Genomic DNA, 230,686 nt, shown 5'->3' with positions numbered 1-230,686 from the left:
CGCTAGCGCCGTAATGGGGATTCTCATGAGTGCGTGGTATACAGCAACACAATGGCTTGCCTGATATCCTCACTCTTCGATCGTCTTGACATACAAAAACATAAAGCCAAAAAGCTAGCAGCGTGCCTAATTCTAGATTAATCCGGTCTGACCTGAAAGGGAAAAAAACTAAGGCAGAAGCAGAATCAGAGTTAGAGTCGAATGATTTAAGATTTGTATCATAGGACTGACGCATTGCCCGACAACGTAGGGGCTTTTTTGGGTTGTGCCTGTACTGGCTATCCTGTACTGGCTATATAGACAAAGGCGCAGGAAAGCAGGCGAGATAGTGGTTCTCACTCGATCGGAACCTCACCCCCAGCCCCTCAACCTTCACGGAGAGGGGAGAATATTGAACCAAATCCGCGAACAGAGAGGGGGAATATTCAACCCAAATCCGCGAACAGAGAGGGGCTGAGGTGGGGTTAAACCGGACTGCGTTTAATAGAAAATTGCGATGAAAATTGTTGTAAGCCCTTGAGTTTAGGAGTTTGGCTGCGTAAGTTCTGTATTATACGGATGCTCATTGAGCTGGTAGCCCAGAAAAAAACATGAATTTGCCTACCGAAACGAATGCTCGACAAATTCAGCCTGATGTACAAGCGTGGAGGTCAGAAATTGAGGCGCTACCGCCTTGGTTGCGACGCTCCATCGGGAAAGCAAGCGACATTTCGACGGTGCAGCGAATTATTAAGCAGCGGCAAATTCACACGATTTGCGAAGAGGGGCGCTGTCCGAACCGGGGAGAGTGTTATACCCAAAAGACAGCAACGTTTCTGCTGATGGGGCAAACTTGCACCCGTGCCTGTGCTTTTTGTCAAGTGGAGAAAGGGCACGCACCGATGCCTTTAGATCCGGAAGAACCGCAAAAGGTGGCTCAGGCGGTGCAGTTGCTTTCTTTGCGCTACGTGGTGCTGACTTCGGTGGCAAGAGATGATTTGCCGGATGGGGGGGCGAGTTGGTTTGCGGCGACGATGGCAGCGATAAGACAGATGAACCCGGAAACGCTGATTGAGGTGTTGACGCCAGATTTCTGGGGGGGTAAGGATGCGGTGGAGAAACAACGGCAACGAGTCGCAACGCTGGTTGCAGCGTCACCCGTTTGTTATAACCACAATATTGAGACGGTGGAGCGTCTGCAAGGACGGGTGCGACGGGGGGCACAGTATGAGCGATCGCTTGATGTTCTCCGGATTGTGAAAGAACTTGACTCCACAATTGCCACGAAATCCGGCTTGATGCTGGGACACGGAGAAACGGAAGCCGAAGTGATTGAGGCGATGACCGATTTGCGGGATGCTGGATGCGATCGCATTACCCTCGGTCAGTATATGCGCCCTTCACTAGAACATCTGCCAGTCCAAAAATACTGGACGCCAGAAGAATTTGAGCATCTGGGAGCGATCGCGCGGGAAATGGGCTTTGCTCACGTCCGTTCCGGCCCCCTCGTCCGCAGTTCCTACCACGCTGGAGAGAGTGCTTAAAGTCAAGAAGCCAGGGGAGGAAAAAAGAATTTTTCTATTTATCGTGCATCGGGAAAGCGCCTATCAAGGTCTACGCTGCTTTTAGGAAGACTGCGGTAAATGAAAATATTTCTATCGAGCCGTGCTAATTGTGACAGCTCTTTGGTATTTCTTGATAAAGTCCAAAATTAGGAGCAAATGCTTATGACTGCACAAGCCAAGAAACCAAAAGGTTCTCTTACCCAAACGAGTAAGCCTCCCTATCCTTTCCGTACTATCGTTTCGCTGATCCTCTTAGCTGGTAACTTCCTGGTTGCAGCGATTTATTTCCACATCATCAACCCGTAATCCATCTCTAAGAAAACTGAATCTACAGTTTTGAGGTTAGGGCGAATGACAACGATGAAGGCGGAAGGGAGAAGGATGGATAGCCTGTTGATTCATCCTTCATCCTTCATCCTTCATCCTTTTATAGGGTGCCCTTGAACAAGCCTTGGGGACGGACAAGCAGAATTAAGACCATGATCAAGAGGGCAACACCCTGCTTGTATTCAGACCCCAAGAAGGGGACGCTGAGTTCTTGGGCGATACCAATTACCAACGCACCTGCGATCGCGCCGTAGGGGTTGCCAATCCCGCCGAGAATCACCGACGCAAACATCGGCAAAATCAAAAACCAGCCCATGTTGGGGCGTATGCCCGTAATCAGTCCGTACATAGCTCCTCCCAGGGACGTAAAAACGCCGGTAATGAGCCAAGTCCAAATCACCACGCGCTCAACGTTAATGCCGGAGACGCGAGCCAGATCGATATCATCTGCAACTGCTCTCATTGCCTTCCCGATTTTGGTGTTCTGCAACAGGAAATGCAGCCCCAACATTGCGAGGACGGCTAAAACCATGACAACGATCCGGTAATAAGCTACGTTGACTCCGAAGATGTTGAGGGCGGAGGCAATTGGCAAATTGTAGCGCTGGTTGCCTCCTCCCCAAATGAAAATGATGCCATTGCGGAGAAACAAGGCAAGTCCAATCGAGATGATGATCAGGGTGGTAGGGGAGGCACGGCGTGCCCGCATTGGTTTCCAGAGCAGCTGTTCGCTCAGTAGCATCGCCGCCACTGTTCCCCCCGCGCCTAGAATCATTGACAGCCAAATATTTATCCCACTGATATTCGCTAGCCAGGTAAGATACGCGCCCAAGGTCATAAAATCGCCATGAGCAAAGTTGGAAAGGCGCAAAATTCCATAAGTCAGCGTTAGACCAATCGCCGCTAGCGCAATGATGCAACCCACGGCGATGCCATTCACAATTAATTGAGCAGTTTGTACATCCATTCACTTGACTCTCCAGTTGACTGGAGATTTCATAATAGCGATTGAAACAATAATCCTGAATTTACACTATGACACTACAACTGAAAGTTCCCAGCATGGCTTGTTCTGCCTGTGTAGACACGATTTCTAAGGCAGTTGCCACTCTTGACCCCACCGCGAAGGTAGAGGCTGATACCAAAACCAAGCTTGTAAGTGTGGAAACACAACAGCCAGCAGACAAAGTCAGGGAAGCGATCGCGAACGCTGGATATCCTGTCGCCTAGCGATAAGATTATCGCAAAGGTTAGGGGAAATTTGGATGCAGCAGTGGAGCAGAAAATTAACACTCGTCTTCGCCACTGGCGCTTTGGGAGGACTGGCAAATAGTCTTGCTGTTTGGCTGTTTGGAGTTCTGGGCATCACTGCTGCCTTGGGGGTGAAAATTGCGCCAGCTTTGACCCCAGATTGGCTGTATCCTCGCATCGTTTGGGGCGGTTTATGGGGATTTCTCTTTGTCTTGCCTTTTCTGCGTTACCCCTCTTGGTTGCGAGGGATTGTCTTGCGAGGAATTGTCTATAGTCTTGCGCCGACACTGGCGCAATTACTGATTGTATTTTCGGTGAAAGCGAATCAAGGGCTGCTAGGGTTGAAATTGGGAGTTTTAACTCCACTGTTTGTATTATTTTTTAATGCAATTTGGGGCATCGCTGCGGCTTTTTGGCTTCAGTTTACCGAAGAAAAGCGAATTTCAACAAATAGCTACGAATAAGGCGATTTTCTTTGATTAGTTAGCCAGCCCTTCAAATCCCAAACTTCGAGAGAGAAGTCGGGTATCTCGCCTTCACAAACCATTTAAGAGTGCGATATTCAGCCGTATACAAAATCCGCTTCGGCGCGACAACCCTTACAAATTCCGTAAGCAGTGTCATCAGTACCTTCTAGCCATTCAAACTCTGTGCCTTTGCAGAAGGGACAGTACGCAGTGCTAGGTAAATTGCCAATGATACACTTCCATTTTGGTTCCTTAAATGTTAATTCCTGCTCTAGTGAAGTTGCGGAATTAACAGGTAAACGCCATATTTTTTCTAGTAAATCATTTACCCTAGCCGCTACGTCATTGATGTCTTGGATATTTAAGTAGCCACATCGGACAGCGCGACTTATCAAGACATCGGTTTTCTCCTCAATATGAACTAAAGTGCTGTTAGGAGCGATCGCTCTACATTCCCAGCCAGCAGAGATAGGGACTTCTTTTTGGTATGCCAAAATTAAGCGATCGAAAACGTTGAGTTGATTTTCAGTAACAAAAGCAACCCAGCGATCGCCCCCAATTCGTTTGAAAGCTTTACCGAGATGAGCTTTTAACAAAGTATCGAATTCTAAAATATCTTTATCTACTTCTTCGTGACCTAAGTAAAGGTTGCGCCGCTTCGTATCAGCCAAATCAAAAATTGCTAGATAACCAGGTAACAATGGCTCTATGCAAAGCTTTAATTCTGCAATTAGCTGGTCGCGATACATAGGTGCTTTCTTCTAAACGGATGGGGGTGGTGGGGTGGCGAGAAGCGGAATTATCGCTGCATACGCGATCGCGCTTTTCAGAACCAATATGGCACACAAAATTTTTTCTCTACCCCCTTGACTCTCCAGTTAACTAGAGAGATTAACCTAAAATCATCGAGTTAGAGAAAGTTATGGAAACACATTCTCTGAAGTTACAAGGAATGAGTTGTGCGGCTTGCGCCGGTGCGATAGAAAAAGCGATTCGCAATGTTCCAGGCGTCAGCGAGTGTAACGTTAACTTCGGCATGGAACAGGCGACTGTTAAGTACGAACCTCAGCAAACGAGTTTAGAGGAAATTCAGCAGGCTGTTACCGACGCCGGATATACAGCCGCGCCAGTTCGAGAATTCGGAAGCAAAGAAGATGATACCGAAGCAGCCACCCGCCGTCAGGAACGGCAAGATTTGGCGCGGAAAGTGGTATTCGGCGCAGCGATTAGTATTGTGCTGGTGGTGGGGTCACTTCCGGCAATGACTGGATTGCACCTCCCCTTAATTCCGGCATGGTTGCATAATTCTTGGGTGCAGCTAGTGTTGACAACGCCAGTTTTATTTTGGTGCGGTCAATCTTTTTTCACAGGTGCGTGGAAAGCTTTGAAGCGTCACGCGGCTGATATGAATACGCTGATTGCGCTGGGTACAGGTGCGGCGTATTTCTACTCGCTGTTTGTGACTGTATTTCCAGGATTCTTGGGGGGAATTACAGATGTCTATTACGAAACAGCGGCGGTTGTAATTACTTTAATTCTGCTAGGACGGTTTTTAGAAACTCGCGCCAAGGGACAAACGTCGGAAGCGATTCGCAAATTGATGGGTTTGCAAGCGAAAACAGCACGTTTGATCCGCAATGGACAGGAAATCGATGTTCCTGTTGAAGCTGTCCAAGTCGGCGATGTGGTTTTAGTGCGTCCTGGCGAACAAATCCCCGTGGATGGGGAAGTGGTAGAAGGTACGTCTAGTGTCGATGAAGCGATGGTGACGGGTGAAAGCTTGCCCGTGAAGAAACAGGCGGGGGATGAAGTGATTGGGGCGACGATTAATAAAACTGGCAGTTTTCAGTTTCGGGCGACGAGAGTTGGACGAGATACGGTGTTGGCTCAAATTGTCCGACTGGTGCAACAAGCGCAAGGTGCCAAAGCCCCAATTCAGCGATTGGCGGATCGAGTAACGGGGTGGTTTGTGCCAGTGGTGATTGCGATCGCGATCGCTACTTTTATTATCTGGTTCGACGTGATGGGCAATCTCACAATGGCCCTGATGACAATGGTGGGAGTGTTAATTATTGCTTGTCCCTGTGCTTTGGGTTTAGCAACGCCGACTTCTGTGATGGTGGGAACCGGAAAAGGTGCAGAAAATGGCATCTTAATTAAAGGTGCTGACAGTCTGGAAGTGGCGCATAAAATTCAAACGATTGTGTTGGATAAAACGGGGACTCTGACTCAGGGAAAACCCACTGTTACCGACTACATCACGATGGTAGGAACTGTCCACAGCAATGAGATAAAGCTATTAAAGTTAGCGGCAGCAGTTGAACGCAATTCAGAACATCCTTTGGCTGAAGCGGTTGTAAGGTATGCCCAATCTCAGGAAGTGCAGTTTCCATTGCCGGAGGCGAAAAATTTTGAAGCGATCGCGGGTAGTGGCGTTCAAGGAATTGTATCCGACCGACTGGTGCAAATCGGTACTCAGCGTTGGATGGATGAATTAGGGATTGAAACGCTACCTTTGCAAGGACAAAAAGTTGCTTGGGAATCTGCGGGTAAAACTGCCGTTTGGATTGCGGTAGATGGCGAAATGCAGGGATTGATTGGCATTGCCGATGCCCTGAAACCCTCTTCCGCAGGCGTTGTGCGATCGCTACGCCGCATGGGTTTAGAAGTGGTGATGTTAACGGGGGATAATCGCAAAACAGCAGATGCGATCGCGCAAGAAGTTGGCATCACGCGAGTGTTTGCGGAAGTCCGTCCCGACCAAAAAGCCGCTAAAGTCCAGGAACTGCAAGCCGAAAGTAAAGTAGTGGCAATGGTGGGCGATGGCATCAACGACGCCCCAGCACTAGCACAAGCAGACGTGGGAATAGCGATTGGCACTGGAACCGATGTCGCGATCGCTGCTAGCGACATCACTCTCATTTCTGGCGACTTGCAAGGGATTGTCACTGCGATTCAATTAAGTCGCGCCACAATGCAGAATATTCGCCAAAATCTCTTCTTTGCCTTTATTTACAACGTCGCTGGAATTCCAATCGCTGCTGGTATTTTATTCCCAATTTTTGGTTGGTTACTGAACCCAATGATTGCGGGTGCAGCGATGGCATTCAGTTCGGCTTCTGTTGTCAGTAACGCTTTGCGCTTGCGGAATTTTCAGCCGCGAGTAAATTTCTAACTGCATAGAAAAGGAGGAAATATGGTAAATCAAAAAAAATTGTTGAGTAATCTTCTGGTTTTGTGGATTTTGCTCTCGGTTTTCTCAGGAACACCCGCAAAAGCCGCTTCAGCCGAGGCACCAATGCCCACAAACCAATTTCGTCAAATTAAGCAACCTTTTGAGCTGAAATTGGGTCTTACTTTAGGCGGGTTGGCTTTAATTGGGTTAGAACTTTGGTGGTTTCTGGTGAGTAAAACTCAAGCTCAACAAGCGACAGCAAATCAAGGAATTCAGGAACTGACTATCCAAGTAGATGGCGGTTACGATCCAAATCGAGTCGTCGTGAAAGCAGGGCAACCTGTGCGGCTCAATTTTTTCAGAAAAGACCCCAGTAGTTGTCTGGAAAAAATCATTTTACCGGATTTTCACATTGCTAAAGATTTGAATTTGAATCGGCTGACACCTGTGGAATTCACACCAAAAACCCCAGGTGAATATCCCTTTACCTGTGGAATGAATATGGCTAGAGGTGTCTTGGAAGTAAAAGCAGCCGGAACGGCAAATCAAGAGGAGTAAAATAATGAAAAATAAGTCAATGCTTTTGGGTTTGGTTGGTTTAGTGGCAGGAAGCGCGATCGCTACAGGCGCAGTCACTCATACGATGAAAATGAAGGATGGAACGATGCAAGCGACCTCTACAAACACTAGGAATGACTCCCATAAGGGGCATCACACGGCTGGAACCGACCCTCATGAGGGACATCACATGGGGCACGGATCGAAGCACGAATCGGCGCACGAATCGATGCCTGAAACTGAGGCAGCGCAGGCGAAGCTGACGATTCAAGGAACGATTACCCCAAACAAACCCGTTTCTTTAGCGATTGATATTCAAGACAAATCCGGGAAAGCGCTCGCTAAGTTTGACACTTTTCAAGAAAAACTGATGCACTTGATTGTTGTCAGTGACGATCTCCAGTTTTTCAGCCATCTTCATCCCACCTACAAGCAGAATGGGCGTTTTGAAGTCGAGGCAAGTTTTCCTCAACCGGGTAATTACACTCTTTTAAGTGACTACAAACCAGCCGGTCAAAAGGAACAAGTCTCGGCAGTAAAAACACAGATTCCTGGTAAAATTTCACCTGCACCAGCAATCGATCTAAATCAGTTTAAAACTTTCGGAAATACAAAAGCAAATCTTGTATTTTCTGAGCCAACCCTCAAAGCAGGTAAAGATGTTACCTTAACGTTTGATCTGCGAGACGCTTCTAACACTCAACCCGTCAAAGACTTGCAACCGTACTTAGGAGAAAAAGGTCATTTAGTCATTCTCCGACAGTCACCAAGCTTAACAGCCGCAGATTACATTCACGCCCATGCCATGAAAGATACTCCTGAAGGTCAGGTTCTTTTCCATACCAAATTTCCCGAACCAGGAAAATATAAACTCTGGGGTCAGTTTAACCGCAACGGTAAGATTGTTACCGCTGATTTTTGGGTAGAAGTTCTCTAACACAATGAATTCAACCCCTTGAGCATACCTATAGCAATCCTAATTTCACTCGCAACACCATTCTTTCTCTCTTCTTCTCTTCTCTCTGCGCCCTCTGCGTCCTCTGCGGTTCGTTAAAAACAACAAAGATAAATATCACATTGGATTGCTATAGCCTTGCTCAACAAACTTAGACAAACTTACCTCATCGGAAATGGCTAACTTGATGTAGATGATAAACACAATTCCTAAGCCTCTTCTCCCCAAGTTTTTAGCTGAAAATACACTAACACTAGCGTTACTGCTAACAGCACAGTTGCCGCCGCTGCGGCATAACCAAAATCAAATTGGGCAAACGCTTGGTCGTAGATGTAGTAAACCAGCAAATTAGTCGAGTTTAATGGCCCGCCGCCGGTAATGACGTAAACTTGCTCGAAACTCCGCAGGGTAAAAATAGCCGTCGTGACGGTGGCAAAGATGAGAGTCGGGCGCAATCCTGGCAGGGTAATGTACCAAAATTGTTGCCAGGAATTGGCACCATCTAGTTCTGCCGCTTCATAGCGACTGGAGGGAATCGCCTGCAACCCTGCCAAAAACACCACCATATTGAAACCCAATTGCTTCCAAATGCTTAACAAAATCAGCACTGGCATCGCCCAAAACGTGCTACCCAGCCAGGAAATCGGTTCAATTCCGATAGCATTTAGAAATGCGTTAACTGGTCCTTCGGTTTGAAACAACCAGCGAAACCCCAAACCAGCTGCGACAAGACTAACGATTGAGGGGATAAAATAGGCAGTTCGCAGGATTCCTCGCAGGGCAAAGGCACGATTTAATAGCACTGCTAAACCCAAAGGAATTACCAAACTGGGAATCACCGTGGCAATGGTGAAATAAGCGGTGTTACCGAGAACTTGCCAAAAGTCAGGACTCAGCATGAGACGCCAGTAGTTTCTCAATCCCACTAAGCGCACACCCGCAGAGGTAAAGCTACCCGTGGTAAAACTGAGGTAAAACAAATAAGCGATAGGCCATAGGAGAAAAAGCCCTAATAGAATTAAGGCAGGGGTCAGAAAAATCCAGGCAGCGATCGCATCATTATCTAACAGATGCCTCCGAGAAAAGTGCGTATTTTTCATTGAGCGATTGGCTTACCGTTGAATGTTAGCGTCGTAGCGTTATTCTACCTGGCGGCACTGGTAAGATCCTGTTAATCTCCTGTTAGCAACTGATAACGTGAACATAACCGTATTCAAGCAACGCAGCCAACACCCTGGTTTCCGAATGCTTAGCGGATTGCTTGGGTTACTCGCTATCTACGGATGTAATTCAACCAATACACCTTCAGATTCTTCTTCTCCCAGCGCTGCTAATGCCAATTTAGGGACAGATCGATGGGTAGGACAATGGCAAGTCAACAATCCATCATCCAGTCAGGCGGTAAAATTTGTATTGACGCCAGAGGGTAAATTATTCCTCCTCCCGCCGGAAACATCTTCTGAGCCTCCGGTTGCTTATGAAATCCCGGTTCAAAAGCTTTCTGACTCACCCACTTTACCTCCCAATACTAAAATAGTTGATATTCAGGAAGCCTTTAACAATCAAGCAACCAAGGCAAAACAATCTGAAGGGAAAATGTACATTGGGGCGATGAACCGTTCCCAACAAGCTTATTACTTGGAAAATAATAAATTTAGTACAACAATCGAGCAGCTAGGGATTGGGATTAAGCCAGAGACAGAGAGTTATAATTACCAAATTGTACCTCAAGGTAATGGCACTCAAAGGGTGATGCACACTGCCAAAGCCAAGCGCCCCGAACTTAATAGCTACACGGGTGCTGTATTTGTTGTCACAAATAATGGTGAAAATATTACAAGAACAGTAATTTGCGAAACAGATAAACCCTCATCCACGCCGCCTGCAATGCCAACGCCTCCTAAGGATATATCTGGGGAAATCCAGTGTCCGGCTGGTTCCCATTTACTACAACGTTAAAGACTGCATGATTAGCAATTCAGCACCACCTGACTCCACACCTAGCCTAATTTCACCAACGGTTCCTCCCAATCTTTTGAGCGATCGCCCTCCTTTAAAATTAGGTGTAATGGCATCGGGGACTGGCAGTAATTTTGAGGCAGTTGCAGAAGCGATCGCGCAACAGCATCTCAATGCCCAAATTCAAGTTTTGATTTACAATAATCCCGGTGCAAAGGCAGCAGCAAGAGCCGAAAAGTGCGGCGTTCCGGCTGTTTTGCTGAATCACCGAGACTTTAATAGCCGCGAAGAGTTGGATCAAAAAATTGTTGAAACTTTACAACAGTATCAGGTGGAATGGGTGATAATGGCGGGTTGGATGCGAGTCGTCACGCAAGTTTTAGTTGATGCTTTCCCCGACCGAATTATTAATATTCATCCCAGTTTGTTACCCAGTTTCAAGGGTATCAACGCAGTAGAGCAAGCCTTGAATACTGGGGTAAAAATTACTGGCTGTACGGTTCATCTAGTAAGTGTGGAAGTTGATAGCGGTAAGATTTTGCTACAAGCCGCTGTGCCAATTTTGCCGGACGACACACTAGAAAAGCTACACGCCCGGATTCAAGTTCAGGAACACAAGATATTACCGCAAGCGATCGCTTTGGCAGCCGCGATCGCATTAACAAGATAAAAGCTATCGAAGTTTTATTTGATTTCTGAAAAAACGAACCGCAGAGGACGCAGAGAAGAAGAAGAGAGAATTTTACAACTAATCGCAGTTTCCCTTGTCTTTCTCAACAATCAATATCCTAATTCTTAAAATTTATGCCTTTTTAGTATCCAGCTTCCAAAGGCAGCTGGATATTAAATTTGTCGTAATGTGAGCCACAATTGGCACTAGCAAATTACCCGTCTCCAAGGCGCTATAACCGAGTAGCAATCCTACAGTGGTTGCCCACGCTGCATAAGGCCATTGTTGAGGGCCACTCAGATGTAGGATGCCAAAGCAAAAACTCGATCCTACTAGCCCAACCCAGTTTAATCCCACTGCTGGCAGCATTACACCCCGAAATAGCAATTCTTCACTTAAACCGGGCAAGAGTCCTAACCAGATCAAATCAGGCCAAAATAAGGGTTTTAGGACTAATTCTAGATAGTAGTCGGCGCTGCGCTGATAACCAGGCCATAGGCGATAGATGACGCTACTGGCACCCGTAATTCCTAGCCCAATTCCGACGCCCAAAAGTAATGCTTCTAGGGTCGGGCGCACGGGCATGACGGAAAACGAGCCAAAATGGAGGGACAGTTTGGCGATGACGAGCAATACAACCGCTGTCACCCCCATCGCAATTAAAATTTGGGTGCGCGTCAGGGATTCGATTTCCGGATCGGTAGGAAGCTGTTTTGCCACTTCGGAAAGATGAAGGATGAAGGGTAAAAGTAGAGGATTGTCCGCCTTACTGAATTCTGACTAGCGAAGACAGGGTTGGACTAATGGCACCTGGACTAATCCCAGCTCGATGGGCCACCAAGACACCGAGTGCTTCTAAATATGAGTTTACCCGCAATGCTTTAATTCCCACTTGTTCTGGAGGGACTTGCATCTGAGTTTTATTTTCTTCGACGGCAATAATCTGCGATCGCGTTTGGCTTAAACTCAGGATTGCACTGCCGCCACAAGCAGTTGCGGGTACGACGACGGCATCGACTCGATCAGCCCACACATCGCCGGGTAAAGTCGCACCACTGTGGGTTTTTCCAATAAACTGGGGGGCGCGACTCAGACCAACCAGAACGCAGGGTAAAAAAGTATAACCCAATTCCTCGGCAGCTGAGCGGGGAGACAGGTGCGGATCGAGAGGCAGGGGTAATAAAGCTGGGGCGTGGGCACAGGGAATTTGAAAGGTTCGCACGATTAGGTGGCTAATTACAGCTTCAGCACCGGCGAGGGGGTCAACTCCCTGCCCGTGTCGGTAACTTTCCAGCGCCTCGGTTTCGATGTCATCGGGGAAACGGGCAACGACTGCGATCGCTTCTGCCCTTGCCTTAGTAATCAGTACCTCTGCTGCCCGTAATAAACTATCAGGATTTCCAATCGTCCCCCAACTGGCTCCCGATGCCGCTGTCCGCAGTTCCACCCCAAGCGGGGCATCTGTGACTACATAATCTGTGAGATTCAATCCCAGCGTGGCTCTCGTGGCATCCGCTGCCTGAATATGCCGCAGCCGCAGTTCGGGTTCAATTCCTTGGTCGAGGATTAAACCCACCCGGTTCTGATGCACGGGTCGCAGTCCCCAGCATCCAGCAGCAAATTTGTCAAGTCCGTAGCCTTCCACGTAGAAAGCGTTGGGCAAATTCCAGTACAATTGGGCACCGTTAAGGACATTGGGGTGGGTAATCAGGATGTCGGAGATTTGCGCGATCGCTCTTGCCACTGGCAGCGCATCCCCCGCATATCCCCCAACTGCTGCCCCAACCCCAGTCGGGACAATTAATACAACCGTGTAAGGACGCCGATTCACTGAGCTGAGTCAGATGCGACTGTGACAATCGCCTCAACGTGGGCTTTCTGCTGTTCGACATCTACAGAAGCGATCGCCCAGCGCAAGGGTTCTCCCCGTTTTTCCAATTCTGCCTCAATAGCAGAGTGTAACTGCACTGGCGATTCCTGAAGGTCAATTTCTGCGGTAATAAAGTGTGTCGTCATCTTAGTGGTTCTAGTACGGAATATTGAAATACCAGTTTGCCCTGTGCTGAATTAAGGCTAAATGACCGCAGGCTTTGTTTGAAAAGCCGCGAAATTACTTGTCGAGTCTGAGTAGCCCTACTTCTGGAACTGCCCGAATTGTAGCTCGTACAGTTCGTCTTCTTTCCCACTCTCAATTTTCAAATCGGATCGGGGATAAGCGACGCAGAGCAGTACATAGCCTTGTGCCTGAAGCTCTGGACTGACGCCCATGCCATCCCCCTGTTCTACCTTGCCTTCTAGAACCTTAGCCGCACAGGTAGTACAAACTCCCGCATTGCAAGAGCTGGGTAAGTCTAACCCAGCAGCATAGGCAACCTGAAGGATCGTTTTATCCTCTGGCACTTCAAGGGTCTGAGTATTGCCTTGATCGTAAATTTCAACTTTATGTGTCTTGGACATGAGCAGCAATGGCTAGAGGGAATGCTTCCCCACGGAAACTAAACTTTCTCTATTGTTTCATGAATCAATTAGCTACTCACCCCGTCAAACCATAATGCCTAGAAATGAGAAACCCCAGCTTTGGAGAAGCTGGGGCTAAGGAAATTTTCACGTTGTCTTTGTCTTAAAACGAGTAGAAAGTAAAGGCTCCAACAATCACTGTGAAGACAACAGCACTCAAGATGTTGTTGAAGAGTCGCCCTACTTCAGGATTATCTCCCAGCGCCGCATCGTTACGACCAGCGGTAAAGAACAACGACCAAGCTTGATTAGCAGTGATGGGCGCAAAGTTGTTGAAATCAGTGTTAAAGACAGTCGGCGCAAACTGATAGCGGGCATCAAAGTCAAAGTCAGTCTTCATAACCGAACTCCTAAGTATTGGAAATAAGTGTCTGAAACTTCTCTTTCTTCAGGTTTAGCTGACACTCAATGCAGTCAGAACCAGCAGGGTGACAAACAAAGTAGCGATCGCGCCTTGAAAAGCGTAGCGACGCTGCTGCTCTGGTGAAGGGGACTCGGCAAAGTACACCGCAGGCTCAGCTGCATAGTTGTTGAGGATGCCTCTTTCGTCGGTGGTGTATTTCATGGTTGTTTGTCCTGGTTGGTTGTATTGCTCTGTAAATCTTGAATAACTTAGCTGACACCCAATGCAGTCAGAACTAGCAGGGTGACAAACAAAGTAGCGATCGCGCCTTGAAAAGCGTAGCGACGCTGTTGCTCTGGTGAGGGGGATTCGGCAAAGTACACCGCAGGCTCGGCTGCATAGTTGTTGAGGATGCCTCTTTCGTCGGTGGTGTATCTCATGGTTGTTTGTCCTGGTTTGTTGTATTTATCCGTAAATCTTGAAATCTCGAATAACTTAGCTGACACCCAATGCAGTCAGAACCAGCAGGGTGACAAACAAAATAGCGATCGCGCCTTGGAAAGCGTAGCGACGCTGCTGCTCTGGTGAGGGGGGTTCTGCAAAGTACACCGCAGGCTCGGCTGCATAGTTGTTGAGGATGCCTCTTTCGTCGGTGGTGTATTTCATGGTTGTCTTTCCTTTGTTTCTTTATGTTAACTATTGTAACAGTATGTAAATAAATTGCAACAATCTAGAAACTTTTTGTTATACGCTTTGCTTTGGGCAGTGATAGGTGCTGCTTAAGTGGGTCTATCCGTTCGATGATGCGAGTGCATACAACAAAAAAGCGTCTGAGATTACTCAGACGCTCTGTGTAAATTAAATTGAAAAGCTAAATCTAGCCTTGTAACGCTTCGGCACCGCCGACAACTTCCAGAATTTCCTGGGTGATTGCCGCCTGACGCGCTTTGTTGTACTTCAGAGTAAGAGAACCAATCAGCTCCTTAGCGTTGTCGCTGGCGTTGTTCATCGCCGTCATCCGTGCTGCTAGTTCGCTCGCTGCCGATTCTTGCAAAGCCCGCAGTAACTGGTTATTCAGATACAGCGGCAGGAGGGCATCGAGAATCTGTACTGGATCTTGCTCGAAGATCATGTCCCGTGGGAACTCTCGAACTTGGGTAGAGACTTTCTCCCGTGTTACCTCAAAACCACCACCGCGAGTTGTGAGGCGGAAGATTTCATCATCTCTTGCTTCTAGTCCTTGGGTTGTCAGCGGCAGCAAGGTTTGCACCACTGGGCGAGAGCTGATCAAGGAGACAAACTTGGTGTAGACCAATTCAATCCGGTCTACATTCTCTGACAAGAACAAGGAAAGCAGTTCGTCAGCGATTCTGGATGCTTCTGCTGCTGTAGGAATTTGCTCTAAGCCAGTATAAGTAGCGTCAATCGGCTGGTCGCGACGCTGGAAGTATTGGATAGCTTTGCGCCCTACCAGCACAAATTTATAGTCCCGACCTTCGGCTTGTAGTTCCTTGGCGCGGTTTTCAGCGCGACGGATGACGTTGGTGTTGTAGGCACCGCAGAGACCGCGATCGCCTGTAATGACCAAAATTCCTACAGACCGAACTTCCCGGTTTCTCAACAGAGGCAGGTTAGCTTCTTCAAACCGCAGACGGTTTTGCAGACCGTAGAGAACCTGAGCGAGGCGGTCGGCAAAGGGGCGAGTGGCAGTTACCTGTTGTTGGGCGCGGCGCACTTTGGCAGCGGCAACAAGGCGCATTGCCTCGGTGATTTTTTTGGTGTTTTTGACCGACTGAATGCGATCGCGAATAAATTTTAGATTTGCCATAGTTTTGTCCGGTGTCAGTTGTCCTTTGCGAGTGGCTAATGACGAATAGCTAATTGCGAAACGCTACTTTTGACAATTAGCTATTCGCGCTTAGCTATTCGCTTTGGACAAGTTACGCCATCGCCATGAAGGTCTTCTTCGCTTCACCGATCGCTTCCTTGAGAATGCCTTCCGCTTCTTCTGTCAGCTGCTTCTCTTTGCGGAGGATTTCCATGTAGTTCGGCTTGCTGGTTTTCAGGTACTCCCGCAGCGATCGCGCAAAAGGAGCCACCTTTTCTACAGGAATATCATCCAAATAGCCATTCAAACCTGCATACACAACTGCCACTTGCTCAGCCACTGATAGCGGCGAGTATTGCGGCTGCTTCAGAAGTTCCCGCAAGCGCTGACCCCGCGCCAACTGGTCTTGGGTTGCCTTATCCAAATCCGAGGCAAACTGAGCAAAAGCTTGCAGGTCGTCAAACTGGGCTAACTCCAGCTTTAGCTTACCAGCCACTTTTTTCATCGCCTTGGTTTGAGCCGCCGAACCCACCCGCGACACGGAAATACCAGGGTTCACTGCGGGACGCAAGCCAGAGTTGAATAGGTCGGAGGTCAAGAAAATCTGACCATCGGTAATCGAAATCACGTTGGTGGGAATGTAAGCGGAAACGTCCCCAGCTTGGGTTTCGATAATTGGCAGCGCGGTCATGCTGCCTTCACCCAGTTCTGTACTCAGCTTTGCGGCACGCTCCAGCAAACGGGAGTGGAGATAGAACACATCCCCAGGATAAGCTTCCCGTCCGGGCGGACGACGCAGCAGCAGGGACATCTGGCGATAAGCTTGGGCTTGCTTGGAGAGGTCATCATAGATGATCAGCGTCGCCTTGCCCTTGTACATGAAGTATTCTGCCAAGCTAGCGCCCGTGTAGGGAGCCAGATATTGCAGGGTTGCTGGGTCGTTGGCGTTTGCTGCTACCACAATGGTGTAGTCCATTGCGCCTCGTTCCTGAAGCACGTTCACCACTTGGGCGACGGTAGAAGCTTTTTGACCGATAGCGACGTAGACGCAAATCACGTCTTCTTCTTTCTGGTTGAGGATGGTGTCAACCGCGATCGAAGTTTTTCCGGTTTGTCTGTCACCAATGATTAGCTCCCGCTGACCCCGACCAATCGGAATCATCGCGTCAATAGCGGTAATGCCGGTTTGCATCGGTTCGTAAACCGAGCGCCGAGCAATAATTCCCGGTGCGCCTGATTCAATGAGGCGGGTTTCTGTGGTGTTAAGGTCTCCCTTTCCATCAATCGGACGAGCGAGAGCATCCACAACACGACCAATCAAGGCTTCGCCCACTGGCACCTGAGCAATCTTGCCGGTGGCGCTCACAGAGCTACCTTCCTGGATGTTGCGACCATCGCTCATTAGCACCACGCCCACGTTGTCTTCTTCTAAGTTCAGGGCGATGCCAACGCTACCGTCTTCAAATTCCACCAGTTCCCCGGACATAACCTTGTCTAGGCCATAAATCCGGGCAATCCCGTCACCTACTTGCAATACGGTACCCACGTTAGAAACACTAACGTCTCGGTCGTATTGTTCAATTTGCTGCCGAATAATGCTGCTAATTTCGTCAGGTCTGATGCTGATCATGGTTACTTGTTAAAGGAGGAAAGGGTTTGTGTTAAAGGTTGAAGGTTTTAAGGAGAATCCCTTCTCGAAGGGTAGCTTAAAGGTTGAAGCTCTCTATTTTGGCGGTGGTAGGTTGAACATTAGAAGTTAAGATTTGCAAATTTCACTTGCTTAACTTGCAAACATCTGAAAAGTTTCCACCGACAAACTGCTTTCCTTTCCAACTCTCAACTTTCAACTTTAGGCGGCACTGTTCAGGCGTATGCCAATACGGCGCAGTTGTCCTCGCAAACTGGCATCCAATACCTGAGACCCCACTTTGATGATGACACCACCGATTAAATCTGGATCGAGTTTGGTATCGAGTTCTACTTGCTGGGCACCGCTAATCGCTTTTACTTTTTCACCGATGGCTTGCTGCTGAGCCTCCGACAGTTCTACCGCTGAGATAACTTCTGCTAGAACAGTCTGATTCAGCTTCCGCAGAAGTGCCTGGAACTGTTTGCAAATTCCCTCTAGAAAGAGGATACGTCGCCTCTCTACCAGCAACATCAAAAAGTTGAGGATGTAGGGGTGAAGTCCATCGCCAGCAATTTGCTGCAATACCGCTTTTTTATTTTCAGCGCTTACAACTGGATTGCCCAGAAAATGCTGTAGATCCTCAGAACTTTCTAGGACTCCCAACAAAGAGCGTACATCTTCGCCAAACCGCTCTGTCTGGTTCTGCGACTGAGCCAAGGACATTAATGCCTCTGCATACGGCTCTACGATTTCACCGCTAACCATACTACCTTTCATCAGCGACCTCCTACACTAGCGATGCTGCTGTCAATTAATTGTTGTTGAGCAGCATCATCCAATTGGCTTTTGAGTTGCGATTCAACGCGCTGCAACGCCATTGCAGAAACTTGCGCTCTGAGTTCAGCGATCGCTCGCTCCCTTTCAGTGTTCAAATCGGCAACAGCTGTTCTGTGCAAGCGCTCGACATCCATTGCTGCTTTCGCCAAAATGGCTTCTCTCGCTGCCTTCGCACTTTCTTCAGCATCTTTGCGGATTCGTTCTGCCTCCGCTTGAGCCTGAGTTAATTTCTGCTGGGCATCAGAGAGTGCAGCTGCTGCCTCTTTCTGGCGTTGCTCTGCTTCTCTAATCGCCGTTTCAATCCTTGCACGACGCTCGCTTAGGATATTTCCTAATAAGTTACGTCCAAAGTAAAACAGTACACCAATAAGAATTGCCAGGTTAATTAGATTGGCTTCAAAAATGTCCGGATTTAAACCGAAACCATGATGCCCCTCTGCCTCTGCTAATTCAGCGCCAGCTGAGTGAGCCACCTCGGCTAATAAGAAAAAAGTCCCCATGATACCCATCCCATTGAAGTATGAAGTTGGTCATTCGTCATCAGTCATTGGCTTTGGTCTAATGACTAATGACTAATGACTAATGACAGCTTTTCCTTCAAGCTCTCTATCTATTGACCAGCTGCTGTCCCAATATTTTTTCCAGAATTTGGCGACTCAGTTCGTCCACCTGGGTTTCTAGAGATTGCAAAGCTTCTTGCTTTTGCTGCCCAATCTCTATAGACGCCTGTTCTCGTTTTGCAACAGCTTCTTGCTGTGCCTCAGCTACTTGTTGAGCGCCTATTTTCTGGGCATCGGCTTGAGCATTTGCAATCAGCGCTTGAGACTGCCTGCGGGTATCCGCTAGCTGTTGCTCATATTGCTTTGCTAACTGCTCAGCTTTTGCCAAGCGTTCCCGCGCACCCATCTCATTCGATCTGATGTAATCGTCGCGCTCGTCTAGCACTTTAGTCAGTGGCTTATAGAAAACCACATTTAATACCGCTGCCAATAGCAGAAACTGCACTGCCATCAAGGGCAAGGTAGCGTCGAAATCAAACATTTCTTCCCTCTTTATGCTTGAACAGCAGTTTTAATGGCAAGCAAAATTATCTCACTTGTCATATTCTCTATACCCTCTAGGCAAGGGGTTCAACTTACATCAACAGGACTGGACACTAAAAACTTCGTTTGAGTAGAGACGTGGTTAACCACGTCTCTACTCAAACAAAAAATGTTAAGCGAAGGGGTTAGCAAACAACAGAACTAGGGCAATCACCAGACCATAAATGGTAAGGGATTCCATGAAAGCCAGGGTTAACAGCAAGGTGCCGCGAATTTTCCCTTCTGCTTCTGGCTGACGAGCAATACCTTCGACTGCTTGACCAGCAGCATTTCCTTGACCGATACCAGGGCCAATTGCAGCTAAACCAATTGCGAGAGCAGCAGCCAGAACTGAAGCAGCAGAAACCAATGGATCCATGATTATTTCCTTACCTTGAAGTACAGAACAAACAACAGAGAGTTTCGAGTAGAGACACGGCAATGCCGCGCCCTTACAAGTGTTGAGTTTTGAGCCAAGATTTTTAATCTTAAATCTCAAATCTCAAATTCTATCAACTGAGGGCATCCCGAATGCGATATGGAAAAGGAGGGATGATTTTATTCATCTTATATCCTTCTTCCTTACCTCTAAAAAAGGTCAATGCTCCTCATGCCCTTCATCACCATGCCCCTCCATCGCTTCATGAATGTATGCAGCTGCTAAGGTGGCAAACACTAAAGCTTGAATGGCACTGGTAAATAGCCCCAACGCCATAACTGGCAGAGGAATAAACAGGGGAACCAGTAGCACTAATACTGCTACTACCAGTTCATCCGCCAGAATGTTGCCAAATAAACGGAAGCTGAGGGAAAGGGGCTTTGTGAAATCTTCTAAAATGGCAATGGGTAATAGGATTGGTGTCGGCTCAATATACTTTTTAAAGTACCCTAAACCCCGCTTGCTAAAACCCGCGTAAAAATACGCTAAAGAAGTTAGCAATGCCAGTGCCACTGTGGTATTGATGTCATTAGTGGGAGCTGCTAGTTCTCCTTCTGGAAGGTGAATTAGCTTCCAAGGAACTAATGCACCAGACCAGTTTGAGACAAAGATAAACAGAAACAGCGTGCCAATAAATGGCACCCACGGACGGTATTCTTTCTCGCCAAGCTGGTTTCTAGCCAGATCTCGAATGAATTCTAGAGCATATTCCATGAAGTTTTGGATACCTTTAGGAATTCTCTGAATATTCCGAGTTGCAGCTAACGAGGCAAGCAGAAGAATACCAATAACAACCCAGGAAGTTAGAAAAACTTGCCCGTGAATCTTAAGATTTCCCACTTGCCAATAAAGGTGATGACCAACTTCTAGTTTGGCGAGAGGGAATGAATTAAAGGCGGAAAGAATACTTAGCATTTCCATTCAATGAGGGTTCTCCAGGGATTAAAGAGTGGAGAATTCTAACACTGTCCAACCTATCGAGCGTCCGGGGGAAACAAAGTCCGAAGCATATAGACGATGAGGGAGGCTTTATAAGTCAGAAATCCCAAAAAAACGGGCAGAATCTGTAGCTTATTCACTTGGGTTGCGATTATAATCAACCCAATAAACAGAGCAAACCGAGTCTTACTCAGACGCTGTTTCTCTGCGCCAAGTCGCTCAACGTCTTTAGCCAACATCCTCAAGTAAACCACACATGTGCACGCCCCTATCAAGTAATTCAGGGCAATGTTGAGAGAGTAAAAAATCCAGACGGAGATAAAAATAATCCCGCTCAAAGCAAGTGTAGTCAGCAACAACTCTTGTTGAAGTTGGTAGTACTCTTGCATGGAGCCATCTGGTTCTGATACAGGCGAACCAGTTTGTGGTAACTCCCCGGTGGTCGGCGTGGTTGTTTGAGATTCGTTTGACAAGTTCACAACTGATGTGTTTCAGCTTGTGCTATTTGGTCTGACTACTACAGGTCAGAACCAAACATTTTGAATATACCATGCAGAGGTAACATTACTTAAAAAAGAATTAAGTCGATGTCAGCAAATTAAAAGGTTCTCTCTGGTAGCGATCGCATTCATGCTCATGAGTTCTCATCCAAGAAGCATTTTTCGCATTCATGCTCATGGGTTCTTATTTAAAAAGCATTTTAGGCATCAGCGTGAGTATCGCCCCGCCCCTTGTTGTAGCAGCTTGCGGCGATTTTCCCTAGCTTTTTACTCAGCTTCCCCAATCAACGTGTATGCAGCCCAAGCGCTGGGTTGGTTGGGATATTGTTTCATCGTCGTCAGCATCGCGCTTCGCAAAGCTTGTGCTTTATCGGAGTTTTGTTGCAGATTTTGATAAAATTCGGTCATCAACAAGGCAGAAGGATTATCGGGTATCGCCCACAAAGTGACGATGACACTGGGGACACCCGCAGTAATTAAAGAGCGAGACAATCCAATCACGCCATCGCCGGTTAGTTTACCTCGCCCAGTGTCGCAAGCACTCAAGACAACTAACTCGGCATTGAGCTTGAGATTGAGGATTTCGCTGGCGGTGAGCAACCCGTCATCTTGACCAGAAGGAGCCAGGGCGATCGCTCCTGGTACTCCGCTACGCTGAAAATCATCCAGCAAGCCGTGAGTCGCCAGATGAATCATCTTGGCTATGGGTAGCTTCTGAACAACTGCGGCTTCAGTGGCTTGTTTACCAGTAAGGGCTGTCGTGTTCAGGAGACGAGCAATCTCAATCGCTTCCTTCTCGGCACCCGGTAGGGGCGAAAGCGGTTGAGGCTTTTCCCCAATTTTGGAGGCAAGGCTGGGCATCGTAGGATTGCCAACCACTAGGACATCCTTAACTGACACTGGAACCCGTTGTCGTTGCTGACGGGTTAATGCCAGTACCTGAATTGAAGGAGCCGTGAGGATAGTGTGTTGTTCGATTAGGTATTTGTTATTGGCATTTTGGAGCGCAGCAAAGGGAACGAGGAACAGGGAGCGTTGAGGGATGAAGATGACACGGGCAGTAGGGTCAGTCGGCAGAAGGTCGGCAATGGGTTTAATTAGTAGTTGATGGAGTTGCTGTAATCGATTAATTTGGGTAGTTTCATCTAATCTAGCGATGAGGCTCAAGCCGCGACCTCTAACACCCATCGATTCACGACTGTTGACAACTAATTGTGGAAGCGTCGTATTTTGCTGCTGCCATAGAGGTTTGAGGTCAACACGACGGAACGATACTTCGCCAGAGGCTGGGATTACCCAAATGTAGAGTTCTGATTCGCGAGCTTCTTGTTTACCCTGAATCTTGAACTCGTCATAAATAATCGAATATTCAACCAGGGTAGCGTTTTGCTGTTTGGCGATTTGTTGAATTTGCTGGATGTCGGGTGGATTGGGAGAGACACTCGGTTGAGTAGAGGAAGGGGATGAGAAGCGTGTTGCCAGTAGCTCCACAAATGCCCTGGCACGACCACTTTCAGCAACTTCCAGAGCAGCAACGGGTTGATTTTGGGCAATCAGGACTTGTTGTAAATGGCGGTAGGTGCGAGCTTGTTCCTCAAAAATTGACACTTTGTAGGCATCATTGTCGCCCAATCGTTCTCGTAGAGATTTGTATACCTCAATTCCAGCGCGGAGGGTTTTTTCAGCTTCCCCTAGATTGCCCGACCTCTGGAGAGCAACTCCTAGATTGTTCAGAGAATTTCCCTCACCTAATCGGTCTTTGATTTCCCGTGCAATGGCTAAACGCTGCTGGTGATACTCAATTGCTTTGGCATAATCTCCTAAAGAAAAGTAAGCACTCCCCAGATTGCCCAGAGCTGTTCCCTCACCTTGGCGGTCTTTAATTTCCCGCGCGATGGCTAAACTTTGCTGGTGATACTCAATCGCTTTGGCATAATTTCCTAGGGCATCGTAAGCACTTCCCAGATTGCCCAGAGCATTCCCCTCACCTAATCGGTCTTTGATTTCCCGTGCAATAGCTAAACGCTGCTGGTAGTAATCAATCGCTTTGGCATAATCTCCTAGGACGTTGTAAGCAATTCCCAGATTGCCCAGAGATGTTCCCTCACCTTGGCGGTTTTTAATTTCCTGCGCAATAGTTAAATGCTGCTGGTGGTACTCAATCGCTTTGGCATAATCTCCTAAGGAAAAGTAAGTATTTCCCAGATTGCCCAGAGCATTCCCCTCACCTAATCGGTCTTTGATTTCCCGTGTAATAGCTAAACACTGCTGGTAGTAATCAATCGCTTTAGCATAATCTCCTAAGGAAAAGTAAGCGATTCCCAGATTGCCTAAGGCATTCCCCTCACCTTGACGGTCTTTGATTTCCTGCGCAATAGTTAAATGCTGCTGGTAGTACTCAATCGCTTTGGCATAATCTCCTAAGGAAAAGTAAGCAATTCCCAGATTGCCCAGAGATGTTCCCTCACCTTGGCGGTCTTTGATTTCCTGCGCAATAGCTAAACGCTGCTGGTAGTACTCAATCGCTTTGGTGTAATCTCCTAGGACATTGTAAGCAATTCCCAGATTGTTCAGAGCCTTCCCCTCACCTTGGCGGTCTTTGATTTCCTGCGCAATAGTTAAATGCTGCTGGTAGTACTCAATCGCTTTGGCATAATTTCCTAGGACATCGTAAGCAAGTCCCAGATTCCCCAGAGCATTTCCCTCACCTTGGCGGTCTTTGATTTCCCGCGCAATGGCTAAACTCTGCTGCTGATACTCAATCGCTTTGGCGTAATCTCCTAGGTTATAGTAAGCAAGTCCAATATTGCCAAGAGCCTTCCCTTCACCTTGACGGTCTTGGATTTCCCGATAGAGACTTAGTGCCTGTTGCCAAAACTGTAATGCCGCCTCAAATTGACTGGTTAAATACTGCTCCTTGCCTTGGTCTAGCAGTCGGTCTGCTTCCGTTTTCCGGGCATCTGGTATTTGCGCTAACGCCTGTGTTGTGGGAAATAGCGCTGGAAAATTAGGCACGAACGGTGTTGCAGTAGTTGTCAAAAGAGCGATCGCGCTGAGGAGTCTGATTTGGAAACGCACAGTTATTAGGGGAGAAGGTGCAAGGATGCGATCGCTGTTTTAACCTACGACAATTAGGCGCGTCTAGTTATCGGTTGATGCGAGAGCATCATCGCCAGAATCAAGAATGCGATCGCAGCAGCAACAGACGCTATCTGATTGTTTTCGGGTTATTCAGCTTCCCCAATCAACGTGTATGCAGCCCAAGCGTTAGGTTGGTTGGGATATTGTTTCATCGTCGTCAGCATCGCACTTCGCAAAGCTTGCGCTTTATCGGAGTTTTGTTGCAGATTTTGATAAAATTCGGTCATCAACAAGGCAGAAGGATTATCGGGTATCGCCCACAAAGTGACGATGACACTGGGGACACCCGCAGTAATTAAAGAGCGAGACAATCCAATCACGCCATCGCCAGTCAGCTTACCTCGCCCAGTGTCGCAAGCACTCAAGACAACTAACTCGGCATTGAGCTTGAGATTGAGGATTTCGCTGGCGGTGAGCAACCCGTCATCTTGACTAGAAGGAGCCAGCGCGATCGCTCCCGGTACTCCGCTACGCTGAAAATCATCCAGCAACCCGTGAGTCGCAAGATGAATCATTTTTGCTTTAGACATTTGCTGGACAACCGCAGATTCATTGGCAGAGTTGCCAATGAGAGCTTTGGTATTAAGTAGAGTAGCGATCGCTAAAGCTTCCCGTTCCGCACCAGGGAGGGTTGACAATTTTTGAGGCGATTCTCCCCGCTTAAGAGAAACACTGGGCATATTGGGATTGCCAACCACTAGCACATTCGGGTTTTGTCGAGAGGCTAAACTTCGAGTCTCTACACGTTGTTTTTGCTGACGGGTTAAATCCAGTACCTGAATCGAGGGTGCAGTCAGGATGGTGTGATGTTCAATTAAGTATTTGCCAGAACGGTCTTGCAGAGCGGCAAAGGGAACCAAAAATAAAGATGTTTGAGGAATAAAAACAACACGGGCATTTGCCTCTTTTGGCAACAGATCGGTAATTGGTTGAATCAGTAGCTGATGAAGTTGTTGTAATTGTTTGGCTTGACTTGTTTCATCTACTTTGCTAACAACACTCAACCCGCGACCTCTGACACCAATTGATTCTCGACTATTGACAACAAGATTTGCCAGGTCTGTATTCTGTTGCTGCCACAGAGGTTTAAGGTTAGAGGAGCGAAAACTCACTTCACCTGTGGGCTTGACGACCCAAATATAGAGTTCTGATTCTTCGATTTGTTCTCGATTTTTTTCTTCTAAACTATCGACAATAATTGAATACTCAACCAGTGTGGCGTTTTGTTCTTTGGCGATTTGTTGAATTTTCTGAATGTTAGGGGGAGTAATGGTTGTTAGAGCATTGGGTGAAGCGACGCGCGTCATCAATAACTCCACAAATGCCCGCGCCCGACCCCGTTCGGCAATTTCCAACGCTTCATTTATTTTATTTTGGGCGATGAGGACTTGTTGCAGCAGACGGTAAGTTTTGGCTTGCTGTTCAAAAACTGACACCTTGTAAGTATCGTTATTCCCCAATTTTTGCCGAAGCGATTCCCAAATTTGAATTCCTGCGCTTAGGGTTTTTTCAGCTTCTGTAAGCTTGCCCGCTCGGCGAAGCGCCACTCCCAAATTGTTTAGCGCCGTTCCTTCGCCTTCAATGTCGCCAATTTGCCGCGCGATCGCGATCCGCTGCTGCTGATAATCAATTGCCTTGGCATAGTCGCCCAAGGAAGTGTAAGCATTGCCTAAATTTCCCAGTGCTGTTGCTTCCCCTAAGCGATCGCCAATTTGCCGCGCGATCGCGATTCGTTGTTGCAGATACTCAATTGCTTTGGGATAATCCTTCAAATCCATGTAAGCAACGCCTAGATTCCCCAGAACTTGCCCCTCTGCGTGACGCTCACCTAACTCTCGCGCCAGCGGTAAACGCTGTTGATAGTAATTAATAGCTCGTGGATAGTCGCCTAGAGAATCGTAGGCGATGCCCAAATTATTCAGAGAGGCACCTTCCCCAGAGCGATCGCCAAGTTCTCGCGCGATCGCTAAACTCTGTTGATGGAAATCAATCGCTTTGACATAATTTCCCAGGGAATAGAAGACAATCCCTATATTTCCCAGAGCGCCTTGTTCTCCGGAGCGATCGCGGATTTCTCGCGCAATCGTTAAACGTTGCTCAGAGTAATCAATTGCTTTGGCATAATCGCCCAAATGATGATGAACAATGCCCAAATTATTTAGAACGTATGACTCTCCCTTGCGATTGCCGAGGGAACGATCCACAGCTAAACTTTGTTGATAGAACTCAATCGCTCGTGTATAGTCACCCAACGATCGATAAGCTTCTCCCAAATTGTTAAGAACCGCCCCCTCTCCCTTGCGATCGGCGATTTCTTGGTAAATCTTCAATGCTTCTTGTCCAGACTGTAAGGAAGCTCTAAATTGACCCTTCTTTTGCTGCTCAATCCCTTGCTCTAGAAACCGATCGGCTTCGGCTTCTCGCTCAGCGGGGGTTTGAGCCAACGCCTGAGAATTTTGGATGGCGCTAGAAAATTTTGAATTTTGGATGAATTGCCAATTTACACTTGGAAATCCCAAATCGAAACTCAGAATAGTAGCCAGGAAGGTGATGAAGGCGCGGAGTCCGATTTGAGAGCGCATAGCGGTTTTTCGAGAAATGTGCAAGCGACATCTACTCTCTTAGCCCACACGGAAAAGGCGCGTCTATAGCACTTCTCTTGGACTCCTAAAAAACGAACCGCACAGAACACTCCAGAAACAGAAGTGTCAAGGAGCGATCGCCTCGCCATCGGTTTGTGACGCCAGAAGAATCATTAAATGGGTACAGTGGCGATCTGGGTAGAGTAGCGATCGCTTCGTTTGCTAGTTTTATCTGGCTGAGTTTTAATCTCAGGTGATACGTCGGCAGCTAGAGGTTACAAAAAGCAAACTTGCTTAACTTGAATACTAGGAGACGACACGTAGTTAAGGAAGTATTGGTCAAATGAAATTTAAAACCCAGTGGCTGATTGGCATCCTGGGATTAACTGCCCTCATCAGTTCCCCAGCCGTAGCTCAAAACACACCGTTACAAGACTTTTTCAATGGTCTCCCCCCATATACGGGGGACGACGTTATTGAACCCCGCAACCCGACTGGAAATCGGGAAACCTCTAACGATGATAGCGAGGTTCGGGAATCAACTCAGAATGCGACACCGGCAACCAATCGCAACTTAACAGAACCAGAAAACAACAATCCTAATCAGTCGGAAAGCCAGTTACAAAGAGATGCAAGACCCACGAACCAGCCCTACCAACCAGGTTCACTAAGGTAGTCATGCAAGTTCTAATAACGCCCTCATCTTTTATTTACTCTAGGTAAGGGTTGAGGGCTTATATTTTTATAATTGCATTTTTTACACAACTGATTCCCCTAACTTTCTCTTAATCAAGGAAGTTAGGGGAATTGTTTGTTGCACAGAGGTTTAGATTCACGACTTTTCTAAGCAGCCGCGAATTTCGTCTTTCCAAATTATTTACAACTTCTATATTTCCTATTGTTTTAGAGGTAATCATCTCTATTAGCAATGCCAGCAAAACTTGTTCTTGACGATATCAAAATATTCTTTGATGCTGAAAAAATACTTAAAGGAGTACAATCACGTCTTTCCCGTTGCCGGTTCTATCTGAACTAATTTTTTTGTTCAAGTTTTACAGAAGTCACTAAAGGATATAAACTGGAAACTTCGTTTAATTTTGGTGGTTATATAGACTACAGGTAGCTGTAGTTGAGGAGGTATTGGTTAAATGAAACCTCAAACTCAAGGGTTAATCTGCATCATTGGATTAAGTGCCTTTATCAGTTCACCAGCCGTGGCTCAAACCTATCGGCTTGAAAAATTCTTCAATGGCACTCCCCCCTACGATGGTGACAGCCTTAACAGTGCCCGAAATCCTATAGGAGATATGGAAGCCTTTATCTATCAGGAGGCTAAACCGATTATTACGATTGAGTTTGAAGCAGGAGATGAAGCGCCTTCTGAAACACCTGCTGAGACTCCAGAAGAACCACAAAATCAAATCCCTGCTGATGAGACTCCTGCGGAAGTCCCAGAACCAACGCCTGCTGAGATTCCAGAAGAACCACAAAATCAAATCCCTGCTGAGACTCCTGCGGAAGTCCCAGAACCAACGCCTGCTGAGACTCCGGAAGAACCCCAAAATCAAATCCCCGCTGAGACTCCTGCGGAAATCCCAGAACCAACGCCTGCTGAGAGTCCAGACGACAACAACGAAGAGCCAAAACGAGAGATCATTTGGGAAGCAGAACCAAGGAACCCCCAGCCAAACCAGGGTAACTAATGTAAGGCAAGCTGAATTGATATATGAAATATTGGCAATGGGAATAGGTAATAGGGAATGAATCGTCATGAATTTCCTATTACCCATTAACAATTACCGATTTGTTAACTCGGTGTCAGCATAATTAGCTGTCGTTCCAAGAGCGATCGCACAAGATCCAACTCCAACGAAACAGTCGCCAAAATTTCTTTTACGCTTCGACGTTTTTCTGAGTTAACATCACACGCTTGCAAAAATTCAAACTCTCCCTCTGACAAATTGACAATCTGATAATCGTAGTTAAACAGACAGCGGCTAGGCCATCCATCCATGCAGGGGTTTCGGGCTGGAATAGCTGCCAACAGCGCCTCATCCGATGACCAATCTGCTTTGGATAGGGGAGGACGTGCCAGGAAAAATTCGTAGTGAGTGACCGCTTCTGGGTCTAATAATTCGATTAAACGATAACGTTCGCGATCGCTTAATTTTTTTGCCCGTTCGAGCAAGTCTGGATTTTTCCCCAAGAGTCGCTCTAATTCCCAGTTTTTGGGATTAGAAAAACCAACAAAATCCAAACCTGAAGCATCAATGAGTTCAAAAAGAGTGTCGATGTTGTAGTCGATTTCCTGGGGATGAACGTACATATCTGCAAAACACTCATCCCGCTGATTTTCTAAAGACCAGCGCTCTTTTTCTCGCTTGACCAGTCGATTATTTTCTGGCAAAGCGGCAAATATTTGACGCCCCACCTGAACGCCATCGCGGTAGTCGCCTCGCCGTTCGCCTTGAAGCAGTGCGATCGCTTTTTGCATCAACTGGATTTCCCAGCGCCCCAGCTCAGCATAAACGAAAATATGCATCAAGCCTCCCGGCGCTAACTTCGCCGCCAAGGATTGAATTCCCCGAATCGGATCGGGCAAATGATGCAAAACCCCAACACAATTGATTAAATCAAACTCACCCGGTAGTTCCTGCGCGTCATACAAGCTCTTGTGATGAAACTCGACGCGATTTGCCCCGGAACGGCGACAACGCTCTCGTGCCACTTCCAAAGCGCCCGAACTCAAATCAATTCCCACCACTTGAGCAGCCGGATTGAGGTGAACCAGGTACTCTGTTCCTACACCCGTGCCACATCCGGCATCTAAAATGCGGACATCCTGCTTTTGGGGTGTTTGATTGGTGCAAAAGTGATAAGCAGCTAGCCAATTCCAGCGCCAGTTGTAGCCGGGAGGCGGACTATCCAGCAGAGGTTCTGGTGGAAAAGGGTAAGTATCGTAAAGTCGTTGGACGGCGGAACTGATATCCTGCCTGATTTCCATATCACGTTAAAGGGTAAAGTTAGAGATGTCCGGGCAGGTCATCTGTAGCTAGACGGCGTCTTAAGTAACAAAACTTATCGCTCTTCTCAGGGAATCTGCCGCCATTTAGTATTATGACCTTGTGAACACCTAGATAGGGTTCTACACACTTTTTAACAAACCAGTCTGAGAAGCCCGAAAAGTTTTAATCTAAAAACTGAGCTGATTAACCCCAGGCAGTTAAAGGATAAAGGCTCAAAGATGAACGCTGAGATGTTGAAGGCGCAAGAATGAAGTTGATAAGCCATAAGCCGTAGGGAAAAAGCCACTTTCTCCGGGTCAGTCGCTCCCGTGGCGGTTGGTTAACTTTAATCCCTCAACCTTCACAATTCATCATTCATCAGTGGCACTCTGGTCATGTTTAACGCAGTGACGATTTAGATAGGGAGCTTTTGAGATCCAATGAGTGTTAAGGCAAGTGGTGGAAGCTCAGTTGCGCGTCCGCAACTATATCAAACAGTACCAGTTGCAACTATTTCGCAAGCGGAACAACAAGACCGCTTCTTAGGGAGAGGTGAGCTGGATGAACTGAAGAGCTATTTCAGTTCCGGCAGCAAGCGTCTTGAGATTGCTCAAACGCTCACCCAAAATGCAGACCTGATTGTGTCCCGTGCTGCCAACCGCATTTTCGTCGGGGGTTCCCCGATGGCTTTCTTAGAGAAGCCTCGCGAACCCGAATTGGTGACGGCTAACGTTCCGGATGTCAAACAAGGGATGGCGCTGGGAAATGTCACCTATGTGGAAAGCAGCGGTGGCTTTTTGCAGGGGTTGCGATCGCTCTTCAGCGCAGGCGGTGGCGGTCCTACCCCAGCTGGTTTCCGACCGATCAACGTTGCCCGCTACGGTCCGGGCAATATGCAGAAGTCGTTGCGGGACTTATCCTGGTTCTTGCGCTACCTGACCTACGCAATTGTTGCCGGAGACCCCAATATCATCGCGGTTAACACGCGGGGTTTGCGGGAAATCATCGAAAATGCTTGCTCCGGCGAAGCGACAATTGTGGCGTTGCAAGAAATGCGGGCAGCCGCCTTGGGTTATTTCCGGCGCGACGAGGAAGGGACAACGATTGTCAACCAGTACTTTGAAGTGCTGATTAGCGAATTCCGCGCCCCCACCCCCTCCGACAAAGTGCGGCAGCGTCCTTCTGGCGATCAGCAAGGTCTGCAACTGCCCCAAATTTACTTCAATTCAGCCGAGCGGCGTCCCAAGTACGCCATGAAGCCCGGTTTGTCATCTTCGGAAAAGCAAGAAATCATCAAAGCCGCCTATCGGCAAGTCTTTGAGCGCGATATTACTCGCGCTTACAGCCTTGGCATCTCTGACTTAGAATCTAAGGTCAGAAATGGCGACATCTCGATGAAAGAATTTATCCGCCGCTTGGGTAAATCTACTCTTTACCGCAAAAACTTCTACGAGCCATATATCAACAGTCGCGCTCTGGAACTGGCATTCCGTCACTTCCTGGGTCGTGGCCCATCCAGCCGTGAAGAAGTCCAAGAATACTTCTCCATCGTTTCCAGCAAAGGTCTACCCGGTCTCGTTGATGCCCTGGTGGATTCTAAGGAATATTCCGACTACTTCGGCGAAGAAACCGTGCCCTACATCCGGGGTTTGGGTCAAGAAGCGCAGGAGTGTCGCAACTGGGGACCGCAGCAAGATTTGTTGAACTACAGCGCGCCTTTCCGCAAGGTACCGCAGTTCCTCACCACATTTGCTGCTTATGAGCGACCGCTGCCCGACCAACATCCGTATGGTTCCGGCAACGACCCCTTGGAAATTCAGTTTGGGGCAATCTTCCCTAAAGAAACCAAAAATCCCAACACCCGTCCTGCTCCGTTTGGTAAAGATACTCGTCGCATCCTGATCCGCCAAGGCCCAGGAATTGACAACCAACTGAGCAACCCAGCAGCTCGTCCCAAAGCTCCGGGTTCCTTGGGTCCGAAGGTGTTTAAACTGGATCAACTCCCCGGCCCAGGTGGGAACGGCGGCACATCCTTCAAACGGTATGTGAAGAATTCCAGCGTTAAATACTCCGAAAGTTCCACCCAAGCGGTGATTAAGGCAGCCTACCTGCAAGTATTCGGGCGGGATGTCTATGAAGGTCAGCGCCTCAAAGTGGCGGAAATCAAGCTGGAGAACGGCGAAACCACAGTGCGGGAGTTCATCCGCGCTCTGGCTAAGTCTGACTTGTTCCGCAAGTTGTACTGGACTTCGCTGTACGTTACCAAGTCGATTGAATACATCCACCGCCGTCTGTTGGGTCGTCCCACCTATGGACGTCAGGAAACTAACAAGTATTTTGATATTTGCGCCAAAAAAGGCTTCTACGCCCTGGTTGACGCGATTATCGATAGCCCCGAATACAGCGAGTCATTTGGGGAAGATACGATTCCTTACGAGCGCTATCTGACACCAGCTGGAGTCAGCTTGCGTAGCCTTCGGATTGGCAGCATTGCCGACACAGCTCTGAAAATTGAGAAGCAAGAAACCCCTCGTTTTGTGGAACTCGGTCAAGTCACGCAGCTGCGGACAGAACCCGACATTCAATTCCGCATCAACCAGGGTGTCAGCAAGAAGCGCGAGCAAACCAAGGTCTTTAAGCTGACAGAAACCAACGACAAAGCGTTGGTGCAAAACACAATCCGGGCAGCATACCGGCAAATTTTCGAGCGCGATATTGAACCCTATATCGTGAAGAACCAATTCAGCGACTTTGAAAGCAAGCTGCGGAATGGTGAAATCAACCTCAAGGAATTTATTGAGGCGTTGGGAGGTTCAGACCTCTACATCAAAGAGTTCTATACTCCCTACCCGAACACTAAGGTGATCGAGTTGGGTACGAAGCACTTCTTGGGACGGGCACCCCTAGACCAAGTAGAAATTCGCAAGTATAACCAGATCCTTGCATCTGAAGGGCTTCGGGGCTTTGTGGGCGCAATGGTAAATAGCCCAGAGTATGCCCAGGCGTTCGGAGAAGATACGGTGCCTTACAACCGCTTCCCGACCCTGCCAGCGGCAAACTTCCCGAATACCGAGAAGCTGTATAACCAACTGACCAAGCAGAATGATGACTTGGTGGTTCCCAGCTTCAAGCCGGTGCAGTCGCGCATGGATGTGGCGAAGATGCCGCTGATGGGTAAAGCGATCGCAGATATCGCTGCAAAAGCTCGTCAGCGCGACATGAGTAAGCCGCTGTTTATCGAGTTGGGTCGTTCCTTTACCAACGGTGACGGGCAATCCGTTGAAGTTGGAGTTGGGACATCGCGGCGTAAGCCTGCTCGAATTTACCGGATGAACCCAGGAATGAACCAGGGTGAATCTGCACAGGTGATTAATGCCATCTACTGTCAGGTGATGGATATCTTCAGCGGTCAAGTTCCTGGGGAACTGCGCCGTTCGGATCTCGATAGCAGACTCCGCAACGGTGAAATCTCGGTGCGCGAGTTGGTGAAGAGTCTGGCGAGTTCCGAGATCTATCGCCGTCGCTTCTATGCCCCCTATCCCAACACCAAGGTGATTGAGTTCCTGTTCCGGCACCTGCTGGGACGCGCACCCGCGACCCAAGGTGAAATCCGGCAGTACAACAAACTGCTGGCAGATAGCGGCTTGAAGGCGGCTGTAGAGGCAATGGTGGATAGTCCTGAGTATGCCCGTTACTTCGGCGAGGATGTGGTGCCTTACAACCGCTTCCCGTCACTGCCAGCGGGTAATTATCTGGGCAGTGTGAAAGCAGCAGCTGACTTGGTGAAACAATCCTGGTCAGATATGTCGCCTTCCTACATCGGTAATCGCTTGAGCCGATAAATCCGAGAGTCGGGAATGGGGAATGGGTGATTTTGATGACCCGTTCCCCATTCCTAATGAATCGGAAGTTTTGCTCTGTGCTCTGGATGACGCGGGGAGTTTATCGAAACGCAGAAGCGCTCCAGAAACCAAAGAAATAGAGATAGAAGAGGCGATCGCTATCTTGTCGATCATCCTCCAATGAGATAGATTCTTCGGGTCAAATTCCCCCAATAACCGCACTGCAAAACCTTGTCCAACTGCATTGTGGTAAAGTGGCTCATCTAGTGTCCACAACTTGAATCCCTTAAAGTTTCTGCTAAAGCTGAATCAGCAGAACAGATTAGGGCATGGAATGGGCGATCGCATTTTTATGGAGCTGCGAAGATGTGGAGGACAAGGGGGAAGAGAAGGTGATTGATGCTCAGGGGTGCAAAAATTCAAAAATCCTGACAGCGATCGCTACCCTCCCAAGCAAGCGATCGCTCTTTGATGACCAACTGACCCCACCGAGACCCGCTGCGATCGCCCTCAAAGCCCCAAAATGAGGAACAATATTAAAAAGTGTTAAGAAGAGACCTGGAATGTGAACAGAATGCCGCAAAATTATTTGCGGAAGGTAGCTGAGTCCCAGGCAGTGTGTACGGATGGTTACACTGAAAAATGCTAAAGATACCGAACAAGTATTCTTGTAGCAGTGACAGGCTTCCACATTCCTTGGCGAATGCCAGTTTCAAACCATCTGGTAAAACTTTTCTTTTGATTGGAGGAATCCACAAATGAGTATCGTCACGAAATCCATCGTGAATGCTGATGCCGAGGCTCGTTATCTTAGCCCAGGCGAACTAGACCGGATCAAGAACTTTGTGACCTCCGGTGAGCGTCGCCTCCGGATTGCCCAAACGTTGACCGACTCTCGCGAGCGCATCGTCAAGCAAGCTGGCGACCAGTTGTTCCAAAAGCGTCCTGATATTGTTTCTCCCGGTGGCAACGCTTACGGTGAAGAAATGACCGCTACCTGCCTGCGGGATATGGACTACTACCTACGCCTGATCACCTACGGAGTCGTTGCTGGTGATGTCACCCCGATTGAAGAAATCGGTTTGGTTGGCGTTCGTGAAATGTACAAGTCTCTGGGTACCCCGGTTGACGCAGTTGCTGAAGGCGTTCGCGCTATGAAGAATGCTGCTTCCTCCATGATGTCTGGCGAAGATGCTTCTGAAGCAGGCGCTTACTTCGACTACGTGATTGGTGCCATGCAGTAGGGTGTTTCCCTTCCCCTGCTAAGGATTAGAACCTGACTACGTAAGATAAGGAAACAAGAAAAATGCAAGACGCAATTACTGCTGTTATCAATTCCTCTGACGTTCAAGGTAAATACCTTGATACTGGTGCTTTGGAAAAGCTCAAGGGCTATTTCAACACTGGCGAACTACGCGTTCGTGCAGCAACCACCATTAGCGCTAATGCCGCCACCATCGTTAAGGAAGCGGTTGCTAAGTCCCTGTTGTACTCTGACATCACCCGTCCCGGTGGCAACATGTACACCACCCGTCGCTATGCTGCTTGCATCCGCGACTTGGACTACTACCTCCGCTATTCCACCTATGCCATGCTAGCTGGCGACCCATCCATCTTGGATGAGCGCGTGCTGAACGGTCTGAAAGAAACCTACAACTCCTTGGGTGTTCCCATCTCCGCTACTGTGCAATCTATCCAAGCCATGAAAGAAGTTACCGCCAGCTTGGTGGGTGCTGATGCTGGTAAGGAAATGGGCGTTTATTTAGACTACATCTGCTCTGGCTTGAGCTAAGCGTAAGCGCTCGTTCATCGCTTAAGTTTTAAGCGACTGCGTTTTGTCTGGTGAAGTCTGGGAAGTCTGGAGTGAATGCTAGCTCGTCAAAGGCTTGTCGAATTAAGTTGATAAGTTTTAGCGGTCTAGTATTGACTCTTGACTCCCAGCCTTCGGTGTCTTAATTAGATACGCCAATCCAAAGATTGATTGAGATCAAAAATTTCCTCACCACCTGACTAGGAGAAATTAACCATGCGGATGTTTAAAATTACTGCCTGTGTTCCCAGCCAGACCCGTATCCGGACTCAGCGGGAATTGCAAAACACTTATTTCACGAAACTCGTTCCCTACGAAAATTGGTTTCGCGAACAGCAGCGGATTATGAAAATGGGTGGAAAAATCGTTAAGGTTGAGCTGGCTACTGGTAAGCCAGGAGTAAATACTGGTCTACTTTAATTTGCGGAAATAGGCTTGTTTACGGAATTTTCAACATTTAGATAAGATTCAAATGCAAAGAGGTCTTAAGGACCTCTTTTTTTGTGGCTCAATAGCCGCTTTCGATAGCAATTCGTTTTATTAGGCTACACTTCGATTCCCGAAGCTCCCTTTTTCAGCAGACGCCTAGAGCGATTCTGTTGCTAGTAATTTGTGAATCATATAAGAACTAGATTAAAAAGAACGACTAAAGTTTGCTAGTTAAGCATTTATTGACTTCTTGTCAAGGATTTTTCCGGAATTTCTGTTAAGCCAAATTCTTTTAGAACTCAGCGCTGTGTTCGTAATCCAGGCATTCTTCCTCGCTCTCTTCTCTCCAAGTTCTACCGCTTGTCTCACATCGATGCTGCTCGCCTATCCAAGGTATCACCACTGGATGTGTAGATGAGTAGAGTGAAGATGAGCTGACGAGAGCTAATAGGATGGAGGCGATGCCGATAAATCCTGCCAACACCAGGACAGTCAGCACCGTTACATTGAGAGGATGAGTTTTGACCTGCATTTCTAAGTAATCTCGCTCAACTTTATAGGAAATAGGGAATCGTCTCTGTAGTCTTGGGGGCTAATTGAGCTTTTTCAGCTTGTTCAATCCAAACTCTAAGTGGTCTGCGTGATTATACGTAATAGGGGCGATAGATATTACGAAGTAATAAGGTCGCGTTTTTACTTAAACCACTGAAATTTAGAATTTTGATTCGGTAATCATACGGTTAAGTTCAATACAAAGATCGTCAGTGAAGCAATCTTCTTGAAAGCTTTAATTTAGAGGGTAGATTAATAAATTTTTGATTTAGAAAGCGATCGCCTGATGCCGTTAGATGTCAGAAAGATTTATAGAAAAGCAAAGAAAATCGGGAGCGGATGAACCGATATAGGGCAAAGCGCCTTATCATTTTGGTCGGTACCGCTGCTAATGTTGGGGAGCGAGCAGCACTCCGTGCATCCGCCAGAGCGATCGCTTTGTGATTCCCTGCCGCTGAATGTTACCTATACGCCAAGTCGCTGTGAATTTACGCCAGCTAATTCCTGTTTTTAATTCCTCTGCCCAGGATTGGGCAATAGATGCCAGATTGTTGCGGTGGCTCACCTTCCTCTGGCTGTTTATCGGGTTAGTCGTGCTATTTTCGGCGTCCTATCCCAGCGCAGATGCTGAGTTTGGAGATGGGATGTACTACTTCAAGCGCCAAATCATCTCAGTCATCCTGGGGCTAGTAGCATTTAACCTGGTGGTGAACTTCCCCCTACGTTCTGTTCTAGAAATCGCTGATTGGTTTGTCATACTCCTGTTGGGAGTGATTTTCATCACCCTGATTCCAGGAGTGGGAACCACCACCAATGGCGCAACCCGTTGGATAGCCTTGGGGCCATTTCCACTTCAACCCTCTGAGTTGATCAAGCCGTTCCTGGTGTTGCAAGGCGCTCGGATTTTTGGGCATTGGGACAGACTAACGTGGAAAGTCCGCTTGACCTGGCTGTTTATTTTTTGCTGCGTGCTTTTGGGAATTTTGCTACAGCCCAACTTAAGTACAACCGCACTTTGCGGGATGACTTTGTGGCTAATTGCACTTGCTGCTGGGTTGCCTTATTCCTACTTGGGAGGAACAGCGCTGGGCGGGGTGCTCTTGGCGACAATCAGTATCAGCGTGAAAGAATATCAGCGTCGTCGGATAATGTCTTTTTTGAATCCTTGGGCTGACCCCATGCAAGACGGATACCAGCTGATTCAAAGTTTGCTGGCAGTTGGTTCTGGCGGCACTTGGGGGTCTGGTTTTGGGCTATCGCAACAGAAGCTGTTTTATTTGCCGATTCAATACACCGATTTTATCTTTGCGGTGTACGCAGAAGAATTTGGCTTTGCAGGCAGTTTGCTGCTGCTGTTGCTGCTGATGGCTTATGCAGCGCTGGCGCTAATTGTGGCGATAAAGGCGCAAAATCCCATTCACCGGCTGGTGGCGATTGGAGCCATGATTTTGATGGTGGGGCAGTCACTACTAAATATTGGCGTTGCGACTGGTGTCCTACCTACTACGGGTTTGCCCTTGCCGCTGTTTAGTTATGGTGGCAATTCAATGATTGCGAGTTTGATTGCCGCTGGGCTGCTGATTCGCGTGGCGCGGGAAAGTAGCGAAGCAGAAATTGTGTCGCTGCAAGGACGTCGGTCTGCGGCTAGGCGGCGACGCCGAGAACAATAAGTTGTCTGTCATATATCTAAATTGCACAAATTGAAAGAGAGGTTTTAGGTGAGGATAATTTCCATTACCCACTACCAGAATTGACTGTGCCAGTTAAATGCTTTTCCCTGATGACGTTGACATTACATTGACTCGAACGAAGGCGTTTTCTGAAGATTCTGTCGAATCGGAATCGCTATGATGAATTCCGTACCCTCTCGGGGCGCTGAATTACACTGCATCTGTCCACCATGTTTGTCCACGACGATTTGATAGGTAAGGGACAACCCAACCTTCGTGCTTTTGCCATTCGTTTTCGGCGTAAAGAAGGGGTCAAACAGGTGAGGGCGGACTTCCTCCGCTATACCGGGGCCATTATCTATAATCTGAATCGTCACAAAGCCACGGTCAGTTACTTCGGTACAAATCCGAATGGTACTGCGGGAGAAGTGTATTTCTTCAGGCGATCGCTTATGGTCATACTCCTCCAAAGCATCAATCACACTCGACAGCACATTTATAAATGCCTGGTTCATTTGACCTGCATAACACTCTACAGGAGGCAGCTTGCCATACTCTTTAACGATCTGAATCCCCGGATAGTCAGCCTTGGATTTCAGCCGGTTGTTCAAAATTAGCAGAGTGCTGTCTAGCCCATCGTGAATGTTCACTGGCTTCATCTGAGCCTCATCCACGCGAGAGAAATTCCGCAATGACTGGACAATCTCGCGGATGCGCTCAGCCCCAATCTTCATCGAACCCAGTAGTTTTGGCAGGTCTTCAACCAGAAACTCCAGGTCAATTGCCTGAGCCTCCTCCAGGATAGTTGGCCCCGGATTGGTTAATTCCTTGGTATAAAGATTTAGCAGGTACAGCAGGTCTTGGGTATAGCGCTCTGCGTGAGTAATATTGCCGTAGATAAAGTTGACCGGGTTATTCATTTCATGAGCAACACCGGCGACTAACTGTCCTAAACTAGCCAGTTGTTCGCTTTGGATCAGTTGACCTTGAGTCTGTTGGAGTTGGCGAAAGGCGAGTTCTAGCTGATGCGCTTGTTCTCGATAGCGTGCCTCTGATTGTTGTAATATTGCTTCTGTAGAAATCCGCTCTTGAATCTCTTGTTTCAGCAGAGCATTAGAGTGGGAAAGTTCAAGGGTTCTTTCCTCTACCCGTTCTTCTAGTTCTTCTTTGAGCTGTAAGAGTGCTTTTTCTACCCTTGTACGTTCTTGAATTTCTTGTTCCAAAAGCACATTTTGTTCTTTCAGTTTCTTTGTTAAACTCTGCATACTCAGTTGGACAGTAATGCGAGCTAAAACTTCTTCATGCTGAAGTGGTTTAGTAATATAATCGACGGCTCCCAGGCTTAAACCTCTAACCTTATCTACCGTCTCGGAAAGCGCCGTCATAAAAATTACAGGGATATCTTTCGTTACTTGATTGGCTTTCAGTTGACGGCAAGTTTCAAACCCATCCATCCCCGGCATCAGTACATCTAATAAGATAAGATCCGGCAGGGCATATTCCCCCTTTTGAATCGCACTTTCGCCATCCCGGGCTACCAAAATCTTGAAGCCGGAATCCGCCAAAAAGTCGAACAAAACCCCTAAGTTTATGGGAGTATCATCAACGATTAAGATTATGCCTTTGTGGGGAATTTCTTCGCTCATTTATTTTCTCTATATTGTTTGATAAAATCCAAGATTTGTTTTTCTTCAAAGCCCTTAGCTAATTGACGTAAATGGTTGGTAAAGGGTATCCAGTCCTGATTCATCTGTTCCAGTTGAGCGGCTCGCTTGGCAATCCCTCTGAGGTCGCCCATCATTGCGAAATCGAAGAGTGCCGCGATTTCCTCTACAGGCGGAGGCACCATCGCTTTTGCGGAAGGCTCGCGGAATTCTTCATTTTTAATTTCTTCATAAATCCATGACAGCCCCAAATAACCGCGTAACTTTTCTAAAAGTTCCTGGTTTTGGATGGGTTTGGGCAGGAAATCGTTACAACCGGCTTGAAAGCTCTGTTGTTGATCGCAATCAAAAACGCTGGCTGAAGTCGCAATCACAACGACCTTTAAGTCGGGTGACTTTCTGATTCGACGAGTGGCTTCTAAGCCATTGAGGGCGGGCATCATTAAGTCCATCAAAATTACATGGGGTTGCCACTCCTGTGCTTTGGTTATACAGTCAAAACCATCAGTGGCTTCCATAATTTCAAACCCTAATGGCTCTAACATTTTTACTAGAATTGAGCGATTTTCCCATTGATCGTCGGCGATGAGGATTTTGCGCTTGTCGCCCAAGTAACCAATAATGGGGCGTTCATCTATTTGGGTGACATCTGCCCACTGGTCAACTAAGGGTAAATCTAAATCAAAGTAGAAAACGCTACCTTTACCTAAGATGCTGTTAACTTTGATTTCGCTGCCCATCATTTGCACTAATTGACGGCTGATTGCCAAGCCTAAGCCGGTGCCTTCGCTTTTGCGATCGCGCTCTCCGACTTGGTGGAAGGGTAAGAAGATTTCTTCTAATTGCTCTGGTGCCATACCGACGCCGGTATCTTCTACTTGAAACCGAAATGTTCCGTCTTGATAGCTGACTTGGAAGGTGACGCCGCCGGTGGTTGTAAATTTGATCGCGTTGCTAAGTAAGTTGATTAAGACTTGCCGCAAGCGTTTTTCATCGCCCTGGACTGCTAAAGGAAGTGGGGCGGTGGGTTGGTAAGTTAAGTAGATGTCTTTTTGTTGGGCACGAATGCGGCACAGTTCGACGATGCCTTCAAGGAATTGGGGAAAATGAAAGTGACTCAAGTGGAGTTCCATTTTCCGGGCTTCTATTTTGGAGAGGTCTAAGATGTCGTTGATCAGGGTTAATAGATGTTCGCCGCACTGGTGAATGACGCCTAAACCATCTTTTTGCGGCTCATTTAAGGTTTTGTCTCGTTTGAGGATTTGGGCATAGCCGAGGATGCCGTTGAGGGGGGTTCTCAGTTCATGGCTCATATTAGCGAGAAATTCGCTTTTGGCGCGGTTAGCGGACTGGGCTGTTTGTTCAGCTTTTCGGCGATCGCGTATTTCTTGTTGCAGCTTTAGCGTTCGCTTTTGAACTTTCGCTTCCAGCATCCGGTTGTAGTTTTCTAATTGCTCGTGGGAAAGTTTCAGTTGTATTTGCGATCGCTCTAGCGCTTCCTCAGCCCGCTGGCGCTCCAGTTCGGCGCTAACTCGTGCTGCAAAGAGGCTCATAATTGATTTTGCCCGTTGCTCCTGCACGAGGGGCTTATCATCGATAAAGCAAATATGACCAATTGGCTTACTGGATGTTGAATCTAAAAGGGCAACTCCCAGGAAACACTCTCCTCCCAAAGCCGCTAAAGCTTCGCCTTTGGGGAAGAATGACTGGACATTTTGGGGGTAACAACTGATCCCGTTATTTTCCGCCAGGGTTTCTTCTGTAAAAATGCTTTCGCAAGGAGTATGGACTAAGTCGTACTCAAAGTAGTCACCCAATTTGTCTGAATTCCAAAAGGAAAGCACTTTGGCTCGGACAGGTGTATCGTCCTCCCAGGCGGATGCTTCTGCCACGATAACGTAGCGAACTCCAAGCGCTGCGGCTAGATGCTGTGCAAACACCGGGTAGAAATCTTTGCCCGTAACTGAGGCGGTTCCGGCGATCAGATCCTGTAAGGCTTGTTCTGCTTGCCTGCGCTCGATAATCTGGCTATTTAAATAAGTGAGAGAGTTGGTTAATTTATCTCGCTGTTCTCCCCGGATATCTGCTGAATTGACTTCTATTAAGGCTGAGTCGGAGAGGTTGCCACCTAAAGCTACGTGACTGGACTCCACAACTTTGACAGCTTCGCCTTCAGCATTAAAAATAGGGACTTTAACGATGTCAAATAAATAGACTTGCCCATCGTAACGAGTTACAGGTTCTTGAGAGATGTGGAGCGTCTGCCCGGTATTCACGACATAGGCGTCATCCACGACAGACTGTTGGGTAGCATCCCGGTTATTTAGAGGAATATCTGTCGGATCGCGATCGCAAAGTTGTTCCAGTGTCATGCCGTAAAAGTCGCAAAATGCTTTGTTGGCATAAACTAGGCACGATTGGGAGTTTTGGCACTTTACTAAATTTGGGATGGCATCTAGGACTTGTGCATACATCTCCACCCGTTGACGCAGTTCTTTCTCGACCTCCTGGCAATCGGCTAGTGTCTGCTCTAGCTCGGCAATTTGCTGACGCAGTTTCAAGGATTCTTGATTCTGCAATTTGCCGGTACTGGTTTTACTGCGTCTATAACTTGTAACCATCTATTCCTCCTTCTATACCTTTTGGTTTTAGATATATCGAAATTAAGTTAAGCGGCTCAAATTCAACATTCAACACGGACATAGCACTCTCCTCGACCTTCTTGGAGTTTCCAATTAAATAGTCAATGAGGCTCGTAGTTCGTTGGCGAAGTCATCCCTCTGCTAAGGAAAGGAGGAATAATATAGGCTCGTAGTGTCCGTATTTAGGATTCCCTAAATTTGGAAAAAAACTCTAATGTTGAATGTTCTTTAATGTTAAGAAATACAAAAAAAATATTATTCCTTTATGAAAAAAGTAAAAATTTTCTTTTTTAGGCTTGACAATCAGTAGGCTGGATTAATAATTTGTAGGATGGGTTGTCGATAGCGTAACCCTCACAGGTGTTGGGTTTCCTGGGTCAATCCAACTAAAGAAATATTCAATTTAATGCATCCGCCGACTGAATTAAGAACATTTGAATAAAAGACTCGCTGCAAGCTTAATGGGGCAATTGATAGAAACGGCGTTAAAAATTTCTTGAGAAACCTGCGTTGATGAAAGACATTGATGAGTGTTATTGTCAAGCAAACAATACGGACGCTTTCCTTCGCGCCGGTTCTACCCTTCCAAGTAAGCTAAAATTCAAGCAGAATCAGCATTCCGCGAACTAGCCTCCTCATGATTGAAAGTCTGCAAACCCAGCTTTACGAACTCAGCGAATTTGCCAACAGTCTTGTTTTCATCCAGCTGCAACATCTCAGCGTTATCAGTATTGGCATTATCTTTGTAGCTGGGTTGCTCACCAGTCTGACCCCCTGTATGCTTTCCATGTTGCCCATCACCCTTGGCTACATCGGGGGCTATGAGACCAAAAGCCGCCTCCAAGCAGCCGCCCAGGCTACCTGGTTTTCCTTGGGATTGGCAACAACGCTGGCAGGTCTTGGTATCTTAGCGGCATTGCTGGGGAACGTCTACGGTCAAGTGGGATTTGGTTTGCCGATCCTTGTGAGCATTCTCGCGATCGCAATGGGGCTAAATTTACTAGAAGCTTTGCCCCTTCCGTTGCCTGCTTGGGGTGGGATGGAGTGGATTTCTAAAGAATTACCAGCGGGAGTGCGTTCCTATCTGATTGGTCTAACTTTTGGGGTGGTTGCTTCTCCATGCAGTACTCCCGTATTGGGAACGTTACTGGGTTGGGTTGCTACGACGCAAGACGTGGTGTTAGGTGCTGTCTTGCTGCTATCCTACACAGCAGGTTATGTGGCACCGTTGATTTTGGCAGGAACTTTTACAGCCTCTATTAAGAAGTTGCTGGAGTTGCGCCAATGGTCGAGTTGGATTACACCCGTTAGCGGTGTGCTTTTAGTTGGCTTTGGGGTATTTTCGCTGCTGTCTCGGATTCCGATTGGCTAATGGTAATCAAAAGAATTCGCTATTACCAATACCAATTATCAATTATCAAAAAATGACTGCAAAAAATTCTTTTTTCTCAAACTTGGGGTCAACTTCCTATCGGTTTTGGCGGCAAGAATTGTTGCCATTGCTGGCAGATTTGCGGTTAGCGATCGCGTTGCTATTAGCGATCGCGCTTTTCAGCATCTCTGGCACGGTCATTGAGCAGGGTCAGTCACCCGCTTTCTACCAAGCGAACTATCCAGAGCATCCTGCTTTGTTTGGTTTCCTGACTTGGAAGGTAATCCAGGTAGTCGGATTGGATCGTGTTTATCGCACCTGGTGGTTTTTATCACTCCTAATTTTGTTTGGCAGCAGCTTAACTGCCTGTACCTTCACCCGCCAGTTTCCAGCTTTAAAAGCAGCACAGCACTGGAAGTTTTACGACCAACCCCGCCAATTTCAGAAACTCGCCTTGAGTGCGGAACTCGAAACAGGTTCGCTAAACAAACTGACCGAGTTGTTGCAGCAGCGGCGCTATAAAGTTTTTCAAGAAGGAGATAAACTTTACGCCCGAAAAGGTCTGGTGGGGCGGATTGGCCCGATTGTTGTTCATGCCAGTATGTTAATTATTCTGGGGGGCGCAATTTGGGGGAGTATCACGGGTTTTGTCGCCCAGGAAATGGTTGCCAGCGGCGATACATTCCAGATAAAAAACATCATCGAAGCGGGTTCTTGGGCGCTGCCACAAGTTCCCAAAGATTGGTCGGTGCGGGTAAATCGCTTTTGGATCGACTATACACCTGAAGGCAGAATCGACCAGTTTTATTCCGATTTGTCGGTTTTGGATAAACAAGGACAAGAAGTTGATCGTCAAACGATTCACGTCAATCAGCCGCTGCGTTACCGAGGTGTGACGCTTTATCAAACAGACTGGGGAATTGCAGGTATCCAGGTGCGGCTGAATAATAGCCCAGTTTTACAGTTGCCGATGGCGTCTTTAAATACTGTCAGCAAGGGCCGAATCTGGGGAACTTGGATTCCCACTAAACCGGATTTGAGTGAGGGCGTTGCCTTAATTGCCAAGGATTTGCAGGGAACGCTGATGCTTTATAACCCAAAGGGTCAGCTAATCAATACCATTCGCGCCGGGATGTCGGTACCTGTGAATGGAGTCAGGCTGAGCATTGATGAAGTAATCGGTAGCACTGGCTTGCAAATAAAAGCCGATCCGGGTATCCCGTTTGTTTATGCTGGCTTTGGTTTGCTGATGCTGGGTGTGGTTATGAGTTATTTTTCTCATTCGCAAATTTGGGCGCTACAAGAAGGGGTTAGTGCAGCGTCTCAGAAGGAGATTCGCTTCTATGTCGGCGGCAGAACTAACCGCGCACAGGTTGCTTTTGAACGGGAACTGTTGGAAATTTTGGATCGAGTCAGTCATCCGTCTCAGGAGGAAGTGCCAGTTGTTGAGATAGAAGCGATCGCGACCCAGTCCTAAACCATTTTTGATGTGGGTTGGTAGAGGGGCGATTCATCACGCCTCTACCAACAAATAACGTCTTCCACTCACACCTTTTTTTCTAGTTTCCAAAGCCAAACTTGACCCGTTTGGTATGCAGGCTCTATTTTGTAGTTTTGCTTTTGTAGTGCCTTTCTTAATTCCTTGGAACTCCTGTATAAAAACACATCACTGAACCCATCTGGAATCTGAGGCACATTTGGTTTAACGACTAATTGAAGCCGCACTTTCGGTTCCAGTGCATAGGTTAAAGGAAGAAAAAAGTTTAGTTTCTCATTGCTGATCAAAAGCGGATGAGCTGTTTTGTTGATGATTTGGGCTACTTTTGGATTGTATTCAGTTTGAGAGAGAGCTTTATTCCACCAGATTTCTTGTTGAGAACTGATGGCACAGGATATAACACCACTCGAAACTACTGCAACAAGCACAAATTGCCATAGTTTTTGTACCTTTGCACTTCTCGAAGGCAAACTAATTTTAGTAGCCAGTAAGTAAGCAATTGCTAGCTGAATCCCCAAATAAACAGCAACTAGATGTCGAGTTGAACCTGACAATCCTCCTCCGGAGATTAGATCTCTGGAAATAAAGGGAAGGGCAGTTACCCCAAGCAAAGTTAAAACAAATAACCAAACTTGCTTGCCGGTGTTACGACACAAAAAATAAATTGCATATCCTGACAGGAATAAAATCATTCCTACCAGTGTCAGTCGGATAAATTCTGTCCATTGATTGTTAAATCCAAACTCAATCACTCCTCCTGCTGGATCTGTATCAAGAAATGTCCGAGTGATATTGCGAGTCCAAGCTTTCACCCAAGAAAACAGACTTTCTTTCTGGCGAGACCAATCTGTTGTCTTTTCAACGGTAGATGAATTAGCAATTAGAATTAAAAGCCAAGGCACAAATGTGAGCAAACCAGCCAAAGATGCCAGCAAATAGGCAAAGACTGTTTTAGTGAATCGGAATTTTTCGATTGTCAATAAATAAATGCCATGTCCAATCGCAACTAGCGCAAAAAATAACTGGGTATAAATTCCCAGTGCTAGCGTTGCTGCATACAGCCCCCAAGTGGAAATAAGGGTTTTGGTGTCTCTATTTCCCATCCGCATCGCTCGCAGTAGTGCCGCACTTGATAGTAAGATTGCCACAATCCACAGACTATAAGGTCGTGCTTCCTGGGCGTAGAGAACTTGAAACGGGGAGACGGCAATGAGTGCGATCGCTATCCATCCTGCTAAGGAAGATCCAAATAATTCTTGGCATAGCCAATAGATGCAAGGAAACGCTAGCAAGCTAATTAAGGCGGACAAGCTTCTGATTATCCCTGGTGAATAGCCAAATCGTTGTACCCAAAATCTTGCCATCAAAAAATAGAGGGGCGGATGCTGGGGAGTATCGACCACTATCGAGTTGATGGTTCCGCTTACACCTTTTTCCGAATTGGGTTGTTGAAACTTCTGTAATTCTTCGACCCCCATCACCTGTCCATCAAAGACTTCTTGGGCGAATTCTGCCTTGCTGTAACCGGCAATCCGTAATGAAGTGAAAGTCTCATCGCCCCAGTAAACTTTGCGATCCAGGTTGACGAATCGAAAAAATACTCCCAGTACCAGCACGACAATGATAAAAAATTGTAACCAAGTTGGAGGAAGTAGCTTTGTCTGAGTTAACCTATTCTTAACATAGTTAAGACTTTGTGCAACTGTCATGAAACCTCCATTTCGCAATCTAAAAAGCCGCTAAGCTCTGCGAAATGTTAAGTGAAGCAATGGAAGTTATCATTCACCCTTAGACTGATTTTGTGTCTGTATTTTGAATCGATAGATAGGCTTTTGATGGCACAAAGAAAAAAGCCCGTTAGAGGGGCTTTCTGAAAGAGATAATTTTTAGACTAGGTGGAATATCCAGCAGCCAGGGAATATTTGTGCTGCTACCTAGGCGTCAGCCGACTTCTGATGACGCACTTCAATTACGGTGTGGACGTTACCGCGCGGCGCGAAATCCCCCTTAATTGTGGCTTCTAAAGGATCGCAAGCTGCCACAAAGTCATCCAGAATTTGATTGATGGATTCTTCGTGGGAGATGTAGCGATCGCGGTAACTGTTGATATAAAGCTTGATCGCCTTCAGTTCCACCACCCTTTGATCGGGAACATAGGTAATATGGATGGTCGCAAAGTCAGGATAGCCAGAAAACGGACACTTACAGGTAAACTCGGGTAGAGTAATGTGAATGTCGTAGCGGCGTCCAACTCGCGGATTGGGGAAGGTAATTAATTGTCCTTCAGCAATATTCCGCTCACCGTATTTCATTTCCGAGAGCGGCGTTTCAGGTGATAATTGTTGTTGTGTTGGCGACTGACTCATCAGTAGTGGTTAGCAAACGTGGGTCATTAAACATTAGTTATTAGTCATTTATAACAAACAAAGGACTAATAACTTTTGAATATGAATGCAGGTCAAGCTTTTTCAGCCTTCTTCACCTGCTTTCTTCAGAAAATATCTCTAGAGTTAAACGGGTCTGTACTACCCTCCCAATCCGGACAATTTTTATCATCCCAGCCATAGGGATGCATGGCGCAGACTAACAGGTTTCCGCCATAAGCTTGTCCGTGGTAATGGTGACAACCCATACATGCAGGATTTTTTTGTGGGGTGGGTTCAACAGTATCCACCATATAGGAAAAAGGCTGCTCACCTTCGCCGACAATTTCTTCAAATTCTAAATAAATTTCAGCGATCGGTTCAAATAATTCCTGCAAACACTGATTGAGATCGGTTGCAATTGTAGTTTGCACGCTTTCGGCAACAGCGTCTACTACTTCTGTGATGCCAACGAAGAATTGCTCTACTTCATCAGCGACTGCTTCCATCATCTCGAAAAAATCTTTTTGCCACTCTTCCATTTTGGATACTCAGCACAAAAGGCTTAGTTTTTACCGGCGACGCGATGACGCCAATTAATCTGCAATTCTATTCTAAATAGTGCGAATCCATGATGCGATCGCAATGCTATAGATTAGCACCCGTTGCCTTGCGCGATCGCAAGGCGTGTGATGCTCCTCGCAGCGACTCGCTCTTGCCTATGCAGCTAACGATTCGGCTGTTCGCAGTTTATCGTTCATTACTGCAAAGCTAATCGCGCTTTAGCCGACGCAGTTCGTCCTGTAGTGCTTGCACCTGTTGGCGCATCGCGTCCACATCATTATTTGGAGCCGCATTTGGAGCTGCTGCCGACTTTGGCTCTTCATCTTCTGAGAGAATTTCAATCCGCCGCGGCTCACCGGGTTGGGTGCTGCTAGTGGATGGCTCAACGGGTGCCTGCTGGGCTTGTTTCATCATATCATCGACAAACCGGCGGGCTTCGTCTGTTGTCATCTCGCCTTTTGCTACCATTTCATCGGCTAGCTTTTGAGCTTGCGATCGCAACTCAGTTAACTTTCCCCCAGCTCTCTCACCCGCAGAGGCAGCTAAGCCAACCCCTAAGTAAAACGCTTTTTGAACAATATCTCCAAAACCAGCCATCGCAATAAGTCGCTCCTTTAATCTGCAAGTATCTGCTGATTCCAGCATAAGCGTGAAATCGAGAAACTGCCCACCAATTACAAGGCAAACGAGGGCGAGGCGGCGATTCGGGTGATCCGGATACCACGCCTATCACAAGCATCCCGTGTTGCTGCTACCTTCCGGTTCTGACAAGGTTTAGGCGTTGCGATCGCATGGGTCCAGATCATCTAAAGCATAACATCATTCACTGAAAATTGAAACCTCTGGCGGCGATCAAGGATTCGCTTTTATTCGGCAACCACTCGCCACTCATAAAGTTCATACTTGACGCAGCCGTTTTGCACCAGCGGATCGAGTGAGACAATTGCGCGCGCCTCCTCCAGTGAAGACGCCTCAAATAGCATCATGCCGCCTCGCCGTTCCAGCCAGTAGCCGCTACGCGCCTGATATCCTTTGGTAATCAAATCCTGGACATAAGCTTTGTGCGCCGGTACAGATTTATCAAAGATCGGTTTATCAACGATGCCTTCTTCAATCTTTACAAACCAGGGCATTCACTTTCTTCCCTTATCTGGCTATATCTATTTAACAAGTAAACTACCGCTGGAAGTTCTTGGACAATACAAAACGCCGCTTCTTTATCGCTCTCTTGCCGCCGCAAGAGATTCAAGACTACGCCAAAGAGATTCAGCAGCACTTCGCCCAAACCTATGCTAGCAAAGGTGCCCAGAAATCTCCCCCGCATATCACGCTGCAACCGCCGTTTGAATGGCAGGTAGAGGCAGTGCCAGTGCTGGAAGAATGCTTGAGAACGTTTGCTTCCCATCGTTCACCTGTCTTCATTACCCTGAATGGGTTTGGAGCTTTTCCACCCCGTGTTATTTACATCAATGTTCTTAAGACGCCGGAACTGCTAGCGTTACAAGCCGATTTAATGACCGATATGGAGACAAACTTGGGAATTGTCGATGCGGTTTCCAAGCAGCGTCCCTTTGCTCCTCACATGACTGTTGCCTTTAGAGACTTGACACGGCAAAACTTTCATGCAGCATGGGCTGAATTTCAGGGGCGATCGTTAGAGTTTGAGTTCACTGCTGCTCAGCTAACCCTACTGATTCATACAGGGGAACGATGGGAAGTAAGCGCCGAATTCCCTTGTTTAGCGCGCCGGAGGTAAACAGGGCAAGCCTTTCAGCCAAGGTTGCGGCTGGTTGTGGCGCGATCGCAACCTTTTTTCTTTCGCTCAGAAAAACCCTCACTCTAATAGCGAATCTTGTTCAATCAATTTTCCAATCTATCCTAGGGAATAAACGTTGATAAAGATTTGTCCTCTCTCATGGTAGAGGTAGTGCAAGCTTGACTCTCACTATTGTGTTGTTATTAGTGTGCTGTCCCCACACGAGTAGATTGCTAAAGTGAGAGGAGTCAATGAAAAAAGTTAATGTACTTAATGTATCCATTGACAACTTGTCAAGAGCAGAGCTATTAACCAAACTCGATCGGGAAGGTGGTATCGTATTTACGCCAAACGTAGACCACCTGATGAAGCTGCAAACCGATGGAGATTTCTACAAAGCTTACAATATCGCTACTTATAAAGTGTGTGACAGTCAAATAGTATTGTACGCTTCTAAATTTTTGGGAACGCCGATTAAAGAAAAACTGTCGGGTTCAGATTTATTTCCCGCTTTCTATATGCACCACAAGGACAATGAAAGCGTTAAGATTTTCTTGCTGGGTGCTGCTGAAGGGGTGGCTCGTAAAGCTCAAGAGCGAATCAATAACCAAGTAGGCAGAAATATTATAGTCGCTTCTCATTCGCCGTCTTTCGGATTTGAAAAGAGCGAAAAAGAATGCCTAGAAATTATTGACAGGATTAATAAGTCAGGCGCTACAGTCTTAGCCATTGGCGTCGGTGCCCCTAAACAAGAAAAGTGGATATTGAAGTATAAAAATAAATTACCCAATGTCAAAGTTTTCTTGTCTGTTGGCGCATCTCTTGACTTTGAAGCAGGTCATAAACCAAGGTCTCCACAGTGGATGAGCGACGCAGGAATAGAGTGGTTACATAGACTCTTATCCGAGCCACAAAGGTTATGGAAAAGATATTTAATAGACGATATGCCTTTCTTCTGGTTGATTTTGAAACAAAAGCTTAACCTTTATAAAAAGCCTTTTCAGGCAGAGAAGAAATCTGTGAAATTAGAACGAGTTAAGTGGGAATAAAAAAATTCTTATTTGAAGGGACGTTTGTAAAGTACCTATTGTTGTGATGCTGTAGCTTGCTTGTCGTAGGGTAAGCAGCCTTAGCAGCTATAGGCTTTCTGTTAAAATTTATGGTTGCATGATGGACGTTCCACGGAACGTCTATTTTTGTGATTGAGATATCTTGACAGGCGATTAGACTACTTGAATTAGACTACTTGAGAAATTTCTCCCACCTTTCCTCAAGCTCTTTCTTTCCGGTAAACGGGTAAGGCTGGGGTTCTAAATAGATTGTAAGGGTCGATCGCATTCCGAACCCCTTCGCTACAACTGCGTCACGAGATGTATTTGCTTGCCGCCTTAGGAGGATGTTCCTGCTGGATTACTAATTGCCATAGTAAATTCCTCTGCCATTTGTACCAATAAAAACTAAACCAAACTGCTGCAAGCTTGCTTCCATCACATTTGGGCTATTGCCAATCGGATTTTTCGGATTACCAATCCTTTGCCATGTCTTCCCTCTGTCGAGAGAACGGAAGATTCCTTTGCCCATATTATTAATTTCTCCGTACACATACAGTGCTGGAATCGTGCTTCCCTGCTGTGGTTTTCCTAAAGAAAACAAATAGGATCTCTTAACTGCATTCATCTTAGAGAAGGTCTTGCCACCGTCTGTCGAATGGTAAAGTTGTTTCTTATCGAGACTCAGCCAAATTTCACCTTTAACTCCAGATACGGTTCTTAGCGAGTGCCAACTTTCATCGGGAAGTGATGAATTCACGACTTTAAAAGACAAACCTCCATCGGTACTTTGATAGAATTTGCCATTCTTATAGTAATAAAACGTGTTACCATCCACTTTGTCTGCTGCCAGCGGCAAAGACCAATTCCAAGGTCCCTTGGAACCCTTGGGTAAGCCAGTAACTTCTTTCCACGAAGCGCCTCCATCATCTGTGCGGAGAGCTTTATCTCCACTAACAGTGACAACAAATAACTTTGGATTAGTTGCTGACATCGCTATACGCATCGGCATCGTGTCTTTTGGAAATGAAGCAAATTCTTTCCAAGTTAAGCCGCCGTCTGTCGAAGTTGCTCCCGAATAAGTATTGTTCCAGCGATTACCGCCAACGCGCACCATTTGCAGGGGAGCTTTTTCATAGTAGGCAATGCTGTAGGTATCCTGGAACGAAGGGCCACTAGCACTAAAGGTTTTAGATGGATAATTGTCTAATCCCTTGTTGTGGTAAAACCCGTCTACATCTGCCACCCCACTCAACAACAACGCGCCACTCGGAGGCGCAGTTAAGGTGAAGGTGACAAGCTCTTCGTGTCCTTTTTGATAGTTCGTCCAGGCAGAGGGTTGTTTGTTAATATTGTCTGTCCGCCATATTCCGTACCAATCGGTAAACCAAACTCTTCCAGAAACGTGGGGGTCAAACTCAATCGCAGAGACAGAAGGATTGGAGAGCATATAGCTAGACCACCAAGGAACGGTATTGTTAAGTGATCGCTTCTGCTCTTTCCATGTAGTTCCGCCATCGAATGAGCGGTAAATTTTAGTATTTTTTCTCTCTTTTGTAGCAACCAGAATATCTTTAGAATTAGCAGGGTTAATGCTCAACCCATTAAAATCCTCTTTGGAGCCTTGTGGAGTAATGTTTTTCCAATCTCCATCTGTATACTTTCTAACTCCAGGACTTCCATTAATTGTTGTGTAGAGAGTGTTATTGCGACTTGTCACTAGCCGCATCGCTTTTTTTGGGCTTCCGTCAATCTTGCTCCAGGTAATGCCTGTGTTAGTAGATTTATAAATTCCATCACCATAGGCATTGGCATAGACTAAGCCAGGCTTATCTTTGTCAAAGACAATTGCTGTGATGCCGATATCTTTTTCCGGCTTTCCGGGAAAAGAAGTCACTTTAGCCCAGTTCGCGCCAGCATCTAAAGATTTCCAAAGCCCATCGCGCCGCGAACCAAATAAAATCATCTTGGAATTAAATGGATTGATGACGAGTCTCTCGCCTACCTCCCGCCTATCTTGGTTGCCGCCCATTGGCAAGTCCAAATCCAGCTTTTTCCAGGTTGCACCTCGATCGTTAGACTTAAAGATAGTTCCAGGCTCATCCCAGACGTATTTGCCTGCGGCAATATAAACAATATTTGGATCTTTTGGATCGAGGGCTAGGGCTTCTCCGCCGTAGTAATTGCTCTTCTCTAGTGGAAAGTGGTCAGTTAGCGGTACCCAGCTTTTATTTACTGAATTCCAACGATAGAAGCCACCCACATCAGTTTTGATGTAAACAAGATCCTTCTGTAGCGGATGCAGAAAAATACCCGTAACATAGCCCCCTCCGCCTATTGCAACATTCGTCTCCCCCAAAGACACATTGGTTCGGTAATTGCGGGAAGTGACGACTTCTGCATGTCCTGATGCACCGTTAAGGATGTTGCTAGCAAGCCAGATGTGCTGAAGTGCGACTGTGGCAAACAGAGCAATGACAGCAAGGCGAACCGTTCGAGCTAACGAAAGGCCTGGTTGGGCGCTAAATTTAGTAATCAGCTTGAAGGCGATATGGGCGAGGCAAATCCCGATGGCGAAGACTAATAAGCTAGTCAGAACTGGTTGGACGCTTGCCAGCCCTGCAAATGTAACATTAGCGATCGCTTCAATGGTTGACCAATGATTAATAGCTGCATTAAACATCGTTGAGCCTCAAATCCCATAATCAGCTACTTCCAACTAAGGAATTATAGCTGACTATACAGATTTGACGGGTTAAGTCTTAACTAATGCCTAAGGTGACTGGGCTACTTTCTTTTAAAACTCTTGCATCAAGCATATCTAAAATTCTGCTGTCCTGCGTCATATCGAATTTTCGGGCAAAGTGAACGTCCCTTCTTATAATTGCTGAGTAATCTTCAGCATTTAGAGTACGAGGATGACCGTGGCGAGTCCCAGTCCAATCAATATAGCGTTTATAGTCGTTACACAAATGAAATTGCCCGCTATTGACTAAAACCGTTTGGACAAAAGATTCATCAGGAATACAAGTCTTTTTATAGTAATTAATTAGATCGGGGTTGTGCTGGCAAAAATGATGTAAATATTCGACACACTTCCTCGATAGAGTCTTGAAGTAAGACCCTGCATAGCATTTAAAGTTTTCAGTGAATGGAGATGAAGTCGTACGAACTCCTAGCATCAGCCCATAGGAAGAATTTATTCTCACCAAAGGCTGGACATTATTAATGACCATGCGAGGAATTTTGACGATAGCGCGTTTCCAGAGTGGTAAATATTGACCCGAACGCCAGTACTGATAGAGATAGCGATCGCTACCTTCCCGGCTTCCCCAAAGATTTCCCTCTAAATCTGAAAGTACATCAAAATACTCTAAAAAGCCATCAAACGGTGATTCCGCAAGAAACTTCTCAATTTTTGGTAGCGGTTGAATCGGATAGTCTTGGCCTGTAATATTGGCAAGCCAATCAAATTCAACATTATGGCTAAAAAGCCAGTCAATGGCATTCAGATAACCTTGAACAATCGAAAAATCTCCTCGTCCTCCCGTACCCCTAATTACATTCACTCCTGGGAATTCGTGAAAGGCCGTTACGTCTAAATGACAACCCCTAAAGTCATGGCTAATCAATATCTGAGATTGGGGACTTGATTTTTTTAGAGTTTGCACCAGTCTAAAAATCTGTTCGGGATTTTTATGACTTTGAATCAGATATAAAACTTTCACGATCTTTAACCTCCAGAAAACAACTGCACGAAAAAGTGAACGCAGCAATCTGCCAAAGTGTTGTGCATAACACTTCAGATGTATTATTAAGTAGAGATAGCTAGATTCAACCAGGTCAAGGTATTAAAAAAAACCTGATTATCTGCTCTCTATGCGGTAACAACAAAATTTGCAACAATTGTCAAACTAGAAATGCCTGCATAATAAATACTGGTGATTTTGTGCAAGCAAAGTCATAAATTGACAGAGAAATCTGTGTTCAAAAACTTAACTAAAACTGTTTAACTGCAATAGCATCGACAAAGTTAAAACAGCAGTAAATAGGTGCTTTCACTGGAAATCAGGCACTCTAGAATAGTTAAGTTCAGAATGGTAAATAGTACACCTGGTATATAGACGAAATGTGGGTTTATTTGGTTCCCGGTTTTCAACCGAACCTTGTTTTATTGTTTCACCCACATAGACATAGATACTAAACTCTGTACCCTAGGAAAAAAATCTCTGTCTTTTAACCATGTCCAAATTCAGTAATGGTGTACAAAATTAGATTCTTCACGACAGGCTATGACCTTTTCGTTGCACCCAATTTTTTACATTTACAGCTATGGTCATAATTAAAATCCCAGTCTAAGGAACTCTTTAAGGGACTCAAGCCACGCTTGCAATCCTAGTCGCTTTACGCTTTACATCTTGTTACAGTGCCTATGGTGCAAGCGTCCCCCTTAAGATAGACTTTACTTATGCGATTTGTCCGCCTAAAGTAAAACATTAATATATTTCCTTTAAAATTAAAATAACAGTAACAAGCAATACCAATCTTGCCTGCACAAAACTAGCATAATAAAAAGTACTAGAAAATTAGCTAATTGCCACTTTGCAGATAGCTCAAAAAGTATTCAGGCAAATTTTTCTGTTACTAAGGCATTGCTAAAAAATTCCAAGCAGAAGATTTTAGAAATTCATCCCGACTCAGCGGAGCTAAACCATCTACCCAATTTTTTAGCTTAAAAATTTTTAGACCACACTCATTGACAAGCAGATCGTAAATTCTGCTATCGTGCCATTTCCCGTCTTTCAATGTCCCATCAACCCATTCCTGAGAATTAATTAAGCCACTTTCAAAGACTAAGTAAGGTTTATAAGTTTTTAATGTTCTGATAGCACCTCTAAAAACCTGCAATTCTACCCCTTCTACATCTACCTTGATGAAATTAATCTTAAGGTCTGGGGCTAATACATCATCAAGTCTCTGAGTTTTAACAGTGATTGGTTCCATAAGTGCATCAGGAATATGGCTTTTACAGCATTCTTTATCCAGGCTACTTACAGCAGGAGCATTCACTACATACCAAAAAGTAGTTTCTGCCTCCGAATCACTCAAAGCTGTTTCTCTTACTTCAACGGTTGGAAATTTTTTTCTAAGCCTACTCGCTAACCGTGGTATTGGCTCAAATGCATAATGAAATCCTAGAGGTGAAAACTGTAAAATTTTGTCAAGTAAATCGCCCGTGTTACAACCAACATCAATACAGTTTGAGTCTTTTGCTAAAACACAAGACATCATTTCAATCGTGAAAGCATTGTCTTGTCTATTAAGAATGTCACTGCGTTTAGGAGGATTTACTATATCTAAAAAAGGTCTTACGACCGGATCGAGAAATGAACCCTTAATTGTTTCTTTTAAAAAGTTTTTTATTTCTAAGAAAATTTTCATCGTCTAGCTGCTCCAGTCACTAAAACGCCACTATACTAACATCAATTAAGGTAGCTTCAAGGTTTTATTGAAGCAGTTAGATTAATTTTATTAGCAGTATAAAAATGTTGAATTATAAAGATTAGCTAGACTGATCTTGAAGAATACGGCGTCTTTGAATAAGCCCAGTCATTTTGGCAGCAAGAGCCTCTATTTGGTAATAAACAGGATGGGGTAAGAAGCAGAGCAAGTAGGCAGCTGCTAAGGTCATCAGCGTGCGGCGGGGTTGCTCCAAAAGGATGCGCCAGTGAGCAGCCAAGGCTCGGTGCATTAGCTGCACAGCCATTGAGCCTGCTTTTAAACGGACTGCACTTCTCGCTAAATATCGCAGTTGATATGCTTTAGTAGGGTTTTCCCATCCAGCGATTAATTCTGGAGCGTAGGAGCGTGTTTTTTCAATTACCCTTTCGAGAGCTTCTAATTGCTTCAGCAAACTAGCTGAAAGACCTCCCGCGTTTACCCGATACAGTGTCAGCGCTTCAGGAATCCCCTCAATTTGCCAGTTGGTTTGGAGGAGGATGCGAAGCCAGCATTCTATATCCTCTGCCTGACGAAAATTATCATCAAAATAGAAATCTTCAACAGTCCCGTAAAGATTATCTTGAAATTTAATCTCTTCAAATACCTCTCGCCGAACTACGGGAGCAGAACCATTTCCAACTGGATTGTCGCGAAGTAAATCGGGTGGTGTAATGTCCTTGAACTTGGGCATCAGATACGTACCCAAGGGATTTCCTGTTGCATCAACAAAAGCAGAACGGCTAAAACTAATCCCTACCGTTGAGGAATTATCTAAATGTTCGAGATGTTTCTCTAATTTTTCCGGTAGCCAAAGGTCATCGCCATCTAAAAAAGCTAAATAGTCGCCATGAGCATGGCGGATTCCGGTGTTTCTTGCTCCAGCGAGTCCTCTATTTTTCTGGCTAACGATTTTAATTCTAGGGTCTATAAACTGCTGGCAAATTTCTACAGTTCTATCGGGAGAGCCGTCATTAACTACAATAATTTCAAAATTTTTGTATGTTTGAGCTAGAACCGATTCAATTGCAGCAGCTATATAATTTTCTACTCCGTAGGCTGGAATAATAACCGAAAATTTTTTCATGAAAAGTACCATTTTATTTAAGTTGCTTGAAAAATTCTTTCGTCAAGCATATCTAATACTTTGCTGTCCCGGTTCATGTCAAATTTTCTAGCAAAGTAATATTTATCTTTAATTAAATTTGGAAAATCTTCAGATGTGAGGATGCGGGGATGACCGTGTCGGCTGTTCTCCCAATCAATATAGCGCATATTGCGGGGATAAAAATTAAACAAACCACTATTTAATAAGATGGTTTGCATAAAAGATTCATCGGGAAGGCGAACTTTCTTGTAGTAGTTCACCAAATCAGGATTGGCAGAGCAAAAATCATGAATGTATTGAATGCATTGTCTAGAAATTGTTTTAAAGTAAGAGCCTCCATAGCATACAAATTTGTCATTAAATGGAGCTGAAGCGGCCCGTTGCCCGATGATGAGTCCATAGGAAGAATCAATCCGCACAAAAGGCTGAACATTATTAATAAGAACTCGAAAAGGTTTGAATAAGGCTCTTTGCCACTTGGCTAATTCTATACCTGACCACCAGTATTGATAGAAGTAGCGATCGCGCCCATCTTTAGCTCCCCAAGTACACTTATCAGAAAGCACATTAAAATAATCAAAAAATCCATCGTACTCGGTTGCAGCCAGAAAATTCTCAAATTTTGAGAGCGATTGAGTCGGATAGTCTTGACCTGTAAGATTAGCTAGCCAATCAAATTGAATATTCTGGGTTAAAATCCAGTCAATAACATCCAAATAAGCTTGGGTTATCGAGAAATCGCCTCTTCCAACTTTCTTAGCTCTTAGTACTTTAACATTCGGTAAACTCTCGAAGAGTTCTACATCTATTTGACTAGCATTAAAGTTATGACTCATCACTATATAAGAGTCATTACTGGACTTTTTAATAACTTTAACCAGCCGATAAATTTGCTCCGGATTGGTATGGGTTTGGATCAGGTAGACAACCCTCATATTCTGCAACCTATTTTGATGGCGAGCGGGTGTTTATAAGAAAGGTTCTATCATTATGCCAATTGACGGGAACGATCTTGAAGAATGCGTCGTTTTTGGGCGGCTCCTGTCATTTTTAAGGCAAAACTTTCCATTTGGCGGTAGAGAGGACGTGGCAGTAACCACAGCGAATAGGCAGCTCCCAACGTCAAAAGTGTCCGCCGGGGTTCGTCAAGAATCATGCGCCAGTGGGTAGATAAGGCGCGGTGAGCCATGTCTACAGCGGTTGGGGCAGCTTTCAGCCGGACTGCCCAGCGGGCTAATTTCCGCAACTCGTAGGCTTTAGCTGGGTTTCCATACTGAGCAATCAAATCTGGAGCATAGGAGCGGGTTTTTTCAAGCACCTTTTCCAAGTCTTCTAACTGCTTGAGTAGGTTGGCTGAAGCGCCCCCAGCATTCACTCGGTACAGCGTCAAAGCTTCAGGAATGCCTTCGATTTGCCAATCAGTCTTTAAGGAAATGCGAAGCCAGCATTCGACATCTTCAAAATGTCGCAATCTTTCATCGAAATAACAATCTTTTGCAGTACCCTGAGGAGCATCTTGAAACTTAATAGCTTCAAAAACCTCTCGCCGAATCACCGGAACTGAGCCATTTCCAATCGGGTTACGGCAGAGGATCAAGGGTGGAGCAATATCCTTGAGTTTAGGCATTTGATAGATACCTAATGGCTGCCCCGCTTCGTCAATAAAAGCAGAGCGGCTAAAGCTAAGCCCGACAGTTGGTGAATTTTCTAGATGCTCAATATGTTTTTCCAGCTTTTCTGGCAGCCACAAATCGTCTCCATCTAAAAAAGCCAGATATTCTCCTTGAGCATGGCGAATTCCTGTATTTCGAGCGGCGCAAACCCCGCTATTCTGCTGGCGAATAATCTGAATTCGAGGATCTGTGAATTGCTGACAAATTTCTACACTTTGATCGGGAGAACCATCATCAATAATTAGAAGTTCAAAATGTTTGTAGGTTTGGTCTAGAACTGATTGCACTGTAGCAGCTATATATTTTTCGACTCCATAGACCGGAATTATGACAGAAATTTTTTTCATTTTAATTTTGAAAAATTGTGAAAAAATAATATTTGCTACAGCCAGCACTTCCTTGTGATTAACTGCCCCCTTACTCTGACTGACTTATAGTAGGAACATCCGTTGTCATGGACGTACTGGGACGCAAATTACCAAGCTTACGGGCTATGACAGAAACTAAACGACGGGGTTTATGAATCAACAAATTATAAAAGGTGAGTGACAGCCGCTTCTGGTAGGACTTTGGTGCAAGACGAAACGAAACATCTTGAGCGTTTGTGTTACAAAGTTCCCTAGGTATTTCAGCGGAGGCAGTTTCTTTAAATGCTTCTGTTAGTTGAGTAGCTAAATTAGGAAAACCTAACTTTTCTGCCATTTTTACGATCAGATGACCGTCATAATTAATGTATTGTTGATGTTTGAAATCTCCACAATAAACAATGCCAAAATCCAAGTATTCCTCTAGCTCATTGGCTAAGCGCACCAAAAGAATATCGCGCTCAAGCGGATCGAGCGTATCAATGCGGTGAAAAATAGCGGGAATCGTCTTTTTATTCCAGGATAGCGTTGCATATCTAGCAAGATACTTCTCAATCTCTTTGCCAACAACACGTTTTACCTGTTCGCGTTTGGCATCGGAAATGCCTTTTTTCCCGTTTCCAAAGTCACCATGAGTATAGGTAGCATGAAGCAGACCTGTTGCTACTATCTTTGCAGGTACATGAAGAGAAACCAGGATACTAGCAGTGCTGACTAGATGGGCAATAAACGTCTTACCTGAGGCTCGAAAAGCACCTGTGAACAGCTGCATTGTCAGCTGATAAGCATCACGGATGCGGTTAATATCGTTGCTTGAGTAGCCTTCTGCACGTAGCTGGTTGAAGAGTTGAATGTTTGTTTGAGCAAAAGAGTGCATAATTTTGCTTTTGATTGGAATGCTTCATTTTTGTTGCACTTGGCTTAGGCGAAGTCCATTGATTTTGTCTAAGTCAAGTGCATTTAAAAAAATTAACAATCATTGAACGGCTTAGGCAAAACCTCTCTCTGAAGAAGGAAAACCCAAACAACATTTCAATTTCAACAGGAGCGTTCCTGAAAAAGCGGGGAATCGCTTAACACAGAACAAGTTTAGTAATAGCATCCACTTTTCCAAGGTAGGAGTACGACTAAAAAAGTCTGTGGATTGCGATCGCTTTCCCCACTTGTTTTCTGGATGAAGACTTAGGTTTTGGCTGTGTAAGGGTATTTATCGTCGAAGCGATCGCACCTTCTTTTGGCACCTTCGTTTCGTCGTTCTACACCCTTACACGCCAACCTAACGGGACGATGCCGTCACTGTAGGCTTCTTCTCCGGTATTGCAGGCATCTGAGGTTGTAGCCCTTTCGCTTGCAGGCGAGCCTGACGATTCGTGAGATAACGGTTAAACACCTTATCTAGAGGACGCAACACTTTTGCGACTCCGCCCCCAGCAAGACCTAAAGTCAGGCGGCTACCAATTGGGTTCAGGATTGTCACGTATCGCCGCCATCCCAAGCGCTTGTAGCGATATTTGAAGTACCCGTCCTCGTCCAAATTCCATTTATCGCGCAAGCGATGCAAGCTATTGAGTTCCCAAGCGTCGCTCCAACGCAGCATATAGAAGAGCATATCTGAAGGCTTCAGTGGCGGGCCTGGAACATAAGTGACAAGAGACGCTGGCTCAAAGTAAACGCTACCACCCGCCTCAACGACTGTCATGCAGAAATCGAGGTGTTCTTTAGTATTGAACATTTGTTCATCGAGCAAGCCGACTTTCTCAAAGATTTCAGCGCGAACCAGCACGCAATGGAATTCTGCTAGTTCGGTTTGTTGACGTTTGAGCTTGGGTCGCACCTCCGCTACTTTCTGACCTTGCTTGTACATTTTCTCGCGGAGACGCCGTCTGGGGTTTTCGCCGACTTTTTCCAGCCAAATGTGGGCTTCTCCACCGGCAAAATGGACAATTTCGTGTACCGGAGTGCCTTGGCAGGTCAGGGGACCCACTACGGTAGCGTTTGTCTCTTCAGCGCACTGAACTAAGCTTTCCAACCAGCCTGGGCTGACGATCACATCGTTATCGATAAAGACGAGATACTTGGTTGTAACCTGACTCAGACCGAGGTTTCTGGCGCGGTTTGGAGTGAGGTAGTGATCGGTGCGAATGATTTGAAATCCTTTTTCAGTCGCTTGCTGTTGCAAATAACGCTGAATGTGAGCGGGTGAACCCCCATCTACGTAAACTAACTTGAATGGGACTGATGTATGTTCGTAAATGCTTTCCAGCGACTCGCGGGCGCAGCTGAAACGTTCGCGGGGTGAAACAACAATCGTAACTTGGGGATCTAACATCAGGAACTCCTCGCTAAAGACTAAACAATTTATCGGCTGTTTTGTTTGCTATGCATCAACTCAGCTAGATAGGGAAAAAACTTGTTTGTGTTTAAAGTCTGTACTGTGTAGTTGCCCGGTGTCGCTTGGGCAGGTCTGTTTTACACAGGCAAAGACTGGAGATTGTGGTAAGACCAGTAAGCTCCCTGCTGGGCAAGCAACTCGTCATGCCCTCCCTGTTCGATAATTCGACCTTTCTCCATTACCACAATTTTGTCGGCATTCCGGACAGTAGCCAAACGGTGGGCAATCACAATTACAGTCCGGTTTGTTCGCAAACGTTCCAGTGCTTCTTGCACTAACTGTTCTGACTGCGAATCTAAGGCGCTAGTGGCTTCATCGAGAATCATGATTTCCGGGTCGCGCAGCATTGCCCTAGCAATTGAAATGCGTTGTCGTTGTCCTCCGGAAAGCCTAACGCCTCTATCTCCTACCACTGTGTCGTATTGGTTGGGCAACTGACAGATAAATTCGTGGGCATTGGCAAGGCGGGCTGCCTCAATCACCTTTTCTCTGTCCATTCCCTCTAAACCGTAGGCAATGTTATCCAGAAGTGAGGCATTAAAAATGTAGGTGTCTTGGCTAACGACTCCGATGTGCTGGCGTAGCGAGACAACATCGTAGTTTCGGATATCTTGACCGTCGATCTCGATTACACCGTCGGTCACTTCGTAGAAACGGGTAACGAGAGATGCCACAGTGGATTTCCCGGCTCCAGAAGCGCCAACCAGCGCCACAGTTTTGCCACGAGGAATTTCTAGATCCAAACCGTTGAGGACGTAAGATCTGCCGCTGTAGGCAAATTTTACATTTTGGAAAAGAATGCGATCGCGCAACCCTGTAAATTTCTGGTTTCCATTAGGAAGCGGATATTTCTCTGGTAACGAGAGCGCTTCCGTGACTTTCGTTAACGCTGGCAGAGACTCTTGGACAGAACCCCTCGCGGCATTCACCTTTTTCAGTACCGGAACAATTCTAATCAGAACCAGCATGAATATTAGTAGCTCTGCGGTCGTGAGCAGACCCTTGGAGATAAACAAAGTGTAGCTACCGACTAAAACCACCATCGCCGCAGCCAAAGTCGCTAACTCTGTCAGCGGGTCGATGATGTTTAGCTTCTTAGCTAGCCCAATGTTCGCCTCCATATAATTGCTACTGATCTTATTGAAGCGGTTCAGTTCAAAATCCTCCGCACCATAAGATTTAACGATGCGAACACCGCCTAACGTATCTAAAGCCATCGCGTTTAGAGTGCGTTTAGCAGTAACAACTAAACCCCCCGATGTCTTAATCTTTTTCAAGAAATAACTGAGCCATAAAGCAACGCCTGTAATCAAAAATGTCGTTAGAACCGTCATTTTCCACGACACGATCACCAACGTTCCCAAATACGCGATTAAAATCAGCAGGTTGGTCAAGCCATAAAAGAAGTTAGTCAACAGCTTGTTTGTTTCCATCACCTCTGTATGTAAGGTGCTGGTTACTTTACCCATCTGCACATTATCAAAAAATTCAATGGGCGAATATAAATAGGTTTGATACAGCCGTTTCCTCAAGCGTTTGATGACGGCTTCCCGATAAATGGAAGTCAAGACTTGGGAAATGTAGTAGAAATACCCTTTTAAAATTAAAGAACCCATGAGGACTAAGGCAAACAAGCTAATGAGCGTTCCTTTACCTTGCTGCGCTAGCCAACTGTTCAACCCTTCCGTTAAAGCCATTTGAGGAAGAAGCGTTCCACCTCCTTCATTCAAAATTACTTTTAGGAAAGGAATCATCAATCCGATTCCTACACTATCTAGAATAGAAGACAAAATCATTGTCACTAAACCTAGATAGAGAGGTTTCTTCTGCACCTCCAAAATCAGAGAGGTCAGTTTATCGAATTTTCCAATTCGCTTCATTAAGCCCAATTTTAATTTTGCTTTAGCCTCACGCAACCTTGTTTCTCGTCCGAGTGTCTGACTTCGACTCATAGTGTCTACCGCTACTGAACCTTTGAACAGCCAATCGTTGATTGCTAATTCCAGGCTAAATTTTCTTGCCGGAGCGCTTTTTCCTGATATTTCACTGTGCCGACGCTTGCTCTTAAATTATTTTGCTCGTAGGAAACACAGTGTTAGCTTTGTTCACTTTCTCTAGTAAATGTTACCAGAGTTTTTGCTATAAAAGCATCGAAAAAACACGATTTTCCCTATTTTTAATGTGAAGTTTTAGTGAAGTTGCAATTAATATAAAATCCTTGCTTGAAGTTTTTATTTTTTAACTCATTCAATCAGAAAATCATTCCGGTTTATATCATGTCTTTTCTAGAGAAATATACTTCTAATGGCAGATTTTAACCTGCCAAATGCAATTTGAACGGTTGAACTCTATCTAATGGTAGATTTCTACTAACCGCTCGTTCAACTTGTTAAAGTCGTAATGCGCTTCTACGTAGGCGCGACCGGAGCGACCCATTTCAGGCCAAACTTCCGGATGTTCAAATAAATAGTCCAACTTTTCAGCCAGAGTATCGGCATCTCGTTCGGGAACCAAAAAACCTGAAATCCCATCTTCAATCAGTTCTGGAATGCCACCGTGTTGCGTCCCTATCACGGGTAAACCCATTGCCATTGCTTCTTTTAATACGTTTACGGGGGCATCTTGATCGCCGTTCTTCGCTGTCACGCAGGGGGCGATAAATATATGGGAGTTGTCGAGAATTTCAATGAGTTCCTGCTGCTGCTTGTGACCCAGCAATTTTACTTTGTCACTAACGTCCAGCTCATCAATGAGTTGCTGCAAACTTTCCTTTAATGGCCCATCCCCAACGATGTTGTACTCGATGTTGGGGTATGCCTTAGCCAACTTGGCAATGGCACGAATTCCATACTCAATCCCTTTTTTTTCGACAAGGCGACCCGTGGTGACAATCCCAATACGACCATCAGCGGGTAGATGACGTGTGGTAAACACAAACTTGCTACAATCAATGCCCGAACGAAGGACGATGATTTTCTTCTCATCGCAACCTAGCTTAATCAGGCGACGTTTGAAATAATCGCAGTTAGAAAGAAAAAGGTCTCCTGTGGCGAATAGGGGATTATAAACGTCTTCACCGAATTCCTGAATATGCTGGCTAATATCGAAACCGCGAAATGAGGTAATTAATTTTCCGTGGGGCGCACCAATCAGCCGAAATGACATCCCGATGAATCCTAAAGGGCCAAATTGACAATGGATGATGTCGTATTCTTTTTTGCCCAATAATGAGACTGCTGCATATAGTAACCTCAATGAAGCAGCTTCTTTGCCATACTTAAAAACATTAAGCGATCGCAGTAATAGGGCTGGATCTTTGTAGCTGTTCGCGAATAGCAACCCCAAGCCTTTTAGCCCGCGAATCGCAATATTAGATGGCATTTGGATATAGTAGGTGCGATTCAGGAGTTGGTACTTTTCTACTGCTGGATGCACCTTGGAAGTATCTCCGAGTTGGTCAGAATAGATATCAACTTCGTGACCCCGATCGATTAAACCAGCGATTTGGTTTAAGATAAAGGTTTCTGACAAAACCGGAAATCGACCAACAATCATCGCGACTTTCACAACAATTTTACCCCTACAACTTGACTTTTCTATTTACTAAATACCCTATCAGGTAATTAGCAGTTTCTCGTATATTTCAACTAAATGGTCGTTTAGCTGCCCAATTTCATAGTGTTTTTCCACGTATGCACGACCAGCTGCACCCATTTCGGGCCAGACCTCTGGGTGGGCGATTAGGTAGCCTAATTTTTCAGTCAAAGCATTGACATCCCGTTCTGCAACTAGGAACCCTGAAACCCCATCTTCGACTAGCTCAGGGATGCCACTATGGTGAGTGCTGGCAACTGGCAAACCCATTGCCATTGCTTCTTTTAAAACATTAGGAATTCCTTCTTGATTATTATCCTTACTGGTTACGCAGGGAGCTACAAAAATGTGGGAATCGTTGAGAATTTGCACGACTTCGTGCTGTTGTTTCCAGCCCAAGAGATTTACTATATTTCCAACATCTAACTCTTGAATCAGTTGCTGCAAGTCTGGCTTTAAAGAGCCATCACCAATAATATTGTACTCAACATTGAGGTTCATTTTTGTCAAGTTAGCAATAGCGCGAATACCATATTCAATCCCTTTTTTTTCAATTAGGCGACCTGTTGAAACAATCCGCACTTTACCATCGGGATGCGGATAGCGTGTCTTAAAGGAAAACCGATTACAATCGATTCCTGAGCGGAGTACAATAATTTTTTTTTCATTGCAGCCCAGACTAATCAATTTATTTTTAAAATGTTTACAAATGGGCAGGAAACAGTCTCCTTTTTCAAAAAGCTTTTTATAGATATCGTCACCATATTGACTGAGATACATAGTGAGGTCAGAACCTCGAAATGAGATAATTACTTTAGCTCTAGAGGCAGCAATTGTCCTAAAGTACATCCCTAAGAATCCTAAGGGTCCAAACTGGCAATGGATTATATCGTATGGCTTATTTGATAGAAATGGGAGTAACGAGAATGTTGTATACAGCATCCTCAATGAAGCAGCTTCTTTGCCATACTTAAAAACATTAAGCGATCGCAGAAATGCAACAGGATTTTTGTGGAAATTTGCTAACAGCAGTCCAATCGCTTTAATTACATAAATTAAATGATTGGCTGGTCTTTGCTCCGGAACATAGTAGGTGCGCTCAAGAAGTTGATATCTTTCCACATCTGGGTGGATTTTGGCAGTATCGCCCGGTTGCTGGGCGTAAATTTCAATCTCTTGTCCTCGCTCAATCAGCCCCACGATCTGATTTAAGATGAACGTCTCTGATACAGTAGGAAATTTACCAACAATAAAAGCGATTCTCATCGTAAATTTCACCTAATATCCGATACTCTGCTGTCATCATTCTGGACGGTTAAGCATCAAGAGCCTTTAGGTCGTTTGAACTGTTTTAGTACAGATAGGTAAAGGTCTTTGGTATTGAATACATAGAACATCAAGATTAAATAGGTCAAAGCCATTACCGTCAAACTGACAATCACTGTAGCCCAAACGGTTAAAGTTGGCGCGATCGCTAACTTAACCCCAAAAGCGATCGCTCCTGCGATTAGAGATGCCAGCAAAGGATGCTTCATGGCTTCTAATAAATTGAGCATGGTGATAGACGTGCCGCGCGTTGCATAGTACATACAAGGCAATGTCTGCAATAGCTTGGCAATTGAATAACTTAAAGCAACACCGCGTGCGCCATAAGGTAATCCAAAGAAAAAAGAAATCACTAAGAAGCTGGAAGAAAATACTCCCCACTTGAACATCTGAGCTGTCCTTCCTGAAGAAATATAGAGCCAGCCAGAGGTATTCGTAAGTGGTTGAACGAGTGCAGATATACCAAGAAGCTTGAAGATTGTACCAGCCTCTCCCCATTGGGAGCCAAGTATCAGCTCGACCAATTCTTCGGAGACAATCATCATAAAGAGGACGATAGGCGTCGTCAAAAATCCGATCAGCGATAGTCCTTTTAAATAGTGATTGCGAAATTGCTGTGGCTCAGAATGCAATCGGCTCAGACCGGGAACGGCAACAGCGGTAATTGGGGAGTTGATTTGTTGCAAAGGAAGCATCATTAGGCTGTATGCTTTCGCGTACACACCTAGAGCCTCAGCACCCCACACCCGTCCGATTAGAATGTTGTCCAGGTTTCGGGCGCAGTAGTTAAGGACGCTGAAACCAGTGAGGTTGCCACCAAAAGCCAGCATAGAACGGACGCCTGAGCGTTGAGCAGGTAAGCCAGGACGCCAACCACACATTACCCAAACCCCAGCAGCCGTGACGATTGCCGTAGTCAGTGACATAAATACCAGCGACCAGTATCCAGCCCCATACAAAGCCGAAATAATCGCGATCGCTACCCCCAGCACGATGGAGACGATCTCAATTGCAGCGAGAGCGGTAAAGCGCATCTGCCGCCGAAGCAAGGCTTGGTGCTGGACGCTCAACCCACCAAATATAAATGCACTGGCAGAAACGATCGCAATCCAGGTGAGGCGCGGCTCACCATAAAACCAAGCGATCGCCGGTGCCATAACCGCAGTCAATAGCATCAGCAAGAGGCTCATCCCCACATTCACCCAAAACAGGGTGCTGACTTGCTTGTGGTTGATTTCGGCTCTTTGGATCGTCGCCGTTGACAGACCCATGTCATTGAAGAGAAACACAATACCCGTCACGCTAGTCACCATCCCAATTAGACCGTAGTCTTGAGGTGAGAGTAGACGAGCTAGCACAACCGTCGATCCCATTTGAAGTACAAATTTGCACCCCTGACTCACCATCGTGACTGCACCGCCACGAACCGAGCGACCTTTTAAATCAGCCTTCAGATGGTCAGTCTGAAAGTGCTGAGTTTGGTCAGGCTCAGATAGAATCTTTTTCTCTAATCTTGACAAATTGATACCTCTTATAAAACTCTTTGAAGCGACTAATTTAAAAATTGCTAATTATTTCTGATATTTATAGAAGGATTTAAACCCTTCTTCTAAATTCCCTCGCTTTGGTCGGTTTTTAAACTAAATTCAGGGCGTCTCCTTACCGATATTTGCTAAATTTTTACTCCAGCGTTGATATCGAAAATCACGAAATTTAGTAGATATCTGCCGAAAATAGTTAGCGAATTTAGGGGAAAGCGATCGCATCACCAGCCATTTCAGCAGTAAGCGCTGAGCGCTGCTATTTAGGAGCATTTTTGGATACAAACGAACTGCCGTTTTTAGTTTGTAACCCGCTTGCTTAACTGCATCAGGATCTGCTTTACGAGTTAAATACAGATCGGCGAGGTGCTGATAAACATTTGCTAAACTCTGGTTCTTGAGAGATTGCAACTCTGCTGGTGCTGTCTGAAAAGCCTTTTCAAGCGCCATCAGATTATATTTTTCCCTAACCTCTATTTTGGAAGAAATTGAGCCAGCTACTTGACGATAAAAAATCTGATGTTGAGGAACCAGAACGTAAGACCACTTAGCTGCTAACCTGAGCCAGTAATCCCAATCATGAGTAGATTTCAGTTCTGGATCGAGTTCCCCAACGGACTCAATTGCTTGCTTACGAATCAGTGGAATTGACCCACAAACTAGAAAATTGCTGACTAATAATTGTGGATAAACATTTCCTTCAAAATATACGGGTTGCTGCACATATAAAAGTTTTCCTTTTTCATCTATAAAAGAAGTCCAGCTATAAGCTACTCCTGCTTCTGGGTGCTTTTGTAATTCTGCAAGTTGTAGTTCTAGCTTGTCTGGTGTCCATAAATCATCTGCATCGATAAAGGCAATAAATTCACCTTTAGCGTGAGCTAAACCGCGATTGCGAGCGACGGCGGCTCCGCCATTTTTATAGACAAATACTTTTACCCGTTCATCAACAATTCCTTTAAGCAGTTCTACGCTTTTGTCACTCGATCCGTCATCAACTAAAATTATTTCCAAGTCTGAAAATGTTTGCTGCTGAACAGATTTAACCGTTTCCAAGATTGTTTGTTCAGCATTGTAGACCGGAATTATCACTGATATTACTGGCATTTAGTTTAACCTTTGTGTAAGTCTAATAAAAAAATGTTATCTTAATTCCCCTCAATCATCAGTAAACAGTTTAAAGTTCTGTTTTGACTCTATAACCGTTTTCAGGAATATTGGTCTCAGCGAATAAAAAGCTAGGAAACTTTTCTTTGATGCTAATTCCTAACATAACTAACCCAGGCCAATAAACATAGGCAAGAGCCTCTATATTTTCCCCAAAAGTAAACATAAATATCACCAAGATTATACTTAATCCTACTCGTGAAACTCGACTGCTTTGCGACTTAATTACTAAATCTATGAAGCTCCAAGCCAAGGGAATGACAAGTGCCGTAAACCCTACGATTCCTTTCGTTACCAGAAGACCAAACCAAGTATTGTGAGAACCGATTGGCTTGAATGTTGCAACAGCAGGCCCTTTAAATTCACCAATTCCATGTCCCCATATAGGAGCTTCTTTCCAACGTTCTACTGCTAGGCGAGCCAATATATCTCTCACTCTGGAAGAGCCTGCTCTTGCCTGGTAGAACATATCTGAGAAAGCTCTAAATGAATTGATTAGCCAGGAAGAAAACACTCCCATAACAAAACTGGCGATTCCGGCTATGAGCTGTATATAAGGTTTCGTAAAATTTGATAAAGCCCAAGTAGAAAATATGACAAAAGGAAGAGATACAATACCTAGGCGCGAAACCGAACCCACAATCATTGCAACCGCGCCAATCATGCCAATGAATCGCCATTTTTTGTTCGATTCTTGCGCTGCTAGAAAGAAATAGATATTTCCTACCATTCCCAAGGCAGGTGCCCAGGGCGTAAACAATTCAAGACGAACTCCACCTCCTTCAGGATCGAGACCGTAGAGGTTAACACTGTAGTAGGCAAGACCGCTACGTTCTATGAGCCGCAAAGGGGAAGTGTAGATATGAGAAGGTAGGTGTAATCTAGACGCTGTATAGCAAACGATCACAGCAATTAAGCTTTGCAGACAAAGTATGCAAGCTGCTCTATAAATTATCTGTGGTCGAATTTTTAAACAGCCTGCAAGAGGAAATAACGCTAAGGGAGCATATCTTACAACCCAATTGATTGATGAGTTCAGAATTTTGCCTAATCCTAGATTGAAGTTCATGTGAGCAGCAATTAAAGCCACCTCCATGACTAAGATACAAATGATCCACACCCAGATTGTTGTGGGAATGGTTATTTTCTCCTCAGTGGGCGTATTCTCTGTTTGGTTCCACAGTTTCTTTCCTACACGCCACAAGAAAAACCAAGCTAGTATAGGCACTAAGGTCATTTGTAGCCCAAGAATGTGAATTACATAAATCCAGGTAATGTAATACCAAATCAACTTTTCTTCAAGATTTTGAGGTTTCATTGATATCTGGTTCATGCATCTTGGGTCTAATCAAAACAATATTGTTGCTGCGGTTTATCTCCTGAAATCTGAATCGATTTCCAGTGATTACGGACTGGTATCCAAGTAGGTATGTTTAACTAGCGTAGAAGACCGAGAAATTTTGCGATCGCGCAGCCACAGTAACAGTAGTCCATTAGTACAAAACAAGGAACCTAAGGCTGCACCTAGCAGAACTAATTTCTTATTGGGGGCACTCGCAGAAGTTGGAATTGTAGGCTCTGTAAAGATTTGAAGTTGGGGATAAGAGGAAGATATATTCGACTTGCTCAAATCCAATCTCGCTAAAGTAGAAGAAAAAACTGCTTCGGCAATTTGCACATCCCGCATCAGGTCGGCTAATGAAACCTCTTGCTGTGCAAGTGACTTGAGCCGATTCTCAAGTAGAGCAAGCTGTTGGTTGAGCGATCGCGCTTCTGCTTGGAGTCCTTGTGCCTCTGTCTGCACTGTCACTAACTCTAGGAAAAGAGCATCCCGCGAGGTTCCCGATCCACCACTTTTGCTCAGGTTAAGTTCTTCTAGACTTGCTATCGTAACGGGTCGCTTTAAAAGAGATCGCCCCTGCCTCAGTAAAGCCGTTTGAGCGGCATTTAGCTTTGCCTGCTGCTGAATTAGAGCAGGATGATCGGGTAAAAACTTTGATTGCAAAGCAACGAAGAGGCTGTTCGCTTCACTATAGTCTTGTAAGTATTGTTGAAATAGGGAGTCGGCTTGAAGAACAAAAGCATCTGCTGCTTGTTTAGCCGATAAATCTAAGCTACTAGATAGTCCTTGCAAACGAGCATTCGCATCTTGCTGTTTAGCTAATACTTCAGCCCGCTGTCGGCGTAGCTGTTCAATATTTTGTGAAAGGTTCGTAAGTTGATCCGTAGAAGTTAAACCCGAACGCGCTTTGTACTCAGATAGGCGTGTTTGCGCTGCTTTTAATTTTTTTTGGGACTCCCCAAGGGTGGATTGTAGCGTTTTATCCTGCTGAGCGGCTTCCTTAATTCTCAGTTCGTTGATTTTTACTTGCAAGGCTTCGTAGAGCGCTAAAGATTTTTTATAAGCTTCGTCGGGAGTCGTTCCTTGAAACTCAAAAGTCATCAGCGTGGTGTTGTCTAATACTTTAGCTCTGGGTTTACCAAAATCTTGCAAGGGCATATTGAGCTTATTAGCAGCAGTCTCCAAGACCGGCTTACTGAGAGCTAGAAATTTATAGTTCTCTCTGGGATCTTGATTCGTACTCATGTAGGGAGAGTCGCTTTTAGAGGAAGCTTGCCCAATCCCTGGCAGGTTGATATTGCTGGCTGAACCGGCTGAGGGTAAACTAAGCGCTAACTCAGTGCTGTAATTGGGTTTGGTAACTTTTATATAATATAAAGCTCCTCCCCAAATAGCTGCATTAGTTAATAGTCCTAAGACTAAGTAACGCATCCAATTTCCTTGAGACCTTGCTGATTTTGGGGAAGATTTAGAAATACTTGCAGAGTCAGTAATAGCCAAATCTTCATGGGGAGAGGTAATCGGGCGTTTCATAGTCAAAGAATTAGGCTTACACTAGGGTTATTGCGATTGTTTGTCTCTTTGAATAGCTAGGCTCAAGGACTGAATGGCAATCTTGATTCAATAGTTTTGTATAACCTTCGCTTATTAGAGTATACACAGCCTTTACTTCGCTACTTTTTAGGAGTGGTTTATCATTGCTCTCGTGAAGAGATTGAGATAAAACGCTTTGATATTTTCAGTTTCAAACAACAGCTAGGATGCAATTTCAAGAGCTATTTAGAAACTACTAAAAAGCCTTTTGATTGACTGCAATTGCAACATAGAATGTTTTTCTATCCACCCTATAATTTGTTTTTCGCTAGTCATTCGCTTTTCGCATTAGAAACACCCGGAAAAAGCTTAGTTACTCGTATTTAAGAACAGCCTAGATTTCAATGAAATGATTCGGTTCAAAGAATCATTAAACATAATTTTAGTGTCATCTCATCGTAAGGGGCTTTACATAGCGAAACATCAGTCCAGAGGATGATTATGGACTGCATGATTTTTTTTAACCAAAGTGCAAATCTAGCGAACTAAAAACGTGTTGAAAGAGGCACAGGCAGGTTGTTTGAGCAATTGCTCGTGAGATAGCGATCGCTCTGTTACGGTGACAAGTAAAGTGATTAAGCGATCGCTATCTCAGCAATGAAAACTTCATCAAAAATTGCACAAAAATCGTGCAACTTTACCTAAACTTTACAGAATTTGGATTGATTTTGTGATTCGATGAGCCTCTATATCTTAATCACGATCGCTCACTTCGTTACTGTAAATTTATACCGCAAAGGGCGACGAAATTAACAAATTTTTGTTCCCATGCCGCTCTTATTGAATTATCGATTCGCCAGGATAAACAAAAGCGATCGCCCCAAGAGAGCGATCGCTTTCCCAGCAAATACTACACTACAAACGTTAACTATTCGGACGTTGGATAATCGTTTCTGCAACGCGCCGCTTGGCCTTGGGGTCAATGCCAATGAAGCGCACATACTCCCCATTATGCTCGCTCAAGCTAGCTTCCAAAGCAGCGATCGCTTCCGATGCATTTGTTGTCTGAATGGGATCGCCGCTTTGCCAAGATTGGCTGCGGAACCGACGTGCATTTGCGTGTTCTATACCAATGCGATAGCCTTGGGCAAGTAGATCCCGGATCTGTTGCTGCACCTGTGGACTAATTCGGGCACTATTTACCTGAGTGTTGCTGCTGTGACCGTTACCTCGGTCGGACTCATGGGGGTGCGATGGCTCGTTCGCCAGTTCATTACGGACAACGGTCTTCCGATTTTCCGGGGGTATGGATGACATCTGAGGCACATCCCTAACTTCTGGAGTCACGGAGCGTCGGCTTGTATTGTACTCCTCTACCAAGCGTGAATTCTGAACTCGCTGCTGTTCTTGAACCATCAGGTTGCCAAACTCGATTAAGCGAGAAAGAGTGAAATCAGGCTTTTTGAACACTGGTGGTCCTTCAGCACTGTTTACTACCCTAGTAGAAACCCGGTTAATCCCAATGTCGTGGATGAAAGAGCGGATTTGTTCATCGTAAATGCGCGATCGCACTGCACCAAAGAAATCAATCGCTTGATCGGGAAAACGATCGACTAACTGTTCAATCTGACTGCGAGATAATCCATCTGGCTCAAAAATGCCTCCGACGATGCCAATCTTGTCATCTCTATCGGGTTCCCAGTGGAATTTTTCCATCCGACCATCCCGAATCAACGGCGCATACAGGGTGGCGAAGTCATTGCCTGTGACAATAATCGGCACTCTGGGTAGCGGCGTGGAATCATAACTGCCAGGAAGTTGCACATCTGTAGGTTTATCAGCAATATTCATCAGCGTGCCATTCACCAGCTGAGTATTCACCGTATATTGGGTGCCTTGATCGAAGCGCCCTGCCCCAGCATCCAAATCATTGATCATTAGCACGCACATCTTGCCGCGCACCTTGATCAAGTCTGCTGCTTCCCGATAGCGCAGGCGGATCAAACGCCCGGGATCTCCTGCATCTGGACTTTCCAGTTCCCCTGCCGACATATGGACAGCTTCAATGCCCATCCGCTCAAATACTAATTCACACTGAAAAGATTTTCCCTCTCCCTTCCGTCCGTGAACTCCGAGAATCAGAGGAACTCGTACTCCAGGGAGGTCAAGAAAATTTTTGGTGATATGAACCGCCAGCTTGTCTAAAAAGCGGGGAGAAATGTAGTAGGTCATAGTCTGTTAAAGTGAATGCTCCGATTGCTAGGCATCAAACAAACAAATTGGAGAGGTAGATTGCTCTGCCTCTCCAATTTTGCACGAGTTAACGATGAGTAGGTTGGGCAGTGCCCACCTGACTAATTAAGGTTTAGTAACCTCTTTGGTTTGGCTTCCCAACGATGAAGCTGAGAACTTGGCACTGCTTGATGTTATCAAAGCCCATGACTCGGACATAGGCGTTGGGGTTCTCAGAACGGCAAGCTTTGATTTCAGTGAGAACTTCTTGGGTTGTCGTAGCATTGAACAGAGGCAGTTTCCACAATGTCCAGTAGTGCTGTTCCGGTGCAGAACTATCGCTGAATTCAACCCCTGCAATATAGCCTTGGTCGAGGATGTATTGGATTTGCTTGTTGATTTGCGCGTCGGTAAGCGCTGGCAAATAGGAAAGAGTCTCGAAACGAATCTCTTTAGGCAGAGTTCTCATAGTTGTGTGGTCTTCCTTGTAGGTATGTCTGCTAAGTGGACGCTTGATGCGGTCTAACGTCCAAAGTTGAAGAGTTCTGTCAGATGACGGTCGAGGTTATCCAGACTCGCCTGGTGATTCAGTTTGTTGTTCCGGCTGGAAGCTGGGGTCAGGTAAAGTAAGTAGCGTAATTCGCTCGAGATGTTGACGCCGATATTCGATATTAGATTTCTCAATACCAGTGCGAGTCATCTCAGGTAAAAAGTCTGCTACTTCCTCTGCAAGATGCTGGCGCACAGTCATAATCCGAAGCGCTAACTCTGGATTTTCTTTGAGTAATTCCTTGACGTAGGCTTCTCCATCTTGGATGACGCCCGTTTTAGAAAAGTTACTCAGCCAAATTGCCAAAGGAGGATTTGTTTCGCTCAACTGAGCCACGATATTTTTCACTGCCTGATAAGTCAGGTAGCTAATCAGTGTCTTAGCCGTGTCTTTGGCAATTTGCTTGAGATCCATATTTGACCCCAGACCTAAAGAGTTCTGAATTTTGAGTGTTGAGTTTGTTTAAGTTTAACTCAGCACTCAACAATCATGACTCTGTCATTAGATTACAGAGTATCCATTGCCTCGAACTCGAACTTGATTTCCTTCCAAAGTTCGCAAGCAACCGCCAACTCAGGACTCCACTTACAAGCTTCGCGGATCACGTCGCCGCCTTCGCGCATCAGGTTGCGACCTTCGTTACGAGCTTGGACACAAGCTTCCAAAGCAACACGGTTGGCGGTTGCACCAGGTGCGTTACCCCAGGGGTGCCCAAGGGTTCCACCACCGAACTGCAAGCAGGAGTCGTCACCAAAGATTTCCACCAGAGCAGGCATGTGCCAAATGTGGATACCACCAGAAGCCACGGGCATCACACCAGGCATAGAAGCCCAGTCTTGGGTGAAGAAAATACCGCGAGAGCGATCTTCTTCAATGTGGTCTTCACGCATTAGGTCAACAAAGCCCATCGTGATGCCTTTTTCGCCTTCCAGTTTACCAACGACGGTACCGGAGTGCAGGTGGTCTCCACCAGACATCCGCAGACACTTGGCGAGAACGCGGAAGTGAATACCGTGGTTCTTTTGACGGTCAATCACAGCGTGCATAGCGCGGTGAATGTGCAGCAGGATACCGTTGCGGCGGCACCACTTAGCGAGGGTGGTGTTAGCAGTGAAGCCACCCGTCAGGTAGTCGTGCATGATGATCGGTGTGCCGATTTCCTTAGCGAATTCAGCCCGTTCCATCATTTCTTCGCAGGTGGGAGCAGTCACGTTTAGGTAGTGACCTTTGATTTCACCTGTTTCAGCTTGAGCTTTTTCGATGGCTTCTTGAACGAACAGGAAGCGATCGCGCCAGCGCATGAAAGGCTGGGAGTTAATGTTTTCGTCATCTTTGGTGAAGTCCAAACCACCGCGCAGGACTTCATAGACGGCACGACCGTAGTTCTTAGCTGATAAACCGAGCTTCGGCTTAATCGTACAACCCAGCAAAGGACGACCGTACTTATTCAGTTTGTCGCGCTCAACGGTAATCCCGTGAGGAGGGCCTTGGAAGGTTTTGAGGTACGCAACAGGAATTCTTAAGTCTTCCAAGCGCAGCGCACGTAAAGCTTTGAAACCAAACACGTTGCCCACCAGAGAGGTCAACAAGTTTGTAACAGAACCTTCTTCAAACAAATCCAGGGGATAAGCAATATAGCAAAAATATTGGTTGTCTTCGCCTGGTACTGGCTCGATGTTGTAGCAACGACCCTTGTAACGATCCAGGTCTGTCAGCAGGTCTGTCCATACTGTTGTCCAGGTACCTGTGGAAGATTCAGCAGCAACAGCAGCTCCAGCTTCTTCTGGAGGAACACCAGGCTGAGGCGTAACCCGGAAAGCCGCCAAGACATCAGTATCTTTGGGGGTATAGTCTGGGGTGTAATAGGTGAGTTTGTAATCTTGAACCCCGGCCTTATACCCAGTCTTTGTCTGAGTTTTTGTTTGAGAGTAAGACATGTCTTCCTTCCTGAGGGAATCCTGAATGTTGTTACGGGTTTAAGCGATCCCATAACTTTTTTCTTTATTAATTTTTAACTATACCAGCAAGGTAATAAGTTGATATTCTAATCTTCTTTTTGTAAACATAAGCTTTACTTATTGCCTATAAATCTATAGGTTTTGTTACAAATAAAGACTTGACTTTTGGAAACAATTAGTAAACGAATAAAAATCACTGAAAATAGCGATCGCGCACCGAATATTATAGGGTCGTTGTTTTTTGTTGGGAATGCTAAAAAAAGTTTCTCTCCTAGCCGCATCCTTGATGCTGGCAGCGTGTAGTGCGATCGCTGTATCCAACCATCTGCCGCTGAGTACATTAACCGATGTGACGGCCTCTCGCCGCGATCCCGCTTCCATCGGGACTCAAGCAGCCCCATCCGTGACAGCGCTACCAGAACCTCAGTGCCAAGGAGAAATCCCCAAATCGCTCCAAGCAACCTTGGGCGAGTATCGCTTGGCGCAAGAATCTGACTTTGTCGCTTCCATTCGTGCATACGAGCGGGAAAATCCCGGACAGCGAACGACTTGTAGCATTTTCACCGCTGACTTCAACGAAGACAAGCAGAAAGATTACGCTCTATTGTTAGTCAACCCTAAAAATAATAATTTTCGATTTTTGATTGCCATTACCCAGAGCAGCGGACAGTTCGACCCCGCCGTGGTTAAGGATTTCAGCCATCTTCCAGAGTCCTCACAAGGCACTATTTACACAGCGATTAGCTTCAAACCACCCGGAGAACTCGGACCAGCCGCCCGCGAATATTCTCCTTTGAAATCTGGAACATCCGAACAGCAAATTTTTAAAGCAAAACCAGCAATTGAACTCTGGAAAGCACTACCAACTGATTCCGCTGGTGTACCTCAATATTTAGAAATTGGCACTCTTGCATACTGTTCAAATGCTTTCTACTTTGTCAATGGCAAACTAAAAACATTTGGCGTTTGTGATTAATTTGTTGAGTAAATATACTCAAGTTATGCAATCCGCGATCGCGACTTCGTTGTAATTTTTCAATCTGTCGCTAACACAGGCTTAAATGTAGTAGGAACTTATATTTCAGCTAAATGAAGAGAGGCACGTTAGCAAAGCCTCTTCTAAGGAGATTAGCGATGGCATTCTTGAGTGAGCGTATCGGTTTGTTTATTAGTGCTACGCTGCTTTCTTTAAGCCTACCAGTATGGGGAATCATCCAATCAGATTCACAGACCCGTGGTAGTGGCGTACTAGCTCAACAATCTACGGAGGTAGACCGGGGAGATGACCTACTCACCTATCCACCCTCATCGCCGCCGCCTGGAGGTCGTCCCTTGCCCCCCGAACGCCGACGGCAAGAAGCCACCCCCCTACCCGCAGATTTTCGCGTCACTGCATTGCAACCGGGTTATACCGGCAGTCTCTGGGTTGGTTCCTGGCAGAGTTTAGCGCGGATAAATCCGAGGACAGGCAATGTTTTGGCTCGGATTGCTCTACCGAACTATACCATCGGCGCGTTAGCGCAAGACCGAGTGGGACGAGTTTGGGTGGGAACTTACGAAGGACTGCTGCGTGTAGATCCCCGCAGCAATGAAGTGACGGCGCAAAATTTCACCTTACCGTCTAACCGGGTGTTGTCGCTATTGACTGACCAGCGGGGTTATCTGTGGGTAGGAAGCGATCGCGGTCTTGCCATGATCAGTCCCGACCAGGGATTGTTAATGACAACGGTGCAAAAGCTTCCCGGAGTGTCAGCGAATGCCCTCACCCTCGACCGCGAAGGTCAGCTGTGGGTTGGAACCCTAGAAGGATTAGTGCGAATTAATACCGCCAATGCCTTTGTGATGAAGCGGCTGAGGGATATTCCCGGCACCACAGTGCAAGCTCTCACCCTAGATCCACAGGGACGGATTTGGGCAGGAACGCCCAGCAGTTTGCTAGTCATTGACCCGAAAACCGGGGATGTGCTGCGGTCGGTGACGCCACTCAGGGGACGCAACGTTACCGCTGTGCGCTTTGCCCAAGATCGGAGCGTTTGGGTAGGGACAGATAATGGTTTATTGAGATTGAATCCGGATACGGGTGCGGTTCTGGATCGAGTTGGCGACCTCCCCTCCAGTCGGATACTCTCTTTATCAACGGATGTTGCCGATAAGTTGTGGGTGGGAACCAGTGAAGGACTCGCTTGGATTAGCTTGACGACGGGGCGCGTGACCCCGCACTTAGCCTTCGTTCGGGGAGAAGAGTAAACAATTTGTCAGGGTCTACATTAACGGAATAAGTCAGCCGGAAGTTGAAGTCTGTTACAGGTTGTTTGAGTCATTAACAGATTGACGCTTCCATGCTGAAAAAATTTGCCAAAACTGTTGTAAGTGCAGCGATCGCTGCCACGGCTTTCTCTGCGATCGCTCAAGCTGCTAGTCCAGCAGACATCCGGATCAATACCATCCGATTAGAAAATACCCTCGATGCCAGTGCTAACGTGCGACTGGGTTACTTTGAAGTCCCCGATCGAAACACAACTGTTTCTGCTTTCGGGGGTGAGATGCGCCGCTACGATGTCCACATGGCGCGGATGATTGCCTTGAGTCATCGATTCTACTGTCAGCAACCCTATTCTGCTGGAATTGAAAAGGTAGTCGTTTGGGATTACAGAGCTAACAATGGCAGAATCGATATGGGTACGTTCAATATGCCTTGTACTCTGGTAGAACAGGTAGTGAACACCTATGGTCTTGGTGGAACAGTGCCGATGGAAGTCGAACTGACTGACGGTTCTGTAGGAGTTTTTAACATACAGACCCTAGATATTGAAGACGGCTGGGAAACTGACGATTTTCTAAGATTTGTGCAAACGATGAAACCGGAGCGCTGAAATAGTTGTTAATTTTTACAAGTAGGGTGGGTTCTAGCCTATCCCTACCAATGATTAACAACCTTCTCAAAATCGCATCTAAAAAATGGCAGTCACCACCCAGCAATTAATCCAGTGGAAACAACAGGGGCGTCCCATTGTCGTGTTGACAGCTTGGGATTATGCGATTGCGCAACTTATAGACGCCGCTGGAGTGGATGTGATTCTGGTGGGGGATTCCCTAGGGATGGTGGCACTCGGTTATCAGACAACCCTGCCGGTGACGCTAGATGAAATCCTACACCATGCCTCCTCCGTGCGTCGCGGTGTCAAACAGGCGTTAGTCGTGTGCGATTTACCATTCTTGAGTTATCAAGAAAGTCCTCAGCAAGCGATTCACTCAGCTGGGAGAGTATTAAAAGAAACCGGCGCTCAGGCGGTGAAAATGGAGGGAGGATATCCGGCAATGGTGGAAACGATTGCCAGAGTCGTGCAAGCAGGCATTCCGGTAATGGGTCATGTGGGTCTGACTCCTCAATCAGTACATCAGTTAGGCTACCGACAGCAGGGAAAAACACCAGAAGCGGCAGAGAAAATTTTACAAGAAGCGATCGCGCTGGAACAAGCAGGTGCTTTTGCGATGCTTTTGGAGCATATCCCATCCGATTTGGGATTGCAGATTACCCAAAAATTATCGATTCCGACGATAGGAATTGGGGCTGGGGTGCATTGCGATGGACAGGTACTCGTTACCGCCGATTTGCTGGGGCTCTCCGAACGCCAGCCGCCCTTTGCCAAATCTTACGCCAATTTGCGAGAAACAATTACCCAAGCAGTGCAGAATTACGGTAGCGAAGTGCGATCACGTCAATTTCCAGATTCCCCACAATCCTAAACAGCATTCCTAAAATTCTTATTTCAACGCCAAGGTACGCAAAGAGAATCCTTCTTCTGCGTACCTTGGCGTTCTTAACTTTTGGGTTCTTTGCATTTAAAAACAAGCTTGTGTGGCTAGGATACCGGATCGAAAGGTTCGCAAAAATTTTTCACACCCTGCTGAGCCACATACATCAAAACGGGCGTTACTAAAGGGCTTGGGCAAAGTTTTGTGGCTGCCAAATGCCCCATCATCCGGGCAAATTTTCCATTAACCAGCTCATCGCGAAATTCTTGTTGGCAGATAACAGCGCGGCATTTTTTAGTTAAAATCGGCAACCATTCTGCGTTTGCTATCTCTGGTTGCTGTCCGACTCGAATTGCCAGCACCATCGCCGCATCTTCTAAATCTCCTTCACAATCCTCGATTACATCCAAAGCTGCTAGAGCGTCTGGATAATCTGCCAATTCGGAGCGAAAATTTTCAATTTCTGCCGATGTAACGATAGTCATGAGATTGTTATTCAAGGTAGCCAATCTGGAATTCAGATAGGCAATTATAACTATTGTGCCAAAGCATTGCCATTGTGGTGCGACAAAAAAAGGGCGGGCAGTGCCCACCCCCACTTGTTTGTAGAAACACCGACTTATCCCATCTTCTGGTCATCGGTGAAGCTTTTATCGCTTACACACCCACCAGTTCCAAGGCTTCGGAACCAGCAAGCTGTCGGGCGATCGCAAGACGTGTTTCCAGCTTGGCAACGCTAAACTGGTTGCGGAGATACTCCAGGTGAGCCACCGCATTGGCTTTTTCAGCACTTAAGCGCATCATCGTATTCAGCGCCTGCTGATACTCCAAATTCACCATCAGTAATTCAAAGCGACGCGCCTTGCGTTGATTGTCATTTTTCAAATCTTGCTCAAATGCCACCGTTTTGTCAGCATTGCCTTCCATGCGGTTAATCACCAGATGAGCGGCGGCAAGCTGAGCATCCACTTCATTCACAGTATGAGCAGCTTGAGCGATCGCAGCGGGATATTGACTCAGTTTCATTTGCATCTTCTTCTTGAAGAATACTTGTTGTAAAAAAAAATCTGTACTAGTCCACCAAAAGCGGACTTCCGTAGCGTCGGTAGGCGAACGGCACTGCCTTGTCCTAGTGTCGTCCGGACATGAGAAGCTGTAAAAAATTTTTACTAGCCTTCATGAAAGGCGGCTGCGTTCTTGTAGCCCCACCCTCGCCGGATTTCAACTTTAAACCGGAGGGCGGGTTTACAACAACGATTGCTGAAATGCCAAATTAGTTGGTATTCCGCCTCTATGCGACTAATTCCTTGAGCTGCTTCGGCGTCACTTGCACATCCAGATGAACGCGCTCTGGTTGCAGATTTGGTGCTTTTTCCAAAACTTGGACTTCAATATGGACAGCTACCAGGTAAGAACCGGCATCCGCTCCCACCGCTTCGGCAATCAAACTCGCCAAGTCTGGGCGTTCAGCAGTGATAGGGTTTCTGAGAGTGCAACGATCCCAGTCATGCTGAGCAGTCGGATTCAGGCTGAGAATGTAGTGCTTGGTCATGGCTTGAATACTTGACTCCATGTGGGGTTCAGGCGGTTTCTCGACTGGATTTGCCTACCCTTCTATTATAGTACATTAGTACTAAATTGGCGAGTGAGATTCGTGTTCATCTATCTGAGATTTTGCAGGCAGAGAACGGTTAAACCAAATCTCCTGCTGGGGTAGCGGGATTGGCACGCCCGTCTCATCAAAGGCGATTTTTAGACGGCGGCGGAACTCCCGCGCCACGTCCCATTGCTTCAAGGGCTGGGTTTTAATCCATACCCGAATCGTGACGCCCCGTTCTCCAAAATTATCGACTCCCAGGACTTGGGGTTTTTCCAGAATTTGCTCTTGCCATGTCACGTCACGGCTCATTTCTTGGGCAATGGTGTCAATCAGCTTCAGCGCCTGATCGACATCGGCATGGTAGGCGACAGGGATATTTAAATCTGCCCGCGACCAGTTGCTGGAAAGATTAGCGACAATTTTGATTTCACTGTTGGGAATCGTAATCAATCGACCCTCAGCATCGCGTACCTGAGTAATCCGCAGATTGATGTTTTCTACCAAACCGCCTACGTCGCCTACAGCAATCACATCGCCAACCGCATACTGGTCTTCCACAATGATTAAAAACCCATTAATCGCGTCCTTGATCAGGTTTTGGGAGGCAAGAGACACCGCAACGCCAACCAAGCCAGCACCGGCAAGTAAGGGGGCAATCTCCACGCCTAATGTGGTCAGGGCGACCAAGCTACCCACTCCTAACAAGACTAGGGTGGTAATACTTTTGGTGACACCGGAAATTGTCGAAACTCGCAGTTGCAAACGGCGGGAGGCTTCGGGCGTGAGTAAATAGCTGCTGGCTAAAGCGCCAGCGAAGCGGTCGATCAAGACGTAGCTCAAACGTATGACAACATAAGTCCCTAGTCCGACAATCCCCAGTCGCAAAGGGATTTGGAGAACGTTGAGCATCAAAACCTGTAGGATGCGGGTGTAGGGGAATAAACCAAGCCCGATGAGGGTTCCTCCGCCCCAAATACTGGCTTGCGCCATTTGATACAAGCGGCGCTGAACTTCTTGTAAATTCCCTTGTTGTTGTTGAGCCAGCTGGGTTGTGACCGGATGACCTGTAGGTGTAGTGGTGGTGCCGGTTAACCGTTGTCGCGATCGCTTGGAACTACTGTGAATCGCGCAGCTACTCACAATCATTGCTACCAAAAACCCGCCCGCGATCGCACCTCGACGAGTTAAAAACTGCGGTTGTCGCTCCCGTTTCGCCCGTTTCAGTCCTTCTTGCAAGGATTCTTTAAGCTTTTCTGCCCGTGTATCTAAGTCTCCCCCTTGTAAATCGGCATCGGGTCGTGTCACTGTCAGCAGGGGTTGGTCATTGACATAGATGACTGGCAAATTATTTTGCTTTTTGCTTTCAATTTGAAGTTTTGAGGCATCCTCCTGCAAGTATTGGCTGCTAATTGTTTCCAATCTCTGCTGAATATCTTGGATACGTGTGGGTAATTCCGACTGGGGTGCGGCGACTTGAAACAGACAGCGACCATCCAAGCGGATGCAACCAGACATGATTCGGCTTTGTGCATCGCTACTGGGTAGGCTAAGCGCGGGTAGTTCCAAATTCTGCGGAAGTGGAATTTGAGCTTGGATTGGAGATGCTACCCAACCAGTCAACAGAATTGTTCCAGCGATCGCCCAAGAAGATTGAGAAGGCATTTCAAACCTCCGAAATGCATTGAACACAGGTATTTGGGTAAACTTAAGTACATTTGCTTACTTAAATAATCCCCACCCAGCCTAACAACCCCTTTGTCAGGTAACTTCACACCAAAGCGAGAAGTTAAGCAACAACTTGGCAGAGTAAGGGTTCTAGCTCGATTTTGAATTTCTCCCAGCCTCAAACCTTTGTGTGGCTGGTGGGGTGGGGCTAAAAAATCAGGCTACCTTTTTAGCGGTCTAGTCGAGTAACCTAGTAAAAACCCGCAACTTAAATATTTGTTGAGCAAGCAATTTCATGACTGCAACTGTTACTCAGCCCAAGCACGAAGTCAAAGACCTCTCCCTCGCACCTCTAGGTAAGCAACGGATTGAATGGGCAGGTAGAGAGATGCCCGTGTTGAGACAAATACGCGATCGCTTTGCCCAAGAAAAACCCCTCGCTGGGATTCGGTTAGTCGCCTGCTGCCACGTCACAACTGAAACCGCGCACTTGGCGATCGCTCTCAAAGCCGCTGGTGCTGATGCCCTCCTCATTGCCAGCAACCCCCTCTCCACTCAAGATGACGTGGCTGCTAGCCTGGTTGCCGATCATGGCATCCCCGTATTTGCCATCAAAGGCGAAGACGCTGATACCTACAGTCGCCACGTGCGAATCGCCTTGGATCACAAACCCAACATCATCATTGACGATGGTAGTGATGTGGTCGCTACTCTGATTCAGGAACGTCAACACCAGATTGCAGATTTGATTGGCACCACCGAAGAAACCACAACGGGCATTGTCCGTCTTCGTGCCATGTTCAAAGATGGTGTTCTCACTTTCCCCGCCATCAATGTTAACGACGCTGACACCAAGCACTTCTTCGATAACCGCTACGGTACCGGGCAATCTACTCTGGATGGGATTATTCGCGCCACCAACGTTCTGCTCGCTGGCAAAACGATTGTTGTCGCCGGTTATGGCTGGTGCGGCAAAGGCACGGCACTCCGGGCGCGGGGAATGGGTGCCAATGTGATTGTCACCGAAATTGACCCCACCAAAGCGATTGAAGCGGTGATGGATGGCTTCCGAGTGCTGCCAATGGCAGAAGCCGCCCCCGTAGGCGATTTGTTTATTACTGTCACTGGCAACAAGCACGTCATTCGCGCCGAGCATTTCGATGTGATGAAAGACGGGGCAATGGTTTGCAACTCCGGTCACTTTGATATTGAAATTGACCTCAAGTCGTTGGGTGCCAAAGCGACTGAAGTCAAGGAAGCGCGGAACTTCACCCAAGAATACCGCCTCCAGAATGGTAAATCGGTTATTGTGCTGGGCGAAGGGCGTTTAATTAACTTGGCGGCTGCGGAAGGACATCCCAGCGCAGTGATGGATATGAGCTTTGCAAACCAAGCTTTAGCTTGCGAACACCTCGTCAAGAACAAAGGCAACCTGGAACCTGGATTGCACTCCATTCCAGTCGAGGTTGACAAAGAAATTGCACGGCTGAAGTTGCAAGCAATGGGCGTTCAAATTGATAGCTTGACACCCGACCAAATTGAGTACATCAATTCTTGGACTTCTGGAACCTAAATCGGTAAGGGTGGGCAATGCCCACCCTTCGTCATCATGTAGTAACAACTCAGGATTGCCACTTATCCGGATTGTTTGTTTGTATTACCGAAAATTTTGCAAGAACAGCTCAGTTGTAGAAACTGACCCAGAAAACGTTAGGGTTACTCAACAGCTTTTCAACCTCACGAGATTTTTAATGCAGTCAAGCTGAGCTTGCTAAAAACTGAAACCTGTCTTTAGTAAAAAAGGGTAATTAAAAAATGATTGCTACTTCAAATTGCCAATAAAACTTTCACCGCAAAAATTGAATATTGCAAATTTACGATGAAGATTTAGATAAATCAATTTTCAGATTCTCGAAAACCTGATAAAGTTAAGCAAACTTAGCTTGTTCACTAAACTTAACAGTTTAATTGTGACGTTAAGACAATGCGATCGCGAGAAGTATTGAAATTTTCAATTAAAATAACTGTCCCCTAATACCCAACACTGACTTATGCAGGAATGGATAACGAACACCATGAATTCCCTCGGTCACTTGGGAATTGGTCTACTGATGTTTTTGGAAAATCTTTTTCCCCCCATCCCTTCAGAACTGATTATGCCCTTAGCAGGGTATGTCTCAACGCAACCAAATAGCAAGATCCACTTTTTTGGAGCGATCGCAGCAGGGGTAATCGGCACGATGCTGGGTGCATTGCCGTGGTACTACGTGGGTAAACTCGTAGGCGAAGAAAACTTAAAGCGATTAGCGAATAAGTATGGCAGGTGGATCGGGTTATCCAGCAAGGATATTGACAAGGCAGATAATTGGTTTGATAAGCACGGCGGTAAAGCAGTGTTTTTCTGCCGTTTGGTTCCTGGAGTTCGCACTTTAATTTCGCTTCCAGCAGGCATCAGCGGGATGCCTTTATTGCCTTTTTTAATCTACTCAACCCTTGGCACTACATTATGGGTGGGTTTGCTGACTTATGCCGGATACGCACTAGGCGAAAACTATGAGCTTGTAGATGAGCATCTTGGGCCTGTTTCTAAAATTGTGTTTGTGATTCTTATTGTCGCTTTTGTTGTCTGGTTAGTTAGGAAAAAGCAAAAAAACAAAGGCAACAAGCAAGCGTGAAGAGGAAAAGCTTGGTTATTTACAAAGAATCATTGATTCCCAGAATGGCTAAGTCATTTTATAGGTGTAGCCATCCTCAATGATTTGTGAATCTCTGTAGAGACGCGATATATCGCGTCTCTACGGGCAAATATCCGTTTATAACTTAAATAGGATTGCTATAAAAAAATATTTAAGAACTAGGGTACTTTCCGAAAAAATTTAATTGGTTCAAGCCAAATTTACTCAATAGCTACCCTTAACCCTACTTGCTCAGGGTTTTTTTCACGCGGAATTTTTTTATAAAAATGTTAAAGACTCCCTAATACCAATCACTTTTTCGATGCTACATCTCTGAATTTCCCAAACCAATCAACAAAGGGGTGCCAGACCGAACTTTTGCAGAAATAGAGCGAAAGGGTATAAGCAAGAAAGGAGTTATATTGGAGCGTTTTTCACAAAATTTTCGCACTTTTCGCACTTTTGCTCCAAAATTGCCGTATTAGCGCTGTGCAATCGCGAACGTTTTTAGCTTACAACTGGATCTGGCATTTTTAAAACTTTATGTTAAAACTTTAGAAATATCGAAGCGATCGCAATTGAGTGGAGCGATCGCTGACAACAATTATTGAAAAAACTTCAATCAGTCTCAAGCTGTGTTAGAACCGGAGAGATCGGTAAACAGAGCGCATACGCTACGCGACCCCTGCGGAGTTTTCCCTTGAGCGAAGCCTAGCGCGTTGCGGTAGAAAATACCCTACGCGAAAACAAGGAGAAAAGAGAATGATGTCGGGACAACATCAGCGAATTATTGGCTACTTTATTGAAGAGGCAATTGACCACCTCAATACACTTGAGCAAGGTCTCCTGGATCTACAAGGCACTATCGAAGACCCAGAAAAGATTAATCAGGTTTTTCGAGCTGCTCATTGTATCAAAGGTGGTGCAGCAATGCTGGGATTCCTCAGCATTCAGAAAACGGCTTACCGCCTAGAAAGATGTTTCCAGGTCTTCAATGCTTGTCCCGTTAGGATCGATCAAAAGCTAGAGTCACTCTTACAACGGGTTTTGGATACCCTAAAAGCTCTGATGCAGGAGCTTTCTTGGTCTTGTGGGTTGAATGATGAGCTGACTCACAAGATGATGTCGAAAGTTGAGCCAGTTTTTGAAGAACTTAATAATCATCTCAATCACTTGTTTATTGAAGGAACGAAAGAATATATCCAGACAATTGAGCAAGGATTGCTGTCCGAAACAAGCACGATTAAAGACGCAGAAGAAATCAACCAGCTTTTTTGTGCTGCTCATTCAATTAAAAGCGGAGCAGCGATGTTGGGACTCACAAGTATTCAAGAAACTGCTCACCATTTAGAAAAGGGATTCCAGGTTATAAAAGAGTATCCAATTCAGGTTGATCAAAAGCTAGATTCATTCTTGTTGCGGCTTTTGAAGACGCTACAGGCACTTTGGCAGCAGTTACAAAGAGCGCTTGGTCTAACTGAAGAAATAACAGGCAAAATTATGTCGGAGGTTGAGCCAGTTTTTCAAGAACTCGACAATCACTTGAGATTGCTGGTTATTCAAGCAGGATTTGTTCGCACCAATCTGACTCTCGTAGCCACGGCGGGAACGCAACGGATTGATATATGTGGTTATTTTACGGTTGAAGCTAAATGTACTCTTAAAGTCATTCGTCAAGCTGTCAGTAAAGTCGGAGGCAGAATCACGGGTTGCCAATGCATACCGGGTGCTATCAACGACCACTTTTTCGGGGAACCAGAGGGAATCAACGACCAGCTCTCGATAGGCGTGTGGCTACCAACCTTTTCCTGTCAGCAAGAGCTTCGAGACACGATTCCGTCTGAGGGTGGAGTCATTGAAACCGTTCATATAGAAGCGCTCCAGACCTGTCGAAGATGCCGTTTTTACTACGGACAGTGCGAAATTGTCTGTGCGGTTCATCCTTCTGGCCCCAAAGAAGAACCTTGTCGGGATTGGGAACAAGGGGATGATTGGATAGGGGAATTATGGGCTTAGGTCGCTGATATTTTAAGACTTAGGCATCAAGAAGCAAATGAGCGATCGCTTTTCTCTGATTTCATCCCAGAACAGATAGCGATCGCATCATCATCAATTCTAAAACGCCTCTGGATCAATCCCCAGCAACCAGCTACTTAAATCAACACTCATTTTGCATTAACCCCTGCCACTTCCGAGAGCCGAAGACCCCCTATATTTTGGCAGTAAAAAGTTGCGTGATTTTCAGGACTACGACCAATTAGCTCGATAATTTGTCCTGCTGAGTTTTGCCAAAACCATTGGCATAGAGAATCACCCTTAAGAGGCTCTCTAGACAATGGATGAAACCCTTTTTTCTCCCAAACTAAACCAGCACTCTGCACATCGTCTACGCGAATCGCAATATGGTGGACGCCAGTGTTTCCCCGCTCATGTAGGAATCGGTCAAGTTGATCGTCTGGTGCGTGGGGCGCAGCTAGAACCACCAATCCCCCCGACGGCATCAATATTGTCAACAAGTGCAACCATAAATCATTGGTAATTACATAAGTTTCAGGACAAAATTCGATAGGAAAGAGTCCTGGCCCTTCAACAATCTGACCGCCCAATTGACACAAAGCTTCAGCGTAATTTTTGAGACGTGTAAAATCAGGAAAAGTCAGGACAAAGTGATCCACTTGCACTCGTTCACCATACACATTGGTGACAAATGACCAGCGTTTGAAAAACTCAGGAGTGGTCAATTCTGCCTTGAACTCCAATAAGCCATCTTTTTGGGAAAAAGGTGAGTCTAGGTCGGAATTCAAAGTTTTATCGTTTCCTTTAGGTAGCTCTAATTTCGTCATTTATCTACCCTCATTTTTCTTTAAATCCAATCGGTAGATGCTGGTTTGTAAATCCAGCCTTTGTTAGAAGCTTCCTCACTCCACACTTTTAAAAACACTTACTCCAGCAGATCTGGTTGTTGACGCACAATCATGTCGTAGAGTGGTTGAAAACTAAACCACCCCATGTGGTGCGACCCCACTTGGCGATACGTCAAACGAGCCATATCCGAGTCAATCAGGACAGGCTTCCCAGCCGCCTCTGCCATTAGCTGTGCCTGACAGGAGCGATCCATTGTGATAAACCACCAGGCAGCTTCATCGACTGAGTGACCTACTGTGAGCAGCCCGTGGTTGCGGAGGATGAGAGCTTTTTTGCCGCCTAAAGTGTCGGCAATCCGCTTGCCCTCCTCTAGTTTGAGAACGACGCCCGTGTAGTCATCAAACAGCCCGTGGTCTTCGTAGAAGCTACAGGCATCTTGCGTGAGAGGGTCAAGGAGGCGACCCAGACTTGACCAGCTTTTGCCGTAGGTTGAATGGGAATGTGCGGCTGCTACAACGTCGGGACGGGCGGCGTGGATGCGGGAGTGGATGGCAAAAGCTGCCTGATTGACAGGCTTATTCCCCTCAACGACCTCACCTTGCTCATTGACGAGAAGCAGATCGCTGACTCGGATGAGACTGAAGTGCATCCCGAAGGGATTGACCCAAAAACGATCGCGGTGTTCGGGATCGCGGGCAGTGATGTGTCCGGCGATGCCTTCACTAAAGCCGAAACGAGCAAACAGGCGAAATGCAGCAGCTAGGCGTTGTTTGCGATGGAGGCGTTCATCTTCGATAGAAGCAAAGGTCGGCGGCTGGGGAATATTGATAGGAATGTTTAATGTCTGCATAGATTTAGCCTGTATAAATCGGTTGTTGCAAAGATGTTTGATTCGTGAGTGTATTGTATTTTGCCAGGAATTCACTAGAAAATCGTTAGCGATCGCTACCGATGGGCGGCGATTGAGCGCAGGAGTTTTTCAGGCGAATACAAGGCTTTCTCTAAAGCTGCTGCCCGAATTTTGAGTTCTAGAATTTATTTTTCCTTGGTAAGGAAGCCATTGCAATCTGGGCAATCGCTAAAATTATTTATTTCTTTAGCTTTATTCCTAGCTAAGCTGAAACTAATTGGGGAGAGTTTATTGAATGCAAGAAGAATTTTATTGGTAATTCTTCTTTTATTTTAAACGTCTTTCTTTTAAAGTGCCATCCTTGACTAATTCATAAATTCATATTTCGTAGCAAAAAATTTAGCAGAAAATTTAATCTTTCTTAATTGTTCATAAAGTAGCGATCGCTCATCTAACTCCTTTAATTGTTCGGCTCAAGAGAGCGATCGCGCTTCAGCCAACTAACTTTATTATTCATAGGATGGGTGGAGCAGAAGCAAAACCCATCAAACCTTTGCCAAGATTGGAGTCACTGATACTGCCAGCATTTGTGCTACGAAATGGTTACGCAAATGTGACAATAACTTCAGCCATTGGTATATTGATATTTCGTTCCCCACCAAAAGGTGTAACACGATAGAGGATGTATTTGTAATACTTTCACCAACAGCATCCAGAACTCAACGCAGCTTCCAAAATTACACAGTTAATTCAAGCATCCTAACTTAGTTCTGGAAGTAGCCTCAGCAGCAAGTTACAAGCAGGAGAGGAGACGCTTGCGATTCTTTCCCGAAAAAGTTTTAATTATTCTCTGCTCATATAAAATAGTGAGGTTGTCGGAGAAACGAACGGCTACTTAGAGCAGCATCCCCCTATTTATAGGAATGGCTGTCGCCAGAGAAACAAGACGCTAGCTCAAAATGCCAGCTTAGCAATATCACTCTGTTTGCTCAATGCTATGTACAACCAGAACCCAGCTTTTATCTCTTCTGTTGCCAAGCAAAACAATTTTCTAGAATTCCAAGCAATACTCTTATGCCAAGAACCTCCTAAGAGAACTTCGCTGAATTAAACTAAACTTCAAGTTATTTTCACCGCCAAGTATATTGTCATGAAAACCGAAACCAAATCTGCACAAACTCCCAAACTGATTACACTCAACTGCTCTGGTGGCATTTCATTGGGTGCTTATATGGCAGGAGTTTTTTATGAATTGACGAAAGAATCCGTCAAGGCTGAACCGAAAGTGATTATTGATATTATTACTGGATCTTCAGCAGGGGCAATGTCTGGTGTCATCGCCGCCTACTGCTTGCTTCAAGGAAAGGTAGATCCACCTTTTAAATTCGATCAACGACTCAAATTTTTAGAAGAAGAGCATAAAAGCCCTTTGTATCAAGCCTGGGTTCAACAAGCCGATATTCAAAAAATCGATAGCTTTTCGGTAATGCTATCTAGTTTTAAAGATGGATTTCAAGGGACGATAGAAAGTTTTGCCGATAGCTTTGAAGCAACCCTAGAGAAATATAAAAAGAGTTCTAATCCGCTTAGAAAAGGATTTTATAAGCTTTTTCATCGTTCTAAATCTTATAAATCTACTCCCGAAGCAAAACGCGAAAAAACCAATCTCAGCGTTCTTTCTGGTGAAGCAATTGAAAAAATTGCCGAACTTGTTATCAAGCCTCCCCAGATTACAGAAAATACGAAACCTCTGGCGCTTTTAATGACGCTTACCAACTTGCAAGGAATTCTTGAACAAATCAATCTCACCGACGCACAAGGACATTTGGAACAAGAAATTGAAACGATTACCAGTTCAGAGACTCGTCAATTTCTTTTTCATTCAGGAATTCCTCAAGAAACAATGAATAAGATGTGGGCCAAGGCAGTAATGGGGGGTCGCGCTTCCGGCGCTTTTCCGGTTGCTTTTCCACCCATTTGGGATCATTCTGATATTAGTAGTATCAATCTTAAAGACCTCAGTGATGACTACTTTAAAACACCCAAAAGACAAGAACTGAAGGAAGAAGGGCTAGGGGCTGTACGTGAAAGCAAGGCAGATGATACACATTTAGTATTTCTGTATACGGATGGAGGCATCCTAGATGGTCTACCTATTTTAAAAGGAATTGAACTAGAAAATGATTTGCGCTCCAATCAAATACACAAAAAGGAGCGTTCAAGTCAGTTTCAGGAGGAATTTACGGCACAACAGCCATCAATTAATACAGAACGATTGCACGTGTATATCCGTCCAGTTCCCGTAGAAAATTTGAATAGTGCAAAACGCCTAACCCAAGGGGAATTTTCGACACTAGAAGTTGGATTGAGTGGCTTAACGCTGCCAAAATCAGAACATGACTCGCTCCGCTTAAGAGAAATTCAAAAACGAAATCAATTAGCCTTAGCAAAGGAAAAATTAATAGAAGCAATTGAAGATAAAAATTTTGGAGATATCAGCCAGATTGAGAAAATTATCGAAGAAGCAATCCCTTATCGGCACATAAAGCTGCGTCCAATTACTCCAGCAATTATCGGCGAAATTGCTAATTCTAAAAGTAATGGAATAAGCAGGCTGCAACCCATCTACGATAATCTACCCAAAAATATTAAAGCTTCTCTGCAAGAAGGAAGCGCCGCAGAACTACTCGCATCAGATTTCCTGGGTGCATTTGGTGGTTTTTTTGACAAACGTTATCGAGATCATGATTTTCTATTGGGGCGAATTTGTGGAATTACTTGGTTACACCAATACTGCAATGTAGAAATTACAGAAGCAGAAGTAGATACGATAGTAAGACAAATCAAGAAATATCTGCTAGCACAAGATCCGCAACCTGCGGATCTGAAACTTAGTCAAAAAATTAGGATTGCTAGAATAGTTTTACGCGCTTTGAGAATTGTATTAACTGAATCAAAAATTATTGGATTGATTTGGTTATTCGTTTTTGGAATCCTGAAAGTATTAGCGATTTCAGGGTTAGCAATTCTTGAAATTTTGGCAACTGTATTGATTGTGGTTTCTGACTTGATGGAGAAGGCACAAAACAGGATGTTTGGCAACGAAAAAGTATAAAAAAATGTGTCTGAATGCTGACATTGTTGGTGCTGACATCGAGCGATCGCAACTTCGTCTACCTCGTCGATACACACAAGCTGAAATGAAACCCTCTCCGCTAGCAGACAGAAAGCGGGATTGCCCTTATTTTCCTTGCGGAAGGGGGAAGCGATCGCTTCCTATCCCTAAAATACACCCAAGAATAATCGCTCAGAAACAACCGAAAACTGGTAGCGTCAGACAAAGGAGAAGATTATTACAGGACGTTAAGGTTTGAAAACGCGCTCTAGTTACTGGCATCTACTGCCATACATCCGCCCTCAGTGGAAAACCATCGCGCAAGCTTTCGCTTGCACGTTAGGGGTTACAGTATTCTGGCCCATCCAGGCGGCACTTGCAGGCAAAATCGCCAATTTCATTGGACAAGGCGATATGGCAGCACTTGCCCAGTTAGCAGGAGTGCTGGCAGTCGTTTTTCTCGTGCAGAAAATCCTGATGTATGGACAGGATTCGCTGATGGCGAAAGCCGCCCTTTTCGTTGCCTTTAACTTACGCAAGCAAGTTTATACTCACCTACATCGTCTCAACTTTGGCTACTTTGAAACTGCACAAACCGGCGATTTAACTTACCGTCTCACCGAGGATATTGACCGAGTTGGGGAAGTCGTCAATAAAGTTTTCCATGACTTTATTCCCTGCGTGTTGCAGCTAATCGTCGTGCTGGGCTACATGATTTATCTCAACTGGCAGCTGACACTGGCAACGTTTATCGTCGCACCGTTGATGGGGGTTTTAATTGGCTGGTTTGGCGAACAGATGCTGAAGTTTTCTCGCCGCAGCCAAAATCGCGTCTCTAATTTATCGGCGTTGCTAACGGAAGTATTTAGCGGAATTCGCCTAGTACAAGCTTTCGCCGCCCAAGATTATGAAATTGCCCGTTTTGCCCAGGAAGCTGAAGAAAACCGGAAAGCGAAGTATGCAACTGAACGGCTAAAGGCGATTCAGAATCCTGTGGTTGGATTTTTGTACGCGATGAGCGTTTTACTGCTGTTTTTCCTCGGTGGCTGGCAAATTTCGATTAATAATCTGACTGGGGCAGAATTTGTTAGCTATATCGCAGCAGTGGCGTTACTGATTGACCCGATTGCCCATCTCACTAGCAATTACAACGAATTTAAACAGGGTCAGGCATCGGTCGATCGGATTTTTGAACTGATGGCGATTCAGCCAACCGTGGTGGAAAAGCCGGGTGCCGTTGAGCTTCCGGCGGTCACGGGTAAGGTGGAATACTGTAACGTTACCTTTGCCTATCCGGCACTAAATTCCCCAAATCCTACCTTCTCAGAGGATGACAAAGAAGGAGTGCAACCTCTTTCTAAGTCGGGGCAAGGAGGAACTCCGGTGCTGCAAAATTTGAATTTGCTGGCACACTCCGGAGAAATGATTGCCTTAGTGGGTGCGTCGGGTGCGGGTAAAACGACTTTGGTGAATCTTCTTCCCCGCTTTTATGACACCCAAGCGGGTGAAATTTTGATTGACGGGACTAATATTCAGGATGTGACGCTGCGGAGTCTGCGGCGGCAAATTGGGATTGTGCCGCAGGAAACGATTCTATTTTCTGGGACGATTGCTCAAAATATTGCTTTTGGACAAGCGCAGTTTGACCTCAAGGACGTGCAGGTGGCGGCAGAGATTGCCAACGCCCACCAGTTCATTACCCAATTTACCCAGGGTTATCATACCTGGGTGGGGGAGAGAGGGGTAAATTTATCGGGGGGGCAGAAGCAGAGAATTGCGATCGCGCGTGCTGTTTTGCTGAATCCTCGAATCCTCATCCTGGATGAAGCAACCTCTGCCCTGGATTCGGAATCAGAAGCCTTGGTGCAGGAAGCCCTAGAACGGATCATGCAAGACCGGACTGTTTTCATCATCGCCCACCGCCTTGCCACAGTGCGCCGCGCTGATCGAATTCTGGTTGTGGAACAGGGGCAGATTATGGAATCGGGAACCCATGAAGAATTGCTGCACAAGGGCGATCGCTATGCCCGATTTTACGCACAACAGTTCAGTCAGGTCTAGGCTGATGATGAATGAGCGATTATCCATGCCCACTCCCATCTACAATTCCTCTAAATAACGCAGTAAGTCTGCCATTTCTTGGGTACTGGGCTGAAACTGGGGCATGGGCGGTGTATCCCCACTGATGACTTGGTGAATGATTCTTACGCGAGACTTGCGCTTAGAGATGGCTTCCAGACTTGGCCCCACTCGACCGTGTGCTTCCAATCCATGACATCCCGCACAGTTCATTTGAAAAATCGCGTGTCCCTTCACGGAGTCGCCCGTTAGGGTCAAAACTGTCTTGACATAAGGATCGGAGACGCGAAACAGGTTAACCCCAACAAGTGCTAAGAGGATGACCAGGAAAGCAGCCAATGCCATCAAGCTGAGGCGCTGCATCAGGATTTCAGGTTTAGGTAGCTGGTTATCCAAAGGTTTTTGAAAGTGAGATGTAAGGGCAGTTTTTGATCGGGGCGCAAGCGATCGCTATGCAATGAACGAGTATAGCGATATGTGTGGTTGTGTATCGATAAAGATTTCGATTCATATACATAGCTTAAATTTTCTAGAGAGTCGAGGCAAGCGTAGTTTTCTCCAGCCTGCTACTGGAATCGGAGATGCCTTGAAATTGTGTCGCTACAGGCTCACCCGTTCTTCCTCTCTAGCTTGTAGGATGAGAAACAGGCAAAAAACATTAACAAAGGAGTACTGACGTGGTAGAACCCCTGCTTTCTGGTATCGTGCTTGGTTTGATTTTAGTCACCCTCGCGGGACTATTCTTCGCTGCCTATATGCAGAAAAAGCGCGACAACAAACTAGGAGTATAAAAGTGCTGTAGGGGCGCGGTTCTCCCGCCCTCCTGAGTCAGCTGAGTGAGGTGGGCACAGCCCACCTTTTTAAATGGTTGTAAACTTTCAGATGCTGGCTGGGCAATAGAAGGTAAGGGCAGTGTTGCCGTAAACCTTTTGGCGACAGATTTCCAGTGCGGGAACGGGTTCAACCGTCCAGTTGTTAGGACTGTGTTCCACTGCGAATTCACCGCCTTCAGCCAGTAGTTGATGCTGCGCGATCGCTTCCAGCACCGGCTGATATAATTCACTCGCATAGGGCGGGTCAAAGTATATCCGGTCGAACTGCTGACCGCCAAGGGTTTTCAATCGTTGAACGACATCCCCCCGCAATACCTGAAATTTTTGGTCTTCTTGAGCGACTTGCTGCCAGTTTTCCTGGATAATGGCGCAGGCGCGACTCCACTGTTCAATTCCGACGACGTAACTGGCACCCCGACACAATGCCTCTGCGCCCATCGAACCACTACCGGCACACAAATCCAACCAGCGACAGCCGCTGATGCTGCCCTGCCAAATGTTAAATACTGCTTCCCGCACTCGCCCTAGTGTAGGTCGGGTTTCTTGACCTGGCAAGGTTTTGAGTAAGCGATTGCCGTAGATTCTGAGGCTCATAATTGGGTCAGACGTGCCGCTACGCTAAGGCAACTTTACTATGCGGCAACTTCGGTTCGTACCTGGGCAACAAAGTTGGATAATATTTGCAGTCCGCTGGTAGAAGATTTTTCCGGGTGGAACTGCACAGCCATCAAGTTATCACGCGCGATCGCAGCCGTCACCGTTTGACTTCCGTGAGCGATCGTGGCGGCGCGGATTTGAGGATCGACGGGATCGACGTAGTAAGAATGGACAAAATAAACCCAAGGCTGAGACGGTAACTGCCGCCAGATTGGGGCATCCGGTTGGGCGATTTCTAGTTGATTCCAACCCATGTGGGGAATCGTCAAGTTAGGTTCAGGTCGAAATCGTCGCACCACACCGGGGATAATGCCTAAACCGGGTTCTTTGCCTTCTTCGCTGGAATCGAATAGAATTTGCAATCCCAGACAGATCCCTAAGAAAGGTTTGCCGGATGCGATCGCTTCTTTGATGGGTTCTACTAGGTGGCGCGATCGCAAGTGTTGCACCGCTGGATCGAAAGCTCCCACTCCGGGCAACACTACAGCATCCGCCCGTGCAATGTCTGCCGGTGAATCCGTAATTTTAGGGGTTGCACCCGCTTTTTCCAATCCTTTACAGGCAGAGTGCAGATTTCCCATGTCGTAGTCGATGACTGCAATGACTGACATTAATATGCGCCTTTGCTGACTTTTGTTGTTTGTGTTAGGTGTCTAGTTCCCTTCTTTTAACTTTACATTCTTTTGTTAAAAATTTCAAAAATATCTCTTTTCACCGTTCGGCAATTCATACTGAATGAATATTTCTTTACCTTCAGGCAGTTGTAATTCCGAAATTTTGAAAATTTTTGAGTTTTTGTCATCTTCCTCAAAGTATCCCCGCTCAATTTGAATGGGATTATATACTTCTACATCCCTTGTCCCAAATCTATCCTCGGAAGAATCTAAAACTATCTTTATTTTATCATTTTCAACGATTATGTATTCTGTGACAGGATCTCCCTCTTGGGTGATACAGATTTTTTTTGCTCCAAGATTACCTTTTTTTAACTTGAATACCCAACTCAGCAAAGACTTGCTTGAATTGTTTTCATCAAAATTAGCTGATTTTTCTCTGAATGGGCACTCGATTAATTTTAGCGAGTTATCTTTCTTCAACTGCTCAAGCAAAGCCTTTTCTTCTTTTGTAATCTTTTCTTGATTCAGATTGACAGTCTGCGTTTGAGCGGTTTTTTCTAAATTACAGCCTGATGCCAGAAGCACCACTCCTAAAATAAGAAGTAATCGTCGCACTTTCTACCTCAACCTCATTTCAACATTTGTTACATTTGCGTCTATTAGAGGAAAGACGCATCTCTCTAAACATTTGTTGCTGTCAGGCAGGTAAGTGGTTAGATTAAGCTAATCTACGCATCCCACAAAGCTACTTATGAATCGAAAAATTCTGCTAACGTCTTTTACTACCTGGCTTCCCCATCAAAACTCTAATGCTTCCGACGATCTATTACTGGAAGTTGGCAACCTAGACTCTTTATCGCTATCATTGAGTTTTTTAAGACAGCTACCCGTTGATGTTGCTCAAGCAAGCGATCGCGTCTTTGCCAAAATTAACGAATTACAGCCGGATGCAATTATCTGCTGCGGTATGGCAGAGTCTCGCACTCAATTGAGCGTAGAATCCTGTGCGGCTTGTGGAACCACACTGCTAAAAACATCGGTAAATCTAGAAAAACTATTAACAGGCTCAGTCGCAACTGAAATCAGCGATGATGCCGGTAAATTTGTCTGCGAAGGGCTGTATTACTCGGTATTAGACTACTTACAAGAACGCCAAATTAACAGCCGCTGTATTTTCGTTCACGTCCCAATCCTAACTCCGGAAAACTCTTCGGGAATCATGGCAGATTTTTTATGTATTCTGAAGAACCTGGCACTTTCTTAAAGTCCTTGATGTCTTAGCACCCATCCGGAAAATCTTTGGTTAGCATCCTCAGCGAACGTACAAGGAAGACTCAGTAAAGTTGTGGCTTCACGGACGAAGTCCGCCTACACTGACTAACAGTAAATTTAGCTTGCGGACGCAGGCTTTGTTTGTGTCGTCCCATTTAGTCTGAGGGCACACTTCTTAAGAAGTCTAGTCAGACGATTTTTCCGGATAAGGTCGTTATCGTTTTTAAATATTAATCTTCCCATGTTGCCATTCTTGCCCTTTTTACCCCTTGCTCAAACACCACCGCCGCCACCCAAACCAGCCCCTCAAGAGATTGTGCGACCCCAGCCAGTTATGCCTTTACCCGGACAACTGGATAAAGTGCCGATGTTTAACAGTAACAGCCCAGAATGGGTGAAAAGTGAAGGAATTTTACTTTCTACTTTTCCCCCAAATGGTAAAAAGGTGCCAGCGGCTCATCTTAATTTCCCTTTCCAGGGAAGATTTGATTTATTTGCCCACCACTTTAGCCACACTCCCAAAGATTTGCAGACGCTTTATCTGGGCGTAATCTTGCATAATCCGGGTACAAAACCCGTCAAAGTGGAAGTATTGCAAGCGGCAAGTCAGCTAATGCAGAATGCGCCCTATATCAAACTGCCGACTTATGTCGAAAATCCCAACGGAGACGTATATTCAGGTCATGGCGATCGCGCAGTCAACGATGTCATGCGAGGCAAGCGACAAGCTGATTTTCCCGCCCAGCTAGTGATACCACCGGGACAAAGCCGTTTGTTGATGAATCATCCGATTCCGGTGCGGAATCTAGAAAAGCCCATCAATGGTCGGTCTACACTAATGCGGTTGCAGAGTAATGGCAAGGTTTATGCAGCCAGTTTAGCGATGTATGCCAAGAAAAATGCAGATGGCAGCGAACGGAAACCAACCCAAGCAGAATGGCAGACTTTACTCGATACAGGCACTTTAGCCGGACCCAGAGATAAAGCCCCCTCTCCTCCAGGGCAAACCAGCGGGCAATTTATTTACAGTCGCGTGGCAGGAGTCTCTGAAGGTTCTGCTTGGACAGGGCAACTGGTGGATAAACCCAATGCCCAAAATCTCACCATCCCCCAACCCGGTAACGCTATCTCCTATCCCATCAGTTCCCTCAAGTTAGGCACCCTCGGTACAAGTCAAGTGCAAACTGCAAAGATGCTAGTGCGCTATCCGGATACCGCTTACGAAGCACATGGGAACTACGGAGTTGAATACAACCTCAGCTTGCCCTTAATCAACTCCACGAAACAACCCCAAACTGTCACCCTGACGCTAGAAACGCCTTTGAAGGAAGACAAGCTAGCAAAAGGAGGATTGCGTTTCCAGCAACCCCCGCATTTTCCAATTTTTCGCGGTACCGTACGGTTGCGCTACAAGGATGACCAAGGGAAACCCCTGACGCGCTACGTGCATTTGTGGCACCAAACGGGTCAGGTAATAGAACCACTGCTAACGCTAAAAATGCCCCCGGCAAGTCGCCGACAGGTGCAAGTCGATTTGATATACCCACCAGATGCGACGCCGCCGCAAGTCCTGACTGTGCAAACTTTAGAAAATACCTCAGCGAATGTAAGTGACAAGTCATTAGTGGAATTGATGCGTGTCCTGTATGGAATTCGGTTTGTACTTTAGTTAAAAAATTTCCTGATGTATTGGCTGCGGGGTTTGCCTCGCTTCCCCATTTCCAAGCGTAGGGACACGGCAATGCCGTGCCCTTACTTTAGACAGACGAGAAAACTAGGTAAGACTTGTTAAGTTATGTAACATCTTCTAATTTAGGCACTTTTGACAAATGCCTAAATTAGTGCTTACTGTCTCAAAAAATTGAAGGTCAATTCAGTGAAAAGCAAATTCATCGAAAAGCAAGTTAATTTTGATAACTGTTGTATTTCCTACTATGAAGGAGGAATTGCCTCAAATTTAGATCCGATACTTTTTATACACGGATGGGGAGTATTAGTTGAACCTTATCAAGAAAGCTTAGATATTTTATCTGAGCGTTATCAGGTAATCGCGCCGGTTTTACCAGGTTTAGGGAACTCAACCGCACCTGAAAAAATTCAAAATTCTAATGACTATGCAAAGATTATCGGTAATTTTGTAAAAAAGTTAAATTTAAAGAAAGTTCATGTAGTTGGACATTCCCTAGGAGGCGCAATTGCCATAGCATTGGCAGCTTTGATGCCGTCGATTGTCCGCAGCCTCATCGTCGTAGATAGTACAGGAATTCCTCTAGGTTCTATACCGGAAGTTGTATTGAAAAGGGCAATTGAAATGCCTGCACAATCTTGGCAAATGAAGCTTCAGCCTGTTAGTGCTATTTTTAAAAACTTGTTTTATAACAGCTTATTTAACCTGGAAAACACAATAAAGATGGGATTCATCGCGTTACAAGAAGATATCAGACCAATTTTACCAAATGTTGAATCCCCTTGTTTAATTTTGTGGGGAGAGAACGATGTTCTAACTCCGGTAAAATTTGCCCAAGAGTTATCACAAGGAATCAAAGGTTCTAAATTAAAAGTAGTAGAGGAAGGATACCACGAATGGAACCTGTTTTTTCCAGATAAATTTACAACGATTACTTTTGAATTTCTTGCAGAAATTGAGGAAATGTTATTGACAAGGGCATAATTTTCTCTGGGCTTTCGCATACCCTTCGGGAAGGCTTACGCCTACGGGCGACGATTTCTGGTTCCAATCGCTGATTTAGCGACTGCGAAAGCCCCTCCTTCCTGCGTGAATCGCCTCAGTTAGAAGAATAGGGGTGCGATCGCATCCGACAGCGGAGAAAATGGTGAGTGCTAACCGTGAGACTCCGAAATCGCTTCATGCTGACTTTTTTGCCGCTTTTTCTTCTCGCGCAAACAAATCCAATCCCCACACCTGCACCCCCTGCACCACCACTTGAGGTCGTGCAACCGCAGGAAGTCCGCGCTTTACCGGGCAAACTGGATGATGTGCCAGTTTTTAATAGCAACAGCCCAGAATTAGTCCAGACAGAGGGAATTTTACTTTCAACTTTTCCCCCCAGCAAAAAAAGCACCTCGGCGGCTCATTTAAATTTTCCCTTCCAAGGGCGTTTTGATGTGTTTGCCCATCATATTGCTAAGCCACCGACGCCGGAAGACTTACGGACTCTCTACTTGGGAATCATCCTGCATAATCCCGGTAAGCAACCCGTCACGGTGGATATCTTGCAAGCAGCCAGTTATCTCAGTCAACCAGATGCGCCATTTATACCGATGGCATCCCACATTGAGAATCCCTTGGGTAACGTGTATGCTGGCCCTGGCGATCGCGTCAGTAATGATATTTTGCGAGAACAGCGTCAAGCTGATTTTCCCCCTCAGTTGACAATTCCGCCGGGGGAAAGCCGGATGTTGATGAATCATCCGATTCCTGTAAAGACGCTAACGCCGCCACTGAATGGTCGCTCAACATTGATGCGGTTGCGGAGCAATGCCAAAGTCTATATGGCGAGTTTAGCGATGTATGCGCGTCAAAATCCCAATAAGAGCGAACGCGCACCAACGCTGGAAGAATGGCAGACACTTCTGAATTCTGGTAATTTAGCACAGCCGCGCGATCGCGTTCCGACCTCTCCTGAAGCCAATAAGGGGCAATTGATCTACGGTCGTGTTGCGGGTGTCGCTCAAGGTTCCCAGTGGAAAGCCAGACTGGTAGAAAGACCGGGTGCAGTGAACCTGAGCATTCCCCAACCAGGAAAAGCGTTTTCCTATAGCCTCAGCACGGTTCCTCGCGGCACTCTCGGCACCGAACGAGTGCAAAGTGCCCCCATGTTGGTGCGCTACCCAGATACCGCTTATATGGCTCACGGCAACTATGGAGTGCAATACAGCCTCACCTTGCCGTTGATGAACGATACAAACGACAGCCAGACTGTAACCTTGGCAATACAGACACCAATCAAACAGGATCGCTTGCAAGGAGGACTGCGTTTTCTAGAACCACCGCCTCAGCAAGTTTTTTTCCGGGGCACCGTCCAGATCCAATACACTGATGACCGAGGCTTACCGCAAATTCGTTACGTGCATTTAGTTCAACGGCGCGGTCAGCAAGGCGAACCTTTGATAACCTTGAAGATGCTACCGGGCGATCGCCGACTGGTAAAAGTTGATTTTATTTATCCCCCAGACGCCACGCCGCCCCAAGTTTTAACGGTTAGAACCTTGGAAAAAACTTCCTGAAACGTTGTAATTTAGCCTTTTATCTGCGGGATAATCCCTGACCACGATTGACATAGGTCTGGACATTCCGCAGTGCTTGGCTCGCATAATAATCGCCCGGACGCTGCTTCAATGCCCTTTGGAAATTAATCAGCGCGGTGTGATAATCGCCTTTCTTGGAAGCCTCGTAGCCAACTCTCATGTATTTGTCATAATTTGTTGCTGCTGGGGCACTTGCTGGCGGGGGATCTTGCCCTTTTAAATAGTCTGTAATATTCCAGTAAGCGAGTGTGGCATAGCGGTCAGTTGGGCGTTCGGCAAGTGCTGACCGAAAGTAAGACAAAGCGGCTGGATAATCCTTTCTTTGTGTCGCTGCATACCCCAGTCTCATGTACTGGTCATAGGCATATTCAGCACCATAAGTCGGGGTTCCATCGGGAGCCGTTGCCGGTGTGGGAACCACAGTCTGTGTGGGTTGAGGAACAGCGACGGTTGTTGTCTGAGCTTGGGTTCGTTGCGCGGGGACAACGAAAGCGATCGCTAGGAAAGCCGGTAATATTTTTATCCAATTTGTTAGTTTCATATTGTTTCTCTTTTTTGTTTTTCCCCTCTTTTCTACAGAGGTATATATTCATAGAATGCCACCTATTTTTTCTAGCTACCTCTGCCACAAGTCAGGGAAAAACTCGAACTAGGGACACTCCTCTCGATAGAAATTTTGCATTTGTTCGCTGCATTTATAAGCAATCCACGCAAACTTTATTTAAGTCCCGTTCGCTCAAACATAGAGTTAACGGTTAGCGCAAACCACTCTATAGCAATCCATTTAAGTCATGAGATTCTACCAGTTCATATTCCCAGGCTTCTTTGTGATGTCGGGAATCTCAGCTTTACAAATTCTTGAAGACGATTATATTTACAATCAACGAGTAATTCTTCGGAATCAAACTAACTTTTTTATAAAGATTTGATGAAGATTAAGTAAAGATACGTAAAAGAAGGGTCATTTTAAAAAAGCAGTATTTATAATGTTGGTGAAATTGCTGAAAAAGTAAAAAATAAATAGCTGCAAGCAAAAATAAGTTAACGCTTGACTAAAAGTTAAGCGTTATTCTTGCAGCCAAAAAAATTTTAAGTTTTGCAAAATTAGATAATCCTGAGCGAGAATCCTATGAATGTGGTGAGAAGTATCGGTCGGTTGCTGGTAGTTTTTCCTTTGGTAGGAGCGATTAATACCCAAGCAGCACACGGGCAATCCATTATTCCAGCAACTGATGGCACTGGCACCAATGTTGTCCTTGAGGGCGATCGCTTCGACATCAGTGGCGGACAGCAATCTGGAGCGAATCTTTTCCACAGCTTTGAGAAATTTGGACTGAACTCAAACCAGATTGCTAACTTTCTCTCCCAACCAGAGATTCAAAATATCCTGGGTCGCGTTGTTGGTGGAGATGCCTCCATGATTAATGGACTGATTCAGGTAACAGGCGGGAATTCTAACCTCTTCTTGATGAATCCCGCAGGCATTATCTTCGGCGCAGGAGCCAGCCTCAACGTGCCTGCTTCCTTCACCGCGACAACAGCAACCGGAATTGGGATCGGCTCAAATTGGTTCAATGCAGCAGGTTCTAACAACTACGCTGCACTGACAGGAAACCCCAACGCTTTTGCTTTCACCACCAGTCAGCCAGGAGCCATTATCAACGCTGGCAACCTCAGCTTACAGCCGGGACAAAACTTCTTAACTTTACTGGGCGGAACGGTCATCAGTACCGAGCAACTCTCCGCACCAGGGGGTAACATTACGGTAGCTGCCATCCCTGGTGAAAGTGTAGTCCGCATCACTCAGCAAGGACTGCTGCTAGGTTTGGATATTCAACCCTTGGCAACGGCAGGCACTCAACCTGAAAACTGGACATTGCCGATTCCCACATTACCCCAACTGCTGACTGGTGGAAGTGGGGGCAATGCTACCGGAGTGGCAGTTAAAAACGGACAGGTAGTATTAACTGGCTCAGGCATCCAGATAAATGGTGAAACGGGCACTACTATTGTCTCTGGTACTCTCGATGCGGCAAATAAAGCACCAGGTGCAGCTGGAGGCACTGTGGAAGTGCTGGGTAACAAAGTTGCCTTAGTTGAGCAGGCTCAAATTAATGTCTCTGGAGATGGTAAGGGAGGCACTGCCTTAATTGGCGGCAACTATCAAGGTAAGGGTGAAGTACCGAATGCTACTCAGACGTATGTCGGTAAGGACGCAACGATTAAAGCTGATGCCATCAACAATGGCAATGGCGGTAGAGCAATCGTTTGGGCAGATGAGAAAACCAGTTTTTCTGGGAGTATCAGCGCCCGTGGTGGCAAGAATTTCGGTAACGGTGGATTTGTCGAGGTGTCAGGGAAGAACAGCCTTACTTTTGAGGGCACGGTCGATCTGAGTGCCGCTCAAGGTAGTTTTGGCACTTTAGAAATCGATCCAAAAAATATCAAGATAGTCAATGGTGCTGGAGAAAATGACGCTGAATTAAATGACGGAAAAATCTTCAAGGATGATGGAAATCCTGACGCGACGTTTACAATTTCTGTAGAAAAACTGGAATCTATCTCTAAGACCGTAGCGAATATTCTTTTAGAAGCGACGAATGACATTACTATCGAAGACTTAAGCGATAACAGTCTGGATCTTGCTACCACTTCTGGCTCAACAGTCACCTTCAAGGCGAATGCTGATGGTATCGATGGTGGTTCCTTTTTTATGAATTCAGGAGATACTATTCAGACTCAAGGAGGAAATTTAAAGATTGAAGCCGTAAACATTACAACCGGAGCAATTAATACTTCATCTTTAAAAGGAAATGGTGGTTCTGTAACTTTTCTTGCGTCAGGAAACATTAAAGTTGCCGGAAACATCAATACTTCATCTTTAGATCCAGATCCAACAGTAAACGATGATGATAACCCTGACAGCCCTAACATCATTGTAGCTCGAAGTGGTGCCATTAATATGTCTGCTACGGGCAACATTGAAGTTAAAGATATTAATGTTGACCTGTTTCAGGGCGGCAGTTTTCGGGGAGGAAATATAAAAATTTTTGGGGCAAGCATTACCGCTGGAAAAATCAATTCCTATAACGCTGATATTAACTCTTCTGGCACTGAAGGCTATGTAAAGTTAACCTCTACGGCAGGCAATATTGTGGTCGATAGCATTGATGCGGGTGCTGGTGGTATTGACATTACAGCAGCTGGCCTTTTCCAAGCTAAAAGCTATACTTTTCCTGAATCTTCTTTGGAAGCGGAGGTTAAACCCAAAGACGATCCAAAATTACTGAGTTTTCTTCAAGGTAAAAAGGTTGATTTTAATGCTGAAAAAAAAATTACAGTAGTTACAAAAAATATTCCATCTAGTTTGCATGCTAGACCGAGTGATAACAAACCTGATGGAGAATTTAATGCCCCGATTAGTATCCGGTATGGAGGTGGAGGTGCAACCAAACCACATGTATCAGAACAATTTGATATTTATGGTTTCGGAAGTTCAGAACCTAGTAGCACAGGTAGCATTCTGATCCAAGGTGGAAACGGAGGTTTTAATTCGGGACCTGGAATCAAGAAAGGTGACGAAGCCTTTAAACCAGTTGAACCAATCCTTCCTTATGATAATATTTTTGATACTAATTTTGATTTTAAAGAACCATTTGCATTGATTAAAAACGAAGAATACACACCTCTTGATTTTGGTTCAAGTCAGTTTCCCAATAATGTTAGCGGTACGGTGGGAGCGATCACCGTAGGAGCTGGAAGTAACAGTTTCTTTTATGGGTCTATCGTAGAGAGTTCTTTTCCCCCAATCGCCCAAAATCCTAACCCTAACCCTAACCCTAACCCTAACCCTAACCCTAACCCTAACCCTAACCCTAACCCTAACCCTAACCCTAACCCTAACCCTAACCCTAACCCTAACCCTAACCCTAATCCGAATACGGGCACTGGTATTAAACCGAATACTGGGAGTGGCAACAACACAAATATTGGTACTAATATCGTTGCCAACGCAAATACTGGCACAAACACTAATACCAATACTAGCAATAGCACCAACACGAATACTGGAAGCGATACTGCTACTGCTGGAGCTGACAAACTCACAACAGATATACAATTAATTGCGCTGAAAAATGATGCTTCTAACTCGCGCCTATCGGATTCGAGCGATCGCGTTCTCGTCTTCGATGACAGCCTCAAAAACAGGTCAAATGCACGTCATGCTAACCGCGTGACGCGGAACAGCGAGGGCACGCTGAAATTGTCAACTGCTGAAACATCTGCCGCTGTGTGCGCTGCACAACTGCAAGATCCGCGACGAAGAAACCTGCAACTACGAGATCCGCGTTGTTTGGAAGAACAGCCACTAGCATCAGCATCCGCTCAAGATAGCCGTAAAGTAGCGGCAGATCAACTATTACAGCAAGGCTTTGAACAGTATCAGCCGAATAAGGTTGGATCTGCTGTCCAGTCTTGGCAACAGGCATTAAAAATCTACCAGGAACTCAAAGACGTTCCGGGGGAAGTTGCAGCTAGAGGTGTTCTAGGTGCAGCTTCTCTGGTTCAGGAAAACTACCGGGATGCGATCGCGCTCTTAGAGCCATTCTTGACGATGAAACCGGGAAATGGCAATCCTACAGCTAAAGCGCAAGCACTTTCCAATCTGGGAATTGCTTACAAAGCCGTAGGCAACTATGCAAGCGCGATCGCATCCCATCAGCAAGCTTTGACGATTATGCAGGAAACCAAAGACCGTCAGGGAGAAGGTCAGGTTTCAGTAAATTTAGGCAATACTTACGAAGCTTTGGGTGAATATGATAGAGCAATTAAGTCTTATCAACAAAGTTTAACGATTGTGCGGGACATTAAAGATCGCTCAGGGGAAGGGAGAGCATTAGGAAATTTGGGAGCTATTTACGCTAATTTGGGCAAGTCTCAGCAAGCCGTTCAATCTTACGAACAGAGTTTAGCGATCGCGCGACAAATTAGCGATAAGGAAGGACAAGGAAGCACCCTCGCCAATCTCGGATCTGCTTATCATGTTCAGGGCGAATTTACCAAAGCCCTCGATTATTATCAGCAGAGTTTAGCGATCGCCAAAGAAATTAGCAATCGCGAGTTACAGCACAAGGCACTCGGAAATTTAGGAATTGCTTATGAGGATTTAGGCGACTATCCTAAAGCAATTGAACATCATCAGAAGAGTTTAGAAATTGCGCGATCGCTGGGTGACAAACGAGGAGAGGGGGCGGCTCTCAATAACCTGGGGCATACGCTATTTGCTTCCGGCAAACTCCCAGAAGCTGAGAAAAACCTCCGCGATGCCGTTGAGGTTATGGAATCTCTGCGACCAGGATTAAACGATATCCATAATGTCTCAGTTTTTGATACGCAAGTTCTAACTTACAACCTATTGCAACAAATCCTGATTGCCCAGAACAAAGAAGATTCGGCTCTGGAAATTTCCGAACGGGGACGTGCTCGTGCGTTTGTAGAGCTACTGCAACAACGATTATCTCCTGAAGCTTCGGCACGTCAAACTACTTTAAACCCTCCGACAATCGCCCAAATTAAAAAAATTGCCAAAGAACAAAATGCCACGCTAGTTGAATATTCAATTGTCCCAGAAGAAGAATTCAAAGTTCAAGGTAAACTCAGAGGTCAGGCATCAGAACTCTTTATTTGGGTCGTTCAACCTACAGGTAAAGTGGCGTTTCGTCGAGTTGACTTGAAACCGCTACGTCAGCAAAATAATTCCTTTGAAGAATTGCTAGCTAACAGTCGTATTTTATACGGTCCCAATATTCACAAAGGAGAATCCGCTAGAGCGCAACTTCATCAAGTGTTGATTGAGCCAATTGCTGATTTTCTGCCGAAAGACGCAAATTCCCACGTAATATTTATCCCGCAAGGTGGGCTATTTTTGTTGCCTTTCCCGGCGCTCAAAGCTCCGAATGGCAAATACTTAATCGAGCAACACACAATTTTAACCGCTCCAGCAATTGAGGTGCTAGACCTCACTCAGCAACAACAGCAACGTGTGGAAGGGTTGTATAGAACATCGCTAGATAGTAAGAACGTCCTAGTGGTGGGCAATCCGACCATGCCCACGATGCCTACTACTAAAGCTGGACAAACGCCTCAGCCACTAGCACCGTTACCGGGTGCCGAACGGGAAGCGCTGACGATTGCTAAACTCTTGAACACTCAAGCGATCGTTGGTGACAAAGCAACCAAAGTTGAGATTGTGCAACAGATGCCCCAGGCGCGGGTAATTCATCTAGCGACGCACGGCTTACTGGATGATATTCAAGAATTAGGCATTCCTGGCGCGATCGCGCTGGCTCCATCCAAGAACGATAACGGATTCCTCACTGCTGGAGAAATCTTTGATCTGAAGCTAAATGCTGAACTTGTGGTGTTGAGTGCTTGTCACACGGGACGCGGCAAAATCACTGGCGATGGTGTCATCGGTTTGTCGCGATCGCTCATTTCATCGGGAGTACCTAGCGCGATCGTGTCCCTGTGGGCGGTTCCTGACGAGCCGACAACCCTTCTCATGACAGAGTTTTACCGAACTGTGCAAAAAAACCCGAATAAAGCCCAGGCATTGCGAAGCGCAATGCTAGTCACGATGAAACAACATCCAGAGCCACTCAACTGGGCAGCTTTTACCCTCATTGGAGAAGCACAGTAATCAGTCCCCCTTTTTACTTGCGTTAGGGATGCGCTCACACCACGCGCGATCGCACGCTCTTTTCGCAGGAATTTAGAGGGATCTCTGCGTAAACCCTGACAATATTACCGACTGACCAAGCGTGAGAGTACGGCGAAACTTTGCATTACCTTTACGTAACTTGTGCTGTCTTCATCAACTTCATACGAAAAATTACTGAGCTGAGGACTAATCTTTGTAAAGAACCAATTAGTCTACCTCAGCCACAACTATGGGTGTTTCTAGACTTATCAAGTTTTGGCAATCGACCATACTTCTTCCTGAATTGATTTTTTCCTCAGTAATTAAGCGGCAAAAGTCTTGCTGTGAATTTACTGAAGTCCAAAAAAACCTGAAAGCCAGCTCCCGAATTGTGATTCAGCCACAAGGGGTTCTAAATCGCTGTAATGGCGCTTTCTTACAGCAATGGATTGTGAACAACGTCGTACTGGATGCTCCGGCTTTATGCGTGCTAGATATGACCCATATCAACGGGGTGGATAGTTCGGGACTATTTTCTTTAGTGGCAGGACTCAAAGCAGCCCGGAAACAGCAGTGCCATGTTGTAATTTGTAACTTGCAATCTCCAGTCAAAACACTTTTTGAAGTAGCGCAGCTTGAGGAAATGTTTGATATTGAGGAAAGTTATGAAGCTGCCCTTGCCAAACTGGCTTGAAGACTACTTTATCAAGAGTGCCAATAGCCAAACGATTGCAGGCTATAAGGGCACTCTAGCCTGAACTGCGCGGCTAGAAATTTTATCTAAATTCAGCGTTAGGAAGTCAATGCTCGGCTTTCAGCCCTCCGGAAATCAAGCGACACTGATAGGATCGAGATGGATGAATATCGTCTTATCAATCTCGCCATGACTTTGGGCAATCTACGCGACCTTTATCAACAGGTCATTTTAGAACACTACAAGAAGCCACGGCACAAGGGTCAAACCAATCCCGTGCATCGGTCTCAGAGAGGGCACAATCCTTCTTGTGGCGATACCATTGAGCTGACATTGCAGATGAATGCAGCAGGCGACGTCATAGAAGATGTGAAATTTGAAGGAGAAGGCTGCGCGATCGCAATGGCTTCTGCTGACTTGATGGCGGATGCTTTGCGGGGAAAGAAAGTAGATGTAGCGCTGGAAATGGTGGAACGCTTCCAAAACATGATGAAAGGGGAAGCCGAGTTCCCCAAAGAGCAACGCAAGCTGAACGTGATGCAAGGCGTTTCTCAGTTTCCAGTTCGGATCAAATGTGCTAACCTCACCTGGCATACTTTAAAAGCTGCCTTAGAATCACCCAATGGCAATCAGCCAAATGGGTTCGTCAGTAATGAAAAGGAAGACGCTTAAGTTGCCATGTTAACGACTACTTTTTTTCTAGAACTAGCCAAATGGTCGGCGGTTCTTACCATCGCCAGTGCAGTTGTAACCGTGCTGGGGTTTATTTTCCAATGGGGTATTCGGTTTCGGCTGGTGGGTAGCACTGGATTTATGGGTGTGCTAACAGCCGGTTTATTTTCTTTGAGTTTGGTACCGCTTACCCATACAGCAGTTCCAGGTTCGGTTCGCTATAAGTTGGTTTATGACACCGGCGGGGCGCAAACGGTGATTTCCGTACCGCCGACGATTTCCAACGCCCAATTAGATGCAACGATGCGTCAAGCTGCTAGCGATTTGTACTCTTATGGTCGTTTAGGTCGGGCAAAAGACAATTTACTGACCATTCGGGTACGTACCGTTATTCATCCCTCCCCTGGCGCTTCTAAACCGCTTTACTTGGGTGAGGTGAAGCGATCGCTAGCCATCCGGGATGATGAACAGCTTAACATCCAAGTCTTCCCAGAAAACCTGGCACAATTGCCAAAGTCTACCGCGTAATTACGGATCTTTCTCTATTTTCTCTAGATTGGGTCTTTCAGAGTCAAAGCGAGGCGGAGCCTAGAAACGAGTGCCTAGAAACGAGTATTAAATAGGCTGCTGCCTCCCTCAATTACTAAAGTAAAGTTATTAGAGAAATTTGTTATAAATTCTTTCATAAGCAGTATTGAGCAATTCCCTTCTTTAAACTAAAATGGTTGATTCTATGCCCAATCAATCCTTACCAGAGTTGTCTACTCAAACCGCTCCTTCGTTATTTTCGCTGATGGTGGCTCCCGGTCGGGTGCTGCGCGGTCAGAGGGCGCTGGAACAAGCGGGAGACGCGATCGCGACTTTTGGGCGGCGTCCCTTGGTTGTAGGGGGCGATCGCACGCTGTCCGTCACGCTACCGCGATTGCAGCTTGCCCTAAAACAGCAAAAGACAGACGTTGCCCAGGCATCTTACAGCCCCGATTGCAGTACGCGATCGCTCGAATCTCTGCGGAAAGCTGTCACCGACCATCAAGCCGACGTAATTATTGGCATCGGTGGTGGCAAAGCATTAGATACCGCAAAACTCCTGGCTCATCAATGCCAGTTGCCAGTCGTCACAATTCCCACCTCAGGGGCGACCTGCGCTGCTTGGACAGCCCTTTCCAACGTCTATTCCGACGAAGGGGCATTTCTCTATGATGTCAGTCTCGATCGGTGCCCGGATTTGCTAGTGCTGGATTACGAGTTAATTCAGACTGCACCGCAACGCACCTTAATTGCCGGGATTGGCGACGCCTTGGCGAAGTGGTACGAAGCTTCTGTCAGCAGCGGTCACTCCGACCAAACTTTGATGATTGCCGCCGTGCAACAAGCGCGAGTGCTGCGGGATATTCTCTTCCAAAAAGCCGCAGCAGCGCTGAAAGAACCGGGTAGTGAAGTTTGGCGAGAAGTCGTAGATGCCTCAGTTTTACTTGCCGGTGTCATCGGTGGTTTAGGTGGTGCCCAGTGTCGTACCGTCGCCGCCCACGCCGTCCACAATGGGTTGACCCATATCCCTGCTGCCCACGGTGCCATACATGGTGAGAAAGTCGCCTATGGCATTCTCGTCCAGTTACGGTTAGAAGAAATGCTGCAAAGCAACCAACTCGCAGCAACCGCAAGGCAACAGTTATTGAAGTTTTACGCCGAAATTGGACTGCCGCAAACTTTGGATGATTTGGGTTTGGGAAATATTACACTGGGGGAATTTCGGCAAGCCGCTGAAATTGCCTGTGCCCCTAACTCGGATATCCACCGGCTACCCTTCCGGGTGGTGCCCGAACAGCTGATGGCGGCAATGGTGTCCACAACCGCACCCGTTGAGGTAGGGCGTCCAAATCTGGGGCTGACCTCAGCGGCGAATCATAATGATGTTTGAATTTCAAAAATTGCAGGTTTAAACGCATTGAAGGTTGAAGAATCTCAAAAGTTGAAAGTTTTAAATCAACCTGCCAATCTCCAACCTGCAATCCTGCCTGCCAACCTGCTTTCCTTGCCAACTTTCCTGCCTTAACCAATGACGTTAGATTGGATTAGCCCAGCGGAACGCCTGCAATCACTGCCCCCTTATGTATTTGCCCGTCTGGATGAACTGAAAGCCAGGGCACGCGAACAAGGGCTGGATTTAATTGACTTGGGAATGGGGAATCCAGATGGCCCAGCGCCTCAGCCAGTGATAGACGCCGCGATCGCAGCGTTGCAAAATCCGACAAATCACGGCTATCCCCCCTTTGAAGGGACTCTCAGCTTCCGCCGCGCCATCACTAACTGGTACGGGCGTCGCTATAATGTTGACCTCGATCCAGATAGCGAAGCCTTGCCGCTACTTGGTTCTAAAGAAGGGCTGACTCACCTCGCCTTTGCCTATATCAACCCAGGCGATGTGATTCTGGTACCTAGTCCCTCTTATCCGCCCCATTTTCGCGGGCCAGCGATCGCTGGGGGCAAAATTCACCCGCTGATTCTCAAACCCGAAAATGACTGGTTGATCGATCTCGGTGACATTCCCGATGATGTAGCCCAACAAGCAAAGATTCTCTATTTCAACTATCCCAGCAATCCCACTGGCGCAACCGCACCCCGCGAGTTCTTCAAAGATATCGTTGCTTTTGCTAAGAAGCACGAAATCTTACTCGTACATGATTTGTGCTACGCAGAATTAGCTTTTGATGGTTATCAACCAACCAGCTTGTTAGAAATTCCAGGGGCGAAGGAAATCGGCGTCGAGTTTCATACCTTGTCTAAAACTTACAACATGGCAGGCTGGCGCGTTGGCTTTGTCGTAGGCAACCAACACATCATTCAAGGGTTGCGGACACTCAAGACTAATCTGGATTATGGCATCTTTGCCGCCTTGCAATCTGCTGCCGAAACCGCCTTACAACTTCCAGATGTTTATGTCAATCAGGTCTGCGATCGCTATCGCCGTCGCCGCGATTTTCTGATCGAGGGATTTGCTGAGTTGGGTTGGACGGTTCCCAAACCAAAAGCCACCATGTACCTGTGGGTTCCGTGTCCGGTAGGAATGACCTCAACAGATTTTGCCCTCTCTGTCTTGCAACAGACGGGCGTAGTCGTAACTCCCGGAAATGCCTTTGGATCGGGTGGTGAGGGGTATGTGCGGGTGAGTTTGATTGCTGAATGCGATCGCTTAGCTGAAGCTTTGCGGCGTTTCAAAGAAGCCAATATCCGCTATTCATCCGAAAATGAGGGCGCGTTTATCAAGCAGGGATAAAACATCGAAGCTTGAATTTTTGGGTTTAATCTCCAATTTGGAAACTCGGCTATTTCAAAAATAACTAGCGTTATCCTTTAGATGAATTTGCTTGTATAAGTGCAAACTTTAATTAGGGATAAAATTTGTCTGATTTTCTACCGTTCCCAACCCCTCCCTGCCTGCGGGGAGGGGTGCAATGTGTTAAAGGGAATTACAAATCATCTACCGTATCGTATCCAGTAGATGATTTTTGTTTGCGCCGCCCTTATTTCAAAGTAAAAGCTTTATTTTCTGTTACCCTACCACCACCCACCTTGTCATAAATCGTTAGCTGAATTTGGTAAGTTCCCGGTTGAATTTTAGGAGTTGTATTAACAGTGCCATTGGGAGAGGCTGCTACATCATCTTTTAAAGCTGTATGTCCTTTTTCTCCAATTAAGCTCTTTTTCACCAAAATAACTTCGCCCTTGGCATTTTTAACTTCCATATCCATATCTAGCCAGTTTTTCCCATCCTGACCTTTCTTAAATTTGCCAACATTGAGCAAGACTAGCTGAACATCTTCTCCCCTTTTATAAACTCCATCATTAACCGGCACAACTTTTTTATCGGGAGTTTTTCTGACAAGGAAAGATTTTTCAAAAGTCAGTCGAGAGGAAGTCGGTGTAGAGGTAGTTGAAGTCTGAGATGTAGTAGATTTTGGAGAAGCAGAAGCCTGAGATGTAGCGGATTTTTCGCCTCCACCACAACCACTGACCAGCGCCATTGAAAACACGACAAGACCTGTTAACAATACATTATTTAATGTTTTTTTCATAATGTTCTCCCTGTTTATTTTTTTTGAACCTAGTTATTTGATAAACGATGAGTTGAGGTAGTTAACACAGTTGAGCTAACTACAACCATAAATTATCATAATTTATTCAAATTTATCTTTTGGGCGTAGTGGCTTTAGCAACTAGCGACGCGAACAATTGCTTTCAGACGGCACTTTGGTAATTCTCTATTGAATGCACTCCGGTTTAACCGCACCTTGTGAACCCAGAGGGACAGGGATTAAAGATTCTCCCTTCTCCGTGGACGGAGAAGGGCTAGGGGTGAGGTTCCATCTGATGGTGTTCATCTCTACATCGTTCGCTACACTTGAAACGATTCGTTTTACTGCAAATTAAGCGTAGACTTATAGGCAAAAGGCGGTCTGTGACCTGCACAGACCGCCTTCTATTGTCAATCAATCTAAAGTATTGCTACTTAAAGGCGTTTAATTGCCGCCAGACTGGACAGCGGCGCGAGTTACGGGATTTGAATTGTCTTCGTTTATCATTTCAGGAGTCCGCTCCCACTCGCCATTTTCACCTTGACGGTATTCGCTTTTGATGGTGTTCCACGCAACTTTGCGGGCAGATTCTTCGTCCATCCCGTCTTCTTGGGCACTCTTAAATGCAGCTTGGAAAATCTGCTGAGCTGCCTCAGGCAGGGCTTGTACTTCTGAAGGTAAGTTATTAACTTGTTGATCTGGTTGCTCGGTCATAAACTACTCCTATTATTTTTGCCTGGGATCATCTTAGAAAGCCAGATGTACGAATTCCTCTTCCCAGGATGTAGTTATGGCTGCTCGATATACCTATCTGAGGTATTATCTTATGTAAAGTGATTTTGTATTTACATATACAAAACTTTGCCCCAAATCATCTGCTTGCAAATACAGTGGTTTAGCTCTCCGACTTGTTAGAGAACTCAGTGGACTCGGATTCACGAATCATTGAGGATTGCTATAGATGAGATGGAACCGCTACCTAGTTCGCTGCTAAAGCGAGTTCAAAGCTTGGAAGCAAACAAATACCAATTCACTTTATGGCTCGAATCTCACCTGAAAAGGGGAGTTGGAGGATCTAATGTGTAATTCCACAAAAGTGAACTGGTATCATTTACCGACTAAGGGAAACCACAAGTTCCAGCCGGTACAGTGGTTCCAGACCAATTGCTGAGGTCACTGGTAGAAATATTATTTGTAGACAGCGTTCCCGTTTCTATCTGGATCGCTCCTCCAAAACTGTCATTTAAGAAAAAGTTGCCAATCGTATTATTGCGGGGTTGCAGACAAATTGTATCGCCAGAACCGCTGGTTATTGCTTCGAGATCCCCGATTGCACCGCCTGTTAAGGTGTTAAGCCGGACTCCAGCAAAGATTTTGGCAGTATCGTAGCTGTTGAGGGAAAGCCCGGTAAAAGCATTATCCATAATTTGATTCGATTCACTGAGGAGTTGAAGTTGGGCATTTCCATTGATGCTGGTGAATATTCCGTAAAATCCATTTTTAGAAATTTGCTGATTGTTAGAAATATTGACTGTTCCTATCGCTGCATCGGAAAGTGCGATATTTACTCCATTATCTTGATTTTCAGAAATGGTACTATTGGTAATGTTGACGGTTCCAGAGGTGTTATTTGAGAGAAGTATCCCAAGCCCATAAAACCCGTTTTTAGAAATTTGAGTATTAGTGATATTAAACGTTCCAGTCGCGGTATCGTTTAGCTTAATAGAAATTCCATCAAATTGATTGCCTGAGATTGTGCTGTTGGCAATCTCAAATGTTCCCGAAGTATTGGATTCAAGTTCAATATTAATGCCACTAAATTGATTTGCGGTTATTTGGTTATTAGTAAGAGTAAAGGTTCCGGAAGCACTCTCGAACAGTTTTACCTCAACTCCGTCGGCGATGCTCCCGAAGCTGTTACTGCCAGTAATCGTATTCTCTGAGATATTAAAGGTTCCAGTTGCAGTATTGCGAAGTTCAAGATTGATGCCGTCCCCTTCGTTAGCTAAAGCACCATTGTTGGCGATCGTGTTTTTGACAAGAATTAGGTTAACTTGCCCCTGATTATTGCTGAGGGAAAAGCCTTCCAAAGCAGAATTCGCGATCGCGTTGTCTTGGATCAGTATCTGCCCGGTCACGTTCTCAAGTAGGAGACCCTCGCTAGCAGAATTCGCGATCGCGTTGTCTCGAATAATTGCATTGCTGATGTTGCTTCCAGCGATGCCAGAACCAGTAGTTGTGCTAATGGCAAAACCCGAAAGGGTTGTCGTGTTCCCCATCGTGACCGTTCCTGTCACGTCTGCCAGTATCCCCGCATTAGACAAGGGTAATTGTAAATTGCCGAGTTCCACGGTATCTATACGCTGCACAGGGCCGGTTGAAAGCACTTGCACTTGGTCAGGAATCTTGAAAGCAGGAACCCCAGGATTTGTCCCTGGTTGCACGTAGACAATATCATTGGATTGAGCCACAGCCAAAGCTTCCGCAACCGTTCCAGTCGGATTCTCAAACGTGCCGTTCCCGGTTCCAATTCCCAAATTGACGTGCCGAAATCTCCACGGTTGACCCGTCGCGGGATTTGTGACAAATACCGTATCTTGTACGCTGAAAGACTCAGATTCGGATTGTTCATCGACTACAATATTCGCGTTTCGGGTAACAGATTCCCCCAGACGCGCCAGAACCCGATCTTCTGTTCGTATCCCTCTCGGACGAGTTCCGGGAAAATTCGCCCCGACACTCAGCACCAAATTCGTACCAAAAGTGGCATCATTTGAGAGCAAGAGTCCCAGCCTGAAAGTGTCAGTAGGACGGGCTTCTAACCGAGTCCGCCAGCCCAAAATCTCTGCACTGCCTGGGGTATCATAATAATAAAGTCCGGCATAGCCTCGGAGGTCGCCGGTTCGACTGATTTGGGCAATTTTCATGCCAGCTTCAACATCAAACCCTGCCATCGCCGCTTCAAAATTGCGATCGCGTTGAAGTTGTTGATTTCTAGTTTGACCCAAGAAATTACCCTGAAAGAAAGGGTCTGAAAACGATAAACCTGTAGAAAAAACCCTCTCTTGGGTCAGTTGGCGGGTATCTCCAACCGGAATGTAAGCATTCGCGCGAATATCCCAGTTTTCTCCTAAGCTTTCAAACCCAGCACCCAGTTGATTAAAGTTGCTATTACCCGTGTCGCGGGTATCGAAGGCAACATAGCCGCCCAAGATCCGGTTATCTTTGGCACTATAAAAGCGATGTCCTAAAACAATATTGCTGCTTATATGAGAATCTTCCGTTGACAACAGCAATCGACCTTCTAAGAAGGTGAGGTTGTCTGAGTTTTGCCATAGGGGAACAAAGCCTCCAATGCTACCAAAAGAACTTTCATAACCCACACCAGAGCCAGTGGTAAATTCAGCGCCGATCCGGGGCAGAAATCGTTGAGAACGAACTCGATCTGATGGTGCTGTTTGTTTAGTGGCAGCGCTAATCTCTTCTGTAGGAGCGGCGTTTTCTGGGGTTAGTATTTCTTGGAGTAACCCTGCTTCGCGCAAAGTCCGAGGAGGTGTTTTTACTTCTGCTAAAGGTTGAGAAATCTCAACCTCCAATGTCTCTGGGGAAGGTACGGCTTTGGGACTAGATTCTGGTGTGGGGAGTGCAGTTTTTACATTAGATATTTGGGCAAGAAAACGCCCTTGTTTTAGCGTGTAAAAAGACGGTTTGGCTAAAGACTTCTGGTTATCGAAGCTTAAGGCTGCGGGTTCCAACGCGCCTGGTGGGTGTTTTGCTACATCAAGGGTATCGCCAAAGGATGAGTCTACAGTATCGTTATTTAATTCAGGAATTCCATCAGGTATCTGGAGGATTGTAACGCCTGTAAAGTCTGTTGTCGAGCTTGATGAATTGGGTTTTAAATTAGGTGTTTGGGCGGTAGCAGTTGAAGTTAGCGTTCCTAACAGCAGCAAAATTGTGTAGATGTACGGTGTTGATGTTCTTAGAAGCATTTTCTCTATTAGATTCTGTTCTGGCTTCAGGCTCATATCCACAGCAACTCATTGTCAATAGTTGCCAAATCAGCAACTTTAAATATTAATTAAAGCTGCTTCCTCGTACTAGATACTTACAAAAGTAGAAGCTGCATTACTCATAAACGTAGCAGCATTCACCCCAGCCAATATTGCCAGAGTCTGGTTGTTGGAATTGTCAATAATGCTGGTATTGCTACCTTGCTGAATAATCGACAACTGATTCAGTGCCAAACCACCAACTAACCCAATGTAGTCTTGACCAATTTGGAAGTCGCGGATGGTCTCAGTTCCTTCACCTTTGGAAACTGCGAAAATATCGCGCCCCAATCCTCCGGTGAGGATGTCATTCCCCAAGCCTCCGTAGAGTCGGTCATCGCCCCCATCTCCCCAGATTTGGTCGCTGCCTGCCTCGCCGTACAAGGTATCATTGCCGCCACAACCATTGATGCGATCGCTACCTGTACCGCCGTAGATGATGTCATCCATACCCATCGAACCCCCAGTCAAGAGATTATTGTTGAGGTCGCCAATCAGGGTATCGTTGCCGTCATCGCCGTAAATCCGGTCTTTTCCCAGTCCCCCTACAATCGTGTCATGACCGCCAAAACCATTGATCCGGTCGTCTAAAGAGGTTCCCACCAAGGTTTCAGAAAGCCAAGTGCCGTTAATGACATTGAGGGGTGCAGTGTCGTTGTCAATGTTGACAACAGCAACATCTTGCGGGTTCAGTCCGTTGTATTTGGCGTCGGTGCTAATAGCAGGGGCAGTAACGATGCTGTAGGCGATATTTCCATCGACAAGTACATCGTCAACTCCTTTCACCGTAATGGTTTGAGCAATATTCCAATTATTTGAAGTAAAGGTCAGCGATGGGCTGGAAACGCTGCCTTCTGTCGGATCGGAACTTCCTAAACCAAGGGTGACGTTAGCTGTAGGTTGACTATTGAGTTTGACGGTAAAGTTGGCAGCGCCTCCGGCTTCGGTGGTGTTGCCGCTAATTGGGGTGATGGTAAATCCGGCGGCGTCGTTGTCGATGTTGGTGACAGCGACATCAACTGGATTGAGTTTGTTGTAGTTAAGGTCGGTACTGACGGCTGGGGCAGTGATGATGTTGTAGGCAATATTGCCATCAACCAGTGCATCATCAACTCCTTTGACCGTAACGGTTTGAGCAATATTCCAGTTATTGGCTGTGAATGTGAGGCTGGGGCTAGAGACGGTACCTTCGGTGGTGTCGGAACTGGTTAAGCCAAGGGTGACATTAGCGGTGGGTTGGCTGTTGAGTTTAACTGTAAATGTGGCAGTACCTCCAGCTTCGGTGGTGTTGCCGCTGATCGGGGAAATAGTGAATCCAGGGGTGTCATCGTTTTTGATGATGCCTGTGGCAGTAATGTTGCCTAGATTGGCGTTGGTAGCACTGTTGAGTTTGACGCTGAAGGTTTCATCTTTCTCAAACTTGTTGTCACCCGTGGCGTTAACCGTGATGGTTTTTGTTAAGGGGTCGCCCGGATTAAAGGTAAGGATGCCGTCGTTGTCGGTGTAGTCGCCGTCGGTTGTGGCGGCGGTGCCGTCGTTGGTACTGTAGTTGACCGTAATTGGCTGGTCGCTGGGGTTGGAAAGGGACACGGTGAAGGTGTAGGCGGTGGTGCCAGTATTGCCTTCGCTTTGAGTAACGGTGGCTGGTGCGATAGAGACGATGGGTTGAGAATCGTCGTTGGTGATGATGGCGGTACTGGCGTTCGCCTTTGGGTTAACGGTGGCGTTGGTAGCATTGTTGAGTTTGACGCTGAAGGTTTCATCTTTCTCAAACTTGTTGTCACCCTTGACGTTAACCGTGATGGTTTTTGTTAAGGGGTCGCCCGGATTAAAGGTAAGGATGCCGTCGTTGTCGGTGTAGTCGCCGTCTGTGGTGGTGGCGGTGCCGTCGTTGGTACTGTAGTTGACCGTAATTGGCTGGTCGCTGGGGTTGGAAAGGGACACGGTGAAGGTGTAGGCGCTGGTTCCTGTGGTGCCTTCGCTTTGAGTAACGGTGGCTGGTGTGATGGAGACGGTGGGTTTGGCATCGTCGTTAATAACCGTTACCTGTGCTGTACCTGTAGTAATCGTCGAACTTGCGGGGGCAAGTGTTAGGTTCGGTTTACTCAGGGTGACATTGATGGTTTCATCTTGCTCAAATATTGTGTCACCCAAAACATCTAGGGTGATTGTTTTGGTTGTCTCGCCAACTCCAAAGCTAAGCGTGCCGGAAAGGGCAGTTGTCCCACCTGTAACCAGTATGTTGTTGTAGTCAATGCCATTGGTTGTGGTTCCACCAATTGCATAATCAACGGTACTGGCTACGCCAATTCCGCCGCTGCGTGTGACAGTAAAGGTAACGGTTTGCTTACCAGTGTCACCTTCCATTAGAGTTGGGGAAGCAGTGGTAATCGCGTATTGAATCGTGTCGTTGGATGCGATCGCTACCGTAGCATTGTTCTTAGCAGCATCAATGGTGTAACCTGCACCCGTCGCCAAGTTTAGCCGCAGCGTTTCGGCTAACTCTGGCAAAGTATCATCAACAGCAGTAAGAGTAACATTGACAAAACTCTGCCCATTTGGAATCACCACGGACAAACCGCCGCTACTGAGATTGTAGTCGCTTGCGATCGCAGTGCTGCTACCATCAACAGCAAGATTCACTGTCAAATCGCCCGTTGTGTTGCCAGTCCGGGTAATCTGGTAAGTTCCAGTATTTGCGCCTGCTTCTGCTGCATCAGCATCTATCGCCTGGATGCTAACTGTCGGCGTTCCAGGGTTGACGGTAATTTGAAAGGTTTGCACTACTGAGGTATCGATACCACCGTTAGCAGTGCCACCATTGTCCTTAACTTGGACTGCAACTGTGGCTGTAGTAGCTGTCGCAATTGTTGCAGCAGGAGTATAAATAAGATTACCTGTCAGCGGGTCAATTTTTGGTGCAGAGGCGAAGATACCAGGGTTGCTAGTAACGTTGACGATGTAGCTGTCGATGCTTTGGCTTGATTCGTTGGCAGCCCCCGGATTAAACCCACTCGACCATCCAGTGACAGTTTGCGCCCCTGCCCCGGCTGCGATACTTTGATTGCCACCAAGAATGAAACTGGGGGCATCGTTTACTGAGTTAATAATAATACTTGCTGTTTCAGCATTGAGACTGAAAGAAGACGCGCTGCCACCAACCCCAGGATTTACTCCAGTTGTACCGCTGGCGAGTCCATCAGAGGTATCCCAAGCGCGGAAGGTAATGCCTGGGGTGACAGTACCGTTAAAGTCGGCATTGGGGAGGAAACGGATGCGATCGCTTATCGTATCCTTTAGGACGGTAGCAGCAGCAGCGGAGACCACAAAGTTATTCCAGCTACTTCCGCCATCAGTAGAATACTGCCAACTGCCGTTGGTATTATCTACCCCAATTACAGCAATTCCTTCTACTGTACCTGCATCTGCATCGGTGATGGGGTTGCCACCAGCACCGCTAGCAATAATCTCAGAAACCAGAGTCCCATTGTTACTGGCAAGGGCAACATCTTCGTTAATTGCTGTTAGTGCCGGACTCCCAGTATTATTTAATACCGGGGCATCGTTGGCTGGGGTGACGGTAATTGGTATCGTTTTGATATTGCTAGTAGCTGCACCATCGTTAGCTGTAATCTTGAGCGTGTCGCTACCATTAAAGTCTTGCTTGCCTTTGTATAGCAGTCCGTTTGTGGCGGCTAAGTTAGCGTTAATCTTGCTTTGACTGCCTGTCAGGGTGACAGTTCCCGTGCCGTTGCCATTGACTGTTAACCCAGTAGAGTTGACTGTCAAAGCACCATTGTTGACTTCTAGAGTGACGGTGATAGCAGTATTTCCCGCATCCACGTCAAATACGCTAACTCCTGCGATCGATAAATCGGTATCTTCAGCAACTGTTTGGGGTGCAAAGCTGCTGTTAGTTGTAATTGAGACATCTGATAACTTTACTTTGGCGCTGGCAGAGGTAGTACCATCCCCAAAGAAAATGAAGTTAGGGGTTTCATAGGGATCGATAGGCCCCACCCCCACCCAAGCAGTGTAATCCCGCAGCTTACCGCTAAGGATGGTGGTGCCACCTGTTGAGAGAGTGTAAGTATCGCCAAGAACTGTCAGCTGGTAGGGAATTAAACCCGCAGTAGTGTTGAAGGTAGCGCCTTCAGCATGGGTGAACAGAAGTTGGTTGTTGCTGGCAGAAGGATTTGTACTTGGATCTGTCTGAGTTGTGCCATCTTCCTGCGCCCAGATTTCGTCATCCCAGAATCCTAATTCGATGCCTTTTTTGTCGCTGCTGAGAACTATGATGCTGAAACCAGCTCTATCAGCAATGCCATCGCCGTTTTTATCAGCGGTGCCGCTCGTCGTATGATCTTCTGAGAGAACTTGGGCAGTGAAGCTGACGGTGTAACCAGTAGTGCGATCCAGGTTCGGCACGCTGTTAGGAGAATAGCCCGCATAAGTGCCTGAGTCGGCAGTGGTATCCAAGGTAGTTGCGCCACCGGAGGCACTTTGCGTTGCACTACCAACGGGAATGTATGTAAATCCTTGAGTGTCGGGCGTGGTATTTAACGAACCATCGTATTTAATTACTGAAGCACCAATAATCGGCGCATCGTTGACAGATGTAACGTTGATGGTTTCAGTAACAGCGGTGCTGGTGCCACCATCGCCATCGGTAACGACAAAGTGGACGGTGCGAGGAGTGGTGCTGGGGTTCTCTGAGGCGTTCTGATAGGTGATGTTTTGCAGCAGTGCAGTAGCGGCGGCGGGTATGGCGTTGGCGTTGAAAGTGACGACTAGAGGAGTGGTGCCAGTCCCGCCTGTGAAGGTGCCGATTTGCACTCCACCGTATTTGACTATTGTGCCATCTAGCCCAATTTCACCAGCACTGTTACCTTGGTTGCGAATCGCTAAACGGTCGGATGCCGTGCCACCCGCTGTAAAATCTACTGTCAGCTTCCCAGTGTCAAAGTTGAAGGAGTCGCTATCTGTGACAGTGGCGGTGCTGTCAATAACTATTGCAGAGTTATTCTCGATGTAGGAGAGGGCAGCACCAGGCAGGCTGATAATAGGATTAGGATTGATTGGATTTCGCAGCTGATTGATATAAGTTGTATTGGTGCCGCCGTTAGGTAAACCAAGGGAACCCGGACTGTTGACGGCGTAGTTTCCAGTGATATTAATACCCGTTATATCGCTGGTGAACTCGACATTACCACCATTGTTTGGCGCAGAAATTTTTACCTTAGCCAAATTTCCAAATGTTCCCGAAGCAGAAGTAGGCCATGCAATAGAGTCAATTGAGGTGAACCCATTGCTGCTAGTATCTACCCAAGCTACATCTGAGGCTGCAAAATCGCCACCTGTCCCTAAGTCATTAAAAAGGAACTGACCACCAATCTGCAATTGGATGTTCCAATCAGCATCAGTTCCAACCGGCAAAGGGTTGTAGGTAATATCTTGGGCAGGAATTGCCATTGAGCCGCCAATCGCAATGATTGTTCCTGCTTTGAAGATGGGAGCAATATTCACCATGTTGGTGAATCTATAAGCTGAAAACTTTGAGCCTGTTGTACCAGTTGAATCGCCTACAAAATAACTCTGAAGTTGAGTAGCACTTAAGTCTTGTGTCAGCAAAAGTTCAACATATTCATCATTTGTAAACTGTCCACCTCGCCGAAATTCGTTGATTATAATCTCTGGAGTTGGCAAAATCGATTTATATGTCTGCATTGCCTCAGACTTAAATGCCAGAGGTGCTTCAATATTCCCTGTAGCTACTTCTAAATCCCAGTCACCGCCTAAAGCTGCGCTACCCGTCACATCATTGGAAGCCGCAACATCAGCACCCGTTAGCTGACTGAGTTGTTGGATGAAAGCCGCCCCTGTTTCCCAACCTGCGACATTGCAACCATACAGGAGAATATCTGCATCGGGTGTTAAAGCATTTGCCCATTGCTGCAAAGAGCTGGTGTATGCTGCGAGGTTGTTTGAGTTGACTTGGGTTGACCCCAGTTGCAAACTGCCTTGTGTCCCGTGGGAAACTATGTGAACGCTGGTGACGTTGGTGCGTTCTGCCAGCACTTGTGCAATTTGCCCTACTCCATCCTGCATTGGGTTCAGGATAAATACTTCCGTCCCCGGTTCCACACCAGCAGCGAGACTCTGGTAATTCTCAACTGTAGAGTCAATGAAGACTATCTTTTGTACTCGCTGGGTAGGAGAAGTCTCTACCACTGAAGAGTTTTCACCAGCAATGCCCTGACCAGCTTGGTTTGGTTTTTGATTTGAGGAGGAATGATTCCAAAAGTCTTGCATGATGAGGTTTGGGTGTAAATATCAATGGTTGAGATTAGTAGAGACACCAGAGCGATCGCCAGCGTGTCGCTCAATAACGTAGAGAAAGTCGTCAGTTTGTAGATATTCAGGTCGCCAATAGCTGGTGAACTGAATTAATCTCAGTAGATGCTGTCATATAGTTTCCAGGAATTTTGATAAACTAGCGTTTTTAGCCTCAATTATCGAAATTCCTGCAAATATCTGGCTAGAGAGGACATTTTGTTGATAAAGGTGTATCGACCGAGGACAAATGCAAACAATCTCAAAATTGCATTGCTTGGAAAAGTTATAGTGTAGTCTTTAGCACATTTCAATTCTTTCTGTACTTATTTGACACTTTAATTGTTTACTACTTTAGGAAGATGAAAAAATTTTGACAAAAACTTTATAAAAAATTCATTGTCACTTTATCTCTGCTTTATATAACTTTTTGTTATAGAGGTTTAGATCCGTAAACCCTAACCAGAACGATGTCCGATTACGGTCAACAGACGATTACCAATTGATTTTCACTTAACTAGATCGTGGTGAAATCATCGCTGGTCAGGATGTTTGCTTGCACTCCAGTAAGTGTTGCTAATAGTTCCCCTGTGTTTGCAAGACCGATTAAAGTATCGTTTGCATTCGCACCTGTACCTTGGGTAATCGTTAGATACTCCAACTTCAAACCATCGGATAATACGATGAGGTCTTGAGTATCCGTGAAGTCAAGAATCGTGTTTGTGCCGCTGTTATTCGATACAACAAAGCGATCGCTACCATTACCGCCGAAGAGTGTATTTTGACCAATCCCACCATTAAGCCAGTCATCACCGTCGCCACCGGCGAGGTAATCGTTTCCTTCTCCACCTAATAGAGTGTCGTTGCCAATCCCGCCACGCAGCAAGTCATCGCCACCCAATCCTTCTAACGTATCATTGCCACCTTGACCGTTAATAACATCGTTAGAAGCATCAAAACCTTGGGTGTTGTTATCCAAATCGTTAAGGAAAGCGACGGTATTTTTGTTGAAAATCTGTTTGAGATCCTCGTTAGCGTTAGCAATTTCAAAGCTTTTCTGAATCTGCGTTTGTCCGTTAAAGAGAATATTGCCGATGTCTACCGACGCACCTGTAGATTGTTGGAGGTTATTGAAATCTTGGAGGGTAAAATTTTTCAAGATAACCTTCGTGTTATCAACGCCATCGAATGCGATCGCTAAATCGTTACCCGTTTGAGTTAAAAGTAGATTGTTGGCAGTTAAACCAGCCCCTTCAAATTTGAGGGTATCGACTTCAGAAATTATCTCTGCGAATGGATGATTTCCCGTTCCTACGCCACCGAAATCTGTAATTGTGTCGATGCCATCGCCGCTGCGAATTACAAAAATATCTTGGTCTCCACCGCCGGTGAGGATATCATTTCCTTGCAGTCCGATCAGGGTATCGTTCCCCGCTTTCCCATCAATACGATTATTACTATTACTGCCAACCAAGGTATTAGAACTTGCGTTGCCATTGATTGGTAAGGTAAAACGGGCGACTAGCGGATCGTGGTCGCTATCTTGAGTTGCAAACTCGGCATTGAGATGTACTACATCGATTTCTGCCGTTGTGTTGAGATTTTTACTGACCAAAATGTGGTCAAGTGCTTGAGAATTCCCTTCAAAAATGTAGGAATATTGTTCGTTTTTCGGCAAAGTATCAATCAGGTTCGTGAGGTCGTTTCCTTTCAATACTTCTAACGGCTTCGAGAACTGAAAATCATTAAAATCCCCCAGTACTATGACATTGGCATTGGGGTCAATTGCCAGTAGGCTATCGACAAAGTTATTAACGGTAGCGGCCTGCTGTAGACGTTGCGCTTCTGAAGTGAGTATTGGCGGTTGAGAACTTCCGAAAAGAGGTTGATCGCCACCTTTGGAGTTGAAGTGGTTGCCAATGACAAATACTTGGTTGCCCTTGAAGAGAAACTCCCCAACCAAAGGCTTGCGACTGTTGGCAAAGGCGTCACCATTGGAAAGGTTAGTGTCAAAAATGCGACCCGGACTAGCGGAAAGTTCTACGCCATCTGTGCCGCTATTTACGGTGGTGTTGGTTATGGAGGTGCCGCCAGGACGGTCTACAAACTCAACGCGATTCGGGTTGAAGAGGAAGCCGACGCGGATATTCCCCCCCGGTTGACCGGCATCTTGGTCGTCAACCGGATTAATTTGACGGTACTCGTAAGTCGGGCCACCCAAAGATGCGATCGCATCTATTAGGGTTTGGTAAGTTTGGTTAGCATCAACGACACTATCATTTGTGGCACCATTGTTGTCTTGGATTTCCTCCAAGCCAATAATGTCTGGTAATTTGAGGTTGTTGATAACAATATTCGCAAGGCTACTAAATTTAGCGTTATCATCAGCAGGATTGAGATTCTCGACGTTAAAACTAGCAACCGTCAACTGGTCAGCACTTCCTATTAATGCAGTTGTTTCCCGTGCTAAATTTCCCGAAATGACGTTAGGTAAAGGTGCAGTGTTGAGAAGTTTATAATTGCCAAAGCTGTAGTCGATGACGCCAGTGATGGAACCAGTGAAGGTGTCGCCCACATTTACTTGAGGTTCACCGTTAATAATGGCATCGTCGATAATAATCCGTTCCGGGTTAAAATCCCCCGGCTGAACTACAATACCGCCCCTGTCCGTTCGGGTGCTAGCATTCACACCATTGTCAGCCAGGACGGGAATTTCACCAAAATCATTGGTAGGCCCTACCGCTACCGCATTATTCACCTGCACCCGCATTCCTTCTAGGCTTTCGTAGAAGTCAATGCCGTCTTGCGTCGGGTTGAATATACCTAATCCATCATCATCAATCACTTGAGTTGGAATCGTGCGCCCGCCCTCACCCAAAATAGTGCTACTAGGTAAAGGATTGCCCTTGGAAATTGTTGCAATCCCTGCATTCCCCACAATAATTTGAGTTGTGGAGAGACTGCTGCTATCAGAACCGCTAGGAATGAATTCATCAACAATCCCGCTAACCAGAATGGAGTCCCCAACACTGACTTTGGGAGTTATCCAAGTGAGGACGAAAATCCCCTCGGAGGTAGCATCATTCGTGTCTGGATTAGGATCTTGCAGATAAAATCCATTTGACTTTACTGCGGTGACGATACCAGGGACTTTGGAAACCAACTGACCCACCAATGGCGATGTATGGCTAGCACCTTGAATGTCATGGATGCGAAGATTACCAGCTTCTAGTTCGTCGTCAGTTACGGTTACGGTAATTGTGCCGCTAATATATTGGGTTGCAGAAGCTGTTAATGTCACTGTCTGAGAACCCTCTACAAACGGATCGTTCACCGCATCAATTGCGAAGGTTGCTGATGCCTGATTTGCTGGAATGGTTACAGTTGTCGCAACGGTAGCTTCGCTAGTGTCACTGCTGAGTAAGTTAATCGTGACTGGCTTTGATAAGTCTCCGGTTCGGGTAACAGTTCCAGTGGCAGCACCTGCACCTGCGGCTTCTGAGAAGGTGGCGGAGTCAACAGTCAAATTAAGGGATTCTGTTATTCCACTGCCAGTATTTGTCACTGTAAAGGCACTACTGGGCATCGTCAACCGTTGGGTATTATTGCCTGTCCAATTCGCTGGGTTGCTGATTTTTGTAAGTAACTCTGCTTTAGTTCCGGAAGTGCCGTTAGTAATGTTATAAGTTGCGTTATCAATTTCTGGGATAGATACCGCCGTTAATCCGTTTGTTAATCCTGGCGGTAATGCAGAGTTATTGTTACTGGTCGCATTCTCTGCCCATTCCGAACCGTTACTATTAATTGCATAAATAAAAGTGGGAGCTGTTGCCAAACCCTGGTAGGCAAGGATTTGATCTCCATCACTTGAAAGTTTCATTGAACCAACGCCCGGATTGACAATTTCGCCAACCGAGTAGTTTCTATTTGCTGTCCAAGTCAGGGTTCCTTCACCCTTTCTAAATTCGTTGCTGCTTTGCCAACCTTTATTTGTAAAGTGAATTGCAGTTCCAGAAGCAATATCTTTTAGTAAAACAAAGGCAAGTTGATCGGGATCGTCAAAATTGAAACCGATAATGGCGATGTCACCAGCAGCAAGCGTTGTCGGAGCCATATAAGTCTCTTTTCATTTTCAATGGTTGTCTAGAACTGTGAAGTCAAGTGGGAGTAGTATGGCGATCGCTAAATTCCATTTTTCAGGAGCGATCGCCATACTACTGTTTCTCCGCAGAGATTACTCTTTCCCTCGGCAGGTCAAATTGAGCCAACCTACTTGTGGTAAAACAGATACTTTGGCAAAATCTATCTCTCCAGAAAATTGGTTGTTTGTAGCCAACATCATCAGCACTTATCTCAGTGCCAAGGGCAGGATTTCAAACTTTCCTTAGCCTAAATAGCGCCACCCTAAAGATATTCAGTTGATGTTAACAAACCCTGATAATTAATTCTAAGTATAAATTAAGCTGGGATGAAGTTGCCGTAAATTCACGCAATCTTCATAAACCATCCTGGTACTAAGAAATCGCTATCTCTGTAGATATACTGAGAGCGGCAAAAAGTTGGCTAATACTTGTCGGCAACCACCCTCTATCTTGGGAGGGCGAACCCTGCTGCGGGGCTACCTTAAAGTCAGACAGGGAGACCCCACCCCGTCTACTGCACGGTGGTTTCATACAATCCTTAGAAAATTTCGAGGCATTGCGACATTTTGTAGGGATATGGCAATCAAAAAGCCCCTACCGCCAACCAAAATCAACGTTACGGAAATTTCTTTTAATAAATGAAACCACCCTGCTACCGCTCCCCGTCCACAGCTACCGTGTATATACAAGTCTTCTTGAATTTGCAAGTCCCGTTTTGATCCCCCAACCCCCGCTAAATTGGGGGGCAATCAATTTACATCAACTTTGCCTTTAAAGTCACGCTGAATCCGAGACTGAAGGCTCGATAAACTGTAATAAATCGACTTGTTGCATCCGCTCTTTGAGCCAGTTATTAAACATTTCGTCAATCAATCGACGGCGCATTTGTTCATCTAGCTGTGCTGGCAAGAACTTTTCAAGTCGAACGATTGCATACCACTCTTCCAGACGAGTAGGAGGCCATAACTGTCCCGGCTGACTAATGGATAGCATTTTTGCGATCGCTGGATGCAAAGCACTCAAACTTACCGGGCCAATGACTCCCCCAGTGTGAGCTTCTGTTCCTTGGGAATATTCTCTAGCTAACTCTGCGAAAGATTGCTCTCCTTCCTGAATTCTAAAGTAGACTTCCTGGGCAATTCCCATATCTTTGGTACGAATTAAGGAACACACTACCTGGTCGAGACTCGCTTTGCGAGCGATAAAATAAGACTCGACCTTTGAACTCCAAGTAGCCATCTTAAACTTCTCTAGCAGCAAGGGTCGTACAGCTAAGTCTTCCAGTTGTTCTAAGGTCATGCCTTGGGATACCGCCCAAGCTTTTCGCGCTTCTGGGGAGGTGAGTTGGTGCTGCGCGGCAAACTGCTCTACAGCCAATTGACGCTCTATATCTGTGCAAGAATAGAGCGCGATCGCTTCGTCAATAATAATCCCTTGCAAAAACTGGGGCAGCAACTGATAACGGCTCAACAAAGACGGAATCTCATGTGCCTGAATTACCTGGCTGCCAACTTGAAAAATTTCCGCCATCTCAAACGCAGCTACCCGCCTAGGTTTTCCCCGATTGCATGAGTCACTCGGATTGGTTCTCAACTCTTTGCTACTGACCAAATCTTATAGCAGATTCGGTCGTTATCTTTACAGAAGTGTGGATTGAACTAGAGAATTGCCAGATGACGCAACTATTGTTTTGGCTGAAATCAACAGAGCAATTGGGATGATTTAACAGCGGGTAAAGATGAAATAATTTCCTAAGTTAAGCGATCGCGCAACGCCATCCTCCGCAACTTGCACTTCAATTAGACCGAATTTGCAAGCAAAGTGGGTGTTATCTATCAGGATGCAGGGCACATCTTGGTTGAACATTTTGGTGTGGAGGAACACGCGATCTGCCTCAACATGGATAGTCAGCGTATCTAGATATGACGTGTAGCTGCCCGCATAAGATGCCCAAGCCGAGAAATCCGGCACAAACGAAGCATCGAGTTCGATGCGTTCGCAGGGTGAAGAGTTGACCATAATATACCGTGTCGGTTCTGTTGCTTCGAGGATAAAACCGACAGGAATTTTATCTTGGCTATCTGGCTTTTGTGCAAAATAAAGGTCTTTTTTGAGCGCCTGTAAAGGCATTACCTGCTCGTTTAATTCAAGCATCAGCTGACCATCCACCACCTGAATCTTGAGCAAACCCGTCTGAGGCCCCAAATATAATCCTGTATACTGCGACCATAACGCGGTATCGGGCGCGATCGCTTGCGGCTTCGGTGCCTGCTTTGGCAGATTCAGGAGTTCATCAAAGATTCGGTTGACGATTTTGTAAGCAGCAAAGTCAGGGGCACGACGGTTGAACACCAGCGAAACTGCAACATCAGCCTCCGGAACCATGAGGAACCAGCTACCAAAGCTGCTAATTGCACCATTGTGTCCGATTCGACGTATCCCCTTGTAGGGATCAACCATGAAAGTCAGTCCATATCCCGCCCCTTCCGCCGTATACCAGTCTGCATGAAGTGTTTGCATTTGGGCAACCGACTGGGGTGAGAGGATCTGGCGATCGCGAAAACAACCCTCGTTCATGTGCATCATCGCAAAGTTTGCCAAATCCAGCACCGTGGAAATGATAAATCCCGCCGGATAGCCAGCTGTATTATCAGCAAAACGGCGATCCACCCTTAACGTCCCATCCTCATTTTGGTCGTGCGATTGAGCAATCGGATAAGTCATCGCCACCGTCGGATCGAATGTCGTGCGTTGCATCTCCAAAGGGTCAAAAACCAACTCTTGCATCAGTTGTGTAAATGGCTTACCGCTGACAGCTTCAGCAATATAACCAACCACCATAATGCCGGGGTTGCTATAGGAATACAGCTTGCCGGGAGGTGCAATAATCGGGTACTTCGGTATCTGGTCTCGGACGTAAGCCTCAAGTCCCTCTGGATCGCGCCGACCATAGTTTTGGGCATCCGTAGGGAGTCCAGAAGTATGAGTCATTAGCATCCGTAGGGTGATGCGTTCGGCGGCTCCCTCCTCACTGAGGGCGAACCAATCAATGTAATCTTTAATGGGCCGATCGAGGTCAAGCTTACCAGTCTCAACCAGCCGCATCACCGCAGTACCAGTGAGCGGCTTGGTGACAGAACCAATCCGAAACAGAGTTTGCGGCGTCACGGGGATTGAGCCATCTTCCACGCTGGTGACACCAAAACCCCTGGCATAGATGACTTCCCGATTTTGGACAACCGAAAGCGCCACACCTGGGATAGCGGAGGCTTTCATCTGTTCTTCGATTTGCTGTTCTAATTGATAAAAGTTAAGCATTGGTCTCTACATCCAGAATTTTTGTAATTTAAGGATTTCATCGGATATTGTGCATCCCGCTAACAATCCGGGTAACAGCGAGGGGGCTTCCGTGTCCCTAACGGTTACGCAGACTAAACCCGCCTTGTCTACCGTAATCATTCGGTTCGTTCCCCCAAATCCATTACAGTTTAAAGAGATAACTAAAATCCGATCCTTAAGCTTATAGGGAAATCTGGAATGCATTTGAGTGAAATTACTCATCCCAACCAGTTGCACGGTCTATCAATTCGTCAACTTCAGCAAATTGCCCGTCAAATTCGGGAAAAGCATCTCCAAACTGTAGCCACCAGCGGCGGTCATTTGGGACCGGGATTGGGGGTCGTAGAACTGACAATCGCTTTGTATCAAACGCTAGACTTAGACCGCGATAAAGTGACCTGGGATGTTGGGCACCAAGCCTATCCGCACAAGCTGCTCACCGGGCGGTATCACCGCTTCCACACACTGCGCCAAAAAGATGGCATCGCCGGTTATCTCAAGCGATGCGAAAGTAAATTCGATCACTTTGGTGCCGGTCATGCTTCCACCAGTATTTCATCGGCTTTGGGTATGGCGATGGCGCGAGACCTTAAAGGTGAGAACTTCAAAGTCGTGGCGGTAATTGGCGATGGGGCGCTCACAGGCGGTATGGCGTTGGAAGCGATTAACCATGCCGGACACTTGCCCAAAACTAACCTGCTGGTGGTGCTGAACGATAACGAAATGTCAATTTCGCCCAACGTCGGCGCGATTCCTCGCTATCTGAACAAAATGCGTCTCAGTCCGCCGATGCAGTTTATTACAGATAATCTGGAGGAGCAATTCAAGCATATTCCCTTTGTGGGTGAATCCCTGACCCCAGAACTGGAACGGGTGAAAGAAGGGATGAAGCGTCTGGCAGTTCCTAAGGTAGGGGCGGTATTTGAAGAACTCGGCTTTACTTATATGGGACCAGTGGATGGTCACAATTTAGAGGAACTGATTGCCACCTTCAAGCAAGCGCACAAGATGCAGGGACCAGTCTTGGTTCACGTCGCAACGGTGAAAGGAAAAGGCTACGAAATCGCTGAGAAAGACCAAGTCGGCTACCACGCACAATCCCCCTTTAACCTGGCTACTGGTAAAGCGGTTCCCTCCAGCAAACCCAAGCCTCCCTCTTACGCCAAAGTTTTTTCCCACACGCTGGTTAAACTCGCGGAGAATAATCCCAAAATTGTCGGCATCACAGCAGCAATGGCGACTGGCACGGGTTTAGACAAACTCGCCAGCAAACTGCCCAAGCAATACATTGATGTCGGCATTGCCGAACAACACGCGGTTACTTTAGCCGCCGGTTTGGCTTGTGAAGAGATGCGACCCGTCGTCGCGATTTACTCTACTTTTCTGCAACGCGGCTACGACCAAATCGTTCACGATGTCTGCATTCAAAAATTACCCGTCTTTTTCTGTCTTGACCGCGCCGGGATTGTCGGTGCTGATGGTCCCACGCACCAAGGGATGTACGATATCGCTTATTTGCGCTGTCTCCCGAACATGGTGCTGATGGCACCTAAAGATGAAGCTGAATTGCAGCAGATGATCGTGACTGGCGTTAACTACACCGATGGTCCGATTGCCATGCGCTATCCTCGCGGCAATGGCTACGGGGTGCCCCTGATGGAAGAAGGCTGGGAAGAACTACCCATTGGCAAAGCAGAAATTTTGCGCCAAGGCGATGATGTTTTGATCCTGGGTTATGGCTCGATGGTATATCCCGCCATGCAGGCAGCGGAGATTTTGAGCGAGCATGGGATTGAAGCGACTGTTGTGAATGCCCGTTTTGCTAAGCCGCTGGATACTGAGTTAATTTTGCCTCTGGCTCAGCAGATTGGTCGGGTGGTGACGCTGGAAGAAGGCTGCATCATTGGCGGCTTTGGTTCGGCTGTGGCGGAAAGCTTGCTGGATAATCATCTGATGGTGCCGATAACGCGACTTGGCGTGCCTGATGTATTAGTGGATCATGCTACGCCAGAACAGTCGATGGCGGAACTGGGTCTGACACCGGCTCAAATTGCCGAGCGAGTGCGGAAATCTTTTAGCCCTCAACTGTCAGCAGTGATGAGTTAAAGGTAGGTTTTTTTAACGCAAAGGTACGCAGAGGTAAGCGCTGTCGCGCCGCTTCGCTAACGCAGAGGTACGCAATGATATCGGTTGCGCTTTGGGTGTAGTCTGAGCTTTCCTTGGTGTTCTTTTGCGTTAAGACAAAATCACCCTAAGTTTTCGGGAGAAAGCACGAGGTAAAAAAGCAGTTAGTCGGGTAAATATCGGCTAAGTTGTTAGAAACTATCATATTGATAACTAGCAACTCACCGCCAATATGTCTACCAAAACTCAAGTTTTTCCGGTTATTTGGAATCAAGACCGCGTTTTGCTCATCGACCAAAACCGCCTGCCTACCGAGTACACGTTTGTCGAAATCAGCTGCTGCGAAGATATGGCGCAGGCGATTAAAACGATGATTGTCCGGGGGGCACCGGCTATCGGTGTTGCGGCTGCCTATGGGATGTACCTGGGGGCAAGAGAGATTCAGACAGACAAGCGCGAGGAATTTTTGACCAAGTTGGAGCAAATTGCCGAGATGTTACGGCAAACTCGTCCAACTGCGGTTAATTTATTTTGGGCGATCGCGCGGATGTTGCGAACTGCCTATGAGTCTCTCGGAACGGTAGAAGAAATTAAATCCATTTTACTCACCACTGCTAAAACGATTAATGCAGAAGACTTGCAAACTTGTCAGGCAATCGGCGATCACGGTTTAAAAGCTTTACCCTCCAAGCCTCATAAACTGGTTATTCTGACTCACTGCAACGCTGGAGCCTTGGCAACTGCTGGCTATGGAACTGCCTTGGGCGTTGTTCGTTCTGCGTGGCGAGATGGGCGTCTGGCGCGAGTCTATGCTGATGAAACTCGTCCCCGCTTGCAAGGTGCGAAGCTGACTTCTTGGGAATGCGTCCAAGAAGGCATTCCAGTTACGGTGATTACCGATAGTATGGCAGCTCACTGTATGAAACAGGGTTTAATTGATGCAGTCGTTGTCGGTGCTGACAGGATAGCCGCAAATGGTGACACTGCTAATAAAATTGGCACTTACAGTCTTGCACTGGTTGCCAAGGCTCACAATGTTCCTTTCTTTGTTGCCGCACCCCTCTCTACGATTGATTTTGAGTTGTCTTCTGGCAGCAAAATTCCGATTGAAGAGCGCCACGCTTCGGAAATCTACCAAGTTGGCGATACGCTTCTTACTCCTGCTGGCGTGGAGTTTTACAATCCAGCATTTGATGTCACTCCCGCTGAATTAATTTCAGCAGTGATTACCGAGTATGGCGCGATCGCACCCAGTGAGTTAAAACAGTTTCAGACCAAACAATTGGTTTAGAAGGGCGCAACAATACAACAGAAAAATTAAAAGGAACGAACCTTGGGAAAGACCACAGCCAAAACCAAACAACATCTTTTTAAAACCGAACCAATCCGTAAATTTGCGGCGTCTACACAAACAGATTCATCGTCTCTTTACAATTGGCAAGATTCCCTCAAACAGCGAAGAAACATACTCTTTTTCGCAACGGGTGTAATAACGATAGGGAGTTTGGTATTGGTAGGTAATCCCATTGCTTTCGCACTCGGGTTTCCCCCTATGTTGAAATGTGGCCCAGTTAAGCAATCAGCAGTGGAAGAAAATATTGAGTCAATTAACTTAGCTCAAGAAGCCCATTTTTCTGAAAAAAAGTCCTTTGCTAACGACTTTAATAAGTTAGGAATCCGCCTTCAAAAGCAGGGTGACGACTACGAATATTCAACCCGTGCCACTTCTTCGGCTGCCTTTAGTTACGGGATATCCCAAAGTAAAGGAAATAACAGTTACGTTGGGGCTGTGTTTGTAATACCAGCTACTGAGGTCAAATCTAAAGCTGCTAACCGTGAGACAACAGTAACAATTTTGTGCCAAGCGGATTCCCCTGGCGCAATCAAACCTGTAGAGCCAGCTTATCAAAATGGCGCAGTTGCTTGCGGCTCCAACACCACAGAAATCTACCGTTATTCGCCTTAAGGCTAACTCGGAAGAAAGGTTAGATTGGGAATTGACACTTAAGCAATCCCAAATCTAACCTTTTCAGGAACTTCTCATTCTACCAGTGAATACTTATTAAAGCTTTTTGTGCTTTGCGTGTATGCAAAACACAAAAAAGTATATTGGGTTTATTTACTTGACAAAAGTGAAGATGATGAGCATCTATTTCCGAGCTAAGTGGTTACACTTTTTATTTAAAAAACATAAAAATGAAGGTATAGCCTTCTACATTGGAATTCTGATTCTTATAATAATTTTTGGTGTTTTGGCAGTTATGGCTTTGCCTATTTTTTTGAATTGTGCCAACACAGCCAATAACAAGAGATCGCAAGGAGAAATCTATATCGTCTCTATAAACAGAGGACAAGAAGCTTACTATTTAGAAAATAATACTTTTGTTGCTTCTCTGCCGAAACTCGGTCTAAGTATTCCAAGTAAAACAAAAGATTATGAATATTCTATTCGTGCAACAAAAACAGCGGTATTTAACTACGCGATCGCTCAAGAAACTGCTTCAAAACCCCTGAAGAGCTATGTTGGGGCTGTATTCATCGTACCGGACAATCATTCCCGAGACTTAACTACAGTAAGGATTCTGTGTCAAGCGAATGCTCCCGGTGCAATCAAGCCTGTAGAACCAGCTTATCAAAATGGCGAAGTCGCTTGCGGTTCTAACACCACAAAAATCTCCCGTTATTAGTCTTAAGGCTAACTCGGAAGAAAGGTTAGATTATGGATTGGTATCTAAGCAGGCCAAAATCTAAACTTTTCAGGAATTTCTCATCTTGCTAGTGAATACTTATTCAAGCATTTTGGACTTTGCACCTACGCAAAACACAAAAAAATATCCGGGGTTTGTTTACTTGAAAAGATAGAATATGAATATCTATTTTAGAGCTAAGTGGTTACAATATTTGTCAAATAGAAATGACAACCAGGGTAATGTCTTGATTGCGCTTTTGGTTGTCGTTGTCATTAGCATTGTTGGTATTTTGGTAGCTATAGCACTTCCTAGCGCTGTGAGCTGTGGAGGCAAAGCTGGTCAATCAGAAGGGAAACAATATATCGGCTCAATGAATAGAGCACAGCAAGCCTACTATCTAGAAAATGGTGCTTTTGTGGCTTCAATTCCGAAACTAGGGTTAGGTGTTCAATCTAAAACAAAAAATTACGAATATTCCGTTCGAGCCACAAAAACGGCAGTCTTCAACTACGCGATCGCTCAAAAAACTGCCTCAAAACCGCTGAAGAGCTATGTTGGGGCTGTCTTCATAGTACCTGCATCCAAGGTAGACAAAAAGGCAGCTAAAAATAACAAAGAAACGTTAGCAATATTATGCGAGACAGATACTCCTACTAACCAACTCCCCGCAGAGCCGACTTACCAAAAAGGTGTCCTCGCTTGCGGTTCTAATACTCATTCGATACCATAGTGCCACACCTAAAAAATATAGCGATCGCCTGAAATGGCAATCTTCCAAATCAAGTGATTCACCGGAGGTAATCATGCAGCTTAAGGATAAAGAAGAACAAGAGTCAGCCAAGATATCTTCACAATTAAATCTACCCATTCAAGCTGAAGAAACAACTGAAGATACAGCAACGAATGCGGCTTCTAAAGAGCAGTTATCGCGAAATCATCTTAGTCACGACCTAAAGCCACTCTTCGTCTTAATAGGAATTCTCGGGGCGCTGGGTCTTGGAGCCTTGTTCACGCTCTGTATCTTCGCCATTTATGATATGTCTACTACTTCGTCGGATACTTGTATAGAGATACACTCAGAAGACACTATCCAGCCTCTCTAAATCCTAAAAAGGTGTCTAGTGGGCAATGCCCACCATAATTAATCAATAATGCCTAAAAGTTATGCTTCCTGATGTTGTTAAAGGCTTTTTTTTGCTGCTGTTTATATTAGTCCCCATAGAAAAAATATTTTTTTTACACAAACAGAAGATATTTCGTAAAGGATGGGAAACAGATGCCATCCATTATTTTATTGGTTACTTTGTTGGCAGAACCGCAGGAATCGCAATTAGTGAAATATTAATCGGATATCTCCTCAAAAGCTTAATGAACTCAGAATTACAAATAAAAGTTGCCTCTCAGCCTGTATGGTTGCAGTTCATAGAAGCAATTTTAATCGCCGATACTGGATATTACATTGCTCATAAACTTACTCACAAGATTCCTTGGTTGTGGAAATTCCATGCGATTCACCATAGCGTAGAACAGATGGACTGGTTGGCAACGGTTCGTCTGCATCCCATTGACCAAATATTTACAAAAATTTTTCAGATAGTCCCGCTATACATATTAGGCTTCACTAAAGAAACATTCGCTGTATTTTTTCTTTTTGGTGCTTTTGAAGCCTTCTTTATCCATGCGAATATCAAGATTAGATTTAGATGGCTTCGGTGGATAATTGCTACTCCAGAATTTCATCACTGGCATCACACTGCTGAGCGAAAGTTCTATGACAAAAACTTTGCGGCTCAGCTTCCAATTTTAGATTTAGTATTTGGCACCCTCTATATGCCTAGGGGGACAATGCCTGAGAAGTATGGGATATCCGATCCTGTACCTTCGGGGTACTTTGGACAAATACTCTACCCGTTTTTTAAACGAAAAAAGTTTATGAATCAAGCTATAAAAATAGAGAATATATAATGAAAAATTTTATATTTCAGGATTTTTATTTCTAATTGTAGCTAATGACATCCCGGTATTACGGTTGCTATGGTAGTGAGGTTGAGGTGCGATTCATCGGAAAATTTATGAAAATACTGACTAAAATAACCAGTCGTTTACGTCCTTTACCTGTAATTTTAGCGGTTGTCGCTGTTAGTGTTGGTGCAATAGGTGCGGCGATCGCGATCGCAGACATCGACATCCAAGCGATCGCAACTGGCAAATATGCAAACAAAGTGACGGTAGCGCAGTTGCAGCAGGGAAAACTAAAGCCAGTGTTCCTTATTGATGTGCGATCGCCAGAGGAGTACGCTGAAGATCATATTGCTCAAACTCCACTAGTACCTCTGACTCAGATTGAAACGGGGATAGGAGTTGAGCGCGTTAAGGCATTGGTGAAAAAGAGCGTTCAACCCAATCAACCCGAACCAACGGTAGTGCTATATTGCACCAAAGGAACCCGTTCAACTAAAGCCTACTGGATGTTAGAGGGAACGGGGTTGAAGATGGCAGTCTTATCAGGTGGAATCACTGCATGGCGAAAAGCCGTGCCTGCGGAACAAGATAAAGCGGTCTTATCTCCGATTATTTTACAAGCTAAGAAGTTGAATTCTAACTAACTTCTTATAAAAACTCATTGAATGCAAATCAAACCTAGATTACTTTTTCCTCAGAAGTTGGTTAATTTGACTTTGCAGCTTTTCTTGTAATAGTTGGGCGTGTCGATAAGCAGCGTTTCGCTCTTGCCGCGTAGAAGTTTTGGGTTCTGGAAGTTGCTCGTCTTCAACAACTTCTGTTGACCAAGTTTGATAGAGAGGCTCAATAAAATAACGCAGCCGACTTCGCATCGCCCAAACACCCATTGATGGGAAGAGAATAAAGGCGAACATCAAAAAAGAGACAGGCAAGAAAGGCAAGTAGATGGCTCTTGCAAATTTTTTGAGATTGATTGCCCAAGGATGCAAAGATTCATTGCCAATGCAAGCAACGGGCAGAATCGGAATGCGATAGCGATCGCTTAACTGGATAAAACTTGGATGAAAAGTATCTAACTGATAACGCCTTTTCCACCCTTTTCCCGGCCCGCGTATGCCCTCCGGAGCGTATAGTAAGATGGTTTTTTGAGCCACCGCCGCTTCAAATTCATCAGCTTCTGCCCTAACGCCACCTAGAACTTGCGACCATCCTGGAGGTAGCCACCAAATCACCCAGGGATGTTCAAACAACGAAACACCCGCCAGCGGTTGCACAACCCATTCCCGTGTCTGGCTTAAGAGCGTTGCTAATCCCAAAATATCCCAAGGAAAACACATTCCCGCATGGTTCATTGATACAATCAATGGCCCAGTTTGAGGCAAATTTTCGAGTTGTTGTAGCTCTCCTTGGAAATAATATTTCACAATCGGAGCCAGCACTTCATCTCGGAAAGCCTGCTGATAATTTGGATCGAACTCCCCTTCTCCCCGGCGGGGTGAACGAAAGCCGAGACGTATCCAACGAATCAGCAACGCCAAATAAAATCCCCCAGGAATGAGAAACAATCCATACTCCAGCCAATTCCAACCATCGGGATCGGCGTGATAGTGTTGCCAGTGGCGGTTGAATAAAATCAGCCAGCCTGGAGGATACCAAAGACAAAACCAATCAAACCAATTCCAAGAATAATCGTGAATACGCCCAGCCATGCCATTCTCAATCTCGGCATTCTCGCTAAACCGCAACAATCGCACTTCAATCTCCTAATCGTGTTGGGCGCTATATTACCCGATATTCCAATTTTTGTTTTCTACCTTGTGGCGAGATATATTCAACGCCTACCAGAACGCCAAATCTGGTCAACCGCTTATTACCAACCCTTTTGGCAAAATATTATCCACCTGTTTCATTCAATTCCATTGGCTTTAATTGGGGTAGCGATCGCTCGCTACTACGGGTGGAAACCCCTTGAAATCGTCTTTCTGAGCATGGTGCTGCATTCCCTCGGAGATTTACCCGTCCACAGCGATGACGCGCACAGGCATTTTTTGCCCTTCAGCGACTATCGTTTTATCAGTCCTATCTCTTATTGGGATACTAACAAATACGGCACGATTGTTTCTTTCGTTGAGCGGTTGCTGGTGCTGGTAGCAACCGTTTACGTCTTCGGGATGGTTCACTCCTACATCGGCAAAGGACTACTCATTGCAGTGAACTTGATTTATTGGCTCAGTTATCTCTACTTCTGGGTTTTCTAAGAAATATTGAACTTTTCGCCATGAAGTTACATCTTGCTCTAGGCTGTTGAAACACAGTTACACAAACAAAACCTGCTGGGAGCAGGTTACAAAACCCTTTATTTTCAGTTGGTTCGCGCTTTCCTAGCTAGAATGAGATCGCCTTAGAATTCCATTCTGAGAGCTTGGCGCAAGATGTGAGTTGAGCTATTTTAACCACGATAACCACGCAGACCAACTTTGTACTAAGTGAGCAAATTCGGCATAACCGGCAGCACCGGGGTGAGCGCCATCATTCACTGTTGCCTCACCGATCCACACCGATGACGCCTGTAAAGGAGTAAAAACATCTAAATAAGGCACATTGCGATCGCGGCACAAACGAGCTAACTGCTCGGACAAACCAGCGATCCTCAAATTTTGCTCAATCTCTGCAACGGGTGGCGCTCCCACCATCAAGACTGGAAATGTTTGCCGTGCAACTTCAAGAATTTCCGTGCAATTCTCTAGGGAATCCGCTAACTCCACACGAGTCTTCCCATTTTCCAGGGTGGTGTCATTGACACCAAACGAGAAAACAATCCTGCCATCATATTCTTTAGGCAAGCGACAAGTAACCTCACCTAGCCAACGGGATCTAATATCTGCGCTGGTTTCCCCCCGTACCCCAAGATTGTAATAAGTAATGTCATAACCTTGCTTTCGTGCTGCTGCACAAATTCTTCCCGTCCAACCGAGGCACTCTGGATCGCCAGTTCCGTTTACAAAAGAGTCACCAATAAAGCAAATTCGCATTTTGTCTGAAATTTATTTTTAGTTTTTTCCCATATTTATTTTTCTGAATAGCACCAGCATCCTTGGCTCTAGAAGAACTTCACCGGATTGAGCGAGCGCTCTTACAGTTTTTCATAACAATTCCATTTCTTCTTTAATATTTTGCCTAGCTTGTTGTTCTAGAGCAACAAACATTTTTTCAGTAAAATATATTCGTTCTCGGTTTAAAAAGCTCTGCAATACTTGTTTCCTACCTGTTCTGTATTTTGTGGAAGAGACCCATAAATACTCTTTTCTAATTGCTTGAGCATATATTCTGTATTTAGTAGCCGATGCTCCTAATATAGAAAGGTCTGCATCTATAAAAATTTTGCTATCAATACCGTCTATATTTTGATTGTATTTGGTTTTTCTAATTAAAGAATATACAACCTCTATAGTTGATGAGGGAATGTCTAACCCTTTCAAAATCATCGCTGCATATTCTGCACTTTTTTCCTCATTATCGTTAGCTTTTGGGTTATAAACTGCATCGTGAAACCAAGCTGCAAATTCAATTGCTGCATAGTTTTGGGATAGCGATCGCAAATCGTTAAGCGTTGCTAAAACTTGTTCTATATGCTCCAAAGTATGATAATATCTACCATCACTGGAGTAAGCCTTGAATAAGTCAAGCAACACTTTCTGAGCAATCTTTTGCTCAACCTGAAACGGTTGTAGTAAAGACTCCCATCTAGATTGCAAATTAGAGCATCTTTCTGTGTCTAGATTGTAGCGCGATCGCATATTTCCCCAAATTTCTTAGCGAATCATTTGCTCTTGGTTAATGAATTAAAATACATCAACTGACTCAAAGTGCTTTTGAGACTGAGCGTGTGCAGCTTCGCCACAGGTGCGGGGAGTAGGAAATATTTTACCTGGATTAGCCAAACCCTTGGGATTAAATACTTGGCGCACCCATTGCATTGTTTCTAAATCCGTTTCGGTAAACATTTGCGGCATATAGCATTTTTTATCTGCACCAATCCCGTGTTCCCCAGAAAGGCTTCCGCCTACTTCTACGCAAAGTTTAAGAATTTCTCCCCCTAATTCTTCCACCTGTTCCAATGCCCCAGGAATCGAATTATCATAAAGAATGAGTGGGTGAAGATTCCCGTCTCCAGCATGAAAGACGTTAGCAATACGATAGCCGTATTTTTGGCTCAATGCTTCAATTTCTTGCAGTACAAATCGCATTTGAGTCCGGGGAATTACCCCATCTTGGACATAATAATCAGGGCTGAGTTTGCCTGCTGCTGCGAAGGCTGCTTTCCGTCCTTTCCATAGTTTTAGACGCTTTTCCGCTTCGTTTGCCGTGGTGATGCTACGCGCTCCATTGGTGGTGCAAATTTCCGAAATACGCTGTTTATTTGCCGCCACTTCCACTTCTAAGCCATCTATTTCGACTAATAAGATAGCGGCAGCATCTCTGGGATAACAACCTGTGGCTACAACATCTTCGACAGCGTTGATGCTGATATTATCCATAATTTCCATACCGCCTGGAATTATCCCAGCGCTGATAATATCTGATACAGCGGCTCCAGCATCTTCGACACTGGTAAAATCTGCTAAAAGAACGCAAATTGATTCCGGCGTTTTAAGGATTCTCAGAGTAATTTCTGTAGCGATACCTAGTGTGCCTTCAGAACCAACAAATAAACCTGTTAAATCGTAACCAGGCATTTCGGGAATTTGTCCTCCCACGTTTACAATAGAGCCATCGGGGAGAACTAGTTTTAAACCTAAAACGTGGTTGGTGGTAACACCATATTTGAGACAGTGGACGCCTCCAGAATTTTCTGCAACGTTACCACCAATCGAGCAGACAATCTGGCTGGAAGGGTCAGGCGCATAGTAAAATCCGGCACCGCTAACGGCTTGTGTTACCCAGTTATTAATTACTCCTGGTTGCACCACAACCCGCTGATTTTCTAAGTCAATGCTCAAGATTTTTCGCATCAATGCAGTAACAATTAGCACGCAATCTTCTACAGGCAAGGCTCCACCAGAAAGTCCAGTGCCAGCACCGCGTGCAACCCAGGGAATTTGATTTTGGTCGCATATCCTCACTGCCGCTGCGACTTCTTCTGTGGTGCGCGGTAGCACAACGAGGGCAGGTTTTTGTCGGTAGCTAGTTAAACCATCGCACTCGTAGGTTATTAACTCCTCACGACGCTGCACGACGCCGTTTTTTCCGATAGCTGCCTCAAATTGCTTAATGATAGGTTGCCAGTTGCGTTGTTGTTTTTCTTGGGTGAGCATAAGTACTTCTCGAATTAGCCGCATTGAGAACTATTGTTACAAGAATTACGTGCAAGAAGTAGAAAGATGCGAAAAGACAAATCCTCGCCCGCTGATTTGATGCTGGGATGGTCGATCGCTAACTTAGAAGCTCGTGAATAGATTTCAACAAATCTTCTGCGGTGTAGGGCTTCGACAAAAATCTTTTGACGACGCCACCTGCGATCGCTGGGAGCTTATGGTTGGAAACCAGTCCGCTCACGGCAATAACTTTGACCTGCGGGTTCATTTTTTGTAGGGCGCGGATGGTGGTTGGACCATCCATCGTAGGCATCATCATATCAATTAACACGACATTAATTTCCGCGCGATGCTGGGCATAGAGTGCGATCGCTTCAATCCCATCGTTGGCAGTGAGTACCCGATAGTCATAGGCTTCTAGGGATGTTTTAGTCACTTCTCGAATGGCTGGTTCATCATCAACCACAAGAATCCATTCTCCGTGACCTCTGGGCAGTTCATAACGCTCCGTAGCTTCTGGATCTGTTGTAGTTGTGTTAGTTGCTGGAAAATAAACTTTAAATTGGGTTCCTCTTCCTACTTCGCTATAGACATTGATAAAACCGTCATGACCTTTAATGATTGCCAACACAGTGGACAGACCTAGCCCTGTGCCTTTACCGAGTTCTTTTGTTGTGAAAAATGGTTCAAAAATTCTTTCTAAACTTTCTGGAGGAATACCACTTCCAGTATCCGAGATAGTAATAACGATATAAGGCCCCATTTTGGCCTCAATATTCATCCGGGCATAGTTTTCATCGATGATAAGATTTTCGGCAGAGATACTCAAGACTCCACCATCTGGCATCGCATCGCGGGCATTAACACAGAGATTCATCAACACCTGATGTACTTGAGTGGCATCTCCAGAGACAGGCCAAAGTTCCATCATTCGTACATCTGTATAGATTTCGATTGATTTAGGAAAAGTCTCTTTGGCAATTTTCTGAATTTCCCCAATTAAGTGCCCTACTTGAAGGGTCATTCGCTCACCTTCAACTCCTCGAGCAAATGACAAGACTTGCTTAATTAGCTCAGCACCGCGTTTAGTATTTGTTTCTAGTAAATCCAAAAGCCGCTGACTGCGCGGATCGGGAATTACCATTTGTAAGATTTGAATGGCGGCAAGAATTGGCGTCAGTACATTATTTAGATCGTGGGCAATGCCGCCAGCCAGAGTACCGATACTCTCCATTCGTTGGGCGCGGCGGAACTGTGCTTCAAGTTGTTTTTTCTCTGTAATATCGGTGTCTACAGAGAGGATTGATTTGGGGTTGTTTTCATCATCGCGCACCAAACTCCAACGACTGGCAACGACAATTTGTTTGCCTTCTTTGGTGACTTTATACAATTCACCTTGCCATTCACCTTTGTTGTTAACAGTCTTGTGCGCTTCTAGGAGTTGAGGCGAAGGATCGTTGTACAAAATCTCCGAAACATTTTTCCCCAGAACTTCCTCCGCCTTCCAACCGTACAGTAACTCAGCTCCTTTACTCCAAAGTACGATTTTGTCTTCTAGATTTCGCACAAGAATTGCATCTGTTGTTACATCTAGCAAGGCAGCTTGTCTGCGGATTTTTTGTTCTGCCTCCTTTCGCTCGGTGATGTCCCGATCCATGCCGCGATAACCTTGGAATTTTCCATCACAATTCCAAACTGGAACTGCACTAGTTTCTAGGACAACCAGATGACCGTCTTTGTGAACAGTCGTATTCTCAAGACACGTAATGGGTTGTGCAAGGGCAGCCATTTGCCCAAAAATATTAGCAACTCGAAAAGCTTCTTCCGGAGGCATGAGATCGAAGGGAGTTTTGCCCAGAACTTCTTCTGGTTCATAACCCAAAATGTCGCGGAGCTTCGGACTGACATACGTGTAAACAACGTTTTCATCCACCTCCCAGACCCAATCGCTAGTGGTTTCGACTAAATTGCGAAACCGCTCTTCGCTTTGACGCCATGCCTCCTCGTTAGCTTTGCGCTCGGTAATGTCGCGGGCGATCGCATACATCAAGCCTTCTTCAACGACTGGAGAGGCTGTCCAGGATAGCCATTTATACGAACCATCCTGACAGATGTAGCGGTTCTCAAAGTCGATGGTTGGTTCGCCCGTGGCAAGTTTCTGGAACTCGTCACGGGTTTTTCCTTGGTCTTCAGGATGAACAAAGTTAAACAGTAGCGTACAGCAAAGTTCTTCTTGAGAAAGCCCAAGTGTTTTCTCAAAAGCTGGGTTTACGCGCTTAAAATAGCCATCCAAACTAGCAATACACAGCATATCCAACGAGAGGGTGAATAAGCGATCGCGCTCTTCCTCTGCCCGCTTACGAGCGGAGATGTCCGTTTGCAAGCCTACGAAGTAGAGTAAGTTCCCCTCATCTGAAAATACTGGCGAAATTCTTAATTCATTCCAGAATGGCTGACCATCTTTTCGATAGTTCAGCAGCGTCGTTTGAATCTCTTTTTGTTCGGCGATCGCTTGGCGAATTTGAGCGATCGCTTGCGGATCTGTGCCAGAACCTTTCAGAAAACGGCAGTTGCGACCCATAATTTCTTCTGGCTTATACCCAGAGATCCGCGAGAAAGCTGGGTTTGCGTAAACGATCGGGTTGTCTGGCTGGTTCGGATCGGTAATAATCACTCCCTCAGAAGCTGAAGTAATCGCCCGTGCCAGGTGCCGGTTCTCGGTAGCAGCTCGCTGTAGCGCCTCCTCGGCTCGTTCGCGTGCAGCGATGCTGCGTTCCTTTTCAGCTAAATTGCGCCGTAGCTCTAGTTGGCTAATTACCTGGCGGCTTAAAGCTTTAAGTGCCTCTACTTGTTCTGGACTGAGGTTTCGCGGTACATAATCAACAACACAGATCGTCCCAATTATCTGTCCCTCAGGCGTTATCAGCGGTGCGCCCGCATAAAATCGGACGCTGGGGCAAGCAATGACGACCGGATTAGTGGCAAACTTCTTATCAGCCAATGTATCAGGAATCATTAAAATTTCGTGTTGCTCAAGTAGGGGGCAGAACCCGCTATCACGGGGGAATTCTGATACTTCTAAACCCACCTTTGACTTAAACCACTGACGGTTTTTATCCAAAAAATTTATTAACGCAATCGGGGTTCCACAAACGTGCGCCGCTAAATGGGCAAGATCGTCGAATGCCTCTTCGGGTTCTGTATCAAGAATCCGATATCGGCGCAGAGCTTCTAGCCTCGCCGCTTCCTTACTAGACTCTAAAATTTTCATCAGTACTTATTCCTACTTGGACCGGATTTCGGTAGCCATCATCTGAAAATGCTTGTTCTGCCTTGTCGCGCTAAATGTCTCAATGCTGAAAAAGCAGGAGAAAGTCTCAGCGATCAACTTTTCCGTCCGATAACCCTAGCTAGATTGTTCCCTGGCACTTCAATGGACTAACACTTCCAGGAAAATCTACATGAAAATCGCTAAATTCTACACATTTTCGCTCAAACTAAAGGTCTCCAGCCTTTTACCGCAGTGCCGGAAATGCGATCGCAACTGCTAAGGGTTATTTGTACCCGTAGGAATTAAAAAAGGCGGTTTTGCTGTTTTCATAGTCTATTAAATGGTTTTCCTATTCATATATAAATTCTATAAAATCTCTCTAAAGGTTGATGGCGGTTTAATATAGCAGAAAAGTTTATCATTGCATTTCCTGGGTAATCTGCTATACACGAATCCTTCAACTCCTTGTAGCAGAAAGCAAAGAAATCACTTCCATACAACTCGAAAATGTACGAAGTTAAGTTTAGTTACAAGAGTATAAAATTGGACAGGAAGTTAGCATCTAGCTTGAGGAGGCACATCCTGACAACTTGCGGCAATGAACTCTAGCACTCGTTGCCACACGCGCTCCAATAAATCGGGTTGATTTGCCTCAAACCACTCAATTTGGGGATAAGCACGAAACCAAGTGCGTTGTCGCTTGGCAAATTGACGAGTGTGCAAAACGGTTAACTCTTTGGCGTCCGATAGAGAAATCTCTCCAGCTAAATATTGCTTCATTTCCCTATAACCTAGCGTATCCAACAGCGGCAGATCGCAACCGTATTTCTCACAGAGAGTTTTTACCTCCGCTTCCCACCCTGCTGCTAACATCTGTTCGGTTCGCTGTTCAATGCGTTGCGTAAGGTGGCTAGAGTCCGGGCAATCTAAGCCAATTTGGAGAATAGGATAATCGGGTGGATTCTCTCCTTGCTGCTCTGAAATAGGGCGACCCGTCACATAAAAGACTTCTAAAGCTCGCAATGTCCGCACGGGATCGTTAGGATGAATTTTCTGAGCGGCAACGGGATCGACTTGTTGTAGAAAAGCGTAAAGTTGGATTTGACCGAGAGATTGCAGTTGCGATCGCAATTCTTCTTGGGGCGCTACTCTAGGAATTTTTAACCCCTGCACAATAGAACGGATGTATAAACCCGTTCCTCCCACCAGTAAAGGCGGAGTTTCCTTGCCCAAAGCAGCAATTAAAGCTTGCGTCTGCTGCTGGTAATCTGCCACCGTCAAAGTTTCTGTGGGATCGCAGATATCAATTAAGTAGTGCGGTACCAACTTGCGCTCAGCATCTGTTGGCTTAGCTGTGCCGATATCAAATTCGCGGTACACTTGACGCGAATCAGCGCTAAGAATTACAGAACCCAAGCGCTGTGCTAATGCTAATGCCAGCCCTGATTTTCCCGTCGCGGTAGCACCACAAATAACAATCAGCGCTGAGGGCTGAGGACTGAGGACTGAGGGCTGAGGACTGAGGGCTGAGGACTGAGGGCTGAGGACTGAGGACTGAGTGAAGAGGGCTGAGCGAACAGGTAATTTTCCGCTACTCCCTATGTCTGTTTCTCTCGCCTCCCGTTCCCTTGTGCCACCGTGCTTTCCTACTTTGTTACCTTTCACTGGGTACAGCCCCTAAACAAATATCTCTTGAAATTGCCCTACGGTCGCCCCGAAACCTTTTGTGTTATAATTTTGGAGTGTTTTTACATTTTTGAAGTCCCGGTGGGCTTCCAAGCCATTATTGGAGAATCCTTATTCATGACGAGCAGTTACAGTGCCGATCAGATTCAAGTTCTAGAAGGTCTTGAACCAGTCCGGAAAAGACCGGGGATGTACATCGGTTCGACTGGCCCTAGGGGACTCCACCATCTAGTTTACGAGGTGGTGGACAACTCTATTGATGAGGCTCTGGCTGGCTATTGCACCCATGTGGAGATAGACATAAACGCCGATGGTTCGGTGACGGTGACAGACGATGGGCGAGGGATTCCCACAGATACTCATCCCACTACAGGCAAATCAGCTTTGGAAACGGTAATGACGGTGCTGCACGCCGGAGGGAAGTTTGGCGGCGGCGGTTACAAGGTTTCTGGTGGTTTGCACGGTGTCGGGATCTCCGTAGTCAATGCCTTGTCTGAGTGGGTAGAAGTAACCGTTTGGCGGGAGAAGCGGGAGCATATCATGCGCTTTGAGCGGGGTATTCCTGTCACCGAACTCAAGGCAACGCCAATTAAAGAAGCGAGGACAGGCACCTCGATTAGTTTCAAGCCAGATTTACAGATTTTTGTGACGACTGGCATTGAGTTTGATTACACCACCTTGGCAAGTCGTTTGCGGGAACTGGCTTACTTAAATGCGGGTGTCAAAATTACGTTTACTGACAACCGCCTGGAATTAATTAAGGGTGGAGAGCCAAGAGTAGAAACCTATTGTTATGAAGGAGGTATTAAAGAGTATATCGCCTATATGAATAGCGATAAACAGGCTCTCCACGAAGAAATTATCTATGTATCCGGCGAACGCAACAATGTACAAGTAGAGGTGGCGTTGCAGTGGTGCGTCGATGCCTATACAGATACTCTGCTGGGGTTCGCAAATAATATTCGTACAGTTGACGGCGGTACTCACCTGGAAGGGTTGAAGGCGGTGCTGACGCGGACGCTGAATACGATCGCTCGCAAGCGCAATAAAATCAAAGAAAATGAACCGAACCTCGGCGGAGAGAATGTCCGCGAAGGTTTAACGGGGGTTATCTCCGTCAAAGTACCCGATCCGGAATTTGAAGGACAAACTAAAACCAAACTCGGTAACACCGAAGTCCGAGGAATTGTTGATTCCCTAGTTGGCGAAGTTCTCACAGAATATTTAGAGTTCCGCCCAAACGTTGCCGATTCGATTCTGGAGAAAGCAATTCAAGCTTTCAAAGCCGCCGAGGCAGCGCGTCACGCACGAGAGTTAGTGCGCCGCAAATCGGTTTTGGAATCTTCTCCTTTACCGGGTAAATTAGCCGATTGCAGTACGCGAGATCCCTCGGAATCTGAGATTTATATCGTGGAAGGCGACTCAGCCGGAGGAAGTGCCAAACAAGGACGCGACAGACGCAACCAAGCCATCCTCCCATTGCGCGGTAAAATTCTCAACATTGAGAAAACCGACGATGCCAAAATCTATAAAAACACGGAGATCCAGGCGCTAATCACCGCACTGGGATTGGGTGTTAAGGGTGAGGAGTTCGATGCTTCTCAGCTGCGCTATCACTGCATCGTGATTATGACTGACGCCGATGTAGATGGGGCGCACATTCGGACGCTGTTATTAACGTTCTTCTATCGCTATCAACGGGCGCTAATCGAGCAGGGTTACATCTATATCGCTTGTCCTCCACTCTATAAGGTAGAACGCGGACGCAATCATTACTATTGCTATAGCGATCGCGAAATGGCAAACCTGATTCAGCATGAGTTTCCCGCTAATGCCAACTACACTATCCAGCGATTCAAAGGTTTGGGTGAAATGATGCCGCAACAGTTGTGGGATACTACCATGAACCCGGAAACTCGCACTCTCAAACGGGTGGAAATTGAAGATGCGGCGGAAGCCGATCGCATCTTTACCGTTCTAATGGGCGATCGCGTTGCACCCCGCCGCGAATTTATCGAAACCTATGGCCCTCGTCTCAATCTCAACGATCTAGATATTTAGATTCTCCGGTTGAAATGATTGAATACCCCAAAATTGGGCAACTAATGTAAAAATGATTAGTACATAAGGTTGCCTTGTTACAAAAGTATGGTTAATTAAGAACTTAACCATACTTTTGTCTTTTAAAGCCCCTGCGCTAGATTTCCCATCAACACTGCACCAAAAGAACGCGATCGCTATTTTTTCTGTGACATCGAAGCCTGCAAAAGGCTATAAAGCGGCTCTAAATGATTTATGAAGAAAAAAAACCGACTTCTCTAAAAATCGGGATCTGAAGAGCCAGCTCATCACTCAAAGAGAATTGCTATAGCTTGGCTATGTTATAACTTGAAGGAAACTATATTTGCAATTTCATGTCTTACTAATTTAATCTCCGACATTTCACAGGAAAATCATCAAAATTTGGATAAAAAATATCAAGCAAACACCAAAAAGTAATGAATCACTTTATCATCAACTTTGCCAAACTAGTGAAACTCCCAGTTAACAACAAGTTGATTGTATCTAGCTTATTAATCGCAATCAACGGCATCCTGGTGACAGGTATCCTAGGGACATCGGCAAATACCCCAGCCAAACCCGCACCCGCAGCGACTCCAACCAAAACCACACCAGCAACGACCACCACCCAGCAATTTGTAGGGCAATGGCAAGCCGAAGATCCGCAAACCGGGGAGTTGGTCACATTTATATTTGCGCCAGAGGGAAAATTATTCATTGTATTTCCAACGTCTGATGGACCTCCGGTTGCCGTCGGAATTAAGTACAAGGTTAATTCCCAGGCTAAACCGGGACAACTTGACCTGGTTTTTAGCAAAAAAGAGAGCATCCTGAGCATTTTTGAATTTATCGATCGCGGTAAACTACGTCTGGAATTAGAGGGGCGGCAAGCTGGACAACCCAGACCCAATGCTTTTACTCCCAAGGCAACGATATTTGAGAAAATTTCCGACAGCGCGACATTACCCAAAGACGCCAAAGTAATTGAGCTGGAAAATTCACAGAGTCAGGTGTCCGAAGATTCGCAGCTCCCAAAACCGCAAACGGAAGCCAAACTGTATATCGCGATGGTAAACAAAGCGCAACAGGCTTATTATCAGCAAAAAGGCAAATTTGCCACAAACACTGAAGATTTAGGTTTAGGAGGCGAGCCAGCCAGCGTGTATTACAACTATCGGTTGGTATCACCCGGAAAGGACGCCCAAAGCGTGATGATCGCCGCCCAAGCCAAGAATGCTGAAATTCATAGCTACACAGGTGCGGTATTTGCCACCAAAAAGAACGGTGAAGCCACCACCCTCGTAGCGGTTTGCGAAACCCAGCGCCCCTCAACCTCGGCTCCAGCGATGCCGAAACCGCCGCAGAGTGGCTCATCAGCAGTTCAATGTCCATCGGGTTCGCGTCTGTTACAGTAATCGGCTGCCGTCGCTATCAACAACCCGATTGATTCTCTCGCGATCGCATCGATTGTTAAAATCCAGTTAAATTTCTCGCCTTGACTGCCATGAGTGACACCGTTTTAGACATCCGCAACCTGCAAGTTCAATTTTTAACTGATGAAAAGCAAATTCTGGCAGTTGATGGCATTTCCTTCAAACTGAGTCGCGGGCAGACTTTGGGCATTGTGGGAGAGTCGGGATCGGGTAAATCGGTGACTTCCCTCGCCGTCATGGGTCTGGTGCCAACTCCGGGCAGGATTAGCGGCGGTGAAATTTGGTTTCAAAACTCACAGGAACGAGGCGGATCTGTAGTGAATCTGCGGGATCTGAGTGCAGAGGAGTTGCGGAAATATCGAGGTGGTCAGATTTCGATGATTTTTCAGGAACCGATGAGTTCCTTAAACCCAGTTTTTACGTGTGGGTTTCAGTTAGTCGAGGCAATCCGTCAGCATCAAAATGTAACCCCTGCCGAGGCGAGGCGGCAAGCGATCGCGCGTCTCCAAGAAGTCAAACTCCTCGCTAGCGATGAAGAGATGCGGCAACGCTATCTAGAAGAAAGACCAGAAGCGCGAAGAGAAAGCGAAGCAGAAATTAATCAGCAGATCAATCAGCAAAAATTGGCAATGCTGGATCGCTATCCCCACGAACTCTCTGGCGGGCAATTGCAGCGGATGATGATTGCAATGGCTATCTCCTGCAATCCAGCGGTATTGATTGCTGACGAACCGACAACTGCCTTGGACGTAACAGTCCAAGCGACGATTCTGGACCTGTTGCGGGAGTTACGCGACGCCCGTGGGATGTCGATGATGTTTATCGGTCACGACTTGGGGGTGATTGCTGAAATTGCCGACGTTGTCGCCGTGATGTATCAAGGCAAAATTGTCGAATACGGCTCAGTTGAGCAAATCTTTTCTAACCCTCAACATCCTTACACCAAAGGTTTGTTAGCCTGTCGCCCCAGCCTCACCCGCCGGTTGAAATACCTGCCGACCGTTGCTGACTTTATGGAAGTGGTGACAACACCCAGTGGGGAAATCGAGATTCGAGAAAAAACAGGTGTCAAGAGTCAGGAATCAGAAGAAATTCTAGGTTCAACTCAAAACTCAGAAACGATAGATCGCATCTCTACCACTGAAAAAGCTCTACTCTCTGTCCGCGACCTCCAAGTTGGCTTCCCAATCCAGGGGATGTTTGGTCAAACCAAACGCTATTTGATGGCAGTGAATGGCATCTCATTTGATGTTTATCCCGGTGAAACGCTGGGATTGGTGGGAGAATCCGGCTGTGGCAAAAGTACCTTAGCCCGTACCATCCTGCGCTTGATCGAACCGACAAGCGGGCAGATCGAGTTTGAAGGGGAAGATATTACAAAAGTCAGTAATCGGCGGCTGCGGCAATTGCGACGCGAGATGCAAATTGTCTTCCAAAATCCCTTTAGTTCTCTCGATCCGCGTCTAAAAATTGGAGATGCGGTGATGGAACCGCTACAAATTCATCACTATGGGAAGAATTCTAAGGAAAGACGCGATCGCGCAGCCTATCTCTTAGAGCGTGTAGGCTTAAATCCTGCCTGGATGAATCGCTATCCCCACGAGTTTTCTGGCGGACAGCGCCAGCGGGTTTGTATTGCTCGTGCTTTGGCACTCAATCCCAAATTCATCATCTGCGACGAATCTGTCTCGGCGCTAGATGTGTCCGTGCAGGCGCAAGTGCTGAATTTGCTCAAAGAAGTCCAAAGCGAATTTGGCTTAACTTACATCTTTATTTCTCATGACTTGAGCGTGGTGAAATTTATGAGCGATCGCATCATGGTCATGAATCGAGGCAAAATCGAAGAAATTGGCTCCGCTGAAAATCTCTACCGCGAACCGAAGCAAGAATACACGCGCCAGTTAATTGCCGCCATTCCTACCGGCAGTCTAGAACAGATTCAGCAGCGTCAGCAAGACCGAATCAAGATATCAGCAGGAGGGCGAGAAATTACTAGTTAAGTATTCATCCTTAGCTCAATCTATACTTTGGGGAAGCGCAAACTATGACCTTAACGAAATCAACAATTACCGATGAGCAGTTTGTCAAACTACGCTGTAGCAGTGACAGTAAAACTCACTATTTCCCGGCTACAGGTGCTATGTATGCCCATCCGATAGATAACGATCAACCTGTTCATCTGTTTGATTTCTTAGGCGTTGATATCTCGCGCTGTATTCAAGATAATTCAACATCCCGCTGGACGCTTGTAAGTCGTAAAATTACACTTTATCTCGATCCCAAAACTGGAGAAATTCTAAAAAGTTGGAAAAACCCCTGGTCAGGTGAAACACTGAATATTATGCACCGTTCTTATGACTACCAGGAGTTCCAGATTCCACAACAGATAGATGCTCACATAACTTCAGAAATATCCTCAGTTTCATTAGATTTCAATATGAAACTGCCTAACCCGTTATCAACGAACCCCAAGTTTGCAGATTATTCGCCAGAGAAGTATGTCCAATCGTCGGATTCCTACAAATTTATTTTTCCGACAAAAATACTATCTGACGAACCCATCAGTGCTAGCGACAATCGCGCTGTTACACTTTCTTATTACCGCATGGGGCCGTGGGAACCGTGGATGAAAATGAAGGGGAAACCCGGCTTTTTAGTCTTAAATTACACTGGCAATAAAACTGATGTATTTGAAGATATCCCTGTAGCCATTAAAGAACAAATCGAACATCGGCTGCCTTTATTCCGCGAAGCTCCAACCTGTAGAATTCAGCGTTCGATTGCTACCAGTTGGAGCCGTTTTGACGAACAATTTGATGCCTACCTACGAGGAGAAGAATTTCCACTACCCGCCCCGATTATAGATGAGCCTTGTATTGAATAAAGCCGATTCTTACTCTTGACAAATAACTAAACTCAGGATTTTACCTTATAACTTCAACACTCGGAGAATAGTGCTTGTTGGCTGCTATTCAAAAAGAGAAAAAACAGACTTATTTGGGTTGGTAGGTTTAGCTTGGCTAATTCATTTCTCATTAAACTTTAATTAATTCAAATCTCTACAGTTAAAATCAATTAAAGTTTAAGTAACACAGTTGGAGTTATAGCAATGACTGAAAATAGACCCTATATTGGTCTAAAAACTAGGGATATTGCGATCGCCTATTTGTTGCTGCGAATTCTGATCGGCGTGAATTACTTTAATCACGGCTTTACTCGCATCGGCAATATTCCCGGTTTTGCTGAAAATACTGTCAACCAACTTGCAAATTCTTATTTTCCGGGATTTTTGGTGAGGATCAATTCTTACTTAGTACCCCCGGTTGAATTAATCGTGGGAGTATTGATCTCCATTGGATTAGCAACGCGCAGCGCCCTAATCGCAACATTTATCCTGATGATCATCTTGATGATGGGTGTCACATCCATACAAAACTGGGGTGCAGCACAAACGATGCTTATCTACGGGATTGTGCTATTTATATTGCTAGCTGGTAGCAGCTTCAATATTTACTCCATCGATCGCTGGCTTGCCAACAGGCGGACTGTTGCAGGTTCAGGAGATCATCGCGACAAAAACATACTCAACTTTGCCAACAACTTTTGGACAAGACGCAGACGGCAAAAACGTTTGTCTACCTATACCAGTCCTAAATGATTTCTGAAAGCAAGATTCCCGACTTCTTGGATAAGTTGGGGATTTAAACCACTGGCATCTCGCAACTAAAACAGGATTGCTATATACCAGTTTTAAATAAAGGAATTGCTCATCCTCAGTCACTTTATGGGCGCTATTCTGCGATTCTCCAAACCCCATTATTAAGTCAGTCTCTTAAATAATAGGGGTTTGGAGGATCTGAGGTGTCGTCTACCCTACGCATTCACTGGGGTTTTCACCTCTTGCGGCTGTTGAACCGCATCTTCTGCCATAAACTCTGCCAACTGCGCCTCAATTTGCTCTTTGACAATCTGGCGATACTCTACGAAATGCTCAATTTGAGCGCAAACTGCTAAATAACTGCTGATTCCACCTCGATTGTGTCGATACATACTAAACAAGTTGCGCCAGAACTGCCAACGAGTTTTACGAAGTACGCCTTGTCGCCAACAAATGATTAATAAGGCTCGAATTACAACCCAATCTATTTTCTTCTTCGCACGTTTGCCCTTATTCGGATACGTCGCTTCTCCTAATATGCGAAAGTGACGATAAGTGCGGTCTAGAAAACGCTCCGGATCGTACAATGTCCAAAATGCATCGATGTATTCGCGGGCAATGTCTTCTAGAGGACGTGTGGGCACAAAGTTCATCAATGTCGTTTGATTGATGTTGGCAGATTCGCCTCGCAGCCGCCCTTCTTTCTTTAACCGATGCCAAAGGGCGGTATCGGGTAAAGCTTGCAACATACTAAATAAAGCGGTGGGAATTGCCGTTTTCTCGACAAAGTTGACAATGCGATCGCCTGCACCGGGTTTTTCTCCATCAAAGCCTACGATAAACCCAGCCATCACCCGCAATCCCGATCGCGCGATCGCTTGAACGGAATCACTTAATGAATCTCGCGTATTTTGGAACTTCTGAGTTAGTGCTAAACTCTCCTCATCGGGTGTTTCAATTCCTAAAAACACCGCCCCAAAATTACACTGAACCATCATATCCATCAATTCTTGATCTTTTGCCAAATCCACCGATGCTTCCGTAGCAAAAGAGAAAGGATACTGATGTTCCACCATCCACGGTTGCAACTCTTTCAGGAATAACTTGACATTCCGCTTATTCCCGATAAAATTGTCATCCACCATAAAAATGCTGCGTCGCCAACCCAACTCATAAAGGCGTTCTAATTCTGCTAGTAATTGGGCTGGTGTTTTCGTGCGCGGTTTGCGTCCGTAAAGGACAATAATGTCGCAGAATTCGCATTGAAATGGGCATCCCCGCGAAAACTGCACAGACATTTCTGAATAAGCGTCAAAATCTAGTAAATCAAAGCGGGGAACAGGTGTGGAACTGACATCCGGTTTCTCTCCTCCCGCCCGAAAAGTTCCCGAAGTTTCGCCACGTTGCACTGCCTCCACAAACATCGGCAGGGTGATTTCCCCTTCATCCAAAATCAAATAATCTGCGCCGACTGATTCTACTTCTTGAGGTAAAGCCGTAGGATAAGGGCCGCCGACTGCGACTAACTTACCCCTTTGCTTTGCTTCTTTGATTTGATCTAGCAAATCTTCTTTTTGGACAATCATTGCCGACAGAATTACTAAATCTGCCCATGCCCATTCAGCTTCAGTTATTTGGGTAACATTTCGATCTACTAGCTTAAACTCCCATTCTTGGGGCAAAATTGCGGCAACGGTCACTAAACCTAAAGGCGGCAACATTGCCTTACGATTTAGCAAGGCTAAAGTTTTTTCAAAAGACCAAAAACTTTTCGGAAATAGCGGATATAAAAGTAAAACTCGCATTAATTGACAATCCTCACGCTTAATTGGTCATTGATGAGAAGGAATGAAAAATGGGTAAAAAATTTCTAATTCCCCATTTTTCACTTGATATCACGCACTCGCACCGACGCTGTTTTTCACAGGGGAAACTTTAGCTTCCTGTTTCGATTGTTGTGCTAGATACTCAGCTAACTGCACCTCAATTTGGTCGCGGACAATCTGGCGATATTCGAGAAAATGTTCGTTGTGGGCACAGACGGTGAGGTAATGATCCCAAACACCAGGGTTGTGTTTGATGATACTAAACAGATGGTGCCAGAACTTCCAGCGAGTGTGACGCTTAATGCCTTGTCTCCACGCCACAATTGCCAAAGCCCTTAACTCCATCAGACCCGGCATTTTAAAAGGAACTTTTACTTTGGGTGCGCCCAGCATCAGAAAATGGCGATAAGCCCGATCTAAAAACTTTTCAGCATCGTATAAATCCCAGAAGGCGTTGATGTATTCCCTGGTAATCTCTTCTACGGGTCGGGTCGGGATAAAATTCATCACATTGAACTGGTTGCCCGATGCGCTATCCAGCAATCGCCCCTCTTTTTCTAGGCGGAACCAGAGGGCAGTGTGGGGTAAAGCTTGTAGCATTCCGAAAATAGTCGTCGGAATCGCCGTTTGTTCGGCAAAGCGGACAATGCGATCGCCTGCGCCTGATTTTTCTCCATCAAAGCCAATGATAAACCCAGCCATCACCCGCAACCCCGCCCGCGTGATGGTTTCTACCGAGTCAGCAAGCGAAGTTCGGTTATTTTGAAACTTCTTCGTCATCTGCAAACTGGCTTCATCCGGCGTTTCAATCCCCAGAAACACCGCATTGAAATTGCACTCCACCATTAAATCCATCAGTTCTTGGTCTTGCGCCAAGTCAACCGAAGCTTCAGTATTAAAGCTGAAGGGATACTGGTGTTCCGCTTGCCAGGTTTTTAATTCTTGGAGAAATAACTTGACGTTGCGCTTATTGCCGATGAAGTTATCATCCACCATGAAAACGCTACGACGCCACCCCAATTGGTAGAGATACTCCAACTCCGCTAATAGCTGTTCCGGTGTTTTCGTCCGGGGTTTGCGACCATACAAAACAATAATGTCGCAAAATTCGCACTGGAAAGGACAACCCCGCGAAAACTGCACCGACATCGTATCGTAAGCATCAAACTCCAGCAAATCAAAACGAGGAACCGGAGTTGTCGTCACATCCGGTTTTTCCCCATTAGAACGGAAAATCCCACTCTTGTCACCTCGCGCGATCGCTTTTATGAACATCGGCAGGGTGATTTCCCCTTCATCTAAAATTAGATAATCTGCACCCGCATTAGTGGCTTCATCAGGCACAGAAGTCGGATAAGGGCCACCTACGGCAACCGCTTTACCGCGCCGCTTGGCTTCTCGGATTTGATCGAGTAAATCTTCTTTCTGGACAATCATTGCCGAGAGAATGACCAAATCTGCCCACTCCCACTCGTCTTCTGTGACGCTGCGAACGTTTCGATCGACCAGCTTGAATTCCCATTCTTGAGGCAAAATTGCGGCAACCGTCACTAAACCTAGCGGCGGCAATAAAACCTTGCGATTTACTAATTCTAGGACTTTCTCAAAAGACCAAAAAGTTTTAGGAAATAAAGGATAAAGCAGTAAAACTCGCATTGAATTGGCAACCTCGGACTAATTTTAGTGATTCGTAGCAGGGGCAAATTGTTCTATCACTTTCGACGTGCGATCGCTCATGAAAGAGTCATTAAATTGATCGAATACAATATGCCGCTAGGTTTTCGCTAATGATGAATGGATATTCCATGCTAACTAACTCAGTAGCCGAATGTAGTTAACCGTTGGTTTAGGGGGAGTGGGAACCTGATATCCACCTACTGACTCTGGACTTTCTGCCTCCCTACTCCCAGACACTACCAGTAATTTTGATTCCTGCCGGTTAACGAGCATTTTCATTTCAGAGCGATCGCAAAAGCCCGTATTCTGTTAGCCATCCCGAAACAACCCTGTCTTATACACCGACGGGATTTTTTTCTTTTACAGATGCCGATGAGATATCTTCTATCTGTTGCAGTTTTGCTTCTTCTGCCTGAAACTCAGCTAACTGGGCGTCTATTTCGTCCCGCACAATCTGGCGGTACTCCAGAAAATGCTCATTATGAGCGCAGACTGCGATGTAATGCTCAAAAACACCAGGATTGCGCTTAAGGATGCTAAATAAGTGGTGCCAGAACTTCCAGCGAGTAGTGCGTTTGACACCCTGACGCCACATCACAATCAACAGCGCTCGCAGATCCACTAAATTTGGTAATTTAGCAGGAGCCTTGCATTTGGGCGCACCCAGCATCAAGAAACAGCGATAAGTCCGATCCAAAAACTTTTCGGCATCGTATAGCGTCCAGAAAGCCTCAACGTATTCTCTGGCAATCTCTTGCAAGGGTCGCGTGGGGACAAAGTTCATCAAGGTAGTTTGATTGATGTTGCCATCTTTACCCCGTAGGCGACCCTCCTTGTCTAATCGATGCCACAGCGCTGTATTGGGTAGGGCTTGCAGCATGGCAAAGGTAGTGGTGGGAATGGCAGTTTGCTCGGCAAATCGGACAATGCGACCGCCTGCGCCAGCTTTCTCCCCATCAAAGCCAATAATAAATCCAGCCATTGGGCGCAATCCGGTTCGCGTAATTGCCTCCACCGCTTCACCCAGAGAACTGCGCGTATTTTGGAACTTTTTCGTTAGCGACAAACTCTCTTCATCGGGCGTTTCAATTCCCAGAAACACCGCATCAAAATAGCACTCCACCATTAAATCCATCAGTTCTTGGTCTTGCGCCAAATCAATCGAAGCTTCTGTATTAAAGCGGAAGGGATACTGGTGTTCTGCTTGCCAGGTTTTTAGCTCTTTGAGAAATAACTTGACGTTGCGCTTATTGCCGATGAAGTTATCATCTACCATGAAAACGCTACGACGCCACCCTAATCGGTAGAGATACTCCAACTCTGCTAATAGCTGTTCCGGTGTTTTTGTCCGGGGTTTACGACCATACAAAACAATAATGTCGCAAAATTCGCACTGGAAAGGACAACCCCGGGAAAACTGTACCGACATTGAGTCGTAAGCATCAAACTCCAGCAAATCAAAACGAGGAACCGGGGTTGTCGTCACATCGGGTTTTTCCCCATTAGAACGGAAAATCCCCTGTTTTTCGCCCCGCTGAACTGCCTCAACAAACATCGGCAGGGTGATTTCCCCTTCATCTAAAATCAGATAATCTACACCCGCTTTTTGAGCTTCCTCCGGGACAGAAGTTGGGTAAGGGCCACCACACGCTACCAGTTTGCCGCGCCGCTTGGCTTCCTTGATTTGATCAAGTAAATCCTCTTTCTGAACAATCATTGCCGAGAGAATGACAACATCTGCCCATTCCCACTCTTGTTCTGTAACGGTGCGGATATTTCGATCGACCAGCTTGAATTCCCACTCTTGAGGCAAAATTGCCGCCACGGTGACTAAACCCAGCGGCGGCAATAAAACCTTGCGATTGACTAATTCCAGAATTTTTTCGTAAGACCAAAAAGTTTTAGGAAACAGGGGATAAACTAATAAAACTTTCATTGAATTTAAAACCTCACACCTTTTTAAATTTCAGCTATTAGCTAATACATAGCACATGAGCCTAGCTGAATCTGGCAAGCTTAGGTTAAGTCTGATAGCTTTTTTAACGCAAAGGTACGCCAAGGGTGACGTAAAGGTACGGAGAAAATCAGTAAGAGGTCTTGATATGTCTAAGAAACTCTTCTGAAGACAGCCTCTAACCTCCTTGGCGTACCTTTGCGCTAACCTCTGCGTACCTTTGCGTTAAAACAACCTTTTAAATCTAATTTCTACTCGTTCTTAGCTGTCAGCTGCTTTTTTTGAACTCCGCTTATTTTCAGCACATCGCTGAATGTGGCACAGTAATTCGGCAGACCCAGGGTAGCAGGATTGACGGGATCTTGGTAGGTAAAATGACGGTAGCGCAAGCAGAACCGATCCCAAGGTGCCATCTGAATTCGGAACAAGAGGATGAAGAAATCAGCTAGCCAGGGAGACAGGGGCACGCGAAAATAAATTTTCTTGTCTAAATAAGCACAAACTTCTTCTACGGCTTCGTTGACCGTTATGGGTGCTTGACCCAAAACCAGCTGTCGAGGTTCCGAGGGGCCAGGAGGATGTTCGATCAGGAATCGTACCACTTGGGCAATATCTCGCCCGTGCATATAGTGGAAACTGCCGTCAGCTTTAAAAAAGCGAATCAGGTCAATCAACTTTGCCACCCCTGGCAATCCTGAAGAAAGATGGGAGTAGGGTTTGTTGGCATCTCCTCCGAGAACCAAGGTCGGAAAGAGGGTAGTGATGCGGGGTGCGATCGCTAATTTCGATAAGCGCTGCAAGCAGTCATACTTAGAACGAATGTAGTCTGTCCCTAGTTCTCCCGCTTCTTTCAATAATTCGTTGTCGCGTCCGAGGATGCTAGCGGTAGAAAAGTAAATGACTTGTTCGCAAACTGCGGGGTCGAGCAAGTTTAGCAACCGGATGGTTTTAATCACATTCACGTCAAATACCGCTTGGGAGCCGCCCCAAGCGGTTGCAGCTAATATCGCGACATCGATTGTCTTGAGTAGATTTCCCACTCGTTCAATGTCTCGCAAATCAGCTTTTACAACGGTGATTCCCGGTCGAGATTGGTAGTCAATTTGCAGTTTGTCTGGATTTCTGACTAACAGATACAGCTCGTGTTCGGTTTCTTGAATCAGGCTTTCGCTAATGTAGTGACCAATGCAGCCACTCGCACCAGTTACCAAAATCCGCTTGGGGTTCATAAGGGTTGGTCATTCGTCCTTAGTCAAGAATGATTCGTCTTTAGTTCAATGACTAATGACTAATGATTTTTGACTGATTTGGCAGTTTCAAAGAAGAAAGCTACGTTTTCTTCGGGGGTACTGGGTAAAACACCATGACCGAGATTCATGATATGACCTTTGTTTCCGGCTTTGCGGATCGTGTCATAAATGCGATCGCGGATGAACTCTTTTGAGCCAAATAAGGCACAGGGGTCCATATTTCCCTGTACACCGATGTTTGAGCCAAGTCTTGTCCTTGCCTCTGCCATGTCTACCGTCCAATCTACGCTGACGATATCCGCACCGGATTGTGCCATCCTCTCCAGAATGCCAGCACTACCATTGATGTAGAGAATCAGGGGAGTATCCGGATGCGTCTGTTTTACCTGGTTGAAAACTCGCTGCTGATACGGTAGAGCAAATGTCTCGTAATCTTGAGGACTCAGTTGTCCTGCCCAAGAATCGAACATTTGAATGACTTGGGCACCGCTATCAATTTGATAGCGGACGTAAGTTGCGATCGCATCCGCCAATTTAGCCAAAAATTGATGCAGCATCGTTGGCTCTGAAAAAGCCATACTTTTAATAATTGCGTAGTCTTTCGAGCTTTTGCCCTCAATCGCATACGCTGCCAGCGTCCAAGGGGCACCCACAAAACCCAAGACAGTTGCTTTATTGCCGACTTCTTGGCGTAATGTTTGCAAAATTTCACCGATAAAAGGCAGCGATTCCCCAGGTTCTAGAGGATGCAGTTTATCAATTTGCTCTTGGCTGCGGATGGGCGGATCGATGACTGGTCCTCGGCTTTCGATGATATCAAAGGGAATGCCAAGTCCCGGCAACGGAGTTAAAATATCAGAAAATAAAATTACCCCATCTGGCTCAAAGGCGCGAAACGGCTGTAGGGAGATTTCGATTGCCAGTTCTACTTTTTCCGAGCGATCGCGAAACGCAGGATACTTATCTCTTAAATCTCGATAAGCTTTCATATATCTACCCGCTTGCCGCATCATCCACACTGGCGGACGGTCTAAAACTTCACCACGGGCTGCCCTCAGCAGATACGGAACTTGGGTTGCAACGGTCATTGACACTTCACCTAAAGACTTATTTAAAGGCATTTGTTTAGCTTATCATTGTCGGATTCCCCAAGTTTAGTTTTGCGATCGCTTCTCTTGAGTTTGCCCACCATGAGAGAGGCAATCCACGCTAAACCCTTCCAGATAGGGTATCAACTCCTAGAGACATGGAATGTGCATTTCCCTAGTAGTAGTCAGCGAGCCTGAGTGACTCTCCGACACGCGAAAAACCCGGCTTCTTGAATCAACCGGGTTTTTCTGTTGCGTGCTTTTTTAACTACCTATTGACGTTATTTGACAATGCAGATGCCACTAATTTCAACGGTGCATCGCGTCGGTTTCTTAGCCGTATCTAAGTTGCGGGTGGTGGGGTTATAGGTGTATTCCCCCGCCTTGAAAACGCGGTTGGGATTGGCGCAGTAAGTGTAGGTTTGACCCGCTTCGGTAAAGTTCACGACCACCAAAGAATTCTTTGCCGGAGGACAACTATCCAAAACCGTCAAGCCATACTCATTTCGCAGCAGTTGGCTTCTTTGATCGTTAGCTGTAGGTTGAGTCGGATTTTGGGAAGTCGTTGTTTTCGGCTTTAAGTCACCACTGCTAATGTCAAAGGTGTACGCTCCTGCTTTGACAAGGCGGTTAGGATTAGCGCAGTAATTGTACGTTTGACCGTATTCGGTAAAGGTGACAACAACCAAAGAAGTTTTTACTTCCGGACAGGTATCCAGAACCCTCAACCCATACTCATTGAGCAGAGCTTGTTTCCGGGGATCATTTTGAGCTGGGGTTTGAGCCGGTGGATTTTGGGCAACAGCACCCCCTGGCTTGATATCATTGCTGCTAACGTCGTAACGATATTCGCCTGCCTTGATATTGCGGTTAGGATTAGCGCAGTAGGTATAGTTTTGACCGTATTCGGGGAAGGTGACAACAACAACATTACTCCTTACCGCCGGACAATTTTCTAGGACTCTCAATCCATATTCATCTTCTAGAAATTTTTGTCGCGCATCTTTTTGACCCGCGGGAGTTTGAGCCGGTGGATTTTGGGAAGTTGTTGTCTGGCTAATCCCAGATATTGAAAGCGTGTATCTCCCCCTAGTGTTGTTCTTACCCAACACGCGAAGTTTATATTCTCCAGTCGTTGGCACTCGATACCTCACCAAACCCGATCGGTCATCGTAGGCAACCTGCGCCCCACTCTGTGAGGAAACTAGAACTAGAATAGGCAAAAGAGTACTACCGTCTTCTACATCAACAGCGGCAACGATTGCATCACCTTGCTTAGCATTAATCAGGAATTCCTCACCATAGGCTTTCTGGACAGGAGTACCCCTTAGAGATTGGTTTTTAAAGGTGAAGGTGGGAGAGTTAGTACGGATGAACCCGTTAACGTTTTCACCATTTTTTAGTGCGGTTGCTGCTCCAGCGATATCGGAGATCCCCGTAAACATCATCCCGGCGATCGCGACACTTGCCGCAACCCTATTAATAAACTTACGACCCATCATGGTAGACCCGTTTTCCTATAAACAAGAACTGCTTCCTTCTGTTTGGACAGATGATATCCATCCATAGTTCCCAGAGTCCAGGCACCTCAAACTTGTAAAGCCGGTTTGAAATGCCTGCTCAACTGATGCAATCTAGAAGCACCTAAGTATTATTGCTCGGTAGAGGAAAAACTCAAACTGCCGCGATCTGCATCTAACTGAGCGGGGATTCCCAAGGGTAAAGCTGCATTAGGGCCATCGTGACCAAAGGGGAGATCGGAGACAATGGGAATGCCAAGATTCCCCAAGCGATCGCGCAATACTTCTTCCACCGTCAAGCTAGAAATGTTCGGCGGAGCTTCGCAGCGGCTAAAGCGCCCCAACGCAATCCCTTTGACTTCCCGAAAAGCCCCTGTCATCCGCCACTGCGTTAACATTCGGTCAATGCGGTAGGGAGCCTCAGTCACATCTTCCAAGGCGAGAATGACGCCCGCTAGCTGGGGCTGTACGGGCGTGTTCAGAAAATGCGTGGCTACAGTCAGATTGCCGGGGATTAAGATGCCGCTGACCTTACCGCCGCTCCAGCCAACTCCTTTTAAGGGTTCTAGGGGGCGACCTTCTACACAATCGAACAGCCGCTGAATCGACCACTCTGGCTCCGCTGCCAGGGTAGTTAGCAACGGGCCATGAACCCCTGCAATGCCAACTTTACCGAGGCTCCACAGCAAGCCAGTGGCATCAGAAAAGCCGATTAGCCATTTGGGAGGGCTGCGTAAAAAATCTCCGATTTTCTTTTTCTGTTCTCCACCCTGCCAAGACCAATCTTCTAGTAAGCGAGCGCTACCATAACCGCCTCTGGCACAGAGAATGCCTTTACATTCAGGGTTTTTCCAGGCGTCTGCGAGGTGTTGGCGGCGGCTGTCATCGCGACCCGCAAGGTAGCCCCACCGTTCCTCAAAGCCGCTGCTAATTTCGACTCGGTAGCCGCGCGATCGCCATATTTCCACACCTTTGTGGAACGCTTCCTGTTCTCGCAAGGCACCGCTGGGAGCAATGACTCGCAGCAAGTCGCCAGTTTGTAAAGGCGGGGGTAGTTGGTACGCGGAAAAATCCAAAATTCTTCTGGTTTAAGTTTTAATTTTGCAAGATATCCCGAAACCATTCTTCCATGCGATCGCCCAGTGCTTCCAGGGAATATTCCGCTTCGGCTTGTTGGCGGCAAGTATAGCGGTCAAGTTGATCGATGCGTCCGATGGCCTCGACCAACCCCGCCACGCTATCCGGCTCCACTAAAAAGCCCGTCTTCCCATCCTGAATAATTTCAGTCGGGCCACCTCTGGAATAAGAAATGACGGGGACTCCACAAGCAAGCGCCTCAATCACCACATTGCCAAACGCTTCCACCCAGCGAGGTGTCATCAACAACGCCCGACAATTGCCTAAATGCTGTTGCAGTTCGGATGTGGAGAAAAATCCTGCATATTCTACAGGAGCATCGGGATAATCTTGACAAATCTGCTTCCAATAAGCATCGTCTTGCATTTTGCCAAGAATTTTTAGGGGAATGCCGGTAATTTTGGCAGCGGCAACGGCATCCTCTAGACCTTTTTCTGGGGCAATCCGACCTACCCAAGCCAAGGCGGAGGAAGGTTCTGAGCAAAATTGATAAAGCGATAAATCTAGACCACTTCCGAGAATCCGATAGTGCGACGGACTAGGAAACGTTTCTGCCTGTGTCAATGTGTAGACGCCAACCGTACCAGGAAACTGGACGGAGATCTGTTCCACGATGCGATCCATCGCGGTCGAGAGAGAACCCATACTCACGAAATGGGCGATCGCTCGATTAAAAAATGGCGTTAGATAGAACGGTAGCCAATCATAGGCAATGTTGAAAATCAGATCGTAGTCACCTTGGACTTGCCGCGCATAATCCCACATATTGCCCAGCACAGAATTCTCCGGCATCACAATCGGGGCACTCCGTCCTTGAGTCTGAGCCGTTGTCTGGAGTTCTCCAGCAATTTCGATAATTGGAATATCTCCCAGCACAGAACCTTGGGGAGCCACAATTTTGAGGGTATGTCCCCGCCGGAGCAGCTCTTGGGCAACGTTGAGCAGGGTTAGTTCTACGCCGCCCCCCAACCCCGTGCCGAGAGCGCCCACCGAGGTTGAGAGCAACAACAGTTTCAATGGACGATGCAAGATGGACAACTTTTAGACTCTAAACGATAAACAATAAATTTAAACTCTTGTCAAGACGCTGATTTAGCGGTTTTCTGACTCCTCTGGCGGATGATTAGAGGAATTTTGGGAATTTGGCAAAGCGGGCAAATTATTATCCGTGCCAGGATTCAAGCGAAGCCGATTTAACTGCCCTATCGCCCACCGCGCTGTTTCCTGAACCTCGGAATCCCGATCTTCAGCAGCGTGACGCAATAAATTGCTGACTTGACCGATCGTGTCATAAATTCTTGTCAAATCCCGAATTGCATTTTTGCGAACATCAGGGTTTTCATCTTGCAACGAGATCGCGAGTGCCCGGTTCATCGGTTTGAGGGTGCGGGTGCCAATTTGCGACAGCGCCTCTAAGATTAAGCCGCGCTGTTGAGAATCCGAGTCGATCATCAAATCCACCAAGGGCTGAATTGCTCTGGAGTCGCCGCATTGTGCCAGTTCCCAGATCGCCTTGCGTCGTTTTGTCGGATCGGCTCCCTGTAAATCTTTAATTAATTCATTAACAATATCAATTTTGGGGAGGCGAGTGGTTTCTCCTATCGCTTTTGCCTCGTTGCTTCGCAGCCGTGCTAACGGCTTCGCTTCGCTAACCGCTTCTGTTGGCTTTTGTGCGGTTGTTCTCCCGTCTAAATTGCTTTTTTCTAAATTGCTTTTTTCTGAAAAGGTCAAAGCAGAGGCATGATAGCCGTTATTGCCATTGTCATTTTCTATCGGGTGAGAATGGATATCTGCGGGATGATTGGCATCTTTAGGGTCTTCGTAGCGGCTTTCATCCGATTCCTCAGCTCCAGACTCCGGCTCTTCCTCTGTGTTGAGGTTGCCTAACCATTTCAGCAAGAAGTAAACTCCTAATCCGACCCCAGCTGATGCTGCTGCTAAACCTAATAACCACCAGAGGCGATTCCCTTCAGAACTCGGTTTAGCCGCCTTGGGTTTTGGGGTGGGAGCCGGTGAAGATTTTGCGGTTTCGGCTGCCTGAAGGCGCTCTTGAGTCGTGGAACCAGCAACTCCGTCAGGCGTTAACCCGACAGATGTTTGAAATTTAGAAATAGCAACTGCTGTCGTTCGCCCATAAACGCCATCTACTGGCCCGTTGTAGTGTCCCAAACGCTTTAGTGACTTTTGCAGTTCTGCGACTTCAAAGCCTTGAGAGCCTACTTGAAGGATAGGCAAATCGTTTTTAGGGTTTGGGGAACTCGCCTGAGCCAGTTCTAGGGAGACGGGTAAACTGGGGGGGGAAGTGGCGATCGCTGACGGCAATCCTGTGGAATTCTCACCCGAACTGGGGATAAAGCCCAGACAGATAATCCAGGTAACTAGAAGCCATGTGGAGCGGTAGAACATAGTTTTGGGAAACCTGTCTAAGTGAATACAACCAGACAAGATCCTTTGCTGATAATTTTCTGCTTAGCTTCTAGTACCAGCATGAAGTTATTCGTTCTAAATAGTTAGCGAGCAATTCATCCCTATGTTTTGGGCGAGCGGCTCTGGGAGCAAGTGTGAATATTGGGCTGATCATAACAGAAAGTTTCAACTCGCTCTCAAATCTTAGCGGCTAACTTGTCTGTCATCCTATTCATTTCTACCGATTTTGCCAAATCTCGGTTTCGGATTCTTTCGCTTGTATTGGCAGTGATTGATAGGGTAATGGCTCGGATGGCTCTAAGAGAGAAATTTGCTCGGTTTTGCTTTCTTCTTGTGTCACCCTGGTTTCAACTGATGTAGAGGGTTGCCCGAAGCGAAGGCTTTGCAATCGTACCTGTTCGGCTATCTTCTCGCGCTGATTAATTAGATAGATACTGACAAGGGTTAGACTCACTCCCAGCCATTGAAGCGGGCTGAGAACTTCAGCTAAAAGCAGATTGCCAAACACGAGAGCAAACACGGGTGTCAAAAAGGTGAGGGAACTAAGACTGGTAAGATTGCCGCTAGAGGCAAAGTAGAAGAATAAACCATAGGCGATCGCGCTGCCAAATACGGCTGCGTAGCTCAATGCTATCCAGCCAGACGTATTTAGATGCACCCACTGGTCGGATTCCCACAATTGGGAGAGTGCAAACAAAGGCAATCCGCCCAAAATCATGTGCCAGCCAGTCGCCACCACCGGATCGGCATACTGGCAAACGAAGCGAATCAGCACTGTTCCGACAGCCATCGACAGCGCCGCCAGCAGCATCAGCCATTCCCCGCTCTCAAACAAGTGCGTGAAGCTAAACGAGCCAGCGATCGCGTTGCCGTGGAAAAGATTGATAATCCAATCATCCGGCAAGCCAATCAAACTAATCCCCAGCACTCCCGATGCCAACCCCAGCAAGCCCCACAGCCCGATGGTTTCTCCAAACAACCAACAGGACAGCAAAGCCACTGCCAGGGGTTGAGAGTCAATCATCACCGAACCTAACCCGGCACCCGTTCGCACTAATCCAAAGGCTAAAAAGCCTTGAAACAAAGCGCCATCAACCAAAGCAAACAAACTAATCCACAGCCACGCCCGAACGCCTTTCGGTTGAGGTTTCCCCATCAAAAAGGCAGCAACTAATACCAATACCCCGGCAGGCACCAACCGGACACCAGCCATAAACAGGGGCGTCGTGTTTGGGATAACACCCTTCATTGCCACCATCGCCGTTCCCCACAAGAAAAAGGGGGCAATCAGCAGCACGGGTGCCAACGGAATTTTGGATTCTGTGAGTTTTAGCTGCATAAAAGTTCTTTGTGGGCGTACATAACAGAGCCAAATCAGCACTCTTGAAGCAGGTCATCACGAGCTGCCCTTCCAGAAGTCGCAACCGGATTTATCAAAAATTTTTCCAGTTTCTTGCTCTTTTGCTGGCTGGTTGCGCGTTTATTTACTTAATTGTACTTAATATGTAGTTCTGTTAAGGCGCTTTGGCAAATTGTTGGGATGCCGACAAAAGGGTAAGTTTTTACTTGTAAGTACCTGTTAAATTCGGGGAGCTAGGGAAAACCTTCTTTCTGATAAGCTTTCAGGCTTCACCCGCAACCCAACGAAACCGATGCAGATCGTGCAAACTAGAGAAAGAGCCAGCATTACTAGGGAAACATTTACTGTTTTGCAGGATTTGCTTCCTTCTCTAATTCGCTCATTCATTCACGATTCATCGCTTGCCTGCTCATGATCTGGCCTTTTCAGCCTAAGTTTCGTAAACAAATTGCTCGGATTGAAGTGACTGGTGCGATTGGCAGTACTACCCGAAAACAAGTTCTAGAAAGCCTGAAAACGGTTGAAGAACGAAAGTTTCCAGCATTACTGCTACGCATTGATAGTCCTGGTGGTACGGTCGGGGATTCGCAAGAAATCTATGAAGCCCTGACTCGCCTGCAAAAAAAGGTGAAAATTGTTGCCAGCTTTGGCAATATCTCTGCATCTGGAGGAGTCTATATCGGGATGGGAGCCGAACACATTGTTTCCAACCCAGGCACAATTACCGGCAGTATCGGTGTAATTCTCCGGGGAAACAACCTGGAGCGCTTGCTAGAAAAGATTGGCGTTTCTTTCAAGGTGATCAAATCCGGTCCTTATAAAGATATTCTGGCTTTTGACCGGGAACTCACCGAGCCGGAAAAGAATATTCTCCAAGACCTGATTGACATCAGTTATCAGCAATTTGTGCAAACGGTTGCTGAGGCTCGGAAGCTGACAACCGAAACGGTTAAAAGTTTTGCCGATGGTCGCATTTTCACAGGTCAACAAGCGTTAGAACTGGGGGTTGTTGACCGGCTCGGCACTGAGGAAGATGCCCGCCGTTGGGCTGCGGAACTGGTCGGTCTCGATCCCGAAAAAACGAAGTGTTACACCCTGGAAGAACGCAAACCTTTCTGGAATCGTGTGGTATCAAGCAGAGTTCAAGGGGCATCTAGTCTATCAGCTGGGATAGACTGGTTAGAATTTGAACTTTCTACCAGTGGTCAGCCGTTGTGGCTTTACCGACCCTAGTATGAAGTTTAGATTTTAGATTATAGATGATTTAGATGATTCTGAAATCCAAAATCTAAAATTCAAAATCCCAATTATAAAATGGAGGATGCTTGCGTGGAGTGGCGAGTTCGAGCGATTCGCGGGGCAACAACTGCCTCACAAAACACGGCTGAGGCAATTCGAGAAGTGGTAGCGGAACTACTCGATGAATTAGAAGTACACAATCAACTACATCCCGATCTAATTATTAGTGCCACGTTCTCGGTAACGCGGGATCTGGATGCGATCTTTCCCGCTGCGATCGCTCGCTCTCGTCCCCACTGGGACAATGTTCCTCTGCTCGATGTCCAGCAAATGCACGTGGAGGGAGGGCTGGAGCGTTGCATCCGCTTCTTAATTCACGTCAATTTGCCAGCTTCCCACCCACCGATTTACCATCCTTATCTGCGGGGAGCTAAAAGCCTAAGACCGGATTGGAGTTTGTCTCAGGTTAGCTTATCCTCGCAGTCAACGATTCAGTCGTTTCATCGCTGAGGTTTTTGTCATTAGTGATTCGTCCCCAGTCATTGACGAATCACTAATGACATTTATTAGCTATTTTCTAGGTTTTTAGGTGATTTGTTGTGAAAATGGATGCCTAAAAAAACGTCATATAAAAAGCTCCAGAAATTTTTTCCTTGCCAGATTCCCAGAGTTTGATAACAGCCTTTTTCATCTAAGAGGGGCTTGGTGGCGTAATAAGCATTCTGGTAGTGATACCAGGGGATGGAAGGCCACAAATGATGAATGAGGTGGTAATTTTGCCCCATGATCAGCAAATTGAGGATGGGGTTGGGGTAGACTCTGGCATTTTTCCAGCGATCGCGTTCTTGATGAGGGCGATGCGGCAAATAATCAAAAAACAATCCCAGCGCCAATCCTACCAGGGCAGACGGGATAAACCAAAAATTGAGAATGTAGCCTAAGAAGTGGTACTGAATTGAAATATAGAAAATCGTCCCGACAAATAAGCGGCTCAAGAACCATTCCAAAAGTTCATATTTTCGCCACAGCTGCCGTTTAAAGAAAAATACTTCGTGGTATAAAAACCGCACCGGAATTAACCACAGGGGTCCGCCAGTAGAAACGTAATGATCTGGATCGTTTTCCGGGTCATTTACATGGGCATGATGCTGCAAATGAACCCTAGTAAATACTGGGAAGGCAAAGACTAACATCAGCGCACTGCCATGTCCCAGGATGGCATTGATGACTCGGTTACGATGGGCAGAATTATGACAAGCATCATGAATCACCGTTCCACAAATGTGCAAGGCGATCGTGTTTGTGACAAAGCAACACCAGTGAGGCCACTCCCAGAGCCAATAACCAAAGTTTGATAGCACAACCATCGCTACGGCGGCTAGAAACATGAGTAGCGTTGGGCTTAGGGACGCAGGCGGTTCCAGGAAATGTCTGGGAACTGTCAGCGGCTTTTGTGCCTCCAACAACATTGTTTTCTCCTTTTGAATGATTTAAGGGTTCTGCGGGAACTTTGCTTCGGTTTTCCCGTCACTATGGCATCTAGGGGGATATGTTGTGCAACATTGGATACACGAGAAACTGTACCCACTGATTGACAATTTTCAAAAAATACGAGCTATTTTCCTGACTTCTTACCCTTATTCCTACTAGGGAAGCGGGGGATTCTAGTCGTGCTTTCGTAGTATACGCTACGGAGACCAATTTATAAAGATTTATGAAATTAGCTCATTTAATTCAAATGATGCTAACGATAGCCAAAAAATATACAGGAGGATTGTTGATATGTCACCATATCTGTCTAGGTTCGCGTCTGAGACAAAGTCCTTAGTTGTCAAAAGTGTGGCTTTATCTGCTGGTGTAGCAATGCTACTGAATAGCGGTATCGCCTTTGCAGGTTCTGTTCAGCAAGCGCAACTGCCGGGTGTAGAAGATGAGAATACTCAGACCTCGGATGGGGATGTTGTGGTAGACACCGATGGGAGTCCAGATAGCACCACTAGTCCAGGAACGGAATCAGAGAATAGTACAACAGCTAACAAGCCACGGTTTACCTGCCAGCTAACGAACAGTCAGTATATGGTGATGTATCACCCGAAAAGCCAACCCGAGCAAGCTTATGCTTGGGCAACTCCCAGTCCTTTAGGCGGTGGTTGGACTGCGGAGAGACGCTGTAACGAAATTAGTCGCAGATTAGAATCTTATCGACCCGATGGTCTTCAGGAAATGCGGGCATCGGTGGAAAATAACTACAACGTTGTTTGCATCACGACTCAGAAAAATCCAGACTGTCGGATTGTCCTGACTGTACCTCCCGGTGAAAATCCGCAGTTAATCCGCGATCGCGTTTTCCAAAATATCAGCATTGCTGACAGCGGACAGGTGACAGAGGGCGTCAATACCTTTGTTGGGGGTCGGGATGCTCAGATGCTCAACGATCTCTTAAACTTGGGCTTATCTTCCCTCGGCGGAACCACCAATCGCTCCAGCCGTAGGTCACAAAGCGTTAACTTGCGACCTTTCTTAGATCGAGCGGATGGTGGCACCGGCACCCAGTTGAAAGGCGGAGTGCCGATGCGCTCGAATCGAGCCAATCCTCGACTAAATCCTGGTAACTTCCGTTAAAAGTTGTTGATGGGTGACAAGAGACTCAAACCCGCGATCGCATAATCAGCACAATCAATAGAATAGAGAAGATACAAAATTGTTTGGCTTCCCAATATTGAGCCGTCTGGAAGCCAGACAATTTTATTTATTTACAGATGGCGATCGCTCTTAGGAGCTAAAACAAATAAAAGCATTCCTAACACGTTGAATCTGTCAATGTTACTTTAGGGATATTGACAATAGGGTAAGTGCATAACTATGTCAGCCGTTATAAATATAAGGCTGTTACTGGTAGTGTTTTCACTAACAGCGATCGCTAACTCGCTTCAACCAGTACAAGCACAGCCGATTACCCCAGCGGCTGACGGCACTGGCACAATTGTTACTCCAGATGGGAATCGTCTTAACATTAGCGGCGGCACGCTTTCAAAAGATCAAGCAAATCTTTTTCATAGCTTTGAGCAGCTAGGATTAAATTCTGGGGAAATTGCGAACTTTCTTTCTAACCCTAATATTCAAAATATCTTAGGGCGTGTTACAGGTGGGAATGCTTCTTATATCGATGGATTAATCCAAGTCACGGGAGGAAACTCCAATCTGTTCTTGATGAATCCAGCGGGAATTATCTTCGGTTCTCATGCCAGCCTGAATGTACCGGCTTCATTTACCGCCACCACTGCCACAGGTATCGGTTTTGGCAGTAATTGGTTTAATGCAATTGGTGCGAATGACTACGCTACATTGGTCGGAACGCCCAGCCAGTTTATTTTTAACACTCTTCAACCAGGAAGCATCATCAATGCGGGGAATTTGGCAGTATCGGGGAATTTAACCCTGTTAGGTGGCACGGCAGTTACTACGGGGCAGATGAGGGCGACTGGGGGGCAAATTGCTGTAGTCGGTGTACCGGGTGAGAAATTAGTGCGGCTGAGTCTACCCGGCAGCCCTCTAAGTTTAGAAGTTCAACCGCTACCTACCTCAAATACAGCCACGCTACCCTTTACTCCTTTATCCCTCCCTTCGCTGCTAACGGGCGGAAATCTCGCGAATGCCACGGGATTAACCGTCAATAGCGATGGCACGGTACGGTTGACTGCTTCTGGTGCTGAGATTGGCACACAACCGGGTACTGCCATTGCTTCTGGCAGCCTGAATGTATCGGGTCCAATCGGCGGCGCTGTCTATGTCTTGGGCAACCAAGCGAGTGTCATCAGTGGCAATATCAACGCTTCGGGCACTAATGGCGGCGGTGCGGTACTGATTGGCGGTGATTATCAGGGTCAAGGCAAAGTCCCAAATGCCTTACAAACATTGGTTAGCAGCGACTCGGTGATTTCTGCCGACGCACTGCACAACGGGAATGGTGGAAAAGTCATTGTCTTTGCAGATGATACAGCTAGCATTTACGGGATACTGACGGCGCGAGGAGGCATTTATTCTGGAAATGGTGGGTTGATTGAAACTTCTAGCAAACAGTTTCTCAACCTTACCAGTACGCCGGATGCAAGTGCCTCTCAGGGAATTGGTGGTACTTGGCTGATTGACCCGACCGATATCACGATTGTGAATAGTGGCGGCGGTGCGATTGGCACTAATACGGTGGATGTTGCCAATATTAATGCTGCCCTGAATACTGGCACTAGCGTTATCCTCGACACGGCAACTGCTTCTGGTTCTCCAGGGGCCGGAAATATTACTCAAAATAGCAATGCTTTTATAAACAAGACATCTGGGGGAGATGCCGCGCTTACTTTACAAGCTAACAACGACATTATTCTAAATGGAGCGATCGCTTCCAGTAGCGGCAAGTTGAATGTCAATCTTTTTGCTGATAATGACAAGAATGATAGCGGCGCGATCGCCTTTACCAATGCCACGATTACTACAAACGGCGGCAATCTTACAGGAGTTGGTTCAGGAAATGCCACCTACACCAATCGCATTCTCCTCAACAACAGCATTATTAATGTCCAAGGCGGCAATATTAACCTGACGGGCACAGGATTTTCCAGCGGTACTGGTACTACCAGCAACGGGATTTCGATTCAAAACAACAGTGTGGTGCAATCAACCGGAACCGGAACGATTACCCTAACGGGTTCGGCGGGAAGTGGAACAAATGCAAATGACGGCGTAGAAATCATCCAAAACTCTAAAGTGAGTTCGGTGGACGGAAATATTAATATTCAGGGTACTGGCAACGGAACGGGACTTGCCAATCATGGAATTCAGGTATCTACAGGTAGCAATGTAGCATCCACTGGGACGGGGAACGTTACCCTAATCGGTACCAGTAACGGAACGGGTTTCAACAATGACGGCATTTCGATTGGCACGATTGGCAGCATCGTGCAATCCAACAGTGGGAATCTTACCCTGACAGGCACCAGCGGCACTGGGGCGGGAAGTCAGGATGGAACGGCTGTTTATGGAAGCGGCAGAGTGCGATCGCAAGCTGGAAATATTAATCTGTCTGGCACTGTCAAGGGAACGGGCAGCGACAGCTACGAGATTATTATTGTCTCTGAAAGCGTCGTGGAATCTGTTGGGACAGGGGCGATTACCCTCAATGGCACTGGTGCGATTGATGCAGCAGGCATTCTCTTACAAGACAGCAGCATTAATCCGACTGGAATTGGGGGTAGCGGTAATATCACTCTTACCGCTAATGAAATTAATTTTATTGACTCCACGAATCCTGGCACCCCGCAAATTAAGGGCAGCGGTACGCTTCAATTGCAGCCTCTGACTTCCAGTTTGGGTATTACCATTGGCGGGACAGTCAACGACAACCGCTTAAATCTAAATACCAGCGAACTCAATTTTTTAGAAAATGGGTTTTCTCAAATCATCATCGGACGGGCAGATAGCAGCGGTGCAATCACTTTGGCTGGCAACACCACCTTCTTCGATCCAGTCACCGTGCGATCGCCCGTAGGTTCTGGTTCTATAACCACGACAGGTTATACTCTCGCCGGAGATGATAACGCGACGCTTACCCTGTTAGCCAACCAAAATATCGCAACTGGCAATATTATCAATTCCGGTCGTCAGATTACGCTAACCAGCTTCCTCGGCAATATCAATACCAGTGCAGGCAAGCTTGATACTAGCGCTTATAGCGATAACGGCGGTGCGATCGCCTTGAATGCTTTCGGCAATATTACTACTGGTGACTTGAACTCTTGGTCGGTTGAAGGCAATGGCGGGGATATCTCCCTCTCCAGCAAAGCAGGAAGCATTAACACTGGCATCTTAGACGCGACCACTTTTGACGGGAATGGCGGTGCGATCGCGCTGATGGCTTTTGGAGAAATTACAACAAAAACCTTGCAATCTTGGTCAGATTATGGTTTTTCTGGAGAGATTGCCCTGTTTGCCAATGGAAACATTACCACGGGCAGTCTAGATTCTCGCTCCTATGATTCTGGGATTGGGGGTGACATCACCGTTATTAGCAGTGGGGGAAGCATCACAAGTGGAGACTTATTCTCCTACTCCCAGACTAATGATGCGGGTTCGATTAACTTATTTGCCCCTCAGGGCAACATTACCACTGGTATCCTCAACACAGGATCTTATGGTCTGAGTGCAGGCATTACGGGAAACATCACCCTTACCGCTGGTAGCAACATTAACACCAGCTACATTCATGCTTTTTCAAATGGGTATGGCAATGGGGGAAAAATTTCTCTGACAAGCTATACAGGAACGATCGACACCCAACAAGTACGATCAAATTCAAAGGGTGGTGATGGGGGCGCGATCGCATTTGATGCAAAAGGCAACATTACTACCGCTGACTTGAACGCTTTCTCAAACAGTGGGGATGCTGGTGATATTTATCTTTACAGTGACCAGGGAACTATCCAAACTGGGGCATTAGATGCAACTTCCTTGGAAGGTTTTGGGGGCGCGATCGCGTTTGATGCAAAAGGCAACATTACCACCAGTAAGGTGGAATCTTGGTCAGTGAAGGGTGATGGCGGTGATATCTCTATCTACAGTAACCAGGGAACTATCCAAACTGGGGCGCTAGATGCAACTTCCTTGGAAGGTTTTGGGGGCGCGATCAGCCTTGAAGCCAATGGCAACATTACCACCAGTAAAGTGGAATCTTGGTCAGTGAAGGGTGATGGCGGTGATATCTCTATCTACAGTAACCAAGGAGCCATTAATATTGGGTTGTTAGATACAACCTCCTCTGAAGGCTACGGGGGATTTGTCACCCTAGAAGCCAATGGCAATATTACGACAGGTAACGTGGAATCTTGGTCAGTTGATAACGATGGAGGAGCGATCGCTGTTTCTACCAACAGTGACATCACAACTGGCACTCTAGATTCTGGTACTTATGGTTTCGGCACGGGGGGTGGCATCACTCTCACGAGCAATACTGGAAAAATTTCACTTTTAGAGGTGTATTCTGACTCTCAGTATGGCGATGCAGGGGCGCTCAACTTTTCTGCCAAGGGCGACATTACCACCAGCAATTTGAATGCAATATCTTATAGTGGTTTTGGCAAAGGCGGCGACATCACGCTGATATCAGGAACGGGAGGCATCAGCACTGGATCGGTCATTAACGCCTCGACAACCTTTACGGGGGGTGCCATAACCTTTTCTGCCACCGGGGACATCACCACCGGCAATCTAGAATCTTACTCGCAGAGTGGGAATGGGGGAGCGATCGCGCTCAACAGCACTACGGGATCGATCGATACTGAAAAGTTGTCTTCTTACTCGCAGAGTGGGAATGGGGGAGCGATCGGCTTAACTGCTAACAACGGCAACATTACTACCCGTACCATCAATGCCCAAAGTCTGGGAAGTGGCACTGGCGGAACTGTTAATGTTACTGCTGGTAAATTCTTTCGGGCTACAGGCACGTTTACAGACCGCAATAGTCTAAATTCCAGTATTTCGACCGCTGGTGGAACCAACGGCGGTGACATCACCATCCGTCACAGTGGCAGCACGACCACTCCCTTCGTCGTTGGGAATGCCACCATCAACGGGACAGCTGGATCGATAACCAGTGGGGCAACTAATACGATTGCCACAATCTTTTCAGTACCCGTACCGCCGGACACTTACATCCAGGGCAACATTAAAATCATCACCTTCAGCCCTACTCCCGATTTTATCCCTGCTCAAACCCCCTCACTGCCCGTCGAAATCCCACAGCAAGAAGCATCACAACCGCAGGAGACTACTTCGCTTTCCCCTCCGGCCAATACCAGTCAGTCCTTGGTTGAAGTTGATTCTGCGTTGGCTCAAATTGACGAACCCTTCACCCAGGAATATGAACAATATCTAGGCGTAAGCGATACCCCCACAAGGAGCCTTTCCGATGCCCGTAGTACCCTGCAAAGCATTGAAGCATCTAGCGGTATCAAAGCGGCACTCATTTACGCCGTTTTTACTCCCACAACTGCGGTAGCAAATGAGGCAAAAAGCCCATCTTCCTCAATTGATCATTCCATTAATCCTGACAGCCTAGAACCGCAAAAAACGGAAAATTATCAAGATCAGCTGGAACTCGTACTAGTGACGGCAGATAGACAACCGATTCGGAAACGACTCACAGGCGCAACCCGCCAAAAAGTTCTCAAACTTGCTAACCAATTCCAGACGCAAGTGACCAACGTTAAAAGCGCTCGTGGCTACCTAGTATCCTCTCAGCAGATGTATCAATGGCTGCTAGCACCGCTAGAGAAAGATCTGCAAAGACTCGATATTCAGAATCTTGTCTTCCTCATGGACGAGGGTCTACGCACGATCCCCATCGCTGCCCTCCACGATGGTAAAGGGTTTATCCTTGAGCGCTACAGCGTTGGTTTGATGCCCAGCCTTAGCCTCACCGATACTCACTATCAGAGTTTGAAAAATGCTCAAGTTTTGGCAATGGGCATCTCAAAATTTACGGATAAAAATCCTTTACCAGCAGTACCGAGGGAATTATCAGCAATCGTGCCCTATCTGTGGAAAGGCAAGTCCTTTCTCAATGAAGATTTTACGCTAAAGAATCTGAAGGCGCAGCGTCAACAACAGCCGTTTGAGATTGTACACCTGGCAACTCACGGAGAGTTTAATTCAGGTTCTCCCAGCAACTCCTATATTCAGTTATGGGACACCAAGTTGCGACTCGATCAGTGGCGGGAACTGGGTTGGGACAACCCACCAGTAGAGCTATTAGTGCTGAGTGCCTGTCGCACAGCAGTGGGGAACGAGCAGGCAGAGTTGGGGTTTGCGGGATTAGCGGTGCAAGCAGGGGTGAAATCGGCGTTGGCAAGTTTGTGGTACGTCAGCGATGAGGGAACTCTAGGACTAATGGCAGAATTCTACGAGGAACTAAAAACAGCTCCGATTAAGGCAGAGGCGCTACGTCAATCTCAGTTAGCGATGCTCAGGGGGCAAGTGCGACTGGAAGGAGGAAAGTTACGGACTCGCAATGGGGATATCTCTTTGCCACCCCAATTGCTAGGAATCGGAAATCAAGTCCTCTCCCATCCTTATTACTGGTCTGCTTTTACAATGATTGGCAATCCTTGGTAAAAGCAAATGACTCATCACAACGTAGACGAACTGAATTGTTTTTAGGATAAGTTTTCCTGCCGCTCTACCCATCACACCCGTTTGAGTATTCAGTTTTGGACTTCAAACAGCAGGCTCTTAATGTGCAGAACAAATAGACACGAGGTCGGTTCCCAGCGTACAAAATGACAAGCTTTTATTCAATTCATATCTCCTGCTGAATGACGGCTCGCTAAGAAACCGCCAATAGGGAAACTTTATCCCGACTTTCTAAAAAATTTTCAGCTTTCATAATTGCGTAGAGGTTGACATCAGCTTCTAAAAGACAAGCATGACCGCTCTTCGGCAGTATGACCATTTCCGCGTCGGGTAGGCAAGAAGCTAAGCGCTGAGCTTCACTTACAGAGGGCAGTAGTCGGTCTGTACCTCCAGCAATCACCAGGGTAGGTTGGGTGATGCGACGTAATTGAGAAGCATCAACATCAAAATCTCTGATGAGGGACAGTCGCCAAAGGACAGTTTTTGGGGGTACGGAGTGGATAGCGTCTAGAAGGGCGCGGCGATCGCGCGGTGCAACCCGTTCTAAATGAGCTAAAAACGGCAATAACCACACCGATCCCACTCGGTAGAGGACTTCCGGTATCCAGCCGCTCACCAGCGATCCCCAAGCTAGCAGAGGTCGCTGATTAAAGGAAGAAGCGGGGTTGATCAAAATAATTCGGTCAAATAGTTCGGGCGATCGCAACGCTACTTTCATCGCCAAACAGCCCCCAAATGACTCGCCGCACAGATAAACTGACCGATTAGGTTGTTTTTCTACTTCTGCTTCAATCAGCGCTACCACTTGATCGGTTAGATCGTCCCAGCTGGTCAAGTCATCGGCTGGGATGACCAAACAACGGATATCAAAGGCTGCTTCTAACCCCTCGGTCTGCGCTCGCAACAATTGACCCGTGCCATCCATGCCTGGGAGGAACACGAACAGCGGGCAGTCTGGATTAAACAGCCTGGGGGTGAGAAAACAAGGATGGCTTTTTACGTCTGGCATTTCGTAATGTCCATTTAAAAACAACAGGTCAAAAATTTATTGCTTTCTTTGGGGCGGATGCGAACGATTCGAGGACTCAAGACACTTCGGTGAAAAACTAGGCAAGTCTAAATTCTTGAAGGCGACGGATACTGAGAGCGGACTTTGCCCATTTGCCTACCCTTAAGCCATCTACCTGTAGACGTAGGTATTAATTCTTATTCTATGGCAGACTCCCATCCTTGCGAACTAATACCAAACTTGACGAAGTAAACCAGCAATTTCTTCCTGACAGTAATTGATAAGACTGGCAACAGCAGTTTTGGCTTGTTTTCCTTGATATTGTTCCCGCACTTGAGACGTAATCCAACAGGGACGCCCAATTAGGATGCTAGATCGACGGTAAACGACCATCGGATGCCAGCCTGCCTGTTTAAATAGGGGTTCGGAAGGGTCAAATAAACTTAATAATCGCAGAGGGATTGCCGAGTTATTGGTTTCTTCCTGGGATGCGATCGCCACGGGTAAAATTGCCAAATTTTGCACCGGCGCTCGCAAAGCTAAATGAGCAAATCCCCGATGAAAGGTTTTCATTTCATTCGGCTGGGTTAGGCTTACCATTGGTTGGGCACCTTCTGGAAATATCCCAACCACCTGCTGGGACTGCAACAGGCTGATTGCCTTGTTAAAGAAATCTTGCTGGCGGTGTTCTGGCGTCTCCAAAGGGAAACAACCCAGTTGATTGACAATCTCCCGCATCACGGGCACTTGTCCCATGTAGTGATGACAGGCAAAGCGAATCGGACGATTTAAAGCTGCCATCAGGATTGGCGCATCCATGACGCTGCGATGATTGCTCACCACTAAAACGCCACCTTCTTGAGGAACGCGATCCTGATGGTATATATACATCTGCGTTCCCATTGCCTTCATCAGCAAGCGAGAAATCTGTAATGGGTTATCTGAAGACATGCTTTCTATAGGCTTTCTTGCAGGAAGCGCGATCGCTACAGTCAACAGGCAATCGCCTTGATTATAAATGGCTAGAGTCTAGAGGTAGACTGAATCTTGACTCTTGAGTTCATTCTCCACTTTTTACCAAGCCTGGACTTTATTCGTTGAGCAGATGCGATCGATCGCCCCATAACTTAACTTTTCTTAATACAATTATTAACGTAACTTCCTCACCTATACGAATCTCTCAGGGTAGAAATCGCTGGTAAAGATTTTTTACGATTTTAATTTTGTCAAGGAAAAGTAACATTTTATACTTATATTTCCCGGAGCTAAGTGGAACTCTCAAGACAAGATAACGAAAAGATACAAAATTGCAGCCCGAAGTATATGATCAAAAGCAAGAAAGGGGTTGTTTTTTATATTTATGAGTGCTAATCATACAAGTAAAAATTCATTTGCAATTACTACACCACTGTATTATGTGAACGACGTACCCCACATTGGCAGCGCTTATACAACAATGGCGGCGGATGTGGTGGCTCGGTTTGAACGGCTCCGGGGAAAGTCTGTGCTGTTGATTACCGGCACGGATGAGCATGGGCAGAAAATTCAGCGCACAGCAGAAACCAAAGGGCTTTCACCGCAAGCTCACTCGGATGAAATTGCGGCTGGATTCGATGTCCTTTGGCAAAAACTCAATATCCAGTACGATCGGTTTATCCGCACGACGAACTCTCGCCATCAAGCTATTGTTAAAGAGTTTTTCCTGCGCGTCTGGGAAAAAAACGACATTTATTTGGGGCAACAAAAGGGCTGGTATTGCGTCTCCTGCGAGGAATTCAAAGAGGAACGCGACCTTCTAGAAGGACACCACTGCCCCCTCCACCCCAACAAAGAAGTCGAGTGGCGGGATGAACAAAACTACTTTTTTCGCCTCTCTAAGTACCAAAGCCAGCTGGAAGACTTATATCGCCAGCAACCAGATTTTATCCAGCCAGAAATTCGCCGCAATGAAGTTTTGAGCTTTGTCAGTCAGGGGCTTCAAGATTTCTCCATTTCGCGAGTGAATTTAGACTGGGGCTTCCCTATACCCGTCGATCCCAGCCACACCATCTATGTCTGGTTTGATGCCTTGCTGGGCTATGTCACGGCGTTGCTCGAACCAGATAGCGAACCGACGCTAGAGAATGCTTTATCCAAGTGGTGGCCGATTAATATGCACCTGATTGGTAAAGACATTCTGCGGTTTCACGCGGTCTATTGGCCTGCCATGTTAATGTCAGCGGATCTGCCGCTACCCGCTCGAATATTTGGACATGGCTTCCTGACAAAAGACGGGCGAAAGATCAGTAAAACGGTTGGTAATACGATCGATCCCATCGCTTTAGTCGAACGTTACGGAGCTGAGGCTATTCGTTACTATTTTCTCAAGGAGATTGAATTTGGGCAAGACGGAGATTTCAACGAAACTCGGTTTATCAATATCCTCAATGCTGACTTAGCAAACGATCTGGGCAATTTACTCAATCGGACGATGAACATGGCAAAGAAATATTGCAATGGCATCGTGCCTGACTGCTTAGCTGAAAACATCCCCGCAGATAACACAATTAAAGCAATTGGCCTTAGTTTAGGCGATCGCGTTGCTCAAGCTTATGAATCTCTGGCGTTTAGTGATGCGATCGCAGATATTTTCACTCTAATTCGAGCCAGCAACAAATTTATTGACGATCAAGCTCCTTGGACTTTATATAAGCAAGGGCAACAACAGGCCGTCGAACAAGTCCTGTATGCGGTTCTAGAATCTGTTAGACTAGCAGCTTATCTGCTATCACCGATTATTCCTACCATCAGTAGTGACATTTACCAACAGCTAGGTTTTTCAATTGACTTTAATAACAAAACGTTAATAGATGTTTCGGCTGCGTTTTCCGCTCATGCCACTTGGGGAACACTAACTGCAAGACAAGCTTTAGGTGAAGCCAGACCTGTTTTTCCAAGGCTGGAACTCCCCTGAAGAGTTTCGTCTTAGTAGCTAATAGCTGTTGGCTGTTGGCGGATTGACCATCGGGTGCTGATACATACAAAAGTAAAAACTCTGGTACAGACCGCTCTCTCAAAAGCTAAAAGTTCATCAAAATCGCTAATTGCTTTTTTCATAAAAAAATCGAGGCATAACAATCATGTTGAATAATTTCAGCAGTAACGACTCTGTATTCACGCCAGAACAGGTTTTAGAAAATCGCGGTCGTGTAGCCATTTTTATCGATGGATCAAATCTATTTTATGCAGCACTACAGCTCGGTATAGAAATTGATTACACCAAGTTGCTGTGCCGCTTAACCGCTGGATCTCGCTTGTTGCGCTCTTTCTTTTACACCGGCGTCGATCGCACGAATGAAAAACAACAGGGTTTTCTGTTGTGGATGCGTCGTAATGGATACCGGGTCATTGCCAAAGACTTGGTACAGCTGCCAGATGGCTCGAAAAAAGCCAACTTGGATGTGGAAATTGCCGTCGATATGATGGCTTTAGTAGGTTCTTACGATACCGCTGTTCTCGTCAGCGGGGATGGGGATTTAGCTTACGCTGTCGATGCCGTTAGCTATCGGGGTGTCCGAGTGGAAGTGGTCAGTTTGCGCTCCATGACCAGCGATAGTTTAATCAATGTATCAGATCGATACATTGACCTGGATAGCATCAAAGAAGATATCCAAAAGACGCCCAGACAAAATTATACTTACCGTCCACTGTCGGGCATTGGCTTTATGGATGACCAAGAAGATAGATAACGCAACCTAAGAAATAAAAACATAAATAGGCAATAGAAATGAAAAAAGTAGCTCCTCGCAAAAAATTATTTCTTTTGCCTATTTACTTTTTGCTATTCACTTTTTTAGTTAGTGCTTGTAATACCGAAAAACGCACGGAAAAAAAATTGCAGAAAGATACTGCTTCCGTGACAGATTTTGAGGGGAGTTTAGTATTCCAAAATGTGACCCTGGATCAGGCAGATGAGAAGGGACAACCTTTGTGGAAAGTGAAGGCAAAGCAGGCAGTTTATACCAAAGATAAGAAAGCTGCTCGCATCCAAAATCCTAGCGGGGATTTGTTCCAAGATGGAAAAATGATTATGCAAATCACCGCAGATAGTGGCGAAGTTCAAGAGGATGGTAAAAAAATCTTTCTGAAGGGTCAGATTGTTGCCACAGACCCTCGGAATGGGGCAGTTTTAAAAGGGAATGAATTAGAGTGGCGACCAAAGGAAGACGTTGTGATCGTGCGTCAAAATCTCGTCGGCACCCATCAAAAGATGGTGGCAACAGCGAAGGAAGGACGATATTTTAGCCGGTCGCAGCATATGGAATTATTGGGTCAAATTGTCGCAACATCAAAAGACCCAGCGGTACAAATGAGAACCGAACATTTAGTGTGGCAAATTCCCCAGCAGATGGTAGTTGGCGATCGCCGCATCCAGATTGACCGCTACACAGGCAATCGCGTGACAGAGCAAGCAGCAGGAGATTCTGGTCAGGTAAACCTGAAAACGAAGATGGCAACGCTGACAAAGAATGTTCAAATGACTTCTTTAGAGCCGCCAGTGCAAATCGCTGGGAATTCTGTTACCTGGAACTTAAACACACAAATGGTTACATCAGACCAACCTGTGAAAGTGGTGCATCAGCAGCAGCAAGTGACGCTGACGGGGAACCGGGGTCAGGTGGATCTGAAGGGAAAAGTGGCTCGTCTAGTTGGTGGCGTCCAAGGCGTTGGCAGCCGGAATAAATCCCAACTTTACGCCAATCAGGTGACTTGGAATATTCCAACTGAAGAATTCGATGCTCAAGGCAATGTAATTTATCATCAACAAGTTGACCCGCCGCTGCACCTGACGGGTTCCAGAGCAGTCGGTAAGTTTCAAGGTCAAACGGTTGTTGTCACGGGTGGCGGTGGTGCTAACGGTGGTAGTAGCAGAGTGGTGACGGAAATTATTCCTTGAATCGGGAAGCGATGGTCATAAAAACCAAAATGGTATAGCAATCCTATTTGAGTTGTGAGATGCCAGTGGTTGAGATCCCCGACTTCTTGGAAAGTCGGGGATCTTGCCTTCACGAATCATTATGAGTGCTGTGCGATATTATCGTCGCGCTTGAAAATCTGAGAGAATTTCATTGCGACTGGCGTCACCGAGAAATCCAGCAATATCAGCTCGCCCAGTGCTAGGAAGAATCGCTGCTGGTAGAGTGGGGGGAACGCCCCATCGTTGTACCAGTTTTTGAAGTATTTGGTCTTGTTGTTTTCTAAAACCATCGACATCACCACCCCGGTTGATGATCGCAAAGCAAACCAGACCGCGATCGCGTGTCGGCATTACCCCAGCAAGGGCGCTGACATCGCGCAGGGTGCCAGTTTTGATAATCGTGCCTGTGGGGATGTGGCGAGATACCATCGTTCCCCGGCGATCGCGTCCCGATATCGGGAAGAGGTCGGCTACCGTAAGCTGATGGGGTTGTAAATAACTTTCGATCGCCGTCAGCATTCCACAAACAGCGCGGGGCGAGATGCGATTTTCTACCCCCAAACCAGAGCCATTTACCAGCTGAACTTCCTGTTGGGGGACACCGGCAGACGTAGCCCCCACCTGAGCGACAGCGGATGCCCCCCCAAGGGCTTTTGCCAGCATCTCTGCCATGTCGTTGTTGCTGTAAATGTTCATTTCCTTGAGGATTTGTGCCAAGGACATTGAGCGATGACGCAACAACAAAATTTGCTTGGGAATTGCAATTGATGAAACTTTGACCGAACCCGCGATCGCAATTTGTGGTTTTGGCGTTCCTGGGGGCATTAAATTGTATAGATATTGGGCATCTCTGGGCCATGAGGTGGGATTAAATGCTTGCTTGAGCATCTGACCCGCCATATAAGGGTGAGATTGGTAATTCATGTAAAAATCGCCCACAATCACCAAATTGCCGTTGATGCGGCGGATGCCCCGTTTATTTAAAGCATTCCCCAGAGCGATCGCTTCTTCCCACACAAAAAAGGGATCGCCACTGCCATTAATCACCAAATCTCCCTGCAAAACTCCATTTCTTACTGGCCCGGTTGTGCCAATTGAGGTTTCAAACTGATGGCCTGGACCCCAAGTCTCCAACGCAGCAGCAGAAGTCGCAATCTTGGTCAAAGAAGCTGCCGGTAAGGGAATATTTCCCTGATGAGTTGCCAAGGGCATAGAACCCGACTGAATCCACACCCCTTGGGCCGCCTCCCCCATGCCTTTAGCGCTCCAGCCCTTCAAATATTGCCGCATGGTGTTTTCAGCTACCGGATCGGTCGCCATCGAGAGGGAAAACAAAGGAACTCCCCGCCACGCAGCCAGTTGGGTAGTATCTATCTCTGTTGTTTTTACCCCAGCCATATTCATCCACAGCGCTACCAATCCAGAGCCAAATAATTGCAACATTCCTCACTTTCCTTTATTCACTAAACAAAGAGCCTGCCGGATGTGCAAGCTACAAAAAAAGCCCAAGGCGGAAATTGCTTCCGCCAGAATGAAGATATTTTTTCGGGAGTTCGCGTATAGGTAAAGCACAAGCAGGGACAAGGAATGAGTAATCGGTGAGCAAGCGAAAATGGATAAACTCTCCCGTGGGACAACTAGTTCTCTATCTTTACCTATTTAGGAGTACCATTTTTTTCAGCATTCTTTTATTTATCCTTCCTGCGTCCTGTTTCATCCTCCCGGATTGGCCCCGGTTTCTCCACGAGTCATCGGGTACTGGTAGAATTTTTAAGGTTTATATCACTTTGATCAATGGGATCGACTCGCGCACGGATCGCAATTGACGCTATGGGTGGCGACCACGCCCCCGCCGAAATCGTTGCTGGAGCGCTTAGGGCACAGGAAGAATTAGACGTAGAGGTTTTGCTGGTGGGCGATCCTCATCAGATTGAAGCTTCCCTAGGGCAACACACCAGTTCTCATCTTCCTCAAATTGTGCCTTCTGAGGGCACAATTGAAATGCACGAGGAGCCTCTAAGTGGTTTAAAACGCAAGCCCAAGGCTTCGATCAACGTAGCAATGGATTTGGTAAAACAAAAACAAGCCCAAGCAGTAGTGTCAGCGGGTCATTCAGGAGCCGCTATGGCATCTGCTCTGCTGCGACTGGGACGCCTTCGGGGGATCGACCGCCCCGCCATCGGAGCAGTTTTGCCAACGATGGTAGCTAGTAAATCAGTGCTAATTCTCGATGTCGGCGCAAATGTCGATTGTCGTCCTAAATTTTTGGAGCAGTTCGCACTGATGGGATCGATTTACAGCCAGTATGTGCTGGGTGTAGACGTTCCTAAAGTCGGCTTGCTCAACATTGGTGAAGAAGAATGTAAGGGGAACGATCTAGCGGTTCGCACTTACCAAAGGCTGCAAGAGAATTCGCAAATTTGCTTTACTGGCAATGCCGAAGGGCGAGATGTCCTGACGGGTAACTTTGATGTGGTCGTTTGCGATGGTTTTGCCGGGAATGTTTTGTTGAAATTTGCTGAAGCCGTTGGCGAGGCAGTATTGCAAATCCTCCAGGAAGAGTTACCTCAAGGACTGCGCGGGCAAGTCGGCACGGCTCTGTTGAAACCAAACTTGCGGCGAATAAAGCAGCGGGTAGACCACGCAGAACATGGCGGTTGCTTGTTGTTGGGGGTAGGAGGCATTTGTATTATTAGCCACGGTAGCTCCCAGGCTCCCTCAATTTTTAACGCGATTCGCATAGCGAAAGAAGCTGTTGATAACCAGGTACTGGAGCGGATTCAGTCTCAAGATATCAGTGCTAAACAATCGGCAATCGGCGAATAGCAACAAGTATGAAGGATGAAGTGTAAAATGTGACATTCCAGCGTCGATCGTTTAGAATTAATCGATTTAGCTAAAAGCTAAAATGCTGATAGCTGATACCTAAAGACCCCAGCAAGCATGGAGAGCAATGTTGCAACAAACAGGCGTCGGCGTCGCCATTACCGGAAGCGGCTCTGCGATCCCCTCAGGTTCTCTGGATAATCATGGACTCACTCAGCTGGTAGATACTTCCGATGATTGGATTGCCAGCCGCACCGGGATTTGTCAGCGACGGCTGGCGGGTGAGGAGTCTTTATGTTCGATCGCCACACTCGCGGCACAAAGAGCGATCGCAATGGCTGGGATCGCCCCAGAAGACCTGGATTTAATTATTCTGGCGACCTCAACTGCCGATGATTTGTTCGGGAGTGCCTCAGCAATTCAGTTTCAACTGGGAGCATCTAGGGCGGTAGCTTTTGATTTAACAGCCGCTTGCTCTGGATTTGTCTTTGGTCTAGTTACGGCATCGCAGTTTATCCGCACCGGCGTCTATCAAAATGTCTTGCTGATTGGGGCTGATATTCTGTCGCGCTGGGTAGATTGGTCAGATCGGGGAACCTGCGTGTTATTTGGGGATGGTGCTGGTGCCATTGTCATGCAGGCGAGCGATCGCGATCGCCTGCTGGGATTTGAACTCCGCAGTGATGGAACCCAGCACAAATCCCTCAGCCTAGCCTACACGGCACAGCCTAAAGAACTGGTTCCTGGGATCAACGTCCAAGCTGGCACTTACCACCCCATCACCATGAACGGCAAGGAAGTTTATCGCTTTGCCGTGCAAAAAGTGCCGGAAGTGCTGGAAAAAGCAATGTTTCGCGCAAATATCAGCATTGAACAAATTGACTGGTTGCTTTTACATCAAGCCAATCAGCGAATTCTTGATGCCGTCGCCCAACGCTTAAAGATTCCTGCCGAAAAAGTCATTAGCAATCTTGCTAACTACGGCAATACTTCTGCTGCTTCCATTCCCTTAGCGCTGGATGAAGCAGTGCGAGAAGGCAAAATTAAACCAGGAGACATGATTGCTACTTCCGGCTTTGGCGCGGGTCTAACGTGGGGCGCAGCGATTTTCCAATGGGGCAGATAAATCAATTTTAGATTTTTAATTTTGCGGAGGTCGGATCTCCGCTTCCAATAATTTTCGATAGGTGGATCGGTAGTGGGTAATGAAAGTTAGGAGTGTTAAGGATTGAGTTTTAAGGCAAGAAAGAAATTTTTTAAGCCAAAACTCAGACGCGATCAATTGCGCCTCTAAAACTGAAAACTTTTCTCCAATTACCTATTGCTAATTGCCAATTACGAATTACCAATTACCAATGACCAATGACAAAGACCGCATGGGTGTTTCCTGGGCAAGGTTCTCAGGCAATCGGAATGGGAGTGGATTTATTAGACTTGCCAGAGGCAAAGGCTAAATTTGAGCAAGCCGAGCAAATTTTAGGCTGGTCTGTACCAGAAATCTGTCAGAGTCAGGAAGATAAATTATCCCGCACTCTTTATACCCAGCCCAGCCTGTATGTGGTAGAAAGCATTTTAGCGGATCGAATGCAAGCTGGGAGACATCAACCTAACCTCGTTGCCGGTCACAGTCTGGGAGAATACGTTGCTCTCTACGTCGCCGGTGTCTTTGACTTTGAGGCGGGGTTGCGCCTAGTGAAACGTCGGGCAGAATTTATGGATAGTGCGTCCGATGGCATGATGGCAGCGCTGATTGGCTTTGACCGCGAACAGCTAGAACAACAAATTCAGCAGACCCCCGACGTTGTGTTAGCCAACGACAACAGTTCCGCCCAAGTCGTCATCTCTGGAACGCCAGAAGCGGTGGAGGCAGTGCTAAGTCAAGTAAAGGTTAAGCGTGTTGTCCGCTTGAATGTTTCAGGAGCCTTTCACTCTCCCTTAATGGCGGAAGCTGCCGCCGAGTTCCAGGTAGTTTTGGAGTCAGTTCCATTTAATTCTGCTCAAGTGCCAGTGCTGTCAAATGTGGAACCTGTCCCATCGGTGGACGCTGATATTTTAAAAGAGCGCCTCATCCGTCAGATGACCGGCTCGGTGCGGTGGCGAGAAATTTCCCTACAATTGCCAGTACAAGGAATTTCGCAGGTTGTGGAAATTGGTCCAGGGAAAGTCCTTACGGGTTTAATTAAACGTACTTGCCCCGATTTAACTTTGGAAAACGTGGGTAGTGTTGCAGAGTTGCCGAATGCAGAATAAAGTCCGGCGACCGCAACAGCGCGTGCGAGTGAGAGAATGGAAAAATTCCCTCCTTCCCTCATCAGCCAGGGAACGAGAAAAATCAGACAAGGTGGTTAAAGGTTTACAGCGAGAGTACGGTGGATAGCGAATTATCTAATCTAGGCAGAAGCCGCGAGCCTGTTTCGAGTTTAGTTCTATACCACCTGTTTAAGTGGTCGGTGGTCAGCCCCGTGCTTCATGCCTACCTGCGAGGTCGGATTTATGGATGCGAACACGTTCCTCCGATTGGACCACTTCTAGTGGTTAGCAATCATGCCAGTGATTTTGATCCGCCGATTTTGTCCTGCTGCGTGCGACGACCCGTAGCGTATATGGCAAAAGAAGAACTGTTTCGAGTCCCTGTTTTGAAGCAGGCAATTAAGTTGTATGGTGCTTACCCCGTCAAGCGGGGTTCCGCAGACCGGAGTGCGATTCGTTCGGCGCTGTCTCTCCTAGAGGAAGGGTGGGCAGTCGGTGTCTTTTTACAAGGAACGCGGACGCCAGACGCCAGAATTTCAGACCCAAAGCTAGGTGCTGCGCTGATTGCCGCTAAGGCGAAGGTGCCGTTGCTGCCCGTTAGTTTGTGGGGTACGGAAGCGATTTTTAAGAAAGGTTCGCTGGTTCCGCGTCCGGTGCCAGTAACGGTGCGGATTGGTCAGGTAATTGAGCCTCCTAATTCAACAGACCGGGATGAGTTACAGGCGGTAACGCAAAAATGCGCCACAGCGATTCATGCTTTACACGATTTAGGCCGTTAAAGAATTTCAAAAGACAAGATTTTTTCGGCGAAATTAAAACGTTGGGATGATGTCCTGACAGTTGCGCTTTCAGTAGGATTAGGTTATTCCAAATCTGTCTGGATATCCGGCTATTGCTTCATTCAATAAAGAAATGAGTCAATCACCGGGATTCTGGATTAAATCACCATCCCAAAAAGAAATGAGCGAACCTTCTGCCAAGTATCTTTTGCAGCGTCTGAACAATTTGGCATTGGTTAGATTTTTGCTTTTCGTTGCTTCTGGCTGGGCGTTTGTAAAAATTTTAGCTTACTTTGAAACAGTTATTGTCATTTTTACATTTGCAGCTATTGTCGCTTTTCTACTGAGTTATCCCGTGCGATCGCTAACTCGTTTTGTGCCTCACGGTGTTGCTGTTACCGTGGTCTTTATTCTAGGCATGATCGTGATTGCTAGTCTTACTGTCACAGTTGGTTTAACAGTTGTATCGCAAGGGCAACAATTAATTTCTAGCTTAACAACCTTTTTAAATTCTTTAATTCCTTTGGCTTATCAAATAGAAAAATTTCTTTTAAGATTCAATGTTCAAGTAAATTTGAGCATAATTCAAGAACAATTTCAAAATCAAATCGTCTCATCGCTGGGGTTAGGAATCGGTTATAGCTTAACGACTATACAAGTATTTTTTGCCAACTTTCTTAATTTGATATTAATTTCCGTTATTTCTTTTTTTATGTTGCTAGATGGAGAAAAGCTTTGGAAGCTTATTCTTAAGCTGGTTCCCGCACATTTACAAAATAGATTTACCATTGTCATTCAACGCAAGTTTCTCGGATTTTTTCGAGGACAGATGGTTTTATGTTTATTTCTGACTACGACTACTTTTTTGGTTTTTTTAATTTTAAATGTACCATTTCCCTTACTTTTGGCAATTATTGCTGGATTATTCGATTTAATCCCTGGGATTGGAGCTACTTTAGGGGTGGGTATTGTTTTTCTTATTTTATTGTCTCAGAGTGTTTGGTTAGCCGTTCAAGTAGTTGTTGTTTGTATCATAATCCAGCAAGTACAAGACAATTTCATCACGCCCCGGATTATGCAAAATTCGCTTAATATTAATCCAGTTGTCGTATTTTTCGCCTTACTAGTAGGTGCTAGAGTAGCAGGATTACTCGGAATTTTTATTGCAATTCCGATTACTGGAGTCATTGTCAGTTTATTTGAAATTGACGAAATGAAAGCAGAATCTTAGAGGAATGACATGAAGAGTAGCAGCTTCTATAAAATGGATTAAAATAAAATTTACTGGAATCAAAACAAGTAAAAATGCAGGGTTTAAGAGAAGAATTAGCAGAATTGCTAGATGAGGCTGAGTGGAACTGGCTGATGCCTCATGCGGAACGGGAGGCTGTGGTTATCGTAGCTCAAGAGCTGGACTTGCTAGATGTTGGGGTAGCGATCGCTAATGATGATGTTTCCTCTGTGCAGCACTGGATTAGCGAACAATTGATTTACAAGCCCTCCGAAGCTCAGAAACAAGATTGGAACGACAACAAAAACAAGCGATTCAGTGCTCTGATTGTGTCGCCTTATGTCTTGGTGAAAGAAACGGCAACGATTCCTGCTTAATCTGATTTGATGACTGACCGAGGGTGGCTCCCGTATAGCCGGTAGTCACCCAAAGAATGGCTCTGGCTCCATCCCGAATTGATTTCTCAATCGGCTCCTGCGGTATGTCCGAAGGCACGACCACGGGCTTTAGAGTAATGCCCCGACTGCCTAAAACAATCTCTCCAATGACTCTGGCGCGGCGCATATGATAGTCAGAGGTAATTAAATAGATGCTGGTGATCCCAAGACTCTGCAACTCATCAACCAGCGTCGTAAAGTTCGTAACCGTATCCACCGCCTGATAGTCCAAATGCAGGCGACTAGGGGCAACCCCAGCTTTGGCAAAAACCCGTTTAACGTAAGCTTTGTTAGTGCTACCTGAAGAAACCCAGATGGGCAAATCTGAATGCTGACGAGCCATTCTTGCTGCCAACTTCTCCCGCTCCAAGGCTGAGGTAGAGCCACCCAAAACTAACATTGCCTGGGGTTTGACCAGGCTTTTTTTAACTTCCTTGTAACCAAACCACAGCGCCACGGGTAGAGCGAGCATTAGCAGCCGAGAATATCTACTTTTAGAGCGCGAAGGCTTGGAAGACAAGTGTTTTTGTCGGCTAGCACCAATTTTCAGGATCATCAATCAATTGAAAAAGCCGTGTTTACATGGGAAACGATACGCACGAAGCGCGATCGCTAACTGGTTAAAATTCCCTATCCTAGCTAGCGTCCACATAGATACACTCCACGGGGCGACTAACTGTTTTAGAGAGTAGCAGACAACGGGACTGGCCAGGCTCGAACCGGCGACCTAGCGCTTAGGAGGCGCTCGCTCTATCCAACTGAGCTACAGCCCCAATTCTAAGGCGATCATAGCAGCCCAAGGGCAGCATTACCCAGTTGAATTTAAGTAGACCGCCAGGTTTCTTCCCAAGGGCCACCGCCTGTTTCCAATCCACATAGAGAACTGCCAGCTTTCAGGATGATTTTAGATTTGTCACCCCGTTGGCGCAGTTCCAGGTCAATTTGACCGTTCATCGTGTCGCGACAACAAAAGATTAAACCCTTTTGCGTGGGGGCACGCAGGAGAGTCCCCGGTAGATTTGTAATAGCGGTTAACTCAACTTCAAACTCGGAGTTATGAGCTTGCATTTGCCAGCTGCCCCAAGGCTCGATATTCCAACTTACTTTCGAGTTCCAGGGTACAAATTCATAAAATTTTCCTTGATAGTGCAAGCCAATCATCGCTACCGATTCCATCCACCACAGCACCCTGCGTCTGCCTCCACCAGCCGTTAAGGCGATATCTGGAGACTCATCAAAACCATTGCAATTCAGCCAGAACCATTTTTGAGGAAAAGAGCGCCCCCAGTTTTTTTCACCGTAGGCAGGGGCGTTGGTGAAGTCGTAGCGTTTTCCATTCCACTCAATCCAGCCAGTTGCTAGCCCGTGAGCCATCAAAATTTGCCATCCCGGTTCAAAAATCGGGAAAGAAGATAACCATCCGGCTGTTGATTGTTGTGGCTGATTTGGATTCCCCCATCCATATACAGGTTTAATTTCATACTGCCAACGCGCTTGGGAACCTGTGCCGGGATCGTGTAAAGCTCCCTGATGCCAAGTAGCGGTGGCTTGATAGCCATCTTGAACGTGACGCTCAAAAGCCTCTGGAGGGAGGTAGGCGGGTTTGGTGGATAAATCGGTTTTGCCCCAGTGTCCCAAGGCTAAAACGTCCCGCGATGCCCAGAATTTGTTGACATCTGGGAAAGTCCGGCAAAGGTAACTATCTTTTGGACCCAGAATTTGGGCAGCACCGCCGCTGTGGGGTTGATTGCCTAGGGGATCTTCGAGGGAGTACATGAAAGCAAAGGTATGTCCGCAATCTGGTAAGGTGACGCGGTAGTACCAACCTTCAAAGAAACGCTGACTGGTGCCGTCCCAGTGGTAGCCACTGTGAGGCGTTTGTAAAGGATTTTGCATCAATTCAAATTCCTAACTGTTTCTCAGAATAGCGATCGCCCATTCTCTGCTCCCTGGATGCTGGATTCAAATACCCCAGATCCAGTTTGTGCATGAATTCGTGTAGGCAGAGTTCTTTATTAGAAAAATCTGGCTCATGAATCGCAAAGAAAAAGGATCTGAGGAGTTGCCTTCAATTTTCACCTGAAAACGCTGGAGAAAGACGCGATCGCGCAGCGTCTACCCAGAAGAATAACGACCCTCCATCTGGAAATTTCCTAAATTTTTGGCGTCCGGAGCCAAAAGCTGTTGAAATCGCGACAACGACGGTCGGGCGGGCATTGCCCGCCCGACTACTCCTATTTATGTAATCGTTGTGCGTACAGCTTCCGCAGGGTCTTGGGCTTGCAGTGGCTCAGGCGTAGAGGTTTGAACGCTTTCCTCATCGACTTGAGTCCACTCGGTATGGAAGAAGCCTGCTTTGTCAATGCGCTCGTAGGTATGAGCACCAAAGTAGTCGCGCTGAGCTTGGGTAAGATTTTGCGGCAAGCGATCGCGTCGGTAACTATCGAAGTAATCTAGCGACGCGCTGAATGCCGGAACTGGAATCCCCAGCTTCGCCGACTGCGCTAATACTTCCCGCCAAGCATCCTGGCGATCCAAAATGGTCTGCTTAAACTCAGGAGCCAAGAGCAAATTCGGCAACTCTGGATTGTCCTTGAAAGCAGATTTAATCTTATTCAAGAATCCGGCTCGAATAATGCAACCACCCTTCCAAATCCGGGCAGTTTCGCTCAAATTCAGGTCATAGGAATAAGCCTTCGACGCCGAACTCAATAGCGCCATCCCTTGAGCGTAAGAGCAAATCTTCGAGCAATACAGAGCATCACGGATTTGGTTAATGAAGGTTTTGGCGTCTCCCTCATACTTGCCGCTAGGACCCGTTAATATCTCTGAAGCCGCCACCCGTTCCTTCTTAAAGGCAGACATGATCCGGGCATTCACCGCCGCCGTCATCGTTGGAATAGCGATCCCCAGCTCCAGCGCACTCTGCACCGTCCAGCGACCCGTCCCTTTCTGCCCAGCCGCATCGAGAATCACATCGACCAGAGGCTGACGAGTGTCGGGGTCTCGGTAATTGAAAATATCAGCTGTAATCTCAATCAAATAAGAATTGAGTTCATCAGTGGTATTCCATTCGGCAAATACTTCGTGTAGTTGGTTCGCGTCTAGCCCCAACGCATTCTTGAGCAAGTCATATGCCTCTGCAATCAGCTGCATATCGCCGTACTCAATGCCATTGTGTACCATTTTGACGTAGTGACCGGCACCCGCAGGGCCGATGTAGGTGACACAGGGGCCATCATCCACCTGAGCCGCAATTTTCGTCAAAATTGGTTCCAGATACTCATAGGAGCTTTTCGTACCTCCCGGCATCAGACTAGGGCCATTCAGCGCTCCTTCTTCACCTCCACTGACGCCCATCCCGATAAATCTGAACCCAGATGGCTCTAATTCGCGGGTGCGACGAGCGGTATCGTCAAATAAGGAGTTGCCACCATCAATAATGATGTCACCCTCATCCAGTAACGGTTTGAGCTGGTTAATCACCGCATCTACCGGCGCACCCGCTTTCACCATAATCAGGATTTTGCGAGGGCGTTCTAAGGATTGGACAAAATCTTCAATGGAATAAGCAGCATAGACATTTTTGCCCTGCGCTCGCTCAGCCATAAAGGCATCCGTTTTTTCTGGAGTGCGATTATAGACGGAAATGGGGAACCCATTACGCTCCACATTCAGCGCCAAGTTCTCGCCCATGACCGCCAAACCAATCACACCAAAGCTCTGCTGTGTCATAAGATTCAATGTTCAACTCTGCAATGCTTTTGAACAGTTGCTTTTCCTTCAGAGTAGCCCGATATCCTGAGAGTTTTCCCTAAAGAAGATATTAAGAGTCGCAAAAGTAGTACCGCCTCCTCCGGCGAAGAATCAACAATTGAAACAGCAGATTTAGTTTTTATTTGTATCTAAGTCAACAATCTCTAGCAGAATTGAAACATAGACACAAGTTTTGGAGCATCCACGAAATGCTGGCATATATCCTAGCGATCGCTGTTGCAGTCGGTAGCTTCGCCCTTTACATGGCGGCTTTCTTTTTCCCCGAAGTACACCGAAAGAGTGATTTTATCTGGAGTGGGGTGGGATTGTTCTATGCCCTAGTTTTATGGGTGTGTGCTGGACGCATCACCGGCGGTGTGCTGCTAGGTCAAATCGCTAGCGTAGCGCTAGTCGGTTGGTTAGGTTGGGAAACCCTGACATTACGACGCAGTCTCACCCCCGCAGCGCAGCAAACTGAGATTCCGAGTCCCGAAGCATTGCAGGAAAAACTGACCAGTTTATCCATACCGCAGCGGATAACCAGTCTATTTGCAACTTTTAAGGACAAAGCTCAGCAGACGGCAAGTAAAGTGACTCAGGGCAAATCGGGCACTGGAACCACCCAAACAGGGGCATCCAAGACGACACCTGCGCCTACCTCCACCGACGCCGGAAAACCTCGTGTTACCGTGCTGGATAACCGGACGGATGAAGATGAGGATGAAACGGTGTTACTCAATCAACCACCCGTTCCACCCGCACCCTCAAAGCCGGAATCCCAGCCGGAATCTCAGATTGAAGTAATATCCGTCCCATTTGAAGAAAGTGTCCAAGACACAGACTTGGATGACTTGGAACCCCCAGCATCTGTAGAAGCAACTACAGGAGAAACAGCCATAACTGCACCAGAGACTTCCCCAGCATCACCCTCAGAGGATGACTTGGAACCCCCAGCATCTGTAGAAGCAGCAACGACAGGGGAAACAGCCACAACAGCCCCAGAGACTTCCCCATCATCACCATCATCACCCTCAGAGTTGGAGGCTAGCCCAGAAAACGTACCCGAACCCGTTCGTCCGAACCCTCCCGACCCCGAACTGGTGGAAGCTGCTCTAGAAGATGCTGAAGAAAAGCATATTCCAGCTTCACCTCCAGAACCAGCCCATGAAGAAACAAGTGACTCGGTGAGTGGAACAGAGCAGGCAAATCAGCCGTTAGAAAATCCACCCAACCCAACTTGAAAATAAAGGTTAGGAGGAGAATGAGCCGCAAAGCCGTTGTATGGTGCCAAGGAAGCAGCGGAAGGGATAGCAGTCCTAACGCTTTGTGAAGGCGAGATCCCCGACTTCCAGACAGAAGTTGGGGATCTCAAGGGCTGGTATCTCTCAACTAAAATTAGATTGCGATCGCTGCTTATTCCATTTTCTTGCTTTGTGTTCTGTGCATCTTTGCGGTTCATTTTTCCGCTGCAACTTGAAGAGATTGCGATTTGTAACCGATAATGATTGAAAGCAACTCAATCATTTCTCGGCATTAAACTGTGACAGAAACAGGGAACTACAAAGACACCGTTAATCTGCCCAAAACCCAATTTGATATGCGGGCGAACGCTATTAAGCGGGAACCGGAACTGCAAAAATTTTGGGCAGACCAGCAAATTTACGAGCGACTGTCGCAGAACAATCCCGGCGAAATTTTTGTTTTGCATGATGGGCCGCCCTATGCCAATGGTTCGCTCCACATTGGTCATGCTTTAAATAAAATCCTCAAAGACATCATCAACCGCTACCAGCTCCTGCAAGGGCGCAAAGTTCGCTACGTTCCGGGTTGGGATTGTCACGGCTTGCCGATTGAGTTGAAAGTCCTTCAGCAAATGAAGCCAGCAGAGCGGCAAAATCTGACACCTCTGGATCTCCGCCACAAAGCCAGAGATTTTGCGCTTCATACAGTAGACGAGCAGCGCCAAAGCTTCCAACGTTACGGTGTCTGGGGCGACTGGGAGCATCCGTATCTGACTTTAAAACCAGAGTACGAAGCCGCTCAAATTGGCGTCTTCGGTGAGATGGTGCTGAAGGGATATATTTATCGCGGTTTAAAGCCAGTTCACTGGAGTCCTAGTTCTAAAACGGCGCTGGCTGAGGCAGAGTTAGAGTATCCCGAAGATTCTGAAGGTCGCCCAGCTCATACCTCGCGCAGCCTTTATGCAGCTTTCCAGATGACGAATCTGGGGCCAGCCGTGCGATCGCAATTACAACCATTCTTGCCCGATCTCGGTGTGGCAATTTGGACGACAACGCCTTGGACGATTCCCGCAAACCTAGCGGTAAGCTTGAATCCAGAACTGACCTACGCAGTGGTGGAAGTGGAGGCAGATTCTCTGCCGATTTCGACCAAATACCTGTTAGTGGCTGCGGATTTGGTGGAACGGTTGTCAACGACGCTCTCGACGAATCTCACGGTAAAGGCGACAGTACCGGGTAAAGATTTGGAACACAGCACTTACCAGCACCCACTCTTCGACCGCGAGAGTCCGATTGTGATTGGGGGCGATTATGTCACCACCGATTCTGGTACCGGATTAGTTCACACGGCTCCCGGTCATGGGGATGAGGATTACAAGGTTGGTCAACGCTACGGTTTGCCGCTGCTGTCGCCAGTAGATGCCGATGGCAACTTCACGCAAGAAGCAGGGCAGTTTGCCGGGTTGAACGTCCTGAGTGATGGAAATCAGGCAGTGATTGACGCTCTAAGCCAAGCGCGATCGCTACTGAAAGAGGAACCCTACGTTCACAAATATCCTTACGACTGGCGCACGAAAAAGCCGACCATTTATCGAGCCACAGAACAGTGGTTCGCATCGGTGGAGGGATTTAGAGAAGAGGCGCTAAAAGCGATCGCTTCCGTGACCTGGATTCCCGCTCAAGGTGAAAATCGGATCACGGCAATGGTCGCGGATCGTTCCGATTGGTGTATCTCCCGTCAACGCAACTGGGGCGTGCCAATTCCCGTTTTCTACGACCTAGAAACCAACGAACCGCTACTGAACGAGGAAACTATCGCCCACGTCCAGGCAATCATCGCCGAAAAGGGTTCGGATGTCTGGTGGGAAAGGTCGGTAGAAGAACTCTTGCCAGAAAGTTATCGCCATAACGGTCGCAGCTACCGCAAAGGTACCGATACGATGGATGTCTGGTTTGACTCTGGCTCCTCTTGGGCGGCGGTAGCGAAACAGCGACCAGAATTGGAATATCCAGCAGATATCTATTTAGAAGGCTCCGATCAGCACCGGGGTTGGTTCCAATCGAGTTTGCTCACGAGTGTGGCAACGAACGACATCGCGCCCTACAAAACCGTCTTGACCCACGGCTTTACCTTGGATGAGCAGGGACGCAAGATGAGTAAATCTCTGGGGAATGTCATCGATCCCTCGATTGTCATCAATGGGGGCAAAAATCAAAAAGAAGAGCCACCCTACGGCGCTGATGTTTTGCGCCTGTGGGTTTCCTCGGTGGATTATTCTTCGGATGTCCCCATCAGCAAGAACATCCTCAAACAGATGGGAGATGTTAGAAACAAGATTCGCAATACGGCGCGGTTCTTGTTGGGAAATCTACACGATTTTGACCCGACTAAAGATGCGGTGTCTTACGATAAACTGCCGGAACTCGACCGCTATATGTTGCACCGGATGACAGAAGTCTTTGGGGAAGTCACGCAAGCATTTGAGAGTTTCCAGTTCTTCCGCTTTTTCCAAACAGTGCAGAATTTCTGCGTTGTTGACTTGTCGAATTTTTATCTAGATATTGCCAAAGATAGGCTTTACATCAGCGCCCCAGATAGCTTCCGTCGCCGTAGTTGCCAGACAGTTTTGGCGATCGCTCTGGAAAATTTAGCGCGCGCGATCGCGCCAGTTCTCTCTCATACAGCAGAAGATATTTGGCAATATCTCCCCTATCCCACACCCTACAAATCCGTGTTTGAATCGGGGTGGGTGAAGTTAGAGGAGCATTGGAAAGCTCCAAAATTGGCAGGATTTTGGCAACAATTGCGACAAATCCGCACTGAGGTGAATAAGGTGATGGAGCAAGCAAGGGCAGAAAAAATGATTGGCTCTTCTTTGGAAGCCAAGGTATTACTTTATGTCCCAAATGCTGAGTTCCGCTCTTTACTGCAAGCCTTGAATTTGACTTCAGCTTTCCATTCTCATTCTCCGTCTTCAGGATTGGGTAATCGAGTAGATGAGCTGAGATACTTGTTTATCTCCTCCCAAGTAGAGCTGCTAGATTCTTCGGAAGCATTGCAAGGCTTAAAATACAGTTCGCAGACAGAAGCTTTATCGATTGGCGTAGTGAAAGCAGACGGGGAAAAATGCGATCGCTGCTGGAACTACTCGGTTCATGTCGGCGAATCTGCTGAGCATCCCCTGTTGTGCGAACGTTGTATTCCTGCTTTGGTTGGTGAATTTTAGATCGCAAAAAGCGATGGCTTCGCCTCGGCTAAGACCTTACGTTCTTTTCTCCACCCTACCATCCCCTACGCTTCCAGTTCCCCTCCCTGCTTGCGGGGAGGGGTTCTTTTATGATGAGCAATTAGTATAGATTCTTCACCATCACATGGCGTCAAAGTAGCCAACGCCGCTCAAATTTGCCCTAAATTTAGAAACTTCAAATTTTGAGTAAAATTGGCAATTTATTGATAATTTCGCGCTCAAGAACAGGCTGATGCAAAGGTAAAAAACAAATATTAATAATCTTTAGTTAATTTCATCTACCAAAAGTTATAAAAAAATTATTAAAGCTTAAAAGGAAACTCTTCCTCTAGCAATATTCCTTATAAAATTCTCTTGCGGAAGCGACTCAGATACAGGTATTGTCGTAGATCGTAGAAACCTGGTAGTGTAAGTTTCACCTAATCAGGGTCTATACCCCTCAGGGAGCATCAGGGAGTCTACCACCACAATTTCTTTATCTCTCTAACAGTCCAGCAATGGGGTGTTTTGTTTAGTTAATCTCTGAAGAATGAAATCCCTGCAACCTCTGTTGGGGCGTACCTACCTGCGTCTAACAGCTATCCTAACGTGTTCGTTTGCTTTTGCTTTTCAGTCGTTGCCCGTTAGCGCAATAGACATCTTGAATACCGCCTCTGCTGCGGGTGACAATCTCCCCCCCGAAGGCGTGAAATCCAATGAAACTTCAGTCACAGCAGGTCAAGCGGCTCTAGAACTGATCAAAACAGGCGATCGCGCCGCAGCAGAACCGGGCGACACGGTTGTTTATCGCTTGGCGTTGAAAAATACCGGCACAGCCACTGCCAGCAATATCAGCATTACAGACACCCTACCTGTGGGCTTACGGTATGTGCCGGAGTCCTTGCAAGCCTCGCTGACCACTGGCTCCAGTACTGCCCAAATCACTATACAACCCGCTACTACGTCCAACCGGACAGTTACCTTTAATTTTCCTAAACTTGAGCCGAACCAAACCCTGAACGTGGTTTATGCCGCCGTGGTAACGCCAGACGCTATTCGCGGTAACGGGAGAAATCAGGCACAAGAAACCAGGAGCAACATCGCCAGCCATCAGTTGCGGATTCGACCCGGCATTTTGTCAGACTGCGGCACCCTGATTGGGCGAGTATTTGTCGATAAAAACTTTGATGGCGAACAGCAGCCAGGAGAACCAGGAGTGCCCAATGCTGTAATTTTTATGGATGACGGCAACCGCATCACAACCGATGCCAACGGTTTATTCTCACTTGCCAACGTTATCTCTGGCTACCGCACCGGAACGCTGGATTTAACCAGTCTACCGGGCTACACTCTGGCTCCCAACCAAAAATTTATTGAGCGCAATAGTCAGTCCCGCCTGGTGCAACTCGAACCGGGAGGATTAGTACGGATGAATTTCGGGGTGACACCCACCTATCGGGAGGGCAAGCAGTGATGAACCAGGCAAAAGGCAAAAAGCAGCCGCCAAAAGATGGGATTTTGACGTATTTCTCGTTCTTTTTACTGTTTACTTTTTATTTCTTACTTCCTCGCTCCGCGAAGGCAAATGAACTGTCTGCACCCCCTCAAGGCGGACTCGCAGAAGATTCTGAGTTTGCAATTAAAAATTCCACCACTCTCCCTGCAATCGAGCAGGCGGCTGCCCTAGAGAGGACACCAGAGAATTCAGAAGTCTTGGGCACAAATTCTGAATTCGCCGTTCAAGATTCAGCAGAAATTCTAGATTTAGCTCAAAATACTATACCGACGGATTCACCCCTCCCTTCAGTAGAGACGGTAACGGTAGAGGAATCGGCAAAACCAGCAACAGCAGCGCCCAGCCTCGTAGCGCCTGAAAATACCGCACCGACGGCTCCACCCCTTCCCGAACTTCGAGAACAGGTTGGGACAGCGCCTGAGAACTCGACAACGACCGTACCAACTGCCACCGAGCTGAGACAGTCGATCCCTCAAACAAATGCCCAGCAACCTGCTAAGCCAAACTCAGATGCGATTCTGGCACCCACAGAAGTTCGGATTCTGACCCCTAAAAGTGGAGTCTTGGGAGAGTCGTCTACTAACCTCGTCGTCCAGTACCACACCCAAGCTCAGGTACAAGTCAGCGTCAATAGAAAACCACTGGATGCCAAAACATCCACCCAGATAGAGCGAGACGAAGCCCAAAATATCATTACTCAGGTTTGGTACAACGTTCCTCTAGAGAAGGGAGAGAACACAATTACAGTGCAAGCGAATAACGGCACCTCGGCAAGTGTCAAGCTAACTGTAAAAAGGACAACTGCCCAAACCTTAGAAATTGCTCCGGTGAGCGATGCTCGGATTCCCGCTGATGGGCGATCGCTACTGCCCCTGGCAGGGAGAATCACCAATGAGAAAGGCGAATTAATCCGCGAAGACACAGTCGTCACTTTAACGACGAGCGCCGGTAAGTTTGTCGGTGCTGACGAGGACAAAGATCGAGCCGGATTTCAGGTGATTGCCAGAGGAGGACAATTTACCGCCCAACTGCAATCGGGTTTGGAAGCGCAGAAAGTCCGCATTCGAGCCGCTACAGAGGGGAATCGGTTAGAAGGGATTCGGGTTGGGAAAGACGCTCATCCTACCCCGATTAACCAATCCCCAAACGCTAATCCCCTATCTCCCAATCTCCAGCAATATCCCATCCCCTCGAATACCCAATACCCGCCAGTACCGCCGACTGATAACCCCGTTGCTTATACCCAAGATGAAATATCTGCTAACACCCTTTCCGCTAACACCCTAGAAACTTATACGCAGGTAGAATTTATCACTAATCTGCGTCCTTCCTTAGTTTCGGGCGTGGTGAATCTGCGAATTGGCCCTAAAGGAACAAACTTCTGGGGACCGCGCCGAGAGTTTCTGAATCCGGATACCCTCGACGATGGCACCAATATTGATTTGAGTGCTGCTGTTTTCGCCACAGGTAAAGTGGGGGAATGGCTGCTCACCGGGGCATATAATAGCGCTCGTCCGCTCAACCAAACTTGCGATGGCATCACCACCCTGTTTCGGGGACCGCAATTCTGCGAACAACAATATCCCGTCTATGGCGATAGCTCCACCGTTGATTATCTAACCCCTTCAAAAGACAGCCTGTATTTCCGTCTGGAACGCACTTCCCCAGTTTTTGGTGCCGAACCAGACTATGTAATGTGGGGAGATTACAACACCACCGAATTCGCCCGTGCCTCCCAGCTATTTAGCGCTACGTCTCGCCAGCTACACGGGTTCAAGGGCAACTATAACCTGGGCAATCTGCAAATCACTGCCCTCTATAGCCCGGATGTCGAAGGATTCCAGAGAGATACTGTTGCTCCCAATGGTACCAGCGGCTACTACTTTCTGTCCCGTCGTCTGCTTGTCCCCGGTAGTGAAAGTGTTTTCCTAGAAACCGAAGAAATTAATCGTCCGGGAACGGTGACATCGCGCAAACCCCTGGTTCGCGGGCCTGACTACGAAATTGACTACGACCGGGGGACGCTGCTATTCCGTCGTCCCATCTTTGCCACGCGATTTGACCCGTTTGGCGTGACTCAGGTGCAGCGAATTGTCGTCACTTACCAGCATGAAGGGGTTGATAGCGAAGAGACAAATATTTATGCGGGACGAGCGCAGTATAACTTCTCACAGGACTTGAATCGCCAAGCTTGGGTGGGAGGTAGCTATTTTCGGCAAGATGAGGGATTGCAGGATTTTGAGCTATTGGGTGCGGATTTCCTGTTCCCTTTAGGGAATAGTGGTCAAATTGTTGGGGAATATGCCCGCTCAGCTCATAATTCTCCTTTTAACGGAGATGTGAACGGCAATGCTTATCGACTAGAAGCGTATGGTGCGATCGCTAAAAGCATTCTCGCTCGCGCTTATTACCGTTCTGTCGAGGAAAATTTCTCCAATAATGCGACAACCAGTTTTACCCCCGGTCAAACGAGATACGGCGCAAATATTGCCGCCCAACTTAGCCAAACCACTTCGCTTACTGCTGGCTACGACCACGAGGTAAATTTCGGCACTGCGCCCCTAGAACGGGTGGAATTTTTTGATATTTTTAACCCTCAACCCCAACCCACACCCGGAGAAAAAGTTGATAATTCTCTGACCACGATTCGCGCCGGAATTCTACAAAAGTTTGGGGCTTCAGACCTCAGCCTAGAATACGTCAACCGCTCCCGCGACGACCGCATCGGCGACACCTTCGATAGCAACGCCAGCCAACTTGTTTCCCGCCTCAACGTTGCTTTAAATGATGCCCTCACTTTTCGGGCACAAAATGAACTGAACTTGGGAAACAGTAGCGACGCCCTTTATCCCGACCGTACCACCTTCGGGCTGGACTGGGCAGTCATGGAAGGCGTAGCTTTGCGACTCGCCCACCAATTTGTAGACACTAGAGTCTTTGGTCGCAATTCCATCACCAGCCTGGACACACTGGTAGAACAAAAACTCGGCGAAAACACCTCCATTACAGGTCGCTACTCGATTATCAGCGGCTTCAACACCATCACCGGGCAAGGGGCGGTCGGGTTAAACCACCGTTGGGTTGTTGCCCCTGGATTGCGAGTCCATTTGGGTTACGAGCATATCTTCAGCGACCTATTTAGCCGCACCGCCGCCGGACCGCGATTTGAACAGCCCTACGCTACTGGACAAAGTGCTTCCTCCTTAGGACTCAGCGGCGGCGACGCTTACAGTGTTGGGGTGGAATATACCGACAATCCCAATTTCCAAGCATCCGCCCGATTCGAGCATCGTACCGGCTCTGGCGGCAGTAACACCGTGATTTCTGGCGCTGCTGCCGGTAAACTTTCTCCTGCCGTGACTGCCTTGGTGCGCTATCAACAAGCAAGTGCTTCTAACCAGTTGTTATATGCCTTGGGAGACACGATGAATGTCAAGCTGGGCATGGCTTACCGCAATCCCAACTCTGACAAGTGGAATGGTTTGTTGAGTTATGAATATCGCCGCAACCCCTCCACAATCCCAGAGACATTGCTACTAGGGAGTGGCACGGGTTACAGAGATCACATCATCGCTGCGGAGGCGATTTATGCTCCTTCCTGGCGGTGGGAATTTTATGGCAAATATGCCATGCGAAACAGCACTACCGATTTAGCGAATAACTTCAGCAACTCTTCGACTGTGTTTCTGGCACAGTTCCGGACGATGTACCGGCTGGGATATCGCTGGGATGTCGCGGGGGAAGCTCGTTGGATTGGACAACCCGACACAAATTTTAATGAAACTGGCTTCGCTTTAGAGGCGGGTTATTATGTGACGCCAGACTTGCGAGCTTCGCTGGGATATAGCTTTGGCAGTGTAGATGACCGCGATTTTAGCGGCTATCGGTCAGAGGGTGGCGTTTATTTTGGCTTAACGCTGAAGGTAAATGAATTACTCGGCGGCTTCGGGCGACAAAAAGTATCACCGCCACAGCAGCAAGAGTCCCAGGTGCAACCAGTCGCGGTAGAGAGGTAATGGGGAATGAGAAAGGGGTAATTGGTAATGGGTAATCGGTAAAGAATAACCAATTATCAATCGCTGATCGCTAATCACGAATGACTACAAATGAACGCTAAAAAGTTTCTCTTACCTTTTGTTTTTTTACTGTTGCCTGTTTCTGCAACTGCTCAGACAGAAAATTTAAAAGTTGTTGTTAATAGCAACCAGGATGGAGCCGTTAATCCAGATGATGCCTTAACGCTGAGGGAAGCGATTGAGATTGTTAATGGGACATTACCTTTAGATCGTCTTAGTAGTGCCGAACAAAGTCTGGTTTCAAGTAATGTTGGTACGACGCTGATTGCTTTTAATTTGCCGTCAGCAGATACCACCATCCGCCTCGTTGAGGTGTTGCCACCATTAGCTCGTCCGGGATTAATTGTTGATGGTACAACGCAACCAGAGTATGACCCCGAAGGATCTGCAACTGCCGAGATTGCAATTCCGATTCCGGTAGTCGCGATCGCTCCCGCTGCCAATCGAGAAGTCTTCCGTGGCTTAACAGTTGTTGCGGATGGGGTGACGATTCGAGGATTAAGCCTCTATGGTTTTACCTCTCGCCATCGCGCCACTGCAACCTTGCCACCCGCAGATATTTTTATCGATAATCCTCAATCTGCTGCGATTAAGGGAGCTGCGAATGGTCAAAAGTTAATAGAGAATCAGGAAGGCGAACTAACACCCATTCCTAATTCCCCAAAAAATGTAGTAATTGAAAACAACTGGTTAGGGATTTTGTCCGATCAAAGTGTGCCACAGCAAACTTCGGCATTTGGGGTATTTGTCTTTAACAGCTTAGGAACAACGATTCAACGCAACCGAATTGCTAACCACGATGGTAGCGGGATTATTACCTCTGTCCAAGCTGAGAATTTGCAAGTGACAGAAAACATTATTGTTGGCAACGGGATTGCGGGAATGCCCGATGCGATTCGCTTAGAAGGAAGGATTGATAACACGCAGGTTAGCGCTAATTTGATTTGCGGCAACGATGGTAGTGGTGTCTTTTTATTTAAACCCCAAGGCGCGGCGCAGATTAATAATAACCAAATTATTTATAACGGTCGTCGCTTGCGTCGGGCAGCCGTTTACTTAATGGGGAACGATCATCAGGTGATCGAGAACCAAATCGGTCATCAAACCGGACCGGGTGTCGTGGTTGCATCGTATCCCAAGAGCGATCGCAATCTCATTCAATCCAATCGCTACTTCGATTTAGACGGTTTGAGCATCGACTTAATTGCTCAACACAACACGGGTGTCCAAGAGTACCAACGGGGAGATGGTCCCAATCCACCCCGGAATTCGCCCAATCGTCGCTTGGATACAGCTAACTCAGCGATTAATGCCCCCCAATTCATTAGCCGCGAATTTTTTGTACTCGGTAATAAAACTAATCTGTCTGGAACTGCCGATCCGGGTTCTCAGGTGACAATTTATCGAGTCGAGGAGAATAGCGAGACGCCCTATGCTTCCTTAAGAGAACCGCTGACAACAGGTGCAGCAGATGACGAGGGAAAATTTAGCCTCACGCTCGATAATTTACAACCAGGAGATATAGTTAGCGCGATCGCTACAATCCCAAAATACGGCACCTCTGAACCCGCTGCCAATGCTGAAATTGTGTCACCGTCACCAGTCGGCGACCGGGTGAACCTCTCTTCCACCAACTTTACCAGTACGAATATATTACGAAACAGACTGCGGACAATTCCTCAATGTACCACCGCACCCGCTCCTCCAGTGGTACAAGTGCCGCCGGAAGAACCACCACCAGAACCCATCCGCATCCAGGTGCCAACCAACGTCCACTTTGCTCTCGACAAAGCCACGATTAGTCCAGAAAGTGCCAGAGTTCTGGATCGAATTGCCGAAGTTTTACAAGCAAATCCCCCGATTGTGATTGAGCTTCGAGGTCACACCGACCCTCGTGCCAGCGATGCATATAATCTTGACTTGTCAAATCGGCGAGCGATCGCAGTGAGAAATTATTTACTGCGTCAAGGCATTGCCCCAGAACGCATGACAATTCGCGCCTTGGGTGAATCTCAACCACGAGTAACCGGAAGAAACCGTCTAGATTATGCCCGGAATCGTCGGGTCGAATTTATCTTCCAAGATGCCAGAGGCATCGAGCTATTTGTCCAAGAAGAGGATTTGCAGTTGGAGTAAGAATCCTTACTCATCGATTTCTAACCGCCATTAACCCGTTATCTGTTCCCTCCCATCTTGATGTCTTCACCCCTAACGAGAGAAAGCAGAGTGAGTTCGCCGTTAAAATCCCAATACTTGCAAAAAATTAGCGCCTCCGCCAGCCGCTGGAGTTGTCGCTTCGGCAGCTTTGCCCTATCCATCTGTGCGATTAGCGGCTGGACTCAAGCGGCATCTGCTGAAGGCAGCCGGGAACTGACCGATAACTCAGGCTATCGCCCTTACTTGGAATATTATGAAACGGCTACATTTCTGGATACTCCAATACCGCGTCGAAGCAGAATTAGAGTTTTCGCGAATGCAGGGGAAACCATCTATCTTGGTTCCAGTGCCGTTGGTGTTGGAGTTGGCGAGATCAGATATAGACCGCCTAATAGCACTACTTTTACTTCTTGTGGTGCAGGTATCGGAAAGATCGTCAACCGAGCGCAAGAGGTTGCAGGTCCAGCGCCGCTCAATCCCGCAGGCTACACTCCCTGTACAATTACAGCGGCTCAAACTGCCGCAACAGGAGCAGGAATTTGGGAAATTGATTTTGTCAGCCCAAATCCTACTAATGCTGCTATCAATACCAACCCGCCCCCGGTTCTTGCCCAAGCTAACTGGACTCAGCCCAATCTGGGTGTGGTGACAGCTTGGGATGTCACCGTCGTCAATGGAAATACCGCTATCCCCGGTCGAGCTTATGCAAATTATTTGTCTCTCAATTTGGGAGGCAATCAGCCAGCAGAGTTGCGTTCCGAAGCCATTATTCTCACCGATGAAGGCTATCTCTACCGAATCGACCTGAATGGTATCGACCCCTTTGGATTTATCTTTTTCGCGAATAACAAAGGTTTCACACCTACTCCAAACGGCGGTCCAATTTACCAATCCGTTCCACTTGCAGGAAGTAACGTATATAACCCAGATCAGCCAGATTTCGGGACGGATGTCACCTATAAAATCTTCTTTAATCGACCTGATGATCCCCTTTCTAAGCTGCCACTGGAAGCACCCATAAGTCCAGCCAGTGGTGGTAAGACATGGCTACTGACACCAGCCGTGGCACCCCCTACTCCTGAGAATTTTACATTTACAGGTACAGAGGGGACTGTTGGTCAAGCTGGTACTACTGACCCATTGGGAGGTACTTTCAGCTTTAACACCCCCGCACAGGGTAGTTACAGAATTGTTCTCGATCTCAATGGAGACAAGGAATTCGGCAACGCTAACGATCGCGTACTAGTTGGTGTAGCAGAGTCTGGGTTCAACACAGTACCTTGGGATGGATTAGATGCCAATGGAGTGAATGTTTCTGCTAGCGCTATCCCTTACGGAGCGCAAATCGTACTCAGTGCAGGTGAAATTCATTTTCCGTTTCTAGACCCAGAAAACAACCCAGAAGGTCTGATTATCCAGCGGCTCAATGAGCCAGCTACGCCAACACTACCGGCTCCCGATCCTTATGAGGTCTACTATAACGACGCTCCTTTAACCAATAATCAACAGGTTGCCGGAGCGCCCACTCCTGTGAACGCTCTGGGAGGGGTTTCCAGTATGAATGGCGCTCATGAGTTTACTAACCTCTTTGGTAATGACAGAGGTATTGATACCTGGACATACTACCCATCTACAGTCACTGCTCTTGCACAAGGCATCACCATATCCCAAGCCGATTTGCAGATTCAAAAAACGCTGGTGACCAACCCAGTCGTTGCAGGTAGCCCTATCACGTATACTCTTACCGTTACTAACAATGGCCCCTCTAACGTAACTGGAGCAACGGTGACAGACAACGTCCCAGCTCAAATTACTGGAGTCACTTGGACTTGCGCCATTACAACTGGGACTGGTAGTTGCGGACAAGCTAGCGGTACGGGAAATGCTATCAACACCACGGTCAATCTCAACAGTGCAGCTGTTGCTACCTATACCGTCACAGGTGCCATCTCTCCGATCGCCCCATCTGAGCAATTGAGCAATACGGCAACGGTCACGCGACCGAAAGATGTGACCGACCCCAATCCCAACAACAACACATCAAGCTCTACAACTACCATTCAACCTAACCCCGTTACGCCCACTGGCATCAAATCAGTTCGTCTGGTCACAGACGCAGATGCTAGCGCTTCCGTCACCACTGGAGATACGGTTGAATTCACGATTACCTATGTTAATAACTCCGCGACCCCTGTCACTAACTTCCTAGCGACCGACAGCCTTGATGCCACTAAGTTGAGTTTTGTTGCTGGCAGTTATAGCTTTACAGCCTCCGGTACGGGGACAACAGTGACACAAAATCCCAACTACAACGGTACAACTGACCCGAACCTTACCAATCCGACAGCTTTGGGCACATTAAGTGGAAATGGTGGTCGGGTAGTCATCAAGTTTCAGGCAATTATTACAGCGGCTGCTGGCGTGCAGATTAGCAACCAAGCTGTTGCTACATCAACAGGTGGCACGGTTAACTCATCGGTTACAGATGCCATTCAAGGAAATGGTGACTTGCCTCAAATTGTAGATGATGGAATTAATCAAGGAAACCTTCCAAATACTGGGGATGATGACCCGACTGTGCTGACGGTCGCTTCATTTGGGAACGCGAATCTGCGTTTGGTGAAACGAATCACATCTGTGACTAGAAACGGTGCGCCGCTGAGTGGGATTAACTTTAATAGTTTTGTAGATGACCTAAACAGCGACAATGACAATGCATCTGGCTGGTCGCAATTGTCGCCAGTAGGAGTTTCTACCATAGCGGCTGAAACAGCTTTGAGAAGCGGCGACGAAGTCGAATACACCATTTATTTTCTCTCTGATGGAACGGCTCCAGCTAACAATGTCAGATTCTGCGATCCGATTCCAACAGGGACAAGCTTTATCGCCGATAGTTTTGGTTCGGGTGCGGGAATTTCGGTGAATCGTGCTGGAACAATTGCCCCCCGGACTAATGTTTTAGATGCAGACGAAGGGACATTTCTCTCGCCACTTGCTCCTTTACCTGCGGGCAATGCTTGCCCTAACCAAAATAATGCTGATGGGGCAGTAATTGTGAATTTGGGCAATATTTCTAATGCAACAGGTAGCAACTATGGTTTTACCCGCTTTCGCGTCAAAATAAACTAAACAAAGTTGTATTTTTTTGCTTTTAGAGGGTAAATTTAACAAAAAAAATTCGATTTTAAAGCTAAAATTAAAAATTAAAAATTCTTAGGGGCTATATTATTCCAGGGTTTTGCAACACCAAGATTTTATTGCCCGCTGCCTTCGACAACATTATTTGTTACAGCTTTAAAAATTACTCATGCAACTACGATTCAGGCAGCCTTTGCAATTATCATCCAATTCTTATTGCCCTCTACAGAATTTTAAGCTTTGGCTAGTTGGTGGCACAGCAACTATTGCAGCCTTAATTGGAAATCCCAGCGTCACTTCGGCTCAAACTACCTTTCCATCTGTGCCAGGACTAAACTTTCAAACAAGTGGGCGACAACGCTGCGCTAATGTTGGTGACTGGTATACCACAAATGGTTTAACTCCCTGTTCGCCTACCAGTGCCACTCCAACCACCAGTACCGATAAAATTCATCGCATCAGCGTAAGCATTACTCCAGCAATGATTGCTGCGGGAGGGGGAAGCGTTACTATTACGGTCGAGGATGCAGAGAGTAATGGAGCATTAGATGAGGTTAATGATGCTGATATAGGAACCCTTATTTGTCCACCGACTGGAGCTACCACTTGCGACCCGACTCGCTTTCAATTACGGGATGCAACTGGAAACCTTCTTCAGAGTCAAGTAATTGGAACGAATACTGGCACAAATGCTGCCAATAATACATCTGTTGTTTTTACCGTCAACCAACCTGATACATACCAAGTCACGAGTGAGACAGGAGCAGAACCAATCTTTGGTAATAATGCAACTAACCTCAATGACGATGACAATACTTTTAAAGTAATTGTTTCTCAGAGTGGTGGATTAGTTGGTAACTTCCAAGGTACTGTTCAGCAAAACACTGAAGATAACCTGACAATCCCGTTCTATTTTCTACTCGGTCCTACTAGTAATGGTACGAGTAATTTATTCTTGCGAAATTTTGACCTAGATAATGGTGGAACCGTAACTTATATTCGTCCCAACGGCTCTTCAATACAAGGCACAGGATCAGGTAATGCTGTTTGGAATGGTGGACTCAACAATCTGAACAATGGAGGCGACAACTTAACTGCAACGAATACCAAGTTAGCTACGGGTGGTGATGCTGGAATATGGAGGTTGAGAATTAACAATTTCACTCCTGACAATCAAATTCTTATTGAGTCAAATGCAGATGGAAGCCGCTTACCTTTGTTTGACCAGCTTCCTACCACAGCAGGTAACTTCACGATTACGCCAAGCGATACGCTTTCAACTACACTTCTTACCCCTATAGATCACCCATTTACTGTCAAAAATAACTTTTTTACAAATGACATTATCAACCTGACAGCTACAGGAACCAATGCGAATTATACGGTGCAATTGTTGGATGCTTCGGGTAAGGCTTTACCAGATACTGATAGCAATGGAGTTCCTGACACGGGAATTTTAACTCCAGGGCAAACTGGGAACTTTATTTTGCGCGTGACTCCAAATGCTGGGGCAACTACTGCTGACACTACGCAGATAAATGCAGTTTCCTTCATGGATAACAAGGTCGATCCAGCGAATAACACTACGCAATTTGTTAATAAAACTACTACCATCACTCCAAGCAGCACTGGCTCGATTGGCGACTTAGTTTTCAATGACCTGAATGCAAACGGAACTCAAGACTCTGGAGAACCTGGTTTAGCAAATGTCACTATTACTCTAAGAGATGCCAACGGCAACGTTATTGCCACTACTACAACAGATGCCAACGGCAACTACAGCTTTCCCAATCTGCCAGCAGGCGGCTACACGGTTACAGCCACCAACCCAGCAGGCTTTAACATCACTACAGGTAGCAACCAAGTCCCTGTTAATCTGGCAGCGGGACAGACGGTTAACAATGTGGATTTTGGCTATAGCCAGCCGTCAGGGGGTACGATTGGCGATCGCGTCTTCAACGATCTGGACAGCGATGGCACTCAAGATCCTAACGAACCTGGAATGAGCGGCGTTACCGTTACACTAAAAGATGCCAACGGCAACGTCATTGCCACCGCTACAACGGACGCCAACGGCAATTACAGCTTTACCAATCTCCCTGCTGGCAGTTACACGGTGGATGCGACCGATCCGGCTGGATTTACCCTGACTACGGGCAACGACCCCTTTTCTGTTAATCTGGCAGCGGGTCAAACTGTGAATAATGTGGACTTTGGCTACCGTCAGCCGGGGGGGAAGATTGGTGACTTAGTCTTCAATGATACTAACGGGAATGGCACTCAAGACCCTGGAGAACCCGGTTTAGCCGGTGTCACGGTTACTCTCACAGGCCCAAGCGGCACCTTAACCACGACGACGGACGCCAATGGCAACTACAACTTTAGCAATTTGCCAGCAGGTAGCTACAGCATCACAGTTACCGATCCAACTGGCTTCACCCTGACTACTAGCAACGAACCCTTCAACGTTAACCTCGCTCAAGGTCAGACCATCAGCAACGTGGATTTTGGCTTCCGCCAGACAGGCTCAATTGGCGACTTAGTCTTCAATGATACTAACGGGAATGGCATTCAAGACCCTGGCGAACCCGGTTTAGCAAATATTACCGTTACCCTGAAAAATGCCAATGGTACGGCGATCGCCACAACAACAACGAACGCTAATGGCAACTACACGTTTACCAATCTGCCAGCAGGCAGCTACACGGTGGAAGCGACCGATCCGACAGGCTTCACCCTGACCACGAACAACGATCCATTCTCGGTTAACTTGGGAGCGGGTCAAACTGTCAATAACGTGGACTTCGGCTATCGTCAGACCAACGCCTCCATCGGCAACTCAGTGTTTAATGACTTGAACAATAACGGCATTCAAGACCCTGGCGAACCAGGCATCGGCGGCGTCACCGTTACTTTAACAGGCCCAGGCGGCACCACCGTTACCACGACGACTGATCCTAACGGGAACTATATCTTCAGCAATCTGCCAGCAGGCAACTATACCGTTGCCGTCAACAATCCTCCCCCTGGATTCAATCCAACTGCCACTCCTGCCGCCATCAATCTAGAAACGGGTCAAAACGTCACCAACGCCGATTTTGGTTTCCGCCAACCACAGGGAACGATTGGCGATCGCGTCTTTAATGACACCAACGGTAACGGCATTCAGGATGCTGGAGAACCAGGCATCAGCGGCGTTACCGTCACTTTAACAGGCCCAAATGGCACCGTCACCACGACGACGGACGCCAATGGTAACTACAATTTCAGTAATCTGCCAGCAGGCAACTATACCGTTGCCGTCAACACCCCCCCGACTGGCTTCACTGCCACTGCCACTCCTTCTGCCATCACTCTGGCAACGGGTCAAAATGTTGACAACGCCGACTTTGGCTTCCGCCAGCCGAACAATTCTATCGGTACTCTTGTCTACAACGACTTGAACGGCAACGGCATTCAGGATGCTGGCGAGAAAGGCATTAGTGGTGTCACCGTTACTTTGAAAGATGCCAACGGTAACGTCATTGCCACCACTACAACAGATGCCAACGGCAATTACATCTTCAATAATCTGCCAAATGGCACCTACATTGTCGATGTCACCGACCCGACCGGCTTTAAGCTAACAACTAACAACGATTTACTTTCCGTTACCATCTCACCTAATAATCCAAACTTCTCTAATGCCAACTTTGGCTTCCTTGCGGGAGGTACGATTGGCGATCGCGTCTTTAACGACACTAACGGCAACGGCATTCAGGATGAGGGTGAACCAGGAATTAGCGGTGTCGTCGTTACACTAAAAAATGCCAACGGTGCTGTCATTGCCACCACCACCACGGACGCTAACGGCAACTACAATTTCAGCGGTCTACCACTCGGCAACTACATCGTCGAAGTCGCCGATCCGGCTGGATTTACGCTGACGACTAACAACGACTCTTCCCCGGTCAGCCTTACAGCCGCAGCACCAATTGTCAATAACGTGGACTTTGGCTTCCGCCAGGCCAATGGTTCTATTGGTGACCTAGTGTTTAATGACTTGGATGGTAATGGTACTAAAGACCCGGATGAACCAGGAATCAGCGGCGTTACCGTCACGCTGAGAGATGCCAACGGCAACATCATTGCTACCACCACCACGGATGCTAACGGCAACTACAGCTTCACCAATCTACCAGTCGGCAACTACATTATCGATGTCACAGATCCGGCTGGCTTTACGCTGACGACTAGCAACGACTCAGTTCCTGTAACCTTCACTCCTGGTAAAGCCGTCACCAATATCGACTTTGGCTTCCGCAAGCCGGGTGCTTCTTTTGGCAATCGCGTCTTTAACGATACTAACGGCAACGGCACTCAAGACGCTGGTGAAACCGGGATTGGTGGTGTTACTCTCACGCTAAAAGATGCCAACGGCAACATCATTGCCACCACCATCACGGACGCCAATGGAAACTACGTCTTCAGCGGTCTTGCCGCAGGCACTTATACGGTAGAAGTCAGCAATCCCCCTGGTTTGACCCTAACCACTAACAATGCCTCATTCCGCGTTACTGTCACCGCCAATCAGACGGTCACTAACGCCGATTTTGGCTTCCGGCAGGCTACACTCGGTGCTGGAAATTTACGTTTGGTGAAACGAATTACCAATGCAACGAGAAATGGCGTTCCGATTAGCGGAATTAATTTCAGCAGCTTTGTAAATGATCCAAATGACCAAAATGATGATGTTCCGGGCTTTGCTCAACTGTCCCCAGTAGGAGTTGTCAAAGTACCATCAGAGAATGCTTTGACTAGCGGCGATGAAGTTGAATACACCATCTACTTCCTATCGGATGGTGGTAGCCCAGTCAATAACGTTAGATTCTGCGACGCGATTCCATCCGGGACTACGTTTATTAGCAATAATTTTGGGTCAGGTAGCGGGATTTCGCTGAATCGCGCGGGAACAGTTACTAACCAAACGAATGCCTCAGATACAGATGCTGGGGTATTCTTATCACCTTTGGCTCCATTGTCTACGGGAAACGCTTGCTCTAACCAAACTAATCCTGACGGGTCGGTTGTTGTAAATTTGGGTGATGTTTCTAATGTTGCTGGTAGTAACTTTGGTTTTGTCCGTTTCCGCGTCAAAATCAATTAATGGGCTGTGGGTAATCGGTCATCGGAATGAACAATTACCAATTACCCATTTTCCAATTCCCAACACCTTGATTTGTGTACCGATATCTGATTTTTTACAAGCCTTATGGCGTCTTAACTCAGTTTACGGACAACACTCCAACTGAGCAGAAACGCAGCACGCTGAAAGATTACATTCCCGTTCCCTCGGTTTACCCAGTCGGTCGTTTGGATTGGGATAGTGAAGGATTGTTGCTGTTGACGAATGACGGGCAAATGCAGCATCGCTTGAGCAATCCTCGCTTTGGACATCCCCGGACTTACTGGGTGCAGGTGGAACGTATTCCGGATGAAGAGGCGCTGAGACATTTGCGCGAAGGCTTAGTCATTCAAGATTACCGAACGCGAAAGGCATTGGTGCAGTTGTTACCCGATGAACCACAACTACCGCCTCGCGATCCACCGATTCGCTTTCGCAAGAATGTGCCGACAGCATGGGTGGAGATGACTTTGACGGAGGGACGGAACCGGCAAGTACGACGGATGACGGCAGCGGTAGGGTTTCCGACGCTGCGGCTGGTGCGAGTTGCGATCGCTCACTTGTCTCTTGTGGGTCTAGAACCCGGACAGTGGCGCGATCTAACTTCAATTGAGTTAGAACTATTAAAGAAGCTGTGTCAAACTGATGCTAGCCGCATTCAGTAGTGATGAGTTGCGATCGCTATCCACTGAGCGATCGCGTAATGTAGACGTAGCACGAATCATTGAGGGTGCAAGACGTGCGTATGGCATCCCCGTCTGCTAACGCTGACCTTAAGACTTCTACCCGTTGAAGTTGGAAGCTTCGATTGTGACGTGGCAAACTAGATCGCAGTTACTTTGTCTCCCTTAAGTTAAAACACCACACGGGAATCGAGGAAGTTCCGCCATGCTTGTCTGTCCCCAGTGTCAGTTTGAAAATCCAAATACCAACAAGTTTTGTCAAAAATGTGGAACTTCCCTAACCCACAAAGTTTGCCCTGAATGCACAACTCAGGTGCCATTTAATCTCGTAGAGTGTCCCAAATGTGGTGCCACGACGGGAACGGTGTGGTGGGCGATTCTCTCGAAAGATTTAAACTCGCAAGTCGCCGCAGCCGCCACTCCCACGCTTGGGCAGGAAGCGGCAACATCTGATTCTCGCGAAAATATGGAAGTTGCAGAGAGCGCCCCGACTGCTGAAACAACACCGCCGTCACCGGCTGCGGCTTCAGACGCAGCTACAATGCCAGCAGACCTTACAGTTGAAGTTGACCTGGACGGGGCAACTGTACCCTTGCCAAACGCTTCAGGGGCCGGGGAGTTGCAGGCAACCTCTTCACTAGAGGAAAACACTTTATTCGCAAATTTTTCAGCTTCTACAATGTCACCCTCCGCATCTGTTTCATCAACAGATGCTCAGACTCCAATGACGGAGAATGAATTAACCGCCTCAAGTTCGGCTGTGGACACTTCCACACAGACAACCCCTGAAAATATCAGTAGCGGGGAGACTCAATTAACGCCACAGGTTGTATATTTAGACCCTCAACAGCGTTATCAATTGCTAGACTCCCTACCGACCAATTCGGACAGCGCTGAGGTGATAGTGAGAGTTTTGGATTGCCAGCCGTTCCAAAAAGCTCCGCTGACCGCCATTATGGAGCAGCTACAAGGTGCTGAAGCAGCGAATGCTGCAAGTAGCTCAGAATCGATGTCTTCTGCGGCGGAATCGGTCAAAAACCGTAATTTTATTGACCAGACGCTGAATGTAAATTCTTTAGCCGCCAAGAGCATTCCCAATATTGCACAAGCCTATTTGGATTTACAGAATAAGTTGTCCCCGACCCTGCCAGCGATTCACGATGCATGGCAGCAGGACAGAACTTCCGTTGTGCTGTTAGAAGACCGTTCCCAGTGGCCTCTCCTAAATGACTTGGACAATGATGCTCAAATTCCGCTGTTGCAGATTTTGTACTGGCTAGATGAAATGACGAAATTGTGGGTAGCACTAGAACCCTGGCAAATGCGTCAGAGTCTGCTGGAGCTATCAAATCTGCGGGTGGATGAAGATCAGACACTGTGCCTGCAACGCTTGTATAAAGAGCCAGCCAACGCAACCCTGTCACTCGAAAATTTAGGGCAAGTGTGGCAAAAATTATTTGAACTATCAGGGCGATCGCAATTAGATTCTCTGGATCAACTTTTGGTTAACCTACAAAGCGGTAAGATTCAAACCCCCTTAGAGCTGAGAGCGCAGCTACAAGCGATCGCTCAAGAACAAGAAGATTCACAAACCTCAAAAACTCGGATTCAGCCACCCCTCACCTCAGAAGATCGCGTTCCTGACACCAGCGAGGGCGATGATATGCCCACCATCATCCTGCCGATGCAGTTGCTCAGTCTCGACGATGCGGGTACCACGGATATCGGGCGGCAACGCGAACACAATGAAGACAACTTCGGCATCAACACAGAAGTTAAAAAGCAGGAAACTCCACTAGGTCGAACCGTCCAAGCGCGGGGGCTGTATATTCTCTGCGATGGAATGGGAGGACACGCTGGGGGCGAAGTGGCAAGTGTGATGGCGGTGGACACCGTCAGGCGCTATTTCCAAGACAATTGGCAAAACCGTTTACCAACAGAAGACCGCATTCGAGAGGCAGTGCTTTTAGCCAATAAAGCGATTTTTGATATTAACCAACAGCAAGAACGCTCTGGCTCTGGACGAATGGGGACGACCCTTGTCATGGTTTTGATTGAGGATACGAAGGTAGCGATCGCTCATGTTGGGGATAGCCGCCTGTATCGTCTCAGCCGCAAACGCGGTTTAGAACAAATTACAATCGACCACGAAGTGGGTCAACGGGAAATCCAGCGCGGGGTAGACCCTGCCATCGCCTACGATCGACCTGATGCTTACCAGCTGACCCAAGCTTTGGGACCGCGAGACGAGAATTTTGTCCGTCCTGATGTCCAATTTTTGGAACTCAATGAAGATACTTTATTGCTTCTGTGTTCCGATGGTTTATCAGACAACGACCTCATAGAAACTCACTGGCAAACTCACCTTTTGCCTCTCTTAAGTTCTAGAGCCAACCTAGATCAGGGTCTTTTGCAACTCATTGACCTCGCCAATCAGCACAACGGTCACGATAACATCACAGCGGTGGTTATCCGAGCGAAAGTGCGACCAAACCTGGATCAACATCAGATGTTTTAAAAGTTTTGAATTTTGAGTTTTGAGTTTTGAGTTTTGAATTCAAACTTAAAACTCAAAACTTAAAACTAATAACTCAAAACTATTATGGTTACGCTGACCCTTCTCGATCCATCGTCTACCTCTCCGCAGCAGTGGAACTTCCAAAGAGCCTCCACGATTCGGATTGGTCGCGCCCCTGATAATGACGTAGTTCTGAATGATGGCATGGTTTCCAGGCACCATCTAGAACTTCGAAGAGTAGGCAACTCATCTAGTAGCAACGGAGGCACCCCATCCGTCCAATGGTTGTTGGTCAATCAAGGCACAAACGGCACCTTTGTCAATGGCATCCTGATTTCTCAGGGGATGGTATCAGATGATTCCCTCATTCAACTGGCGCGAGGAGGCCCGGTACTGAAATTTCAACTCAGTAGCACAGAAGAGCCAGCAACCCTCTCTCAGAAGTCCGGAGAAAGGGCACGCAGTATTCCAATCCCACAGCCAGCAGTCAGTTCTGAAGCAGCTTGTTCTCATGCCGGAAATCCGCCGGGGAATTTGTTCTGCATCCACTGCGGGCAACCTCTAGTAAAGATACATCGCCACATCCGTCAGTATCAGGTGTTGCGGACGCTAGGACAAGGAGGAATGGGCACCACTTACCTTGCCTGGGACCCTGAACGTTTGCGCGGGGAGGCTCTCGTGGTGTTAAAGGAAATGAATGCCGATATGGCACAAAATTCTAAAGCCAGAGAACTCTTTGAACGAGAAGCTCGTACCCTCAAGACACTGCATCATTCAGGGATTCCGCAGTATTATGACTTTTTTGTAGAGGCTGGCAAGAAATACCTGGCAATGGAGCTGATCCAAGGCGAGGATTTAGAAAAGCGCATCTATCTAAAGGGGCCAGTACATCTTAAACAGGCGATTGAGTGGATGATTCAAGCCTGCGACATCTTGGGCTATATCCACAGTCAAGATCCGCCCCTCATTCACCGGGACATTAAACCGGCAAATTTGATGGTGCGCTTTCGGGACAATCAGGTGGTTGTTTTGGATTTCGGGGCAGTCAAAGAAATTGGCACGCCACCAGGCACACGCATTGGTGCCCCAGATTATAGCGCCCCAGAACAAGATCGGGGTCAGCCAGTGACACAATCAGATTTATATGCAATCGGGCCGACCCTAATTTTTCTATTAAGTGGTGAAAGCCCCCAAAAGTTTTATAAACGAAAGGGGATGGGTTACAGATTCAATGTCGAAGGGATGCCGACAATTACACCCCAACTGCGGATAGTGATAGAGAAAGTGACAGAACCCCGACCGAGCGATCGCTATCAATCAGCATGGGAACTTTCCCAAGCTTTAACCGCCTGCCTTTAATCCTCGTCTTCCCAAGCTTCAACCGCCAGCAATTCGCTGACTGGATCTTGCATGGTAAATCCAAATTCCAACAGTTCTTTTTTCCAGTAAGACCACTCATCTCCATAGAGGAGAGCGATTTTCCAGAGTTTATCTGTGGGCTTGATAATATTCGATGTTACAAGTGAATGCATTTGACGCTGCATTTTCACCATTGGGTGAATTACTTGCTGAGTCATAGGGTCTAGAAATCAGTTTTGTAAATACTACGAAGTAAAAAAGCTTCCCGCTTCTGAGATTTAATGCGTAGAATTCTATGCGCTAGGGAAGCAATCCTTTATCCTTGTAGCGTATATTAGGGTGTTCTGGCAAGTGTTTTGACAAGTTTTGTACGGAAATTACTACCGTCGCATCCCCTAAGAGCGATTGGAAGCTCCTTTGCAACACAACTAGACAGTATCGCAGGCTGCAATCGGAAGCATATACTTGAGGCTGGGAGGATTGGGGTAATTTCTTTATACCAATGACCGATTTCCCTCAAAACAATGCAAATGAGTCAGCGGGCATTGCTATTAGTGAATCCGAATGCTCGACGAGGTCAAGACGCCAGACGGCAAGCAGTTGAACAATTGCAACAACTGGGTTTTGAACTAGTAGAGGAAAAGAGTGAAAATCCCAAGCAGTTTTCTGAACTTATTCGGAAACACTGCCAACAGGTTGATTTGGTCATCATTGGGGGTGGAGATGGCAGTGTCAATGCAGCAGTCGAAGGATTGCTAGATACTGACTTACCTTTGGCAATTTTGCCTTTAGGCACCGCCAATAATCTGGCAAGAACCCTAAATATTCCCCAGTCGCTGCCAGAAGCTTGTCAAATCATTGCCAATGGTCAAATTCAACGGATTGACTTGGGCTGGGTGAACGGACAGTATTTTTTCAATATTGCCAGTCTGGGACTGAGTGCAGAAGTAAACCGCAGAGTCTCCAAAAGATTGAAGCGGCATTGGGGCGTTTTTGCTTATATTGCTACAGCAGTGCAAGTTATTTCGACTGTGCGACCGTTTTGGGTTGATATCCACTGGGAAGGTCAGTCTATCGAAGTCAAAACTTTGCAGATTACGGTGGGGAATGGTCGCTATTACGGCAGTGGCTTAGTGATTGCGGATGATGCCACCATTGATGACCAAAGGCTGGATCTGCATAGTTTGGAAATTCAGCATTGGTGGGAAACCCTGCCGTTGGTATTTGCTGCTTTGCGGGGAAAATCTGCGATAGGTAGGGGGGTGCGTACCATCCAGGGTAAAGACATTGAGTTATATACTCGAAAACCTTATCCAATTAATACCGATGGGGAAAGAACAACGGAGACGCCAGCCCGATTTCGGGTGATTCCACAAGTTCTATCGGTTTTTGTGCCGTCATCTAGCAAAAGATAGATAGATAGGGTAAGAGCGATGGCTTACTCTAGATCGATACCGAGCGATCGCAGTCGTTCAGCCAATCGGTCGGCGCGTTGTCGTTCTTGTTCTAGTTGGGATTGAGCCTGTTGAGCTTGCGCTTGAGCTTGCTGAGCTTGCACTTGAGCCTGTTGAGCGGCTTCTACTGCCTGTTGAGCGGCTTCTTCTGGGGTCGGTACGCGATCGCTTTCTGGAGTAAAGTAGCGTAGCTGTCCCTGTTCTACGCCCAGATACAAGCCTAGCTCCTCACTCCAACACCAGCCCTTTTCATTTGGGGCAATTTCCTGATATTGATTTCCCATCAATCGAAAACCTTGAAATTCCAGCGTATCTAGGGAAAACCAGAAATATTCCGGCGTGCGGAAGCGGTCTTGATACAAATCTTTTTTCAACGTGCGGTCTGTCGTAGCGGTAGAAGTTGATAGCAACTCGATAATCAAATTGGGATACTTGCCATCTTCTTCCCACACCACCCAAGCATTGCGAGGAGATTTTTGGGTCTGTTTGACTAAGAAGAAATCGGGACCCCGAAAATCACGATTTCTCAGTTGTTGCCGACTAAAATAAATCGTGAGATTGGCACCGATAAAAAAATCCTCTCTTTCGCGCCACAGCCATTCCAGACAAGTGACAAGCAACAGCAGTTGCATATAGTGTAAAGAACTTTCCATTTCTGGTTCATCACTATACAGTTGACTCGCGTCGGGCATCATCGCATCTAGTTGCTGGGCAGTTAAAGTCATCTTCTCTCCCTCGCACTGGTTTAGCTTTATTGTGGCGGATGAGAATGCGATCGCGCCTGAGGATTTTCTCATCACGCGATCGCCATCAAAACCTATGGAGAAAGACGTAACCGACTCTGGTTTCTACAATTGTGTCGTTGCAACTTCTGTCGTCCGACTTGCTGAAGATTGCAACAGCAAACCGTACTCAATTCCCTCGACGACTGCCTGATAAGAAGCTTCCAGAATATTGCTAGAAACCCCTACAGTTGCCCAGCGCTGATGACCATTGCTAGATTCCACGAGAACACGAGTTTTGGCTGAAGTCCCCGCGCCACTGTCGAGAATCCGCACTTTGTAGTCGGTCAAGTGAAATACAGCAATTTCTGGATAGAAATTGACTAAAGCTTTGCGTAATGCAGCATCCAACGCCGAAACGGGACCATTTGCTTCCGCAGCTTCCAAAATATCTTTGCCATTGACAGCGACTTTCACCGTGGCAAGGGCGTTTGCATTCCTGACGATATCGCAGTGGACTTGAAAGCCTTTGAGTTCAAACATTTGCTGTCGCTGCCCCAATGCCTCGCGCATCAGCAAATCGAAACTTGCTTCTGCTGCTTCAAACTGATAGCCTTCATTCTCCAGTTCCTTGAGGCGGCGTAAAAGTTGGCGACAGGCGGGATCTTGCTTATCTAAGTCAATACCAAAGCTGCGAGCCTTTGCCAAAATATTACTTAATCCAGCTTGGTCGGAAATCACAATTCGACGCTCGTTGCCGACTTGTTCTGGCTGAATATGTTCGTAAGTCAACGGGTTGCGCTCAACCGCTGAAACGTGGATGCCGCCTTTGTGAGCAAACGCAGAACGACCCACAAAGGGTGCGTGTTCATCGGGAGCAAGATTGACGACTTCGCTGATTGAACGACTGGCAGCTGTCAGATGTAGCAGTTGTTCGTCTTGAATACAGTCATATCCCAGTTTGAGTTGCAAATTGGGAATCACAGAGCAAAGGTTAGCATTCCCGCAGCGTTCGCCGTAGCCGTTGATTGTGCCTTGCACCATTCTGGCTCCTTCCATGACGGCTGCTAAAGCATTCGCTACCGCTGTATCAGAATCATTGTGCGTGTGAATGCCGAGAAGCGGTAAGTTTTGAGTTTTGAACTCACTGTTGGCTTCTGACTGCTGAGCGCTGATTCCAATTACACTGGCGACATCCCGGACAATTTGGCTAATTTCGTGAGGAAGCGTGCCGCCATTGGTATCGCAGAAAACGAGCCATTCTGCACCGGCTGCGATCGCACTTTCTAAGGTCTTAAGCGCATAATCCCGATTGTGTTTATAGCCATCAAACCAGTGTTCCGCATCGTAAATCACCCGCCGCCCCTGACTGCGGAGATATTCAATCGTATCTCCAATCATCGCCAGATTTTCTTCTAAGCTGGTCTTCAGACCCTCTATAACCTGTAAATCCCAGGATTTGCCAAAAATCGTTACCCAGCGGGTTCCCGCCGCGAGAATCGGCTGCAACATCGGATCTTCTGCCGCAGTTGTATTTGGACGGCGAGTAGAGCAAAAAGCGACAACTTCCGCTGAGGAAAGCGGTTCTTCTTTCAATTGCCAAAAAAATTGTACATCTTTGGGATTCGCCCCAGGCCAACCGCCTTCAATAAACGGAACACCCAACTTATCTAGCTTTCGGGCAATTCGCAACTTGTCTTCGAGTGATAACGATAGCCCTTCGCGTTGGGCACCGTCGCGTAACGTCGTGTCGTAAATCCAAATTCGGTTTGTTTGATCTGAGTGCATGGGAAGTTGTCGCCGAGGGAGAAAATTTAACAGCTAATTTTGTAAAGAACTGTAAAAATAAAGTGAAGATAAATCGTCACTCAAGAGGCTCGTTGAATCCATCATTATGCCAAAGGTAACAGCTCAAGGAAAAACGTTTGAGTGCAGTACGGGTGCTAACCTGCGTAAAGTGCTACTGGAAAATGGCATCGACCTCTACAATGGCAAGGCAAAAATCATTAACTGCCAGGGAATTGGCACCTGTGGCACCTGTGCAATGGCAGTAGAAGGAAACGTTTCCGAAGCCAACTGGAAAGATAAAACCAGGCAATCGCTTCCTCCTCATTCTCCCACGGCAAACCGTCGCTTAGCTTGTCAAACCCAGGTTTTAGGAGATGTCAAAGTAACCAAATTTGATGGATTTTGGGGACAAGGCACTCAAACGGTTTGGACGCCGCAAAAATAAAACAATTTCAGTTTTAAATTTTAGATTTTGGGTTATAAAGCGTGTCACAAAATCTTGATTTACAGTCGGAATCAGCCCAGTCGGAATCAGCGCAACCCAGTCATTTCGTTTTTCGCATTTCCCCCCTGATTCGCATCACGTTGATGGCGCTTTACCTGGCACTGACGATTCCGCTACCGTTTTTGTCACAGGCATCTGCGTCACCTGTACCGCCTTGGTTACTGTGGCTGGGAATTGCCTTAGGGTTAGTACCCTTATATGGTGTCCTCAGCGAACGAGTGATTGTGGATGATGAAAAAATCCAGGTCACTTATCCTCGCTGGGTTCCCGTTTTCTTCCGCAAGGGTTGGTCGTTAGCTTGGGCAGAAGTCAAAGATTTAAAACTTCGCTCGACAGGGCAAGGTGGAATCGTTTATTACTTTGTAAGTAAGTCAGAGCAAAAAGCTTATTTGCTACCGATGCGGGTCGTTGGCTTTGCTCGGTTAGTTAAACTGGTGGAAGACAAGACGGGAATTGATACAACGGATGTTCGTCCTTTGCCTCAGCCTTGGATGTATCTAATTTTGTTAGTGTTCTCGCTGCTGCTTTTTGTTACAGATGCGTGGACAATTTGGATGGCGACTACACAAGGACAATTAACATAATTTTTTGAACTACGAAGACACGAAAGCACAAAAAAATTTGCTGCGGCTGGAACGGGTAAGCCTTGCAGCGCCAGTTGGTTCGCAGTATTTATTGAAGGAGATTTCGTTTGAGGTATTTCCGGGCGATCGCTTGTGTTTAATTGGCCCTTCTGGTGCCGGAAAAACCTCGCTATTGCGGCTATTAAACCGGCTATTAGAACCCACTGCTGGCACAATTTACCTAGAAAATCAAGATTACCGAAAGCTTCCGGTTATCCCGTTGCGTCGGCAGGTAATGTTGGTTTCTCAAGAACCAAAACTTTTGGGAATGACGGTTAGAGATGCCTTAGCTTATCCTCTGGTTTTGCAAGGAGTCACAAAACAGGTAATTCAGCAACAATTGCTCAAATGGATCGAGCAATTGCACCTTCCAGAAGATTGGTTAGGGCGGACGGAAGTGCAACTGTCGCAAGGACAGCGGCAATTGGTTGGAATTGTTCGCGCCTTGATGATTGAACCTAAAATTTTATTATTTGATGAGCCAACATCTGCCCTAGATGCGGGCCGTGCTGCTTATGTCCTGCAAGTATTAACGCAACTTTGCAATGAGGGAAAAACTACAGTATTGATGGTCAATCACCAGTTAGATTTAGCCCAAATGTTTTGCAATCGGGTTTTGTATTTGCAGGATGGGCAGTTGCTTGAGGATGTCTCAGCAGCACAGATAGACTGGACTAATTTACGCGATCGCTTTATCCAAGCAGAAGCCCAAGCTGCTCAAGATTGGGGATAAAAGGAGTTGTCATGAGTGATGAGTCATTAGTTAGTAGCAACAAACTAATGACTATCGACTGATAACAAACGCTTAATGTGAATTATGAGGAACAAGCACCAGCTTGACGAAAAGTTAACACATCAATGGCAAAGCGCCGTTTGAGTAACAATCGTAAGGTATGACTTGCCAATTTAGCGGC

The 230,686-nt window shown here is 46.6% G+C and carries 178 protein-coding genes, 1 tRNA gene, 1 other RNA gene and 2 pseudogenes; 86 read left to right on the top strand and 96 right to left on the bottom strand.

Annotated features, from left to right (window positions below):
• The first annotated feature begins 590 nt into the window (after positions 1–590).
• Positions 591–1,523, top strand: coding sequence for a lipoyl synthase (gene lipA / locus NC996_RS04450; protein ID WP_190682351.1), 933 nt, complete (start codon positions 591–593; stop codon positions 1,521–1,523).
• A 183-nt stretch (positions 1,524–1,706) separates the two neighbouring features.
• Complete coding sequence (locus NC996_RS04445; protein WP_190411226.1) at positions 1,707–1,850, top strand: photosystem I protein PsaX; 144 nt, start codon at positions 1,707–1,709, stop codon at positions 1,848–1,850.
• Between the two features lie 121 nt (positions 1,851–1,971).
• Here NC996_RS04445 and NC996_RS04440 read toward each other — a convergent pair whose 3' ends face one another.
• Positions 1,972–2,838, bottom strand: a complete 867-nt coding sequence (locus NC996_RS04440) for a branched-chain amino acid ABC transporter permease (protein WP_190411225.1) — start codon at positions 2,836–2,838, stop codon at positions 1,972–1,974.
• Between the two features lie 68 nt (positions 2,839–2,906).
• Here NC996_RS04440 and NC996_RS04435 point away from each other — a divergent pair, with 68 nt between their 5' ends.
• A complete protein-coding gene (locus tag NC996_RS04435; RefSeq protein WP_190411224.1) occupies positions 2,907–3,101 on the top strand; it encodes a heavy-metal-associated domain-containing protein in 195 nt (64 codons plus the stop codon).
• A gap of 35 nt (positions 3,102–3,136) precedes the next feature.
• On the top strand, positions 3,137–3,586 hold the full coding sequence (locus NC996_RS04430) for a hypothetical protein (RefSeq protein ID WP_190682348.1): 450 nt from the start codon (positions 3,137–3,139) through the stop codon (positions 3,584–3,586).
• Positions 3,587–3,684: 98 nt separating this feature from the next.
• Here the strand turns inward: NC996_RS04430 and NC996_RS04425 are convergent, their stop codons facing one another.
• Positions 3,685–4,338: a hypothetical protein gene (locus tag NC996_RS04425; protein WP_190682345.1), complete on the bottom strand. Its 654-nt coding sequence runs from the start codon at positions 4,336–4,338 to the stop codon at positions 3,685–3,687.
• A gap of 173 nt (positions 4,339–4,511) precedes the next feature.
• Here NC996_RS04425 and NC996_RS04420 point away from each other — a divergent pair, with 173 nt between their 5' ends.
• Genes NC996_RS04420 through NC996_RS04410 form a run of 3 tightly spaced genes read left to right on the top strand, consistent with a single transcriptional unit; the run spans position 4,512 to position 8,259 of the window.
• Entirely contained in the window at positions 4,512–6,764 is a 2,253-nt protein-coding gene (locus NC996_RS04420; protein WP_190682343.1) for a heavy metal translocating P-type ATPase, read from the top strand.
• A gap of 21 nt (positions 6,765–6,785) precedes the next feature.
• A complete protein-coding gene (locus tag NC996_RS04415; protein WP_190682340.1) occupies positions 6,786–7,322 on the top strand; it encodes a cupredoxin domain-containing protein in 537 nt (178 codons plus the stop codon).
• A 4-nt stretch (positions 7,323–7,326) separates the two neighbouring features.
• The gene (locus NC996_RS04410; protein ID WP_190682338.1) at positions 7,327–8,259 is read left to right on the top strand and encodes a hypothetical protein; all 933 of its coding nucleotides are present in this window, start codon (positions 7,327–7,329) and stop codon (positions 8,257–8,259) included.
• A gap of 227 nt (positions 8,260–8,486) precedes the next feature.
• On the opposite strand, the gene NC996_RS04405 is transcribed toward NC996_RS04410, so the two are convergent.
• Positions 8,487–9,377, bottom strand: coding sequence for a sugar ABC transporter permease (locus tag NC996_RS04405; RefSeq protein WP_190439385.1), 891 nt, complete (start codon positions 9,375–9,377; stop codon positions 8,487–8,489).
• A gap of 97 nt (positions 9,378–9,474) precedes the next feature.
• On the opposite strand from NC996_RS04405, the gene NC996_RS04400 reads away from it, so the two are divergent.
• Together NC996_RS04400 and purN are read left to right on the top strand one after the other, a co-directional pair.
• Entirely contained in the window at positions 9,475–10,236 is a 762-nt protein-coding gene (locus tag NC996_RS04400; RefSeq protein ID WP_190668002.1) for a type IV pilin-like G/H family protein, read from the top strand.
• Between the two features lie 7 nt (positions 10,237–10,243).
• Positions 10,244–10,906: a phosphoribosylglycinamide formyltransferase gene (purN, locus tag NC996_RS04395; RefSeq protein WP_190682335.1), complete on the top strand. Its 663-nt coding sequence runs from the start codon at positions 10,244–10,246 to the stop codon at positions 10,904–10,906.
• Positions 10,907–11,038: 132 nt separating this feature from the next.
• Here the strand turns inward: purN and NC996_RS04390 are convergent, their stop codons facing one another.
• The 18 genes from NC996_RS04390 to NC996_RS04305 all read right to left on the bottom strand — a co-directional run bounded on the left by NC996_RS04390 (position 11,039) and on the right by NC996_RS04305 (position 26,744).
• Complete coding sequence (locus NC996_RS04390; protein WP_190682333.1) at positions 11,039–11,626, bottom strand: CPBP family glutamic-type intramembrane protease; 588 nt, start codon at positions 11,624–11,626, stop codon at positions 11,039–11,041.
• A 46-nt stretch (positions 11,627–11,672) separates the two neighbouring features.
• Positions 11,673–12,737: a DUF3326 domain-containing protein gene (locus NC996_RS04385; protein ID WP_190682329.1), complete on the bottom strand. Its 1,065-nt coding sequence runs from the start codon at positions 12,735–12,737 to the stop codon at positions 11,673–11,675.
• A complete protein-coding gene (locus NC996_RS04380; protein ID WP_190439363.1) occupies positions 12,734–12,922 on the bottom strand; it encodes a hypothetical protein in 189 nt (62 codons plus the stop codon). Before NC996_RS04380 ends, NC996_RS04385 begins: the two co-directional genes overlap by 4 nt.
• Positions 12,923–13,039: 117 nt before the next feature.
• Positions 13,040–13,363: a 2Fe-2S iron-sulfur cluster-binding protein gene (locus NC996_RS04375; RefSeq protein WP_190439361.1), complete on the bottom strand. Its 324-nt coding sequence runs from the start codon at positions 13,361–13,363 to the stop codon at positions 13,040–13,042.
• A gap of 163 nt (positions 13,364–13,526) precedes the next feature.
• Positions 13,527–13,763: a hypothetical protein gene (locus tag NC996_RS04370; protein WP_190411210.1), complete on the bottom strand. Its 237-nt coding sequence runs from the start codon at positions 13,761–13,763 to the stop codon at positions 13,527–13,529.
• 54 nt (positions 13,764–13,817) lie between these two features.
• A complete protein-coding gene (locus tag NC996_RS04365; protein WP_190411209.1) occupies positions 13,818–13,988 on the bottom strand; it encodes a ssl1498 family light-harvesting-like protein in 171 nt (56 codons plus the stop codon).
• Positions 13,989–14,035: 47 nt separating this feature from the next.
• Positions 14,036–14,206 carry a ssl1498 family light-harvesting-like protein gene (locus tag NC996_RS04360; RefSeq protein ID WP_190411208.1) on the bottom strand — a complete coding sequence of 57 codons (171 nt, stop codon included), beginning with the start codon at positions 14,204–14,206 and terminating at the stop codon, positions 14,036–14,038.
• Between the two features lie 55 nt (positions 14,207–14,261).
• Positions 14,262–14,432 (bottom strand): ssl1498 family light-harvesting-like protein, encoded by a 171-nt coding sequence (locus NC996_RS04355; RefSeq protein ID WP_190439357.1) that lies wholly within the window; start codon positions 14,430–14,432, stop codon positions 14,262–14,264.
• Between the two features lie 211 nt (positions 14,433–14,643).
• Positions 14,644–15,594: a F0F1 ATP synthase subunit gamma gene (locus tag NC996_RS04350; RefSeq protein WP_190411207.1), complete on the bottom strand. Its 951-nt coding sequence runs from the start codon at positions 15,592–15,594 to the stop codon at positions 14,644–14,646.
• A 112-nt stretch (positions 15,595–15,706) separates the two neighbouring features.
• Positions 15,707–17,224 (bottom strand): F0F1 ATP synthase subunit alpha, encoded by a 1,518-nt coding sequence (gene atpA / locus NC996_RS04345; RefSeq protein ID WP_190682326.1) that lies wholly within the window; start codon positions 17,222–17,224, stop codon positions 15,707–15,709.
• A 219-nt stretch (positions 17,225–17,443) separates the two neighbouring features.
• Positions 17,444–18,001 carry an ATP synthase F1 subunit delta gene (gene atpH, locus NC996_RS04340; RefSeq protein WP_190426129.1) on the bottom strand — a complete coding sequence of 186 codons (558 nt, stop codon included), beginning with the start codon at positions 17,999–18,001 and terminating at the stop codon, positions 17,444–17,446.
• A complete protein-coding gene (locus NC996_RS04335) occupies positions 18,001–18,570 on the bottom strand; it encodes a F0F1 ATP synthase subunit B (RefSeq protein WP_190411204.1) in 570 nt (189 codons plus the stop codon). Before NC996_RS04335 ends, atpH begins: the two co-directional genes overlap by 1 nt.
• A 97-nt stretch (positions 18,571–18,667) precedes the next feature.
• Positions 18,668–19,102 carry a F0F1 ATP synthase subunit B' gene (locus tag NC996_RS04330; RefSeq protein ID WP_190411203.1) on the bottom strand — a complete coding sequence of 145 codons (435 nt, stop codon included), beginning with the start codon at positions 19,100–19,102 and terminating at the stop codon, positions 18,668–18,670.
• A 174-nt stretch (positions 19,103–19,276) separates the two neighbouring features.
• A complete protein-coding gene (gene atpE, locus NC996_RS04325) occupies positions 19,277–19,522 on the bottom strand; it encodes an ATP synthase F0 subunit C (RefSeq protein ID WP_015112744.1) in 246 nt (81 codons plus the stop codon).
• A gap of 219 nt (positions 19,523–19,741) precedes the next feature.
• Complete coding sequence (gene atpB / locus NC996_RS04320; protein WP_190411202.1) at positions 19,742–20,503, bottom strand: F0F1 ATP synthase subunit A; 762 nt, start codon at positions 20,501–20,503, stop codon at positions 19,742–19,744.
• A gap of 53 nt (positions 20,504–20,556) precedes the next feature.
• Positions 20,557–21,000, bottom strand: coding sequence for an ATP synthase subunit I (locus NC996_RS04315; protein WP_190682323.1), 444 nt, complete (start codon positions 20,998–21,000; stop codon positions 20,557–20,559).
• 288 nt (positions 21,001–21,288) lie between these two features.
• Positions 21,289–24,036 (bottom strand): CHAT domain-containing tetratricopeptide repeat protein, encoded by a 2,748-nt coding sequence (locus tag NC996_RS04310; protein ID WP_348259978.1) that lies wholly within the window; start codon positions 24,034–24,036, stop codon positions 21,289–21,291.
• A 212-nt stretch (positions 24,037–24,248) separates the two neighbouring features.
• A complete protein-coding gene (locus tag NC996_RS04305) occupies positions 24,249–26,744 on the bottom strand; it encodes a CHAT domain-containing tetratricopeptide repeat protein (RefSeq protein WP_190682317.1) in 2,496 nt (831 codons plus the stop codon).
• 343 nt (positions 26,745–27,087) lie between these two features.
• Here NC996_RS04305 and NC996_RS04300 point away from each other — a divergent pair, with 343 nt between their 5' ends.
• Both NC996_RS04300 and NC996_RS04295 read left to right on the top strand, forming a co-directional pair.
• Positions 27,088–27,420 carry a hypothetical protein gene (locus NC996_RS04300; RefSeq protein ID WP_190435401.1) on the top strand — a complete coding sequence of 111 codons (333 nt, stop codon included), beginning with the start codon at positions 27,088–27,090 and terminating at the stop codon, positions 27,418–27,420.
• A 472-nt stretch (positions 27,421–27,892) separates the two neighbouring features.
• On the top strand, positions 27,893–28,447 hold the full coding sequence (locus NC996_RS04295; protein WP_190435405.1) for a hypothetical protein: 555 nt from the start codon (positions 27,893–27,895) through the stop codon (positions 28,445–28,447).
• Positions 28,448–28,551: 104 nt separating this feature from the next.
• Here NC996_RS04295 and NC996_RS04290 read toward each other — a convergent pair whose 3' ends face one another.
• Positions 28,552–29,748, bottom strand: coding sequence for a class I SAM-dependent methyltransferase (locus tag NC996_RS04290; protein WP_190682314.1), 1,197 nt, complete (start codon positions 29,746–29,748; stop codon positions 28,552–28,554).
• A gap of 441 nt (positions 29,749–30,189) precedes the next feature.
• On the opposite strand from NC996_RS04290, the gene NC996_RS04285 reads away from it, so the two are divergent.
• The 6 genes from NC996_RS04285 (at position 30,190) to NC996_RS04260 (ending at position 35,821) form a co-directional block, all read left to right on the top strand.
• Positions 30,190–33,591, top strand: a complete 3,402-nt coding sequence (locus NC996_RS04285) for a phycobilisome rod-core linker polypeptide (protein WP_190682311.1) — start codon at positions 30,190–30,192, stop codon at positions 33,589–33,591.
• 22 nt (positions 33,592–33,613) lie between these two features.
• Positions 33,614–33,775 carry a hypothetical protein gene (locus NC996_RS04280; RefSeq protein ID WP_190682308.1) on the top strand — a complete coding sequence of 54 codons (162 nt, stop codon included), beginning with the start codon at positions 33,614–33,616 and terminating at the stop codon, positions 33,773–33,775.
• Between the two features lie 145 nt (positions 33,776–33,920).
• Complete coding sequence (locus NC996_RS04275; protein ID WP_190682306.1) at positions 33,921–34,118, top strand: hypothetical protein; 198 nt, start codon at positions 33,921–33,923, stop codon at positions 34,116–34,118.
• Positions 34,119–34,349: 231 nt separating this feature from the next.
• Positions 34,350–34,835 (top strand): allophycocyanin subunit alpha, encoded by a 486-nt coding sequence (gene apcA, locus NC996_RS04270; RefSeq protein WP_190411195.1) that lies wholly within the window; start codon positions 34,350–34,352, stop codon positions 34,833–34,835.
• 62 nt (positions 34,836–34,897) lie between these two features.
• Entirely contained in the window at positions 34,898–35,383 is a 486-nt protein-coding gene (gene apcB, locus NC996_RS04265; RefSeq protein WP_190411194.1) for an allophycocyanin subunit beta, read from the top strand.
• Between the two features lie 234 nt (positions 35,384–35,617).
• Positions 35,618–35,821 (top strand): phycobilisome linker polypeptide, encoded by a 204-nt coding sequence (locus tag NC996_RS04260; RefSeq protein WP_190411193.1) that lies wholly within the window; start codon positions 35,618–35,620, stop codon positions 35,819–35,821.
• 301 nt (positions 35,822–36,122) lie between these two features.
• Here NC996_RS04260 and NC996_RS04255 read toward each other — a convergent pair whose 3' ends face one another.
• Positions 36,123–36,362, bottom strand: a complete 240-nt coding sequence (locus NC996_RS04255; protein WP_190411192.1) for a hypothetical protein — start codon at positions 36,360–36,362, stop codon at positions 36,123–36,125.
• Positions 36,363–36,864: 502 nt separating this feature from the next.
• Here NC996_RS04255 and NC996_RS04250 point away from each other — a divergent pair.
• Positions 36,865–38,052, top strand: coding sequence for an FtsW/RodA/SpoVE family cell cycle protein (locus NC996_RS04250; protein WP_190411238.1), 1,188 nt, complete (start codon positions 36,865–36,867; stop codon positions 38,050–38,052).
• 122 nt (positions 38,053–38,174) lie between these two features.
• Here NC996_RS04250 and NC996_RS04245 read toward each other — a convergent pair whose 3' ends face one another.
• The 3 genes and pseudogenes from NC996_RS04245 to NC996_RS04235 all read right to left on the bottom strand — a co-directional run.
• Positions 38,175–39,698, bottom strand: a complete 1,524-nt coding sequence (locus NC996_RS04245) for a response regulator (protein WP_190682303.1) — start codon at positions 39,696–39,698, stop codon at positions 38,175–38,177.
• A pseudogene (locus NC996_RS04240) lies at positions 39,695–41,167 on the bottom strand (ATP-binding protein); the annotation flags it as partial. The pseudogene NC996_RS04240 and the gene NC996_RS04245, both read right to left, overlap by 4 nt.
• A 699-nt stretch (positions 41,168–41,866) precedes the next feature.
• A pseudogene (locus tag NC996_RS04235) lies at positions 41,867–42,190 on the bottom strand (PAS domain-containing protein); the annotation flags it as partial.
• A gap of 805 nt (positions 42,191–42,995) precedes the next feature.
• Here NC996_RS04235 and NC996_RS04230 point away from each other — a divergent pair.
• Entirely contained in the window at positions 42,996–43,730 is a 735-nt protein-coding gene (locus tag NC996_RS04230; protein ID WP_190682296.1) for a cytochrome c biogenesis protein CcdA, read from the top strand.
• 52 nt (positions 43,731–43,782) lie between these two features.
• The gene (locus NC996_RS04225) at positions 43,783–45,207 is read left to right on the top strand and encodes a cytochrome c biogenesis protein (protein WP_190682293.1); all 1,425 of its coding nucleotides are present in this window, start codon (positions 43,783–43,785) and stop codon (positions 45,205–45,207) included.
• A gap of 68 nt (positions 45,208–45,275) precedes the next feature.
• Here NC996_RS04225 and NC996_RS04220 read toward each other — a convergent pair whose 3' ends face one another.
• The 3 genes from NC996_RS04220 to NC996_RS04210 all read right to left on the bottom strand — a co-directional run bounded on the left by NC996_RS04220 (position 45,276) and on the right by NC996_RS04210 (position 48,133).
• A complete protein-coding gene (locus NC996_RS04220) occupies positions 45,276–46,937 on the bottom strand; it encodes a glycosyltransferase family 39 protein (protein ID WP_190411187.1) in 1,662 nt (553 codons plus the stop codon).
• A gap of 225 nt (positions 46,938–47,162) precedes the next feature.
• Complete coding sequence (queF, locus tag NC996_RS04215; protein ID WP_190682290.1) at positions 47,163–47,594, bottom strand: preQ(1) synthase; 432 nt, start codon at positions 47,592–47,594, stop codon at positions 47,163–47,165.
• A gap of 125 nt (positions 47,595–47,719) precedes the next feature.
• Positions 47,720–48,133, bottom strand: a complete 414-nt coding sequence (locus NC996_RS04210; protein ID WP_190430081.1) for a hypothetical protein — start codon at positions 48,131–48,133, stop codon at positions 47,720–47,722.
• An 89-nt stretch (positions 48,134–48,222) separates the two neighbouring features.
• Here NC996_RS04210 and NC996_RS04205 point away from each other — a divergent pair, with 89 nt between their 5' ends.
• Complete coding sequence (locus tag NC996_RS04205; protein ID WP_190435440.1) at positions 48,223–48,366, top strand: hypothetical protein; 144 nt, start codon at positions 48,223–48,225, stop codon at positions 48,364–48,366.
• On the opposite strand, the gene NC996_RS04200 is transcribed toward NC996_RS04205, so the two are convergent.
• The 3 genes from NC996_RS04200 to NC996_RS04190 form a co-directional block, all read right to left on the bottom strand.
• Complete coding sequence (locus NC996_RS04200; RefSeq protein WP_190435443.1) at positions 48,363–48,752, bottom strand: phasin family protein; 390 nt, start codon at positions 48,750–48,752, stop codon at positions 48,363–48,365. The genes NC996_RS04205 and NC996_RS04200 overlap by 4 nt on opposite strands.
• A 110-nt stretch (positions 48,753–48,862) precedes the next feature.
• Positions 48,863–48,959: signal recognition particle sRNA small type (ffs, locus tag NC996_RS04195), an RNA gene on the bottom strand.
• Between the two features lie 62 nt (positions 48,960–49,021).
• On the bottom strand, positions 49,022–49,288 hold the full coding sequence (locus NC996_RS04190; RefSeq protein ID WP_190411182.1) for a YciI family protein: 267 nt from the start codon (positions 49,286–49,288) through the stop codon (positions 49,022–49,024).
• A gap of 59 nt (positions 49,289–49,347) precedes the next feature.
• Here NC996_RS04190 and NC996_RS04185 point away from each other — a divergent pair, with 59 nt between their 5' ends.
• Positions 49,348–49,911, top strand: coding sequence for a 2'-5' RNA ligase family protein (locus NC996_RS04185; protein WP_190682286.1), 564 nt, complete (start codon positions 49,348–49,350; stop codon positions 49,909–49,911).
• Positions 49,912–50,162: 251 nt separating this feature from the next.
• Positions 50,163–50,960, top strand: coding sequence for a WecB/TagA/CpsF family glycosyltransferase (locus NC996_RS04180; protein WP_190668400.1), 798 nt, complete (start codon positions 50,163–50,165; stop codon positions 50,958–50,960).
• A 364-nt stretch (positions 50,961–51,324) separates the two neighbouring features.
• On the opposite strand, the gene NC996_RS04175 is transcribed toward NC996_RS04180, so the two are convergent.
• The 19 genes from NC996_RS04175 to NC996_RS04085 all read right to left on the bottom strand — a co-directional run bounded on the left by NC996_RS04175 (position 51,325) and on the right by NC996_RS04085 (position 77,219).
• Positions 51,325–53,643, bottom strand: coding sequence for a hypothetical protein (locus tag NC996_RS04175; protein ID WP_190682283.1), 2,319 nt, complete (start codon positions 53,641–53,643; stop codon positions 51,325–51,327).
• A gap of 79 nt (positions 53,644–53,722) precedes the next feature.
• Entirely contained in the window at positions 53,723–54,688 is a 966-nt protein-coding gene (locus NC996_RS04170; protein WP_190682280.1) for a beta-1,6-N-acetylglucosaminyltransferase, read from the bottom strand.
• 916 nt (positions 54,689–55,604) lie between these two features.
• A complete protein-coding gene (locus NC996_RS04165) occupies positions 55,605–56,402 on the bottom strand; it encodes an FkbM family methyltransferase (protein WP_190682277.1) in 798 nt (265 codons plus the stop codon).
• A 121-nt stretch (positions 56,403–56,523) separates the two neighbouring features.
• The gene (locus NC996_RS04160) at positions 56,524–57,546 is read right to left on the bottom strand and encodes a glycosyltransferase family 2 protein (protein WP_190682274.1); all 1,023 of its coding nucleotides are present in this window, start codon (positions 57,544–57,546) and stop codon (positions 56,524–56,526) included.
• 17 nt (positions 57,547–57,563) lie between these two features.
• Positions 57,564–58,502 (bottom strand): beta-1,6-N-acetylglucosaminyltransferase, encoded by a 939-nt coding sequence (locus tag NC996_RS04155; protein ID WP_190430089.1) that lies wholly within the window; start codon positions 58,500–58,502, stop codon positions 57,564–57,566.
• Between the two features lie 53 nt (positions 58,503–58,555).
• Complete coding sequence (locus tag NC996_RS04150; protein WP_190682271.1) at positions 58,556–59,587, bottom strand: glycosyltransferase family 2 protein; 1,032 nt, start codon at positions 59,585–59,587, stop codon at positions 58,556–58,558.
• A 70-nt stretch (positions 59,588–59,657) separates the two neighbouring features.
• Positions 59,658–60,482 carry a DUF6817 domain-containing protein gene (locus NC996_RS04145; RefSeq protein ID WP_190682269.1) on the bottom strand — a complete coding sequence of 275 codons (825 nt, stop codon included), beginning with the start codon at positions 60,480–60,482 and terminating at the stop codon, positions 59,658–59,660.
• Between the two features lie 399 nt (positions 60,483–60,881).
• Complete coding sequence (locus NC996_RS04140; protein WP_190430092.1) at positions 60,882–61,934, bottom strand: glycosyltransferase; 1,053 nt, start codon at positions 61,932–61,934, stop codon at positions 60,882–60,884.
• 140 nt (positions 61,935–62,074) lie between these two features.
• A complete protein-coding gene (locus tag NC996_RS04135; protein WP_190682266.1) occupies positions 62,075–63,949 on the bottom strand; it encodes an ABC transporter ATP-binding protein in 1,875 nt (624 codons plus the stop codon).
• A gap of 400 nt (positions 63,950–64,349) precedes the next feature.
• Positions 64,350–65,564: a glycosyltransferase gene (locus tag NC996_RS04130; protein ID WP_190682263.1), complete on the bottom strand. Its 1,215-nt coding sequence runs from the start codon at positions 65,562–65,564 to the stop codon at positions 64,350–64,352.
• A gap of 48 nt (positions 65,565–65,612) precedes the next feature.
• A complete protein-coding gene (locus NC996_RS04125) occupies positions 65,613–66,857 on the bottom strand; it encodes a glycosyltransferase (protein WP_190682260.1) in 1,245 nt (414 codons plus the stop codon).
• Positions 66,858–66,913: 56 nt separating this feature from the next.
• Complete coding sequence (locus NC996_RS04120; protein WP_199302851.1) at positions 66,914–68,437, bottom strand: MOP flippase family protein; 1,524 nt, start codon at positions 68,435–68,437, stop codon at positions 66,914–66,916.
• 126 nt (positions 68,438–68,563) lie between these two features.
• Positions 68,564–69,565 (bottom strand): glycosyltransferase family A protein, encoded by a 1,002-nt coding sequence (locus NC996_RS04115; RefSeq protein ID WP_190682256.1) that lies wholly within the window; start codon positions 69,563–69,565, stop codon positions 68,564–68,566.
• Between the two features lie 70 nt (positions 69,566–69,635).
• Positions 69,636–70,943, bottom strand: coding sequence for an O-antigen ligase family protein (locus NC996_RS04110; protein WP_190682253.1), 1,308 nt, complete (start codon positions 70,941–70,943; stop codon positions 69,636–69,638).
• Positions 70,944–71,030: 87 nt separating this feature from the next.
• On the bottom strand, positions 71,031–72,398 hold the full coding sequence (locus NC996_RS04105; protein ID WP_348259977.1) for a hypothetical protein: 1,368 nt from the start codon (positions 72,396–72,398) through the stop codon (positions 71,031–71,033).
• Between the two features lie 1,026 nt (positions 72,399–73,424).
• Complete coding sequence (locus NC996_RS04100; protein ID WP_190435472.1) at positions 73,425–74,732, bottom strand: ribulose bisphosphate carboxylase small subunit; 1,308 nt, start codon at positions 74,730–74,732, stop codon at positions 73,425–73,427.
• Positions 74,733–74,865: 133 nt separating this feature from the next.
• Positions 74,866–75,201 carry a ribulose bisphosphate carboxylase small subunit gene (locus tag NC996_RS04095; protein ID WP_190411165.1) on the bottom strand — a complete coding sequence of 112 codons (336 nt, stop codon included), beginning with the start codon at positions 75,199–75,201 and terminating at the stop codon, positions 74,866–74,868.
• A gap of 96 nt (positions 75,202–75,297) precedes the next feature.
• On the bottom strand, positions 75,298–75,696 hold the full coding sequence (locus NC996_RS04090; protein ID WP_190411164.1) for a chaperonin family protein RbcX: 399 nt from the start codon (positions 75,694–75,696) through the stop codon (positions 75,298–75,300).
• A 92-nt stretch (positions 75,697–75,788) separates the two neighbouring features.
• Complete coding sequence (locus NC996_RS04085) at positions 75,789–77,219, bottom strand: form I ribulose bisphosphate carboxylase large subunit (RefSeq protein WP_190411163.1); 1,431 nt, start codon at positions 77,217–77,219, stop codon at positions 75,789–75,791.
• Between the two features lie 271 nt (positions 77,220–77,490).
• On the opposite strand from NC996_RS04085, the gene NC996_RS04080 reads away from it, so the two are divergent.
• The 4 genes from NC996_RS04080 to panB all read left to right on the top strand — a co-directional run bounded on the left by NC996_RS04080 (position 77,491) and on the right by panB (position 80,987).
• Positions 77,491–78,216 (top strand): hypothetical protein, encoded by a 726-nt coding sequence (locus tag NC996_RS04080; RefSeq protein WP_190682250.1) that lies wholly within the window; start codon positions 77,491–77,493, stop codon positions 78,214–78,216.
• A 158-nt stretch (positions 78,217–78,374) separates the two neighbouring features.
• On the top strand, positions 78,375–79,487 hold the full coding sequence (locus tag NC996_RS04075; RefSeq protein ID WP_190428494.1) for a two-component regulator propeller domain-containing protein: 1,113 nt from the start codon (positions 78,375–78,377) through the stop codon (positions 79,485–79,487).
• Between the two features lie 92 nt (positions 79,488–79,579).
• Complete coding sequence (locus tag NC996_RS04070; RefSeq protein ID WP_190428493.1) at positions 79,580–80,113, top strand: hypothetical protein; 534 nt, start codon at positions 79,580–79,582, stop codon at positions 80,111–80,113.
• 85 nt (positions 80,114–80,198) lie between these two features.
• Complete coding sequence (panB, locus tag NC996_RS04065; protein ID WP_190435481.1) at positions 80,199–80,987, top strand: 3-methyl-2-oxobutanoate hydroxymethyltransferase; 789 nt, start codon at positions 80,199–80,201, stop codon at positions 80,985–80,987.
• Positions 80,988–81,103: 116 nt separating this feature from the next.
• On the opposite strand, the gene NC996_RS04060 is transcribed toward panB, so the two are convergent.
• From NC996_RS04060 to NC996_RS04045, 4 genes are all read right to left on the bottom strand, one after another.
• Positions 81,104–81,481 (bottom strand): hypothetical protein, encoded by a 378-nt coding sequence (locus NC996_RS04060; RefSeq protein WP_190411158.1) that lies wholly within the window; start codon positions 81,479–81,481, stop codon positions 81,104–81,106.
• Positions 81,482–81,653: 172 nt separating this feature from the next.
• Positions 81,654–82,022: a hypothetical protein gene (locus NC996_RS04055; RefSeq protein WP_190411157.1), complete on the bottom strand. Its 369-nt coding sequence runs from the start codon at positions 82,020–82,022 to the stop codon at positions 81,654–81,656.
• A gap of 265 nt (positions 82,023–82,287) precedes the next feature.
• Complete coding sequence (locus tag NC996_RS04050; protein WP_190411235.1) at positions 82,288–82,548, bottom strand: hypothetical protein; 261 nt, start codon at positions 82,546–82,548, stop codon at positions 82,288–82,290.
• An 81-nt stretch (positions 82,549–82,629) separates the two neighbouring features.
• Positions 82,630–84,258, bottom strand: a complete 1,629-nt coding sequence (locus NC996_RS04045; RefSeq protein WP_190682247.1) for a mechanosensitive ion channel family protein — start codon at positions 84,256–84,258, stop codon at positions 82,630–82,632.
• A 298-nt stretch (positions 84,259–84,556) separates the two neighbouring features.
• On the opposite strand from NC996_RS04045, the gene ahcY reads away from it, so the two are divergent.
• The 3 genes from ahcY (at position 84,557) to NC996_RS04030 (ending at position 88,952) form a co-directional block, all read left to right on the top strand.
• Positions 84,557–85,834 carry an adenosylhomocysteinase gene (ahcY, locus tag NC996_RS04040; protein WP_190411155.1) on the top strand — a complete coding sequence of 426 codons (1,278 nt, stop codon included), beginning with the start codon at positions 84,557–84,559 and terminating at the stop codon, positions 85,832–85,834.
• A 478-nt stretch (positions 85,835–86,312) separates the two neighbouring features.
• Positions 86,313–86,936: a DedA family protein gene (locus tag NC996_RS04035; RefSeq protein WP_190430793.1), complete on the top strand. Its 624-nt coding sequence runs from the start codon at positions 86,313–86,315 to the stop codon at positions 86,934–86,936.
• A gap of 762 nt (positions 86,937–87,698) precedes the next feature.
• Positions 87,699–88,952: an Hpt domain-containing protein gene (locus tag NC996_RS04030; protein WP_190682245.1), complete on the top strand. Its 1,254-nt coding sequence runs from the start codon at positions 87,699–87,701 to the stop codon at positions 88,950–88,952.
• Between the two features lie 149 nt (positions 88,953–89,101).
• Here NC996_RS04030 and NC996_RS04025 read toward each other — a convergent pair whose 3' ends face one another.
• Together NC996_RS04025 and NC996_RS04020 are read right to left on the bottom strand one after the other, a co-directional pair.
• The gene (locus tag NC996_RS04025) at positions 89,102–89,779 is read right to left on the bottom strand and encodes a VOC family protein (RefSeq protein WP_190430882.1); all 678 of its coding nucleotides are present in this window, start codon (positions 89,777–89,779) and stop codon (positions 89,102–89,104) included.
• Between the two features lie 98 nt (positions 89,780–89,877).
• A complete protein-coding gene (locus tag NC996_RS04020; protein ID WP_190682242.1) occupies positions 89,878–90,651 on the bottom strand; it encodes a class II aldolase/adducin family protein in 774 nt (257 codons plus the stop codon).
• 1,150 nt (positions 90,652–91,801) lie between these two features.
• Between NC996_RS04020 and NC996_RS04015 the strand changes: the two genes are divergently transcribed.
• Both NC996_RS04015 and NC996_RS04010 read left to right on the top strand, forming a co-directional pair.
• On the top strand, positions 91,802–93,766 hold the full coding sequence (locus NC996_RS04015) for a patatin-like phospholipase family protein (protein ID WP_190682239.1): 1,965 nt from the start codon (positions 91,802–91,804) through the stop codon (positions 93,764–93,766).
• 255 nt (positions 93,767–94,021) lie between these two features.
• The gene (locus NC996_RS04010; protein ID WP_190682236.1) at positions 94,022–95,827 is read left to right on the top strand and encodes an ABC transporter ATP-binding protein; all 1,806 of its coding nucleotides are present in this window, start codon (positions 94,022–94,024) and stop codon (positions 95,825–95,827) included.
• A 39-nt stretch (positions 95,828–95,866) separates the two neighbouring features.
• Here NC996_RS04010 and NC996_RS04005 read toward each other — a convergent pair whose 3' ends face one another.
• A complete protein-coding gene (locus NC996_RS04005; RefSeq protein ID WP_190411147.1) occupies positions 95,867–96,241 on the bottom strand; it encodes a cytochrome c in 375 nt (124 codons plus the stop codon).
• 281 nt (positions 96,242–96,522) lie between these two features.
• Here NC996_RS04005 and petG point away from each other — a divergent pair, with 281 nt between their 5' ends.
• Positions 96,523–96,636 carry a cytochrome b6-f complex subunit V gene (gene petG, locus NC996_RS04000; protein WP_190411146.1) on the top strand — a complete coding sequence of 38 codons (114 nt, stop codon included), beginning with the start codon at positions 96,523–96,525 and terminating at the stop codon, positions 96,634–96,636.
• A gap of 87 nt (positions 96,637–96,723) precedes the next feature.
• Here the strand turns inward: petG and rsmD are convergent, their stop codons facing one another.
• From rsmD to NC996_RS03985, 3 genes are all read right to left on the bottom strand, one after another.
• On the bottom strand, positions 96,724–97,272 hold the full coding sequence (rsmD, locus tag NC996_RS03995) for a 16S rRNA (guanine(966)-N(2))-methyltransferase RsmD (protein ID WP_190682232.1): 549 nt from the start codon (positions 97,270–97,272) through the stop codon (positions 96,724–96,726).
• A gap of 38 nt (positions 97,273–97,310) precedes the next feature.
• Positions 97,311–97,946: an imidazole glycerol phosphate synthase subunit HisH gene (gene hisH, locus NC996_RS03990; protein ID WP_190682229.1), complete on the bottom strand. Its 636-nt coding sequence runs from the start codon at positions 97,944–97,946 to the stop codon at positions 97,311–97,313.
• 84 nt (positions 97,947–98,030) lie between these two features.
• Positions 98,031–98,567 carry a DUF4362 domain-containing protein gene (locus NC996_RS03985; RefSeq protein ID WP_190682227.1) on the bottom strand — a complete coding sequence of 179 codons (537 nt, stop codon included), beginning with the start codon at positions 98,565–98,567 and terminating at the stop codon, positions 98,031–98,033.
• 136 nt (positions 98,568–98,703) lie between these two features.
• Between NC996_RS03985 and NC996_RS03980 the strand changes: the two genes are divergently transcribed.
• The 4 genes from NC996_RS03980 (at position 98,704) to NC996_RS03965 (ending at position 103,472) form a co-directional block, all read left to right on the top strand.
• Positions 98,704–99,216: a peptidase C15 gene (locus NC996_RS03980; RefSeq protein ID WP_190429079.1), complete on the top strand. Its 513-nt coding sequence runs from the start codon at positions 98,704–98,706 to the stop codon at positions 99,214–99,216.
• A gap of 249 nt (positions 99,217–99,465) precedes the next feature.
• Positions 99,466–100,893, top strand: coding sequence for a DUF3370 domain-containing protein (locus tag NC996_RS03975; RefSeq protein ID WP_190682224.1), 1,428 nt, complete (start codon positions 99,466–99,468; stop codon positions 100,891–100,893).
• 207 nt (positions 100,894–101,100) lie between these two features.
• The gene (locus tag NC996_RS03970) at positions 101,101–101,895 is read left to right on the top strand and encodes an alpha/beta hydrolase (protein ID WP_190682221.1); all 795 of its coding nucleotides are present in this window, start codon (positions 101,101–101,103) and stop codon (positions 101,893–101,895) included.
• Positions 101,896–102,092: 197 nt separating this feature from the next.
• Positions 102,093–103,472, top strand: coding sequence for a DUF3370 domain-containing protein (locus tag NC996_RS03965; protein WP_190682357.1), 1,380 nt, complete (start codon positions 102,093–102,095; stop codon positions 103,470–103,472).
• Between the two features lie 19 nt (positions 103,473–103,491).
• Here the strand turns inward: NC996_RS03965 and NC996_RS03960 are convergent, their stop codons facing one another.
• The gene (locus NC996_RS03960; RefSeq protein ID WP_190435517.1) at positions 103,492–104,034 is read right to left on the bottom strand and encodes a hypothetical protein; all 543 of its coding nucleotides are present in this window, start codon (positions 104,032–104,034) and stop codon (positions 103,492–103,494) included.
• Positions 104,035–104,622: 588 nt separating this feature from the next.
• On the opposite strand from NC996_RS03960, the gene NC996_RS03955 reads away from it, so the two are divergent.
• From NC996_RS03955 to NC996_RS03930, 6 genes are all read left to right on the top strand, one after another.
• A complete protein-coding gene (locus NC996_RS03955) occupies positions 104,623–110,193 on the top strand; it encodes a CHAT domain-containing protein (RefSeq protein ID WP_348259976.1) in 5,571 nt (1,856 codons plus the stop codon).
• Positions 110,194–110,443: 250 nt separating this feature from the next.
• Complete coding sequence (locus tag NC996_RS03950; RefSeq protein ID WP_242036984.1) at positions 110,444–110,887, top strand: STAS domain-containing protein; 444 nt, start codon at positions 110,444–110,446, stop codon at positions 110,885–110,887.
• A gap of 189 nt (positions 110,888–111,076) precedes the next feature.
• Positions 111,077–111,559, top strand: a complete 483-nt coding sequence (gene sufU / locus NC996_RS03945; RefSeq protein WP_190426735.1) for a Fe-S cluster assembly sulfur transfer protein SufU — start codon at positions 111,077–111,079, stop codon at positions 111,557–111,559.
• A gap of 6 nt (positions 111,560–111,565) precedes the next feature.
• Positions 111,566–112,087 carry a Ycf51 family protein gene (locus tag NC996_RS03940; protein ID WP_190524608.1) on the top strand — a complete coding sequence of 174 codons (522 nt, stop codon included), beginning with the start codon at positions 111,566–111,568 and terminating at the stop codon, positions 112,085–112,087.
• 205 nt (positions 112,088–112,292) lie between these two features.
• On the top strand, positions 112,293–113,477 hold the full coding sequence (locus NC996_RS03935) for an iron-containing alcohol dehydrogenase family protein (RefSeq protein WP_190435529.1): 1,185 nt from the start codon (positions 112,293–112,295) through the stop codon (positions 113,475–113,477).
• A gap of 138 nt (positions 113,478–113,615) precedes the next feature.
• Entirely contained in the window at positions 113,616–114,833 is a 1,218-nt protein-coding gene (locus NC996_RS03930; RefSeq protein ID WP_190684695.1) for an aspartate aminotransferase, read from the top strand.
• Between the two features lie 247 nt (positions 114,834–115,080).
• Here NC996_RS03930 and NC996_RS03925 read toward each other — a convergent pair whose 3' ends face one another.
• The 5 genes from NC996_RS03925 to NC996_RS03905 form a co-directional block, all read right to left on the bottom strand.
• A complete protein-coding gene (locus tag NC996_RS03925; protein WP_190684692.1) occupies positions 115,081–115,632 on the bottom strand; it encodes a hypothetical protein in 552 nt (183 codons plus the stop codon).
• Between the two features lie 444 nt (positions 115,633–116,076).
• On the bottom strand, positions 116,077–116,346 hold the full coding sequence (locus NC996_RS03920; RefSeq protein WP_190411133.1) for a ChaB family protein: 270 nt from the start codon (positions 116,344–116,346) through the stop codon (positions 116,077–116,079).
• A 404-nt stretch (positions 116,347–116,750) separates the two neighbouring features.
• Entirely contained in the window at positions 116,751–119,624 is a 2,874-nt protein-coding gene (locus NC996_RS03915; RefSeq protein ID WP_348259975.1) for a right-handed parallel beta-helix repeat-containing protein, read from the bottom strand.
• 108 nt (positions 119,625–119,732) lie between these two features.
• Positions 119,733–125,996: a DUF4347 domain-containing protein gene (locus tag NC996_RS03910; protein WP_190684686.1), complete on the bottom strand. Its 6,264-nt coding sequence runs from the start codon at positions 125,994–125,996 to the stop codon at positions 119,733–119,735.
• Between the two features lie 538 nt (positions 125,997–126,534).
• On the bottom strand, positions 126,535–130,131 hold the full coding sequence (locus tag NC996_RS03905) for an endonuclease/exonuclease/phosphatase family protein (protein ID WP_190684683.1): 3,597 nt from the start codon (positions 130,129–130,131) through the stop codon (positions 126,535–126,537).
• Between the two features lie 37 nt (positions 130,132–130,168).
• Here NC996_RS03905 and NC996_RS03900 point away from each other — a divergent pair, with 37 nt between their 5' ends.
• Positions 130,169–130,405 (top strand): hypothetical protein, encoded by a 237-nt coding sequence (locus NC996_RS03900; RefSeq protein WP_190684680.1) that lies wholly within the window; start codon positions 130,169–130,171, stop codon positions 130,403–130,405.
• A gap of 531 nt (positions 130,406–130,936) precedes the next feature.
• Here the strand turns inward: NC996_RS03900 and NC996_RS03895 are convergent.
• Together NC996_RS03895 and NC996_RS03890 are read right to left on the bottom strand one after the other, a co-directional pair.
• Positions 130,937–131,689 carry a peptidylprolyl isomerase gene (locus NC996_RS03895; RefSeq protein ID WP_190684677.1) on the bottom strand — a complete coding sequence of 251 codons (753 nt, stop codon included), beginning with the start codon at positions 131,687–131,689 and terminating at the stop codon, positions 130,937–130,939.
• Positions 131,690–131,881: 192 nt separating this feature from the next.
• A complete protein-coding gene (locus tag NC996_RS03890; protein WP_190684674.1) occupies positions 131,882–133,477 on the bottom strand; it encodes a serine hydrolase domain-containing protein in 1,596 nt (531 codons plus the stop codon).
• A gap of 219 nt (positions 133,478–133,696) precedes the next feature.
• On the opposite strand from NC996_RS03890, the gene dxs reads away from it, so the two are divergent.
• The 8 genes from dxs to NC996_RS03850 all read left to right on the top strand — a co-directional run bounded on the left by dxs (position 133,697) and on the right by NC996_RS03850 (position 140,918).
• The gene (gene dxs / locus NC996_RS03885; protein WP_190684671.1) at positions 133,697–135,604 is read left to right on the top strand and encodes a 1-deoxy-D-xylulose-5-phosphate synthase; all 1,908 of its coding nucleotides are present in this window, start codon (positions 133,697–133,699) and stop codon (positions 135,602–135,604) included.
• 250 nt (positions 135,605–135,854) lie between these two features.
• Positions 135,855–136,913 (top strand): S-methyl-5-thioribose-1-phosphate isomerase, encoded by a 1,059-nt coding sequence (gene mtnA / locus NC996_RS03880; protein ID WP_190684668.1) that lies wholly within the window; start codon positions 135,855–135,857, stop codon positions 136,911–136,913.
• 294 nt (positions 136,914–137,207) lie between these two features.
• Positions 137,208–137,588, top strand: a complete 381-nt coding sequence (locus NC996_RS03875) for a type IV pilin-like G/H family protein (protein ID WP_190684665.1) — start codon at positions 137,208–137,210, stop codon at positions 137,586–137,588.
• A 172-nt stretch (positions 137,589–137,760) separates the two neighbouring features.
• Positions 137,761–138,309 carry a type IV pilin-like G/H family protein gene (locus NC996_RS03870; protein WP_190411125.1) on the top strand — a complete coding sequence of 183 codons (549 nt, stop codon included), beginning with the start codon at positions 137,761–137,763 and terminating at the stop codon, positions 138,307–138,309.
• Positions 138,310–138,487: 178 nt separating this feature from the next.
• The gene (locus NC996_RS03865) at positions 138,488–139,042 is read left to right on the top strand and encodes a type IV pilin-like G/H family protein (protein ID WP_190684661.1); all 555 of its coding nucleotides are present in this window, start codon (positions 138,488–138,490) and stop codon (positions 139,040–139,042) included.
• Between the two features lie 73 nt (positions 139,043–139,115).
• A complete protein-coding gene (locus tag NC996_RS03860) occupies positions 139,116–139,415 on the top strand; it encodes a hypothetical protein (RefSeq protein WP_190684659.1) in 300 nt (99 codons plus the stop codon).
• A 61-nt stretch (positions 139,416–139,476) separates the two neighbouring features.
• Positions 139,477–140,277 carry a sterol desaturase family protein gene (locus tag NC996_RS03855; protein ID WP_190684656.1) on the top strand — a complete coding sequence of 267 codons (801 nt, stop codon included), beginning with the start codon at positions 139,477–139,479 and terminating at the stop codon, positions 140,275–140,277.
• 107 nt (positions 140,278–140,384) lie between these two features.
• Positions 140,385–140,918 carry a rhodanese-like domain-containing protein gene (locus NC996_RS03850; protein WP_339380265.1) on the top strand — a complete coding sequence of 178 codons (534 nt, stop codon included), beginning with the start codon at positions 140,385–140,387 and terminating at the stop codon, positions 140,916–140,918.
• A gap of 39 nt (positions 140,919–140,957) precedes the next feature.
• On the opposite strand, the gene NC996_RS03845 is transcribed toward NC996_RS03850, so the two are convergent.
• The gene (locus NC996_RS03845; RefSeq protein WP_190684650.1) at positions 140,958–141,983 is read right to left on the bottom strand and encodes a 1-acyl-sn-glycerol-3-phosphate acyltransferase; all 1,026 of its coding nucleotides are present in this window, start codon (positions 141,981–141,983) and stop codon (positions 140,958–140,960) included.
• Here NC996_RS03845 and NC996_RS03840 point away from each other — a divergent pair.
• Positions 141,966–142,532 carry a hypothetical protein gene (locus NC996_RS03840; RefSeq protein ID WP_190684647.1) on the top strand — a complete coding sequence of 189 codons (567 nt, stop codon included), beginning with the start codon at positions 141,966–141,968 and terminating at the stop codon, positions 142,530–142,532. The genes NC996_RS03845 and NC996_RS03840 overlap by 18 nt on opposite strands.
• Before the next feature lie 186 nt (positions 142,533–142,718).
• Here the strand turns inward: NC996_RS03840 and NC996_RS03835 are convergent, their stop codons facing one another.
• The 5 genes from NC996_RS03835 to miaA all read right to left on the bottom strand — a co-directional run bounded on the left by NC996_RS03835 (position 142,719) and on the right by miaA (position 150,342).
• A complete protein-coding gene (locus NC996_RS03835; protein ID WP_190684644.1) occupies positions 142,719–143,306 on the bottom strand; it encodes a GDSL-type esterase/lipase family protein in 588 nt (195 codons plus the stop codon).
• 111 nt (positions 143,307–143,417) lie between these two features.
• Entirely contained in the window at positions 143,418–144,071 is a 654-nt protein-coding gene (locus NC996_RS03830; RefSeq protein WP_348259974.1) for a hypothetical protein, read from the bottom strand.
• 45 nt (positions 144,072–144,116) lie between these two features.
• A complete protein-coding gene (glcD, locus tag NC996_RS03825; protein WP_190684638.1) occupies positions 144,117–145,589 on the bottom strand; it encodes a glycolate oxidase subunit GlcD in 1,473 nt (490 codons plus the stop codon).
• A 118-nt stretch (positions 145,590–145,707) separates the two neighbouring features.
• A complete protein-coding gene (locus tag NC996_RS03820; protein WP_190684635.1) occupies positions 145,708–148,860 on the bottom strand; it encodes a PAS domain S-box protein in 3,153 nt (1,050 codons plus the stop codon).
• A gap of 555 nt (positions 148,861–149,415) precedes the next feature.
• The gene (gene miaA / locus NC996_RS03815; protein ID WP_190684718.1) at positions 149,416–150,342 is read right to left on the bottom strand and encodes a tRNA (adenosine(37)-N6)-dimethylallyltransferase MiaA; all 927 of its coding nucleotides are present in this window, start codon (positions 150,340–150,342) and stop codon (positions 149,416–149,418) included.
• A 321-nt stretch (positions 150,343–150,663) separates the two neighbouring features.
• On the opposite strand from miaA, the gene gyrB reads away from it, so the two are divergent.
• The 5 genes from gyrB (at position 150,664) to NC996_RS03790 (ending at position 157,698) form a co-directional block, all read left to right on the top strand.
• Positions 150,664–152,607 carry a DNA topoisomerase (ATP-hydrolyzing) subunit B gene (gene gyrB, locus NC996_RS03810; protein ID WP_190684632.1) on the top strand — a complete coding sequence of 648 codons (1,944 nt, stop codon included), beginning with the start codon at positions 150,664–150,666 and terminating at the stop codon, positions 152,605–152,607.
• 437 nt (positions 152,608–153,044) lie between these two features.
• Positions 153,045–154,022: a type IV pilin-like G/H family protein gene (locus NC996_RS03805; protein WP_190684629.1), complete on the top strand. Its 978-nt coding sequence runs from the start codon at positions 153,045–153,047 to the stop codon at positions 154,020–154,022.
• An 89-nt stretch (positions 154,023–154,111) separates the two neighbouring features.
• Positions 154,112–156,040, top strand: a complete 1,929-nt coding sequence (locus NC996_RS03800; RefSeq protein ID WP_190684626.1) for an ABC transporter ATP-binding protein — start codon at positions 154,112–154,114, stop codon at positions 156,038–156,040.
• A 44-nt stretch (positions 156,041–156,084) separates the two neighbouring features.
• Positions 156,085–156,924 carry a DUF1838 family protein gene (locus tag NC996_RS03795; RefSeq protein WP_190411111.1) on the top strand — a complete coding sequence of 280 codons (840 nt, stop codon included), beginning with the start codon at positions 156,085–156,087 and terminating at the stop codon, positions 156,922–156,924.
• Positions 156,925–157,149: 225 nt separating this feature from the next.
• Complete coding sequence (locus tag NC996_RS03790; protein ID WP_190524650.1) at positions 157,150–157,698, top strand: DoxX family protein; 549 nt, start codon at positions 157,150–157,152, stop codon at positions 157,696–157,698.
• 215 nt (positions 157,699–157,913) lie between these two features.
• On the opposite strand, the gene NC996_RS03785 is transcribed toward NC996_RS03790, so the two are convergent.
• From NC996_RS03785 to NC996_RS03740, 10 genes are all read right to left on the bottom strand, one after another.
• A complete protein-coding gene (locus NC996_RS03785; protein WP_190430938.1) occupies positions 157,914–159,503 on the bottom strand; it encodes a B12-binding domain-containing radical SAM protein in 1,590 nt (529 codons plus the stop codon).
• A gap of 90 nt (positions 159,504–159,593) precedes the next feature.
• On the bottom strand, positions 159,594–161,180 hold the full coding sequence (locus tag NC996_RS03780) for a B12-binding domain-containing radical SAM protein (protein WP_190684624.1): 1,587 nt from the start codon (positions 161,178–161,180) through the stop codon (positions 159,594–159,596).
• Positions 161,181–161,535: 355 nt separating this feature from the next.
• On the bottom strand, positions 161,536–163,137 hold the full coding sequence (locus NC996_RS03775) for a B12-binding domain-containing radical SAM protein (RefSeq protein WP_190684618.1): 1,602 nt from the start codon (positions 163,135–163,137) through the stop codon (positions 161,536–161,538).
• A gap of 269 nt (positions 163,138–163,406) precedes the next feature.
• Positions 163,407–164,384 carry an NAD(P)-dependent oxidoreductase gene (locus tag NC996_RS03770; protein ID WP_190440748.1) on the bottom strand — a complete coding sequence of 326 codons (978 nt, stop codon included), beginning with the start codon at positions 164,382–164,384 and terminating at the stop codon, positions 163,407–163,409.
• A gap of 59 nt (positions 164,385–164,443) precedes the next feature.
• Positions 164,444–165,493: a uroporphyrinogen decarboxylase gene (gene hemE / locus NC996_RS03765; protein ID WP_190440751.1), complete on the bottom strand. Its 1,050-nt coding sequence runs from the start codon at positions 165,491–165,493 to the stop codon at positions 164,444–164,446.
• Positions 165,494–165,774: 281 nt separating this feature from the next.
• Positions 165,775–166,995, bottom strand: coding sequence for a hypothetical protein (locus tag NC996_RS03760; RefSeq protein ID WP_190415666.1), 1,221 nt, complete (start codon positions 166,993–166,995; stop codon positions 165,775–165,777).
• Between the two features lie 149 nt (positions 166,996–167,144).
• The gene (locus NC996_RS03755; protein WP_190684715.1) at positions 167,145–168,092 is read right to left on the bottom strand and encodes an LD-carboxypeptidase; all 948 of its coding nucleotides are present in this window, start codon (positions 168,090–168,092) and stop codon (positions 167,145–167,147) included.
• A 16-nt stretch (positions 168,093–168,108) separates the two neighbouring features.
• A complete protein-coding gene (locus tag NC996_RS03750; RefSeq protein ID WP_190684712.1) occupies positions 168,109–169,182 on the bottom strand; it encodes a glycosyltransferase in 1,074 nt (357 codons plus the stop codon).
• 60 nt (positions 169,183–169,242) lie between these two features.
• A complete protein-coding gene (locus NC996_RS03745) occupies positions 169,243–170,556 on the bottom strand; it encodes a HEAT repeat domain-containing protein (RefSeq protein WP_242037511.1) in 1,314 nt (437 codons plus the stop codon).
• 238 nt (positions 170,557–170,794) lie between these two features.
• Complete coding sequence (locus NC996_RS03740) at positions 170,795–171,916, bottom strand: DMT family transporter (RefSeq protein WP_190684615.1); 1,122 nt, start codon at positions 171,914–171,916, stop codon at positions 170,795–170,797.
• A gap of 432 nt (positions 171,917–172,348) precedes the next feature.
• Here NC996_RS03740 and sppA point away from each other — a divergent pair, with 432 nt between their 5' ends.
• Positions 172,349–173,170 carry a signal peptide peptidase SppA gene (gene sppA / locus NC996_RS03735; RefSeq protein ID WP_190532503.1) on the top strand — a complete coding sequence of 274 codons (822 nt, stop codon included), beginning with the start codon at positions 172,349–172,351 and terminating at the stop codon, positions 173,168–173,170.
• A 96-nt stretch (positions 173,171–173,266) separates the two neighbouring features.
• On the top strand, positions 173,267–173,686 hold the full coding sequence (aroH, locus tag NC996_RS03730) for a chorismate mutase (RefSeq protein WP_190415750.1): 420 nt from the start codon (positions 173,267–173,269) through the stop codon (positions 173,684–173,686).
• Positions 173,687–173,742: 56 nt separating this feature from the next.
• On the opposite strand, the gene crtR is transcribed toward aroH, so the two are convergent.
• The gene (crtR, locus tag NC996_RS03725) at positions 173,743–174,645 is read right to left on the bottom strand and encodes a beta-carotene hydroxylase (RefSeq protein ID WP_190440762.1); all 903 of its coding nucleotides are present in this window, start codon (positions 174,643–174,645) and stop codon (positions 173,743–173,745) included.
• Positions 174,646–174,958: 313 nt separating this feature from the next.
• Between crtR and NC996_RS03720 the strand changes: the two genes are divergently transcribed.
• Complete coding sequence (locus NC996_RS03720; RefSeq protein ID WP_206754641.1) at positions 174,959–175,798, top strand: COP23 domain-containing protein; 840 nt, start codon at positions 174,959–174,961, stop codon at positions 175,796–175,798.
• 240 nt (positions 175,799–176,038) lie between these two features.
• Positions 176,039–182,338 carry a CHAT domain-containing protein gene (locus NC996_RS03715; protein ID WP_242037510.1) on the top strand — a complete coding sequence of 2,100 codons (6,300 nt, stop codon included), beginning with the start codon at positions 176,039–176,041 and terminating at the stop codon, positions 182,336–182,338.
• A 211-nt stretch (positions 182,339–182,549) separates the two neighbouring features.
• Here the strand turns inward: NC996_RS03715 and NC996_RS03710 are convergent, their stop codons facing one another.
• Together NC996_RS03710 and NC996_RS03705 are read right to left on the bottom strand one after the other, a co-directional pair.
• Complete coding sequence (locus tag NC996_RS03710; RefSeq protein ID WP_190440765.1) at positions 182,550–183,365, bottom strand: alpha/beta hydrolase; 816 nt, start codon at positions 183,363–183,365, stop codon at positions 182,550–182,552.
• Positions 183,366–183,593: 228 nt separating this feature from the next.
• A complete protein-coding gene (locus NC996_RS03705) occupies positions 183,594–184,316 on the bottom strand; it encodes a lysophospholipid acyltransferase family protein (protein ID WP_190430404.1) in 723 nt (240 codons plus the stop codon).
• Positions 184,317–184,725: 409 nt separating this feature from the next.
• On the opposite strand from NC996_RS03705, the gene metG reads away from it, so the two are divergent.
• The 3 genes from metG to lptC all read left to right on the top strand — a co-directional run bounded on the left by metG (position 184,726) and on the right by lptC (position 188,301).
• Entirely contained in the window at positions 184,726–186,318 is a 1,593-nt protein-coding gene (gene metG / locus NC996_RS03700) for a methionine--tRNA ligase (RefSeq protein ID WP_190440769.1), read from the top strand.
• A 166-nt stretch (positions 186,319–186,484) separates the two neighbouring features.
• The gene (locus NC996_RS03695; RefSeq protein ID WP_190415651.1) at positions 186,485–187,093 is read left to right on the top strand and encodes an NYN domain-containing protein; all 609 of its coding nucleotides are present in this window, start codon (positions 186,485–186,487) and stop codon (positions 187,091–187,093) included.
• Positions 187,094–187,131: 38 nt separating this feature from the next.
• Positions 187,132–188,301, top strand: coding sequence for an LPS export ABC transporter periplasmic protein LptC (gene lptC, locus NC996_RS03690; RefSeq protein ID WP_190684613.1), 1,170 nt, complete (start codon positions 187,132–187,134; stop codon positions 188,299–188,301).
• 138 nt (positions 188,302–188,439) lie between these two features.
• Here lptC and NC996_RS03685 read toward each other — a convergent pair whose 3' ends face one another.
• Entirely contained in the window at positions 188,440–189,765 is a 1,326-nt protein-coding gene (locus NC996_RS03685; RefSeq protein ID WP_190684610.1) for a D-alanyl-D-alanine carboxypeptidase, read from the bottom strand.
• Positions 189,766–190,116: 351 nt separating this feature from the next.
• Between NC996_RS03685 and plsX the strand changes: the two genes are divergently transcribed.
• The 7 genes from plsX to NC996_RS03650 all read left to right on the top strand — a co-directional run bounded on the left by plsX (position 190,117) and on the right by NC996_RS03650 (position 195,785).
• Positions 190,117–191,148: a phosphate acyltransferase PlsX gene (gene plsX / locus NC996_RS03680; RefSeq protein ID WP_190415645.1), complete on the top strand. Its 1,032-nt coding sequence runs from the start codon at positions 190,117–190,119 to the stop codon at positions 191,146–191,148.
• A gap of 127 nt (positions 191,149–191,275) precedes the next feature.
• Positions 191,276–192,274 carry a beta-ketoacyl-ACP synthase 3 gene (locus NC996_RS03675; RefSeq protein ID WP_190524670.1) on the top strand — a complete coding sequence of 333 codons (999 nt, stop codon included), beginning with the start codon at positions 191,276–191,278 and terminating at the stop codon, positions 192,272–192,274.
• Positions 192,275–192,510: 236 nt separating this feature from the next.
• Complete coding sequence (fabD, locus tag NC996_RS03670) at positions 192,511–193,398, top strand: ACP S-malonyltransferase (protein WP_190415641.1); 888 nt, start codon at positions 192,511–192,513, stop codon at positions 193,396–193,398.
• Positions 193,388–193,525, top strand: a complete 138-nt coding sequence (locus NC996_RS03665) for a hypothetical protein (RefSeq protein WP_190428837.1) — start codon at positions 193,388–193,390, stop codon at positions 193,523–193,525. Before fabD ends, NC996_RS03665 begins: the two co-directional genes overlap by 11 nt.
• The gene (locus tag NC996_RS03660) at positions 193,518–194,177 is read left to right on the top strand and encodes a 1-acylglycerol-3-phosphate O-acyltransferase (RefSeq protein WP_190684607.1); all 660 of its coding nucleotides are present in this window, start codon (positions 193,518–193,520) and stop codon (positions 194,175–194,177) included. The genes NC996_RS03665 and NC996_RS03660 overlap by 8 nt, the downstream gene beginning before the upstream one ends.
• Positions 194,178–194,358: 181 nt before the next feature.
• Complete coding sequence (locus NC996_RS03655; RefSeq protein WP_190415744.1) at positions 194,359–195,408, top strand: AI-2E family transporter; 1,050 nt, start codon at positions 194,359–194,361, stop codon at positions 195,406–195,408.
• Between the two features lie 74 nt (positions 195,409–195,482).
• Complete coding sequence (locus NC996_RS03650) at positions 195,483–195,785, top strand: DUF2288 domain-containing protein (protein WP_190415638.1); 303 nt, start codon at positions 195,483–195,485, stop codon at positions 195,783–195,785.
• On the opposite strand, the gene NC996_RS03645 is transcribed toward NC996_RS03650, so the two are convergent.
• From NC996_RS03645 to gndA, 4 genes are all read right to left on the bottom strand, one after another.
• On the bottom strand, positions 195,724–196,401 hold the full coding sequence (locus NC996_RS03645; protein WP_190415635.1) for a YdcF family protein: 678 nt from the start codon (positions 196,399–196,401) through the stop codon (positions 195,724–195,726). The two genes, NC996_RS03650 and NC996_RS03645, sit on opposite strands and share 62 nt — an antisense overlap.
• A gap of 143 nt (positions 196,402–196,544) precedes the next feature.
• Positions 196,545–196,618, bottom strand: a tRNA-Arg gene (locus NC996_RS03640).
• 49 nt (positions 196,619–196,667) lie between these two features.
• A complete protein-coding gene (locus tag NC996_RS03635; RefSeq protein ID WP_190415634.1) occupies positions 196,668–197,741 on the bottom strand; it encodes a tocopherol cyclase family protein in 1,074 nt (357 codons plus the stop codon).
• Between the two features lie 342 nt (positions 197,742–198,083).
• Entirely contained in the window at positions 198,084–199,580 is a 1,497-nt protein-coding gene (gene gndA / locus NC996_RS03630; protein WP_190524674.1) for an NADP-dependent phosphogluconate dehydrogenase, read from the bottom strand.
• Between the two features lie 230 nt (positions 199,581–199,810).
• Between gndA and NC996_RS03625 the strand changes: the two genes are divergently transcribed.
• From NC996_RS03625 to NC996_RS03580, 10 genes are all read left to right on the top strand, one after another.
• Positions 199,811–200,842, top strand: a complete 1,032-nt coding sequence (locus tag NC996_RS03625; protein ID WP_190684604.1) for a Ycf66 family protein — start codon at positions 199,811–199,813, stop codon at positions 200,840–200,842.
• A gap of 299 nt (positions 200,843–201,141) precedes the next feature.
• Complete coding sequence (gene ileS, locus NC996_RS03620; protein WP_190684602.1) at positions 201,142–204,069, top strand: isoleucine--tRNA ligase; 2,928 nt, start codon at positions 201,142–201,144, stop codon at positions 204,067–204,069.
• Between the two features lie 550 nt (positions 204,070–204,619).
• On the top strand, positions 204,620–205,543 hold the full coding sequence (locus NC996_RS03615; protein ID WP_190524680.1) for an isopeptide-forming domain-containing fimbrial protein: 924 nt from the start codon (positions 204,620–204,622) through the stop codon (positions 205,541–205,543).
• Positions 205,543–209,601, top strand: a complete 4,059-nt coding sequence (locus tag NC996_RS03610) for a hypothetical protein (protein WP_190684599.1) — start codon at positions 205,543–205,545, stop codon at positions 209,599–209,601. Before NC996_RS03615 ends, NC996_RS03610 begins: the two co-directional genes overlap by 1 nt.
• Positions 209,602–209,691: 90 nt before the next feature.
• On the top strand, positions 209,692–211,797 hold the full coding sequence (locus tag NC996_RS03605) for an OmpA family protein (RefSeq protein WP_190684597.1): 2,106 nt from the start codon (positions 209,692–209,694) through the stop codon (positions 211,795–211,797).
• Between the two features lie 90 nt (positions 211,798–211,887).
• Complete coding sequence (locus NC996_RS03600; protein WP_190684594.1) at positions 211,888–214,947, top strand: DUF11 domain-containing protein; 3,060 nt, start codon at positions 211,888–211,890, stop codon at positions 214,945–214,947.
• Positions 214,948–215,125: 178 nt separating this feature from the next.
• Positions 215,126–220,102 (top strand): SdrD B-like domain-containing protein, encoded by a 4,977-nt coding sequence (locus tag NC996_RS03595; protein WP_190684590.1) that lies wholly within the window; start codon positions 215,126–215,128, stop codon positions 220,100–220,102.
• A 74-nt stretch (positions 220,103–220,176) separates the two neighbouring features.
• Positions 220,177–220,785 carry a pseudouridine synthase gene (locus NC996_RS03590; protein ID WP_190684587.1) on the top strand — a complete coding sequence of 203 codons (609 nt, stop codon included), beginning with the start codon at positions 220,177–220,179 and terminating at the stop codon, positions 220,783–220,785.
• 223 nt (positions 220,786–221,008) lie between these two features.
• Positions 221,009–223,321, top strand: a complete 2,313-nt coding sequence (locus NC996_RS03585; RefSeq protein WP_190684584.1) for a serine/threonine phosphatase — start codon at positions 221,009–221,011, stop codon at positions 223,319–223,321.
• An 84-nt stretch (positions 223,322–223,405) separates the two neighbouring features.
• A complete protein-coding gene (locus tag NC996_RS03580; RefSeq protein WP_190684582.1) occupies positions 223,406–224,680 on the top strand; it encodes a protein kinase in 1,275 nt (424 codons plus the stop codon).
• Here NC996_RS03580 and NC996_RS03575 read toward each other — a convergent pair.
• Positions 224,677–224,898 (bottom strand): DUF4327 family protein, encoded by a 222-nt coding sequence (locus NC996_RS03575; protein WP_190415607.1) that lies wholly within the window; start codon positions 224,896–224,898, stop codon positions 224,677–224,679. The genes NC996_RS03580 and NC996_RS03575 overlap by 4 nt on opposite strands.
• A 312-nt stretch (positions 224,899–225,210) precedes the next feature.
• Here NC996_RS03575 and NC996_RS03570 point away from each other — a divergent pair, with 312 nt between their 5' ends.
• Positions 225,211–226,095, top strand: coding sequence for a lipid kinase (locus tag NC996_RS03570; RefSeq protein ID WP_190429421.1), 885 nt, complete (start codon positions 225,211–225,213; stop codon positions 226,093–226,095).
• 23 nt (positions 226,096–226,118) lie between these two features.
• On the opposite strand, the gene NC996_RS03565 is transcribed toward NC996_RS03570, so the two are convergent.
• The gene (locus tag NC996_RS03565; RefSeq protein ID WP_190684701.1) at positions 226,119–226,859 is read right to left on the bottom strand and encodes a Uma2 family endonuclease; all 741 of its coding nucleotides are present in this window, start codon (positions 226,857–226,859) and stop codon (positions 226,119–226,121) included.
• Positions 226,860–226,982: 123 nt separating this feature from the next.
• Positions 226,983–228,644 (bottom strand): citramalate synthase, encoded by a 1,662-nt coding sequence (gene cimA, locus NC996_RS03560; RefSeq protein WP_190684579.1) that lies wholly within the window; start codon positions 228,642–228,644, stop codon positions 226,983–226,985.
• Between the two features lie 106 nt (positions 228,645–228,750).
• Here cimA and NC996_RS03555 point away from each other — a divergent pair, with 106 nt between their 5' ends.
• The 3 genes from NC996_RS03555 (at position 228,751) to NC996_RS03545 (ending at position 230,505) form a co-directional block, all read left to right on the top strand.
• Complete coding sequence (locus NC996_RS03555) at positions 228,751–229,089, top strand: 2Fe-2S iron-sulfur cluster-binding protein (protein WP_190684576.1); 339 nt, start codon at positions 228,751–228,753, stop codon at positions 229,087–229,089.
• A 116-nt stretch (positions 229,090–229,205) separates the two neighbouring features.
• Positions 229,206–229,733, top strand: a complete 528-nt coding sequence (locus tag NC996_RS03550; protein WP_190684698.1) for a hypothetical protein — start codon at positions 229,206–229,208, stop codon at positions 229,731–229,733.
• Positions 229,734–229,737: 4 nt separating this feature from the next.
• Positions 229,738–230,505 carry an ATP-binding cassette domain-containing protein gene (locus NC996_RS03545; RefSeq protein WP_190440843.1) on the top strand — a complete coding sequence of 256 codons (768 nt, stop codon included), beginning with the start codon at positions 229,738–229,740 and terminating at the stop codon, positions 230,503–230,505.
• Positions 230,506–230,686: the final 181 nt, after the last annotated feature.

It is taken from the genome of Trichocoleus sp. ST-U2 (assembly GCF_039961875.1).
GTDB lineage: Bacteria > Cyanobacteriota > Cyanobacteriia > Cyanobacteriales > FACHB-T130 > FACHB-T130.
The sequence above is the reverse complement of the archived record's forward strand: the minus strand, read 5'-3'. Positions and strand labels throughout refer to the sequence as shown.

What these genes read in the sequence shown, in the direction of transcription:
- lipA (WP_190682351.1), top strand. Translation starts at nt 591, where the DNA reads ATGAATTTGCCTACCGAAACGAATGCTCGACAAATTCAGCCTGATGTA.
- NC996_RS04445 (WP_190411226.1), top strand. Translation starts at nt 1,707, where the DNA reads ATGACTGCACAAGCCAAGAAACCAAAAGGTTCTCTTACCCAAACGAGT.
- NC996_RS04440 (WP_190411225.1), bottom strand. Translation starts at nt 2,838, where the DNA reads ATGGATGTACAAACTGCTCAATTAATTGTGAATGGCATCGCCGTGGGT.
- NC996_RS04435 (WP_190411224.1), top strand. Translation starts at nt 2,907, where the DNA reads ATGACACTACAACTGAAAGTTCCCAGCATGGCTTGTTCTGCCTGTGTA.
- NC996_RS04430 (WP_190682348.1), top strand. Translation starts at nt 3,137, where the DNA reads ATGCAGCAGTGGAGCAGAAAATTAACACTCGTCTTCGCCACTGGCGCT.
- NC996_RS04425 (WP_190682345.1), bottom strand. Translation starts at nt 4,338, where the DNA reads ATGTATCGCGACCAGCTAATTGCAGAATTAAAGCTTTGCATAGAGCCA.
- NC996_RS04420 (WP_190682343.1), top strand. Translation starts at nt 4,512, where the DNA reads ATGGAAACACATTCTCTGAAGTTACAAGGAATGAGTTGTGCGGCTTGC.
- NC996_RS04415 (WP_190682340.1), top strand. Translation starts at nt 6,786, where the DNA reads ATGGTAAATCAAAAAAAATTGTTGAGTAATCTTCTGGTTTTGTGGATT.
- NC996_RS04410 (WP_190682338.1), top strand. Translation starts at nt 7,327, where the DNA reads ATGAAAAATAAGTCAATGCTTTTGGGTTTGGTTGGTTTAGTGGCAGGA.
- NC996_RS04405 (WP_190439385.1), bottom strand. Translation starts at nt 9,377, where the DNA reads ATGAAAAATACGCACTTTTCTCGGAGGCATCTGTTAGATAATGATGCG.
- purN (WP_190682335.1), top strand. Translation starts at nt 10,244, where the DNA reads ATGATTAGCAATTCAGCACCACCTGACTCCACACCTAGCCTAATTTCA.
- NC996_RS04380 (WP_190439363.1), bottom strand. Translation starts at nt 12,922, where the DNA reads ATGACGACACACTTTATTACCGCAGAAATTGACCTTCAGGAATCGCCA.
- NC996_RS04375 (WP_190439361.1), bottom strand. Translation starts at nt 13,363, where the DNA reads ATGTCCAAGACACATAAAGTTGAAATTTACGATCAAGGCAATACTCAG.
- NC996_RS04370 (WP_190411210.1), bottom strand. Translation starts at nt 13,763, where the DNA reads ATGAAGACTGACTTTGACTTTGATGCCCGCTATCAGTTTGCGCCGACT.
- NC996_RS04365 (WP_190411209.1), bottom strand. Translation starts at nt 13,988, where the DNA reads ATGAAATACACCACCGACGAAAGAGGCATCCTCAACAACTATGCAGCT.
- NC996_RS04360 (WP_190411208.1), bottom strand. Translation starts at nt 14,206, where the DNA reads ATGAGATACACCACCGACGAAAGAGGCATCCTCAACAACTATGCAGCC.
- NC996_RS04355 (WP_190439357.1), bottom strand. Translation starts at nt 14,432, where the DNA reads ATGAAATACACCACCGACGAAAGAGGCATCCTCAACAACTATGCAGCC.
- NC996_RS04350 (WP_190411207.1), bottom strand. Translation starts at nt 15,594, where the DNA reads ATGGCAAATCTAAAATTTATTCGCGATCGCATTCAGTCGGTCAAAAAC.
- atpA (WP_190682326.1), bottom strand. Translation starts at nt 17,224, where the DNA reads ATGATCAGCATCAGACCTGACGAAATTAGCAGCATTATTCGGCAGCAA.
- atpH (WP_190426129.1), bottom strand. Translation starts at nt 18,001, where the DNA reads ATGAAAGGTAGTATGGTTAGCGGTGAAATCGTAGAGCCGTATGCAGAG.
- NC996_RS04335 (WP_190411204.1), bottom strand. Translation starts at nt 18,570, where the DNA reads ATGGGTATCATGGGGACTTTTTTCTTATTAGCCGAGGTGGCTCACTCA.
- NC996_RS04330 (WP_190411203.1), bottom strand. Translation starts at nt 19,102, where the DNA reads ATGTTTGATTTCGACGCTACCTTGCCCTTGATGGCAGTGCAGTTTCTG.
- atpE (WP_015112744.1), bottom strand. Translation starts at nt 19,522, where the DNA reads ATGGATCCATTGGTTTCTGCTGCTTCAGTTCTGGCTGCTGCTCTCGCA.
- atpB (WP_190411202.1), bottom strand. Translation starts at nt 20,503, where the DNA reads ATGGAAATGCTAAGTATTCTTTCCGCCTTTAATTCATTCCCTCTCGCC.
- NC996_RS04305 (WP_190682317.1), bottom strand. Translation starts at nt 26,744, where the DNA reads ATGCGCTCTCAAATCGGACTCCGCGCCTTCATCACCTTCCTGGCTACT.
- NC996_RS04300 (WP_190435401.1), top strand. Translation starts at nt 27,088, where the DNA reads ATGAAATTTAAAACCCAGTGGCTGATTGGCATCCTGGGATTAACTGCC.
- NC996_RS04295 (WP_190435405.1), top strand. Translation starts at nt 27,893, where the DNA reads ATGAAACCTCAAACTCAAGGGTTAATCTGCATCATTGGATTAAGTGCC.
- NC996_RS04290 (WP_190682314.1), bottom strand. Translation starts at nt 29,748, where the DNA reads ATGGAAATCAGGCAGGATATCAGTTCCGCCGTCCAACGACTTTACGAT.
- NC996_RS04285 (WP_190682311.1), top strand. Translation starts at nt 30,190, where the DNA reads ATGAGTGTTAAGGCAAGTGGTGGAAGCTCAGTTGCGCGTCCGCAACTA.
- NC996_RS04280 (WP_190682308.1), top strand. Translation starts at nt 33,614, where the DNA reads ATGGGTGATTTTGATGACCCGTTCCCCATTCCTAATGAATCGGAAGTT.
- NC996_RS04275 (WP_190682306.1), top strand. Translation starts at nt 33,921, where the DNA reads ATGGAATGGGCGATCGCATTTTTATGGAGCTGCGAAGATGTGGAGGAC.
- apcA (WP_190411195.1), top strand. Translation starts at nt 34,350, where the DNA reads ATGAGTATCGTCACGAAATCCATCGTGAATGCTGATGCCGAGGCTCGT.
- apcB (WP_190411194.1), top strand. Translation starts at nt 34,898, where the DNA reads ATGCAAGACGCAATTACTGCTGTTATCAATTCCTCTGACGTTCAAGGT.
- NC996_RS04260 (WP_190411193.1), top strand. Translation starts at nt 35,618, where the DNA reads ATGCGGATGTTTAAAATTACTGCCTGTGTTCCCAGCCAGACCCGTATC.
- NC996_RS04255 (WP_190411192.1), bottom strand. Translation starts at nt 36,362, where the DNA reads ATGCAGGTCAAAACTCATCCTCTCAATGTAACGGTGCTGACTGTCCTG.
- NC996_RS04245 (WP_190682303.1), bottom strand. Translation starts at nt 39,698, where the DNA reads ATGAGCGAAGAAATTCCCCACAAAGGCATAATCTTAATCGTTGATGAT.
- NC996_RS04230 (WP_190682296.1), top strand. Translation starts at nt 42,996, where the DNA reads ATGATTGAAAGTCTGCAAACCCAGCTTTACGAACTCAGCGAATTTGCC.
- NC996_RS04225 (WP_190682293.1), top strand. Translation starts at nt 43,783, where the DNA reads ATGACTGCAAAAAATTCTTTTTTCTCAAACTTGGGGTCAACTTCCTAT.
- NC996_RS04220 (WP_190411187.1), bottom strand. Translation starts at nt 46,937, where the DNA reads ATGACAGTTGCACAAAGTCTTAACTATGTTAAGAATAGGTTAACTCAG.
- queF (WP_190682290.1), bottom strand. Translation starts at nt 47,594, where the DNA reads ATGAGTCAGTCGCCAACACAACAACAATTATCACCTGAAACGCCGCTC.
- NC996_RS04210 (WP_190430081.1), bottom strand. Translation starts at nt 48,133, where the DNA reads ATGGAAGAGTGGCAAAAAGATTTTTTCGAGATGATGGAAGCAGTCGCT.
- NC996_RS04205 (WP_190435440.1), top strand. Translation starts at nt 48,223, where the DNA reads ATGATGCGATCGCAATGCTATAGATTAGCACCCGTTGCCTTGCGCGAT.
- NC996_RS04200 (WP_190435443.1), bottom strand. Translation starts at nt 48,752, where the DNA reads ATGGCTGGTTTTGGAGATATTGTTCAAAAAGCGTTTTACTTAGGGGTT.
- NC996_RS04190 (WP_190411182.1), bottom strand. Translation starts at nt 49,288, where the DNA reads ATGCCCTGGTTTGTAAAGATTGAAGAAGGCATCGTTGATAAACCGATC.
- NC996_RS04180 (WP_190668400.1), top strand. Translation starts at nt 50,163, where the DNA reads ATGAAAAAAGTTAATGTACTTAATGTATCCATTGACAACTTGTCAAGA.
- NC996_RS04175 (WP_190682283.1), bottom strand. Translation starts at nt 53,643, where the DNA reads ATGTTTAATGCAGCTATTAATCATTGGTCAACCATTGAAGCGATCGCT.
- NC996_RS04165 (WP_190682277.1), bottom strand. Translation starts at nt 56,402, where the DNA reads ATGAAAATTTTCTTAGAAATAAAAAACTTTTTAAAAGAAACAATTAAG.
- NC996_RS04160 (WP_190682274.1), bottom strand. Translation starts at nt 57,546, where the DNA reads ATGAAAAAATTTTCGGTTATTATTCCAGCCTACGGAGTAGAAAATTAT.
- NC996_RS04155 (WP_190430089.1), bottom strand. Translation starts at nt 58,502, where the DNA reads ATGAGGGTTGTCTACCTGATCCAAACCCATACCAATCCGGAGCAAATT.
- NC996_RS04150 (WP_190682271.1), bottom strand. Translation starts at nt 59,587, where the DNA reads ATGAAAAAAATTTCTGTCATAATTCCGGTCTATGGAGTCGAAAAATAT.
- NC996_RS04145 (WP_190682269.1), bottom strand. Translation starts at nt 60,482, where the DNA reads ATGCACTCTTTTGCTCAAACAAACATTCAACTCTTCAACCAGCTACGT.
- NC996_RS04140 (WP_190430092.1), bottom strand. Translation starts at nt 61,934, where the DNA reads ATGTTAGATCCCCAAGTTACGATTGTTGTTTCACCCCGCGAACGTTTC.
- NC996_RS04135 (WP_190682266.1), bottom strand. Translation starts at nt 63,949, where the DNA reads ATGAGTCGAAGTCAGACACTCGGACGAGAAACAAGGTTGCGTGAGGCT.
- NC996_RS04125 (WP_190682260.1), bottom strand. Translation starts at nt 66,857, where the DNA reads ATGAGAATCGCTTTTATTGTTGGTAAATTTCCTACTGTATCAGAGACG.
- NC996_RS04115 (WP_190682256.1), bottom strand. Translation starts at nt 69,565, where the DNA reads ATGCCAGTAATATCAGTGATAATTCCGGTCTACAATGCTGAACAAACA.
- NC996_RS04110 (WP_190682253.1), bottom strand. Translation starts at nt 70,943, where the DNA reads ATGAAACCTCAAAATCTTGAAGAAAAGTTGATTTGGTATTACATTACC.
- NC996_RS04105 (WP_348259977.1), bottom strand. Translation starts at nt 72,398, where the DNA reads ATGCGTTACTTAGTCTTAGGACTATTAACTAATGCAGCTATTTGGGGA.
- NC996_RS04100 (WP_190435472.1), bottom strand. Translation starts at nt 74,732, where the DNA reads ATGACCTACTACATTTCTCCCCGCTTTTTAGACAAGCTGGCGGTTCAT.
- NC996_RS04095 (WP_190411165.1), bottom strand. Translation starts at nt 75,201, where the DNA reads ATGAGAACTCTGCCTAAAGAGATTCGTTTCGAGACTCTTTCCTATTTG.
- NC996_RS04090 (WP_190411164.1), bottom strand. Translation starts at nt 75,696, where the DNA reads ATGGATCTCAAGCAAATTGCCAAAGACACGGCTAAGACACTGATTAGC.
- NC996_RS04085 (WP_190411163.1), bottom strand. Translation starts at nt 77,219, where the DNA reads ATGTCTTACTCTCAAACAAAAACTCAGACAAAGACTGGGTATAAGGCC.
- NC996_RS04080 (WP_190682250.1), top strand. Translation starts at nt 77,491, where the DNA reads ATGCTAAAAAAAGTTTCTCTCCTAGCCGCATCCTTGATGCTGGCAGCG.
- NC996_RS04075 (WP_190428494.1), top strand. Translation starts at nt 78,375, where the DNA reads ATGGCATTCTTGAGTGAGCGTATCGGTTTGTTTATTAGTGCTACGCTG.
- NC996_RS04070 (WP_190428493.1), top strand. Translation starts at nt 79,580, where the DNA reads ATGCTGAAAAAATTTGCCAAAACTGTTGTAAGTGCAGCGATCGCTGCC.
- panB (WP_190435481.1), top strand. Translation starts at nt 80,199, where the DNA reads ATGGCAGTCACCACCCAGCAATTAATCCAGTGGAAACAACAGGGGCGT.
- NC996_RS04060 (WP_190411158.1), bottom strand. Translation starts at nt 81,481, where the DNA reads ATGACTATCGTTACATCGGCAGAAATTGAAAATTTTCGCTCCGAATTG.
- NC996_RS04055 (WP_190411157.1), bottom strand. Translation starts at nt 82,022, where the DNA reads ATGAAACTGAGTCAATATCCCGCTGCGATCGCTCAAGCTGCTCATACT.
- NC996_RS04050 (WP_190411235.1), bottom strand. Translation starts at nt 82,548, where the DNA reads ATGACCAAGCACTACATTCTCAGCCTGAATCCGACTGCTCAGCATGAC.
- NC996_RS04045 (WP_190682247.1), bottom strand. Translation starts at nt 84,258, where the DNA reads ATGCCTTCTCAATCTTCTTGGGCGATCGCTGGAACAATTCTGTTGACT.
- ahcY (WP_190411155.1), top strand. Translation starts at nt 84,557, where the DNA reads ATGACTGCAACTGTTACTCAGCCCAAGCACGAAGTCAAAGACCTCTCC.
- NC996_RS04035 (WP_190430793.1), top strand. Translation starts at nt 86,313, where the DNA reads ATGCAGGAATGGATAACGAACACCATGAATTCCCTCGGTCACTTGGGA.
- NC996_RS04030 (WP_190682245.1), top strand. Translation starts at nt 87,699, where the DNA reads ATGATGTCGGGACAACATCAGCGAATTATTGGCTACTTTATTGAAGAG.
- NC996_RS04025 (WP_190430882.1), bottom strand. Translation starts at nt 89,779, where the DNA reads ATGACGAAATTAGAGCTACCTAAAGGAAACGATAAAACTTTGAATTCC.
- NC996_RS04020 (WP_190682242.1), bottom strand. Translation starts at nt 90,651, where the DNA reads ATGCAGACATTAAACATTCCTATCAATATTCCCCAGCCGCCGACCTTT.
- NC996_RS04015 (WP_190682239.1), top strand. Translation starts at nt 91,802, where the DNA reads ATGAAAACCGAAACCAAATCTGCACAAACTCCCAAACTGATTACACTC.
- rsmD (WP_190682232.1), bottom strand. Translation starts at nt 97,272, where the DNA reads ATGAGCCTCAGAATCTACGGCAATCGCTTACTCAAAACCTTGCCAGGT.
- hisH (WP_190682229.1), bottom strand. Translation starts at nt 97,946, where the DNA reads ATGTCAGTCATTGCAGTCATCGACTACGACATGGGAAATCTGCACTCT.
- NC996_RS03980 (WP_190429079.1), top strand. Translation starts at nt 98,704, where the DNA reads ATGAATCGAAAAATTCTGCTAACGTCTTTTACTACCTGGCTTCCCCAT.
- NC996_RS03975 (WP_190682224.1), top strand. Translation starts at nt 99,466, where the DNA reads ATGTTGCCATTCTTGCCCTTTTTACCCCTTGCTCAAACACCACCGCCG.
- NC996_RS03965 (WP_190682357.1), top strand. Translation starts at nt 102,093, where the DNA reads ATGCTGACTTTTTTGCCGCTTTTTCTTCTCGCGCAAACAAATCCAATC.
- NC996_RS03960 (WP_190435517.1), bottom strand. Translation starts at nt 104,034, where the DNA reads ATGAAACTAACAAATTGGATAAAAATATTACCGGCTTTCCTAGCGATC.
- NC996_RS03955 (WP_348259976.1), top strand. Translation starts at nt 104,623, where the DNA reads ATGAATGTGGTGAGAAGTATCGGTCGGTTGCTGGTAGTTTTTCCTTTG.
- NC996_RS03950 (WP_242036984.1), top strand. Translation starts at nt 110,444, where the DNA reads ATGGGTGTTTCTAGACTTATCAAGTTTTGGCAATCGACCATACTTCTT.
- sufU (WP_190426735.1), top strand. Translation starts at nt 111,077, where the DNA reads ATGACTTTGGGCAATCTACGCGACCTTTATCAACAGGTCATTTTAGAA.
- NC996_RS03940 (WP_190524608.1), top strand. Translation starts at nt 111,566, where the DNA reads ATGTTAACGACTACTTTTTTTCTAGAACTAGCCAAATGGTCGGCGGTT.
- NC996_RS03935 (WP_190435529.1), top strand. Translation starts at nt 112,293, where the DNA reads ATGCCCAATCAATCCTTACCAGAGTTGTCTACTCAAACCGCTCCTTCG.
- NC996_RS03930 (WP_190684695.1), top strand. Translation starts at nt 113,616, where the DNA reads ATGACGTTAGATTGGATTAGCCCAGCGGAACGCCTGCAATCACTGCCC.
- NC996_RS03925 (WP_190684692.1), bottom strand. Translation starts at nt 115,632, where the DNA reads ATGAAAAAAACATTAAATAATGTATTGTTAACAGGTCTTGTCGTGTTT.
- NC996_RS03920 (WP_190411133.1), bottom strand. Translation starts at nt 116,346, where the DNA reads ATGACCGAGCAACCAGATCAACAAGTTAATAACTTACCTTCAGAAGTA.
- NC996_RS03915 (WP_348259975.1), bottom strand. Translation starts at nt 119,624, where the DNA reads ATGCTTCTAAGAACATCAACACCGTACATCTACACAATTTTGCTGCTG.
- NC996_RS03910 (WP_190684686.1), bottom strand. Translation starts at nt 125,996, where the DNA reads ATGCAAGACTTTTGGAATCATTCCTCCTCAAATCAAAAACCAAACCAA.
- NC996_RS03905 (WP_190684683.1), bottom strand. Translation starts at nt 130,131, where the DNA reads ATGGCTCCGACAACGCTTGCTGCTGGTGACATCGCCATTATCGGTTTC.
- NC996_RS03895 (WP_190684677.1), bottom strand. Translation starts at nt 131,689, where the DNA reads ATGGCGGAAATTTTTCAAGTTGGCAGCCAGGTAATTCAGGCACATGAG.
- NC996_RS03890 (WP_190684674.1), bottom strand. Translation starts at nt 133,477, where the DNA reads ATGCTTAACTTTTATCAATTAGAACAGCAAATCGAAGAACAGATGAAA.
- dxs (WP_190684671.1), top strand. Translation starts at nt 133,697, where the DNA reads ATGCATTTGAGTGAAATTACTCATCCCAACCAGTTGCACGGTCTATCA.
- mtnA (WP_190684668.1), top strand. Translation starts at nt 135,855, where the DNA reads ATGTCTACCAAAACTCAAGTTTTTCCGGTTATTTGGAATCAAGACCGC.
- NC996_RS03870 (WP_190411125.1), top strand. Translation starts at nt 137,761, where the DNA reads ATGATGAGCATCTATTTCCGAGCTAAGTGGTTACACTTTTTATTTAAA.
- NC996_RS03865 (WP_190684661.1), top strand. Translation starts at nt 138,488, where the DNA reads ATGAATATCTATTTTAGAGCTAAGTGGTTACAATATTTGTCAAATAGA.
- NC996_RS03860 (WP_190684659.1), top strand. Translation starts at nt 139,116, where the DNA reads ATGCAGCTTAAGGATAAAGAAGAACAAGAGTCAGCCAAGATATCTTCA.
- NC996_RS03855 (WP_190684656.1), top strand. Translation starts at nt 139,477, where the DNA reads ATGCTTCCTGATGTTGTTAAAGGCTTTTTTTTGCTGCTGTTTATATTA.
- NC996_RS03850 (WP_339380265.1), top strand. Translation starts at nt 140,385, where the DNA reads ATGAAAATACTGACTAAAATAACCAGTCGTTTACGTCCTTTACCTGTA.
- NC996_RS03845 (WP_190684650.1), bottom strand. Translation starts at nt 141,983, where the DNA reads ATGGCTGGGCGTATTCACGATTATTCTTGGAATTGGTTTGATTGGTTT.
- NC996_RS03835 (WP_190684644.1), bottom strand. Translation starts at nt 143,306, where the DNA reads ATGCGAATTTGCTTTATTGGTGACTCTTTTGTAAACGGAACTGGCGAT.
- NC996_RS03830 (WP_348259974.1), bottom strand. Translation starts at nt 144,071, where the DNA reads ATGCGATCGCGCTACAATCTAGACACAGAAAGATGCTCTAATTTGCAA.
- glcD (WP_190684638.1), bottom strand. Translation starts at nt 145,589, where the DNA reads ATGCTCACCCAAGAAAAACAACAACGCAACTGGCAACCTATCATTAAG.
- NC996_RS03820 (WP_190684635.1), bottom strand. Translation starts at nt 148,860, where the DNA reads ATGAAAATTTTAGAGTCTAGTAAGGAAGCGGCGAGGCTAGAAGCTCTG.
- gyrB (WP_190684632.1), top strand. Translation starts at nt 150,664, where the DNA reads ATGACGAGCAGTTACAGTGCCGATCAGATTCAAGTTCTAGAAGGTCTT.
- NC996_RS03805 (WP_190684629.1), top strand. Translation starts at nt 153,045, where the DNA reads ATGAATCACTTTATCATCAACTTTGCCAAACTAGTGAAACTCCCAGTT.
- NC996_RS03800 (WP_190684626.1), top strand. Translation starts at nt 154,112, where the DNA reads ATGAGTGACACCGTTTTAGACATCCGCAACCTGCAAGTTCAATTTTTA.
- NC996_RS03795 (WP_190411111.1), top strand. Translation starts at nt 156,085, where the DNA reads ATGACCTTAACGAAATCAACAATTACCGATGAGCAGTTTGTCAAACTA.
- NC996_RS03790 (WP_190524650.1), top strand. Translation starts at nt 157,150, where the DNA reads ATGACTGAAAATAGACCCTATATTGGTCTAAAAACTAGGGATATTGCG.
- NC996_RS03785 (WP_190430938.1), bottom strand. Translation starts at nt 159,503, where the DNA reads ATGCGAGTTTTACTTTTATATCCGCTATTTCCGAAAAGTTTTTGGTCT.
- NC996_RS03780 (WP_190684624.1), bottom strand. Translation starts at nt 161,180, where the DNA reads ATGCGAGTTTTACTGCTTTATCCTTTATTTCCTAAAACTTTTTGGTCT.
- NC996_RS03775 (WP_190684618.1), bottom strand. Translation starts at nt 163,137, where the DNA reads ATGAAAGTTTTATTAGTTTATCCCCTGTTTCCTAAAACTTTTTGGTCT.
- NC996_RS03770 (WP_190440748.1), bottom strand. Translation starts at nt 164,384, where the DNA reads ATGAACCCCAAGCGGATTTTGGTAACTGGTGCGAGTGGCTGCATTGGT.
- hemE (WP_190440751.1), bottom strand. Translation starts at nt 165,493, where the DNA reads ATGACCGTTGCAACCCAAGTTCCGTATCTGCTGAGGGCAGCCCGTGGT.
- NC996_RS03760 (WP_190415666.1), bottom strand. Translation starts at nt 166,995, where the DNA reads ATGATGGGTCGTAAGTTTATTAATAGGGTTGCGGCAAGTGTCGCGATC.
- NC996_RS03745 (WP_242037511.1), bottom strand. Translation starts at nt 170,556, where the DNA reads ATGTTCTACCGCTCCACATGGCTTCTAGTTACCTGGATTATCTGTCTG.
- NC996_RS03740 (WP_190684615.1), bottom strand. Translation starts at nt 171,916, where the DNA reads ATGCAGCTAAAACTCACAGAATCCAAAATTCCGTTGGCACCCGTGCTG.
- sppA (WP_190532503.1), top strand. Translation starts at nt 172,349, where the DNA reads ATGATCTGGCCTTTTCAGCCTAAGTTTCGTAAACAAATTGCTCGGATT.
- crtR (WP_190440762.1), bottom strand. Translation starts at nt 174,645, where the DNA reads ATGTTGTTGGAGGCACAAAAGCCGCTGACAGTTCCCAGACATTTCCTG.
- NC996_RS03720 (WP_206754641.1), top strand. Translation starts at nt 174,959, where the DNA reads ATGTCACCATATCTGTCTAGGTTCGCGTCTGAGACAAAGTCCTTAGTT.
- NC996_RS03715 (WP_242037510.1), top strand. Translation starts at nt 176,039, where the DNA reads ATGTCAGCCGTTATAAATATAAGGCTGTTACTGGTAGTGTTTTCACTA.
- NC996_RS03710 (WP_190440765.1), bottom strand. Translation starts at nt 183,365, where the DNA reads ATGCCAGACGTAAAAAGCCATCCTTGTTTTCTCACCCCCAGGCTGTTT.
- NC996_RS03705 (WP_190430404.1), bottom strand. Translation starts at nt 184,316, where the DNA reads ATGTCTTCAGATAACCCATTACAGATTTCTCGCTTGCTGATGAAGGCA.
- metG (WP_190440769.1), top strand. Translation starts at nt 184,726, where the DNA reads ATGAGTGCTAATCATACAAGTAAAAATTCATTTGCAATTACTACACCA.
- NC996_RS03695 (WP_190415651.1), top strand. Translation starts at nt 186,485, where the DNA reads ATGTTGAATAATTTCAGCAGTAACGACTCTGTATTCACGCCAGAACAG.
- lptC (WP_190684613.1), top strand. Translation starts at nt 187,132, where the DNA reads ATGAAAAAAGTAGCTCCTCGCAAAAAATTATTTCTTTTGCCTATTTAC.
- NC996_RS03685 (WP_190684610.1), bottom strand. Translation starts at nt 189,765, where the DNA reads ATGTTGCAATTATTTGGCTCTGGATTGGTAGCGCTGTGGATGAATATG.
- plsX (WP_190415645.1), top strand. Translation starts at nt 190,117, where the DNA reads ATGGGATCGACTCGCGCACGGATCGCAATTGACGCTATGGGTGGCGAC.
- NC996_RS03675 (WP_190524670.1), top strand. Translation starts at nt 191,276, where the DNA reads ATGTTGCAACAAACAGGCGTCGGCGTCGCCATTACCGGAAGCGGCTCT.
- fabD (WP_190415641.1), top strand. Translation starts at nt 192,511, where the DNA reads ATGACAAAGACCGCATGGGTGTTTCCTGGGCAAGGTTCTCAGGCAATC.
- NC996_RS03665 (WP_190428837.1), top strand. Translation starts at nt 193,388, where the DNA reads ATGCAGAATAAAGTCCGGCGACCGCAACAGCGCGTGCGAGTGAGAGAA.
- NC996_RS03655 (WP_190415744.1), top strand. Translation starts at nt 194,359, where the DNA reads ATGAGCGAACCTTCTGCCAAGTATCTTTTGCAGCGTCTGAACAATTTG.
- NC996_RS03650 (WP_190415638.1), top strand. Translation starts at nt 195,483, where the DNA reads ATGCAGGGTTTAAGAGAAGAATTAGCAGAATTGCTAGATGAGGCTGAG.
- NC996_RS03645 (WP_190415635.1), bottom strand. Translation starts at nt 196,401, where the DNA reads ATGATCCTGAAAATTGGTGCTAGCCGACAAAAACACTTGTCTTCCAAG.
- NC996_RS03635 (WP_190415634.1), bottom strand. Translation starts at nt 197,741, where the DNA reads ATGCAAAATCCTTTACAAACGCCTCACAGTGGCTACCACTGGGACGGC.
- gndA (WP_190524674.1), bottom strand. Translation starts at nt 199,580, where the DNA reads ATGACACAGCAGAGCTTTGGTGTGATTGGTTTGGCGGTCATGGGCGAG.
- NC996_RS03625 (WP_190684604.1), top strand. Translation starts at nt 199,811, where the DNA reads ATGCTGGCATATATCCTAGCGATCGCTGTTGCAGTCGGTAGCTTCGCC.
- NC996_RS03615 (WP_190524680.1), top strand. Translation starts at nt 204,620, where the DNA reads ATGAAATCCCTGCAACCTCTGTTGGGGCGTACCTACCTGCGTCTAACA.
- NC996_RS03610 (WP_190684599.1), top strand. Translation starts at nt 205,543, where the DNA reads ATGAACCAGGCAAAAGGCAAAAAGCAGCCGCCAAAAGATGGGATTTTG.
- NC996_RS03605 (WP_190684597.1), top strand. Translation starts at nt 209,692, where the DNA reads ATGAACGCTAAAAAGTTTCTCTTACCTTTTGTTTTTTTACTGTTGCCT.
- NC996_RS03595 (WP_190684590.1), top strand. Translation starts at nt 215,126, where the DNA reads ATGCAACTACGATTCAGGCAGCCTTTGCAATTATCATCCAATTCTTAT.
- NC996_RS03585 (WP_190684584.1), top strand. Translation starts at nt 221,009, where the DNA reads ATGCTTGTCTGTCCCCAGTGTCAGTTTGAAAATCCAAATACCAACAAG.
- NC996_RS03580 (WP_190684582.1), top strand. Translation starts at nt 223,406, where the DNA reads ATGGTTACGCTGACCCTTCTCGATCCATCGTCTACCTCTCCGCAGCAG.
- NC996_RS03575 (WP_190415607.1), bottom strand. Translation starts at nt 224,898, where the DNA reads ATGACTCAGCAAGTAATTCACCCAATGGTGAAAATGCAGCGTCAAATG.
- NC996_RS03570 (WP_190429421.1), top strand. Translation starts at nt 225,211, where the DNA reads ATGAGTCAGCGGGCATTGCTATTAGTGAATCCGAATGCTCGACGAGGT.
- NC996_RS03565 (WP_190684701.1), bottom strand. Translation starts at nt 226,859, where the DNA reads ATGACTTTAACTGCCCAGCAACTAGATGCGATGATGCCCGACGCGAGT.
- cimA (WP_190684579.1), bottom strand. Translation starts at nt 228,644, where the DNA reads ATGCACTCAGATCAAACAAACCGAATTTGGATTTACGACACGACGTTA.
- NC996_RS03555 (WP_190684576.1), top strand. Translation starts at nt 228,751, where the DNA reads ATGCCAAAGGTAACAGCTCAAGGAAAAACGTTTGAGTGCAGTACGGGT.